This window comes from Taylorella equigenitalis ATCC 35865 (assembly GCF_000276685.1).
Classification (GTDB): domain Bacteria; phylum Pseudomonadota; class Gammaproteobacteria; order Burkholderiales; family Burkholderiaceae_B; genus Taylorella; species Taylorella equigenitalis.
Genome location: NC_018108.1, coordinates 1,268,772 through 1,499,457 on the forward strand (window position 1 = coordinate 1,268,772; position 230,686 = coordinate 1,499,457).

Here is a 230,686-nt window from a genome sequence, read left to right on the forward strand (position 1 = left end):
AATTTCGCGAAAAAATTTACCCTCATACAGATTCAATCCAAAAAACCATTTGGTTTGCAGGAAGCAATTCAGCAAATGGGAAATTGCAATTAGGCGGGCTATTAAGTCCTAACCCTGTAGGGCTTCATGATATCCTTGGCAATGCTAGTGAATACGTCCTCGATTCATTTAGAATGAACAAACTTGATAGATACCACGGACAAAGTGGCGGTATTACAATTCGAGGTGGAAGCTATCTGACACCAGAGGCTCAAATTTCAAGTGCATTTAGAGTTGAAGCTCCTTATTACAACAACTCTGGAGAAGCATTTTCTTCTAAAGAAGTTGGATTTAGGGTTGCTGTAGTCACACCGATAGTAACTTCAAATAATCGTATGCAAGAACTTACTAATGAGTGGCAGCAACTTGGAAAAGAGGCTCAAAACGGAGATGGAAAAATTGTTCAAAACTTAAATAACATCACTCAATCCGTTAACGACGAAAAGCAAAAAGCTGAACTTAAAAAATTAGAAGATGCTTTAAGAGCATCTAATCAATCTAAAGATGAACAAAGGGATTCAGCCATCCAGTCAAATATCCAATTGGGTGCTTTTTTGTGTGCTAATTCATCTGATTTAGAATCTGCATATTTGGAGAAAAAAGCTAGAGTTGAAACTTTATGCCAACCTGGAGACACCACATATGAAAAAGAATGTCCTGTTCTCAAGGAAATTGCAGAAGAAAGTTTATTAGCTAGAGATTTTGTAGTTCGATATTATGCAGATAATTTAGTAGCAACCGCTACTAACTACCCTTATAAATTAATAGAAAATCAAATTCAGCCAGTCATTAAGAAAATGGAACGTCAAAAAAAATCCAATCTTAATGATTACGTGAATATTTATTGGAAACATTTAACCGCTTTCTATAAGGACGGAAAGGTTAATCGTGCAGAATGGCTAAAAAACTGCACGAATATCAAATCCCAATAGGAAATTTGATATTATTTAATTAGTAAGTTAAGGGGTTGTTATGAATACATTCAAGAATTTAAGTTTATCTGTAGTGCTTTCTGCTTCACTATTAGCATGTGCAACTTCGAACGATCCAAATCAAGCTAATTTCTGGAGCAAGCAGGGTCAGATGGCTTGTGCAGTGGGTGGTATTATTGGCGGAGCTATAGGATTACTTCTTAGCGATGATGACCCTACGTTAGGACTTGCACTAGGAGCTTCAGTTGGTTGTGGTGCTGGAGCGGGAAGTAACTATTTACTTGATCGTGAGAGAATAAAATACAAAAATAAAGAAGAATTACTAGCTGCTGAAACTTTACGTCTTAAAAAATTAAATTCCATTTCTAGAAAAATCAATAGAGAAACTGAAACGACCATAGCTAAAGATCAAGCTAAAATTAGAAGGCTTCGAGAGGATATAAGAAGCAAGAGAATTTCTGAATCGCAAGCTAGAAAAGAACTACAAAAGATTGATGAAAATATTAATGAGATGCGTGGATTAGTTTCTTCAATGGAAAACGAAAAAAGAGCATCTCAAAATACTATTAACCAAGCAAGAGCTGCGAAACTTAATACTAGTAAAGCTCAAGCCGAGGTAGCACAATTGGATGCAAAAATTAGAAAGCAAAAAGAATTACTCAGTATAGCGATGAGAAACCGCTCTGCTATCAAAGTTAGAGGTTAATAGTATGAAAGTATATTATTTAATTCCGTTTATTTTTACAACCTTGACTGCATGTCAGGCTACTCCCGAATCTTGTGACCCTAGTCGAGAACTTGGATATTTCGATAAGTTAGGTTGCTCATTTAACGGCGGTTATGACAAACGCATTGAGCAGAAAGAAGTTAAATTGCAAAACGAACAGATTAAGAATAAACAACTCAATTACGAAAAAAAACGCTTAAATAAAAAACGTGATGCGACTAGAGCTGAAAGAAAATCCAAAGAGCGTGAATCAATTCGTGCAAATAAATCAAATCGTAAAGTTCAAGAGGATTTAAATAATAAAAACCACATCCAATCGGGATTTAACGAAAGAAACAACGGTACTCCAGTTTCCAATAGTGCACCATCTGAGGACAATTCACTAAAAGCTAAGAGACTTGAATTAGAAAAATTACAAAAATCTAATCTTAATTAGATTTATCTGGATTAGAAATGCAGAGGCTTACAAGAACTCCTTTTAGCGAACAAAATCAGGGATCGATAGATTTATTTCTTAGGTTTCAATCGCTTTACCCTTTGTTTAGAAGGTCATTGCCACCTAGTACGTTCACCATCTTGGCTGAACCTGTGGTTAAAGGTGACATGGTTGAGTGGTACACATCCCTTGAAGGTCAGGCTTATGAGATTCCAGAAAAAGATATAAATCCTGAAATTTGGGCAAAGATTCAAAATAAGCTTACTTCTATATACGATTATTTAAATCACCTTAAGAATCAGGGCGAAATCTCACCTGAAGATTTCAGCTCAGTAAATAATCTCTTAGTTACAGCTCAATCAAGTAGCAAAAAAATCTTTGTTATTAATAATGAGCCTGTACTTGTGGGATGGATCGAGGAAAAACCAGTAGTTGCTACTCCTCCCATTGTACCTGCACCCACTAAACGTGGAGGTTGGGGTTGGTTGATATGGTTATTACTTCTACTATTGCTTGCTGGTTTAGGATGGTGGTTATGGGATAGATATTTAAAAGGCACTGATTGGTACTCAGATTGGTTTAAGGGTTCCAGCAAATCAGAAAAGGTAATTAAAGAAGACCCCAAAAAAAAGAAAACTGAACTAATTAAAGGTGTAGAAAAACAGGCTCCACCCACTATAAATATCAACATTCCCGATATAAATGTACCGAAGCCACCTGTACCTACACCACCTCCTCCCCCTCCAGAGCCAGAGATACAGCCCCTAGAACCAAAATTAGTGCTTGAAGAGCCTCAGGCTCTTAAACCTCCTGAAAGACCACCAGAGCCTGAGCCAGAACCTAAACCTGAGCCTAAACCTGAACCAGAAGCGAAACCTGAGCCTAAGCCTGAGACAGAACCTGAGCCCACGCCTGAGCCTGTTAAAAAGGTTGAAAAAAAAGAGCCGGTTAAAGAAGTTGTTAAAGTAGAACCACCAAAGGCTAATCAAAAACCTAAAGGTCAAGTTTGTAGCAAGGAACTTACACCACAGGAAAGACCTCAGATGGTCTTAGTGTTTGATAACTCGATTTCTATGTTGCATTCTATGGATGCGGCTACGGCAAATTTTGAACAACAGATGCTAAATGCAATGTTATCTGGTGTGATACCTTCGGGTGGCATTCCAATGCCATCAAATGGACCAACTAGAATACAGACTGCAAAAAAAGCAGCTAATTCGATTATTAATTCTATAGACCCGTACATAGATATTGGGTTCATTTCACTTGACAGATGCCCAACTGCTACAAACCATGGGTTTTTCAAACCTAGCAAAAGAGGAGCCTTAAAAAGTACAATTAATCGTATGGATACCAATAATAGTAGTGGTACAGTATTAGCTAACGGTATACAGCAAGCAGCTAACATGGTTGATGGTAAAAATCGTGATGCATTTATACTAGTATTAAGTGACGGTGCTAGTACTTGCGGACCAAATATATGTACCGTAGCAGCAAATGCTAAACGCAATAAACCAAAATTAAAAATTAATGTAGTTGATATTGGTAGTACTGGTGAAGCTAATTGCTTAGCCAGAGTTACAGGCGGTCAAGTTTATAAAGCTAATACTGCCGCTCAACTTGCAAAAATGGTTAATGCTGCTGCCGCCCCAATGAAAGTTAAAGAAGTTTGTAAATAAAATTGTTATAGGAAAATATATGTCTAATCTAATTGAACAAACATTGAACGACCTAAAAAAGTCTAGCCCAGCTCAACCTGAGTTTTATCAAGCAGTTGAAGAGGTTGTGGAATCCCTAGAACCATTATTTAAAAAAGAAAAAAAATATCAAGAAAATAATATCTTACAAAGAATCGTAGAACCTGAAAGACAAATATTCTTCCGTGTAAGCTGGATTGACGACAAAGGCCAAGTTCAAGTTAACAAGGGGTTCCGAGTGCAATTTAATTCAGCTATTGGTCCTTACAAGGGCGGTCTGCGTTTTCACCCAAGCGTTAATGCAGGCATTATTAAATTCCTAGGCTTTGAGCAAATCTTTAAAAATGCCTTAACTGGTCTTCCTATTGGTGGAGCTAAAGGTGGGTCAAACTTCGATCCAAAAGGCAAATCAGACAATGAAATTATGCGTTTTTGCCAGTCTTTTATGACGGAATTATATCGTCACATCGGCGACACTATTGACATTCCTGCTGGTGATATTGGTGTTGGTGCTCGCGAAATTGGCTATCTCTACGGTCAGTATAAACGCCTTACTGGTAAGTATGAAGGGGTATTGACAGGTAAGGCTTTAAATTGGGGTGGCTCATTAGCACGTCCCGAGGCCACAGGCTTTGGTTGTGTATATTTCGCACAAAATATGCTCAAAGCCAAAGGTGATTCATTAGAGGGTAAAACAGCTTTAGTTTCAGGTGCCGGCAATGTGGCAATGTTTACCGTTAAAAAACTTATTGAGTTGGGTGCAAAACCCGTTACTTGCAGCGATTCTCGTGGTTTTATTTATCACGAAGCAGGTATTAATTTTGACACTTTAGCCGAGATAAAATCTAATGCAAACAACTCTCTTGAAGAGTATGCAAAACGTCATTCTGATGCTAAATATACACCTAAGTCATCTTACCCAGAGGGTAACAATCCTCTTTGGGATATTAAATGTGACCTTGCATTCCCATGCGCAACTCAAAATGAAATTAACTTAGAAGATGCGAAAAACCTAATCAAAAACGGATGTAAGCTTGTGTCTGAAGGAGCTAACATGCCATCCACAGCTGAAGCAGCTAAATCATTCTTAGATGCTGGCTTGCTATATGGACCAGCAAAAGCTGCAAATGCTGGAGGTGTAGCTGTAAGTCAACTTGAGATGGCACAAAATGCAAGTATGAGTGTCTGGACTTTTGACGAAGTTGATAACCGCCTTAAAGGTATTATGTCTCATATATATAATCTATCCGCTCAAACCGCTGAGGAGTTCGGTCAACCAGATAACCTAATCCTAGGTTCTAATATTGCAGGATTCCGCAAAGTGGCTGATTCTATGATTGCACAAGGTGCTCTATAAAATCTCTTTAAAGTATTAAATTCATTAAAAGACTCACGCCTGTGGGTCTTTTTTTATGCTTTATTCTAGGAACTTTTAATATGCAATGATTTTAAAAAAGAATAGATTAATCATAAAAATCATAATTTTTACAATTAGTTACCTCGTAAAAACAACGAAAATCACATAGTATTAACAATATTATGAAATCATTTTCTAAAGAAAATTTGGGAATTAATATGTATTTTCATAAATGTTTGCTAATACCTTTCTGCGTTCTTCTAGGTATAACTGTTACAGTTCAAGCACAAACTCAAAAAATTGAGGATATTAATGTAGAAGAGAACATTGCCACCTTTCATTCATCTCCATTCGTTCAGGGCAAAAAACCGTCTGATTTAATAGTCAAAAAAGATATACTTAAATTGCGTTCTGCCACTTTGGGCAATGCTCTTTCTAATCAGCCAGGCATACACTCAAATGCTTACGGGGGCGGAGCAAGTCGACCAGTAATACGTGCTCAGGAAGGTGTGCGTATTAAGATTCTCAACAACAATATGGATGTTATCGATGCATCTGTTATATCTCCAGATCATGTAGTAGCTGCGGATACGCTACTATCATCACAAGTAGAAATTCTAAGAGGCACTCCTACCCTTCTTTATGCATCTGCATCACCAGCTGGGGTTATTAATGTTATCGATAATAGTGTACCCACCGAGGTTCCAACAAAAGGATATGAAGGTGAAGCAATCGTTCGCTACAACACCAACAATCACGAGAAAGTTGGAACAATAGGAACGACATTCGCACTTGGTAAAAATATTGCTCTAAGATTTGAGGGACTTAAACGTCATGCAGAAAACTACAAAGTACCATCTATGAAAATCAACGGTGCGGATACAACCACGATGCCCGATACATATAACAAATCGCAAGTCGCATCGCTAGGACTGTCCTACATCTCAGAAAAAGCCATGCTAGGCGTTGCCTACCGTGATCGTCGAGATAAATATGGTATCCCAGGTCACAACCATGAATTCGATACCTGTGCAGAACATTTCATGACGTGGGAAAAATATTGGTTAGGTCCATATCCTCACCTAATGGAAGACGAAGATGTTATCGGATTCCCGCATTTCGATAGATGTAGACGGGTGCATTTTCACGATGGCGTTTTGCATGAGCCTGGTAAGCCCGTGAATTTTGAAAATTATTCCTCTGGTCCCTGGATTGATATGCACACAAAAAAATGGGATGTGCGAGGTGAATTGAAAAACCCATTTGCTGGGATTGAGAAAATAAATCTTTCATACACCTATTCCAATTATTTCCACGATGAGAAAGACCCAGGTGTCCAAAACGAACTTACTAAAAATTTCGATGAGCTAATAAATTATGGCCATCCGACTGCGAACTTCAGTCATAAAGGTCACAATGCACGTCTCGAATTCCATCATAAACCAGTAGACGGTTTGAAAGGAGTTTTTGGCATGCAATATCAAACACTTGATAGCATTGCCCAAGTGCCCTATTTACCTACCGATCAGTTGAATGCATGGCTTTCAGGCGTTAACTTAAGCAAAGCGGATCCACGGCACCTATTGCCACCTCATAAACTAAAACAAATAAGTTTTTTTGGTCTCGAGCAGCTACGCGTTGGCAATGTTCTTCTTTCCGCTGGCTTTCGTTATGAGAGACAACATATCGATATCGATTACAACGAAGAAATTCTAAAAAGACATAAAGAAGCATTTAAACACACAAAACCAGTCGCATTTGAGCATAAGGATCCAGATTATTCGGCTTACGAAGAGCATGCCTTATCAATGTCATTGGGAATGATATGGGATATAAACGATTATTTATCACTGGCAGGTACGATTTCTCATAACGAACGGCTCCCATCACCCATGGAACTTTACTTTCATGGAAAACATTTAGCTACACACACTTTCGAACATGGTAATAAAAATTTAAAACCTGAGGAATCTAATAATTTTGAGTTAGGATTTAGTTTTTATTCAGATCACTGGGAGGCGAATCTGAGTGCTTATATGAATAATTTTGAAAACTATATTTTTAACGAGGATATTGCCAGTGATGAGACGTTGTATATGCGACGTTTTGCACAATCTAAGGCAAGAATTTTTGGGCTAGAAGGTAGCATTTCCTATCGCTTTAATGATAATCATAAACTAACGGTTATGGGTGATGTAGTGAATGGTAAATTAAGCGGTTTTTCGGATTTTATTGGCGCAAAAATATTTGGACCTGAATATGAATGCTACGATGAAGAGTGGGATGAATGGACAACCTGCTGGGATTTGCTTGGAATAAATAAGGTTGAGCGACCAGATAGAAAACCACCACGTTTACCGCCTGCTAGGCTAGGATTGCGATGGGAGAGTAAATTTAACAATGGTTGGGCATTTTCTGTCGATTATATGCATGTATTTGACCAAAACAAAATTAGCATTTCCACTTTAGCTGATAGATCACACAGGGACGATATAAGCACGCCTGAAGATGAGGGTTTAGTTAAGTACGAGGTTCGGGAACTGCCTACTAAAGGATATGACTTGCTTGGTGTTGGAGTGCAGTACGAGAAAAAATTCGGAGATAAAACTTTAACAGTGGATTTGAGAGGGGATAATTTATTAAATCAAAACGTAAGAATACATAATTCTGCATTGCCATATGTATCCCAAATGGGCAGAAATTTCTCTCTTAATTTAGGTTTGCGGTTTTAAGACTTGCGTGTACACGAGCGGACTTACGAGTGGACATAATCTATTGCTGAAACAAAAAAGCCTCGATAATTCGAGGCTTTTTAATTTAGATTCTACTCAGTAAATTTATTCAGAATCTGAATCGTCACTTTCTGAATTATCCCCTACATCCTTAGGTTCATCCGCTTCTGTCACAGGTTCTTTAGCATTTGGATCTACAAGACCTGGAATACCGCCAATAGCTTTAGCTGAAAGACGAATGCGACCACGATCGTCAGATTCAATAACTTTTACGTTAACTTTTTGACCTATAGATAGAACATCATTTATATCCTTAATGCGGAAGTTGGCAATTTCAGAGATATGTAGTAATCCGTCTTTACCTGGCAATATTTGGAGTACACCACCAAAATCAAGCAATTTGATTACTGTGCCTTCATACACTTTACCGATTTCAACTTCTGCTGTTAGTTCTTCGATACGTCTTTGAGCTTCCTGTGCAGCTTCTAAATCAGAACTTGCAATTGTGATATGTCCGTCATCAGTTATTTCAATCTGACAACCAGTCTCTTCTGTTAATGTACGAATAGTAGCTCCACCTTTTCCAATCACATCACGAACTTTTTCAGGATTGATATTCAAACTAATCATGCGAGGTGCAAAGCTTGAAAGTTCATTGCGGGATCCAGAAATTGCTTCCTTCATCTTTCCTAAGATATGAAGACGCCCTTCTTTAGCTTGAGCCAATGCTACTTGCATGATTTCTTTATTTATGCCTTGAATTTTAATATCCATTTGAAGTGCTGTAATACCTTTTTCAGTACCAGCTACTTTAAAATCCATATCGCCTAAATGATCCTCATCACCTAGAATATCTGTCAAGACTGCAAATTTATTTCCCTCTTTTATAAGACCCATAGCAACACCTGCCACATGGTCTTCCACTGGCACTCCAGCATCCATCATAGCCAAGGATCCACCACAAACAGAAGCCATCGATGAAGAGCCATTTGATTCAGTAATCTCAGAAACGAGACGAATTGTGTATTGAAAATCATCTTGGTTTGGCAATGTAGCAATCAAAGCACGTTTTGCTAAACGACCGTGCCCAATTTCTCTACGCTTAGGACTGCCGAAACGCCCTACTTCACCAGTTGCAAAAGGAGGCATATTGTAGTGAAGCATAAAATGCTCACGAACCTCTCCCATAACAGAATCTACAATTTGTTCGTCCTGCTTAGTTCCCAGTGTCGCAATTACAAGAGCTTGAGTTTCACCACGTGTAAATAATGCACTTCCATGTGTACGTGGCAATACACCTAATCGAATTGAAATTGGTCTCACACTACGTGTATCACGTCCATCAATTCGTGGCTCACCGTTTAGAATTTGACCTCGTACAATAGAAGACTCCAAATCGAAAATAATATTATCTATCTCTACTTCATCAGGAGCATCAGTACCAGACTCTTCTGCTTTTTTAGCAAGAGATTCTTTTACCTGAGTCGATACTTCTTTTAACTTGGTTGAGCGGAGTTGCTTTTCACGAATTCCAAATGCTTCGGTTAAGCCTGCTAATGCATATTCGCGTACTTGTGAAATAAGATCTTCATTTTTAGGGGCTGGAGTCCAATCCCATTCAGGTTTGCCTGCTTGTTTAACCAAATCATGAATAGCATTAATAGCTAACTGCAATTGCTCATGACCAAAGACAACACCACCAAGCATAATTTCTTCAGAAAGCTGTTTTGCTTCTGACTCAACCATAAGAACTGCTTGTTCAGTACCAGCTACAACCAAATCCATATCAGAGTCTTTGATTTGAGATTCTGATGGATTTAAAACATACTGACCATTAATATAACCAACTCGAGCAGCTCCAATCGGGCCATCAAATGGAACACCAGAAATAGATAAAGCAGCAGAACTACCAATCATAGATGCGATATCAGGATCGATTTCAGGATCAACTGATAGTACATGAATAATCACTTGTACTTCGTTATAGAATCCTTCTGGAAATAATGGACGCAAAGGCCTATCAATCAATCGAGATGTAAGTGTTTCTTTTTCTGTAGGTTTACCCTCACGTTTGAAATAGCCACCAGGTATGCGACCAGCTGCATATGACTTTTCTACGTAATCAACTGTAAGGGGAAAGAAATCCTGACCTGCTTTTGCTTCTTTAGCTGCTACTACAGTGGCTAAAACTACTGTACCACCCATAGTTACTACTACTGCACCTGAGGCTTGGCGTGCGATTTCGCCAGTTTCGATAGTGACATCATGGTCACCGTACTTAAAAGAAGTACTGAATTTATTAAACATAAATTTTCCTATAAAAAGCTCTCATCACGTTAATGCACCAAGACACTGTACATTTTGAAAGCGAACTAAACATATTATTAGTCGACTATTATATAGCACAAAAAAAGACCGCCCTAAAAAGAGCGGTCCTTTATCAATAAAGAATTACTTACGGATACCAAGTTCTTTAATTAAATCTGTGTAAGTACTAGGCTTACGATTTTTAAGATAATCTAGTAATTTACGACGACGGCTTACCATACGAAGAAGACCACGACGAGAATGATGATCTTTAACGTGTTCTTTAAAGTGAACATTTAACTCATTAATACGAGCAGTTAGTAAAGCAATCTGTACTTCAGGAGAACCTGTATCCCCTTCGGCACGAGCAAATTTTGAAATAATTTCCTTAGTGTTTATATCTTGAACTGACATATAATTTCCTTATAATTACTAGCGCCTAAGCAAGAAAATTCCTAAGCGTGTTTTTTGTTTAGTCAAATATTATACAATTTTCTATCTAAATTCCTAATTTTTTAGGAGCTAAGTATGAACTACAAATTAATTTCAGGCTTTTTAGCTACAGTTGTCTTGTCAGCATGTGCTTCATTTCAAGATATTCCTCCTAATAGTAATATAACTGAGGTTAATAAAGTGTTAGGAAGCCCTCAGAATTCATGCCCTACTTCTGACGGCAAACAGTACTACCTATGGGGCAGAGCTTCTAAATCTAACGTTGTAGGTGCTTTGGTTGACTCTAATGGAACGGTAGGTCCATTCACTGAAGTTCATACAGAAAAATCTTTTGCACGTCTAGATTCAGGTAATTGGACTCAACAAGATGTTTTATGTTCATTTGGTCATCCATACGAAATTGAAAGATTAGGTTTTGGAGAAAAAAGAGCACTTATATGGACTTATCGCTACGAGAAGGATAATGCATGGCCTGCACTTATGCATGTTTACTTTGGCGGTGATGAAACTAAGGTTACGCATAGACACTCTGGTCCAGATCCATTTTACGAACAGGATTATTGGGGTTGGCCTTATCCCTGGGGATTTGGTTTTGGAGTTGGTTTCGGTTTCGGATTTTAAAAAAGGGGTCATATGACCCCTTTTTAATCTGCTCTTTTATTATTTAAGTTCACCAGATTTTCTTTTATCTAAGAAGTCCTTAGTCTCCTTAACCACTACTCCTGACAAAATTAACAATCCAATTAAGTTAGGAATAGCCATCAAACCATTAAAAGTATCTGCCAAATTCCAGACCAAATCTAGGCTTAAAACTGTACCCATCATAACAGTAGCTACATAAACGATACGATATATATTGAGTGCACCCTCACCAAATAAATAAGTTGCACACTTCTCACCGTAATAGCACCAGCCCAAAATAGTAGAATACGCAAAAAATACTAATCCAAAAGTGACTAGAGCACCCCCAAATCCAGGCAACATCGCTTCAAATGTAGTCGTGGTAAGTGCGGCTCCTGTTTCACCACCCATATATAGATTACCCATTACAAGAACAATACCAGTAATACTACACACAACAATAGTATCTAAAAAAGTACCTGTCATAGAAATCATAGCTTGACGTCCAGGATGGTCTGTCTTAGCAGCCGCAGCGGCAATAGGTGCAGAACCCATACCAGCTTCATTTGAAAATACACCACGAGCAACACCATATCGAATTACTGAATACACGACACCTCCAGCGACAGCTTTGCCTGTAAACGCATCAGAGATAATCGATTTAATAGAGGGAACCAGCAAATCGAAGTTAGAAAATATAATAAACAACCCCCCAATTACATAAACCACAGCCATAATTGGAACGATAACAGAGGCTGCTCTAGAGATTGATTTAATACCACCTAATACTACAATTGCAGTAAGGACAGTTAATATAACTCCAGTAATCCAAGGCTCTATATGTAAGCTAGCCTCTATAGAAGCTGCCACAGAATTTGATTGCACTGAACTACCAATCCCAAATGATGCAATAATCGCAAACAATGCAAATAGCATAGCAAGCCACTTCATCTTGCACCCTCTTTCGAGATAGTACATAGGACCACCGCTCATCTCGCCCTTTTCGTTAACGATACGATATTTAACAGCAAGAATAGCCTCTGCATATTTCGTAGCCAATCCGAAAATCGCCGTCACCCACATCCAGAAAATAGCACCTGGTCCACCTAATACAACTGCAGTAGCTACACCCGCAATATTACCCGTACCAATTGTGGCTGACAGTGCAGTCATCAAGGCTCCGAAATGCGAAACATCGCCCTCGTGACCTGCACTTTCGTCACGGCTTGTAAATGCTTGCTTTAATGCAAAAGGTAAAAATCGAAATTGAAGAAATGCAAGGCGAATCGTAAAAAGAACACCTGTACCCACTAGAAGAATGAGCATAACAGGGCCCCATACAAACCCGCCTACTGCACTAATAAGTTCATTGAACTGTTCCATATGGACTCCATTTATTTTTGTTATATTAATTAATATCAAAATTATTTCAGTATGTAACTTATAAAAAACCCTAATATAAAGTGGCAATACCCTGACATTAAACAAAAAAGGCCAACTCCACTCAAGAAGTTAGCCCAAAGTCTAAAGCTAATAAATTAATTTTTAGATTGATCCACCAATTTATTTTTAGCAATCCAAGGCATCATTGCACGAAGTTGCTCTCCAACTTTTTCAATTTGATGCTCTGAATTTATTCTGCGACGTGAAGACAATGTAGGGGCTCCTGCAGAATTTTCTAAAATAAAGCTCTTAGCATAGTCGCCTGACTGAATATCTTTTAGACACTGACGCATAGCGACTTTACTTTGTTCAGTGATTACTTTTGGTCCAGTAACATATTCACCGTACTCTGCATTATTAGAAATTGAGTAATTCATATTTGCAATACCACCTTCATATATCAAATCAACGATTAATTTAAGTTCATGCAAACACTCAAAATAAGCCATCTCTGGTGCATAACCAGCCTCAACCAAAGTTTCAAATCCAGCTTTAATTAACTCTACTGCACCACCACAAAGTACTGCTTGCTCTCCAAACAAGTCAGTCTCAGTTTCCTCTTTGAAAGTAGTTTCAATAATTCCAGCACGACCACTACCAATAGCCGATGCGTAAGATAGTGCCAAGTCACGTGCTTTGCCAGATTTATCCTGATAAACGGCGATTAATGAAGGAACACCTCCGCCCTGTGTATAAGTGCCACGAACAGTGTGACCTGGAGCTTTAGGTGCAATCATAATTACATCAACGTCTTTGCGAGGTACAACTTGTCCGTAATGAATGTTAAATCCGTGAGCAAAGGCTAAAGTAGCACCTTCACGTAAATTATCGTGGATTTGTTTTTTATATACCTCGGCAATTGATTCGTCTGGCAATAAAACCATAACTAAATCAGCCGACTTTACAGCTTCTGCAACCTCTGCAACTTTAAGACCAGCATTTTCAGCTTTTTTCCAAGAAGCCCCATCTTTACGAACACCGACTACTACGTTAACTCCAGACTCGTGAAGATTCAGAGCATGGGCATGACCTTGCGAACCATATCCAATTATTGCAACTTGCTTACCCTTAATAAGGCTTAAGTCACTATCTTTATCGTAAAAAACTTTCATATCATCTCCTATTTATAATTTCAAAATTCTTTCTGCTCGGCCAATTCCAGTTATACCCGTCCTAACAGTCTCCAATATAGCAGAACGATCCAAAGAGTTTAAAAATGCCTGATTTTTTTCCTGCGTACCAGATAACTCAACTGTGTAAGATTTATCTGTTACGTCTACTATATGCCCTCGAAAAATCTGCGACAAACGCATAACTTCTTCACGCTCTTTGCCGACAGCTCGCACTTTTACTAACATAAGTTCTCTTTCAACATATTCAGCATCAGTTAAATCTACAACTTTAATAACATCAACAATCCTGTGAAGATGCTTAGTAATCTGTTCAATAACGTCTGCAGATCCAGTCGTAGTAATGGTTAAACGAGAAACAGAATTGTCTTCGGTAGGTGCTACAGTTAATGTCTCGATGTTATATCCACGTGCAGAAAACAAACCCACCACACGGGATAGAGCTCCAGGAGCATTTTCAAGCAAAATAGAAAGTATGTGCTTCATTACTTCGCTCCCGAAACTGACACTGTGCCACTTTTAGATGAATTAATAACTTCACGTGCATGTGCAGGGCTTAAAAGCATCTCAGATAGCCCTTTTCCAGCTTGCACCATAGGCCAAACATTTTCGTCTCGGTCGGTTATAAAATTCATAAATACAAGTCTATCCTTGTACTTGCCAAAAGCCTCACGTAAAGCAGGTTCTACATCAGCGGTACGTTCAATGGTCATACCAATATGTCCATAAGCTTCAGCTAACTTAATAAAATCTGGCAATGACTCCATGTATGATTGCGAATATCGCTTAGAGTATTCGAGTTCCTGCCACTGACGAACCATTCCAAGATATCGATTGTTTAGGCAAATAATCTTAGGATTCAATCCATACTGCTTACAAGTTGCTAGTTCCTGAATATTCATCTGAATAGAACCCTCACCAGTAATACATGCAACAGTCGCATCTGGATGTGCTTTCAACACTCCCATTGCATATGGCAATCCGACGCCCATAGTACCAAGGCCCCCAGAATTAACCCAATGTCGTGGTTGATTAAAACGATAATACTGAGCTGTCCACATTTGATGCTGACCAACATCTGAAGTCACATACGCATCTCCGCCCGTCATTTTGCATAAAGTTTCGATAACATATTGTGGTTTAATAATTTCAGATTCACGGTCAAAAGTTAAGGATTGACGTGCACGCCACTCATCAATTTGCTTCCACCATTGCTCATTATATGAACGATATTTCTCGCTAAATTTACCCTCTTCAGAAAGCAAACCATTAAGCTCTAGCAGGACTTCACGCACATCTCCAACAATAGGTACATCAGCTTTAATTCGCTTAGAAATAGAAGAAGGATCAACATCTATATGAATTACTTTTCGTGGCAATGAATTGTAGTTTTTTACATTGCCAATAATACGGTCATCCAAACGTGACCCAACCGCAATAAGTACATCACAATTATGAAGACCTAGATTCGCTTCTACTGTGCCATGCATACCAGGCATGCCAACATAGTTTTTATTATCCGCACGAACGGCACCCAACCCCATTAATGTCAATGCACATGGAGCATTAGTAAGCGATACAAGTTCCGTAAGCTCATCGGTAGAATTCGAAGTAATCGCCCCACCACCAGCTAAAATATAGGGTCTCTGAGCACTTGCAATAATCTGAGCTGCTTTTTTAATCTGCCCAGAATGCCCCTTAACTACAGGATTGTAAGATCTTATCTTAACTTCACCCTGAGCAGGCATAAACTTACAAGGCGTCATCGAAATATCTTTCGGTATATCGATTAAAACGGGACCAGGTCTTCCTGTGCGTGCAATGTGAAACGCCTTACGCACAATATCCGCAAGATCACGCACATCACTTACAAGAAAGTTATGTTTCACACAGGGACGAGTAATGCCTATGGCATCGCACTCCTGAAATGCATCCTCTCCGATAAGCTTAGATCCCACCTGCCCACTAATGACTACAAGCGGAATAGAATCCATATGTGCTGTGGCAATGCCTGTAACCGCATTAGTCAATCCAGGTCCACTAGTTACGACACACACACCAACACGATTTGATACACGTGCATATGCATCTGCTGCATGCACTGCCGCCTGCTCGTGCCTAACTAAAATGTGTTCAAAATGATTTTGTTTGTGGATGGCATCATAAATATAAAGTACCGCTCCACCAGGATAGCCAAATACGTGCTTTACCCCCTGCTCTGCGAGGCACTCAACAAGTATTTCTGCTCCGATAAGTTCCATAAGATAATCCTTTCATTACTTGCTTTGTGGGCTAACAAATCCAACGAAAAGTGTCCGAAATATAATTAGCGCTTAAGGACTCACAAAGTCCATCTACCTAAATACATATCGAAATAATCGAAGTATCAACCTACTTATGCAATGCGAATAACGCTGCTATAGTACGAAATAGATAAGCACCCTAACAGCTTCTGACCGTTAGGTTACTGTCATAACTAACTAGTCTAATGGAACTAAAAAAAATTAGCAAGGTTAAAGAGTTCTTCTAAAATAAAAATTTACTTCATCCGACACTTCAGCATCAAATCTATATCCCTCTAGGTCAAAGCCCTGCATGCCTTCTGGCTTAGTAACTTTATTATCGATGATAAATCGAGTCATAAGACCACGAGCCTTCTTAGCATTAAAACTAATTATTTTATAAATATCACCTCTAAGCTCTTGGAATATACATTTCACAATTTTTATTCCAGCATCTTTAATTTCAGTTGAATCTAAAGCCTTAAAGTACTCATCCGAAGCCAAGTTAACTAGGACCTTAGAGCCAGACGATTGCTCAACTAAATTGATAACTTGAGGTGTCACAACTTTCGACCAATACCTATACAAATCAGCTCCAGCTGGATTTTTAATCTTAGTACCCATCTCTAATCGGTGAGGCTGAATTAAATCCAAAGGACGCAAAACTCCGTATAAACCGCTTAAAATAGCAACCCTTGATTGAGCCCATTTTATTTTTGTAAGTGGCAATGCCCTAGCTTGCAACCCCTCATAAACATCTCCATCATAAGCTAATATAGCTTGTCTTGAATTATCTAATGTATGCTTTTTGGTCCAACCCTGATTGCGTTCAAAATTTAAATCAGCAAGCTTCTCACTAATACCCATTAGCTTCATTAAATCTTTCTTTGAATATTTACTCAAAATATCCATAAGCTCTTTTGAATGCTTGATATTTAGGGGTTCTGTAAACTCGTCCGTAGGTATAGGAGAATCAAAATCGAGGCTTTTTGCTGGCGATAAGATGACTAACATAATTTCTCACAACCCATATAAGGTCGAAGAACTTCTGGAACTATGATGCTTCCATCATGTTGCTGATAATTTTCCATAACAGCCACAAGAGCACGACCTACAGCAACTCCAGATCCGTTCAACGTGTGAACGTATTCATTTTTACCAGATGAGTTTTTAAATCTAGCCTGCAATCGACGTGCTTGAAAAGCCTCACAATTAGACACGGAAGAAATCTCACGGAAAGTATTTTGAGATGGAACCCAAACTTCTAAATCATAAGTTTTAGCAGCACTAAAACCCATATCCCCTGTGCAAAGCTGAACAACACGATATGGCAATGCCAACGCCTGCAAAATCTTTTCTGCATGACCAAGCATCTCTTCTAATGCTTCATATGATTTTTCTGGGTGTGCAATCTGTACCATCTCAACTTTATCAAACTGATGCTGACGAATAATTCCTCTTGTATCACGGCCTCCACTTCCTGCTTCTGAACGAAAACAAGGTGAGTGTGCAGTTAAACGGATAGGTAGCTCAGTCTCTACCACAATAGAATTTTTTACAGTGCCTGTAAGTGTAATTTCGCTGGTAGAAATTAAATACAAATCTTCCTTCTGTTCTGATGTCGTAGCACCAGATGCACCCAAGCTAGAATCTTCAGAATCAGTTTTAGCCTCAGGATCCAAGCCTTCGCCACCTTTAATAACCCAAAACATATCCTCCTTAAATTTAGGAAGTTGTCCTGTACCAAATAAAGTAGAACTGTTAACGATATAAGGCGTATAACACTCTGTGTAGCCATGCTCAGATGTATGCGTATTTAGCATGAATTGTGCCAATGCCCTGTGCATCCTAGCAACTGCGCCTTTCATAAATGAAAAGCGAGAACCAGTTAGCTTAATCGCACAATCAAAATCCAATCCCAAAGGTTCACCTAAAGTCACATGATCTTTAACTTCAAACCCCAAAGGCTTAACATCTACTGATGCATCAACATACCCACTACCAGGAATCCAACGTTTTATTTCAACATTACCACCTTCATCGTCCCCGTCAGGAACAGATGCATGAGGTAAATTTGGAATGCCGTGTAGCATAGTTTCTAACGAAGCCTTGATACCATTTAATTTCCCCTCTAACTGTTTAAGTTGCTCAGGTATTTGTGCGGCCTGCCTCATTAAATCGGATGCATCCTCGCCTTTAGATTTTGCTTGACCTATTTGTTTTGCAATGCCATTTCGCGAGGCTTGTAGTTGCTCAGTTTCTACCTGAACGGATTTTCGCTCATCTTCAAGTTGTTGAAATTGAGCTTCATCAAAATCCACACCCCTGCGTGCAAGTTGAGCCTTAACAAAATTCAAATCTTTGCGAAGTAATGCAATATCTAACATAGTCGTAAGTTTTTTGGGAAAATAATTATTTTAGTATTTTTTTGTGGCAATGTTTCCGTGCTCAGCCACCCACTCTTCGTCAAGCTTTCTAAGAGTATCTAGCTTTTGAGATATTTGTATCTCCAACCCACGCAACACAGGACGATACCATTTTTGCTTCGCCATATCATCAGGGAAATACCTCTCTCCCGCAGCATAACCATTAGGCTCATCATGGGCATAACGGTATCCACTACTGTAATTTAAGTCTTTCATAAGTTTCGTGGGAGCATTTCTCAAATGTAAAGGTACAGCACGCGACCCATCTTTAGATACGAATGCCTTTGCTTCATTAAAAGCTTTGTAACCTGCGTTTGACTTAGCCGCTACCGAAAGATAAATCACTGCTTGAGCCAAAGCAAGTTCACCTTCAGGACTTCCGAGCCGCTCAAAGGTTGATGCAGCATCGTTAGCTATCTGCATGGCACGCGGATCAGCCAAACCAATATCCTCCCAGGCCATACGCACAATACGTCGAGATAAATAACTAACATCAACTCCTCCGTCCAACATACGGCAAAACCAATAAAGAGCCGCATCTGGATCGGACCCTCGGACGGATTTGTGTAAAGCACTTATTTGATCATAAAAAACCTCTCCACCCTTATCAAAACGACGTGCATTCTGAGTTAAATATTTTTCTATATGTTCCTTAGTGGCAATGCCCACCTCCTCAACTACTGCAGATTCAAGCACGATTTCAAGATTGTTAAGAAATCTACGAGCATCTCCATCTGACCAATGAACAATCAAATCTAGTGCTTGCGAATCAATTTTAGTGTTGGGGTAAAACTTAGAGGCTCTCTCATATAACTGCTTAAGGTCAATTTCATTTAAAGGCTCTAATACATAAACACGAGCACGTGATAGTAAAGCAGAATTTACTTCAAATGATGGGTTTTCTGTTGTGGCACCTATAAATGTAAACAAGCCACTTTCTACATAAGGCAAAAATGCATCTTGTTGGGCTTTGTTAAAACGATGAACTTCATCAACAAATAGTATTGTTTTCTGTCCTAAATCCTGTGCTCTTTTTGCAGAAGCAACTGCATCGCGTATGTCCTTTACGCCTCCAAGAACAGCAGAAATTGCAATAAAATTTGCATCAAAACCGCTAGCCATAAGGCGAGCAAGAGTAGTTTTGCCGACACCAGGTGGACCCCAAAATATCATCGAATGAGGTCGACCAGATTTAAATGCTGTATAAAGTGGCTTACCCTTATCTAAAAGATGTTTTTGACCTACGACCTCTTCTAATGTCTTTGGGCGAAGTTTTTCTGCGAGTGGAGAATTCAAACTGGTTTTAGAATCAGATCTTGCGTCGAACCTAATATCGGGACCATCGAAGAGATCTGATTGAGTGTTCATAGTTTTACTCGATCGACATTTTGAGGAATGTCTTTAAGTTTAAATGCAGATGCCCCTAGAGGATTACCCTCTTTAATTGATGTAAATTTAATAGAAGTCGTTTTATCAAAAGAATCCATAATTAAAAGTTCAGTAGGCATTCCATCAATAAAATGTATATCTATATACTTCATACCAGAGTCTGACTGTTTTGGTCTAGTCCTAATCCATCCCTCTTTTTCTGGTAGATTCTCTAGTTTAAAACTAGTTTCAATTTTAGAATTTCCAAATAGAATTGAAGCAGGCGATGTGCCTATGGCTTTTTTTACGTCCCGCTCAGTAACCTGCAATAAATCTGGATCATATTGAAGAAGAACACTACCGTCCGATACTATCTGTTGCTCAAGTGGCTCCTTAACGATCCATGCAAATTTTCCAGGACGCTCAAAAACAAACTCCCCTTTCTGAAGATCGGATGTATTGAGAGTTTGCCCCTCAGCTGCACCCCATCCCAAAACGACTTGTGATTGCTCAAAAGTTCCAGATGCAGATTGCACATTATTAATAAAATTTTTTAATTGTGAACGGGCTGATACAGAAATTGATGTAAATACCAACTTTTCGCCTTTATCTTGAGCGTGTGAAGTAGATCCTATAAAACTACTGATGGCAATGAATCCACATAATAAATATTTGGAAAGTTTATGCATATCACTCCTCCCCATTTGGTCCAGGAACAAGAACAGTTCGATTATTATTAGATTGCATTGGAGAAACAATACCACTTGATTCCATCTGTTCTAACAATCTAGCTGCACGGTTATAACCTATGCGAAGTTGTCTTTGAACAAATGAGATTGATGCTTTTCTAGAACTAATAACAATCTCTACGGCCCTATCATAGAGTTCATCTTTTTCACCGTCAATACCATCAGCACCCATACCGTAGAAACCGTCAGAACTTGAAACACCTTCAATAATTCCATCGACGTAAACTGGTTCACCTTGCTGTTTTAAGAACTCAACAACATTAGCTACTTCATCATCAGCCACATACGCTCCATGCACCCTTAGTGGCAGACCTGAACCAGGAGGTAAATAAAGCATATCCCCTTGACCCAACAAAGACTCAGCACCCATTTGATCAAGAATAGTTCTAGAGTCCACTTTAGTTGATACTTGGAAAGAAATTCTAGTTGGAACGTTTGCTTTTATAAGACCAGTGATTACATCAACACTAGGTCTTTGGGTAGCCAATATTAAGTGAATACCAGCGGCACGTGCTTTTTGAGCAAGTCTAGCGATAAGCTCCTCAATTTTTTTACCAGATTGCATCATTAAATCGGCTAACTCATCAATGATTACAACAATCATAGGTAACACTTCTAAAGGCTCAGGATCTTCAGGAGTAAGAGTAAACGGATTAGTTAAAGGTTCACCTTTTGCAGCTGCCTCCCTAACTTTATTATTAAATCCCGCTAGATTACGTGTTCCTAGTTTACTCATTAATTTATAACGACGCTCCATCTCTGCCACACACCAATTTAGGGCATTAGCTGCATGTGCCATATTTGTAATTACAGGAGCAAGCAAATGCTGTATACCCTCATAAACACTCATCTCAAGCATCTTAGGGTCAATTAAAATCAGCTTAACTTCATCTGGTTTAGCTTTAAACAAAATGGAGAGAATCATCGCATTAATGCCTACAGACTTACCAGAGCCAGTTGTACCAGCAACAAGTAAATGAGGCATCTTAGCCAAATCTGCCACAATAGGGTTACCTGCAATATCCTTTCCCAAAACTATAGTAAGTAATGATGGGCTGTTATGGTACGCTTCAGAACCGATAATCTCACTTATATTTACGTATTGTCTTCTTGGATTAGGAAGTTCAATACCCATCAAGTTTTTACCCAATATAGTTTCTACAACCCTAATGCGAACTAGGCTAAGCGATCTAGCTAAATCTTTTGATAAATTAACTATCTGAGTTCCCCTAACCCCAGTTGCAGGCTCAATTTCATACCTAGTAATTACAGGTCCAGGCTGAGCTGAAATGACTTTAACTTCTACACCAAAATCACTAAGTTTTTTCTCTATTAAACGAGATGTAAATTCTATAGTCTCATCAGTAACTGTTTCAACTTGTGCTGATGGAGGGTTTAATAAATTAATAGATGGTAAATCTACAGATGAAGCTCCATCTAGTAGCAAACCTTGCTGTGTGACAGGTTTTTTTACTACAACCCTTTGAGGTTTTAAGGTTGGCTCGCTAGTTGGCAATACCACTGAATCCCCAACATTTTTACCTATACTAGGCTCATGACGAATATCTTCGTCCTCTACTTTTGTAGATTTAAATAAAGGTTCGTGATCCTTTATTTCAATTGCTAGCTCACTAGGTTCTACAGCGGTTCTTCGACTAGCAATTGCTGCCTCTCCTGCTTTACGATCAGCATTAGCCTCACTTACCTCTGTGAAATATCCAAATAATCCTAATATGATATCTCCCACCCATTCAAATACATCAAACCAAGAGAATTTCAAGGCAAGTGCTATCCCAATAAAAAAAACAAATAACATCAGAATATTTGTCGGAATAACACCTATCATGCTTTGAAGTAATGTAGCTAGACTAATACCAATAACTCCTCCTGCCCCACCAGGCAAGTTATAGGAAACATCTTGAAATTGGGATGCTTCAATTATCATGGCAGAGACCATAACCATAGCGAATCCAATCCATATTTCCCACTCAACGCGGGGTAATACAAAATCAGGATTTAAAACTAATTTTTGGTATGTCCTTCGGGTTAAACTTAGTCCACGAATTAAAAGAATGAGAACTACAAACCAAGTTGAATAACCCATAAGGTATAAAACACCCTGAGAAATATAAGCCCCAAAATATCCGAGATAATTGTGTACGTAATCATTTGAACTAACCGTACTTAACCAACCTGGATCTGCTGGGGACCATGAAAAAAGCATAAGCCCAAGCCCGAAACTTATAACAATAAAAATTAAACCCTTAATTTCGTTTAGTAGCGAACCAAAGCGACTTTGAGGCTTTGGAGCCTGAGAGGATTTCTTAGAGAGTGCCATAATCTAATTTATAATAGTTAGAAAATTATTATAACTAATACAAGATTAATGGAGCACTTAAGAATGTCCGTTTCCGAACATGAAAAAGTGATTATTTTAGGATCAGGTCCTGCGGGATATACAGCCGCTCTTTACGCATCAAGAGCCAATCTCAAGCCCTTATTAATTACTGGCCTTCAGCAAGGAGGACAGTTAACTACCACTACGGAAGTTGATAATTGGCCAGGAGAAGTTGATGGAATTCAAGGCCCTGATTTAATGACCAACATGCTCAATCATATTAAAAGATTTGATACGAGAACATTATTTGATACTGTTGTCTCATGCGATTTATCTACTCTTCCATTTAAATTAAAAACTGATGGCGGAAAAGATTTAACTTGCGATGCACTTATCATTGCCACAGGGGCATCAGCTCGTTATCTTGGTTTAGAGAGCGAGCAAAAATTTATGGGTCGTGGTGTGTCTGCTTGTGCTACTTGTGATGGATTTTTCTATCGCAATAAAGACGTAGTTGTTGTGGGAGGGGGTAATTCTGCGGTCGAAGAAGCTCTGTATCTTTCTAATATTTGCAAAACTGTTCATCTCATTCATAGACGCGATAAATTTAAAGCGGAGCCTATATTGATAGATAAATTAATGGCAAAGACCACTCAAGACGGAAATATAAAGTTACATCTAAATCAAAATTTAAAACAAGTAGTTGGTGATGATATGGGTGTAACTGGTGTAATTGTTGAAAGTACAGATGGTGTTTCTGAAACTAAAATTGATGTGAGTGGCGTTTTTATTGCCATAGGGCATACTCCAAATACTAAAATTTTTGAAGGACAATTAGAACTTAAAAACGGCTATATCGTGACACGCAAAGGGCATGAAATTTACTCGACCATGACTTCTGTGGAAGGTGTTTTTGCGGCGGGAGATGTTCAGGACGATATTTATAAACAAGCAATAACTAGTGCTGGGACGGGATGCATGGCTGCTCTTGATGCTCAAGCCTGGTTGGAACAAAATGCCCTCTAATAGAAAACAAAAGCTTGGGCTTAAGGATTTGAAGAATTTTAAAGCTTTTAAATCTAACCCAGGCGATAGCTATTATGAGGACCTAAAAGATGGTCAGAAAAAACAACCTCAAGAATCAAAGTCTAATTCTTTAAAAGACGGTCGATTGCAAACAAGGGAAGACAAAAAATCATCCACCGAAGGTAAAAGTGAGATTTCACAGCAAGTCTCACCTCAAAAAGTTCAATTTCAATTAAATATCTCCCCCGAGGACAAGTTACTATTTATAAAATCCATCAGAGGTGTTGTAAAACTTAACGATTCAAATCGCTACGAACACAAACCTTATGAAAAACAACTTACAGAAATCTTCAAAAATAAAAGACTTCAAGCTGAAGGAAGAGTTGAGCGAACAAAAAAATCTTTAAAAGACACTAAGCCTAAAAAAGCACGCAAGAATATTGCCAAAATAGTGGACAATTATGGGCATGATTTCTACCTTGCACCAAGCATCGGACACGATGTTATAAAAAAATTAAAGCAAGGGCATTGGGCAATTGAATCTACACTTGATTTACATGGATTTACGGAAGATGAGGCGTACGAACGATTCGAGCGATTTATGAGTTCTTGTGTGATTCATAAGGTGCGTTGTTGCATGGTAATTCACGGAAAAGGTTTAGGGTCAAAAGATGGTGTCCCTATATTAAAATCGGCTGTTATGTCTTGGTGTCGGGATAGACCAAGTGTTGCGGCTTTTGTGCCGGCTCCAGATAATATTGGCGGGGACGGTGCACTATTAATTCTTAATAAAATATCATGATAAATTTTCACTTCAATGCAGTAACAGGACTTTTGGTTGCCCTAGTTTTACTGGGGTATTTTGGGCATAATGTTGCGATTGCTGTATCCGCATTAGTCTTGTTAGTTATACAGCAGTCGGGATTAGCGGTTACATTGCCATGGATAAATAAAAATGGGATAAATCTGGGAGTAATTATTCTGACCATAGGCGTTTTAAGTCCTCTAGTTTCTGGCAAAGTTGTTCTTCCTAATCTAAATGAACTTTTAGATTGGAAAATTATCTCAGCCATTGCGGTAGGCATATTGGTTGCCTGGTTTGGAGGACGTGGTGTTACTCTAATGAGATTTCAGCCGACATTGATTACAGGTTTGATTATAGGAACATTAATTGGAGTAGCATTCTTCAGAGGCGTTCCTGTTGGACCTCTCATCGCTGCAGGTATACTGTCCCTGTTTGTATCAAGTTCGGACTAAATATGTCCTTATTTAATCCATCTCTAACTCAGGTACGTGAATTTTTTGTAGGGACTTTTGGTCGCTATGAAAGAAGTGAAGCCCTTGACCCTATGGGCAAACTAGCTATTAAGTGGATTCTTAAGCATCCTGAGTATTTTGCTCTATTGCGCGACCCTGATGCAACCCGTGCGGAATTCACGGTTGCGAGTGGGCAGACTAATCCTTTTCTTCATCTATCTATGCATTTATCGATTGAGGAGCAGTTATCCATCGATAGTCCTCGCGGAATTCGTGCAATATTCGATAAGCTTGCCACAAAAAAAGGCGAACATGAGGCCCACCACGTTATGATGGAGAGTTTGGGGCAGATTATTTGGGAGTCGCAACGTGCGGGCCGACCTCCTGATCAAGAGAGATATTTGGAACTTCTGACTTTGCGTTCTGAATAGCTATTGAGTGCCCAATATCGATGCACCTATATAACAAATCAAAATTAGCCAGCAAAGCATAATAGTCGCAATAATATAAGGCTTAAATCCAGCTTTTTTGAACATATCCTTCTGTATAGATAATCCTAGAGCGAACATCGCAACGGTGAGTAGAAAATCGTCTACCAGAGCGATTGTTGGAGTTATCATATGCCTAATACTTAGTGGCAATAACGACGCAACTATCACTACTACCAAAAACCAAATTGCAAATACTGGAATAGACTTGCGAATAGATGAAGCCCCTTCAGGAGAGCCAAAATACGAAGAGTTCAATCCAAGCATCAGTAAGAATGGAACAAGCATAAGCACACGCAACATTTTAATAATAACGGTAATTGAGCTTGCTTCCCCGCCTACAGAGAATCCAGCTGCAACTGCATGTGCAACCTCATGCAAACTGCCACCCATAAAAAAGCCCATCTGAGCCTTTGTAAAACCTAATATGCCTGATTCGTAGACCAAAGGGTAAACAAACATGCATGTGGTGCCGAATACGACTACAGTGGCCACAGCAATTCCGACTTTTTGACTACTACCTTTGACAATACTCTCTGTGGCAAGCACGGCCGCAGCCCCACAGATAGCACTTCCTGAGCTTATGAGCGAAGCAGATTGCCTATCCAGACCCATTGCCCGCGAAGCGAAAAAGCCAACAAAAAAAGTACTAAATACAATAATAAATGCATAGGCAATGCCCTCGTATCCCACAAGCATTATTTGATCAAGCGTTATCCTAAAACCATACAATATGATTCCTAGACGAAGAGCCTCTCTCGTACACTTTGCGTAAACGCCACTTAAAACAACGAGCTTGAGAATACGGGGGACAATATTGCCAACTAAAGCACCAAGCAAAACGGAAATTATAAGAGGACTTAAATGCAACGAGTTAAGCGGCGGCACTCGGGATAGTATCATCGCAACAATAGCCATACCTACCACTATTAATGTTGCTCTGATTTTTAAATCCCTAGTCACTTTATTACTCCTGCTTATAACTATAAAGAATAAGTATATAACTAAAAACTATATAAGTGGCAATGTTAAAATAATTCATTTATTTTCTGTCCGCTCAAAATGAGAAAAATTTATAAATATTTAGGCTTTTTAAGTGTTCAACTCCTGTGTGCTGCTTCTGCTATTTCTCAAGAGAGCGGTTCAAACTTGCAGTCCGATTTTCTTGCAAAATTGTATGTTACTGTGCTTGAGAGCGGTGGCAAAGCTAAATCAACGGATGTAGTGTATGGGGTGGCTTCAAGTCGATTAAAAGATTCTTTGTTGAAACTTGAGAAATCAACCCGCAACGGTAATTCATGCGGCGTTAAAGAAAATATTATGTGGAATGCGGATAAGCCTGATTTCAATCAATCCATAACCTTTAGCGAAATCACAAAAAATATTTTGCTCGCTAAAATCGGAGAGTCTGAGGTTGTGATTTGGGATGTGAATTGCTTAAGTTCTGGAGCTTGCGAAATAAACGATGTGTATTTAGATGGTGACTCATTGAATAAGAGTGTAAGCAAGAACTGCAAATAATTTTTTTCACATATGATTAAGTCCACCTGAAACGGTGGACTTTTTTTGTATCTTGGGCTTACCACAAGGGTCCGAAGACCCTTACTACTACCAGCTATACTTAAGACCAATCTGACCTTTGATTCCTGAGCGATCTTTGCTACCTACATTAGTCTGTACTCTTATATCGCCATATAGGTTTAAAGACTTACTAACTGATGCTTGTCCTCCTAAGCCAAGCTCTAAGAATGTGCGGTTGAATTTCTCCTCCACATTATCCTTACCGATTTTGACTTTCGGATTTGATGTTAAATCAGTTATTAAGTTAGCTGTCATATACACTGAGCTACCTACTGCAGATGCTTTAGGTGCTAAGTCATATCCCATCCTCACACCAACTCTGCCTCTTAGGGCATTTGCATCCACTCCCTTGACTTCACGAGCTTTGTCTTTAAAGTCATCTAGGCTTAGATGTTGGTAGGCAAGCTGTGCTTGTGGCTCGATAAATCCACCTGCGGTACCAAGTGCAAACTTATGTCCAATCTCTGCCGATAGCAACGCACTCCAGCCGCTTTGATCAGCCTTAATACCATTGCGTGCATTGTATTTATTTTTAAGCTTACTTACTTGTCCCACTAAATCAAAATACGAACCATTAGGGTTATAGCTTGTATGATAAACACCTAGGCTTAAGGCATCTGTTGTGATACCGCCTACTAACTTATCATCTACCACTATGCCGTTTACTTTTCTCTCTTCATCAAACGTATCCACATCCGTGTTTGTGTAACCAAACATCACCCCTGTCTCGCTTCTTGCATTTAAGCCTCTATACTTAGTTGCAAGGTCAAAACCAAACTGCCAAGAGGAAGATTTAGACTTAGAGGAGAACTGCTTAGAGCCCGTTAAATCAAGATCAATACCTCTGATTCGACCCCAAACCTTACCTCCTGAGTTTGTAGATTGAGACTGAGCTCCAATCCTCTCATTTAAGGTCCCAAGGTCTGCAAACCCTGTACTCAAATTAATGGTAGGCCCTTGCAAATATCCAGGAACTGATTGTGAGAACGTACCTTTAAGTTTCCACTTATAGTTATTACCCACTTTAACAAGCTGTATCTGTTCTGCTCCCTCAGTCTCTGCTGAACCAGTAAACACATTACCCTCATGCTCTTGATCAACGGTTACTACGTCTTCAGAGTACTTATCATCCCCATAAGGACTAACATCACCGCGTACTACGCCGTTATTACCTACTTCTACTTTAGTTAAGCCAAAGGCTTTACCTTTAACATGAAGAGCATCAGTTACCGATTCATTTGGATTATTCCAAATAGTGTTCACTTTAAGCTTAGAGCCCTCTTCACCAACATAGTCTCCTTCAACTGTTAGAGTTGAACCTACATTCGCTTTGTCGTCTTTTTCACCACCAAGGAATATTGTTCCACCTGCTTTATTAGTGAAATTACCTCCCACCACATAATCAGATTTAGAGCCAGGTCCTTGTGCTTGATCAGCTAAAAGACCTTTGTCTTCAGCTCCTACGATAAATGAGCCATTGTTTTCGATATCACCTGCTATAGAGCCGACACCTGCAAAAGTAGAGCCTGTACCAATCGCAAGTTTCTTAATCTTAAGGTCAATTGGTATATCATTTGTGCCTGCAATAAGTGTACTGCCATCGGCTCCAACCAAGTCTCCACCAAAGTTTGGCAATGTCTCTGGTATTAACTCTAAGCGACCATCAAAATTAAGAGTACCATTACCTTTAACTTTTGCATCGATTGTGCCATTAGCTGTTAAATTGATAGTACCTGAGTTATTGGTATCAACTGTAGTAGAGCCAAGGTTTTTCTTCTCTTTAGCAGTAACGTCTGCACCATCTTCAATATCAAGCTCTGAAGCGGCTGTTAGGCCAGAGTTATCGCCTGTGAGTTCTACAGTTTTATCGGCTTTTACTGATACCAGACCATCTCCAGAAAGATCGTTATCGATTTTACCGTCCGTATTGATTATGAAATTACCGTTTTGAGCAACTGCCACTGGACCATGGCCTGCACCATCTTCATGACCTATCTCATAGATGCCATGATCACTGACAGTGATTTTGCTATTTAATTCATCTTGAGCACCTTCAGATTTGAGATGAGATTTTTTATCCTCTGAAGTACCTACGATTTCAAGCTCACTACTCTGAGCTCCTTTAAGAGTGCCTTCTTTGGCTATGCTTAGGCCATCTGCACAATCGCCATGAACCACAAGTTTGCCTGTTTTAAGGTCTACAGTAGAGTCTTTCTCAGCGTTTAAGCACCCAATATGAACAGGTTTAGATGAATCTAGTCCATCTTTGATTTCAAACACTGCATCAGGATCAACATTTAAATTAGCCGTGTGTTTGTCAGCTGAACCTAGGGCATTTTCTGAGCCTGCGATAAGCTTGCCACCTAAAACATTAGTATCACCTGTAAACTCATTAGCCGAGTTGGCAATCTCTACTTTGTGAGTGTTAGGGTCATCATTGCCAGTGCCGATATCTAAACCACCTTCTCCTGTAAGCTTAGCTGTAAGTGTATTTGCACCTTCAGCTGTACTTAAAGGGTCAGCTACCAAAGAGAGTTGCTGATCTTTTAGAATATCAAGAGATTTAAGAATATAGGAAGCATAAAGACCTTTCTTAGTATCCCCATCTTGCTCTTTTTGCAGATGCGATGCAAGGTCGTATTCACCTTTAGCTACAGCTTCATTGTTTTGAACAATATCAAGTTTAGCTGGATTAGAGATGTTATTGCCGTCTTTATCGGTAAATACAACTTCTACATTTGATTCTTCGCCTTCGACTGTACCTGTTGCTTCAATTAGAAGTACTTTATTCTCTGCATCATCCTGAGTAAGAAGAGCTTTCTCATTTTTTGCTAGAGGATCAGATACAAACTCATCAGCGATTACTGATACCTTAGATTTATCACCTGCAGCTCTAAGAACAGGATCAACAACCGCTTGAACATTTAAGTTCTCAACTTTAAGCGAAGCTGGAACATTCTCTTTATATGCAATGATTGCGTTATTTAATTTAACTTCGCCACCATTTAGCGTTAATGAGCCAATCTCAACAGGTGCTGCTGGATTACCGAATTTAGGTACATCTGCTACCGCCCCTTTGTTAAGAACTAAAGTAGTTCCAGAGTGAGCAGCCTTAACGTTTTGAGGATTAAGTTCAACTTTCGCATTATTTATCTCATAAGAGCCATTAAACTCATCATACTTACCGTTAAATGCAACTGACTGATTGTTTGCATCAACTGCATAAGTACCGTCACCTTTAACCTTATCGGTTAAAGAGACCTCAGCTGATGCTTCTGAGTTATCTCTTAGAAGCTTAGTACCTTCAGCTAAATTCCAGTTTCCTGTGAACTCATCTACTTTAGAGTCTTTAGTTAAAGAGATGTAAGAGGCATTTGTTAATGCAACTTCACCTGCTCCAGAGATTGTAGGTGTAGAGAGTTTTTCAGGTTTACCTGATTCACCATTAATGCCTTTAAGTTCAACTGTACCTTCAGCTACAGCCTCACCTGTACCAAATTGTGATAGTTTTGTGGCAATTAATTTAGTTCCTTCAAGCACATTCCAAATTCCATCAAACTCTGTACTATCTTTAGTGAGTTCAACTTGTGCACCTTCAGAAGTCTCAACACTACCAGAGCCTTTAATAGCAACTTTAAGCTTGCCAGCATCACCAGTCATGGTGCTTAATTCAAGCTTACCATTGTCGTTTGTATTTACAACACCGGTACCAAGTGCATTTTGATTTTTAGCTTTTGCAATCGAATTATCTTTGATATCGACAGTGCCAGTGAGACCAGAATTATCAGCCGCTAATTCAACATCTCCACCATCCACAACAAGAGATCCATCTCCGCTTACTACATTATCAAAAACACCGCTTAATACTTTAAGCGTCGCATTTCCTGAGCCTGAGACGGTCACTTTACCATTGCCAATTGATTCAAGATTTTCAAGTACAAGCGATGTCTTATCTTGAGCTTCAACAGTGCCTGAGAATGCACTATTTGCTTTCTTGATAACTAGGCTAGAAGGGTGTTCTGCAGTATTAAGAACAATTTTCGATTTAGCAGAGCCGCTCAAAGCCCCTTCGCCTGCTATGCTACTAGAGGCTTCAGAAGCATTCGAGTGGTGTAGATTCAAAGTGCCATCGTTAAGCGTAACTTTAGAGCCATCCTTCGCTTCAAGTGCATCTGAGTGAGCTGCCTTATTCGAATCGGTCGCAACTTCAGTGCCATTCTCTAAAATGATTTTGCTTGTGTGCGATTCTGCAGTACCAGTCGCATTATCTGATGCAAAAGTAAGTTTACCAGACTCTACATGCGTTGCACCTTTATAAGCATTAACTTCGTTTTTGAGCGAAATTTCATCCTGAGCATTAACTTTGATACCGCCTTCGCCCGTCACTTTTGCAGAAAGCACTGCCGCATCACCCTCGCCTGCTTTGCGAAGATCTAGCATCTTGCCCGCTAAAATATTTAGCTCTTTAAGTGCATAAATGGCATTAATACCCTTGTTATCGCCGCTAGCTGCAACCTGAGCTCCAATTCCATACTTAGCGTCTGCAACTTTATCGCCTCCTTGTTTGATGGCAATGCTCTTGTCGCTTTGCTCCGCCGCTTGGTTATCGATTTTAAGTTCTAAATTGCCTTCTGTTACTGTTCCTGTTGCCTTAACGATATTGGTGATAATTTCACCATCATCTTGAGCAAGAAGTCCAAGTTGAGATATATCAGAAAGCACCCCATTTTGGTCAAAGTCATTTAGAAACTCACCTGAAGCAAGTTTTACTAAACCGCTATCAGCATTTAAATCTTTTACTTTAAGTGCAGCAGTTTCAGAACCTGGTTTTAATGCAATCAAGGATTTATCGATAATTAAGGAACCACCAGTGAAACTTAGATTACCGATTTCTTCAGTTACGTCTGGTTTTTGAACGACAACAGAAGCTTCTGCTCCAGAAGAAAGTTCTAAAGTACCTGCTTTAACAGCCTGAATATTTGCTTCATTAAGTTCAAGTTTAGCGTTAGTTAATTTAGTTGTTCCTAAATGTTGAGTGTAATCTGAACCTGTGAAGTTAAGTTTTTGATTATTTGTATTTACCTCAAGAACACCTGTAGTATCAGAACTTACGCTATAAGCTAGGTTAACATCTGAGTTTGCACCTGATTGGTTATGATACCAACGTGATGTATCGTTGATAGTAACTTTGCTTTCAGATGCACCCGCACCCAAAGTCTTAACTTCTATTTCAGAGTTTTGATTTAAGACAATGCTTTCGAAATTACTAATCCTTTGTGTATCGGTTGAGAACCACGCTTTAGAACTATTGAATGATAATGTATCTGTACCATCACCACCATCTAGAATACCTAAAGCCGCTTTATTTGCATCAGTTAATCCAGTTACATTAACTTTATCATCGCCCTCTTGAGTTTCTATAGACTTAGCTGATTTAACATTATCTATATTAACTGTGTCCGCACCCTCACCTGTTTGGATACTACCGTCATTGGTGCTGCCATCTTGCAAATCGTAAGTATCAGATCCTGAGCCAGATTTAATAGCTGCTGTTGAGGTTCCACTATTAATATAAGAGTTTTCTCCTTCACCGAGATTAACATCTCCTTTTAGTGTGCCTGAGTTAATTAAAGAGTCATCGCCAGATCCAGTTAATAAAGAAGTTGAATTAAGTGTTCCAAAGTTTGTGATGGAATTAGTTCCTTCTCCTAGGTTGATATTGGCTTCTAAATTGCCTGATGCATCAACTAAAAGTTCATCCTCGCCAGATTCAGTTATAAGATTGTCTATGGATGCAGTAGAATCCAAAACTTTAATATCATTATTACCGCCACCTAAATTTACAAGTGATGAATCAACACTTGATGATCCCTGAATGTTTAATGTATCGATGCCCGAACCAGTATTAATTTCACCTGTAAATGTTGTATTTTCATCTTTTATTGTGATTGAGTTTAATCCATCACCTAGAGATAGATTTCCAGACATACTGGAGCCATTAGCCATTCTGAATGTATCATCGCCACCACCTGCAGTTATATGACCAGTTTGTTTAGCTGATGAATTATTGTTAGGAGTATCAGACTGTATGAAAATTGTATTATCTCCCTCGCCAGCATCAATACCACCTTTTACATCAGCATTTGCTCCAAAAATACGGAATTCATCATCTTTAGCCTTAGTAACAACCTTATTTTCTAATACTCCGCTATTTTCAAGATTAACTTGAGCTTCACCAAATTTAATTTCACCCGTAATTGTTGGTCCAGCTTCAGTTGAAGAAGAATCAGCTTTAAGGTTTTTAAAACTTATCGTGGAATCTGCTGTTGCAGAATAGTCGATAGCTACCCCACCGTCTGGAGACGTGATATTTCCATTGTTTGTGAATTCGTTATCTTGCTGATGTTTCTTAACCCACTCTTTAAGATCAATAATAGCGTTAGCGGAATTTGATGTCAGATTTCCACTATTAGTAAGTCTTGGTCCCGCATTATCAATATCCCAAGCAGCTCCAGCATCAGTAGATTCAAGATTAATATTTGCTGCACTGCTAAATGAACCTGAAGTATTGATATACAGTGCTCTACCAGTAGCCCCGTCCTTAACATTAATATCGATTCCGCCAACAGTTAAATCTTCATCTGTTTCTTCCCAGCGGTCATCGCCACTTAGACTTGCATCTGCTTTCCTGTTCGCAAAAACAATACCCGTTCCTGATCCAGTAATATTAATAGTACCGCTAGATTCATTTGCTAATGCAGTCCCAGAGCGAATCGCAATACCATCTGTTACTTCAAAAGTAGTCCCTTTTGTGGCAATGCCCTCTATTTCAGCCTTATTCTCTACAATAGCACCAGTACCGTCTTCTAAAAGAGATAATGTATTAGCTCCTAATGTAAGACCTGTAGCACCAGTATCCACAAGGACAACACTCGCAGCACCACCAGCTTTGATTGTCGCATCAGTTGAACCCTCACCTGACATATCCAGTGATGCACCTTCGCCTAGACGAATTGCTGCATCAGTGGCTTTACCGTTAGTGAGCTGTATATTGCCTGCTTTATGTTCGAATTTAGATTGAACGCCCGAGTCAGATGCACCTGATACGTCAACTGCTGCCACTGCTTGAGTAGATCCATCTTTATGAGCACCTGCGACAACTATATTCCCGTGATTAACTAATTTACCGCCTTTGGTTAATTCAACAGCAATCTCATCCTTACCTTGAAGATTTACATCTCCATGGTTAATTAATTCACCTTCATTAGTTACCGCATAAGCACGTGATTCCTCGGCGGTTGCTTCAGAAGTAATGTTAGAGTAAGAATCAAGTTTAGTTCCTTGTTTTACTCCTTCATTTTCACCTATGATGGATATACTTCTTCCATCTACAACAGCAGCTTTAGCAAGCTTTCCACTTAAAATAAGTTCTGTTTCTTCGCTTAGTGTTCCAGTTGCACCACCTACAACTCGCAATGCAACGGATTTATCACCAGATGCTGTAATGGAAGCACCACCAGTAGTAACTGTTGAGTTTTTATCAGTTATCCACAATGCGGTTGATTCTACTCCACTAGCAATTAAAGTGGTTTTTCTATTTGGATCAGTAGATGTTCCATCATAACTAGCACCACCAGCAATTCTAAAAAGTTGAGACTGTTCAGAATGAACATTTTGCTCACTAGTACTGTTATTAATAATTTGCGATCCTGCACCATGGATAAAGTAAGCTATATGCTCTCTTCCTGATTTAATATCTATTTTAGAATTTGCCCCTAAGATTACTTTACCTTTATTTCTGGCATGAATGGCAATACCTTTGTTACCCTCTAAATTGACAGTGCCATCAACTTCAATTGTGCTTTTTTCTGACCATACACCGTAGTTTCTAAACCCTGGCAGTAAGCTACCAGAGACATTTATGATAGAATCCTCGGTGTTAACTATTCTACCACCAGATGAGGTTCCAGATATTTTGACCCCAATATTATTTGAGCCGTTAACGTTTACTATACCACTATTAGTTACAAGTGTTTCTGCACTACCTTCCCCTGAACCTCCATTTGAAATATCAATACCAACGTTACTACGACCATTTTCCTTAGATCCATTAAGGGTAATTGAGCCCGAATTAGTAACTTTAATAGCAGATCCGTTGATGAAAATTCCTGTAGCACCATCAACATTATCATGAATTAATAATTCACCTGTATTAGAAAATTTAGCCCCATTGACATCACCACTATCACCTAGAACAACACCTCGGAATATACCCTGTTTGTTATGTACTTTTACACCTTCAGGTGACAGCCCAATATGAATTTTTCCTTTGTTTTCGCCAATTGAAGCACCTGTAACTCTAATTCCTTCAAAAGGATTACCTGAACTATATATTTGACTCTCATTTAAAAAATCTCTATAGGAGATAAAAATTTCACCATTTTGTGTTGTTCCAGCAGAGTCGTTTATAACTTTTCCACCGTTATATGCCCACATAGCAAACGATCCTGAACCAAATAAGGATAATTTACCTCTATTTATTGCTAAAGAATTTTCGCCTCTAGCAAGCATTAATCGGGTTCTATCCAACGAGGCCGCATATCTTTCATCTTTATAATATTTGGGACTGATTATATGGCCTGTAGATTCATTTATTATGTGACCACCTTCGTCAGCTTGCATACCTATTGCATCAGCCTGACCCCGCATAAATTCAAATGTACCTCTGTTTATAGCCTTACTACCTATACCTTGTGATCTAATAGCAGCTTCTGATGTTACTCCTTTTATAGGAGATAAAGACTTACTTGCAAACAGAGCACCTTCTGCAATTTCAACTGTACCTCCATTTTGGGCCTGAATGATAGACCTAGTACCCATTGGAATACTAGTTTCTCCCAAATTCTGAAATAATTCATCCTTTAATCTATAACTTATTTTTTCAATTTTATAAGCCTTCTTAAAATACTCTAAATACTCACTTTCGGATTTAATCTCGCCATTCATAACCTCTTGTATGAGCTGATCGTTATATGCTTTAAAAGAATCTAAATCTACTATATTGAACTCTACACCAGTTTTAGTAGTTTGAATTCCACCAGGCTTATAGAAATTTCGAGCTTGATTTCTTATCAGCAAAAAACTGTCACTTTCAAGTTGATTTCCAAGAGCATCACCTAAAATTACAAAATGAGAAGATCCATTCTCACCCCAGATCACCTTAGAACCAACACCATCAGCAACAACTAATTGCGAGTTTTTAGAGTAAAGTCTTATAACATTATTAGGATCGATTAATAAACCGCCATCCCTAATGTCAGATCCATCAAAATTCCCTTTAGTAGGGTTGAAGGTAATTTGTCCGCCCTCTTTGGCGGTAACAATCCTAAAATTGTTATAAAAATTAACTTGACCTCCAGGGACGTTGGATCCCATAGACCAAACATAACCGTGAGCTTTTCTAACTTTGAAAAAACTAGAATCGTATACTTGAATTGTGGTTTTACTTTTAGTCACACTATCTTCATATACAACTGATTTTTTTGGATCAAAAACATAATTATCAGCTTTTGGCCCGTAATCATTTATATCAGGATTCCAAACGTAATCTTTAATTTTTTCCCAATCCTGAGGTAATACAGCATTTTTGAATCTATCATTTTTCTCATGGGGATAGTAATTTATTATGGCGTATTTGTTTTTATAATTATCAACAGCATTTTCAAGAGACCCAGTTACATTAACAGTTTCCCCTGCCCCCGCAACAATCGGTCCTTCGCCCGCATTATCACCCCAAGGTCCATTAGGATCTGTAGGAGCACCAGAGACTGTAGGATCAAATCTCAAAGTTGTCAAATCCACAGTAGTTGTCTGTGCAAGCACACCCATTGCCATCCCACTGAGGGCTAAAGAAGCGATTAATTTTTTTGTGCTAACATTCTTACAGTAACCGCGAGCAAATTCATTAACCGCAACCCATGAACCAAGTGTTTTGTTATATACAACCTTGAAAATTTTGTTCATACAACCCTCAATTAGAAATTATTATTAAAAAATCAAACCCTGTAATTTTAAGAAATCAAAATTACAAATTTTTAAACATTGTAAGATTTTTTAATGGGTTGTATGCAAAACTTATCTATATGTAACAAAAAAGAAACCCACCTGCACGGTGGGTCATAATGAAAATTCTAATTTATAGACTACTAAAAAAATCTTTTACTTTGTCCGTCCAATGCTTGTTTTGAGGGACATTTTTTCCACTGTCTTTTTCAAGGGATTCATCAAATTGCCTAAGAATATTTTTTTGTTCTTCGCTTAGATTTACTGGAGTTTCTATATGAACATGACAGTAAAGATCACCTGGCACAGAAGAACGTACACCCTGTATACCTTTGCCCTTCAATCGGAACACTTTACCAGATTGCGTACCCTCAGCTACGGTGATATTTGCCTTTCCTTGAAGTGTTGGAACTTCAAAAACCCCACCCAAAGCAGCAGTTACAAATGGAAGAGGTACTTCGCAATGTAAATCATCTCCATCTCTTTCGAAAATAGGATGTTTCTTAATGGAAATCTCGACGTATAAATCCCCAGACGGACCACCGTTTATACCTGGTTCTCCATGCCCGTTAAGTCTAATACGCATACCGTGGTCGATACCTCTAGGCACATCCACAGATAAAGTTTTTTGTTTGCGTATATGACCAGACCCGTTACATTTAACGCAAGGCTCCTTGATAACCGTACCTGAGCCACCGCAAGTATGGCAAGTTTGTTGAAATCTTAACGGTCCCTGACGAACTACCGTTGCACCAGTTCCGTTACAAGCAGGACATGTAGTGGGTTTTGCACCATTTTTTCCGCCAGTCCCGTGGCAGGCACCACAAGATTCATATCCATTAAAACGAATCTCAGTTGTATATCCTGTAGCAGCTTGCTCGAGAGTAATCTCAAGACGATATCGTAAATCATTTCCGCGGAAAGACTGAGGCTGAGCACGGCCACCACCTCGTGTTGCACCCCCAAAAATGTCCCCGAAAATATCTCCAAAGATATCTCCGAAATCCGCACCAGCACCAAATCCACCTGCACCGCCCATGCCGTTAGGATCAACTCCTGCATGTCCGAACGAATCGTAGGCTTGGCGTTTTTTAGGGTCAGTAAGGGTCTCGTAGGCCTCTTTTACCTCTTTAAATTTTTCTTCAGCTTGTTTGTCATTGGGATTACGATCGGGGTGATATTTCATAGCTAAGCGACGATAAGCTTTTTTTATCTCATCGTCGCTTGCACCCTTCGCAACTCCTAGAACTTCATAAAAGTCACGTTTTGCCATTGGTTATTACTTGCTTTCTGAATCCTCAGATTTAACTTCAGTAAATTCAGCATCAACAACATCATCATTAGAAGATGCTCCAGCATCGCCTGTACCTGCACCACTAGAAGCACCAGCTTGCTCAGCAGTTTGTTGAGCTTGCATATCAGCGTACATCTTCTCTCCTAATTTTTGAGATGATGTAAGAAGAGCTTGAGTTTTAGATTCAATTTCTTCTTTATTATCTCCTTTTATAGATTCTTCGAGATCTTTAATCGCAGTTTCAATAGCCTCTTTTTCTGAAGATTCTAATTTATCGCCATATTCAGTTAAAGACTTACGAGTAGCATGTACAAGACCATCTGCTTCGTTACGAACTTTAACTAATTCAGCAACTTTTTTATCTGCCTCTTCATTGTCCTGAGCATCTTTTACCATACGTTCAATCTCTTCATCAGTAAGACCAGAGTTAGCTGTAATGGTAATTTTATTTTCCTTACCAGTACCTTTATCCTTAGCTGATACATTTAAGATACCGTTTGCGTCAATATCAAGCGTAACTTCAATTTGTGGTATACCACGTGGAGCTGGAGGAATGCCTTCAAGATTAAATTCACCCAATGCTTTGTTGTATTGAGCAATTTCACGCTCACCCTGGTAAACCTTAATAGTTACCGCTGGTTGATTATCGTCCGCAGTTGAGAAAACTTGAGTATGACGAGTAGGAATAGTAGTGTTTTTCTGAATCAATTTAGTCATAACACCACCAAGTGTCTCAATACCAAGTGACAGCGGTGTAACGTCTAGAAGTAGTACGTCTTTGCGATCACCAGATAAAACAGAACCTTGAATACCAGCACCAACAGCAACAGCTTCGTCGGGGTTAACGTCTTTACGTGGAGCTTTACCGAAAAATTCTTGAACTTTCTCTTGAACTTTTGGCATACGAGTCATACCACCTACTAAGATGACATCATCGATATCGCTTACTTTAATACCAGCATCTTTTACTGCAATACGGCAAGGTTCTATAGTGCGTTCAATTAAATCCTCAACTAAAGCTTCTAGTTTCGCACGTGAAAGTTTTACGTTAAGATGCTTAGGACCCGAAGCATCCGCAGTGATGTACGGCAAATTAATTTCAGTTTGAGCTGTAGAAGAAAGTTCAATTTTCGCTTTTTCTGCAGCTTCTTTTAAACGTTGAAGTGCAAGAACATCTTTAGATAAATCAACACCTTGTTCTTTTTTGAATTCACCAACGATGTAGTCGATTATGCGTTGGTCGAAATCCTCACCTCCTAAGAAAGTATCACCGTTTGTAGATAAAACTTCAAATTGGTTAGCACCATCAACATCTGCAATTTCGATAATTGAAATATCAAATGTACCACCACCCAAGTCAAACACAGCAATTTTACGATCACGTGATTCTTGTTTATCTAGACCAAACGCAAGAGCAGCTGCTGTAGGTTCGTTAATAATGCGAAGAACATTTAACCCAGCAATTTTGCCAGCATCTTTAGTAGCTTGACGCTGACTATCGTTAAAGTATGCAGGAACTGTGATTACGGCATCCTTAACTTCCTCACCTAAATAATCTTCAGCTGTCTTTTTAATTTTGCGAAGAATATCAGCAGACACTTGCTGAGGAGCAAGTTTTTTACCGTTAGCTTCTACCCAAGCATCACCATTATCTGCCTCGATTATCTTATAGGGCATAAGATTTAAGTCTTTTTGCACTTCATCATCTTTAAAACGACGACCAATCAAACGCTTAACCGCAAAGATTGTATTTTGTGGGTTAGTTACCGCCTGGCGCTTAGCTGGAGCACCAACTAAAATTTCACCATCAGATGCATATGCAACGATAGAAGGAGTAGTGCGAGCACCCTCAGAGTTTTCGATGACTTTAATTTGGCCACCGTCCATAACAGAAACGCAGCTGTTAGTAGTACCTAAGTCAATTCCAATGATTTTTGCCATTTTGAAATCCTTTAAAAAATTCTTTATATGTTGAATATGGGGATGTATATAAAATTTTCAATATTAAGAATTGAAAATTTAATCTTCCTGCACCTGACTACCCTGCTGAAACTATTACTAATGCTGGTCTAACAACACGATCAGCCAACTTATACCCTTTTTGTAGAACCTGTACTATTCCATCCTTAGTAATATCGGCGTTAGGAACAGAAGAAATAGCCTGATGAACATTTGGGTCAAATTTATCGCCTTCATTTGGCTGAATTTCTGTAAGATTATTACGCTCTAAAGCTTGGGTTAATTGTTTGTATGTAAGATCCATGCCCTCTTTCAGGCTTTCTAGACTCTGATTTTCTGAATTAAGTGCGGCTTCAAGAGAATCCCTTACTGGCAATAAAGCCGACGCAAACCCCTCAAGTGCGTACCTGCGAGCCTTAGAAATTTCTTCATTTGAGCGACGACGAATATTTTCCACTTCGGCCATAGCACGTAAACTTTGATCCTGCATCTGCAGAACCTGCTCCTGTAATTCCGAAATTAATTTATCAGAGTCTTCTTCCTCTGCATATGATGCCACGCCATCTTCGACTGCACCTTCAACATCAATCCCAACTTCCTCCCGTGGCAATGCTTCAGTATCATCCAATTTAGTCTTTTCCGCTTCAATATCGGCATTATTCATAAATACTCCGAAAAAAATCCCTAGTTACTGCAAGTATCTAGGGATTAATTTTTATATTTCAAGTAAGACTAAAGAGTATTTTGTATTTTCCTATAAGCAGCAGCAAAACTAATATTTGTAAGCATTACAGATTCAGAAAAATTTCTAGCATCTTCAGGAACAGTATCGAGCTTATTTAAATCAGTAGCTTGTCGTACAACAGTAGCAGAAGGCAAATAAAACCGTTCTGGAATATCGTGACTATCAACTACACAATTATGTCTCAGAACTGACTCATCGCCAACGACTGAGTTATAGACCACTGTATTAAACCCAACAAATACCCGATTACCTATAACACAGGGTCCATGAATAATTGATCTATGTGCTATTGATGAGTGCTCTCCTATTACTACAGGTGCTCCGTCTTTAGAATGAATAACAACCCCATCTTGAATATTAGAATTCGCCCCGATAATAATAGGTTCTATGTTTCCGTTTGAGTCCATTTCATCAGCCCTAATCACAGCATAAGGTCCAATAAAAACATTAGGTCCTACAATCACCTTACCGCACACAATTGCGGTCGGATCTACAAAAGCACTTTCAGAAACTTCGGGAAAATCTCCTCTTGGATTTAGTCTGAGCAAGGGTTTCTCCAATCAAAAATATGATGATAAACAATTTCGTTTAAGGTCTCACACCATTCCTCACTAGAATTCAAACAAGGAATGTAGCCAAATTTTTCACCGCCACTATTCATAAAAACATCTCGCAATTCTCGATCAATTTCATCAATAGTTTCAATACAGTCAACAGCAAATCCAGGAGCTATAACATGCAGATTTTTAACACCTTGGGAAGGGTATGAACGAATAACAGATTCCGATGATGGCTCAATCCATTTTTCACGTCCGAATTTAGACTGAAAAGCTATATCAACCTGAGGTCCATCTTGTGGCAATGCAGCTTTAATCAATTCAACCGTATGTAAGCATTCACTATAGTAGGGATCCCCTGCATCTATCATAGACTGAGGTAATCCATGAAAACTACAAAGCAACCTATCAGGTTGACCATTTTCTGCCCAATACGCTTTGATAGAGTTTGCTATACATTCAATGTACTCAGGAAATCTGTAATAACTTTTAATAAATCGTAGCTCAGGGAAATCCTTCATTTCCTTTACGGTGCGAGCTACTGCATCAAATACGGCACCAGTTGTGGATGCTGAGAATTGCGGATATAAAGGCACAACAATAACACGCTCCCCACACAATCTTTGTCTTAAATATTCAAGAGCATCTTTTATCGAAGGTTCACCATATGTCATAGCATGTGCTACATACATAAAACTAGGCATATACTCATCCAAATTTTCTCTTAAATTTTCAGTGTGGTACAGAAGCGGAGATTTGTTATATTTTGCCCATATTTCCTTATACTTAGGAACCATTTTCTTAGGCCTAAAGGGCAATACAAACCCATTCAATATAAATTTCCAAAGAACGGGGTTAAGTTCAACAATACGTCTATCAGAAAGAAATTCTCTTAAGTATGTCCTAATTGAAGAGGCGGTAGGTTCTTGTGGTGTGCCTAAATTTACTAGCAAAACTCCGACAAAACTTTTAAGTTTATACTCACCTTCAGGTTTAATATATTTGAATTTGTCGTCCATAAATTAAGTACTAAGCGTATTTGAAAGCAACTTGGCCGTGATATCAACTATTGGAATTACCCTGTCGTAAGCCATACGACTAGGTCCTATCACACCTAATGCTCCGATAATTTTACCATTTGACTGATATGATGATGCCACTATAGATAAGTCCTGAAAAGGCACATAAGGGGACTCTCCGCCAATATAAATTTGTACCCCCTGGGAATGTGAAGCCAAATCAAGAATATGTGCTAGTTCAGATTTCTGCTCAAATAAAGTGAACGTTTTTTTAAGTTTTGTTAAATCACTAGCTAAATCTTCAGAATCTAATAATTTACCCTGACCTGAAATTTTTACTTCACTTTCAGAACGAGAACCCACAGAATCAATCGACGACTGCATAAGTTGTGAGATATCAATTTTAAGTTCGCTTAGTTGATTTGAGATTTCAACTCTTACTTCAGAAAGTGGCAATCCAGCATAATTACTATTTAAATAGCTTGCAGCCTGATGTAGAGATTTATCAGAAATATTTGTATCTACGTTAAGAATTTTATTGAACACTTCGCCTTGAGGTGAAACTAAAATCATAAGAACAGAAGAACCTGAAAGCCTGATAAATTCTATATGTTTAAAATGCATCTCTCGATTTGGAACAACTACTACTCCAGCAAAATGCGTAAGCTTAGATAAAATACCTGCTGCCGACTCCATCAGCTCTGGCAATGATGAAGAGCTAGCCGCACTAAACGCTTCCTCAATTACTTCATGACTATCATAAAAGTTTTGCTTTGATGTGAGTAAATTGTTCACGAAATATGAATAACCCTTCGGAGTTGGAATTCGACCAGCAGACGTGTGTGGACTATGAATAAGTCCTAACCTCTCCAAATCAGACATCACATTACGAATAGTGGCAGATGAAAGACTAAAATAAGAAGCCAATAACTTAGAGCCTACTGGCTGCCCTTTTTGAATATATTCCTGAATCAATTTTGTAAGTAACTCTGCAGACCGATCATCCATTTAATACCTTACTACACCCTAGGACAAAAATATCCTAATATCAATTTTGCTAGTTGCTTAATATATAATTCATTTAATCATATTTTGCTTATATAAGGTTGATTTATGCATTTTTCAACCATTGCTTTGGTTGGGCGTTATCAAGATTCTGGCATGGATGTGCCTTTGCGTGAATTGGCTAATCAGCTAATTGATGCTGGAATTGAAGTTATTATTGAAAAAGATACAGCCAAATATACAGGCTTAAAAGAGTTTCATATCGGTTCTATAGATCAAATCGGCGCCTTGGCTGATATGACTATAGTTCTTGGCGGAGATGGCACTATGCTTGGAGCCGCCCGTTCATTAGCTCCATTTCACGTGCCTCTTTTAGGTATTAACCACGGAAGGCTGGGCTTTATTACTGATGTACCTGTACATAAATCAAAAGCCGCAGTTCAGTCTGTAATCGAAGGTAAATTCACGGTAGAAAAAAGATCGCTTCTTGAGGGTACTATTATCAGGGGATCTGAGGAGATACATGCTGGCATTGCATTAAATGATGTAGTTTTAAATCGTGCTGGTATAGCTGGTATGATTGAAGTTTCAGTGGATTATGATGGTGTGCATATGTATAGGCAGCGTGCGGACGGTATTATCATATCGACTCCAACTGGGTCTACAGCCTACTCTCTATCTGCTAATGGACCTATTATGCATCCAAAGACCGATGCTTTTTTGGTCGTACCCATTGCCCCCCAAACACTTTCACATAGACCTATAGTATTGCCAACTTCAGGAGCTATTACCCTAACGGTTTGCGATGCAAGTCATTCAGGTTTCGGCGCAAATGTACACTTCGATATGCAAAGCTGGAACAATCTTCAAGTTAACGACAAAATCATGGTGCGCAAATCAAAACATCCAGCTCAATTTATTCATCCTGTGGGTTATAGCTACTTCTCCACATTACGTAAAAAACTGCATTGGAATATTATGCCTGATGGCAATGAGGACTGCGGATGCTGATATCGCTTCATATACGCGATTTTGTAATTGTTGACCGAGCAGACATTAACTTCAAAAACGGTTTTACAGTTTTTACTGGAGAGACTGGTGCGGGCAAATCCATACTTATTGATGCTCTTCTTTTGACTCTCGGTCAAAGGGCAAGTGCATCGGTTGTTAGATCTGGTTGCACAAAGGCTGATATTTCTTCCGTATTCTCAGTTGATGATGAGCTTCGCAGTTGGCTTACAGAGCGGGACTTTGAGGCCGATGAGTTAATTCTTAGACGTGTAATCGACTCCAATTCAAACAGCAAAGCGTATATTAACGGTGTACCCTCAACTCTTGCCCAGATGAAAGAATTGGCTGAGCTACTTATTGATATTCATGGGCAGCACGCACATCAATTGCTTTTACGTGCCCAATCTCAAAGAAATCTTTTGGACACTCAAGGTGGACACATCTCCTTGGTACATGAGCTAAGTTCAGCTTGGTCTAAGTGGCAATATTCCCTAGCTCAACTTGAAGAGGCAAAATCTCGTTCACAAAATATTGAACGTGAAATCGCTCAAGTACAGTGGGAGCTTGGAGAAATACAGGAACTTGCACCTATTGAAGGTGAATGGGAGCGAATTAACGAAGAGCACACACGCCTTTCTAATGCAGAAGAACTAATTGAGGGTGTGGCTAGGATTATAAATAAATTAGATAAAGAATCCGATGGTGATTATAAATCTGGCGTTTATGGAGTTATTGATTCGTTATCTCAATGTGTAAGTATATTAAGTGAATTGGTATCAAACGATAAGTCATTGAACCCAATTTTAGAGTCCTTAGAATCAGCTCGTATCAATTCAGATGAAGCTAATGGGGAGCTAAGAAGATACCTAGAGAATGTTGAAAACGACCCCTCAGCACTCGAATCAGTAGAATCTCGCCTAAGAAAGTACTACGACTTAGCTAAAAAGTTCAGATATCAACCTGAGGAAACTTTCAAACACAAATCAAAGCTTGAATCAAAACTAAATGAACTGCAAGTATCTGTAGATATCGAGGCTATAGAATTAAAAGTGAGTGAGTATGAGAGCAAGTACAGAAACATTGCCACAGAATTAACCAAAGCTAGAAAGGCTACGGCTACAGCTTTAAGCAAAGACATAACTGAAGCAATGCAAACTTTAGCAATGGAAGGCGGTAAATTTGAAGTTGTTTTAGAAACCTTGAGTCAGCCGACCTCTTATGGAATGGAGTCGGTACAATTTATGGTTGCTGGGCATTCTGGAACAGCAGTTAGACCGCTCTCAAAAGTCGCTTCGGGAGGAGAATTGGCTCGTTTATCCCTAGCTATATCAGTTATTGCTAGTCGTGCTAAACAAGTTCCTACATTGATATTCGACGAGGTGGATTCTGGAATAGGCGGTGGCGTAGCTGAAATAGTAGGCAAGTTATTGCGACAATTGTCAGCTGAACATCAAGTCCTTTGTGTGACCCACCTGCCCCAAGTTGCAGCTTGTGCACACAATCATTTTGAAGTTAATAAGGAAAATGTAGATGGTGGCACGATTTCAACCATAAAAGAACTTGATGCCAATCAACGAGTCGAAGAAGTTGCACGCATGCTAGGCGGTGTCAAAATAACTAGTACTACAAAGGCTCACGCAAAAGAGCTTATAGACTCAAGTTCAAATTCCTGAATCTATAACATCCTGCATATCGAATAGACCTGTGTCCTTATCTTTAAGGAACATAGCTGCTCTGCATGCACCCTCAGCATAATGCTCACGATTAGAGGACTTATGAGTAATCTCTATCACTTCCCCATCTCCGCAGAACATAACCTTATGCTCTCCCACAATAGATCCGCCACGCACAACAGAAAACCCAATATGACCATCTTTTCGAGCACCAACATGCCCATGACGAGTCCAATCAGCCACATCCTCAAGCTCAACATCAAGAACTTTAGCGATAGCCTCTCCCATCATAATGGCTGTACCAGAAGGAGAATCAACTTTATGCTTATGATGAGCCTCGAATACTTCGATATCATAGCCCTTTAGAAGCTTAGCAGCTTCCTGCAAAAGTTTCACCGTTACATTAACCCCAAAGCTCATATTCGAAGCCATAACAAGGGATATATTTTTTGATACTTCCTCTATAACTTTCTTTTGATCAGCAGTAAAACCCGTAGTTCCGATAACTAATGAAGTTCCAAAACGATGACAATAATCAAGATACTTCATAGTTCCTTCAGGACGTGTAAAATCAATAACGCAATCGGCTTTCTCAATTATCGAGCTAATTTCGTGCTCAGTAGATGACAAATCAATTAAAGCAACCTCAGAAAAATCAGGAATTTTAGAAGCAACATGTTGAAGCATCTGTCCCATGCGACCCGATGCCCCTGTGATAGCTATCTTCATATACTACTTTGTACCAGATTCTGTAGCTTGAGAGGTCTCAGTAGTAATGCCACCAGTTTGCTGAATTTTAAACGTAGCTGGCTGTGAATGTGGCAATGGATCCGCCTTCCAATCCGTAAGTCTATCATTACTATCGAACCAAAGCGACAATTCGCGAATTGTAGTAGACCCAAATCCTGGTTTAAACGAATATCGATAATCCCAACGATTAGTCCTGAATATATCCTTAGAAACTGGGTTACCTAATGCAAATACCACCTGCTCTTTGGTCATCCCTTTTTGTAAAAGATCTAGTTGTTCTTGAGTGACCCAATTACCCTGTTGGATAGGGGCTTTGTATGGAAATCCCCATCTACCACCACTACATGCAACTAATAGTGATGCGAATAATAACGAAAAAGCGATCTTGTTTATTTTTGATATTTGCATAGTTATAAAAGTAGATTTACGCTAAACGTTAATTATAAAGTGTTTTGACAAAATTGGTTATAATGAAAGTCGATAATAATTCAAGGGGATTTGCATGAGCGACTATCAAGAATTGCAAAACAAAGGCCTTAAAGCCACCTACCCTAGACTTAAGATTTTAGACCTTTTTAGAAATTCTGAAACTCGCCATTTAACCGCAGAGGACGTTTTTCGTTTACTCTCAGCAGAACATGTTGATATTGGCCTAGCGACAATCTATCGTGTACTTACGCAGTTTGAACAGGCTGGCCTATTGATGCGCAATCAGTTTGATAGCACGAAATCAGTTTTCGAGCTTAACGATAATGAACATCACGATCATATGGTTTGTGTATCTTGCGGAAAAGTTGAGGAATTTATTGATGAGTCTATGGAAGTCGCACAGAGAAAAGTGGCAGACCATTATGGTTTTGAGCTTTTAGACCACACCATGACCATATATGGTGTATGCCCAGATTGCCGTACTAAATAATTCTGGGCTCAGGCTCTAACATAATTCCAAATTTATTAAATACATCATTTTTAATTGCATCAGATAACTCCAATATATCTGATGCAGTTGCTCCCCCATTATTTACTATTACTAAGGCGTGATGCTCGTGAACAGTGGCTGGTGTCCCCAACGAACGCCCTTTCCAACCCGCCTCATCAATAAGCCATCCAGCCGCCACTTTGTAAATTCCCTCTGATAGCGGATAAGCCTTTATATTTGGATATCTATCAAGCAACTCTTGAAACTTTTGCGTACTTACATATGGGTTCAAAAAGAAACTTCCCGCATTGCCCTGCTTTGTATAATCGGGTAGCTTCGAGGTCCTAATATCAATCACTGCATCCATAATCGACTTCGGATCCGATGTTGAACTTATGCCTGGGTACTTGAGCAGATCAGCATAATTTATATCAGGCTTCCAACTTTTTGGGATGGCAATGTCCACGCTCACAATCATCGGCTTATATTCATTAGCCTTGAAATAACTATTCCTGTACTCAAATTTGCACTCATCGTGCGAGAAAATTTTCTCAACACCCGTATCTAAATCGACAGTTCTAACCGATTCAACAAATTGAGAAACATCCTTCCCGTACGCCCCGATATTTTGTACAGGAGCTGCACCAACTGTCCCAGGAATTAAAGCAAGATTTTCTAATCCTGGCATATCGTTGGCAATGGTAAAAACAACGAATTTATGCCAATTTTCCCCAGCTCCGACTTGAATCCTAAAGTGAGTATTTGAGTCTTCTAAAAGATGTAGCCCAGATATTCGATTCACAATAGCAAGCTTATCTATATTCTCTCTTAAAATTACATTGCTTCCACCTCCTAGGACGAAGTAATCGAGACTTAGAGATTTGATGACTTCTAACAAACTCGGAACATCTTCTATAGTCTCGAGAACAGCTCCATATGAGGCTTTTGATGAGAGGCGGAATGTATTTAAATAAGTGAGATCGAAATTCTTTTGTGGTAAAAACGTCATAAATTTTAAATATTCTTAATTATGCTTGACGTGCCAATAAGCCCTTATTATAATTTATTTCTTTTATGGGCGGTAGATATATTTGCCTATAAAACCCTCCAGATGCGGGAATAGCTCAGTTGGTAGAGCGCAACCTTGCCAAGGTTGAGGTCGCGAGTTCGAGACTCGTTTCCCGCTCCATTTCCCCTTTTCTCATATATTCTAAACACTCCCAATCTTTCATAAGTTATTGACTTTAAAGAAAAACGATTGTTTTTACATTTAAGAAAAATACTGGATTCATTTTTAGTGACAATAGTTTTAACAAAGTCTATGTTAAAAAATCCTCAATAGATCTTTATTAGATTTTATGGAGCCTGATTATATCCGACTATCAAATATCATTGATTTGATTTAATTAAATTTAATGTGATGGCTGGTAAACTTGAAAATTCAATTGAACAAATTAAATGTCAACGGCAATCCAAATTTAACCCCTTTTTAACTAAATCGGCAATTGAAAATTGCCTCCTCTTGCACTTAACTATTAAATAAAGAACACGTAAATATTGCCAACTAAAAGAAGTTTTGTTTGTTGAATTTAGTGTTTATAATCCAACTTTTTTATTTGAATGATTAATAGATGCTATATAGAATTAATAAACGTAAATACTTTATTTTATTTGGGAGTTCATTAATATGACTATCGAGCACAGTGAACATCAAATATTCAAATCTAATATCGAACATGAATTCGGACAAGGAAATAAATCTAAAGCCGAAGTAAGAACCTTTTGGGTTATGGTAATTACTTTCGTAACCATGTTCGGAGAAATCATTGCAGGCGTGTGGACTGGTTCTATGGCACTTCTAGCTGATGGTATTCATATGGGCGGACATGCTTTAGCTCTAGGTCTTGCGTTTGCGGGATATTATTTATCAAGACGATACGCACACGACAGACGTTTTAGTTTCGGTAGCGGAAAAATTAATGACCTTGTAGCCTATTCTACTTCCCTATTATTGCTGATTACAGCAGCTTTGATAACCTATGAATCCTTGTATCGATTATTCAATCGCACTGAAATCTTAGCTCAAGAGGCTTTAATAGTGGCGGTTTTAGGGTTAATCATAAACTTAGTTTCATTCGTGATTTTAAAAGGAAGTAATGACTTTGAATCTATAGAGCATGGGCACGGTCATAGTCATAGTCACAGTCACGGGCACAGTCATGGTCACGGGCATGGACATGAACATAATCATGACCATACACATGATCTTGCTACTCAAAAATCTAGAGAGGATGCGGAAGCATTGCCAGAGAGAAAAGACAATAACTTACAAGCCGCAGTTTTACACGTTCTAACAGATGCAGCCACATCAGTAGCTGCGATTATAGGCATCGTAGCTGCATGGAGCTGGGGTTGGACTTGGCTTGATCCACTAATCGCATTAATTGCGAGCATATTAATCGGTAAATGGACAATTGACTTGATGAAACAAGCTAGCAAGGTCTTATTAGATGCGACTGCCCCTGGTTCAGTTGAATCAACCATAAGAAAAACACTTGAAAGCGTAGACGATACTGAAGTTATAGACTTGCATGTATGGTCAATTGGACAGGGTTGTTGGACTATGATTGCATCTGTTATACACCATGGCTCAATGACGCCTCAAGACTATAAAACATTGCTTAAGGGCATGAAAAACTTACATCATCCAGTTATTGAAGTTCAACAATGCAAGCATGAGATATCTTGATGTAGGTAGCTAAAAACTTGAGGTAATCCTGTTTAGGACGAACCTAATAAATAATTAGATAAATCTAATTTGTAAATTTAGTTTTATCCTCTGCTCCCCCAACTCTTCATACACATAACCGAAATTATGTCTGCTAGTTGAGGGAGTTTCGAATTTTGTATTATTTAAAAGGTAATCCTCGAAATCGTTTCTGTTTTTTTATGGTAGATTAATAATTCACCATCTAGTTTAATTATTAAAAAACCTCCATTAGCTTTTCTTTTACATCCCAAGGGACGGTAGGTTTCATACCGAGGGCTAAAGATCTTAAAAAATTTTTAAATTTATATTCGTAGGTTCTTAAATTTAATAGATTAAGAGGATTTAGTTCCGATAATTTTTCTAAAATATCATTCAGTTTGACTGAGTAATTGATACCCTCGGGAAAATCAAATCGTCTAATGCCCAAATTACTTCAAAAGGCTACTATATATATTCTTTTTCTATTTTGAGGAACACCGAAATTCTTACTATTAAGAACTTGATGAAAAACTTGATATCCTAAATTTTTTAGTGCAGAAACAATAACTTTAAAGGTCTTACCCTTATCATGATTAACTAGATTTTTAACATTTTCTGCAAAAACAACTTGTGGTTTATGATAATTAATAATCCTAGCAACTTCAAAAAATAAGGTTCCCCTGGCATCATCAAATCCCATTTGTCTGCCAGCTGCAGAAAAAGCATGGCATGGAAATCCAGCTAGTAAAAAGTCGTGAGGAGGTATATCGGATTCCACTTCCTTAGTTACATCACCATGAATTAATTTATTACTAGAAAAATTTGATGTGTATGTTTTTACTGCATTTGAATCAATTTCACTTACATAAACTGTTTTGAGTTTATTGCCAAATGCCTGTTCAAATCCTAATCTAATGCATCCAATACCAGCAAACAAATCAATAGATGAATACAGTAAATTTCCTAAAGTCCCAATGGGTATATTTTAATAATAAAATGATAGTTATTATGAGCATGGATAGAATAGTCCACTCTAACTTTTAAGGAGATGTTATGTCCTGTGAATGCCAAAGCTCTATACTACCTGATGGAGCAAAATTCGGCTTATTTATTGAATCTGACCTTAAATCTGGGGATTACGAAGGCATTGCCAAAGCATGTATGGAAGCCTATTCCAAGCTTGTTCAAATCAAATCTCAGCATCCAAATGAGATGGTTGGAATGTCTATTGGATTTGGATCTAAGCTTTGGAACGTGTTCGCAAAAACAGTGGACAGTGTACGTGAGGGTGCTGAAATTCGTGATTTTACACCGTATGGTGGGGGCTTAGCACCTGCTACGCAGCACGATTTATTTATTCATATCCAATCTATGCGTCAAGATTTAAATATTACTCTTGCAACACAAGTTTGGGATTTGTTTGATTCTTATCTTGAAGCTAAAGATGAGACACACGGTTATCGTTTATTGGAGAATCGTGGTCACGAGGGCTTTGTAGATGGGACAGAAAATCCTAAAGAAGCAGAAGCTGTTAAAGCTGCAGTTATAGCGGATGGCTGTTGTGATGCTGGTGGTAGTTATGTGATGGTGCAAAAATATATTCATGATATGAACAAGTGGAATGCCCTTTCAGAATCTACTCAAGAGGAAGCTGTTGGTCGCAGAAAAGAATCAGACGAAGAGATTGAAGATAAACTTATTGAATCGCATGTTGGTCGCACTGATATAAGTGAAGATGGGGAATCTTTGAAAGTACTCCGTAGAAGCCTACCTTGGGGCAAAGTATCTGGCGATCATGGGCTTTTATATTGCTCTTACTGTGCTCGCCTGCACAATATCGATAAGCAGTTAAAAAGTATGTTCGGAGATTTAGATGGCAAAATTGATTTGCTAGTGCAACACTTTTCTAAAGCAGTTTCTGGTTCGTTTTATTTTGTACCGAATCAAGATAGATTGAGAAACTTAAAAGTGGAGGCGCGGAGCGGAGTCGAACCGCTCTAGACGGATTTGCAATCCGCTGCATAACCGCTTTGCTACCGCGCCACAATTAAAGCTAATAATTATAACTTAAATTGTATTAGGAGCAACAAAAAACGAGTCGCATTGACTCGTTTTTTTGTTAAAGAGTGGGCAATGCTTTTGCTTAGCCCATAGAACAAACTAACCGAAACGACCAGTAATATAGTCTTGGGTAGCTTGCTCTTTAGGCGTGTGGAAAATTTGCTCAGTTTCACCGAATTCAATCAACTCACCAAGATACATATATGCGGTGTAATCAGAGCAACGTGCGGCTTGTTGCATGTTATGAGTAACTATCGCTACTGTATAGTCTTTCTTAAGTTCAGTGATAAGCTCTTCAATCTTAACTGTAGATATTGGGTCTAAAGCTGAACATGGTTCGTCTAGAAGAATTACCTCAGGTTTAACTGCTACACCACGTGCGATACAAAGACGTTGTTGCTGACCACCAGAAAGTCCAGAACCGCTTTGATCAAGTTTATCTTTAACTTCACCCCAAAGTGCAGCTTTCTCTAAAGCCCATCTAACGCGCTCATCCAAATCACTTTTAGAAAGCTTCTCAAATAAACGAACGCCGAAAGCAACGTTATCGTAAATGCTCATTGGGAATGGTGTAGGTTTTTGGAAAACCATACCAACTTTTGCACGAATAATTGAAATATCCGTTTTTGTAGTTAGTAGATTTTCTCCGTCCATATTGATTTCACCAGTGGCTCTTTGACCAGGGTAAAGTTCGAACATACGATTAAATGTACGTAATAGTGTAGATTTACCACAACCTGATGGTCCAATAAACGCAGTTACACAATTACGTGGGATACGCATATTTACGTTTTTAATTGCGTGGAATGACCCGTAGTAGAAATCTAGATTTTTAACTTCAATCTTAGTATCTGTTGGAGAGATTAGTTCATAAATAGTAGTCATTTAGTATTTTCCTAAATCAATAAATCTGCGTATTATTTTTTAAATAAGCTACGGGCAATAATATTTAACCCCAACACAAATAGTGTAATGATAGTAGCACCTGCCCATGCCAGTGCATTCCAATCCACAAAAGGACTATCTGCATACTGATAAATGGTAACTGGAAGGTTTGCCATCGCACTATTCATGTCTAAAGAACTGAATTGGTTGTTTAAGGCTGTGAACAGTAATGGTGCTGTTTCACCTAAAATACGTGCAATAGCTAAAAGAACGCCTGTAATAATACCTGCAATAGCCGCCCTATAACAAATCTTAGTAATCATTTTCCACTTAGGACAACCAAGTGCTACAGCAGCTTCACGTAAATTGTTAGGGATTAGCATAAGCATATTATCTGTAGTCCTAACTACAACTGGAATAAGAATAATTGCTAAAGCGGCAGAACCAGCCCATCCAGAATAATGACCTTGTTGAGCTACAACTAATGCATATATAAATAGACCAATTACAATTGAAGGTGCAGATAACAACACATCATTTAGGAATCGTGTAGTAGGAGCTAACCAACCCCTTTGACCATATTCTGCAAGATATGTACCTGCTAAAACACCAATTGGTGTTCCAACAACAGTAGCCACAAAAGTCATCAACAATGAACCCAAAATAGCATTGCGTAAGCCACCACCGCCACCAGGACCACTTGTAGGCTCAGTGAATAATTCTAAGTTTATAGCACCAGCCCCCTCAACTATAAGCACCCAAATAATCCAAAAAAGCCAAAATAAACCAAAAGCCAATGTTAGGAAAGATAGCGTTAACATTATTATATTTGTTATACGACGCTTCTTAAACAAAGGATTACTAACACTTATAGCACTGTTAGAAGATGCAGTATTATTTAAAGTAGGTTTTACTGTTTTCATTGCCAAGCATCCAAATTAAGATTTTTTACCTTCTTTACGTTCCATTCTTGAGACCATCCAACGAGATAGTGCAAGTACAATAGTTGTAATCAAAAATAGAATTAAACCAAGCTCGATGAGGGCTGATTTTTGAATACCAGCTGCTTCATTAAATCCATTTGCAATTGCTGAAGCAATTGATGTGGCAGAATCATATAGACTAGTAGGTAAATTGAATGAGTTACCTATAACTAGGGTAACAGCCATAGTCTCACCAAGGGCACGACCTAAACCCAACATAATACCGCCCACAACACCATTTTTAGTGTAAGGAAGCACTACCTTCCACATAACTTCCCAAGTTGTAGAACCTAGTCCATAGGCTGATTCTTTATGCATAGGAGGAACTACTTCGAATACATCGCGCATAATTGAGGCAATATATGGAATGACCATAATTGCAAGTATCAGACTTGCAGTAAATAACCCGATACCCATCGGGGCACCCTGAAATAAAAAACCGATTAGTGGTAGGTTTCCGAATGTTTTAATAATGAATGGTTGCACATTATTTGCATACCATGGAGCGAAAATAAACAAGCCCCACATACCATAAATAATAGATGGAATTGCCGCTAGCATCTCAACAGCAGTACCCAAGGGTCTACGTAACCAAATAGGTGACAATTCAGTTAAGAACATTGCAATACCAAATGAAACCGGGATAGCAATTAGTAATGCAATAAAAGACGTTATTAATGTACCTATAATTGGAGCTACGGCACCATAGATATCATTTTGTGGGTCCCAATCATTAGTCCATAAAAATGAAAATCCCCACTTATAGATAGAATCACGGCTCTCCCAAAGTAGAGACAACAATATAGCCGCTAGAAGTATAAATACGAAAAATGCCATCAAACGAGTTGCATTGGCAAATAATCCATCTAAAAGAACTCCACGACTTTGCGTATTTTTTGCGTCTTTAGTTTGCATAATTAATGATGAATTAAACTTAAAATAAAAACATGGCAGTCACCTAGACCGCCATGTTCGCTAATCTTAGATCATTAGATTAATTTCTAATTACCAGATTGATTGACCATCAGCAGTTTTAAGCTGAGCTTTCCATTCTTCACGGATAGCGTTAGTCACTGCATCTGGAAGTGGAACGTAATCTAAGTCAGAAGCAGTTTTTGCACCTTTAGACCAAGCATAGTCGAAGAATTGAAGAGCTGTTTTAACTTGCTCAGGTTTTTCAACTTGTTTGTGAACTAGAATGAAAGTAGCAGAAGTCATAGGCCAGCTATCAGCACCTGGTTCGTTAGTAAGAACTACACCCATACCAGGAGTACCTTTCCAGTCAGCACTAGAAGCAGCTGCAGCGAAAGTAGATTGTTCAGGTTGAACAACTTTACCTTCAGCATTTTGCATACCAGTCCAAGCTAAACCATTTTGTTTAGCATATGCATATTCAACATAACCGATAGAGAAAGGGATTTTAGAAACTAGACCAGCAACACCACCGTTACCTTTACCACCTTGACCTACAGGCCATTTAACAGATTTACCTTCACCTACTGAGTTTTTCCAGTCAGCAGAAACTTTAGAAAGGTAGTTAGTGAAACCGAAAGAAGTACCAGAAGAATCAGAACGGTGAACAACGATGATATCAGCGTCTGGAAGGCTAACGTTGCTGTTTAATGCAGCGATTTTAGCGTCATTCCATTTTTTGATTTTGCCTAAGAAGATGTCAGCAAGAACTTCACCGTTAAGGATAAGTTGACCAGGTTTAACGCCAGTGATGTTTACTACAGCAACTGTACCACCAACAACAGATGGGAATTGGAATAAACCGTTTTCTTCAAGTTTATCAGCACTCATAGGGTCATCAGAACCTGCGAAATCTACAGTTTTACCGATGATAGCTTTTTGACCGCCACCAGAACCGATAGATTGATAATTGATTTTGTTACCTGTTTCTTTTTCGAAATCAGTAGCCCATTTAGAATAAACTGGGTATGGGAAAGATGCACCAGCACCAGTAACTTCAACTGCTTGTACAGCGAAAGAAGCAGTGCTAAGAGCAACTGCTACAGTAATACCTTTTAATGCGTGTTTTAACATAGTAGTAAGTCCTTAAACTAGGATAAATCCATATAATTGAAAGAAAGTATCAGGGTCCTCCCTGACTTGAGCTTAATGTTAAGTTTGAAATATGACGTGAATATGACATTTGTGATAAAACGTTAATTCATTTAGAAACCGAATAAGTTAAAATGTTGCAAAAATTATGGAATACGAACTATGAATTCAGGTCAGCTTTTAGCTGCAGTAGACTTAGGATCAAACAGCTTTAGGCTATCAGTTGGTCGCGTGGTGGAGTTGAGTAATGGACTTCGTCAAATTTACTCTATCGATAGACTTAAAGAAACTGTTCGGCTAGCTGCAGGTTTGGATAGTGACCTGATATTGGATGATACTGCTATTTGGAGGGCTGAGTCTGTATTAAAAATGTTCGGTGAGAGAATTAAAGACTTCCCACCTCAGAACGTTAGGGCAGTTGCCACTAATACTTTTCGAGTAGCAAAAAATGCCCACAAGTTACTGAAAGTATCAGAAGCAGCTCTTGGATTTCCTATTGAAGTTATTTCAGGCCAGGAAGAAGCAAGGCTTATATTCTCAGGTGTTGCCCACGAACTACCTCCGTCAAAAGATAATCGACTTGTAGTGGATATTGGCGGTGGATCTACAGAGTTTATTATTGGCTCTGGATTAGAACCAGTTATTATGACTTCACTTCATATGGGGTGCGTAAGTTATACAAAAAAATTTTTTCCAAATCGTGAACTTACAGAAAGGGCTTTTGCACAGGCTGAATTAGCGGCCTCTAAGGAACTTGAAGTAATTAGAAAATCGTATAGTAACATTGGGTGGAAGCAGGCGTTTGGCTCTTCTGGTACAGCTAAAGCGTTAGTCGCAGTATTGGAAGACACTGGATTTTCATCCAAGGGAATTACGCTTGATGGTATGGCTAAACTTAAAAAGACCATGATTAAATACGGTCAGAACTATTCTCATCATGTGCTTGGACTCAAAACTGATAGGATAGAGGTATTGCCAGCAGGTCTATCAATTATGATAGCTATATTTAAGACTCTTGCCATAAAACAAATGCACCAAGGAGAAGGTGCTCTAAGAGTCGGAGTCTTGTACGATATGCTAGGTAGAAGAGATGCGACGGACAAACGGGACGAAACCGTAGACCTCTTCATGCAGAGATATCACATCGATAAGCGACAAGCGATCCGTGTAGAAAAACTTGCACTTGATCTTTTCGACGACCTAAATACCTCAGACGATGAATCAAGAAAATATTTAACCTGGGCGGCTAAACTTCATGAAATTGGCTTAAGCATATCGCAATCTTCATACCATAAGCATACGGCCTATGTATTGGAAAATGCCGATTTGCCAGGATTTTCAAAGGATGAGCAAAAGAATCTTGCACTGATTTCCCTTATGCATAATGGCTCTCTAAATAAGATAGATCTCGATTCACTTGAGGTTAATAAGGTGAGAGCGATATTATGCCTTAGATTAGCAGTACTTTTTTCAAGAAGCCGTCAGGACAATGGTCTTCACGAAATCACACTAACACATAAAAAAGAAAAATCCTTCGTAATTGTTATTCCGAAGGATTGGATATCTCTACATCCACTAACAAAATATAGTTTAAATCTAGAAGCTGAACAGTGGCTTAACGTTGGATATCAACTCAAAATCAAAAATTCGTAATTCTAGTTAAAGCCACTTCTAGTTAAAACCACTGCAAATCTACATGCAATTAGAAATATCATGTCAAACTAAAAACTCTACCCACGACCTCTGATCTTAGCAAGTGACCTCATTTGCAAATTGATCAAACTGTTTATAGTATCTCTTATCCATTGCATGCTTATCAATAATAATTGGAAAATCGCATGAATTAAAACTTTCATCGTAGGTTGGTTTTCCACAAATAAAAGCACCAACTTTGATATACCCTTTTATCAAAGAGTGAAATTTTGTTTGGTTTTCAGTATCCTCTGGCAACGATTCCAGCTTCTCGATTGGGTATGGATTAAGAGGAACAACCTGTGCTCTGTCTGGATGCTGAGCCATCTCATCTTTAGTAAAACGCCAAACCTCTGCTGCTTGAAAGCCCCCGTCAGCCAAACTAACACTTGCACATCCAAGCATATACCTAGCATCATAAAAATCCATGTATTTTGCCAGCCCAGCCCACAAAAGCATAATCACTGAACCCGACCTGTAGTCACTATGAGTGCACGAACGACCACATTCAGCTAACAAATGTCTAATGTCATTTAAGCTTTCAATATTAAACTCGCCCTCAGAGTAGTATTTGCCAGCCTTAACAGCATTTTTAGGACTTAATACGCGATATGTGCCAACGACTATTTTTTTATCGTTGTCTATAACCATCAAATGATCGCAAAAATCATCAAAGTAATCTACGTCTATACCCTCGCGATCGAATTTCACACCTAACTCAGATGAATAAATTTCGTATCGCAATCTTTGAAGCGATTCCACCTCTTCAGGACTGGTGGCAATGCTTAAGGTAAAACTCGGTTCCCTGGTTGTTGCTTGCGTTGTAAGTAGTTCACGCATATTATTATTTCCTTAATTTGAAATGCTCAAATCTATAGCAGCTAATTCATCTACTGCTGATTGAGCTACTTTTTCATCTTCCGCCTCAACCATAAGTCTTAGTTTAGGCTCTGTACCTGATGGTCTAATTAAAACCCTACCTCTAGATCCTAACTGTGCCTTAATTTCATCAACTTTAGCTACAAGCGGACGGCAGTTCTCCCAATTAAAACCTTTTTCACAAGGTACACTAATCATAGCTTGCGGATACATATTTAAATCCGAAAGCCAATCTTTTAAAGATGAATTATTTCTAACAGTTCCTCTTAAAACTTGCAATGCAGAAATTATGCCATCACCTGTAGTGTGCTGATCTAGACATAATATATGTCCTGAACTCTCACCACCAAGCTTCCAACCCTTATCCAAAAGATCCTGCATTACATAACGATCACCAACTTTAGATCTTTTAAGCGGAATACCTAGTTCATTCAGTCGCTTTTCTAGACCGTAGTTAGTCATTAAAGTACCCACTACTCCATCTAAAGCATATAACTGATTACGCCCCAAACGCTCATAGCGAGAAAGTCTATCTTTAACGATAGCGTACAAAAGCTGATCACCATTATAGATTGTGCCGTCATTATCACACATAACAATGCGATCGGCATCTCCATCTAATGCAATACCATAATCAGCATTGTTTTTAAGCACTTCTTGAGCTATAGATTCTGGATACAAAGTGCCCATACCATCATTGATATTAAATCCATTAGGATCATCGCCTATAGAAATAACTTCAGCCCCAAGTTCTTGAAATACTGGAGTGGCAATACGATAAGCCGCCCCATGAGCAGCATCAACCACAATTTTTAGACCTCGTAAATTCAAGTCTCCAGCAAATGTACTCTTGCAAAACTCAATATATCTACCAGAAGCATCACTAATACGACGAGCTTTTCCGATATCATCAGAGCCAACACAACCCAATGGCTCATCTATTAAGTTTTCAATCTGAAGCTCAACTTCATCAGGTAATTTAGTACCTTCGCCTGAAAAGAATTTTATACCATTATCGTAATATGGATTATGTGATGCACTGATAACAATGCCAGCATCTAATCTAAATGCTTTAGTTAAGTAGGCAACAGCTGGAGTTGGTATAGGACCTGCTAATAATACGTCGATACCAGCTGCAGATAATCCTGCTTCTAAAGCCGATTCAAGCATATATCCTGAAACTCGAGTATCCTTTCCTATGAGTACAGTTGGTCTATTAGAATTTTTGTGTTCTCTAGTTAAAACCTTACCTGCCGCATATCCCAGCCTCAGTGCAAATTCTGCATTTATGGTGTCCCCGCCTACTTCGCCTCTGACCCCATCTGTTCCAAAATACTTCCTACTCATGATCTTCTATTTTTAATTATCATGTCTCTAATCTTAAAAGCTTGCCTAGTTTCTAGTACATCATGAACGCGAATTATATGAGCACCAAGATCTAAACCAACCATTGCACCGTACACACTAGCTATTACACGCTCTTGAGGCGGAACATTAATAACACTACCAAGCATACCCTTCCGAGAAATCCCTAAAAGTATGGCATAACCTAAATCTTTTAAAGAATCTAAATTTGCGAGAAGCTCATAATTTTGAATTAGAGTTTTACCAAAACCACATCCAGGATCGATGCAGATTCTATTACTGGCAATGCCCCCTTTTTCAGCCTCTTTCGCCCTTTGTAGCAAAAAATTTTTCATAAATTCAACTACATCGCCACCGTAATCTGGAGGGCTTAACTGCATAGTTTTAGGATCACCATGCATATGCATAATGCAAACGCCTGCCTTTGAATACTTAGCTATTACTTCGATGGCACCATCTTTTTGAAGACCATAGACGTCATTAATCATATCCGCACCAGCATCCAAAGCCAGTTTCATAACTTCAGGCTTAAAAGTATCAACCGATAAGGGAACATTTGTATTTTTTAAACCCTCAATAACTGGCAAAATTCTAGCTAATTCATCCTCAGCACTAACAGGGTTAGATCCTGGACGGGTTGATTCTCCGCCAATATCCAATATATCAGCTCCATCCTCTATAAGTTTTAGAGCATGGGCTATAGCAGTGTCAGTAGTAGCGTGTAGACCACCATCAGAAAACGAATCAGGGGTAACATTAACTATACCCATGATTCGTGGGGTTGATTCAATGTCGATTTCGAATCGACCACATAAAAACGGAGAAACCATATCAAATAGGTTTAGCAGATTCCGTTGGAACTACTCCACCCGCAGATGGAGGAGGAGAAGCATCACCTGTAACATCAAATGGTGCAGCTGGATCTTTAGGAGGAGATGGGTTTTTGCCGTCCATAATCTCCTTGATTTGATCAGAATCAATTGATTCCCATTCAAGTAAAGCTTTAGCCATTACTTCAATTTTTTCACGATTAGATTCGATGATATCTCTGGCAACTTTATATTGCTCATCGATAATCCTTCTGATTTCCTTATCGACTTGTTGCATAGTAGCTTCTGAGACATGAGTAGTTTTTGTAACACTACGACCTAGGAATACTTCATTTTCATTTTCAGCGTAAACCATAGGACCAAGAGAATCTGTCATACCATAACGAGTAACTATATCTCTAGCTATGCTAGTTGCCCTCTCAAAGTCATTGGAAGCACCAGTAGTCATCTGATTCATAAATACTTCTTCTGCAATACGACCACCAAATAAAACAGCAATCATATTAAGTAGACGCTCTTTGTCCATGCTATAGCGATCTTCCTCTGGAAGTTGCATAGTAACACCTAAAGCTCTACCACGTGGAATAATCGTGACTTTATGAACAGGATCAGTCTTAGGAAGTACATAAGCAACTACTGCATGACCTGATTCATGGTAAGCAGTATTTTTACGCTCTTCCTCAGGCATAACCATAGACTTACGTTCTGCACCCATAATGATTTTGTCTTTAGCTTTTTCAAAATCAATCATATCTACAGTACGACCGTTTCTGCGAGCCGCAAATAATGCCGCTTCATTTACTAAATTAGCTAGGTCCGCACCAGAGAAACCTGGAGTACCACGTGCTAGAATTGACGGATCCACATTTGGTGCAAGTGGAACTTTACGCATATGAACTTTTAAAATTTGCGTACGCCCTCTCACATCGGGAAGGTTTACAACTACTTGTCTATCAAATCGACCAGGACGCAACAATGCTGGGTCAAGAACATCAGGACGGTTTGTAGCCGCAATAACAATTACTGACTGCCCCGATTCAAACCCGTCCATTTCAACAAGCATTTGATTAAGCGTTTGTTCACGCTCATCATTACCCCCACCGAGACCAGCACCGCGCTGACGTCCAACAGCATCGATTTCATCTATAAAAATAATGCACGGAGAATGTTTTTTAGCATTTTCGAACATGTCTCGAACACGAGAAGCACCCACACCCACAAACATTTCAACAAAGTCTGAACCAGAAATAGTAAAAAATGGCACTTTAGCTTCGCCTGCAATAGCTTTAGCTAAAAGAGTTTTACCTGTGCCTGGAGGACCAACCATAAGAACACCACGTGGGATTCGACCTCCGAGTCTTTGGTATTTAGATGGATCTTTTAAAAATTCGACAATTTCTTGAACATCTTCTTTTGCTTCATCCACCCCAGCTACATCTGCAAACGTAATATTATTATTTTTTTCATCCAGCATACGTGCACGAGACTTTCCAAAGCTGAAGGCTCCTCCTTTACCGCCACCTTGCATCTGACGCATAAAGAATATCCATACCCCAATTAAAAGTATCATAGGGAACCAGGAAATCAAAGCACTAAGCAGGAAAGAAGGTTTTTCTGGTGGGCGAGCAGTTACACGTACCCCATTTTCCATAAGGTCGCTCACCATCCAAATATCACTAGGACTAGTAAGCTCATACTGACTACCATCAGACTGAGTTACGGAAAGAGTATTTCCCTGTATAACTACAGATTGAACTTTACCATTTTTGGCATCTTCCATGAACTGGCTATAAGACACAGCTGATGAATAGGGACCACGATCATCGTACTGACGAAATACTGTAAATAGTACGATTATAAATATCGCCCATAAGGCAAATTTTGAAAAAGAATTATTCAATGTATATCCTCTATAGATTGCAACTCTAATAGATAGAATTAACTATTCTACACCATACTTTAGACATGAGGGTTAGCTTTTATTTATTCAAGATTAGCACAAATAGGAAAGTTATTAGTTAGTTCTTTAATTTTTTTCCTACGATAAAAGTTTCTGATGATTTATCTCTAGAAGCCTTAGGCTTTATCTCAACGACCCTAACAAAATTTTTCTTAAACAATTCAATAAGTTGCGAAAACCCACTTCCATGAAACGCCTTGACTATAAGTGCACCCTGGGGTTTTAAATGATTTGTAGCAAATTCAACAGCCAATTCCACAACATGCTGAATGCGAGCAGAATCTGCTGAACTTATACCAGATAAATTAGGTGCCATATCAGAAATCACTAAATCAACTTGCTGGAACCCCACCTTTTCTTCTAAGGCCTTAAGAATAGTTTCATCCCTAAAATCCCCCTGTATAAACTCTACACCCTCAATATGTTCCATGGGCAACAAATCTAGGGCAATGATTCTCCCGTCTATAACCCCATTTTTCAAAAGTCTTTCACGTGCTACTTGAGACCAACTCCCAGGCGAAGAGCCTAAGTCTACTATAATATCACCTCTATGCATAAGCTTCTCGGTATCCAATATTTCAATTAACTTAAAGGCTGCTCGAGCTCTATAACCCTTTTGTTGTGCTAATTTAACATACGGGTCGTTGATATGCTGATGTATCCAATTTTTTGAAAATTTGTTTTTAGCCATGAATATTGAAAATTCTAATCAAAAGCTTTCCTCCAAAGAAAGAAGCCTATTACGTTCAAATGCACACAATCTTAAACCTGTGGTCATGATTGGAGATAATGGTCTGACTGAAACAGTTATTAAAGAGATTGATCAAAACCTTAATTCACATGGATTAATCAAAATCAAAATTTCAGGTGACGATAAAGAGTATAGATTAAATATTGCCACAGAAATAAATCAAAAACTAGGTAGTGAATTAGTTTCACACTTAGGTAAAATAATAACGCTTTATAGACCAAACGAAGAATACAAATCGCTTCTTAAAAAAAGTAAACCTCGTCAAGCTAGCGAAAGACTTCCTAATGAAGAGTACACCCCTAAGAAACTAGCCGCAGTTGGAAAAAAATCACTTACAACTGTTTCTAAGGGAGGTAAAGCCAAATCCAAACCAGCATCTACAGCAGGAAAACCAGCACCTAAATCTGCTAAATCTAAAAGTGCTAAACCAAATACCTCTTCGTTGAAACCTAGTATCCCTAGAAAGAGAGGAAGCTCCCTAACCCTAAGAGCTGGCAGAAGGTCACGAGTTTAAATATAAACGAGTCTAGATATACTCAACTGATAAAATTTCGTACTCTTTTTCACCTGAAGGTACACTAATTTTAATAGTGTCGCCTTCATGCTTACCTATCAATCCACGTGCTACAGGGCTTGAAATTGAAATAGTATTTAGCTTGATATCAGCTTCGGCATCGCCCACAATTTGGTATTTAACTAGTTCACCACTATCTAAATCCTCAAGTTCAACGGTAGCACCGAAAACTATCTTATCCCCCGCTTCAAGAGTTGAAGGTTCAATAATTTGAGAGTTTGAAAGTACACCCTCAAGCTCTTTAATTCTTGCTTCAATAAACCCTTGTCTTTCACGTGCAGCATCATATTCTGCATTTTCGCTAAGATCACCTTGAGCTCTAGCTTCAGCGATAGCTTGAATCACAGCTGGGCGTTCAACTGTTTTTAATTTTTGTAATTCTTCAGTAAGTCTAATAGACCCTGCTTTAGTCAATGGAAGTGTAGACATAAACCCTCTTAGAAAAATTAAAAAGACGCCCTACAAATTAAGTAGAGCGTCTGTCTATAACTGCTTATTATATATAAGAAATTTCAAATTACAAGTTATGTATTAGGATTTTGAATGTTATTCCTATTTAAATTAAGAAGTGCATACAAGATAATAGCAGTAAATGTTGCCGTTCCAATTCCCTCTAACTTAAAGTCTCCAAATTCAAGTGTAAAATTTCCCGCCCCCATAATCAGAGTAACAGCAGCAACAATAAGATTTTTATTGTCAGAAAAATCTACGCGATTTATAACCCAAATTCTAGCCCCTGATATGGCAATAAGTCCAAATACAACCATAGACACACCACCTAGTACAGGACCTGGAATACTATTAATCAATGCACCAAATTTAGGTGAAAAGCCTAACAAAACTGCAAACCCAGCTGCTACCAAAAACAACAAGGTTGAATAAATTTTTGTAACAGCCATAACACCAATATTTTCAGCATAAGTAGTTACACCTGTACCACCAAGAGAGCCTGAAACCATAGTAGCAACACCGTCTCCCATAAATGCCCTACCGAGATATTTATCAAGATCCTGCCCAGTCATGGCACTAACTGCTCTGATATGACCCAGATTCTCTACAACTAATATCACGGCAACTGGCAATATGACGGTAATAGCTGAAAACTTGAACTCAGGTGCTGTAAGTTTGGGCAATCCAAGCCAAGGAGCATTATTTAATGCCGTAAAATCAATTGGTGTCCCAAACCCTAAAACGTTTGCCAGTAGGAAGTACACTAAATAAGAGCATACAAGACCAAGCAGTATTAAAAGCCTTTGAGCTGTACCCCTTGTGAATACGGCTACAATACCCACACTTACTACAGTAAGCATAGCCATCATAGAATCAAATGTACTACCAGAAGCCATTGCACTTTTAGCTGCTATAGGAGCTAAATTCAAACCAATTACCGCAACAATCGCTCCTGTTACTACCGGTGGCATTAGTTTATCTATCCAACGAGTTGCACTGCCATTTTTAGAGGCGTACATAACTAAAAGTCCAAATAATGCATAAATCAAGCCACACATAATGATGCCACCGAGAGCAACACCAATATTTGTATTTGGTCCAGAGCCCGCTACATAGCCCGTAACAGAGACAACTCCACCGATAAATGCAAAGCTTGATCCTAAATAACTTGGAACTCTACCCCCCACAAACAAGAAGAAAATAAGAGTTCCAAGTCCTGACATAAGTACAGCTAAATTTACGTCAAAACCCATAAGCAATGGAGCAAGCACGGTAGCACCAAACATTGCAACAACGTGCTGTGCCCCCATAAGTAATGACTGTACAGGGGGTAGATATTCATGAGGAGCCACTACTTGGCCTGGCTTAATTGAATTTACTTTTCTAAATTGTGGAAAATAAGACATTATGAATAAAAAATAGGAGGTAAACCCTCCTATTTTCAGATATTACTGCTTGGACTGCAAGTAATTTTGTAAGCCCATCTCATCTATTAGTCTTAGTTGTTGCTCTAACCAGTGAGCATGATCTTCTTCCGTATCCTGAAGCTGATCCACAAGAATATCACGTGATACGTAATCTCTTTCAGATTCGCAAAGTGCTATACCCTTTTTAAGGTCTTCACGAACTTTATACTCAAGAGTAAGATCGTTTTTCAACATACTAACTACGTCAGAACCCACATTGATTTTTTCTACTTGCATATTAGGAGTACCTTCAAGTAGAAGAACACGTCTAATCAATGCATCGGCATGTTGAGTTTCCTCTTCCATCTCGTGATTTAACCGCTCGTAAAGTTTTGTATAACCCCATTCGTCGTACATACGTGAATGTATGAAGTACTGATCACGGGCTCCAAGCTCACCAGAAATAAGTTGATTAAAGTAATCGATAACTAATTGGCTTCCTTTCATTAAAAGCTCCTAAAAAAAGATAATTCATTTTAGGGCTATTTAAAATAGATTCAATAATTAGACCCTATTTTGATTCATCTAGTAAATCTGAATTACTCTCAATTGCATTTTAGTTTGCGGATTTAGTTGATTCATGTATCGATTTGAGGGGATAAACTTGAATCCCTTTTCCTAAGCGTAAGTACTTAAGCCCCTCTACAGCAGCAGAAGCCTCTGCAATTGTGGTATAAGCAGTAACTCTGGCTCCAAGTGCATTAGTCCTTATTGAACGAGAATCGTTGATAGCATTTCTTTTCTCTTCTACAGTATTGATTACTAAATTCAACTCACCATTTTTAAGCATATCCACTATATGAGGTCGACCTTCAGTAACCTTATTAACTACTTGTACAGGTATGCCCGCCTCATATATTGCACTTGCAGTTCCACGAGTGGCACAAATTTTGAAACCAAGTTCAAGCAATCCTTTGGCAATAGGTATAAGTTTTGGTTTATCAGAATCTTTAACGCTAAGAAATACTAATCCTGCCTGAGGTAAATCTATACCCGCAGCAATTTGAGACTTAACAAAAGCTTCACCAAAAGTTTCTCCCACACCCATAACCTCACCAGTAGATTTCATTTCAGGACCTAGAATCGTATCTACCCCTGGAAATTTAGCAAAAGGGAAAACAGCTTCTTTTACACAATAAAAATTAGGGATCTTCTCTTCGGTGACTCCAAGCTCTTCAAGTGATTTGCCCGCCATAACCCGAGCTGCAATCTTAGCTACAGGAAGTCCTGTGGCTTTTGAGACAAATGGAACTGTACGAGAGGCCCTAGGATTAACTTCGAGCACGTAAACTTCATTTGACTGAATCGCAAATTGAACATTCATCAAACCTCGAACATTTAAGGCTTTAGCCATTAGCCGTGTTTGTCGTTTTATCTCATCCACTATTTCTTTTGATAAAGAATGAGGAGGAATGCTACATGCAGAATCACCCGAATGCACTCCAGCTTGCTCAATATGCTCCATAACACCTGCGATAAAAACTTCATTGCCATCGCAAATACAATCTACGTCCACTTCGATTGCATCGTTAAGGTATCTATCTAAAAGTACAGGTGAATCATTAGAAACTTTAACGGCAGCTGTCATATAACGCTCAAGGTCCATTTGATCGTGCACAATTTCCATAGCACGACCTCCTAACACATAGGATGGACGTACCACTAACGGATACCCAATTTCTTTTGCCAATGTAAGGGCCTCTTCTTCAGTGCGAGCAGTTCTGTTTGGAGGCTGTTTAAGATTTAATTTTTGAAGTAGCTTTTGAAAACGCTCCCGATCCTCAGCTATATCTATAGATTCAGGGCTAGTACCCAAAATTGGAACCCCATTAAGTTCCAAATCCCTTGCAAGTTTTAGGGGTGTCTGACCACCATACTGAACAATTACACCTACTGGCTTTTCAATATCAACAATCTCAAGCACATCCTCTAATGTAAGTGGCTCAAAGTACAATCGATCCGCCGTATCATAATCGGTGGACACTGTCTCTGGATTGCAATTAACCATAATCGTCTCATAGCCGTCTTGCTTTAATGAAAGAGCCGCATGCACGCAACAGTAGTCAAATTCAATACCTTGACCGATACGATTAGGACCGCCCCCTAAAACCATGATTTTCTGTTTTTGGGTTGGCAATGCCTCCGATTCCTCCTCATATGTAGAATACATATAAGCAGTTTTAGTATCAAATTCAGCTGCACATGTATCCACTCTTTTGTAGACAGGGCGTACACCTTGTTGAATTCTGATTTTACGAATTTCAGTTTCGGAAGTATCGAGCAAATAAGCAAGGCGCCTATCAGAGAACCCTTCACGCTTTAGCAATCTCATAACTTCAGCATCTATCTCACCCAAAGTCTTTTGCTCTAAAGCTAATTCGATATCTACAATTTCTTTAATTTGCTCCAAGAACCATAAGTCAATTTTAGTAAGCCTATGAACATCATCAATACTAAAACCGCGATCAAATGCATCGGCAACAAACCAAATTCTCTCAGGTCCAGGTTCAGCAAGTTCAACCTGCAATTTTTCTAAATCAACAGTTTTCAGATTTAGCCCATCAACACCCACCTCAAGACCACGAAGTGCTTTTTGAAAAGACTCTTTGAAAGTGCGACCTATAGCCATGACTTCGCCAACTGACTTCATCTGCGTAGTTAAACGAGAGTCAGCCTGTGGAAATTTTTCAAATGCAAATCTTGGAATTTTAGTAACCACATAGTCTAATGTGGGTTCAAATGATGCAGGTGTAGCACCTCCAGTGATTTCATTTAATAACTCATCTAGGGTATAACCGACAGCCAGTCTTGATGCCACTTTTGCAATAGGAAAACCAGTCGCCTTTGATGCTAGAGCAGATGAACGAGACACGCGTGGATTCATCTCGATAACTATCATGCGCCCATTTGCTGGATTAACTGCAAACTGAACATTTGACCCCCCAGTATCCACACCTATTTCACGCAATACTGCAATAGAGGCATTGCGCATAATTTGATATTCTTTATCAGTCAAAGTCTGTGCGGGGGCTACGGTTATAGAATCTCCAGTGTGCACTCCCATAGGATCAAGATTTTCAATAGAACAAATTATTATGCAGTTATCCGCTTTATCGCGCACAACTTCCATTTCAAATTCCTTCCATCCCAAAAGTGATTCTTCAATGAGAAGTTCATTTGTAGGCGAAGCTTCTAGACCACGCATACATATCGCTTCAAATTCCTCTGGGTTGTAGGCAATGCCACCGCCCGTACCACCTAAGGTAAAACTCGGTCTAATAACTACAGGAAATCCTGCAGTACCAATCTCTTCGGCAATACGTCTTTGTACATCCCATGCTTCATCCATGCTATGAGCAATACCTGATTTAGCAGACTCTAGACCAATAGAAGACATGGCTTCTTTGAACTTCATCCTGTCCTCTGCTTTTTCTATGGCATGAGCATTTGCTCCGATAAGTTCAACGCCATGCTTCTCGAGAACTCCTTGTTTAGCTAATTCTAGAGCACAGTTAAGGGCAGTTTGCCCTCCCATAGTCGGAAGAATGGCATCGGGTTTCTCAATCTCAATTACCTTTTCCAATGACTTCCATGTAATAGGCTCAATATATATAACGTCCGCTGTTTCTGGATCAGTCATAATGGTTGCAGGATTACTGTTGACTAGAATTGTACGGTAACCCTCAGCCTTTAGAGCTTTGCATGCTTGTGCTCCTGAATAGTCAAACTCACATGCTTGCCCAATTACAATAGGTCCTGCACCAATGATTAGTATGTTTTTAAGGTCTGTACGTTTAGGCATAGCTTTTATTTTGCCTCCATGAGGCGTATGAATTTATCAAAAAGTGGCATAGCATCGTGTGGTCCTGGGCTGGCTTCAGGGTGACCTTGAAAGCAAAATGCAGGTCTATCGGTTAGTTCAAACCCTTGCAAACTTCCATCAAACAACGACACATGTGTAACCCTTGCATTGGATGGCAATGTCTCAGCATCCACCGCAAAACCGTGATTTTGAGAAGTTATATAAACACTACCAGTCTCTACATCTTTAACTGGGTGATTTGCACCGTGGTGTCCAGCTTTCATCTTAATAGTTTTAGCTCCTAAAGCTAAACCCATAATTTGATGCCCAAGACAAATTCCAAATAAAGGAATTTTTTTATCTAATATAACTTTTGCAGTATCGATGGCATAACCAACTGCACTAGGGTCTCCAGGTCCATTTGCCAAGAAAACTCCATCTGGATTTAAACCTAAAACTTCTTGAGCGGTTGTAGTTGAAGGTACTAAGGTAATTTTGCACCCCCTCTCATGTAGTAACCGTAGAATGTTAAATTTGATACCGAAGTCATAGGCCACAACATGAAACCTAGTCTCACAATCAGAACTGTAGCCCCTTTTAAGACTCCATGCACCTTCAGTCCAATTAATCTTTTCTTTTACTGAAGCATCACTAGCCAAATCCTGACCAACCATACCAGGATAATTTTTAGCTAACTCAATGGCTTTTTGTTCATCATCACCTACTAAAATGCATGCGCCCTGGGCACCCTTATCTCTCAAAATTCTCGTAAGTTTGCGCGTATCTATTTCTGATATAGATACAATTCCATTTTCTTTTAGATATTCGGGAAGTGATTTTTGAGATCTGAATGAAGAAACAACTTTGGGGCAATTTCTAACTACAAGTCCAGATGCCCTAATAATATTCGATTCTATATCTTCAGAATTAATCCCAGTGTTTCCGATGTGAGGATAAGTAAGAGTGATAATCTGTTGAGAATAACTTGGATCAGTTAGGATTTCTTGATATCCAGTCATACTTGTATTAAATACAATTTCGCCTACAGTATGACCATCTACCCCAATTGAAATACCCTTAAAAACTGTACCGTCAGCAAGTGCAAGAATAGCACTAGGGTATTCTTTTGTACCCTTAGATAAAAGTGCGTGCAACATTGAGCGTTTCCGTAAATGAAATACTTATAATTATAACGATAGAGGCTATTTCTTTCTATCATTTAAAGCCCATGCGATAGTAGCCGCATCTACGTATTCAAGTTCACTACCACTAGGGACGCCTCGAGCAATCCGACTTGTTTGAATATCCAAATCTGAAAAAAGTGTTTTTATGAAATGAGCAGTTGTTTCACCTTCTGTTGTAAAGTTTGTGGCAATAATTACTTCTTTAATGCCTGATTCCTTTACTCTTTCAATTAAGTGCTCAAAATTAAGACCTTGAGCTCCTTTTGGGGACATAGGTGTAATTCTACCCATCAACACATAATAAAGCCCCCTATACCCATGACTTTCTTCAATTCTAATTAAATCTGCTGGCGTCTCAACGATGCATAAAGTTGTTAAATCTCGCTTATTAGATGAGCAGATATCACATATATCAGAACTTGAAAAGTTATTACATTTTGAACAATGCTTAAGTGTAATCAATGCAGATTTAATGTTATGTGCCAAATACTCGGCACCTTCCCTATCATTTTGAAGCATATGATAGGCAAGTCTTCTAGCAGTTCTTACACCAATACCTGGTAAACCAGAAATTGATTCAATAAGTGCTTGGAGTGGCTCTGGTTCCTGCGTCATCAATTTAGAAAGGTAATTTCATACCGCCAGGAAGCGACAAACCACCAGTTACTGCAGACATTTTTTCTTGAGAAGTTTCTTCAGCTTTACGATGGGCATCATTAAGAGCAGCAGCAATCAAATCCTCTAAAAATTCTTTATCTTCTTCTAGAACAGAATCATCAATAGAAACTCTTTTAACTTCATGATTGCAAGTCATCGAAACGGTAACCAAATTACCTCCAGCAACTCCTTCAACTAAAGTGTTACTAAGCTCATCTTGAGTTTGTTTCATCTTATCTTGCATCTGCTGAGCTTGCTTCATAAGTCCAGCAATTTTACCTTTCATCATAATTAATCCTCTGAATTTTTATGCGTTATTTTAACTGAATCGGGTATCAGTACAGCTTGGCAATGTTCTTTCAGTTTATTAATAAAATCATTTTTCTCAATCTTATCCATGACCACAGCCATTTTTGCATTGTGTTCCTCATCACGCTTTTGCTTAAGGGTGAAAGACACTTCTCCTAATTCAAACTCAACCGCAACAGCACGTCCAAAATAATCTGATAAAAACTTACTAAATTTCTTTTTAGTATTTTCCTGATTAGACTGTAATAACTCAGATTTTAGAAATATGGTATCGTCTTCAGTTTTTACATACTGTGAGTTAATTGCAATTTGTTGCACCAACCCCGTTTCTTTAAAAGTTTGTACAACCTCAATCCATGATTGAGCATTTAAATTAGAGAAAACTACTCTTTGATCAGGACTTTTTTTTTACCCTCTGACTGTTGCAGAGGAACTAGCGTATCTGGAGAAGCTAGTGAAATCATGCGCAAGCAAGCCATCATAAATCCAGAATACTCATCTGGAGAGTATCCCAATTCCTTTCTGCTATGTATTGCTATGCTATAGAAAAGCTGCAACAAGTCAGGATCTGCAACTTTAGATAGCTCTTGAATATCTTCAAATAGCAAATCATCTTCGCTTATAGTTTTAGGAATTCTCTGTTCAATTGCAATTTTAGAAATTAAAGAAGCCAAATCCTCAAGAGCTTGTGAAAATGAAAAACCTCTATTTGCTAGTTCATCTGTTACTTCTTTTAATCCAGTAGCATCAGCAGATAAGAGATTTTTTAAAAGTCGAGCTAAGAAAGTATGGTCTATAGAACCTAGCATCCCCCTTACTGAATCTAAGGTAATATTATTAGAAGAAAAAGCAATAGCTTGATCTGTTATAGACAAAGCATCTCTCATAGAACCAGAAGCTGCTTGGGCTAACAATTTTAAAGCTGATTTTTCGTATGAAACCGACTCTTTTTCTAAGATGTATTCTAAGTGAGAAACAATCTGTTCTGGAGACATGTTCTTCAAATTAAATTGAAGACATCTTGATACTACGGTAATAGGTATTTTTTGGGGATCTGTAGTAGCAAGTATAAATTTAACGTGCGGAGGGGGCTCTTCTAAAGTTTTAAGCATAGCATTAAATGCTGTGCCAGAAAGCATATGAACCTCATCTATAGTATAGACCTTAAATCTACCTACTGATGGAGCATAAATGGCTTGCTCAATCAATGCGGCCATGTCCTCTACCCCACGGTTTGAAGCAGCATCAAACTCCATATAATCTACAAATCTACCCTCATCAATTTGCGTACATGCACGACAAACACCGCAGGGTTTAGATGTGATTCCTGTTTCACAATTAAGTGATTTAGCAAGTATACGAGCTAAAGTAGTTTTACCTACTCCACGAGTACCAGTGAACAACCACGCATGATGAAGACGTTCCGTATCCAAAGCGTGTGTCAAGGCTTTAACAACATGATCCTGACCAACAAGACTTGAAAAAACCCTAGGTCGCCACTTGCGAGCAAGTACTAGATAGCTCATTGAAATTCCTAAAAAGAAGAGTGAGCCTGACTTCGGCACTGGATCTGCACAGCTGTGGCTGCTTCGTTCCCGACCTGACCAGATTCACTGCCGACCCATGCGAAGGGGCCCACCGAACAGAATTTTAACACAACGGTAACAATCAAAGATCAATGAATTCGCAGGTTTCTAATACGAGGAGTTTCTTAATAACAGGCTTATCATTAAATGATTGTAAATACTTAGCGTACATGTTTAATTGCGGTGTATATACTCTAATCATACGCCCAATAAAATCCTCATATTCTTCGTCTTCATGTTTTATATTAGTTTTGAAATCAACAAGCAACCAATGATCCCCGTTATCCACTACAACGTCGAACCTACGCTCAGTTGCCATTTCATCAAAAAGAGACCACTCTTGCATAGCATTCGCATTAGTTAACAACCACTTCACAGTATGATTATCATATGCTTTTAACAGCAACTTAATTACTCGAGTAGTTGCTCCTGTCAAGGCTACATTTGGAAGACCCAATGTATGCAAATGTTTTTGAACCAAACCACGTGCATTTTTTATTCTTTCAAAATCCCAACCTACTAATTTATCTCGACCCATTCTTTCAAGCCACATGTGAACTACATGACCTACACATGAAATATACTGATCGTCAAATTGCCATGTTTTACTTTCTCTTATTGCAAGGTTGGCAATAGAAGAACTATCAGCAGTTGGAACCTTAAACTCATCTATAGTTAATCGCTTAATAATAGATTTATCGATTAAAGTAGTAACTTTTTCATCTTGAATTTCTTCGGAAGGAACATAGTTTTTAGTAATTGAAAACTCATCTGTTTCTTGCAACCCTAGTTGACCTGCAATTGATCCTGCAGAAACTGTTTCATTTTTATTAGTGATATTTACAAACAAATGCAATTTTCTTTTGGCTCTAGTGCATGCAACATAAATCAGTCGCATGGTTTCGAATTCATCTCTTTCTTTATTTCTCTGGTTTATAAGATCAAACAAATCGTCTTTAACTCCAGTACCCTTATGACCTACAGAACTAACTAGAAAACTATTACCATAATTTTCAAATTCAATTAAATTTGCTTGATTATTAGGAGGTTTTCTATTTAGTCCAAAAAGAATTACTTCATCAAACTCCAATCCTTTTGCTGAATGCATAGTCATAATTTCAACTGCTGGACCAGAAACCACATCCTGAGCATAAAGTTTTTGAAGATTTCTTTCAAAACCCTCAATATCAATAGCTCCATAGGGTGACGATTTCTCAAGAAGCTCTATCACTCGTTTTATATTTGCCTGCTGAATCTCAGAACTATAAATTTTATTTGCACCTAAATCCTCCCAAACCATAGAAACAAATTGAGGAAAAGCCACTCTAGGATAATTCAGCGGATTTCTTAAAAGAATGTCACTAACATAAAACAACCTCATAAACTCATTTTCGTCGATTGATTTTTTAAAATTAGAGTCTTTTAAAACTTCACGTAATGCTGAAGCAGGAGATACATTTTTGCGTGATTCAAAAATTCTAGTTAAAGTTTTAAGAGTTAAACCACACATTGGTGATCGCAATATAGACATCCATGCGAGTCTGTCTCCTTTATGACTAAGAAGCCTAATAAGTTGAACTAAGTCCATTATTTCTTCAGTATCTCCTAGAGATACCATTTCTACAGCTTTAACACTGATACCAGCCGATACCAATTGCTCAACTAGATTTTCTAAATGACTTCTAGACTTAACTAAAATTCCAACTGGCTTTGATGAGTTTGGATGACTTTCTAATGCTTTTTTGGCAATGTTTACCGCATTTTCATAGCACCCTTTTGTATCTTTTAAGAAGCTGTGAATTTGGACGCAATCTTCACTTGAAGCATCTTTGAATGATTCTGAAGGGGTATAACTTATTGCACCCAAAACTGGATTATCTTTTAATGGAAATTTTTTAGAAAATTTGTTGTTTACCCAATCAATAATATTTTTGTTAGATCGAAAATTTACACTAAGGCTTAAAAACTCAAGCGGAATATCACCCACTACACCAATTTGATCTGATAAAGGTAATCCGATATTTCTTTTTGCTTTCTCAGCATAATCAATAAATATCCCAACTTCTGCCTGCCGAAACCTATAAATAGATTGCATCGGGTCGCCAACTAAGAATATAGTTCTACCATCCCCAACGGACCATCCTGATGTGATTTTTTCAAGAAGCTGCTTTTGATTGAAATTTGTATCTTGAAATTCATCAATCAAAATATGATGCAAATCATTATCAATTTTTAAAAGCAAATCTGACGGGTCATCTGCTTCACCTAATGCTGTTAATGCTCTAATAGAAGACTCATTAAAATCAATAATTGAATAGTTTGAGAAAACTTCATTTAATTTTTCTAAAGCAAGCCCCAATGTCGCATAGAAGATTTCTAAGTTTTGAGCTAGGCTATTAAATTGATCAGGTAATAAACATATTTTTTTAAGAGCATCTTCTAATTTGTGATCTTCTTCATGTCTTTTTAAAAAATCTTTAAAGCCCTCAATTCCAACATCTTCAGGAGTAATACGCGGTAGGTTTTGTATTTTCTTTCTAACAGTTCCAGGACTCTTTGTAAGCACCTCAGCCCTAACTATTTTCCAAAAAGGGACATATTCAATTTCAAAACCTGGACAAAAACTTGGATTATCTATATCTAAAAATCCCTTGTGCCATGCAAGATCATCAAAATATTTACTTTTAATAATTGGCCATAAGTCATTTTTAACTTCCACACTATCTAAAGTCTCTTTTAGTTCATTCAAATACTCCTTAGATATGCTCTCGTATGATTGATTAAACAACTCTTGGGATGGAACATTGCGTTTAATTAAATCCTGCCAATTCAAACGCTTATGTAGCATTTGAATCATTAACCGTCTGAATCCATCAAAATCCATATCTAGATGATCTAACACCTGTCGTAAAAAAGGGTGATCATCATATTCTTCAATCATCAAATCAACAGCTTCATGAAATAATGACTCAGCATTTTCTGTAAATTCAACACCTGCACCTACACCTGATATCAATGGAGTGTTAGAAATTAAATTCTTAGTAAAAGAATCTATGGTCCTAATCCTAAACCTATCTAAATTTTCAAGAATTTTCCAATTCTTTTCTTTGTCTCTTTGAATAACTTTATTAGCTAATTCCCATGAGAGCTTTTCAAATTCAGACTCAGGTTCTGGATTGGAATGATTCAAAAGCTTTTCATAAACTCTATCGAGCATTTCTGAGGCTGCTTTTTTAGTAAAAGTAATAGCAAGAATTTGCTCTGGCTTCTCTACCACACATAAAAGAGAAAGAATTCTGGTGGAAAGTATCTCTGTCTTTCCTGACCCAGCTGGAGCTTGAACTATATAAGATTTGCTTGAATCTAAAGCCAAATCACGTTGTTTCTGATCGGCAGCAATTTTTTTATTCATATTTAGCCTCTTCATCGTTAGATTCAAAAATTCTTAAAAAAGGTTTAATCTCACAATATTTCATATCTTCTTTGTCAATGTATACGTTTGGAGATATACCGTCCTTAATCTCATCTAACAAATCATTTATTTTGGACTTCCAAGTCTTAAGCAAATCCCACCAATCCGCCTCTGTAAATTTAAAAACATCATGATTTAATTCGTCATTAAAATATGATTGGACATCATCAACAAAACCCACATAGGTTTTAAGAACTGACCCTTGTGCCAATTTCCCTTGATGTAAAAATACATTGCTTACACCTATCAAATTTTCCGATATCTCTTCCTCAATTGAGCATGCGTAAAATGGCAATTGACATTTTTTGAGCCTATCTCTATCAATCCAATACTTCTTCATACTGGTTGAAGTGAGTGGCTTTCCAGTTTTGTAATCGATAATAAAATACTTATCACCTACTCGATCTACCCTATCAACTTTAAAATTGATATCCATATATTCTTTCGTATATATTTCATTCTTTTCAACATGAACAACTTCAAAAGGCGATCGTGAACTTATCTCTTGTTGAATAAAATACACCATAACCGCTTTAGCTGCGGATTTAATGGCATTTTGCATATTTACAGATTCAATGTGTGCCAATACTTCATTAGCTGATTGATCGATAATCAGATCAAGTTCTAAACTCAAATCCTCTATTTTCGTGACGGACGATGAACTTCTATACTTTTTATAAAATAACTCTAAAATTTTGTGATAAAAATCTCCCTTAATTGATGCGTTGTAATCATCTTTTGGATAAGGTCGTAATTCATCAACATTCAGACGATATTTTGCATAATTCCAAAGAGGATTGATTGACTGCAACTCAATCATATGAGCCCCTCCTCTTTTAATTTCATCCTCAAAGGTAAGACCATCTCTATCATCTAAAGTCTGCATAATAGCTTTATCTCTTTTTGGGATGGCAATAGGTTTTAAAACCTCCATTTTTTCCATATAAGGTATCAAAAAGGAGCTAGGATAAATCTTTCTATTTTCCTCTAAATCTGAATAACTAAGAATTACATCATTTGAAGTGTGCAAAATCCCGTTAAAAATCTGCTCCGAAAGTTCCCAAGTGCTATTCCAGGTTGTTAAATCAACTCCTGCATTAATCTGAGAAAGCAATGGAATTAGAGGATTGTATGAAGGTGATGGTGGCAATGTATTACTTTGCAAGCCACAAACCCATACATGGTCCCATCTACCACCTTCGACTTCGTAAAGTCCCATGATATCAAGCTTAGAATCAGCTTCCCTTTGTACTTGGAACATAGTGTTAGACAGCAATTTTTTAAATAGATCTACAGCTTCGTATACATCTATTTTTGGAAGCATCTGATGCATAGAACTTAGGGTTTTAAGAACATTGTCTAAGGCTGTGCAAAGCTGATAATTGGTGCTATTTTGAGGTGCATCTGCTGGAAATTCAAACTCTGTAAGAGTGATCCTAAACGCATCAGCCCAATGACTTATATCCTTTTGCCCAGCATTAATCCAGTCATCATTTTCATTAAAAAGAGTCTCGGTTTTTTTGTGAATATGTTTATACATCAATTCACTTAATTGTTTATGAGATATAAATTTACCTTTACGTTTTCTAAGCAAATAATCTAAATGTGCCAGTGTCTCACGTTCAGACTCGGAAAAACCAAATTCGGCGTTTAAGAAAGCATTGCCAACTAATTGAAGTGGAATTTTTTGTTTATGAAAGTTAAGAATCAACTCAAACCAACATATTACTGAGCGAATTAAACTCCATTCATCTAAGTTGCGACCCAATGAGATATGCCAGTGTTTTTGATTTGCAAGTTCACGTTCAATTAATAGCAAATTATTTTGAAGATTAGGAACTACAATAGCCAATCTTTTGTTTGGATTAGAAGCCATTAAATGAGAAGCCCAGTCAATCGCATACTTAAGCTCAGTCTCTATACTATCAGCACTGAATAATGAAATATTTTGAGCACGTGGTCTTTTGGTATATAACACATGAATTTCTGACCCTTTGTCTCGACATAAAGTTAAGAATTTTTTCATGTAGGGTGTGATTTTATAAAAGCCGTGAAGGATTATATGTTTCGGCGATTTGAGTATCCCACCTCTAATAGAATCCAAAACTAAATCTTCTAAATTTACGGAATCACATAAATTTTTATTATTTATAACTTTTAGATATCGTTCATGCCACTTAGTGAAAATCTCATACTCAGGAGTTTTTTCTACTGGTCTAACTTTTATAGAATAATCATGAATTAATTTATGTGCTTTCATTGCCAACCTTGTGGCTTTTGATTCTGAAAGCATAGGCAATACGAATTTCTCTTCCTCCGATTGTTTTTGAATTTGAGAGGTCAAATTATTCGAATCTATAAGATCGTTAATCAGTTTCTGAGCAATTGACAGGTCGGAATTATTTGCCCTATTTTTAAAATTGGAACGATTTGTAGCTACACCTTTGGAAGGCTTATCTAAAACTTTACTCCAATAAAAACTCTCTGCAATATCATTTAACACAACCGGCATATTTGGGAATTCAAACTGCAAATCAAGAAGGTAATTCTTAATCCACCTTTTAAAGGTAAAAGTACTTGGCAGTTCAAATATTTTTTTATTATGATCATCTTTTTTATGTTGATCGATCAATTGCCTACGTACGTCAAACGTAAGCCTATTACTAGCAGCCAAGATTAAGGTTTCTTTAGGATTAAGTTTATTGAGTTCTTCTAAGGTACATGATTGAATTTCTGATAGTGGCATAGGTCACCAATTTGCAAGATGTTTCATTAATTATAGTCTGCTAAAATTTATAAAATTTTTATTAATTTAATATGAATAACGAGCAGCTTAAACATCTGAGAGCTTGTGCAAAACAATTAGAGAAATCAAAAAATTGGGAAAATCTTATTAAATTTATCTCAAACGTAAATCCGAAAGATCTAATTAGTATTTGTGATGAATTGCTTGCACTTAGAGCAGGAAACCTTAAGACACCTAGCATTTCAGCTTCAAAAGCTGCACTAGAAGAAGTTTTACAAAGCGAGGTAGATATTCCATCATGTGACAAAATCAAAGATGGATATGCAATTAGGTACTCTGGCTCTACTTTTAATCCAGACCTTCCTGGCCCAAAGGATGGATTTATTTGGTCTGCACAAGAAGAATTTATGTTTAATTTACGTAATTCTGGTGAGGAAGAGGTAAATAAATTTCTTAAGGATCTTCAGGCTAAAGCGGCAATACCAACTTGGGACTTATCTGTTGAACTAGGAAATCGAGAAAGTCATAAGGGCACTATCATATTCAGATACACACGATTAACAGAAAATACTCAACTGAGTATCTTTTAGGATTAACTTATGCACCCATTAGTAGAAAAGACATTTATCTTAGGTGTGATTACATTTTTAGTATACGGTTGTGCCTTGGCTAATGGCTATTCTGTTGCCTATGTACTCCTTATATTAGCTAGTCTAGCCACTTTTTATAAATCAAAAAAACTTAATAGCTATTACAAAATGTCTGCATGGGATTGGGCACTGTTTATCAGTATGACCGCCATGGTTTTGATTTCATTCGCTGTCAGTTTATATTATGGTGAATCTGGTAGATATTTTGATCGCCCAAGCAAAATTTTGATTGGTTTACTGTTCGTATACTGTCTTAGATTTGTAGAAATTAAAAGATGGCTTTTTATATTGTGCATTCAATGTGGTGCTATCGTTTTTGGTGTATTTGCCATACAAGATGTCTTTTTCTTCAATTTAGAAAGAGCTCAAGGGGGTATGCTTGAAATCCATTTCGGAAATTTTGCCTTAGTTTGGGGCTTAGGATCGCTACTGTCCCTATTTCACCTGCACGGTTTAAAAAATAAGAAAATTTTTATCGGGTTAGGGATTTTAGGTTTTGTTATGGGAATTTTCGCATCTATACTTTCTGGCTCTCGAGGAGGATGGATATATGTTCCCATGGGTTTTGTACTTGTTTCTCTTTTTACTTTTAAATCTCTAAAGCATTCACTATTACTTATATTTTCTTCCTTTGTTTTTGTAGTTGTTGCTGCATTCTCAGCCTATCACTACTCACCTGCAATCAAGGAAAGGGTGGATATGACCTATGAAACCTTATTTAAAGATTTATCAGAAATTAAAGTTTTGGATACTTCCATTACTGCTAGATTTGAAATGTGGTATTTAGCTTCTGAGATGATAAAAGTACATCCCATTATCGGATGGGGCGATGTTCAATATTTAAAATTTATGAAATGGGGCTTCTTAGATGGCCATATTTCTCAGAAGGTTTACAAACATAGACACCCACATAATGAATACTTAAATGAATTCGTTAAGAGAGGTATTTTTGGTTTTCTTGCACTTATTTCCTTGTATTTAATCAGCTTTGCATACTTTTTTAAAAACGCCCGTTCAAACTATTCTTCTGAAGTAAAACTACCGGCTGGTATAGGTGCGATATTTGTAAGTGGTTATATGGTATTTGGTTTAACTCAAGCTGTGTTCAGCCACAATGAGGGAACTATGTATTGGATTTTAGGGGTTGGAATTTTCTGGGCACTTACCAGGTATGCAGAAAACTCCCACAAATCATCCGAACTTATACCCACTCACAGTGACGCCACCCATAGCTGATTGCTCAAAATAGTTTAATTGAGCTTCATCTGAGCCAGCTGCTCCTACAGCGACCATCATAGGTATTAAATGGTCCTCAAAGGGATGACAGGTCCTTGCACTAGGAGCCATCTCCCAGTTGATTAAAGCTTGTTTTCTATATTCATATGGTTTATCAATAAGAGAATCCTGAAGCCATGCATCAAACTCCTCTGATGGCTGAGAACCCTCTGGATTAAACATACGCATATTATGAAATGTAAGTCCACTTGCTAATATAAGTACACCCTCACCTCTAAGAGGTTTTAGTGCTTCTCCTAAATGAATGTGATAGTAAGGATCAAATGAAGCCTCTATAGACACTTGAACAACTGGAATCTCCGCTTCAGGGAAAGCCACTGCCAATGGAACAAATGCCCCATGATCAAAACCTCTATTTGAATCAAAGGAAGTTTCAAAACCATATGACTTTAAATGTGAACTTAATGTTTTTGCAAATTGTGGATGACCAGGTGCTCCATAATGTACGGAATAGGTATATGGAGGGAATCCATAATAATCGTACAACATACCTGGACGGGGATTATTCATAATACCCAACCCGCCCTCTGTAATCCAGTGAGCTGATATCATTAAAATAACTTTGGGTTGGAATTCAAGCAATGAAGGAATTTTTTGCAATGAACTTCTAAGTTTAGAATACGACTGCTCCCATTGCTGGATCCATGGCCAAGGACCACCACCATGTGAGATAAAAAATACTGGTTGCATGATTATTATGTGGATTATGTTAAAGCGTATATTATAAATGGTTAACTAATTTCAATTCACTTTTGATAATCAATAGAAATGTTCATTAGACAGATATTTAATAATTTGACTTTAAACGAATATTGACTTCATATCTTAAACATATATACAATGTGTGAGCAGTTAAAAATTGGTGACGTACTGCCTTAACGTACGGTCAAATTCATTGGTGACGTACTGCCTTAACGTACGACTGATTAGTTTCTAGTTCACTCTCATCCACATCTTATCTTTGAGCAACTAAAAAAAATACGAGGTTGTAACCCTTTATGGGTCAAAATAATTTGCTTAATATCTTCTCTATTTTTTTATAATTTCATAAGGTCTCATATTACCTGTAAGTCATTGATATTTAACATGGTTATAATACTCACTTCAATCTAAAAACTCAATAATCAACCATATGCAAGATGAATGCTAATTTCTAAAAATTCAAGACGTACGATAAAGATAATAAGATTTATGGTCAAAGCCAAAATATAAATTCTAGTTGGAGGGTAAATATGAAGTATATAGGATTGGATAATGCCGTATTCATAGCTTATAAATTACGTGATGAATTCATTTATAACATGGCTAAAGCTGAGGGCAATAGTCTTACATTTGCTGAAACCTCTACTGTAATCGAAGGCTATGGTATTAGTGGAAAAAGTATGTTTGAATTACGGCAAGTTGAAAACATACGTAATGGGTGGGATTATGTAATCAATCTTGTAAAGTATAAAGAATTAATTATTGATAAAAATCTATTCGTAAAAATTAATTCCTTAGTAGCTAGGGACGAAAATCCTAGTCATGGGGAATTCAGAGAAAAAAGTGTTGCCATATCTGGTACTAACTACCTTCCTCCACAGCCATTTATCTTGAATTCTCTTTTTAGGGAAATGATTGATAACTATAAAACCAACTCAACGCTCGATCTAAAAAAATCGGCTATGGATTTGTTCCTTGACAGCGCTAGAAATCAATACTTTGAAGATGGCAATAAAAGAACTGGACAGTTGGTTATGAATGCTATGCTTATGAAAAATGGTTATGCCCCATTCACTTACCCCCCTGAAGTAGATAAAGAATTTAAAAATAAATTAATAAATTTCTATATTAGAAATAACAAAGAAGAAATGTACGATTTCATTAGATCTCAAATTAATTCCCCACGTTTACTACATATGCAAAATGTTAAGGAGTCCTCTCTTAAAATTTCATACAATGATGGTTTAACAATGTAGTTATATTTTCTGATGAAAAAAAACATATAAAGATTACTACTTTATGTAGCTGTTTATTAGAAGATTTTTTTACCCTATATTGACTAAAACAAATTCTAATATTTATAATATTTTCGAGCCTATAGCCTCAAGAGCAAGACCAGAAGCCGGTCCATCGGTGCGGTACCGTTATGCCATAGCCCGAAGGGATTAAAAAAGATAAGGATTTAGAGGGTATAGTTTTTCCAACTTCCACTTTAAAAAATTTCGGTCCGAAAAATGTTTTCAAAAATCGAAAGGTTTCTAAAGTTTAAGGTGTATGGCTATTGATGTGTATAGGTAATAGCTGAATCGTTTAATTTTACCGTTTAAAATCGGTTTTCTTTATTTCTAAGTTTAAAAATTTTAGAGATTGGATTTTTGAGATGGTGTGTGTGAGAGGGAATTAGAGAAAAGGTTTCTGTAGCCGAATCTGGAAGATTATCTTGAAAGTACAATTTTTTTAAAAACCTTAATAAATCAATTTTAGAGACTGATATATATTTACATTGTTATATCTTGGGATTTTGGGGAAGCGATAGATTTTGATTTTTCTAAAAAATTTAATCTTTCAGTCATAATTTTTTCTAAATTTTCTGTGAAGTTTTTAAAATCGTAAGAGTTACTAATAGATAAATTATGTTTTTTGAATTCATCTTCTAATAAAATATCTAACTCTTCTTCCCCGCTATAATAAAGTTTCGGAATAATTACCTTTAGTAAGGATTCAGAGAAACTTTCTGGGTATTTTTGAAATAGAAAATTCAAGTCATATAAATCTCTAACTTTATCTCTACCAGTAAACGCGGAAGTCTTCATGTGGATTAGTTCGTCTATATCGTAGACATTGACATTGCCATGTTTATGATATAAAGAAGGAAAATCTCTTAACCTTTGAGTATTTCTTGAACTAACTTCAATTTTAAGGGGGTATGCACCTTTCATAGATACCGCTCCGTAATCTATCATTAATCTAAATGCTGTCTCTGGACTTTTTTTTATCGTTACATTCCAGTTTTTATATTCTCTGTGATTTTTTAACATATTTATAAAGTTCATATTTGATGTTTTACTATCTAAGTCAACATCTTCAGAGTACCTATCTAAACCGTAGTAAAGGTATAAAGCAGTTCCGCCTTTTAAAATATATTTATCACCTAAAAGAGGTAAGATTTCTTTTATAAGATTTATTCGGTCACTTTGATATTCAAGCATAGTTTTTATCCCTAAAGTAAAGTTTCGTTAATTCATATTTCATGAATGTTTCACGTTTTTTGTTTGATTAATAATTTCAAATACGAATAAAGCTCATTGGTATCTTCATCATCTAAAAAATCGTATACACAATTTTTTAAACCATAACTATCATCAAAATAAACTAAATCAGCAATTGCTCTAGCAAAAGAGGCAACATAATATTGCTTTTTGAGAAATGGTATGTATCTAAGTTTTATTCCCTTAGTACCTAAGGGCATACTTTTGTCAAGGGTGTATAACTTAAAGGGCTTATTCATTTGAAAATAATTTAGTGGATGCCAATCAGCTGTTAAACCTTTCTCATTTTTGATGTTTAAGGCTTCCCATCCAGATATATATTGAAAAGTTTCTTTATCTTTGGAATTTAAACCGTTTTGCTCTACTTTCATTTTTAAGCATGCTTTTAAATTATAACAAATTTAATATTTTTGTTTTGTAATTCATATCAATTTTTATTTTCAATAAACTTCTTAATAAATTTATTAATAGTAGCAGTAGATGTTTCTACACCTTTTAAGTTTTTAAGAAATTTTTGTATTCCAACAATAGTTATTTTATTGTTTCTTAAATATTCAATATCATTAAGATAAGGGTGTAACATATTGCGTTTGATATTGTTTTTGTTTTCCTCAACAAATTTAATAGCTTCTTCTGATGGTTTCATTTTCGATTCCTCACAAAATAATTAAGTATATATTAAACAACAATATATTAAAAACCAAACAGATAAAAAACACAATGTAACAAGTTTATTAGTATATATCTTCATAAGAAAAGTAGACCAAAGAGGACGATATTCGCCACCGTTTTCTGCATATCTTTCGTCATACCTATCACCTAGTCTTTCTTTATCTTGTTGTATTTGTTCTGGTGTTCTTTTGGTTACTACTTGTTTATCTTTTTCAGTATCATTTCTTTTACTTATTATAGCTTCTACTTGTTTAGGATAGGTAGCTGTAAGTTACGGTATTCTGCTAATGATAACTTTTCATGATTTATCTTTTTATCAAGTTCATATTCTCTAACTTTAATTCTGATATATCTTTGTATAGTTATAGGGTTTACAACAATGCTTTTTTTTGTGTTAAGTACTGATGGATTTGGGCGACTTGTCTATTAATTAGAAATAAAAAAACCTCTTAATAGAGGGTTAAGATTGATTTAAAAGTTTATTATCCAACTAGCTTTACGCCTTTAATCGTTAAAAATTCGGAATTATGTTCTATGAGAGGTGATAAATTGATATGGCTATCAATCTTACTTAGAGCCCCAAAAAATCTTATTGACTTCATATCTTAAACATATATACAATGTGTAAGCAGTTAAAAATTGGTGACGTACTGCCTTAACGTACGGTCAAATTCATTGGTGACGTACTGCCTTAACGTACGGTTAAAAAATATTTAACTGTAAGGGCAATCTCTTTGATTGCCCTTTTTCTATTATGAAAATTTATAACATTAACGACAAATATCTAAAATAAGTTAGCTTCGGTAGATACTAAAGTTTCTCAAATTAAAAACAAAAGGCCTTATATTGGAGTAGTTTTTGAGATTCATATTTTTCAATATTTTGCCCCTCTATCTTCAAAGGATTTTAGAAATAAAAAATCAAATGATACGTTTCATTTAATTTCCGAATCTGAAAAAGGTAAAGAACTAATTTTAGTATCAGTCAGTCTAGTCATTTTTAAAAGTTTACTTACAGTTTAGGGTGTAAGTAAGATTTTTTATTAACATTTGTACTTACATTAAAAAAGTTCTTATATCTTACTATAAATTTTTGCAGATATCTAAAACAGCTTGTAACTTATTGATTTATTAGAGAAATTTGGAAGAAAATTGGCTTTATAAATGCTTATATATTTTTATAATTTTTTAACCAGAAGCCACTCCGACAGGAATCGAACCTGTATCTAATCCTTAGGAGGGATTTATTCTATCCGTTGAACTACGGAGTGTAAACGTTAAATTATAGCAAACAGTCTCCATAAATTACGCCCTCGGATGATGTTTTTTATGCAACGATTTAAGTCTTTCCCTAGCTACGTGCGTATAAATTTGGGTTGTTGATATATCGACATGTCCCAAAAGCATCTGAACAACCCTTAAATCCGCTCCATGATTTAATAAATGAGTTGCGAATGCATGCCTCAAAACATGCGGAGAAAGCGGAATCTTAATACTAGTGTATTTGGCATATTTTTTAATAATTTGCCAAAAAGCCTGTCTAGTCATACAGTCTCCAAATCTATTTAAAAAGACAAAGCTATTTTTCTTATCCTTCTCAAGTAGTGGCCTTCCCTCACTTAAATATTTTTTTAGATAAAACTCCGACTCCTCCCCCATTGGTACAAGTCTATCTTTAGCCCCCTTACCCATGGTGACTCGAACTACACCTGCATCCAGACTAATTTCATTGGTTTTTATGGCAATAAGTTCGCTGACCCTCATACCCGTTGCATACAATATCTCTAACATAGCTTTATCTCTTAAGCCCGAAGCTGTCTTTAAGTCTGGGGCATTTAATAGTTCTTCTACTTGCGATTCGCTTATAGATTTAGGAAGTCTTTGAGGAGTTTTGCGAGTTGAAATACCCAAGCAGGGATCCTTTAATATTAGATTTTGTTTTATGCACCAAGCATAGAATTTTCTAACTGTTGCTAATTTTCTATTAATAGTTGTAGCTTTGGATGAAGACGATATTTCCATAAACCAAAGATTTAATTGATCCGAATCTATCTTTAATATTGAAATTGAATCTTTTAGAAAATTATTTAATGAATTCAAATCTAGTCTGTAGGAATTTAGAGTATTTTTAGATAGACCTTCTTCCAACCATAAGCTATCTATAAATCTATCAATCCACTCTTTATTTTCTTCTGACATAATTAACTTCAAACATTAAAATTAATGATTACAAATGAATTCTTTGTTTGTCTTTTTTATGACTTCAACTGAACAACTAGAATTAATTCTACCTGATGAGAGTGCATCTTTGAATTTTGCACATAAGCTAGCTATAACCCTAAAAAAACAAATATTTGGTTTGAACGTTGTGTTGCTAGAGAATATTCCTAACATAAAAATCTATTTAAGCGGTGATCTCGGTGCTGGCAAAACCACAATAACCAGAGAATTTTTAAAAGCTTTTGGAGTAAACACTAGGATAAAAAGCCCTACTTATACCTTGCTTGAAACTTATAAAGTTTCTAGATTATACTTATATCACTTTGATTTTTATAGATTTAGTAATCCGTTGGATTGGGTTGATGCGGGATTTAAGGAAACCCTAAATTCTCCTGGCATATCATTGGTTGAATGGCCTGAAATGGCACAAGACACGCTTCCAGTACCTGATTTACACATATTTCTTTCATATGACGGTGAAGGACGTATTGCCAAAATAAAAGCTTTTACAAACGAAGGAATCGAATGCATAAAAAGGATGAAAGCAGAATAAATATTAATAAGAGGCGCCGCATAGTAACGGCTGGTGCTGCTGCTTTGTTCCTACCTGTTATATCAAAAGTTTCACGTGCTGCTAATGCCCCAATTGTTGATGCTTCAAGTAATTCTGAACCTTTGAGATTTACTCCTTTAGGTTCTAATAATCCAATTCCTATACCTAAAGCACCTCCTTCAAATAGACCAGTTTCTACTACCCCAACTGCACCGCCTAAGGAAGTAGACACACAGGAAACACCTGCAGGTCAATCTCAAATTTTAGCTGTTAGAACTTGGCCTGCTGATGAATATACGAGGGTTACTCTGGAACTTAACTCTCCGATTAAACATGAACATTTTACTCTTGACAACCCACACAGATTAGTTGTTGATCTTGAAGGTTTGCAGATGAATTCTGCCCTAAATTCATTGATATCTAAAATAAAACCCAATGACCCCTATATATCTCAAGTTAGGGTTGCTCAAAATAGATCAAATGTTGTTAGGATTGTTATTGACTTAAAAGAGCCTATAGTTCCTCAAGTATTTACTCTTAAGCCAGTGGGTACTTATAAATATAGATTAGTACTCGATTTATATCCTAAAGTAGCAAAGGACCCTCTACTAACTTTAGTTCCTGAATCTAATTCTGCAGATCCACTTTCAAATATTATTGATCAACTTCAAAATACCAAACCAACAGTAGAAGTTCCTAAAGTTGCTGGTCAAGTTGCTCAAAAAAATCCTAGAATTGAAAATCTTCCTAAAAAAGGGTCAACTTTAGATCATCAACCTCTAGTAACAATAAAAAAGAATTCTCAAAAAAGACCAATTCTTATTGCAATTGACCCAGGCCATGGCGGTGAGGATCCAGGTGCTATAGGAGCACGAGGAACACGGGAAAAAGATGTTGTTCTTTCTATCGGAAGAAGATTAAGAGACTTATTAAATTCTAGATCTGACACTCGTGCTTACATGACACGAGATGCTGATTTTTTTGTTCCCTTGCACGTTCGTGTTCAGAAAGCTAGAAGGGTTAAGGCTGATGTATTTGTTTCTATACATGCAGATGCATTTACTAATCGTAATGCACGTGGTACATCAGTTTTTGCACTATCAAGAAAAGGAGCTTCAAGTGCGGCTGCTAGATGGCTTGCAAAAAAGGAGAACTCCGCTGATTTAATTGGTGGTTTGGATATTAAATCTCATGATAAAACTACAGCTAGTGTATTGCTTGATCTTTCAACAACAGCTCAAATCAACGATTCCCTAAAAATCGGACATAGAGTTTTAAATTCTTTATCTAAAGTAAATGGTTTAAAAAGTAGACGTGTTGAACAAGCTGGATTTGCAGTGCTTAAGGCTCCTGATATCCCATCAATCCTAATTGAAGTAGCTTTTATTTCTAATCTTCAAGAAGAAACCTTCTTGATGAATAATAGAAACCACCCTACCGTTGCTCAAGCAATTATGCGTGGACTTGATGACTACTTCGAAACCAATCCACCCCTTGCATACAAATCATAAATTATGTCTTCTCGCAGACAAATTCATCTTCTACCTGACAAATTAATAAGTCAAATTGCAGCTGGAGAAGTAATTGAAAGACCCTCTTCTGTGGTTAAGGAATTAGTAGAAAATGCTGTTGATGCACAATCCACAGAAATTGAAATTCGACTAGATGGTGGAGGTATTAGAAGGATATATATAAGGGATAATGGAACAGGTATTCCAAGGGAAGAATTACCTCTTGCTCTGACACGGCATGCAACAAGCAAAATTCGTGGTTTATCTGAACTCGAAACAGTTAAATCAATGGGCTTTAGGGGTGAAGCACTAGCCTCAATTGCCTCAATAGCACGTCTATCGATTGTATCTAGAACTGGAGACTCTAAGAATGCTTGGAAAATAGATGGCTCTTCTTTAGAGATTGCAGTAGCGAATGGCTCTCAGGGTACTACAGTTGAAGTGAATCAAATATTTGATGAAGTTCCCGCCCGAAGAAAATTTTTGAAAACAGAGGCAACAGAATTTGCACATTCTATAGATATTATTAAAAAAATTGCTTTAGCAAATCCAGATATAACGTTTAGAGTTTTTCATAATGATAAAGCCTATGCAAATTGGATTGCCTCCCCTTTTATTCATAGAATTAGAGAAGTTGTGGGAGCCGATTTCCTAAGTAAAGTTTTTAAAATTGATGAAAGCATCAATATTTGTAGATTTAGAGGATTAATAATAAAACCTTCTGAGGCTTCTAGTAAAAGTGATAAACAGTATATATTTGTTAATTCTAGATTTGTGCGTGATCGATCGCTAGCTCATGCTGTAAAAAACGCATACAGTGATGTTCTACATGGTGACAGACAACCATCATACATATTATTTGTAGATATAGACCCATCTTTGGTGGATGTAAATGTACACCCCGCAAAGAATGAAATAAGATTTAGAGATCAATCCACAATTTATTCTTTCGTTCAAAAATCTATAAAAGCAACACTAGCAAAGTCATCTGGTGTACAAGAGTCGATATATACCCCACAAGAAAATCATAATGCTAATTTCCCAAAAAAAATCACTCCACAATATACACCAACTCAAAAAAGCTTTGATTTACAAACTCTAGAATCATACACACCATTATTTATAAGTGAACCCCAACAAATAAAAAACGTAACTCCAAATAGTTTGGAGGATGAATTACCTATGGGCTTTGCGATTGGACAACTTCACGGTATATATATTCTTGCTCAAAACAAAAATGGGCTAATAATTGTCGATATGCACGCTGCACATGAGCGAGTGGTTTATGAAAAATTAAAAAATTTAGCTTCTCAAAAAAATATTGAAGTTCAGGAATTATTAATACCTATTGCTGTAAATATACCGGAGAAACAATTAAGTCTAATAGATGAATATTCAGAATTTTTGGAAAGTGTTGGTCTTTACATGAGGCAAACAGGTCCAAGTTCTGTAGCCGTAACTGCAGTTCCAAGTTTACTTAGTAAAGGCAATATCTCATTAATGGTTCAAGAAGTTTTTGAAGATCTTGAAAAGTATGGTGAATCCACAATTTTAGAAGAAAAAAGAAATCATATATTAGGCACAATGGCTTGCCATAATGCTTTCAGAGCTAATGATAATATCTCATTAACTGAAATGAACGCTCTTTTAAGGCAAATGGAGATTACAGACAGAGCAGACCTTTGTAATCATGGTCGTCCAACTTGGTATTCTTGGACTATCCAAGATTTGGATAAACTTTTTATGCGTGGTAAATAATGAAAATCCCATGCATTGTAGGACCTACCGCTACTGGAAAGTCCGATTCTGCACTTTATATTGCTGAAAAATATCCTATAGAAATTATTGTTATGGATTCAGCCACTATTTATAAGGGCATGGATATAGGTACAGCAAAGCCCAAAATAGAAGAACTAATTTGCCCTCACCACTTGTTGGATATCAGAGATCCGTCTGAAAGTTACAATGCCTCAGACTTTAGGAATGACACCTTAGGATTAATAAATCAAATAAGTGCTAGAAATCGAATTCCAGTAATTGTAGGTGGAACTATGATGTATTTCAAAGTTCTACGTGAAGGTTTACATGACTTGCCTACCTCCATACCTGAAATTCGAGCTCAAATTGAAAATAAAGCTCAAGAGTTAGGGTGGCCTGAGATCCACAAACAATTAGAAAACATTGATCCAGTCACAGCTTCTAGATTATCACCTAACGACAGTCAAAGGATTTCTAGGGCTTATGAGATATATTTAATTACTGGCAATACATTGTCTAATCTTATTTCAAAGAATAAGACAAAGACTGAAGAACATGAATATTTCACAATAAGTTTAGAAACACAAAATAGAGAAATATTGCATAAGAGGATTAAAGATAGATTTCTAAAAATGATGGATATGGGGTTTCTAAATGAAGTTAGAGCCCTTTATGATAGAGGTGATTTGAATGAGTCATTGCCATCAATAAGATGCGTGGGGTATAGCCAACTATGGTCTTATTTAGACGGAAAAATATGCTTGGAAGAAGCAATAGAGAAAGGCATAGCAGCTACTAGACAGTTAGCCAAACGGCAATTTACATGGCTAAGAAGTATTAAAGATAGAGAAATTATTGATTGCCTAAGCCTCCAAAAAAATCAGTTAGTATTGGAGGCTTTTGAAAGATTTTTAGGCGTAAATAACTTGAGACCCTGAAGAGCTTACAATTCTTCCAATTTGATGAACTAATTCTCCAGCATCAGAAAGAAAAGATGATATGGAAGTTGCATCTTTAGGATCGACAACCAATACAAAACCTATACCGCAATTAAAAACTCTAAACATCTCACTTTCTTCAACATTTCCCTGAGTTTGAAGCCATTTAAAAATCTCAGGTTTAGTCCATGAGTTTTTGTCAATCTGAGCGACTAAACCAGCTTTAAGGATTCTAGGAATATTTTCAGTTAGACCACCACCAGTGATGTGAGCCATACCTTTAATAGAAGGACCGAATTTTTTTATGGCTTCAAGAACTGGCTTAACGTAAATTCTAGTAGGTGCCATGATGTAATCAGCAAACGTTTTAGAAGAGTTCTCACCAAATTGATCCTCAGGTTTAATTCCCGAGATTTCAATAATTTTACGTATTAATGAGTACCCATTTGAGTGAGGTCCACTAGAACCAAGACCAATAATTAAGTCTCCCTCATTAATAGTTTCGCCTGTGATAATTTTATTTTTTTCTACTATGCCCACAGCAAAACCAGCTAAGTCATACTCTCCATCTGGATACATACCAGGCATCTCAGCGGTTTCACCTCCAATAAGTGCACAACCAGAAATCTTACATCCAGTCCCAACTCCACCTACAACTGAGGCAGCTACATCAACACTTAATTTTCCACACGCAAAATAATCAAGAAAATATAACGGCTCAGCACCCTGCACAAGAATATCATTTACGCTCATGGCCACTAAGTCAATGCCTACGGTATCGTGTCTATTCCACTCAAAGGCTAATCTAAGTTTTGTTCCTACACCATCAGTCCCTGAAACCAAGACAGGTTCTTTAAATCCACTAGGAATTTGGAAAAGACCGCCGAATCCACCGATTCCTGAAAGAACGCCCTCTCTATTAGTTTTAGCTGCTATAGGCTTAATTCGTTGAACTAATGACTCACCTGCGTCAATGTCGACGCCAGCATCGCGATAAGTAAGTGGTGTTCTAGTATGTGGCATAGGGAAAATCCAATAGAGTAAAATATGAATGCTCATATTTTATATTAAAAAGTCAACGCCTAAAATTCTATGTCTAATCAAATGCTTATAAATCAGGTTTTAATGAAACCTTCACTAACATTTGATAACTTCTATACAAACTCTAATGAAGAATTAGTCGAAATAATTAAAAATAAACTTCCGACATTGATTTTAATTTGGGGTGAGGAGGCAAGCGGTAAGTCTCATTTATTAAGTGCTATGAAAGAAAAATTTGGGGGTGAGTTTTTTAGCTCTAATACATTTCCAAGCACTTCTGCAGATATTAATACGGACTTAAAAAAATACTTTATTGATGATATAAATCTATTTAGCAATGCTCAACTGGATGTACTTTTTTACCTATTTACCAAACTTCAGATTGCAGGTTTGGGAGATAGAGACGTAAACATTGCCATCACAAGTAATTGCCCCCCTACACAACTAAAAATTAGAGAAGATTTAAGAAACCGTTTAGGATGGGGGCTTGTATACGAGATAAAAAGGCTACCCGATTCATTTGCACGTAAAGCTTTGATAGAGAGGGCAAAGGAAATGGGGTGGAATCTGCCAGAGGAAGTTTTAAGCTGGCTTTATTCTTACTATTCAAGAGACGCAAAATTTCTATTTAATCTTATTGATAATTTAGATCAAATATCTTTGACAGAAAAAAGAACTATAACGATACCTTTTGTTAAACGTGTAATAGAGGATATGGCATCTTCTAATATATAATTTTATTTTTGATTTTTCTACTTTCTATGAATTCTATATCAGCTAAGGTTGCTAGCTTTTTTGGGTTTCCCCAGTCGAAACTAAAAAAGTTACCCAAATCCGTCCACGGGATTGAGCACAGATTGGTTTCTAGAAATGCCATAAAAGTTTGCGAAGTTCTCAGAGACCATGGGTACCAGTCCTTTATTGTCGGAGGTGCTGTACGCGATCTCATGTTAGGTAAAGCACCTAAGGATTTCGATGTAGCCACAAATGCAACGCCCTTAGAAATTAAACCACTATTTCGAAGGGCGTTAATTATTGGGCGAAGATTTAAACTAGTTCATGTTGTGTTTGGACCCGAAATTATTGAAACTTCAACCTTTCGGACCTCAGGCTCTCAACCCGAAGATAACGATGGACGTATCTTATTCGATAATAATTATGGCACTATAGAAACTGATGTAGATCGTCGCGATTTCACTATAAATGCGTTGTATTATGATCCTATTAGTGAGACTGTTTATGATTTCCATAATGGGATAAAGGACATTAAAAATTTACAAATTCGCATGATTGGAGACCCAGAAAAAAGATATCGTGAGGATCCTGTGCGTATGTTGAGGGCTATTAGGTTTGCAGGAAAATTGGGAGCTAAGTTTGCTCCCAGCACGTATGAGCCAATTAAAAGACTTTCTCACTTAATTAGCAATGTTCCTGATTCTAGAATTTTTGATGAGACATATAAGCTTCTTACGTGTGGTGATTCTATATACTGCATTCAGCAATTAAGGCAACTGCAGTTGGATAAGGGGACATTGCCACTACTAGAAAAGATTCTGACACTTGAAAGTAGTGAAAAATTTTTAAGAATTGCTTTCGAACGTACAGATCAAAGAGTTAGATTAAATAAAAGTATCAATCCAAGCTACCTTTATGCCACTATTTTATGGCCACTTGTTAAATCTCATTTCGACAATCTTATAAAAGAAAATCAGCAAAACGTTTTTTTTGCACTTCAAGAATCGATTTCCGAAGTCCTAGAAGAGCAGCTAAGTGTGTTGCAAATTCAAAAAAGGCATTTAGGTCCCATACGAGAAATCTGGATTATGCAGTACCGTTTGGATAATATGAAACCTAAGTCTTTTAAAGGTATTATGTCGAGCCCATACTTTAGGGCAGCGTGTGAGTTCATGCAGTTAAGAGCGGCAGCTAATCAGACTGATAGCGTAAAAGCTCAGTGGTGGATGGATTTGGCCGACGCTTCCGAAGAAGAACAAAAAATTATGATAGACACTCACATAAAAAGCATGAAAAACGATGTGAGTTCAACTAGAAAACCAAAACGACGCAAAAAGAAATCAAACACTATAAGTAGAAATGAGGTTCTCCAAAGTGCCTAAAGCATTTATTGGTTTAGGCTCTAATTTGGGAGATGAAATTAAGTTTTTACAAAAAGCCGTTCAAAGACTTATTTCTCATGACTCCATAACTCTATTAAAGACTTCAAGCGTATATAAAACAAGTCCAGTAGATAGCGAAGGTGACGATTACTTAAATGCAGTTATTTCTATTGATACTGAATTAAGCCCTAACGAATTGCTCAAATTAATGCAAACAATCGAATTTGATTTAGGAAGAGAGAGACCATATAAAAACGCTCCTCGAACGATAGATTTAGATTTGCTTTTATATGAAGAGTTTGTGCTTGAAACTCAATTTTTAACTCTACCTCATCCTCGTATGGCCATGAGAGCTTTTGTGCTTGTACCGTTGCGAGAGATTTCACCCTCAGAAAAAATTAACGGGGTTGCAATTGATTTTTATATCTCACAACTTCCCCCAAACCAAAAAATACATAAAACTAATTACAGTTTAAAGCCATAAATTTTATCTCCAAAAAACATATTCGCCTTATACCAACCTTCTTTAGAACCACAGTCAAAATGCCTGATTTTGATAGGAATGGCATGTACTTTTTCTGACTGTATAAGTTTTTCTATGGCATCTGTGAGCTGAATCTCTCCATTTTTTCCAACGACCGTTTGCTCAATACAAGAAAAAATTTTTGAATCCAATACATATCTTCCTAATACAGCTTGATTTGATGGAGCTCGTTCAGCAATTGGTTTCTCTACAATTCCATCTAAAACTGTAGCCTCTTCATCATCATTTTGAGTCCCAGAAATAACTCCATAATTATGAATGGATTCTGGGTTTACCTCATGTGTACCAATAACTGAGCATTCGAATTGCTCATAATGATTAATTAGTGTCTGCAAAGCCGATTCCTCGTGCGGTTGCGAATAGAACAAATCGTCTACTAAAACTACTGCGAACGAATCCTCCCCTATTACAGGTTTCGCTTTAAGTACAGCATGCCCAAGACCTATGGGAGAATGCTGTCTTATAAAAATGCAATTAACATTCGGAGGCACAATATCACGAACTTGACCTAATTCCTCGAGCTTTCCATCTGATTCAAGTTTATTTTCTAGAGGCAAATTTCTATCAAAATAATCTTCTATACTTTGTCTGTTACTGCCTACGATAAATATTAAATCCCTAATACCCGCATCCACAGCCTCTTTCACCGCATAATGAAGTAGTGGTTTATCGATAATTGGTAGCATTTCCTTTGGCAATGATTTCGTTATCGGCAAAAATCTAGTTCCAAATCCAAAAACTGGAAATACAGCTTTAGTTACTTTCTTACTCGATGTGCTCATGGTTATAAAGTTTATAATTAAGTAAAAATTACATAGCAAAACATGCCAAATTCACAAAATATTAGCACATCAAGATTTTCAAATCTGTGGGAAGAATTCCTAAGAATTTTTTTGCATTCAAAGTCATATACAAACACAGAAAATTTATTATTTTTTGAGGGCATACAGTTTGATTTCAATTATCAAATTTTCTCTCTAGACTTGTTGAAAAAATTTAACGATTTACTATTAGAAAGAGAATTTGATAGGAAACTAGAATGGCTTTTCGAACAACCCAAATCTACATTAATTGGTCTTGAATCTCCAAATTACCTAAAGTATAGAAATCCAGAAAATTCTAGACAAAATATTGCAATACTTACTCAAAAACTAAAAGAATTTAATCATATAGACACAATAATTCATATTGGTGTTGGTGGAAATTATTTAGGAGTAAAGCTGGTATACGAGACCTTCAAAACATCAACTTCAAAAAAAATAATTTTTGTTAGTTCCGCTCAAGATATTAATCAGGAAACCCTATTTAACCTAAATCCCAACACAACACTAGTAATAGTCGCTTCGAAATCATTTCATACCAAAGAAATAAATTCTGCATACCAAAGAATAAAAAAATGGATAGAAGCTTACGATTTAAAGCCTGTGCTTAATAACGTTTTAGCCATTACGAACAATATCCAAAGGGCAAAAGAATATGGAATTGAAAATCACATCCCACTAGAGTCATCCGTATTAGGTAGATTTTCATTATGGTCGCCTATTAGTATTACTTTAAATTTAGCTTTGGGCGAGGAGATATTGGTAGATTTATTTAAGGGTGCATCTTCTATGGATAGGCATTTTAGGGAAGTAGATTTGTTTCATAACATCCCTATCCGTATGGCAATGCATTCCATAGCTAACCAAAATGCTGCTGGATGCACTAGCAATACCATTGCCACTTATGATAGAAAAATATTAAATTTACCTAGTTATATTCAACAACTAAAAATGGAATCTTTGGGTAAGTCTGTTGATTTGAATGGGAAACATTGCCAATTACAAACTGAAGGAACATCAATATGTTTAAGCTGTCCCGAAGCTCATCACTCTTATTTTCAATGGCTTCATCAAGGGATGCACAAAACTTGCGTAGATTTTTTTATAGATGAAAGCGATTCCGATGCACTTGAGACCTTTCAGGTTCAGAAAGATTTTTTGTTCAACGGGACTGATACTAAATATTCTGACCCACATAAAAAATTAAATGGTGGAGTTTGTTCGACCACGATTTCATATAAGAAATTGTCTCCTGCCGTCCTCGGAGCTTTGATTTCTGCGTATGAGCACGAGACCTATATCAAATCAGTTTTTTGGAATATCAATCCATTTGACCAGTGGGGTGTAGACTTAATTAAAAAGGGTGATATTTAAATCACCCCTCTTATTATTTTTCCGATGTTGCAGAGAAATTTCTAGGTCTTAATATATCAGGCTTAAGAAATGGTTTAGATCCTGTATTAGAATGATTACCTAGCAATTTACCATCGACTTCAGTGCCATACTGCGTGTGCTTATGAAAAGTTTTTAGGAATTTCTCGCGAGTTTCTTTTACATCACCAGTGTATCGCGGGTCCTGTGGGCGTTCCTGTGAGTTGACGTATTGAGCTATATCCCAAGCATCTTGTTCACTTACAGAACCACCATGTCCAAACGGCATGTTATACCTGATAAAAGCTGCTAGAGTGAAATTACGAACTATACCAGCACCCCAGTTATACGAATTATCTCCCCACAAGGCAGGAAATACTACATGTTTACCTTGAACTACGCCCTGTCCATCTTCACCATGACATAATGCACAATTTTGTAGATACTTTTCCTTACCCTTTGCTAAATCAGATTTTTGAGTGGGCTCATTTAATTTAGGAAATCCCCTTCCATAAATCTTGACCCCAGGGTACATAGGAACGCCTTTTGCAAGCCACTGGTGATATGCGGTTATTGCGACCATATCATCACTTCCGTAATCAGGTGATTTTCCGTTCATAGAATATGAAAAGCATCCAGCAATACGCTCTTCAAAATTATTTACATGACCATTTTTACCTCTAAAGTCTGGCAATGTAACTATAGCTGGCCAAACTGGTCCCGCAAATGGTCTTCTTCCATCTGCCATATGACAGCTCGAACAGTTCATATTGTTAAATACATTTTTGCCTCGAAGCTGCTGAGTGTTTGTGAATAGGTCGTGACCTCTTTTAATGGCTTCTTTTAATTTAGGATGAAGGTCGCTAACTTCCAAATCTTCCATAGTTGGAGGAATATGAACAAACTCATCGTCTTTAGGTTCAGGAAAACCAGGAAGCATTTTTCTGAGATACTCTCTCTCCTCCTGTGTGAGTTCAGATCCCATCTTAGAAATCTTTTGAGCTACAACCTGTGACGTAGAAGTCAGAAAACATGCACTTAATAAAATGGTTAGTAATTTTCTAGTCATTTCATTTACTCCCCTGTTGTGCTGGTTGCGAAGCTAACCAAGCAGCCACTGCCCTTGTGTCATCTTCAGTTAGTGATTGAGCAACGGTTTTCATTAAATGTAATGTGTCGTTATTTCTAGTACCAGCCTTCCATGATTTAATCTGAGCAATAATGTATTCAGCTGTTTGTCCATTTATATTCGGAAAATTTGATCCAGTGCCATAAGCATCTAAGCCATGGCATCCCATACAGGGTGGTATGTTCCTATCCCAGTCACCTTCATATACTATCTTTTTCCCTTTTTTTAAGAGTGCTTCGTCAGCTTGTTTTGGTTCTTGTATAACTGGAAGTGATGTGATGTAGTTAAAAACGTCTTCTGCTTTTTGATTATCCAATAGCCCCGCCATGGGTTCCATAATAATACTTTGTCGAGATCGATTTTTAAACGATTCGATTTGATGTTTTAGGTAATTCTTATTTAAACCCGTAAGCCGAGGTCTTACCTCATCCTCAGACACAACAATACCTTGAAAACTTTCTCCATGACATGCCATACATACTTGTGCAGTTTCTTTACCCTTTTGAATCGAAGATTTCAAATCGGGGGCAGAATCTTGAGCAAATGATGTAGTTGGCAATGCTAGAAGAAAAAAACTAATAAAAAAAGTTTTTTTCATACACACCTCTCAAAAAACAAAACATAATTGATTTAAGTTTAAGAAATGTGGCAATGATTGAGATTTAGGGAAATTACGTATGAATGTCAACAGCAAGCGATTTATCTACAGTCCTAACCGCTTGCGGAGAATCACGAAAAGATAAAGACCATTATCTGAAATACTGTGATAAAGCACGAGCCAAAAAAGAAAAATGTAAAACAAAAATGTTTCAAGTAGCTATGAGTCAAATTACAGATGCGATGAAAAAACAACTAAAGATGTAGAGTGTGAAGTCACACAAAACGCTCTTATTAAAGCCCAGTAAAATGCACCTGTAAACAATGAAGCAATTCATTTATTGAAAGACTTATCTACGAATTTTGTGAATAAGTTCTATACTCTATTTTTTGCATCATGGTGGGCTTGCTGTCTTTCTCTTTTGCCAATAGCGATAGCTAGTTTCTTTTTGAATTGGGTTTTGACGTGGGTTGTACGTAAAAAACCGCCCTTATAAACTGTTAATGTTTAATGATTATGCTGTATTAATTTGGTTTTTTACCTAATCGACTACACTTTTTGCTTAATTTTTATATTAATGCTTGAACATTATGTTGATAAATGACATCAAAACAATAAGCAATAGGCAATGCTTGACTTTTAGACGGTGGTTGCTCAGAAGGAACTGAATACATAGGTGTATTGGCAATTGCCTTTTCTACAGCATTTTTCAGTGGCAAAATAACGGTCTCAAGATTGAACTCCATATTTCCCTCTGCAAGTGAATTTGCCCAAATATACCCTGCATTCTCTGGATTAATGTATTGAGAATAATCATCATGGCTGGGTTCACGATAGGTTAATCCATTAAATAAAGCATATGACCAGTGGCATTTTTCCAACCTATCTTAAATGCAATAATTCCTCGCTTATTTTTGATTTCACTATCAAAAAGTTTTGTAGTGTCTATAACACCTGACTTTCCAAGCATATTAGTAATATATGATTCCAATTCCCTGACTCTATATATAGAGTGTAATACGTCATTTACTTTTACAGTATGAGCACCAACTGAAGCAACAACGTTCAAGTTAATTGGCCATCCTCCCCGATTGAACGATATTTAACACCTTTAATACATTTTTGATGAGCTGAGAATTATCATCTAATAATGGATTTTATAGATTAGTTATTCAAATTTCTAATGAAAGTGATTAAGAGTGAAAATGTATGGAGATATTTGAAATGGTCGGGACAGTAGGATTCGAACCTACGACCCTCTGGTCCCAAACCAGATGCGCTACCAGGCTGCGCTATGCCCCGACGTCAAACACTAAGTGGCGGAAGCTGTGAGATTCGAACTCACGGAGGGCTACAAACCCTCGCCGGTTTTCAAGACCGGTGCATTCAACCGCTCTGCCAAGCTTCCGAAATAGACAAAAGTATAAGTTAACCAACCAAGAAACTCAATACGCTTATCTCTGGTGCACTCGGCCGGAATCGAACCGGCACGGACGTAATGTCCGAGAGATTTTAAGTCTCTTGTGTCTACCTATTTCACCACGAGTGCCTATGAAATAGTGAAGTTAATAAGTATAGCATAGACAATAAAATTAAATAACGAAATTTTTCTATTTGGACATTTATAAGAACTAAGTGTTACGTTCTTACCACTAAATTAATTCTAGTCTACAATATATAGGTCATCGCAAAGGTACATTTATGGTCCATTTTCACCCTGCTCCTAAACTTCAAAAATTTTGCACTCAGTGTGGATCTCCATTAGAAAGAATAATTCCACCAGGTGATAATCGTGAGCGTGATACCTGCCTTAAATGTGGAGCTGTGCATTATAAAAATCCATTGATTGTTTCTGGCACATTAACTTTACATGAAGGAAAAATACTTTTATGTCGCAGAGGAATTGAACCTCGGTACGGAAAGTGGACATTGCCAGCAGGGTTTATGGAGCTACATGAAAGTACAATGGATGGAGCAATTAGAGAAACTATGGAGGAAGCTTCAGCATCCATTAAAGTTAAGGGGCTACTTTCGATAGTTGACGTCCCGTACGTAAGTCAAGTGCATATGATGTACCTTGCGGATATGGAAAATGTATCCTTTAATCCATGTGAAGAAACCTTAGAGATTGGTTTTTTTAGTGAAGATGAAATTCCATGGAGTGAAATAGCTTTTGACACAGTATTAAAAACTTTGGAGTATTTCTTTTTACCTGAAACGCAAAAGTCCATATCTGAAGGCATTGTTCCAACTATAACTTTATCAATTCCATCGAATAATATTATTTCTTAATTATGAGTTTTAATCCATATCACTACGTTAGAAGATTCTTATTTAACATGAATGCAGAAGATGCGTCGGTTTGGACTCTAACTCAACTTAAAAAATATTCTAATAACCCTCTTTTAAGAAGATTTTTACAAAAATCCTATCCTCCATTAGAAGCTGAATTTATGGGCTTAAAAGTCAAAAACCCTGTTGGACTAGCTGCTGGTTTAGATAAAAATGGGGATTATATAGATGTCTTAGGTGGATTAGGATTTGGTTTTCTTGAGATAGGCACGGTAACTCCTAGAGCTCAAGCTGGAAACCCTAGACCTAGACTATATCGTTTACCAGAACATAGTGCACTGATAAACCGTATGGGGTTTAATAATAATGGTTTAGAGGCGTTCATTAATAACATTAAAAACTGTAGATTTCAAAAGAATGGTGGGGTGCTTGGACTTAATATTGGCAAAAATGCCGATACCCCCATCGAAGAAGCATCATCAGATTACTTAATTTGTTTAGAGGGTGTTTATCCATATGCTGATTACGTAAGCATAAACATTTCATCACCTAATACTAAAAACCTTCGAGACCTACAAAATTCTAGCTCCTTGGCTGAACTACTTAAAACCTTGCACGAGCGACGTCTAGAGCTTCAAAAAAGATTTCATAGATATGTTCCTATCGCCTTAAAAATCGCACCTGACCTTGAATATGAACAAATCGACGAAATTGCTGAATTAGTTATGAGTAATAATATTGAAGGTGTCATTGCCACAAATACAACGATCTCTAGATCTTCAATTTCGAGCCATGAATTTGCATCTCAAGCGGGTGGTCTTTCTGGTCCTATGCTTCATCAAATGTCAATTCGTGTAATTAAAAGATTGCGAAATTTACTAACTAGCGATAAGGCAATTATTGGGGTTGGCGGGATTCAATCAGGTGATGCAGCCAAGGAAACCATTGATGCTGGGGCGAATGCCATTCAAATTTATACAGGATTAATTTATCACGGACCTCAGCTAGTAGAAGAGTGTCTTAATGCACTTAGAAAATGATATTTACATCCCCTTTAAAACCGCAACTTCTTAAAATCTCTAATGCTTTAAAGTCCCACAGCACTGTAGTAGTTTGTTATTGTGCTTTATGGTGTAGGACTTGTGTTGAATTTTATGAGGCATTTAAAAATTTGAGCCACGAGCGAAAGGAACTTTTCTTATGGGTCGATATTGAAGACGACCCTGAGCTTTTGGATGATATAGATGTTGAAGATTTTCCAACTGTATTAATTCAACATAATGGTGAAAATTATTTTTTTGGAACAATATTACCCCATATACAACATTTAAATCGGCTGATAGATGCACAGGTAAAACCTAAGGAATTGGGTCCATCAGATTTAAATATTTTAATAAAAAATCTACTTCCTTCTTAGTAAAACTGGAATATTCTTATTTGAGATTTTAGTTTGACGCTCCTTCACTATTTCTATATCTGATTCCTCATCTTCATAGGGTTGATAGAAGAATTTATTTTTAGAATATTCTGCCTTAATAGATGCCAAACTTGTCTTCATATTGTGGCTCACACCATTTTTAAAAACATCAGGTATGCTTAAACTTAATTTTTGAAATTTCAATCCAGTCAAGGTCTCAATTTCACTCAAACTCTTACCCTCTTCTGAAGAACATAATGATATGGCAATGCCCTTTTTCCCAGCCCTTCCAGTACGCCCTATTCTGTGAACATAATCTTCTGACGTTGGAGGCAATTCATAATTAATTACAGCATCCACATCACTTATGTCTAAACCACGTGCAGCTACATCGGTAGCTACTAAGATATTACATTTTGAGCTTTTAAATAAATCCAAAGCTTTTGTCCTTTCTAATTGCGATTTATCTCCGTGCAAAGACTGAACAGCTAGATCATAATTATTTAAAAGACGCTCTAGATTCTTACAGGTTACTTTACGATTAGAAAAAATAATCACATTATTAAAAGCACGAGAAGTTAAGATATAAACAAGTGCAGCGTTTTTATCTGATTCACTTACACTATATACTTCTTGTTTAATTGTTGAGGCAGTTGAATTATTAGAAGCTACAGTAATCTCTACTGGATTATTTAAAAATTTCTGAGCTAATGAGCGAATATTCTCGCTAAAGGTAGCGGAGTATAAAAGGCTTTGTCTTGATTTTGGTAGGTTAGATAAAATTCTAAGCAGGTCGGGCATAAAACCCATATCAAGCATTCTATCGGCTTCATCCAAAACAAGAAATTCGACTTGCGTTAAATTAACAGTTCGCTGCTCAATATGGTCCAATAGCCGTCCAGGCGTTGCTATGACGATATCAGCACCTCTCATGAGTTCCTGCTTTTGTGAATTGATATCTACGCCTCCATATATAAGAGAACATTTCAGAGGTAATCCATCTGAGTACAAGTTCACATTTTTTGAAATTTGTTCCGCTAATTCTCTTGTGGGCGTTAAGACTAACATCCTAACTGGATGCTTTGCAGGTGACGTACTATAGTTTGCTTTAGGTATTAATCTATTTAATATTGGCAATGTAAAAGCCGCTGTTTTCCCTGTACCTGTTTGAGCAGCCCCCATAATATCACGCCCTTCAAGAATCGGCTCAAATGACAGAGCCTGAATGGGGGTCGCATATTCGTAACCTGTTTTAGAAATATTCTCCAATATTTTGGAATGAAAGCCAAAGTCTTTAAAATTTTTCTTATCCATTATTGGATCCTTTTGATGATCTGTGTAGCCATATTGCTAAAGCTGCTACGAATCCAAAGGACTCAATTACAGTTGCTGGCAACCACATGATAAGACCACCTAGAGCTTGGTCTTCTGTAGGGCTCACTGGCAATGCCCTTCCACACAAATCAAATAACGGAAATAAATCCCTATCAGCAGAACTTACCCAAACACCAGCAATAATCTGAGGAATCATAGAAATAACAGGGGAAATAACTCTGGTTAAATGTTTCATGGCCGCAGGCTTATGAGGTCTTCTATCTAAAATCATATGCCAATATAAAAAACCACTCACCACCACTGACCAATTCATAATTCGATACCAACTTTGGTCCAACATTGAATAAAATTGAATTGACGGAACTAACCATATCAAAACTAAAAAAACAAACATAAATGGAACAAAATATTTATTTGTTCCTAACCAATATAAAATGGATCCAAATTTAGAATCCCAAAATTTATAAATTTGCTTTCTAAAGTTAATAGGAAGTCCTGCCTTGAAAACTGGCAATGGGTAAGATGCCATAATAAAAATTGGAGCTAAATGGTGCAAAACCACATGCTGAGCTCTATGCACAAAAAACACCCTTTCTGCATAATAGTCTAAATGGGTATGAATAGCTAAATAGAGCATAATAAATCCAGACCAAAACAAAATTTTTCTTATAAGATTTACTTTTATTTTGTTTTGACCTTTTATGAAAAGGAAGGCTCCTATAAAGAAAAGCACTAGCAAAGTAGGAGAAAACTCCCATGGCGTTAGCCATTGCAATATACTTAAATTCATATTCAATCCATAAAAATCCAATTATTTTAAATGAAAATCGGTCAATGGGAATTAGGAAATAATATTTTCGTTGCACCTATGGCTGGTGTTACAGACAGACCATTTAGAAAACTTTGCAGAAAACTTGGTGCGGGTTATGCTGTGTCCGAAATGGCAGCTAGCAATCCACAATTATGGGACAGTATAAAAACTGCCAGAAGGCTTGACCATAAAGGTGAAGTAGAACCGATAGCTGTTCAATTATTAGGCGCTGATCCCGATATGATGGCTCAAGCTGCTCTATTTAACATCTCAAAAGGGGCTAGGATCATTGATATAAATTTGGGTTGCCCTGCAAAAAAAGTATGTAATGTCGCATGTGGATCTGCATTGATGCGGGATTTAGGTAAGGTTGAATCGATACTGAAATCTGTTATTAAGATTTGCAATCCATACGATGTTCCAGTCACACTAAAAACTAGAACAGGTTGGGATCGAGAACATAAAAATGCACTTGAAATTGCTATGCTTGCAGAATCTTTGGGTGTTAGTGCAATAACAATACACGGAAGAACCAGGGCTGACTTATATACTGGAGAAGCTGAATATGAAACCATTAAAACTGTAAAAGAAAACATTGCCATCCCTGTTATTGCAAATGGAGATATAGACTCTCCCCAGAAAGCTAAATATGTATTAGACTATACGGGAGCTGACGGACTAATGATTGGTAGGGCTGCTCAGGGGAATCCATGGATATTTAAAGAAATTAATCATTATTTGAAAAATAATAAAATTTTTCCCCAACCCACATTTAGCGAAATGCAAACGGTTATACTTGAACATCTTGAAGAACACTACGAATTTTATGGTGAGGTTTCTGGAGTCAAAACCGCTAGAAAGCACCTCTCTTGGTATTTGGCACCTTTCCCACAAGCACAAGATTTTGTTAAGTCACTTCTCCTTATAGAAACTACTAAATCTCAGTATAGAGCTGTAGATCAATGGTTCAACCAACAAATTAATAAATAAAATGACTGAAAGTTGTAACTCGATTCAGAAATCCTTACATCAAAATTTGGATAGATATTTCGCCTCCCTTGATGGGAACGATCCGTGTAATGTTTGGCATATGGTTATGTCCTCAGTGGAAAAATCACTTCTTGAAAAAATCATGGAGAAAACTGAAGGAAATCAATCTAAAGCCTCTCAAATACTTGGTATTAACAGAAGTACTTTAAGAAAAAAATTAATTACTTATAACTTATTAGATAATCAAAACTATGACTATTAAAACCGCTCTTTTATCTGTCTCAGATAAATCTGGGATAGTTGAATTTGCTAAATCTCTAAATTCTAGAGGTATAAAGTTATTATCAACTGGTGGCACAGCTAAATTGTTGACTGATTCGGGACTACCTGTAATTGAAGTTTCCGAGCACACTGGTTCCCCTGAAATTCTTGAGGGTAGAGTTAAAACTCTGCACCCAAAAATTCATGGCGGATTACTCGGACGAAGGGATAAAGAAGAACACATTGCCACCATGAAAGAACAAGGGATCGAGGCTATAGATTTATTAGTAGTAAATCTATATCCATTTAAAGATGCAATTTCTGATCCTAATTGCACTTTCGAAAATGCAATAGAAAATATTGATATTGGTGGTCCTGCCATGTTGCGTGCAGCAGCTAAAAATCACGGCAATCACGAAGGTGGTGTTACTGTAATCATCGATCCAAATGATTATGATGAGGTCTTGGATCAAATTGATAAGACTGGTGATACGACATATGCCTTGAGATTAAAATTAGCTTCTAAGGTTTATGCTCATACATCAGCTTATGACGGCATGATAGCCCAATATTTAACTAGTTTAGAGGAAACAGAACCTGTTGCTGATTCTGTTCCTAAAAAATTAGAGTGGCCTTCTACATTAAGTATTCAAGCGGAAATTGGGCAGATTCTTAGATATGGAGAAAATCCACATCAAAAAGCTGCTTTTTATAAGGATAAGGGGACGACTTTAAGCGGTCTTTTATCAGCATTTAAACAACTTCAAGGAAAAGAGCTTTCATACAACAATATTGCAGACTCAGATGCAGCATGGGAGTGCGTTAGACAATTTGAAGTTCCAGCATGCGTGATAGTTAAACACGCTAACCCATGTGGAGTTGCTATTGGGACTGATGCCTTAGATGCATACAAAAAAGCATTTAAAACCGATCCTACATCAGCATTTGGTGGGATAATTGCTTTCAATAGACCAGTGGATTTACCTGTTGCTGAAGAGGTAAGTAAGCAATTTATGGAAGTCTTGCTAGCTCCAGATTACCATCCAGAAGCTTTAGAATTCTTAAAAGCTAAGAAAAACGTGAGGGTACTAAAATTGCCACTTGGACATGCACAAAATCCATATAACGTTCTCAGAGTTGGTGGTGGATGGCTAGTTCAAACACCTGATACCTCAAAAGAAAATGAATCGCAATTTAAAGTAGTAACCAAAAATCACCCATCTGAAAAACAAATGGAGGATTTATTATTTGCATGGAAGGTTGCTAAGTTTGTTAAATCCAACACCATTGTGTTTTGCACTAATGGCATGACTATGGGTGTTGGTGCTGGTCAGATGAGTCGTTTAGATTCAGCTAGAATTGCATCAATTAAAGCTCAAGCTAATGGGCTTGATTTAAAAGGTACAGCCGCTGCATCTGATGCGTTCTTTCCGTTTAGAGATGCACTTGACGTTATTGTCTCACAAGGTGCTGACTGCATTATTCAGCCAGGCGGTAGCATTAGAGATGATGAAGTGATTGCCGCAGCTGATGAGCATGGGATAGCTATGGTATTTACAGGAACACGTCACTTTAGACACTAAAGAGGACGAGATTGCGGATTGTTGGCATAGATCCAGGGCTTAGATTTACTGGTTATGGCGTTATTGAAGCTTCCCAAAATGGACAGCTTCAATATGTCGCTAGCGGTACCATTGCCATCCCTACTGATTTACCATTATATAAACGATTAGTACACATTATGGAAGGTGTTCAAGAAGTTATAGAACACTTTAATCCAAAGACTTCTTGCATTGAAGAAGTTGTAGTTAATAAAAACGGTAAAACTACGCTTTTATTAGGTCAAGCTCGTGGGGCAGCTCTTGTGACCCTTGCAAATCTTGGTCTAGAGGTTTTCGAATACCCTGCCCTTCAAATAAAAAAATCTGTAAGTAGTAATGGGCGGGCCCCAAAAGAACAAGTTCGCCAGATGGTAAAGTATATTTTGAATCTGAATAACATGCCTTCTTCTGATGCTGCGGATGCACTTGCATGTGCAATAACCCATGCTCATATGATCCCAACACTCGATTTACTTAAGATGCGAGATTTAGACACAAGTCATACTGCTAGAATGAAAAGTGGTCGCATTAAATTCAAATAGAGGTTTTGATGATTAGTCGCTTAAAAGGAAAATTAATTTATAAATTTCCACCTACGGTATGTATTGATATCGGAGGTATCGCATACGATGTTGATGTATCTCTAACTTCATTTTATGAGCTACCAGAAGTTGGTCAGGAGGTTACTCTATTTACACATTTGGCAGTTAGAGAGGATGCACACACTTTGTATGGCTTCATTTCCGAGGATGAGCGTGCGACATTTAGAACGCTGATTAAGGTAAATGGTATAGGATTTAAAAGTGCTTTAGGCATTCTTTCTGGTATGTCTCCAGATGCACTTTATAATGCAATCGAAGAGCAGGATTCCTCTCAACTAGAACGTGTCCCAGGTATTGGAAAAAAAACTGCCGCTAGAATTATCTTGGAACTAAAAGGTAAACTTCCCGAAATAAGCACACTAAATAACACAACATCAAATTTAAAAAATCATAACGATGTCCTGATTGCCCTTCTAAATTTAGGATATTCAGAAAAACAAGCAAAGTTAGCTATCAGCACCCTACCAAAAGATATAGATGCTTCAGAGGGTGTTCGCATTGCACTTAGATCAATGGATAAATAAAAAATTTGAAGTACTTATTTAATTTTTTACGCATAGTTTGCGTATTTTTATTGACATCTGCATTGATTGCAGGTTGCGGACAAATATTAAGTAGATTTATTTTTATATCTCCTTCTGTTTGGACAGAAAGTTGGATAAGGTTTTCCATTATATGGTTGGTCTTTTGTGCATTGCCACTTGCTTTCGAGGACGGCAAAATGCTGAGGCTAAATTTTCTTAAATCATTAGTCTCTCAAAATGCAAGTAAAAGCATAAGCATAATTTCTATGACCATAAGTTTGTGCTTTCTTGTAGCATTGACAATCCTTGGTGTCATGATGTTTTTTAGAAGCCAAGAACAAATGCTTGCAGGTCTTGATATTTCAATATCATGGGCCTATCTTGCCATTCCAGTTGGATCATCCTTGTCTGCTTTAGCTTTGATAGATAACCTACTGAAATCACGTTTCAAGGAAATGTAATGCATTTAATGTTTGTCTCTATGCTTATATTTTTTGTGCTTACAGTACCTATAGATGTAGGCATCGGGTTTTCTGCTGTATTTGGATTAAAAATTGCAGATTTAAGTCCACTAGTTTTAGTCCAAAAATATTATGCATCTCTCGATAGTTTTCCACTAGCTACAATTCCATTTTTTATATTAACTGGTCAAATTATGCTTAGATCGGGCATTTCAGAAAGACTTATAGACTTTACTAAATGTCTTTTTGGCAATGTTCGAGGGGGCCTTGCGTGTACATGCATAATAACCAGTATGATTTTTGCCGCTATCGCTGGTTCAGGTGTAGCTACAACATTTGCGGTTGGTTCTATATTAATTCCTGCACTGGTGAAACGTGGATATTCAAGCGAATTTGCTACTTCACTTCAGGCTTGTGCTTCCGAACTGGGAGTTATTATTCCTCCCTCTGTTCCAATGATTTTGTATGCAGTATCTACACAGACAAATATTGTGGACTTATTTAGTGCTGGTTTTATTCCTGGAATTTTTATTGCTTTAATGCTATGCATATACTCCATTTGGTATGCCTCAAAAAAGAAAATAGATATTGCCGAATCAGAGTTTAAAGGTCAGCTCTTTGTCTATTTTAAAAAGGCATTTCTTGCACTTTTGCTTCCAATTATCGTTTTAGGAGGCATTTATGGGGGCATATTTACTCCCACAGAAGCATCGATAATTTCTGTTATATATTCACTTTTAATTGCCACTATTTATGGTGCAATTGATAAAAAACTTATATCCGAGTCATTTGTTCACACTGCTATTTCAACTTCTGTAATTTTGTTTTTAATAGCGAATGCTTCTGTATTAAGTTTTTTGATTAACTTCTCTGGAATCCCACAATCCTTAGGAATCTGGATCACAGAAACCTTTCAAGACAAAATTCAGTTTTTGTTAGCCCTAAATATTCTACTATTTGTAATCGGAATGTTTGTTGAAACATCAGCCTCTATAGTTGTATTAGGACCTCTACTTCTTCCTGTAGCTTTAAAATTTGGTATTGACCCCATTCACTTTGGACTGATAGTAGTTGTAAACCTTGCCCTAGGTATGATTACGCCTCCATTTGGTGTTAATTTGTTTGCTGCTTGCACTGTCTCTAACCTTCCAATTGAGAGAGTTATAAAATCACTTATACCTTTTGTTTTGCTATCATTTATTGCAGTACTAATTATTACTTATCTACCACTATAAATTGAGTTGTTATGCCCATAATTCCTGACAATATTCAGTCTCCAAATAATAGAGGCATTATCCAAAACGATATTGCTGATTCAAGAGAGGATTCATTTGAAAAGGCTCTTAGACCCAAAACTTTGGATGATTACAAAGGGCAGGATAAAGTTTGCCAGCAACTAGAGATATTTATTAAAGCTGCAAAAAATAGAGGCGAAGCCCTTGACCACGTTTTGCTATTTGGTCCTCCTGGACTAGGTAAGACTACTCTTGCACATATTATTGCGAACGAAATGGGTACTAAAATGCGTCAAACTTCAGGACCCGTTTTGGAAAAACCAGGTGATTTAGCAGCGATATTAACAAACCTCAATAAAAACGATGTGCTTTTTATCGACGAGATTCATAGGCTATCTCCAGTCGTAGAAGAAATTCTCTACCCAGCTTTAGAAGACTTTCAAATTGATATTATGATTGGCGATGGTCCAGCAGCACGAAGCATAAAAATTGATCTTCAACCATTTACTTTAGTGGGAGCCACAACTAGAGCTGGCATGCTGACAAATCCTCTACGAAATCGTTTCGGGATTATTTCTCGCTTAGAATTTTATTCAACAGAACATCTTGCTCATATTGTGACCCGCAGTGCAAGATTGCTTGGTGCAAATATAGAGGAAAAAGGTGCATTTGAAATTGCTCGACGATCACGTGGTACGCCTCGCATTGCCAACAGATTATTAAGACGTGTAAGAGATTTCGCTGATGTTAAAAACAATGGTTTGATTTCAGATGAAATTGCAGCCGAAGCTCTTGGTATGCTTGAAGTTGATCCTATCGGTCTTGATAATATGGATAGAAGGCTACTAGAAGCGATTCTCTTAAAATTTCAAGGTGGACCTGTGGGCGTAGATAATTTGGCTGCAGCTATAGGCGAAGAAAGTCACACGATTGAAGAGATAATTGAGCCTTATTTAATCCAGCACGGGTTTATTCAAAGAACTCCAAGAGGTCGTATGGCGACTATTCACGCTTGGAACCATTTTAATTTAAATCCTCCCGCAGAAAAGCAGATAGAGCAACTTTCTATATTGAACTCCGATTTAGGATTAGGTTTAAAATAGTTGGTATTAGTTTTAGTTAAATAAATAATTAACATGCATATTGGCATTGCTGGGGCAGGCTTAGTTGGACGACTACTCTCTTATCTTTTAACAAGTGAGGGGCATGATATCACTATTTTTGATGTTGCTGATAGTGAGTCAGATCCTAGGGCAGCAGGCTTTACTGCAGCTGGGATGTTGAGTCATATTGCCGAAATTGAAAGCGGTGATCGGGTAATTCTTGATTTGGGGTTGAGATCTTTAGAACTTTGGAAGGCTATTGTTCCTTCATTGAGTTCACCTGTGGAACTTCATTACTCTGGAGGTTTGATTCTTGCACATCAAGGCGACTATGGTGTAGCCAATCGACTCGTTTCCTTACTTCAAAAAAAGGCTCCTGCAGACCAGTCACCATTGCCACTAACTCTAGATGAATTGCATAAATTAGAGCCTGATGTTCATGGTGTTGCTCACGCATGGATGCTAAGAAATGAAGGTCATATACACACTAGGCAAGCTATGCAGGCTTTATATGCTTCATGTACAAATATTTATTGGCGGTGGCAAACGCCCGTAAAATCTTTGAGTACTCATAAGATTACAACCGAAAAAGGTGACACCTACGAGTTTGATTGGGTTTTTGATGCTAGGGGTGTTGGGGCTAGAGAGTTTAAACATCCAAACTCTCATTCCATCTCATGTAACAATGTAAGAGGCGTAAGAGGCGAAGTTATTTGGTTGCAGATTCCAGGATTAAGACTTTCACGACCTATACGATTGATACATCCTAGATATAGAGTTTATATTGTCCACAGACAACCTGATATTTTATTCGTAGGTGCAAGTGAAATAGAGTCCGAGGATAGAAGTCCAATTTCAGTCAGGACAATGGTCGAACTTTTGACAGCTGCCCACAGTGTATTGCCAGATATATCTGAAGCGAGAATAATTCACACAGAAACAAATCTTAGACCTGCAACTTTAGATAATTTACCTCGAATAGAGACTGAAGATGGTATTACACGAGTGAACGGACTTTTTAGACATGGATGGCTTATAGCTCCAGCAGTTGTAGAGGATGCATTAAAACCTCTACTTGGGAGAGATTACAGCATAATGGACACAATATCAAAAAAGAATGAAAATTAAAATTTTTTTAAATAATGATGTGCATCACATTGAGGAAGGTACATCACTTGAATCATTTTTAGCTTCTGAAATTTATTCTAAAAACGAGGGCGAAATAGCTCTTGCAAGTGCAGTAAATTCGACTTTTGTCCCTAAATCCCAAAGATCTGTATACATATTAAAAGAACTTGATCAGATAACAACCTTTACCCCTATAACTGGAGGGTGATATGGATAATTTCATACTTGGAGGAAAAGCTCTTAAAAGTAGATTTTTTTTAGGAACTGCTTTATATCCCTCTCCTAAAATATTATTGGATTCCCTCGCTGCTTCCGAAGCAGATGTAATAACGGTCTCCTTAAAAAGACAAATGGGAGATGGAACTTCTTTAAAAAATGAACAATCACTTTATTTTGAAGTGTTAAAACAAAGTAAAGCTACATTGCTCCCAAATACGGCTGGATGCAAAACTGCACATGATGCAATTAATGTGGCAATGATGGCACGAGAGGTCTTCGAAACAAATTGGATAAAACTTGAAGTTATTGGTGATGATTACACACTACAACCCGATATGTTTGAGCTTGTCAAAGCTGCTGAAAATCTTGTGCACGAGGGGTTTGAGGTGTTCCCTTATTGCACTGATGATTTAGTCACATGTCAAAGATTGCTTGATGTTGGTTGCAAAGTATTAATGCCATGGGGAGCCCCTATTGGCTCAGGGCAAGGGTTGATTAACACTTTTGCTCTACGAATATTAAGGGCTCGATTACCTGAAGCATTTCTAGTAATTGATGCTGGCATTGGTTCCCCAAAAGATGCTACTCACGCTATGGAATTGGGTTTTGATGCGGTTCTTTTAAATTCCGCAGTATCTCAATCACATGACCCCGTTAAAATGGCTAGAGCTTTTAAATTAGCTATCGAAGCTGGTAGGTTAGGTTATGAGGCAGGTGTCATGTCCCAGCAAGACATGGCAGTACCAAGTACTCAAGTAAGTGGACGCCCTTTTAGTTTGTAGGGATTAGAGAGTAAAGCTTGTGAGCCTTTCATAAGGCTTATTTTGTATTTATCCTGTTCGATTTCAGACATATCAAGCACAGCAACTTGCTCTTTTAAGCCCTTAATGTGATTTAATAACTCACTATTTACAGAAGCTCCACCGCCTGCCCTAGCCTTACCGCCTCGTCCAGTTGGAGAGGCTAACCCTGAACCATATATTCTTTTGATTGCTTTTTCCAGTCTTCGTCGTTGGGACACCCTAAAAATATTTAGAACAAATTTCGAATAATTCCTTTTGTTCTTTATCCATTTCTAATAATACTTTTTGCTCTAGTTTTTGGTCAGGTAGCATTATTGTGATTTGATACATATTCTGAGCGAGTTCAGAAGCACGAGTTGTGGAAATCTTTGATTTTTCTTTGTCTAAGGCATATTCTAAGGTTTTTAAAATTGAATATGCAGCAAATACTATGCTTATATGAGCTCTAATCCTGCTCTCGTTCCTATGATATGTTGGGCGAATTTTTAAATCAGTCTTTGACATTCTGAACGCACGCTTAATTTGCCAAAGTTGACCATAATGCTCCAGTAACTCACTGTCGGTAAGTTTAGTGTTGCTTCTATAGCCTTTCATCTGTTTTGTTAAAGCTCTTTACATCACCATCAGCCCATCTTTGGCTCAGTATCTTATTTTGAATCGATTTGATCTCGTTTTTAATCCTTGCACCAATTATGTACTCATAATCGTTTGCCATCAGATATTCAATATTCTTATTTGATAGTAAGCCACTACTATTGGTTTACCAATGCCAAATTTCTTACTCATGGCTTCTATAAACGGTATCAGTGTATTGCCCTCATAAGTTTTTCCTTCGTAAATGTCATACCCAATTGCAAACCCATTACAAGAGACCATTAATCCAAGATAAATTTGTGGATGTGTGTGTTTTCCTACTTTTGAAAACCCTGTCCTGCGAAGGTCATCTTCATCTTCTGACTCAAAGTGTAAAGTGGTCATGTCGTAAAACACAACGGATATCTTGCCTCCAACCATTCGTTGTGTGTGATTAAACGCAATTTGCTCAACCTCATCTTTGTACTTGCTCTCTAGCTTATCTAAAAAACGGTAAATTACATTCACATCTATATCAATATTCTGATATCTATGAAGGTAATCTGTGGTCTTCAGTTTGCTTAAAGGAAATGAGAGTCTTGATATGACCATATGTCTGAACATCTTTTCCTTAATACGATTAAATCCAATGTAGTCGTATATCTTGCCAAATATTAACTCTGGTCCAATGGTTTGAATATTGCTATTTGAGAGGCTTGATATTGTGTTAATTAGAGCCTCATCTTCAGCTGACTTAAACAATGAGTATTGCTACTTAATGTCATCCATCATCAGCTGAGCTTTAAGTTTTAACTCTTCAATTTTGTGCAACTCGGTGGCACAACCGACTGATTTTAGTACCTGATACTTACCAGAATGCTTGCTAACTATTTGAATACTAACGCTTCCTGATTTATTCTTCTTAGCTCTAACAAACATTAATAAAAACTTGAGACACCCAAACGGAGCCCTGATTTTAACCTAACTTATTGATTTTTATGAGTTTAGGTTGGGTGTCCCAAAAAAACCGACGAAGACAGGAAAAAGTTAAGAGTAATGTTGCCTTCTTCACGTGAACCTGCTTCATAATCTTTGCCATCTGAGCATATAGTAGATACATCTTCCTGTTCAGTTGAAGCACCTGACTTTTGAATAGATTTAGTAGGGCAGAAGTTAGCAGAAAACACTACTTTCTGAACGGTGCCATTTTTAAGAGTCTTACCTTCCCAATCTGCATGGAGGCTGGGAGCAATTAGAAATGGTACAGAAATATGCTCATTTATCTAAGAGTCATCTGGCTCAATATGCTAAGGCATCTGAGATATCTACGTCACGAATTTGTCACGGTACTATTTTTAAAGTAGTTTAAAGGAGAAAGATGATGAAGCTAACTTATTGAATTCAAAGAGGAATTAGTGGTGGGTTGGCCGGGATTCGAACCCGGGACCAACGGATTAAAAGTCCGCTGCTCTACCGACTGAGCTACCAACCCTATGCTGAATCAGCAAAAGAAAATAATTATATGCTTATTAGTCTATGATGTCAATAGTCTCTTGTGGCTCAAAGTGTACGTCAGGAGGAAAGAAAAAATTATAAAGCCCAATTTTTTTGAGTAGTTTTAATAACCTAGGATGTCTAACAAGCCAAATATGCACAACAAAACCAGTAAAAGTTCTATAGTTTGGTGTAATCCTATAAATCGTATCGCAACTTATATCTGTTGTATTAACACCTTCTGCATTCTCAGTGTAAAAATATTTGAACCCTTTTTTCTTTGCCACTTCCAAATACGATGGTTCAAAGTAACCATTAGGCCAAGCTAAATGTTCACAATTTATACCCAAATTATTTTTTAAAACTGAATTACTAAGCTCAAGTTCTTTTTCGAGCATAGATAAACGACCATCAGTGTTTAACTGCTGATCCCATCTAGTAGCGGAATGACCATTGCTTTCAATAGAAATCAAACCCGAGTCACGTAAAAAGGTCAACTCATTCCAATTCATCATCACATTTTCTGGATGACCAGAATTAATAATTGCCTTACATTTTGCATTTGGGGGGCAATACGGCAGTATCTCATCAGAGCGGTAATGTGTACGAATATTGCCATCACGAATAAGACCTGTGTATACAAAAAAATTCGCTTTAGTTTTAAATTTTTCTAAAATAGGATAAGCGTAAACATAGTTATCCAAAAATCCATGATCAAATGTAATCATGATGGATTTTCTAGGGAGAGTTGCACCTTTAATAAAATTCGCAAACTCCTTAGAGGATATAGTGTTAAAGCCCCTCTTCTTAAGGTAACACATTTGTTTTGCAAATATTCTCGGAGGGCAATTTTCCTCCCCTCCATTCGGAGTAACATGCGTATACCTCAATACAGGTATAACTTTAGCTTTTCTCATGTAAAATCTTAGCGAGCAGGTGATATTCGAACTTCAGCCCCGCGTCTTTTTATAACGAGCCCTTGAGATGGATGAATCTTGAGCCCTTCAAAACCCTTGATATAGCTTGATCCCTGCATCTGCATGATTCTAATTTTATTTCTAATAACTTGAGGATTATGTACCGGCATCCCGAAGAGCCAAACTTCGTCTAGCACCTTTGCAGAATTAAAATCCGAAAGACGTCTCAAATCTGGACCTAAGCAAAGCATGTGCCCATCCCTACCAAAAAGCGGAATGGAATCATTGGTACAGTGATACTGCAGTATCTGTCCTCCCTCGTATTTAATACCCGTATTAACATCCCACCAATTTTCCCCTTCAGGTAAATAAATCTCCACCTCGTCCGAGTCATCAAATATAGGTGCTACTAACAACGCAGCCCCAAACATAAACTGATTTTGATACTCATGAGATTCGTAATCTTCAGGAAATGCCAATTGCATGATACGTTGAACAGGTAAACCTGTACGAGCAGAATCTTCGATAATTCCCAGATAATATGGAAGCAATTTATAGTACCAATTCATCAAAGTTTTAAGCTTATCCTGAACCTCACTTGATAAATTCGTAGGGAGATATTGATCCTCTCCTATAAAGGCAAAACCGCCACTAAATAATGAGTATGAAGCGGTCCTTAACACTAAATTTTCGTTTTGATTTTGTGTTTTTATTCTAAATCTATGGCGTTCAGCAACAATACCACTTACTTGGGTGGCAATATGTCTTTTATGGAGAGCCAACAAATCTTCGAAACTTTCAATCTCCATATCAACAGTAAGCCCTAATGATCTAGAACTATTAGTTATGAATTTAGTTCTGTCTATATATACTTCACTAGGAGATTTATTTTTAGCTTGAGCTTGAGCAAGAGAGTGCTCTAATAAAGCATAATAGGATGAAGGCAATTCTGGCAATGAATAATCCTCACAGTTATAACTCAAAGAAACTTCAATACCAGCTATAATTTGTTGAACTCTATCCTGCCAAAATTTATAAGCATCCTTATTAAATAGATTAAGCAATACGTATTCATTAGAATCGACTTCAAAGGTCAAAGCCTCTCCATCTTCACCTTTCATAAGCCAAGATTTAGATCTCAAATTGCTAAAAAGCTCTGAACCTTTTAAAAATGCTGGAAATGCAGGCAGTGACAAGTGTTTACGATTTCTATCTAATACTGATTTAAGCTGATTAGTTCTACCAACTCTATCCTCATCCAAATCAAAATTAGGTTTATCACTCTCAAAAACAAAAATTGATGGACATGAAAGCTTAATCGTATCTAAGCTATATCCATTATCCGAAAACTTACGACTGTAATTTAAAAACTCATTAAGAGTTGATGATTTAGTCTGAACCAACCAATTACCTGAGCTAAGTAAAGGAATCCCATAAGCCCTACCTACCACAGCATTGTACTGATTAAACAACTCTTCAGTAGCACCTAAAAATACAAATAAATCCAAGCAGTCATTAGAAAACGTTAATTTATACCCTTCATTAAAAGTATAGCTTACAGGATAAACAGTAGAAGCGTAAGTAGCCCAACCTGACGGACTCCATGCAAATGGCAAAGAACCCTCTACAATTTCGTTATGTTCAATGTTTGGTCTAATACAATTAAGGCCATATATTTCATCCTCACTGGTGTCAAAGGATAAAGTCCACCTACTATCGTTAAGACTTAATGAGTCTACAGAAGTTGAAAGCTTAAGAGCATCATCCATGTAGAACTTAAGTTCAAAGGGACTCGAATAAATCTCAATAAGTTTATTCTGATATGACAATCTCCAGTTTTTACCAGGCTTAATTGTTTTAAAATCGATTTCAGCAGTTGTAAATAAATCCGACAAGAGCAATTCAGGTCCAACTGATTTAATTTCAGTACCCTTTGACTTGATGGGATTTATAAGCAACCTAAAAGCCCCGAAAGCAGACATCTCAATTCGGAAATTGTAGGTTTTAGATACAGTAAACTCACAGAATTCTACTGGGCCGCTTATTGATGTTGAGCTTAATTCTATATGCTTGATTGTAGTCACAGGCTTGAATTCTTAAAATGGTAGTCCTATATTTTAAACCAAACGTCCAGTTTAAGTGCTATCTGGAGCCATTATCCTCAATAAATCTCTAGAGAGAGGAGAAGGTTCCAATCCAATTTCAGCTCCAATTATTTCTGCCCCTAGGCTTGCCCATGTCATTCCATGAGAACCGTATGCACAGGCTAAAAAAACATTAGTGTCTTTAAGCCGTCCTATTAAAGGAGTTCTTCCGTTGACTACTGCCCTAACACATGCATGCCCCTTTAAGCCCTGTAACCTTACAAGATCCTCAGCATCAAAATCAAATTCTATAGGTATTTTAGAAAGTATGCTCTGATGCCCTTCTAAACTAACTTCTGGATTTAAATCATTATGCTTATAAGTCGACCCCATAACACAATATCCTCCCATTTCAGGAAGGAAATATCCCAAACCACCTATAACACATTTTGGTCCACCACTAACAAGTTCTGCTGGAACCCTTAATGTTTGCCCACTTAGAGCATGAAGGGTAGCAAATTTTGAAACCCTTTGAACACATTGACCAGACTTAAGTTTAACAGTATCTAAACCACTGGTAGCTAAGATTTCAGGGGTTTTTATAGCGGAGGCAATAACAACGTAATCATACCCTTCAAAGAAATCATTATCTTCAGTTTTTAGTCTAATTTTTGGGCATGATGCATCAATAGATAAAATTCGATTTGTGAATTTATTTATACCCTCTAAATCCGTTAAAAGTTTTATTATTTTTAATGGCGATATCTGCATCCCAAAAGGTAAAAAAACCGCATCCCTATTTATATTGAATCCAGAGATAGATGTCGCTTCTTCTGCAGTAACCCTCCTAATCCATTCATCAGGAAAATTTAGCATCTCAACAGCTTGGGCCAATGATTTAGCATAACCTTTGTCCCTATCAACTTCAAGCGTTCCGCAAGGATTCAAAGCCTGTCCGAAGTAGCATTGCCACCTTGTGCGAGCTCTAAGTACACCAGCACGTGATATTCTTGATTTGGGGCTATCATCTGCTGTAATCACTGGTGTAATCGCACCTGCAGATGTTTCGAAAACCTCACCTGTAGGCATATCATTAAATTTAGGATCAAATAAATCAACCTTGTGTCCTTTTTTAGATAGTAGGTTGGCAATGCTTGCTCCCGCAATACCAGCCCCGATAACCGCAATATTACTAGGTTGGGCTTGTATACATTTATGTTTTATATGTGGATTAGATAGCTGGTAGAGATTCAGTTCGCTGTTCCTATGAACTATTTTAAACTGCTTAAAAGATGCAATTTCTTCTAAAGTTGACACTTGAGATGGTGTGTACACATAGATATTTGAAACTGCTAACCTCATCATGTTTTTACATGGTTCGTCTACTATAAACACATCTATCTCGGCTTGTAAACTATCCCATCCATACTCATCATAAACAATATGAACTACCAATTTGAAATTAAGAATATCTATGCGATTTATTCCTGACATAGGTAGTGGCCAAGCATTTTTAAGGACGTGGGAACTGTTAGAAGGCTTGAAAAAAATATTTTTTGTTGGCGAAAGAAGGATAATATGAAGCGATTTTTCAAAACTAACGTTAAAATTTAAAACTTTTTTAAATTCTTGAATTAAGGCTCCTGATACCTCCTCCCAAGATGTAGATTTAATAGCGACGACAGTTGGACCCTGTTTTTGTTGATATATTTTTAAAATTTTTTTTAAAAATTCGGGTAGATTTACAAACATGCTATTCGTCCAAGAGGTGCTATAATCCAAGCTATATTGAGAGCGTAGCCTATATTTTACTATGGACTTTTCAAATCAAAATCCACAAGATGCTCAAGCTTTAGACCCATCCAAATCTAAGCGTTTGGACACGGAAGAGGCTCAGCTTGCTCTCGAGCATGTAAAACTTCTTTTACGTAAGCATTATTTAGTTGAAAATCTAGTTCACAATCAGGAAAGCGACCCTGATGATCGTAAAGAGCTAGTAGAAAACCTTGTAAAAAAACAGCATGACGTAGAGTTACAGAATTTTCTTAATCCACTTCATCCTGTTGATATTGCCTACATACTAGATTCTCTTCCTCACTCTGATAGACTGCATGTTTGGAATCTTGTCCACGCCATGCATGATGGTGAGGTGTTACTTGAAGTAAGTGATAGGGTCAGAGAAGACCTTATTGCCAGCATGAACGATGAGGATTTGCTGGCTGCTACAGAAAATCTTGACACCGACGAATTAGCCGATCTAGCTCCAGATTTACCTCCATCTGTTGTTGCTGAGGTTCAAAAGGGATTGACGGACAAGGAGCGAAATCAACTTATTGCAGCTCTTGGATACAAGGAAGGTACTGTCGGTGCAATTATGGACTTCGAGATGTTACGTGTCAGAGAGGACGTGACTTTGGAAGTTGTATTGCGTTATTTGCGTCAATTAAAATCATTGCCAGACCATACTGATAAGCTTTTTGTTATTGATAACGATGAGCATTTGCTAGGTGTCTTATCAATCTCAGATCTTCTTTTAAATCAGCCGACTGAGATTGTTAAAAATGTTATGCGTACAAACGTATTTTCTCTTAACCCAGAAGAGGACGATACGGTGGCCACCTCTGCGTTTGAGCGTTATGATTTGGTCTCAGCTCCCGTGTTAGATAACGAAAATAGACTTATTGCTCGTGTAACTATTAATGACGTTCTTGATGTAATCCAAGAGGATACGCAAGAGATGCAACTTGCTTCTGCAGGTCTATCGGAAGAGGATACATTCTCATCAATTGGTCAAGCGGTAGTAAACAGGACACCTTGGCTACTTATTAATTTATGTACAGCTTCTGTAGCTACTTTTATCGCTTCCTTGTTTGAGGACACTGTTAGCGAAATTGTTATATTGGCTTTTCTGATGTCCATTGTGGCTGGTATAGGTGGCAATTCAGGAAATCAGACACTAACTCTTGTGATTCGTGCTTTATCAATGGGTAGAATCCAATCAAAACATATGTTTAGATTAATACGGCGTGAGGCTTTGGTTACGCTTCTTGTGGGTTTACTTGGAAGCATCATAGCTTCTGGTTTTGCGTGGGCCATATCTGGATCTTATGAAATTGCACTTGTTATGGTCATAGCGATGGTTTTGAATATGCTTATTGGTGCCTGCCTTGGAGTAATTATCCCTATGGTACGAGACAGGTTTAATAAAGATCCTGCCATGGGTTCATCAGTTCTTTTAACATTTTTCACAGATGCTTTGGGATTTTTTATATTCCTTGGATTAGCGAGCATCTTTTTGCTTTGAAAGCCTATCCGCTATATAGCAAGGATCAAATAAAGCTATCAACTTTAAATAACCCTAGATTTCTCTAGGGTTATTTCATTATTATGATAGTTTCCCGTGGCAATGCTTGTATTTTTTTCCGCTTCCACATGGACACGGATCATTTCTTCCGACATTAGCGAATTTCTTATGATTTTCAACTTCACTTGCGGCATTATCCTCTGCTAAAGCTTCGTCTTGATCAGCATGGTGATAGTTCATATGTTCAGCTTGTGATTTAGCTGCTTCTATCTGCTGTGCCTCAGCCTCATCTACCTCTTGAGGAGACTGAATCTGAACTGTTAAGAGGATTTTAGACACCTCATTGCGAACACGCTCAAGCATATATTTAAATAATTGGAAGGCTTCTCGCTTATATTCCTGCTTAGGATCTTTTTGAGCATACCCTCTAAGATGAATACCCTGACGTAAGTGATCAAGAGCAGCTAAATGCTCCCTCCAACATGTATCCAACCTACTAAGAATTATTGCTCGCTCAAATTGGTTCCAAGATTCATCACCAACTAAAGCAACTTTTTCTTCATAGATTCTGTTAGCTTCATTAAGCACCATCTGCAAAATATCATCATCATCGATATTATCGTTATTAGCTACAGCTGATTTAATATCAAGATTAATTCCCCATTCAGAACTTAGACTTGTCTGAAGTGAATCTATATCCCATTGCTCTTCAACAGTGTCTGCTGGAACATAAATTTGAACAAAATCCCTAAGAGCATTAGCCCTAAGTTCATCAACCATATCTCTAATAGATTCTTCTTCTAGAACTTCATTTCTTTGACCGTAAAGCACTCTTCTCTGATCATTGGCAACATTATCAAATTCCAACAAATGCTTACGAATATCAAAATTTCGCCCCTCAACCTTTCTTTGAGCTGATTCAATTGATCGTGAAACCATCTTAGCTTCAATAGGTTCACCAGGTGTGCCAAGTTTCTCCATAATTGTGCGCACGCGACCACCCGCAAATATACGTAGTAGATTATCGTCTAAAGACAGATAAAATCTAGAGGACCCTTTATCGCCCTGACGTCCCGCACGTCCACGAAGTTGATTATCAATACGACGTGATTCATGTCTTTCTGTTCCAATAATCCTCAAACCACCAGCACTTTTGACTTTCTCATTTTCAAGTTTCCATGCTTCTTTTTCTTTAATGATTTGTTCTTGTTTCTGAGCTTCAGTAAGTGATTCATTGACTTGAATAGCGTTTATTTTTTTGGCAATATTTCCGCCTAAAACAATATCCGTACCACGCCCTGCCATATTTGTGGCAATAGTTATCTTTCCTGGTTTACCAGCCTCAGCGATAATATCAGCTTCTCTCGCATGCTGTTTAGCATTCAGTACATCGTGAGGTAGACCTACTTTATTTAAAAGCGCAGATAGAAATTCAGAGCTTTCGATACTTGTTGTACCAACTAGGACTGGTTGCTTTCTATCATAACAATCTTTTATATCCCTAATAATTGCATCATATTTTTCTTGTGCTGATAGGAATATTTGATCGTTCTGATCCTCCCTAATCATAGGGAGATTTGTAGGAATAATAACGGTTTCGAGACCATAAATTTCTTGGAACTCATAGGCTTCAGTATCTGCTGTACCAGTCATACCAGCCAGTTTGCTATACATTCTGAAATAGTTTTGGAATGTAATTGAGGCCATAGTCTGATTTTCATTTTGGATAGGTACGCCTTCTTTTGCTTCAACCGCTTGATGTAAACCATCAGACCATCTACGACCAGTCATAAAACGGCCAGTAAACTCATCCACAATTACAACTTCTCCATCTTTTACAACATAATGCTGATCCTTATGGAAAAGGTTATGTGCTCTTAAAGCCGCCATAAGGTGATGCATTAATGTTATATATCTTGGGTCATATAAAGATTCCCCTTCTGGCAAGATTCCTAACTGAGATAGAATTTCTTCAGCATGCTCATGACCTGCTTCTGAAAGGTGGATTTGTTGAGATTTTTCGTCAACCCAAAAATCACCTTCTGGTTCAGGTTCTTGTGGTTTAGGCTCCTCTTTCATACGAATTAATTTTTTAGGAACCTCATTCATCTGAACGTATAAAGCGGTATTATCCTCAGCTTGTCCAGAAATAATTAGTGGGGTACGAGCCTCATCGATAAGAATGGAGTCAACCTCATCGACTATCGCATAATTAAGCTTTCTTTGCCTTTTATCGGAAAGATGATACTCCATGTTATCGCGTAGGTAGTCAAATCCGTACTCATTATTAGTACCGTAGGTAATATCTGCCCTGTAAGCCTCATATTTTTCAGTTGGATCCTGATCAGGAACCACAACACCAACTGATAAACCTAAAAAGTTGAAAAGCACCTTATTAGTTTCTGCATCCCTTCTAGCAAGGTAATCATTTACCGTTACAACGTGGACACCCTCACCCGTTAAAGCATTTAAGTACACTGGCAATGTGGACATTAAGGTTTTACCTTCACCAGTACGCATCTCTGCAATTTTGCCGTTATGCAAAACAATACCGCCAATTAACTGAACGTCAAAGTGTCGCATCCCTAATGTCCTGACAGAGGCCTCTCTCACAACCGCAAATGCCTCTGGCAATAAAGAATCTAAACTTGTGCCACTTTCTAATCTATCTTTAAATTCAGTGGTTTTATTTTTAAGTTCATCATCCGAAAGAGCCTGCATAGCAGGTTCAAGACTGTTAATTTTTGTGACTATTTTTTTATATTGTTTAAGAAGGCGATCATTTCTAGAGCCAACTAACTTTTTAAGAATTGAAATCATTGTGGGAATTTTTTAAATACACTAAAACGTATATATGGTCAAAAATGCGTTTATAAAGTGAAATTTTAACCGAATTTATTTAAAGTCAAAAAAGGGATGGACTAATATGTCCTAGAGTTTATAGATGAATTTTTCATTTTACCCTGTGCAGATACTCGTTTGATGCCTGCAGTGTTATATGCATTTTGGGTTACAAAATTGTTTATCTTGTATTCGTGTCCTATAAATTCTAACGGATCTAAAGGCACATCATTTATCCTGACTTCAAAATGAAGGTGCGAGCCAGTTGAACCGCCTGAATTACCAATCTGAGCAATAACATCCCTTGGACTTACAATTTGACCTACTTCTACTTGAACCTTTGAGAGGTGAGCATAACGGGTTGTAATGTGATTACCGTGATCAATATCTAATGTCAAACCGTAGCCAGCCCTCTCTCCAACAAAACTTACTAAACCTGCTCCAGGGGCTATTATAGGCGTCCCTATAGGACCAGCCAAATCAATTCCTGAATGAAGTTTTAATTCTCCAGTAATAGGATGCATACGCATGCCAAACCCTGAAGATACGTGAGTTTCTGATAGCGATACTGGAATAATGGTTGGGATTCTTTGTAAGTTTGCTGAATCTACTTGAGTGAAAAATTCCATAACCTTAAGTTTATCTTCTTGAAGGCTAATTCTTTTAAGAAGTTTATCAATCTGACGACCTATCTGTTCAGCTGATTCACGAGGTTCCTTTATAGAATTTCTTTTATCGAAAGAGTTATCGTTTTTTTGACCAGATGCATCTAAATTAATATTTTGAAGCCCCTCTTCCTGAGCAATCCTATGACTTAGAAATTCAATTTTTGCAAGTTTTACTTTTATATCGGATAGTTGACTTGTAAGCTCATCTAATGCGTAGGCAATGACTTCCAATTCATTAGTTCTTTTTTTCTTTTCGACTATGGTTTGCGTTTCAACTATTTCATGAGAACCGAATTTTCTTTCTAATAAAACACCTGATAACACAGCAACCATAAGCGATACAAACACTAGGCTAAGTTGTATAATCTGCTTAACCTGATGTTTTTTTCGTCTTGGAGATTTAAATCTCTTCTTTACCTCAGACATTGCTATGATCCCATCTAGAAAAAAAAGAAGTCAAAGAGTATATGGCTTTAGGAACGCAGGAGACAAAACTTTAAGACAGGAAAATCTTGTACTTGCCCATGCAATGAGAAATATCAATGTTGAATCTGATATTTATCAATTAGTTACTGAAGATTTTATTGAAAAGTGTCGTGTTGTTCAACTTATAGACGAAGAATTAGTAATTCTTGCACCTAACAATGCCATACACTCAAAACTAAAACAAGTTACGCCGTCTATTGTGAGAGGGTTGCGAGCAAAGGGTTACCGTATAAATAGAGTGGTTGGAAAAGTATCCAAAAGTGGTTAAATCGTAGCAAAATTAGATTTAATTGTATGAAGCTTTTCCGAATCTATATCACTTTTTTCATCAAATGATATAACCTCATAATTTTCAGAATCATCCAATACTGCACGTACCAATTTATTATTTAATCCATGTCCAGATTTGTGAGCCGTATATTTAGCAAGCAATGGATGACCGAAAAGATATAAATCTCCAATCGCATCAAGAATTTTATGCTTAACAAATTCATCTTCATATCGAAGACCTTCAGAATTTAAAATTCTGTATTCGTCCATGACAATTGCATTATCCAAACTACCACCACGTGCCAAACCCACACCTCTAAGCATCTCAACTTCATTTGCAAAGCCAAATGTCCTAGCTCTAGCAATTTGATCAATATATGAATCTCTTGAAAAATCAATTTCTCTAAAATTGGTAGTTGAATTGATTGCAGGGTGCTCGAAATCGATGGAGAACGCCAATGAGAAACCTTCATATGGTTCAAGTCTAGCCCACTTACGTGAATCACCCTCACCATCAAAAACTTCTACTGTCTTAAGTAAACGAATGAATTTTTTTGGGGCTTCTTGTTCGACTATACCTGCATCTTTTAATAGATAAACAAAGGTTACAGCACTACCATCCATAATTGGTATTTCTTCTGCATCTACATCTACATGAATATTATCGATACCCAAGCCAGCTAATGCACTCATAAGATGCTCAACTGTCGAAATTCTGTAATCTCCATTTTTAAGAACAGAAGCCATGCGAGTATCACCAACTAAGTTGGCCTTAGCTGGAAAATCTATAACTTCAGGAATATCTACTCTATGGAAAATAATTCCAGTATCTGGTAGAGCAGGTCTTAAGGTAATATTTACCCGTCTACCCGAATGAACACCAACCCCTGTAGCCGTAACAACTTTCTGAATAGATCTTTGTTTAATCATTTAAATACCTAATTTTTCTAAATGATAACTTAAAAAACTCAAATAAAAAATGCTACACCTAACAAGTGTAGCACTTTGAATTTCACAAGATTACCCAATGTAGATTAATTATTTTGGCGTCTTAAGTACGCAGGTACATCTCTATTATCTGATGAAATACTCATGGGATTAGCAATCCTAGAACCTCTTCTAATAGAAATAGAAGCCACAGAATTTGCATTATCTGGTCTAAACAAAGTTATACCATCAGTACCAGTAGCCACAACAGGAATCTCTTCCTCTTTAGTGTCAGTAACAACTTGTAGATTTGGTTTTGATCCTAAACCAGTAGCTATAACAGTTACCCTTAATCTATCATCCATGCTAGGGTCGTTATTAATACCGTTAATAATAGTTGCATCTTCTGATACCATCTCACTAACTAAAGTATTAATTTTAGAAACTTCCGCACGAGTTAAATTAGCCGCAGTGATATTAACGATTACACCGAAAGCACCGCGAATATCTATGTCTTCTAATAGATTACTAGAAATTGCTTGATTAATGGCTTCTTCAGCACGATTATCGCCCTTAGCTTCTGCAGTACCAAGCATAGCTTTACCGTACTCACTCATAATAGTAAGAACGTCCTGGAAGTCTACGTTAATGTAGCCACCACTATTAATAATCTCAGCTATACCTGCACATGCGTTATATAAAACTTTATCTGCTTCTTTAAGGCAATCCTCAAAAGGAAGTGAACCATCTAAAGTTTCTTCAAGTTTTTCGTTAAGTACGACGATAATGGAACGTGCATGCTCTGAAAGTTCCTTAACGCCCTCAACCGCAACTTGCATACGCTTTTTACCTTCAAATTTAAAAGGCTTAGTAACGATGGCAATAGTTAAGATACCCAACTCATTAGCAATCTCTGCAACATAAGGTGCACCCCCAGTTCCAGTTCCACCACCCATACCCGCAGTGATAAATAGTATTTTCGCTCCTTTGATTGCTTTCTCAATCTCTTCTTTTGATTTAACGGTGGCTTCTTTTCCAGCATCTGGACGAGCACCAGCACCTAGACCAGATGTTCCAAGTGCAATTTTTGTGGGAGCAAGAGATTGCTCTAATGCTTGACGATCGGTATTAGCAACTATAAAGTCAACTCCAGCAATACCAGACTTAATCATGTGATTAACGGCATTACAACCAGCACCACCAATACCTAAAACTTTAATTAATTGATTCCCAGGTTGGCTACTTTCGGATAAACCAAACCCTAAGGAATTTTCGTAAACGCTAAATCCCAAATCTGACATAATCAGCCCCTAATTATGAAACCTATAACCCCAGTCATATTTTAGGAAATCGTCTCAAAGAGAAATCCAGTGCGTGACTCCTCGATGTTATCTTTGAACCGACTCCGTAAGTAATTAAAAAATTACTCAAACCCTTAAAAACATTATATAAAATTAAGGGGTTGTACGCCAAAAGAAATCGCGAATTTTTGATAAAAGATTATTACCTCTTGAACCATTTACAACGTCACGATTATTTCGTGATTGAAGTAGTAATCCCATAACAGTTGAATACTCTGGCCTGCTCACGATATCAGAGAGACTACCATGATAAAGAGGTTTACCTGTTCTGACAGGTTTACCAAAAATATCCTCTGCAACTAAATTGATTCCTGGAAGATTAGCGGAACCACCTGTAATAACTATCGAATTAGGACTAAGTCCATCACTATCAAGATCTTGAAGAATTTCTACAAATATATCTTCAAGCCTAGAATAAATAATATCTCCTATAATTCCATGTTCAATTATGCGGGGCATACGGTCTTCTTCACCAAACGGCGAGAGTTCAACCTGATCTGAAGGTCCAACTAAATCACGTCTAGCTACCCCTTTCTCAATTTTTAAATCTTCAGCTTCTGGAACTGGAATATATAGCACTTGTGAAAGGTCATTAGTAATTCTATGACCGCCCTCTTCATAAACTTTAGAATACTTAATATATCCATCTTTGTAAAAGGCTATATCGGTAGTCCCTGAACCCATATCGATATAAAGCACTCCTTGACGTTTTTCATCACTTGTAAGGCACATCAAACTTCCAGCCAAAGCATTTAGTGTCAAATCTTTTGGCTCTATACCACAACGACGCACACATTTAAGAATATTTTGACATGCTGTTTCTTCTGACAAAATAATATGAACTTTTACGTCCAATCTAACACCTGCCATACCGATTGGCTCTTCAATCCCTTGTTGACGATCGATTATGTACTGCTGTCTGAGAACATGAAGAATTCTAGAGTCATTAGGATACTGAATAGAACGTGCCGTTTCTATCACCCTTTCAACATCATATGCAGAAACTTCCTTATCGCGTATCGCAACCATTCCTGTGGAATTTATACTCTGAATGTGAGCTCCACTAATTCCAACGATTGCTTCTCGAATCCTGCAATCAGCCATTAACTCAGCTTCTTCCAAAGCTTTCTGAATAGCCTTCACCGTAGTGTCTATATTAACGACGATACCATTTCTTATGCCACCACCTGTAGGAGCCTGACCAGTACCAATAACATCGAATTTACCCTGTTCATCCAAAGCTTCTGCTACTACAACTACAACTTTAGTAGTACCGATATCTATTGCTACTAATAATTCTTTCTTAGATTCACGACTCATTTTTTATCTGTCTCTTCAGGAATAATTTCGGGTGTAAAGGTTACTGCAAAACCCTTAGTATATCTAAAATCAATTTTGCTAATTTTTCTATCGTTTATTCTATCCAATAACAGGGGCCAAGTGCTAACAAATCTATTAACATTTTGAGCAAAATTAATGGCCTGTTGTTGTCCGCCATATGGATCTACTAATTCGGCCCCACCATCTCTACCTAATACAAGTTCAATTCCATTATCTAAAATTACATTCCATGCGTACCTGTCACTTAAATGCATCTCTTTAATCGACATGTTCAATGGTGATATAAGTGTGGCCAATTCACCAGCACGTTGTACGACGAGTTTTTCAGAACCCTCAGGACCATAGTACTGTGGATAGGCAATGTCCTCTGGAAGTTCATCTCTATTTCCGTTAAACAATTCACCCCAAGTATTAAGAAGCATATCTTCATTCCATTTTGCATACGCTTCATGTTCTTCGATAGTAAGCACCAAACGATTTGGCCAAACCCTGTTAATTTCAACGCTTCTAACCCATGGCAATGCTTCCACTTTTTCCTTAAGGGTATTTAAATCGGCAGTAAAAAAATTCCCATCAATTCCCGAGTTTATAGTAGCCTGGATTGAGGCTGGTGAAATGTGATTTAGAGCATTGCCCTTACTTGGTAGTAAGCTTACTTGAGATATATTGAAGTACGGTCTATTAATTAAATAATAACCACCACCAACTAACAGTGCAAACACACTTATGGTCATTATTAAATTTGCTATAAAATTTAGTAGCCGTGTAAACCCAAGCATTTCAGACCTTATTTAACTTCTTTACTTTAAGGCTAGCAGTTTTAAGAATTTCCTCACAAATATCTTCATAGCTCAAACCTATGGCCTTGGCCGCCATTGGAACTAGCGAATGTGATGTCATGCCAGGAGATGTATTTATCTCTAAAACCCATGGACAATTATTTTTATCTAACATAACATCTACCCTGGACCAGCCCTGACATTCGAGCGAATCATAAGCTTTAATACAAATATTTTCAATATTTCTAGCTAAATTTTCATCTAATTTTGCAGGACAAATATATTGCGTATCATCTCGCGTATATTTTTGCTCATAGTCGTAGTTTCCATCTGGAGTTACGATTTCTATTATTGGCAATGCTCTTGTATCAGGCGACTTTCCTAAAATAGCTACAGTTAGCTCTCTACCCTCAATGCATTTTTCAACCAACATTTCCTCATCAAATTTAATTGATTCGTTAAAAGCCTCTGTTAATTCATCTTGCGAATGCACTTTCTTAAGCCCAATGGTTGAACCCTCCTGTGGAGGCTTAACTATTATGGGGTAACCAATTTCTTGTGTGGCTTTTTGTAAACCTTCATAATCACGCACTACTCTAAATTCAGGAGTTGGTATACCTTCGTGAATAAATATTTTCTTAGAAACGATTTTGTTCATCCCTACAGATGAACTCATCACACCAGGCCCTGTATATGGAATTTTCAAAAGCTCTAAAAAGCCTTGTATGCAACCATCTTCACCATATTTTCCGTGAAGTGCTATAAAAGCCAAATCAAAATTTTTTAGTTCCAATAAATCTCTATTTGCAATATCAAATAGTTCAATGTTATAGCCTCGTGACTTAAGGGCATTGCCAACGCCATGACCTGACATTAGAGACACTTCTCTCTCCGCTGAATTTCCTCCGTACAAAACGGCAATCTTAAGAGATTTGTCCATAAGCCTCTCCTAATTTATGAGGAACTTTACTAATTGACCCTGCACCAGAACAAATAACAACGTCCCCGTCTTTAGCGATTTTGAGAATAGCTTTTGGCATATCATTAATGTCCTCAACGAATATTGGCTCTACATGACCTGCCACACGTAATGCCCGTGCAAGTGCTCTACCGTCTGCAGCCACGATTGGGGACTCGCCAGCTGGATACACTTCTGACAGAATAACTGCATCAGCCTTTCCAAGTACATTTACAAAGTCTTCAAAGCAGTCTCTAGTTCTTGTGTATCGATGAGGCTGAAAAGCAAATACAAGACGCCTTGTAGGCCATGCACCCCTGGCCGCCTGAATTGTTGCATCCATTTCTACAGGGTGATGTCCATAGTCATCAATGACTGTAAATTTACCACCACCATTATTTTGAATTACATCAAAATCGCCTACTTGAGTAAACCTTCTGGAAACCCCATTAAACTCAGATAAAGCCTTTTCGATATCAGAATCGGCAACACCAACCTCAGTACCGACGGCAATAGCTGCCAAAGCATTTAAGACATTATGTTGACCAGGTATGTTGAGTGAAATATGCAATTGAGGCAGTTCTTTACCTTGGTATTTTCTTATTACATCGAACTCCATTCGAGTACCATTATTTTCGATGTTTATAGCTCGAAAATGGGCTTGTTCGTTTAACCCATACGTTGTTGATGAGCAGGAAATAAATGGCATGATATTGCGAACATTTTCATCATCAGTACAGATAATTGCCGAGCCATAAAATGGCAATCTCTGTGCAAATTCTACAAATGCACCTCTGAGCTTTGCTACATCATGCCCATATGTGTCCATATGATCTGAATCAATGTTGGTGATTATTGCTATGGTTGGGAATAAATGAAGAAATGAGGCATCTGACTCATCTGCCTCAACAACAATATAATCGCCCGTTCCTAATTTCGCATTTGCACCAGCAGAATTTAATCTGCCCCCAATTACAAAAGTTGGGTCCAATCCCCCAGTCGCTAGAACACTTGCTACCAATGATGTGGTCGTTGTTTTACCATGCGTTCCAGCCACTGCTATACCGCTTTTAAGTCGCATCAGCTCAGCAAGCATAATAGCTCTCGGTACAACAGGAATATGCAATGAACGTGCTTTTAGAACCTCAGGATTGCCTTGAGATACAGCAGTTGAAACAACAATAGCGTCAGCTCCATCTAGATAATCTGCACTGTGCCCTTCATATATCGTTGCACCTAGTTTTTCAAGTCGATCTGTAGTTGAGCTTAAACTTAAATCAGATCCAGTAATTTTGTAGCCCAAATTCAGCAACACTTCGGCAATACCACTCATGCCTGAGCCACCAATCCCTACAAAATGAAGATGTTTAATTTTGTGTTTCATCGTTATTAACCAATTGTTCGCATATATCTGCACACCTAGTGGCTGCGAAATTTTCTTTGCCTATTGTCTCTGCCCTAATAGCAATTTCTTTTAATTTATCTCTGTCCATAGATAACAAAAAATCTTTTAACTTTTCAGCAGTTAAATCTTTTTGCACTAAAAGAAATCCAGCATCCTGATCAGATAAAAATTTTGCATTTGCAGTTTGATGATCATCAATAGCATGTGGCAATGGAACAAAAGCCGCAGCTACACCAACTACACAAACTTCCGCTACTGTCATCGCCCCTGATCTACAAATTAATATATCTGATTCTCCAAGTTTAGCCCCCATATCATCAATAAAGGATAGACATTTAGCATCTACGTTTAATGCTTTATATTTTTGAATTAAATCGTCTAAATTATTTTGACCTGCTTGGTGTACAACTTGGGGACGTGTTTCTTTAGGAATAAGAGATATAGCCTTTGGTAATAAATCATTTAAGGGACCTGCTCCTTGGCTACCACCAACAACTAATAGTTTTAGCGGACCAACCCTTGAGCTATATCTTTCATTTGTTGATATGTTTTGATTTAACGATTTCCTCACAGGATTACCAACATATTCCCCATTTTTAAATACATTAGGAAATCCAGTTAATATTCGCTTTGCAAATTTGGCAATATGTTTATTTGCGGTTCCTGCTACTGCATTGGCTTCATGTATAACCACGGGAATACCTAAAAACTTGGCTACAAGTGCTCCGGGAAAGGATACATATCCACCCATGCCCATAACTACAGACACCTTACTTTGCTTAATTGCTTTTTTTGCCTCTCTGCAGGCCTTTAAAAGATTGAAGGGCATTTGAAGCAAACCACCAATACCCTTGCCTCTTAAGGAGGTGAATTCCATATGATGAAATTCATAACCAGCTGGGGGAACCATTTTTCCTTCCATTTTGTTTATATTGCCAAGCCAGTGAATTTCCCAACCACGAGTGGCTAGTTCGGATGCTATTGCCAACCCAGGAGTTATGTGTCCTCCTGTGCCTCCAGCCATAATCATAATAGCTTTACGCATAACTCGCTCCAATACCTAGGGGTTTTTGTCCTCTCATAAGGCAACGATTTTCGTAGTCCACCCGCAAAAGCAATCCGAAGGCCATAAGACTTATAACGATGGAAGAGCCACCATAACTGATAAAAGGCAATGTTAGACCTTTAGTTGGAAACACCCCAAAACAAACTCCTAAATTTACTATAGCCTGCACACCAAACCAGACCACGACCCCCTGAGCGACTAATCCATTAAAAAGACGATCCATAGCTATAGCTTGACGTCCTACATTTAATCCCTTTCTAACGAGCAAAACAAAAAGCAGTATTACGAAAAATATACCGACAAAACCAAGCTCTTCTCCAACTACAGCCATAATAAAGTCTGTGTGAGCTTCGGGTAGGTAGTGTAATTTTTCTATGCTTAAACCAAGGCCTTCACCGAAAAAACCTCCACGCCCAACTGCAATTAAAGAATGAGTTAATTGGTATCCTGTATTTTGAGCATGTTCTTGACTGAATGGATCAAGGTATGCAAAAAATCTCTGCATACGCCAAGGAGCAGTTAGTATTGCAGCTATAACCAAAAGAACGGCTGATAAAAACAATAATGAAAACAAGGCAAAACCTAAACCGCCTAAAAGCAGAATGGACATTACAATAGCCACTACTACCATGGTCGCCCCAAGATCAGGCTCATTTATTAAAAGAAAACAAATAATCCCTAAATAGATAATAATTGGAAGAAATCCTTTAAGCCCATGAATACTTTTTTGTTTTCTTACCGTGTAGGCAGATGTAAAAACTATCATGGTCAATTTAGCAAATTCGGATGGCTGAAAATTAAATGGTCCAATGGGAATCCATCTATAGGCATAATTTACTTCTCGACCTATGCCAGGAACTAGCACTAAAGCTAAGAGTAGAAAACAAATGCAATAACCCCAAAAAGCCTTAGAATCCCAAAATTTCATTGGCATTAAAAACGTAAATGCCATTGCGAACAGCCCAATTAATATAAAAATTAACTGTCGAGAGAAAAAATAATACCTTCCAGCATTTACATATTTAGGACCATCACCAAGTGCAATTGAGGATGAGAATACCATGATAAGACCCATAATTAGAAGTGTTCCTACAATGCACAACAATGAGAGATCAATCTCCCTCATTGAAGTTCTAGGATTTCTTTGACTGATAGAGTCTACATAGGAATTCATGCTATCTCACCTTTGGATAGGGCTAATTCATTTATAGCCTCGACAAACTTAACGCCTCGTTCATGATAATTTTTGAACATGTCGATGCTTGCACAAGCTGGAGATAGTAATACCAAGTCACCAGATTGAGCTAGTTTAAAAGACTCTACAACAGCCTCATCTATGGTGTTTACTACAACAACTGGAATAGTTTCTTCAAATTTAAAATCCTTAATATGTAAATAGTGCGAAAGAATATTTTTATCTTTCCCTATAAGAACTATACCTTTGAGACCATTAGATTTAGTTCGATTTCTTAGTGATTCATATAAAGGTGTAAAATCTTGTCCTTTTCCTTCACCGCCAAGTATAACTACTAGATTTCTGTACATACCATCAATCGCAGCTACTGTAGCTCCTACATTTGTACCCTTACTATCATCAATAAAATTTACACCCTGAATATCTCTTACATAAGTGCATCTGTGATTGTGAGCCTCATAATCTCTAAGAGCAGTCAATAAAGGCTCAAATGGTAAGTCAATTGCTCGACATAGTTGCATCGCAGCCATTGCATTAAGGACATTATGATTACCTCTAATTTTCATAGCTTCTACTGGCATAAGGTTTTTATCTGTTGTGCAGAACCACTTCATACCATTAACTTCTTTTATACCAATGTCCTCTTTATTAATAGGTAAAGAATCCCTGTAAACCAAAGCATTTGATAGACCAAATTCTTTAAATTGATTTTCATCTACGACAGCGATTTTTGAATGGGAAAATATTTTCTTTTTGCTGGCAATGTAAGCCTCCATGCTTCCATGCCAATCTATATGATCTTGAGTGATATTTAAAATAGTTGAGGCATCTAAACAAATATAGTCTGTATAAAAAAGCTGAGCGCTAGATAGTTCAAGAGAAATAACATCTGGCCATGAATTTTTTTCTTCGAATTCGCATACTACCGTTAAAGCCGATGGGCTAATATTACCTGCCTCAACAGACTTCAGACCTGCATACTCACACATCAAACGCACCATCGAGGTTACAGTGGTTTTGCCGTTAGTACCAGTAATGCCGATAATTTTAATTTGCTTAGAATTTGATTTTACAGCTTCATAAAAAAGATCGATTTCGCTAATAATTTTGATTTCGTTTTCTTGCGAAAAATTAACAATAGCTTTAAGCAAATCAGATTCAGGCGACAAACCAGGACTTACAACTACAAAATCAAAACTAGAATCTATGTGATCTAAGAAATTATCTTTATTTAAATTAAATTTGATATTATTTTTACTTACACCAAGTTTCAAAAAATCTTCGATATTTTGATGACCAGACCTGGTATCTGAACAAAAGACTTCATGACCATGCTTATTAAGCCATTTGGCACATGCATAGCCAGTTTCACCCAAACCAAGGATTAAAAACTTTTGTTTCTCTTTAAGCATTTCCAACTACCTAAGTTTTAATGTAGATAATCCAATTAAAACCAAAACAATTGTGATTATCCAAAATCTAACTACAACTTGAGTTTCCTTCCAACCCACTTCTTCAAAGTGATGGTGCAGAGGTGCCATTTTTAATATTCTTCTGCCTTCACCATATTTTTTCTTTGTATATCTAAACCAAGAAACCTGCAACATGACTGAGATGGTCTCTGCAACAAAGACACCGCCCATTACAAAAAACACAATTTCCTGACGGGCTATAACTGCAATACACCCCAACATACCTCCAAGAGCCAGAGCCCCTACATCACCCATGAAAACTTGAGCTGGGTATGTGTTAAACCAAAGAAATGCAAGACCCGCACCACCAAGAGCTGCGCATAGGACTAACATTTCTGAGGCACCAGGAATGTAAGGGAAAAGAAAATAACCTGAATAATCTACGCGCCCAACAACATATGCAAAAATACCTAATGCTCCACCAACCATCACTGTAGGCATAATGGCTAACCCATCCAATCCATCAGTTAGATTTACTGCATTACTCGAGCCAACTATCACTATCCATGTCAACGCAGCAAATCCAAAAACACCGAGCGGATAACTAACATTTTTAAAAAATGGAACTATTAAATCAGCTCTAGTAGGAAGTCCCATCGTAAAACCACTCATAACCCATTCTTTAAATAAAGGCCATAAGTCCGTATTTGCTGGGACTGCAACAGCAAAACTTAAATATATAGCTGCAACGATACCAACAATGGTTTGCCACATGAACTTTTCTTTTGATTTCATACCCTCAGGGTCACGATAAACAATTTTTTTGTAATCGTCGGCCCAACCAATGGCACCAAAACCTAACGTAACTAACAAAACGACCCACACAAAACGATTAGTCAAATCGGCCCATAAGAATGTACTAATAGCAATCGATATAAGGATCAAAACTCCACCCATAGTTGGAGTACCGTTTTTTGCTAAATGTTCTTTTGGTCCGTAAGCTCTAACAGCTTGACCTACTTTTAACTCAGTAAGTTTACGAATAACATATGGTCCAGCACTTAAACCAAGCAAAATTGATGTTAAGCAGGCAAAAACGGCCCTAAAAGTTATGTAATCAAATATTTTTAAAAACGTATATTTGTCAGCAAAAGAAATGAAAAAAGCGTACAACATTTAAACTTTAATCCTTAGTAAGAGCCTCAAGAACTTTTTCCATTTTCATAAATCTAGAGCCCTTGATGATGATTGATTTTGAATGTAGTGAAATTAAAAATTTAGCAAGTTCATCATGACTATTAAAGTGTGTGTTATCGCCAAATTTTTCTTGTGCGAATTTAGTTAGCTCGCCCAATGTTAAAAGATTATCTATACCATTTTCCCTTGCGTAGGCCCCTATTTCTTCATGCATTTGCACACCATCAACACCAACTTCCCCCATATCACCCAATACCAATGTACGTGGAGTAGCTAAGGTTTTAAGGATATCAATAGCTGCTATAACTGAGTCAGGATTTGCATTATATGTATCGTCTAGAATTACGGTGCCGTCTTTCAATATATGTTTCTGCAATCGACCCTTGACTGCTTTAAATTCAGCCAAGCCTGATTCAATATATTTTTTATCTATACCTGCACTTAAAGTAGTGGCTATAGCTGCAAGTGCATTTTGGATATTATGATCACCTAAAATTGATAAGTGAATATTTAATTTTTCACTCTCTACATCGACAGTGAAACTAGATCCCTCAGAGTCATATGAGATATTAGTGGCATTAACTGACCCAGCTTCTCCAAATGTAATAGATTTACAGTGTCTAGACTGCTCATCCCATATATAGGAATACGGTGAACTTCTCGGGTAAATAGCTACACCATCAGCATCTAAAGACTGGAAAACACTGCCATTTTCCCTGGCTACCGCTTCAACACTTTTCATAAACTCTTGATGCTCACGCTGTGCATTTGTAACTACTGCAATTGTAGGTTTTGCTAACCCTGAGAGATACTCTATTTCACCTGGATGATTCATTCCAAGTTCAAATACTGCAATTCTATGATTATCTGTAAGACTTAGAAGACTTTTTGGAACGCCAATATGATTATTAAGATTACCTCTAGTAGCGAAATAGGCTCCATCTCCAGCATAAGACTTTAATATAGAGGCTATCATTTCCTTGCACGTGGTTTTTCCATTCGATCCACACACTGCAATAACAGGTATATCGAATTGAGATCGCCATGCTTTAGCAATAGTACCCATTGCCAAAGTGGTATCGTCTACTATAAATTGTCTAACTTTAGCTTTTGGATTGGGTTTGCTTACTATTGCCCCTATGCAATCAATAGTTTCTAGAAAATCATGCCCATCAAAATTCTCTCCCTTTATTGCCAAGAAAATCTCGTCAGATTTTAGAGTTCTACTATCCGTATTGATTTTATAACCCGCCCTAAGCATCAAGCCAATCCCAGCCCAATGAGAATCATCAAAGTGATGCTTAACACCATTTATTTCTTGATAATCCTCATGCCCTTTGCCAGCAATAAGTATGGTGTCATTTTTCGAAGCATTTAGTATTGCATGAAGAATTGTGTATGCTCTATCAATATGTGAGAATGAGTATTTTTTTGCCCCTTTCAGTATGTCATTTAAGATATCACTAGCATTTTCAGTTCTTGGATTATCGCTAGTTATATAAATATCATCTGCACACTCAGAAGCTACTTTGGCCATTACAGGTCTTTTAGTTTTGTCTCTATCTCCTCCACAGCCAAATACACATGCCATCTTTCCGCCTCTAATATTTTTTACGACTTCAAGAGCTTTTATCGCATTTGCCAATGCATCTGGAGTATGTGAATAATCAACATATACATGAGGTAAATTTATAAGTCTAGAACTTGAAAACGGTTGAATATCTATAAGTTCAAGGCGACCAGGAACAGGTCTTATTGTGGCTATAATTTCTACTATTTTTTCTACACTTACATTTAAGTGACTTAGAACACCTGCTACTAAAAGGAGATTATAAATATTGTGACGACCAGCAAGTCTAGTTATAACTTGCGACTTACCCTCAGGCAACTGTATATTGAAAGATAGTCCATAATCGTGAAATTCAAGTTCTGATGCAGTTATGACAGCTTTTGAGTTGGATAATATACTGTAACCAAGATTACGACTAGCTTTACTTTTTTCGTACATACGAACCCCAGCCATATCATCAAGGTTAAAAATTGCACACTCTAAACCATCTCGCAAAAACAAGGAAGTCTTGGCTTCTTCGTATTCTTGCATCGATTTATGATAGTCTAGATGATCTAAAGTAAGATTTGTAAATCCCGCTATCTTAATTTGAACTGAATCTAAACGTCCTTGCTCTATACCTATAGATGAGGCCTCAATCGTCACAATTTCAATTCCACGTGCAACAAGAGTAGCTAAAATCCTATGTACACTTAAAACATCTGGAGTTGTTAGGCTACCCCCAAGGTTTTCTCCTGAAGGCAATATCGTACCCAAAGTTCCAATAGTCGCACACGGTATATTTATGGAATTCAGTGCCTTTGAAATCCAATGAGCACATGATGTTTTACCATTAGTTCCTGTTAGAGCAATAACCGCTATCTTGCTTGATGGACTACCATACCAGGCATCTGCAAGCTCCCCTAACTTTTGACGAAGGTTTTTAACTACTAATACTGGCGTTTGTAAAACAACAATATCTAAATTATCTTCAATAAGGATTGCAGAGGCACCGTTTTCTATGGCATCTGTTAAAAACTCTTTCCCGTCTCCTTTATGCCCTTTACAAGCGACAAAGACATCCCCTTTTTGGATGTCTCTGCTATCAAGTCTCAAGTGAGCATCTAAATCTACATGCTGCTTAAGCCAATTCAAAATTTCATACATTTATTATCCTTGATTCGGAGACTTGGTTTTTTTGGCTTCAAGATTATTCAAAATAGCATCTGGCGGTATACCTAAATATCTAAGCGTATTTTCGGTAATTTCTGCATTTACTGGACCTGCAGTTACTGTACCGTAATAACCTTCTTTTTTCGGCTTATCAATGGTCACAGCAACTACGATTTTAGGATTAGATATCGGGGCAATGCTTACGTACGACCCCCTATGAAGGTCAGTCGAATATCTACCTTTTACAATCTGTCTTGCAGTACCAGATTTTCCACCAATTCGGTACCCATTAACTTGGGATTGAATTTTCGTACCTTGAGAACCTGAAGCCTCCTCAAGCATATGCCTTACATCACGTGCAACTTGGGGAGAATATACTTGTACCGAGTGTTTATTGTTTGAATTCTTGATTAGGCTTAATGGCACCATGTCTCCATCTCTTGCAAATGCAGTATATGCTTGTGCAATTTGCACTAAGGAAACAGATAGACCGTATCCATATGACATAGTTGCTTTTTCGATGGGCTTCCAAGTTTTCCAAGGTCTCACACGACCAGACGACACCCCAGGAAATGATATAGACGGTGACTGTCCAAACCCAAGTGCTGTAAATACAGTCCACATCTGCTCTGCGTTGAGTTTATCAGAGAGCATTGCCATCCCAATATTACTAGATCTGCGTAAAAGACCTGTCAAATCGAGATTACCATTTCTTTTTGAAACGTCTGTAATGGTCGCTCCATGATACTTCCATGTGCCATTTCCTGTAGGAAAGATGGTTTTTTTGGTAGCCACTTTCGCATCAAGTGCCAATCCAACCACAAATGGTTTAATAATAGAACCTGGCTCGAAAATGTCAGTTACAACTCTATTTCTAAGTGCAGACCCTTTACGTGCTTTTTTGTCATTAGGGTCATAGGTTGGGATACTTATCATTGCCAATATCTCACCAGTGTCAATATCTGCAACTATAGCTGCACCCGATTCTGCGTTATGTTTTTTTATTGCTTTTTGAAGTGCAGTAGCGGCAATATATTGGACTCGAGTATCGATAGTTAAATCGATATTTTCACCATGTTTTGCAGGTAAGCTATCAGTAGAATTTACGTCCTCAATAACCTCACCTAGTCTATTTCTAATTACTACGCGAGAACCGTCCTGCCCTTCAAGTTTTTTATTAAATTGACGCTCAAGACCCTCTATGCCATTATCCTCGATATTAGTAAATCCGACAACATGAGCCATTAATGAGCCTTGCGGATAATAACGCTTACTTTCTGAGTCAATATTCACGCCCTTAATTTTTAGGGTACGAACAGCTTCGGAAACTTGTAAATCAACCTGCCTTCTTAAAAACAAAAAATGACGGTTTTTATGTTTATTTAGTTTGGCAATAAGCTCTTTTTCGTTCAGATTTAATGCTTTAGTAAGTTCAGATATTTTTTCTGCAGGAGCAACTAGCAATTGTTCAGGAACAACCCAAATGCTACTTGCAGGAACACTGGTTGCTAAAAATTCTCCATTACGGTCTGTAATTCTTCCTCGTTCTGCTTTCAAAGGAAAGCGAGCTTCATAACGACTATCACCTTCTTGACGTAAAAAATCATTATTCCAAGTTTGCTGATATAAAGCCCTTCCACCAACAATTGCAAAACCGCCTACCATAAAAATAAATAGTATATTTGTCCTATTGAAAAGAGTTTTCTTTCCGCGACAAACATCATATGAACGAACTACATTATGGCTCGCTCTCCTATTATGACCATTTTTCTTAGAAAACAATTTCAATTTAACCTCTATTGTTTAGGTTCATCAGCAGACTTATTAGAATCAGGTAAATTTATATAAATAATTTCACCTAATTCAGGATTCTTAAGGTCTAACTTTTCTTTTATCTGTTTATCTACATTAATCGTAGAAGACAAGTTAGCCCTTTCTAGTTGTAGATAACTCCAAACCTCATTTAATTTTTGCTGTGCATTTTGCACACGCACAATATCGTTATATACAAGCCTTTGCTCATATCGAACAATTACGAGCTGCATGGCACTGTATATAAAAAAACTCACCAGCAAAAGAATAAAAATTACTACTCTCATCTTTGGCCTTCTATTCTTTCAGCCACTCTCAAAATAGCTGACCGAGATCTAGGATTCTTAAGAATCTCATCTTCAGTAGCAGTGAGCTTTCCTAAACTCTTAAGATTACCCTTAGGCATATCGACCTCCCTTATGGGTAATCTAGCAAACTCAGAGGCAGGATTCGATTCCTTAGCGATAAACTGCTTCACAATCCTGTCCTCAAGCGAGTGAAAGCTTATAACTGATAAGCGTCCACCTACCTTTAATAGCTCTATAGCTGACGTGAGGCTGCGTGATAACTCTTCAAGTTCCTCATTGATGTAAATCCGTATAGCTTGAAAGGTCCTTGTTGCCGGGTGCTGCCCTTTTTCACGAGTCCTGACGTTGGCTGCGATGAGCTCGGCCAATTCGTGCGTGGTGCGTATTGGGTTGTGTTCGCGGCGACTTGCAATCGCCTTTGCAATCTGGAAAGCAAACCGTTCTTCGCCATATTCCTTAATCACCTTTGCTATAAGTTCAACATCAGCACTCGCAAGCCATTCAGCAGCAGTTAATCCCTTGGAATTATCCATACGCATATCCAAAGGACCATCCCTCATAAATGAAAACCCACGAGTTCCATCATCAATTTGGGGGGATGAAATCCCTAAATCCATTGTTATGCCATCAACCTTAGTAATCCCCAAATCACTTAAGACATCAGACATAGTTGAAAATGCTCCATGTACTACCAACACACGACCATCTTCTTTTTTTAAACTTTCAGCCGCCTCAATTGCCATTGGATCCTTATCGAAAACAACTAGTTTTGAATTCTTATCCAATAAACTTAAAAGATAACGACTGTGACCGCCTCGTCCAAAAGTACCATCGACATACAATCCACTCTTTGTAAATTTTCCTGTGAGGCATTCACGAAATTGGTTCCTTTTTACATGAAACTCTGGATGCACAAGGGCGTTTATAGTTTCATATAAAAGTACACTTACGTGTTTGAATTCCATCACAAGACAAAGTTACCTAGAGCACTCAAGTCAATAGCCTCAATGTCCGCTTCTTGCTGCTTAGCAAATTTCTCTGCATCCCACAGCTCAAAATGGCCGCCCATGCCAACCAGGACGACTTCTTTAACTATGTCCGCAACGTCACGCAGCTCCGGAGCAATTAAAACTCGCCCTGACCCATCAATCGCTACATCCTGTGCATTACCCAATAAAAGCCTCTGCAAATTACGATGCGATGAAGGTAGGTTCATAATGACTTTTCTTTTGGATTCCCATTCTGACCTGGGGTAAATCAGCAAACCACCATCAAGGTTTCGAGTAATGGTAAGTTCTCCTCGGAAATCCGTGCTTAATACATCACGATAACGGGCTGGAATGGTCATCCTTCCCTTGTTATCTAGCGATAAAGCACTGTTACCTTGAAAAATCACTTTTGTCCCACTTTTTGACACAATTTCCTACTTATTCCCACTTTAATATATTTTGAGAGTATTTTCAACATTAGAAACAGGGAATTTCATTAAAAATTAATGACTTATAATTGCTTTAAATAAATTAAATTAAGACAGCCAGGTAAATCAATGGGTTACAAGATTTAATTAATCTAGTTTGTAGAAAGTTAGAGAGTGAGAAAGATTTTTTTAGAACTTAAATGTAGTAAAAATGAAGCAAGCCTATAAGCCGGATTCTGTAGACAAAGTCGACAATCATTCATCTAGATTAATTATTACTAATTAATTCAAGCCTCCTACCCGCATACTCGGACGGGTAGCCCTTAATGCATGCTTCTTGGAGTTGCTCCAAATAGAGGTTACCGCGTTTCACTCTAGAATGCTGTCCAAAAGACGCAATACGGAAGTGGCCGTACCAGTGCAGCATAACTGCCCACACCCTAGCCTCGTCTCTGTGGCCCTATTCCTCACCTCACGGTGGACGGCCGTTAGCCGCTATTTTACCCTGTGGAGTCCGGACTTTCCTCGGGAAAACTCCCACGATTGTCCAGCTTGCTTCAAGGGCAATTTTATCAGTACCTAAAGGTTTTATAAACTATTTGACCAAAATGATAAAATTTAATAAACCCATGAAACTAAAGGAGGAAACATGGCTAAGAAAAAAAATAATGAAAAAATGGAATTTCCTGAAAAATTCCCTTCTGAAAAACACCCTTATCTTAAAGAATGCCCTGTTACTAAATTAACTACCCAATTTGGCATACCAGTTCCTAACAATCAAGATAGTAAAAGTGCAGGAGCTAGGGGACCTTTGCTTTCTGAAGATATTTGGTTGCATGAGAAATTAGCCAATTTTGTCCGTGAAGTTATTCCAGAGCGCCGTATGCATGCTAAAGGTTCTGGAGCTCATGGTGTTTTTACAGTAACTAACGATATCACTAAATATACCTGTGCGAAATTATTCAGCGAAGTAGGCAAAAAAACTGATATATTTGTTCGTTTTTCTACTGTAGCTGGTGAGCGGGGAGCTGCAGATGCTGAGCGTGATATACGTGGATTTTCTATGAAATTCTATACTGAGGAAGGAAACTGGGACTTAGTAGGAAATAACACTCCTGTCTTCTTTTTTAGAGACCCTCGTAAATTTCCAGATTTAAATAAAGCTGTAAAACGCGACCCACACACAAATTTAAGAAGTCCTGCTTACAATTGGGATTTTTGGACATTATTGCCAGAAGCATTCCACCAAGTAACTATATTGATGTCAGACCGTGGCATTCCTAAGTCATATAGACACATGCATGGATTTGGATCTCATACTTATAGCTTTATAAACGACAAAAAAGAAAGATTCTGGGTTAAGTTCCATATGAGAACCCAACAAGGTATCGAAAACTTAACTGATGATGAAGCTGAAAAACTCATTGGTAAAGACCGTGAGAGCCACCAAAGAGATTTATACAATGCTATAGATAAAGGTGATTATCCTAAATGGACTATGTATGTACAGATTATGCCTGAAAAAGAGGCTGAAGAAGTTCCATATCATCCATTTGACTTAACTAAGGTTTGGCCAAAAGGTGACTATCCACTTATCGAAGTTGGTGAATTTGAACTTAATCGTAATCCAGAAAATTACTATTTAGATGTAGAGCAAGCTGCATTTGCTCCTAGTAATCTAGTTCCTGGTATCGGTGCATCTCCTGACCGTATGTTGCAAGCTAGACTTTTTAATTACTCTGATGCACAAAGATATAGATTGGGTGTAAATTACCATCAAATTCCAGTTAATAAACCAAGATGCCCGATTATGAGCAATCACAGAGACGGAGCTATTCGTGTAGATGATAATTTTGGGTCATTGCCACATTATGAACCTAATAGCTTTAATCAATGGCAGGAACAAATAGAATACCAAGAACCCCCATTGAAAATTAATGGCGATGCAGCTCACTGGAATTACCGTGAGGATGATGATGACTACTTTAGTCAACCACGTGCACTTTTTGAACTTATGAACGATGAGCAAAAACAAGCTTTATTTGATAATACTGCGGGCAACTTAGGTGATGCTCCTGACTTTATCAAAGAAAGGCATATAGCAAATTGTGAGCGTTGCCATCCAGATTACGCAAAAGGTGTTAGAGAGGCAATTAAAAAAGCTTCTATGCATGAGAAAAAACGTAACGTTTAATATACATATATATTTATGCTAACTTTTCAGCAATTAATTCTTACGCTTCAATCATATTGGAGCGACCATGGGTGCACACTTCTACAACCGATTGATCTTGAAGTTGGTGCAGGAACTTCGCATACGGCTACATTGCTTAGGGCCATTGGTCCTGAGCCGTGGAATGCTGCCTATGTGCAACCTTCGCGCCGACCTAAAGATGGGCGTTATGGAGAGAATCCAAATCGTCTTCAGCACTATTATCAGTATCAAGTTGTTTTAAAACCTGCTCCGCCTGAAATCCTTGAACTTTACATAGGATCTCTTAAGGCTATTGGTATAGAACCCTTAGAACACGATATTAGATTTGTTGAGGATGACTGGGAAAATCCAACTCTTGGAGCTTGGGGGTTAGGCTGGGAAGTTTGGCTAAATGGTATGGAGGTTACTCAGTTTACGTATTTCCAACAAGTGGGTGGTCTCGACTGTCAAGCCACCACTGGTGAAATCACATATGGCTTAGAACGTATCGCTATGTATTTGCAGGACGTTCAAAGTGTTTACGATTTAGTATGGACCTATAATCGAAACGGGGAACCCGTTTATTATCGTGACATTTTTCATCAAAATGAAGTTGAGCAATCTACTTACAATTTTGAATACGCAGATGTTCCAACCCTCTTCAAGCATTTCAAAGATTATGAGTCTCAGGCTCAAGCTTTAGTTAATTTGGAGAACCCATTGGCATTGCCAGCCTATGAGCAGGTACTAAAAGCCGCCCACACATTTAATTTATTGGATGCACGAGGTGCTATCAGTATTACCGAGCGGGCTGCCTATATAGGTAGAATTAGAAACTTATCTAAACTTGTTGCTCAATGCTATTACGATTCGCGTGAAAAGCTAGGTTTTCCTATGCTTAAAAAGGAAGAGATGAATGTCTAACCAATCATTACTTATAGAATTATTTACAGAAGAACTTCCTCCAAAAGCTTTACGAAATCTAAGTGAAGTTTTTGCTAGCGAAATCGTTAAGGGACTAGTTAAGATAAATCTTTTAGAAGGTGATTCTGAATCACACGAAAAATACACAGTTTTTGCAACCCCTAGAAGATTGGCCGTTCTTGTGAGGGACGTTTTAGATGTAGGTCCAGAGCAACCTTTCACAGAAAAACTTATGCCCAAAAAAGTTGGTCTTGATTCTGAGGGAAATGCAACTGCAGCCTTGACAAAAAAATTAGAATCTAAGGGTATGGGAAATTTTGCTGTAAGCGATTTGCAAGTTAAATCGGATGGAAAGCAGGACTATCTCTATTTATCCGGCATTAATGCTGGTCGCTCATTAAAAGCTGATTTGCAGGCTATATTCCAACATGCGGTCGATAGTCTTCCAATCCCTAAAGTTATGCGTTATCAATTAGCTGATGGCAAAACATCAGTTAAATTCGTAAGACCTGTTCATGGATTAGTTGCCATGCATGGGTCTGAGGTTATCGATATATCAGCGTTTGGTATAAATTCTTCAAATGTAACTCATGGACATAGGTTTATGGGCAAATATAGCTTTGAAGTTTCTTCTGCTGACTCATACGAAAATCAATTACTAGATGAAGGCATGGTAGTTGCTAGCTATTCAGAAAGAATGAATTACATAAGTTCAAAATTAGAAAGTATTTCTTCTGAATTAGGTTTAAATCTAGGCTCTGGAGATGAAGTTAATAATTTGATTGAGGAAGTTACTTCATTAGTTGAATATCCAGAAATTTATGTTGGAGAATTTGAGGAAAAATTCCTGCAAGTCCCATCAGAGTGTTTAATCTTGACTATGAGATTAAATCAAAAATATTTCCCACTTTTTAATCCAGATGGTTCTTTGAGTAATAAGTTTCTTATTGTCTCAAACATGAAAGTTTCTAATCCTTCAAATATCATCGAAGGTAATCAACGTGTCGTAAGGCCGAGACTTGCTGATGCTGAATTTTTTTACGAGACAGATAAAAAACTTTCATTTGAGCAGATGCTTGAACCACTTAAAACTGTGGTATACCACAATAAGATTGGATCTCAATTTGAAAGAGTTGAAAGAATAGAAAAAATCGCAAAATTTATAGCATCAAAACTAGGAGCTGATGAAAGTCTAGCATCACGTGCCGCTCTACTTTCTAAAGCAGATTTAAGTTCTAATATGGTCGGCGAGTTCCCAGAATTGCAAGGCATTATGGGGTCATATTATTCCAAACTTCAAGGCGAGCCTGAAGAAATTTACGATGCTATTAAAGATCAATATAAACTTAAATTTGATAGAGAATATTCAAACAAATCAGTGACATCTTTAGCTTTGTACTTAGCTGATAGGATTGAGACTCTTATTGGGATTTGGGGCATAGGTTCAGCTCCTACAGGTGAAAGAGATCCTTACGGTCTCAGAAGAGCAGCTTTGGGTTTAATTTCTGCGATAGAGTCTTTGTCAGGCTCAGAAAATGAAAATTCCCTAAACCTATCAGAAATTTTGCACTTTGCTCAAACATTATTTTCAGACATACCAAAATCTACCGCTATTGAAGTTGAATTATTTATATATGACAGGCTTAAAAACCAGTTATACAACACATACAGTAAACAGCTTGTTGACTCTGTATTGACTAATAAAACTCACATAAATGATGTGGTGCCTCGTATAAAAGCATTGTCAGATTTTTCTAAGACTTCAGAAGCATCTAGTCTAGCTACTGCAAATAAAAGGATTAGTAATATTCTTAAGAAAATCGATTACCAGCTTCCAGCTATCGATAAAACTTTATTTAAAGCAGAGGCAGAAAAAAATCTGTACGAATCTTATGTGCAGATTAAGGATGAGCTCAAATCTAAATTCACATCGAAAAACTACAACGAAGTATTCTTAAAGCTTTCTACACTTAGGGATTCAGTCGATAAGTTTTTTGAAGATGTTATGGTTATGGACGAGGACATTGCCATAAGAAATAATAGATTAGCACTTCTTAAAGAATTGCATGAGCACATGAATTTAGTTGCTGATATATCGTTGCTAGCGAATTGATATGAAATTAATTGTTCTGGACCGAGATGGGGTTATAAATGTCGATTCGGAAGACTATATTAAGACTGCCGATGATTTTCAACTTATCGACGGTTCAGCACAGGCTATTTCTAAATTAAATCTTGCTGGGTATAGAGTTGTAGTTGCTTCAAATCAATCTGGTCTTGGTCGTGGCTATTTCGATATTCATGCACTTCATCAAATGCACAGAAAACTTCAAGTCATCCTAAAAGATTTGGGGGGCTACATAGATGCATTTTTCTTTTGCCCACATACACCAGAAGATGATTGTCTTTGTCGTAAGCCCAAACCTGGTTTATTTGAAGACATAATTAATCGGTACAAGTTAGACATAACTGAGCATCCATATTTTGCCGTTGGTGACTCCTTACGTGATCTGCAAGCATCAGCTACTGCTGGATTTGAGCCCATTCTAGTAAAAACTGGCAATGGGAGTAAAACTCTAGCATCAGAGTCTTTTTTAGAATTCCAAGATGATATAGGTTATGAAGTTCCTGTGTTCGAGAATTTGCTTAGCTTTGTAGAAAAGTATTTGCTTGCAGATATGTAATTATGAAAAAGGCTATTTTCAACACACTTTTAGCTATAAACACCATAATTTTTGGAAGCCTTAGTCTGGTACTTTTTCCATTTGACCTATACACAAAATGGTCCGTAATTAAGCTTTGGCCAAAAATTACAATATGGCTAGCTAAAGTCATCTACGGCATTAAATATAAGGTAAAGGGGCTGGAAAATATCCCTAACAAAGGTGCAATCTATATGTCCAAGCACCAATCTGAATGGGAAACATTTTTTTTACCGACCATTTTCAACCGCCCTACATGCTATGTTTTAAAAAAGGAGCTTCTGAATATACCTTTCCTGGGGTGGGGTCTTAGATGTGCTGGTCATATACCTATCGATAGAAAAAATCCACGTTCTGCTATGAAGCTTATCCTCTCTGAAGGTATGGATAGGATAAAAAATAATGCAAATATAATAATATTTCCAGAAGGTACTAGAACACCTGTCGGTTCAAGCAAACATTATAAGAAAGGCGGATCGTTTTTAGCTAGCTTTTCAAAACTAGGTGCCATTCCTATTGCAATTAACTCTGGACACATTTGGTCGAGAGATTCAAAAAATATTAAGTCTGGTACTATTACAGTTTCAATAGGGCCATTAATTCCGAGTGACGGTCTCAGCTCTGAAGAGCATTTAGAAAAAGTTCAGCAATGGATTGAAAACGAGATGCGAACATTGAATCCGGAACACTATGTCTGAAAATCAACTATGCTTAATCCCACAAAACGAAATTGAGTTAGAACTTGATGAGGAATTAATACTTGTCCACATCGTACGTAAACCAAGAAAAAGATTAGTTCTTAAAATCACACCAGAAGGAGTAATACTTAGTACTCCTCCACATATAAGTAACGAGAAAATTAGTTTATTCTTAAATCAAAATAAGGATTGGCTACTAAAAAAATACAAAGCTCTTAAACCAATATTTAAACCTAAAAACGATTGGGTATATGGTGGTCGTATTCATTTTATGGGTGCAGATTACAAAATTACTCCCATTATTTCGCTTGAAAAGCCAGAAATAATGAATACTGAATTTCTAATTCCTGCCATAAATGAACACGACAAAATTAAGGAATTATGCGTATCTTGGCTTTACATAAAGGCTTTGGACATTTTGAATCAAAGAACTAATTATTTCGTAAAAATAACTCAAAATTCATTTATGCAGATGAAACTTAGCAAATCGATTTCTGTTTGGGGACGATGCACGAGCAAAAAAGAAATTCAACTAAACTGGAGACTTATACATCTACCTCTAAGACTTATTGATTACGTTATAGTTCATGAACTAGCCCATCTTAAACACTTAAACCATAGCAGTAAATTCTGGGCGGAAGTAGAAAGAACATTGCCAAACTATTTGGAATTGGATCGAGAAATTAAGACTTATTCAATCTCTTCTCTAATATGAAATCGGATAACTTAATGTAGTCGTCAACCCCTAAATCTTCTGCTCTTAGGGCCTCGTTTATATTTAAAAATTCCCAATCGATATCGTAAGACTTTAGAACCCCTCTAAGCATTTTTCTTCTTTGAGAGAAGGCTTGTTGAACAACCTTTGAAAACACATCATAGGACTTTGGCTTAGGTCTATCACTTGCAAGAGGGAGCATCTTGACTACAGCAGAATCTACCTTAGGTGGTGGTGTAAATGCTTCAGGAGGAACATCAAGTATGGAATGCATTTTATATCGCTCTTGAAGCATAACTGATAACCTGCCATACTCCGAACTACCAGGTTTAGCAACCATTCTGTCCACCACTTCCTTTTGAAGCATGAAATGTTGGTCAACTACAGAATCAGCATATTTAAGTAGATGAAAAAGAATAGGACTAGATATATTATATGGAAGGTTACCAACTATCCTTAAGGGTGTAGGAAATATGGAAAAATCTACATCCAGTACATCTGATTCGATAACAGTTAGTTTTGATTCATCATGTGTTTTTCTAAGCTTAGCAGCCAAATCTCTATCAATCTCAATCACATATAGATGATTTAATTTAGATAGTAGAACATTAGTTAATGCAGATAAGCCAGGACCTATCTCAACAACACAATCAGAGGCATTTAACGATAATTTACGAACAATCTCATCGGGCACACTTTGGTCAGTCAAAAAATGCTGACCAAATCTTTTCCTAGCTTGATGTGCCATAGATTACTGGGCTGTTTTAAATCCAGTAAGCCTATTTTCGATATAGGATTGAGTACGTAGTTGATTTATCCAATCTTCCAATATGTTTTCTGACTGCTGCTGATAAAGCATTTCATATGCTACATCTTTTCTAATGTCAGATTTACGGTCAAGGCTTCTTCTTTCAAGAACTTCCATTATGTGCCAACCAAATTTAGTACGGATAGGTTCACTAACTTGGTTAAGTGGCAATGAAAACGCCGCCTGATCAAAAGCAGGGTCCGCACTTCCACGCACTATCCAGCTAAGATCTCCTCCTAATGGAGCAGACGTGTCATCTGAATATTTTTCAGCTAAATCACTAAATTCTGCACCAGATTTAAGTTGATTAGCAATATCAACTATTTTTTCATATGCCTTTTGCTCATCAACAACTGGATTAATAGCAACAAGAATATGGCGAACATGGGATTCTTCTACTTCAACAGGACCTTCTTTTATAGCAGCTTTTTCCTTTTCGCTAAGCTGTGGTTGCGGTGGGTCTGGAAGCCTAACATTTACTGTTTTAACTCTTTGATCTACTAAACCTCTTCTTTCTACTACTCGTAGAATATGAAAGCCATTTGCTGCTTGGAATACACCAGAAGTGCGACCATCTCTCACATTTTTAGTAGCATTCATAAACAGGGCTGGCCAATCCTCATTCATACGAATACCAAGATTTCCGCCATTTGCCGCTTCAGGACCATCAGAATACTGACGTGCCACATCTGCGAATTTTTGACCTTTTCTTATTTTACTTAAAGCCTCATTTGCTTTAGCCTTAGCTGCAGCAACCGTCTCAGGCGAAGATCCCTCAGGAACACGGATATAGATATGTTGTAGAGAAATGGCCTTAGGTACAAAGTATTGCTCTACCACTTGGCGTTTTTCAAATCTAGGCTCAACTTTAACAGGCTCTTTGTACCCCTTTGGTAGTCCAGTAGGATTTTGAGCTAAATACGCTTCTATATCATGAGGTGTAATATTTATACGATCACGAATAATTGCGGCTTTTAAATCTTCAATCAAAATCTGCTGGCGTATATTTTTTAAATACTCATCCCAATTTATATTGTATTGAGAAGAAGCAGCTTTCATTTGTTCAGGAGTTAAACCATTTTGAGCAGCAATATTCTGTATAGCTTGAGCTACCCTTTGGTCTGACACAGTAAGTCCTCTCTCCTTTGCGAAAGTATCCATTAATTTTTCATCTATAAGAGATTGAAGTACTGCTTCATCTGAAAAATGTTGGCCAGAAATGCGCAAAGTATTTAGTCTTGAAGCAAAGTCACCCATAGTTATAACTTCATCATTAACCACTGCAAGGATTTGCTCAGTTGCATTTTTAGACAGCGTATGTTTAACCTGATTTTTAACTTGTTTTGTATCGCTTTGTGCAATTGCAAATACACTTGATAAAGCTAGAGATAAAGTGATTATTTTTTTTGTAAATGACATTATTCGTACCTTTCAAACGGAGAAATCTCAGGAATTGGATTAGAAATATTTTGATATCCTGGGATACTAGACTTTAAAAGCCCCAACGGATCAGGCCCAGCTGAACCTAACCCATTTAATTCTAACTGAAAATAGATTGCCGTATTCGATTTTGAAGCGGAAAGTGCATATCGTTGTAACACAAATCTGGTAGAGAAGCAGCAATTATCCTTATATTCTAGCCCCAAAATAGATTGGGTTGATTTGCTTTCTCTAATGGAATAGTCCCATCTACCCACGGCAAATATTTTTTTTGTGATTGGCCATTGGGTGGCAATGCTCACACTCTCCCTTCCTTTAAGCTGATACACATCTATAAAACTTTTGCCATGCTCATCATAATAATAAGGTTCTTTTTGATATCTATAGGTAAATGCCAACGCTGCCAAGCGTTTAGGTTTCCATCTTAGAGAAAAGAATGTCTGCGATGACAAAAATTTCTTTTGCGAATCTATTTGCCAGCCAGCCTGAACATTTAACGTATCTGTCAAAGCTACAGAAATATCAGCCAATATTTCTGATTTTTTTAACTTATGAAGTCTTTGTTTTTTTGAAATACTAACCTTTTGCTTTGTGAAATAAAATTTCTGAGCAAGTTGCACTGCCATGCGCTCTTTTCCAGAACCTTCATCAAACCACCTAGAGGTTAAACCCATAGTTAAACTATTAGCATTATTTATTCTATCCCAACCGCCAGTAAAAATATTTTCTGAAAACGCATTAGCAAAGTTAAGATAACTCAATGAAGTGTCATATTTAGGTATGTCAGATTGGTCTTTGTATGGTATATAGAGATAGTAAAGCCTAGGCTCTAAAGTTTGGTATTTAGGCTTTCCAAATAAATGAGATTTTCTTTCAAATATCATGCCCGCATCAATTGAGTATATTGGCAATACTCTAGTCTGACTTTCAATCTGCCTACCCGACTGAGCTGAAAATTTTTTTCTTGAATTCTCGAGATTCTTCTTCCAATTAGTTTTATAGTGGGAAATATGTAATCCAATTGCCGGTTTAATATACCATCCCGCTCGTTCTATAGGATATGAAATCTTAGTGTAAGATGAAAGTCTAGACCCATCAGGAGCTAGGGGCTGGTGGGGCCAAACTTTATTTCGTTGAAATTTAAAATTCGTATAAGAAAGCTCTGTGCTGATATCAAAACCGCCTACATCGTACCATTGACCTTTAATATTTAGTTCAGGTAGTCTTTCATACTTATAGTAGTAAATATGCTTAGCTGTATCATCCGATGTTAAATCGTGCAAAGATTGATATTTTGTAAAAGCTAAAAATCCTTTAATTGAGCTATTATTTGTGAAATTTAAACTGATACTTTTAGGAAGAAATATTTTAGTTTCTTGATAGTTTTGCAGATTACTAAAATCGCGTACATAGTCAGAATCAGAAACCGCATTAAAATTTGCTTCTAGTGAGAAATCAAACCCTAAAAAACTTCCTAAAGTATGTTTGTGATTAAATCCTAATAACCACCTATTAGCTTTTCTGAGAGAATCTCGAGGTAAAAAATATAACTCTACACTTCCATTAAAAGATGGGTAAAGATATCTGAATTCGGACCCTAATTGAAACCCACGTTTATAGTAAAACTGATTATAGAGAGTTAAATCTAAATTTGGTGCTATGTTCCAGTAATATGGTACTGTTAACCCAAACCCACTCCTAGAAGTGGATGAGATAGTAGGTGTTAAAAACCCTGAGGTTCTTTCCTTTTTAAGGGGAAATGTCAAATATGGGGACCAAAAAACAGGCACATCACCTAAATACAAAGAGGTGTCAGTAGCTTCAATTTTGTTCTCGTCGTCGAAAACATCAATTTCTTTTGCTTTAAGATGCCAAAATTTGTCTTCGCAGTTACAAGAAGAGTATGTCGTTTGGCTTAAATGAAGATGATTTTCATCGATAAGTTCAGCTTTTTTAGTAGTTCCAGAACCACCATTACTAAGACGAAAATTCGCCTCATCCATAACACCAGTTTTTGCATTCACATTATATTTAAGTGACGGAGTGGCAATAAAATTCCCTCCACTTAATAATCTAACTCCACCTACAGCCTGTAATTCACCACTTTTTATGTTATAAACTATGGAATCCGCTTTAACAACTGAATCTGTTCTTCGAACCTGGGCTCCGCCATTCAACTTCACTACATCTTTATTTTTACTATAGACTACAGAATCACTAATGGTAAAAGTTGTGACATTATTTTTATCGATTTTATTGATATTAAGAAGGTCACTCGTGTCTAAAGAAGGCATATTACTTTGAGCCGCAAACATAGTAGTCGTGCTGGCTACAAATATTAATAAACCTTTACTTAAATAATCAAAAAAAATCTTAGACACAGGCAGAAGCTAGACTAGCAATTAATACTAAAATATTAAAAGAACAAATTATAAAGTAGATTGTATGGCAATAACTCCTGACTCACGATTTGAAAAACTTAGAAACTGGCTTTTTTCGTTTAAGGATAATTATGGATTTGATTTAGACTCTCTTAGAGCGGCCTCTAGCGATGCCAGCTTTAGAAGGTATTTTAGAGTCGATGCCAAAGATGGAACTTTCATAATTATGGATGCACCTCCTGAAAAACAAGACTGTAAGCCATTTATAAATATTTCAGAAAGGCTTAAAGAAGCATCCGTAAATGTCCCAAAAATACTAGAGAAAGATGAAACTGAAGGTTTTTTACTCTTAAATGACTTAGGAGAAAAAAATTATTATTCCGCTATTCATGATGGTCTTTCTGATCAGGAAATTCAAAGCATTTATTTAAAAGCTATAAATGAACTTATAAAAATGCAAAAGGCGAATAAGGAGGCATTGCCAAAATACAGTAAGGAAAAAATGCTTGAAGAACTAAAACTTTTTCCTGAATGGTACGTATCAAAGCTATCTAAATATGAATTATCAGCACCTCAAAGCATTCAGTTAGAAGAGATTTTCAATTTAATATGCGAAAGAACTTCTAAAGAGGCACAAGTTTTTGTTCATAGAGATTTTCATTCGCCAAATATTATGTACTCACCTAATGATATTGCACCTGGAATAATTGATTTTCAAGATGCCGTTGAGGGGCCTATTAGTTATGATTTGGTATCTCTAATTATGGATGCTAGAACAACTTGGGATGAAACTAGACAGCTGGATTGGGCTATTCGATATTGGGAGCAAGCAAAATCCGCAGGACTTCAAGTTCCAGATGATTTTTCTGTATTCCATGAGAATTATGAATGGATGGGCTTACAAAGAAATCTAAGAATATTAGGTGTATTCGCTAGACTATCGATTAGAGATGGGAAACATCATTATCTTGACCATATACCTAGAGTAAAAAAATATGTTCATCAGGTTGCGGATAGATACTCAAAACTAAAACCTATATCCAAGCTTTTGAATGATATTGATCAAGTAAAAACTAGATTTGGATATACATTCTAATTTTATGAAGGCAATGATTTTATGTGCAGGTCGTGGCAGTCGAATGCGACCCTTAACTGATATTACACCCAAACCTTTGCTTAAATTAGGGTCTAAACGTCTGGTAGAGTGGCATCTCGAACGTCTAAGTAATGCGGGGTTCAAGGATATTGTAATTAATTACGCATGGCTTGGAGAACAATTTCCAAAAACATTAGGTGACGGCTCAAGGTGGAATTTGAACATAAATTACTCACCTGAACCTGAAGGAGGTCTTGAAACTGCAGGTGGTATAGCCTACGCATTGGATATATTGGGTGATGATCCGATATTAGTAATAAACGGAGACATATGGTGTAATTGGAAACCAAGTGAAGCCTATAGTTATAGAGAAAAATTAGAAGAAGATGAAAAGGATGCATTCTTAGTTTTAGTGGATAATCCACAGCATAATCCTAAAGGGGATTTCACCATAGACAATAATGGTAAAATTCTAGCCGTTGAAACGAGAGAGTTTGATATGCTTACATTTGCAGGCATCGGGGTTTATAGACCCTCAATTTTCTCAGACATAGCCAAAGGTGATTTTGTTAAATTAGCCCCATTGCTTAGGACCTTGATGACTGAAGATAAAGTTATAGGTCATTATTTCAAAGGTTTGTGGTTTGATATAGGCACACCTGAAAGGCTAAATCAAATAAATAATTTAATCGGTAATTTGAATGAAGAAGACCTCTAATAAACAAGTTCTATTTAGCCCATCCTATGGAGTTCGAAAATCTCGAAGATCGAAATCATTCCTACCATTTTTGGTAGGACTTATTGTAGGCGTAGGAGGTTATTGGTTTGTTCAAGCTAATTATTTGCCACATGAATCTTCGGAGATAGATAATAAAGATTTAACTAAGCAAATTGAAGTTCTCAAGTATGAAAAAGAAGCTTTAGTTCGCCAAGTTCACGAAGCTCAAGCAAATGCCCTAGTTTTGAAATCACAAATTGAAGAAGCAGAAAAGAAAAAACTACAGGATGAAGAGTCTAAAAAAGATTTAAATCCAATCACGCCTGTAGCGGAAGAAGGAAATAACGACTCTATCGATGCATTACTTAAAACCCTTCCCGAAGACACAACAGACTCACCTATTGGGGTGAGACTGGCTGAATTTAAAGGTTATAAAGGACATCTAAACTACAAACTAATTCTCTCAGAAAAGGATAAGTCTATTACTGATAGAACTATTAAAGTTGATATCCTAGCCAAGGGTAAGTATATGAACGGTAATAGTGGTTTTGAAAACATCAAATCGTTCGATGCAGTTTCAGGACCTTATACAAATATTCAAAAATCAGTAGACCTAACAAAACGCACACTTACCCCACTTAAAGTCGAACTTAAGATTTTTGATAAATCTAACAATAAACTTATAACTAAAAGAGAGTTTGAAGTAGAACAAATTACTCCTGAAACGCCGAGTGGTGAAGCTAATCAAAACTAAAATTTAATTACATAATATTTCTTTTTCATTTTCTTGTTTCATATTTTTATATAGTAGTTATGGGAAGAAGATTTGATGAGGGTAAATTATGAATAAACCACTAACTAAAGTAATGATAGTGGATGATGATCCAGATTTAAGACAGCTTTTAGCTCAGTATTTAAACCGACATGGATACGATACCCTTTTAGTTTCAGACGGAAATGATTTAGCAGACCGTATAATTAGGTTCTCACCTGATTTAATTGTTCTAGATCGCATGTTACCTAGCGGTGATGGTGTTGATTTCTGTAGAAATTTAAGGGACCAGCACGAGGACATACCAATTATTTTGTTAACTGCTAGGGATGAAACCGCCGATCGAGTATTAGGCTTAGAATCTGGGGCTGATGACTATATTGGTAAACCTTTTGATCCTCGTGAGTTGTTGGCTCGTATAGAAACTGTTCTACGTCGCAAAAAGGGTGCTTCAACTCTCATTAAAGAGACACCTATTCACTTTGGACCATTTACTTTTGATCCTATTAAAAGACAGCTTCTAAAAGATAATGAAGTTGTTAAACTTACTGGCGGAGAAATTAATCTTCTTGAAGCTTTTGTTCAAAATCCAAGCAAGCCACTTTCTAGAGAAAAATTACTTGCTTTATCGAGAAATGATGACGAAGGCGAAAGAAATGATAGGGCCATTGACATTGCCATCCTAAGGCTACGTCGTGCACTAGAAGATGACCCTAAAGATCCTAGATGGATACAAACTGTTTGGGGTGTGGGTTATAGATTTTCTCCTAAAGCCTAACTAAAAACATGAATTTCGGGCTGTTTTTTCAGCCCTTTTTTATTTTATGAAGCTTAAACTTTTTTCCTTAAGTATACGTGCACAAATTATTTTTATGACATTTGCAACCATTATTTTGGTGCAGACTGCTATTTTTTATGCTGTAAGTTATCTTAAGGGTGGATTTATTGAGCAGATTGTCTCTTCTCAGGTTTCGAATTCCATAAACGTTATAAGGTCTTCTGTTTTACTTTTACCACCAAATAGAAGGGCTGAATTTGTGCGTCAAGCATCTAATGGTAAGTGGTCCTTATGGTCCAGAGAACTGCCACAGGACACACAAATCGTTTGTAATAGCAAATTGGAATGTAAGATATTCCCCTACCATCCAGATCAGTTTATACCTAGCCATATGAATCGCCCAAGTTTCATGCAACAAATTTTTCCAAGCATAGGGGATTTTAGTTTTTTATTTGAGGACGATAAAACATTCAGAAATAGAATCCTAAGTGAATCTAAAAAAATGGCGGAACCAAACTCTATAACAACCCTAGATAAAATTCCAAGAAACTTTAGACAGGATTTAGTAAAGCTTATACGAAATATAAATGAATCTTTGGACGACGGGACCCGAGTAGGCTTATCACAAAGTGACAACGTTCCAATTCTATATATATCACTACAACCACAGTTTAACCCTTACAACAACACATTAATTAAAGAATGGCTTGTCATTCCTATTGAAGATATAGAGCCACCTAATATCAGTTGGATTTATATGCTTTGGATTGGGCTTACAAGTTTGCTATTGCTTGGGTCTGGTTGGTATGCATGGAGAATTACTGCCCCTCTTACCCGCCTTACTCATGCCGCTGACAGACTGGGCAAGGGTGAGTATACAACTGTTGTACCAGCTGGACCACTTGAAACTAAATTACTTGGTTTACATTTTAATAAGATGGTAAAGGCGTTGGACCAAGCAAAAACCGTTCAACATACGATGTTAGCTGGATTACCACATGATTTAAAAGGACCACTTGCTCGTATGCGTTTAAGGCTTGAGATGTCTGAAGACGACCCAATCAAAAAGGGCATGCTTAACGATGTTCAAGAGATGCAGAGTATTATCGAGCAATTTATTACATATGTACGTGGAGCGGATCCTAGTCGCTACAGTTTTATTGATTTAAACCTAAATCAATGGGTTGATGAGCGAGTAAATGCTTGGCATGAGACTACACCAGATATAATTTTGGGTTCATTGCCAGAGGAAAGATTATTTGTTAAGGGTGATACCTTAGCATTGGCCAGACTTATAGATAATCTAATTTCAAATGCTTTAAAACATGGAGCTCCTCCAGTAGAAATCTCTCTTAAAAAAGAAGGTAAGAAAGCAGTTATATCAGTTTCAGACCATGGCAAAGGAATACCCGAAGACAGAAGAGCTGAGGCAGTACAAGCATTTGCTAGACTTGACTCAGCCAGAACAAAAACTGGAAGTGTTGGTTTGGGGTTGGCTCTTGTTGAAGCAATTGTTAATGCACATAAAGGTGAACTTAAACTTGCAGATGCTCCAGAAGGAGGTTTGCTAGTAAATATATATATACCGCTTATATAATATTAGGTTGTATTTTACTTATTGACCTAATATGTCTATCCAAGAAGAGGCTTTAGCCCCAAACTTTCTGAAAAACCTCATTGAATCTAATCTTAAAGATAATCTATATAAAGATAAACGCTGGGCAGGTAAACCAGGACCTGCTTCTATTCAGAATGAGGCTCCTTTGGATCAGGCAAAAATTAGAACTAGATTTCCACCAGAGCCTAATGGTTATCTTCACCTAGGACATGCTAAAAGCATAATAATAAATTTTGGCTTAGCTGAAGAATACGGAGGTGTGTGTCATTTAAGGTTTGATGACACCAATCCTGAAAAAGAAGATACTGAATACGTCGAAGCCATAAAAGACTCTGTTAAATGGCTAGGATACGATTGGGAAAAAGACGGGGAAAGTAATCTTTATTATGCTAGCGATTATTTTGATTACTTTTATGATTTTGCCACTGCGTTAATTAAAAATGGAGATGCGTATATTGATGAACAAACACCTGAAGAAATGCGCATAAACCGTGGAACCTTAACTGAAGCAGGTAAGGATTCACCATGGAGAAATCGCCCTATTGAGGAATCTCTCGATTTATTCACACGAATGAAAGACGGGGAGTTTCCAGATGGAAGCTACGCACTAAGAGCAAAAGTTGATATGGCATCCCCAAACATAAACATGAGAGATCCTGTTATATATAGAATCAAACATGCACATCATCACAGAACTGGAGACAAATGGTGCATATATCCTATGTACACTTTTGCCCATCCGATAGAGGATGCTCTTGAAGGTATAACTCACAGTTTTTGTACATTGGAATTTGAGGATCAACGTCCGTTTTATGAATGGCTATTGGATAAATTGGAATCCTTGGGCCTTTTAAGACACCCTCTTCCAAAACAAACCGAGTTTTCTCGGCTTAATGTACAGCACATCGTAACAAGCAAACGTAAATTACTCAACTTAGTTGAAAAAGGTATAGTTGATGGCTGGGATGATCCAAGAATGCCTACCATCGCTGGTTTGCGCCGTCGTGGTTACACCCCAAATAGTATTCACCTATTTATTAAAAGATTGGGTGTGTCTAAATCTGACTCGTTTATAGACTATAAATTGCTTGAACAGGCTTTGCGTGATGACCTCGATCCCATTGCTCCTCGTGCAGTAGCAGTTCTTGACCCTATTAAATTAGTGATAAATAACGTACCCGAGGACTTTGAGGAGCATTGCCACGCACCTATAAATCCTCATGCTCCCGAAGCTGGAAATCGCGAATTTATGCTTACAAAGGAGTTGTGGATCGAACGTGAAGATTTTATGGAGGAACCACCTAAGAAGTACTTTAGGTTGTTTGTCGGTAATAAAGTTCGTCTTAAATATGGCTATATTGTTGAATGCACTGGATTTTTAAAAGATTCTGGTGGCAATGTATCCGAGGTCTACGTTGATTTAATTCCAGATACCAAAAGTGGTACTTCTGGCTCATCTTCTATTAAAGTTAAGGGAAATATTACTTGGGTTAGCACCAAATATGCCCTACCAGCTCAAATCAATTTATACGACAGGCTATTTACAGAAGCTTCACCTGATAGTGGCGGAAAAGATTATATGGATTACATAAATCCAAATTCTTTGAAAGTTGTCAATGGTTGGTTGGAGCCAGGTATAGACACTAATCCTGGAAATATATGGCAGTTCGAACGACTGGGTTATTTTATTGCGGATCCTAGTAGTACTTCTGAAAAAGGTATAATTAATCGCAGCGTTACTCTTAAAGACTCATGGGTTGGCTAAGTTGGTGATTTATGGCGGTAAACACTCGAATTCTAGAATTTAAAAATGTAAATTTACTCACACTACGTTTAATACTAAGAAGCACTGATTTTCTTAGTATTGAACAAAATTTAAACGATTTTCTTTCTACTCCTAATGGTCAGCTTTTACACGGAGAAAATATCGTTATAGATGCATATGCCTTATTTCAGCCTATAACGTGGTCAAAATTAGTTGAGTTGCTAGCTAGATATAAGATTAGTGTAATTGGTATCTTTACTAATAAAGGATTGAAACCTAGTATTGAGGATGCAGGATTTAAGTTTATTGAATTGCCAAACTCCTCTAAGGAGACCTCTTCAGCCAGCATCCAATCTAATGAAGCACCCAAACCTGAAGTATCTTCAGTAAAAACCGAACAAAAACCTGTAGTTCCACAACCCATTGCCTCATCAAAACTTTCACAAAATCTTATTATTGAGCGTCAATTAAGATCAGGTGAGCGGGTGTATGCCGAAGGCGGTGATTTAGTTGTAATTGGAGATGTTAGTGCCGGTGCTGAAATTATCGCAGACGGTAATATTCATGTTTACGGTCATTTAAATGGTCGTGCAGTTGCAGGAGCTAAGGGTGATACAGAAGCTAAAATTTTTACTACACATCTGAATCCTAGCTTAGTTGCAATTGCTGGATTTTATAGATTGTTTGATGGGGATTTTAAAACCGATGCCCTAGGTAAGGCGGCTGTTGTAAGCTTACTGGGAGAAACATTGCAGTTCAACCCCCTTCGCATGTAAATTAGGTTAAGATAAAGTAATTATAAATAAATTAGAGGATACTTTAATGACACGTGTAATAGTAGTAACTTCTGGAAAAGGTGGTGTTGGTAAAACCACTACCAGTGCGAGCTTCTCCACTGGTTTAGCTATGCGCGGCCATAAAACTGCCGTTATCGACTTTGACGTCGGCTTGCGTAATCTTGATTTGATTATGGGCTGTGAGCGTCGTGTTGTATATGATTTTATTAATGTAATCCAAGGTGATGCTACTCTTACTCAAGCCCTAATTAAAGATAAAAAATTTGATAATCTTTATGTTCTTGCTGCCTCACAAACCCGCGATAAAGATGCACTTACTAAAGAGGGTGTCGAAAAAGTTATCAACGAACTTAAAGAACAAGGGTTTGAATATATTGTTTGTGATTCTCCGGCTGGGATTGAAACTGGTGCAAACTTAGCGATGTATTTTGCTGACGATGCTTTGATTGTTAGTAACCCAGAAATTTCCTCATTACGTGACTCAGACCGTATGATTGGTATTTTGCAATCTAAGTCTGCACGTGCAGAAAATGGATTAGAGCCTATTAATAATTTCCTAGTCGTAACTCGTTACAATCCAGAACGCGTAGTTGCAGGTGAGATGTTCTCTTTGGATGATATAAAAGACTTTCTTAATATCCCTATTAAAGGCGTAATTCCAGAATCTAAAGATATACTAGATGCTTCAAACACTGGTGTACCAGTTATTCTAAATGAAAATAGTGATAGTGGACGGGCATATGCTGATTTGGTTGACCGCTATTTAGGAAAGGACCTTCCATTCCGCTTTACTGATTATCAAAAACCTGGCTTCTTTAAGAAACTTTTCGGAGGTTAGGTTATGGCTTTATTTGATTATTTTTTCGGTCAAAAGAAACGCAGTACTGACATAGGAAGAGAACGTTTAAAACTAATCTTAGTAAGAGATCGCGAAGCTACTGGAGGAACTGAAGCTAAAGCTGATTTCCTACCTCAACTACAAAAGGAATTGATTGAAGTTATTTCTAAATACATCAAAGTTAATCCAGAGGATATTAAGGTTTCACTTGATAGGCAGGATTCTCTGGAAGTATTAGAAGTTAAGATTGAAATGGATCCAGATTCGCTAAATAAATAATTAAAGTGAATTGCTAACATTAGGGGTGGATTAAATAGTCCACCCCTAAGCTTTTTCCTAGATTGAAATCTATAATATGGAAATGCAATACATAAAAATCACTCAAATTTAAGAGAGTTATACATCCCCAAGATTCGCCTGCACCTACACTTAGGTATAATCTGAAGAGACTTCTAACTTGTGAATTATAAATAGTTTGGTCATCTAACTTTTCGTCGATCCTAAGTAAAGCAAACCACATATTTTTGAGAGATGGAGTTTGTGTGTTATTAAATATCTGTTAGGAGCCCCTGTTAAATTTAAATCGCAAACAAGCATAGTTCCCAAACAATATAAAATCAAATTTGATTCTAACATTCAAAAATTTAACAGGCTTTACAAAATTCTCAACTACTTCAATGCCTTATATCTAATACGTTTTGGTTGCACACCTGCCTCACCTAAACGACGTTTCTTGTCTGCTTCGTATTCTTGATAATTTCCATCAAAAAATACCACTTGCGAATCGCCTTCAAAAGCAAGTATATGGGTGGCAATGCGATCGAGAAACCATCTATCATGACTAATCACCAAAATACATCCTGCAAACTCAAGCAAAGCATCCTCAAGTGCACGAAGTGTTTCAACATCCAAATCATTTGATGGTTCGTCGAGCAAGAGGACATTGCCACCTTTTAGAAGGGTTTTAGCCATATGCAGACGCCCCCGCTCACCGCCTGACAAAGTTCCAACTTGCTTGTTTTGGTCGGAACCTTTGAAATTAAATCTGCCCAAATAAGCACGTGAAGGCATTTCAAATTTACCCACTGTTAACAAATCAGCACCATCTGAAACGAACTCAAAAACCGTTTTAGAATCGGCAAGCCCATCACGAGACTGGTCCACGAAGCTCATGTTAACGGTCTGACCAATTTTTATTTCTCCAGAATCAGGCTTTTCAACACCTGCAATCATGCGGAAAAGCGTAGATTTACCAGCTCCGTTAGGACCAATTATCCCAACAATAGCACCAGGAGGCACTTTAAAACTTAGATTATCAATCAGTAGACGATCACCATAGGATTTTGTGACATTATTGAACTCAATGACCTCATTACCCAAACGCTCAGCAACTGGTATAAATATTTCCTGCGTCTCATTTCGTTTTTGATAATCATAGGAAGATAGTTCTTCAAATCGAGCAAGACGGGCTTTAGATTTAGCTTGTCGACCTTTAGGATTTTGTCGCACCCATTCAAGCTCTTTTTGGATTGTGCGTTGACGTGCTGACTCTTGTGCCTCCTCTTGTTTAAGACGGTTCTCCTTCTGCTCAAGCCATGAACTGTAGTTCCCCTTCCAAGGTATCCCATATCCGCGGTCGAGCTCCAGAATCCATTCGGCAGCATTGTCCAAGAAATAGCGATCATGCGTAACAGCAACAACTGTGCCTGGGAACTTCTGCAAATACTGTTCCAACCAGTCAACACTTTCGGCATCTAAGTGGTTCGTAGGTTCGTCAAGCAATAGCATATCTGGCTTCGATAAAAGAAGTGCACACAAAGCCACGCGTCGCTTTTCACCTCCTGACAGATTCCCAATCACCGCATCCCAGGGTGGCAATCTCAAGGCATCCGCCGCAATCTCCATCTGGTGTTCAATATCATCAGCACCTGAGCTTGCGGCCGCAGATATTATGGCCTCCAGCTCAGCCTGCTCTGCCGCCAGTTTATCGAAATCTGCATCAGGGTCTGCATACTCTTGATACACTTCATCCAAACGCTTCCTCGCAGCAAAGACTGCACCTAGTCCCTGTTCAACTGCTTCTCGTACGGTATGTTCTGGGTTCAGTTGTGGCTCCTGGGGAAGATAACCAATATTTAAATCGGCCATAGGCACAGCTTCGCCTTCAATCTCCTTATCTTCACCCGCCATAATCTTAAGCAATGTGGACTTACCTGATCCATTTAGCCCAAGAACACCAATCTTAGCTCCTGGAAAGAAAGACAAAGAAATATCACGCAAAATTTGCTTCTTAGGTGGAACAATTTTCCCTACCCTATTCATTGTGAAAACGTACTGTGCCATGCTCAACCATTCAAAAAAAATAAATCTATTTTAAGCCATATCCTATAATAGAAATTCATCAAAATACTGCGAGGAACCTATGAAAAAATTCTCTTCTACAGAAGTAATCTTATTAGAAAAGGCTTGCGACTCATTAAGTGGAGAGCTAGGGAAAGTTGTTCTTGCAGAAATCGATGAGACTGAGGAGGGTTATGAATGGGTCGCTTTCGCCATTCCTCTTGAAACCACCGACAATCCTGATGAGTATGATGCTGTCATGCAAATAGGAGGTCCAAATGCCCGCCTAATTGGTAGCTCATCTTTAAACAAAGAATTCACAGAATCACCCTACGCTGCGACATTTATTGCAGGCATTCAAATTGGAGAACCTCCTCTTAGATTTACACGAATAGATGCTTCAGGTGATGAGGTTGATTGGTCAAATGATTTAGAAGGTTTATTGCCTTATGATTTTGTGGTGGCAATGACCCCTTTAGCAGAGGATGATGATATCGAGGAATGGGTAGAGATTTCTAAGATTCAGGATGCAATTGATAATCCTACGAACCTGATTTCACATTTAAATTTGGATAAAAAAAATGACTCCAAATAATGGAGTCACTTTCACGAAAATCCTAATTTTTAATAATTAAGCTTTCTTAACTTTTTCAAGCATCTTAAAAGTGCCTTTTGAAGAACCTACAAAAAGTCTTTTAAGTGCTTTACCTAGGCAACGACGCTCTAGAGTATTACGGCGATTACGCTTAATCTCAGCCATAAATACACCCTCATAAAAATTCAATTAAAACAATCATTTAACCACAAAAATACATATAAATCAATAGCTTTATACTTTATATGACGCATTTCAGATTGTAAATTGAAACGTGCTAAAAATAAGCCCTATAGCTTTATGCTCTCTCAGTCGCATGCTCAGTTACTCAACCACGCCCAGCATCCAATAAGGCCTTCCGATTGACCATCTCCAAAGCCAACTCATAAGCTGTTCTTAAAGACCTCTCGTCCGCGATTCCTTTGCCAGCAATATCGTAGCCCGTACCATGATCAACACTGGTCCTAATAAACTTACACCCTGCTGTTATATTTACACCCTTATCTAATCCTAAATATTTAACTGGTATAAGAGCTTGGTCGTGATACATAGCAACAACAAAATCAAACTCCCCTTTACGTGCTCTCATAAATACTGTATCAGGTGGGAGTGGGCCATAAACTTGAGTCGACGATTCGCGAAATGTAGCTATTACTGGCTCAATTATTTCTATCTCCTCATTTCCGAACTTTCCATGTTCTCCAGCGTGAGGATTTAAGCCAGCGACAGCAATTCTAGGGTTGTCAAATCCCAAAAGAGAAGCACATTGATGTGCATTTTCTAAGGCAATACAAACAGACTCCATAGTTATATGCTTAGGCACTTCAGATAAGGGAATGTGGTCAGAAACAAGAACTGTGCGAAGCTCATCATTCAAAAGTACCATACTCACATGCGATGTTTTTTCTGTATATTTATCTAACACTTCTGTGTGCCCCGCATAATCATGTCCGCCAAGTTTCCAAGCATGCTTATTAATTGGGGCGGTCACTATTGCCGATATTTTTCCTTCATCCGCATAATCTACAGCTTTTTGAAATGCTTGAAAACTTACATCTCCACCATACGCAGAAGCAACTCCAAACTCAAAAACTCCATCCGCATTTGAATTGCACTGATAAACAGGAATTTCATTTTGGCAATGCTCCTGAACATCTCCTATCTCATGTATTAATTTGAATTTAACATCTACATATCCAAGGCGTGAGGCGTACGTTTCAAGACATTTCATATCCCCAAAAACAATGGCTTTATGCGAAAGTGGTTGCCTAAAAAGTTTTATAATTATTTCTGGTCCAATACCTGCAGGATCGCCCATCGTAATACCAATTGGTGGGATATTTTCTCTACTCATTTCTCTACTCTATGACTTCAAAAATTCAAATCTTCGGTGCTAAGCAAAATCATTTAAAAAATCTCGATGTACAAATTAACACTGGGGAAATTACCGTAATCACTGGTGTATCTGGCTCGGGAAAAAGTTCATTAGCTTTCGATACATTATACGCAGAAGGTCAGAGAAAATATGTAGAAACATTTTCACCATATGCCCGTCAGTTTTTGGATCGCATGGATAAACCGCAGGTGGAGAGGATTGAGGGGATATTGCCAGCCATAGCGATAAATCAAACTAATCCAGTTCGAAATTCACGTAGCTCAGTAGGCACTATGACTGAGTTAAATGACTTAATTAAATTGTTATATCACCATGCTGGAATATTGCACTGTCGTTGTTGTGGACGAGTTGTAGAGCGGTTTAACGCAGAATCGATTTTAAAAAATCTTTCAAAAAATATACGATCTAATGAGTCAAAATTAGTTGTCACCTTTGCTGTAAAAATACCAAAAAATTTCACACAGGATGAAATTGAGCAATATCTTTCTCATCAAGGTTATGGTCGAATTCAAAGAGAGCAATCTCTTGAAGATGACTCTGGGGAAAAGACACTTTTTGTTATACAGGATAGATTTAAGTTAGCGAGAGTTGCAAAATCACGTGTTTATGAGGCTATTGAAACTGCTTCTCGTTTTGGACATGGAAAAATTTATATATTTGAATTATTTTCAAGTGAAGATGGGACTGACTATGAATTAGTACATCCATTTAGCGATCAACTCAGATGCGACCACTGCAATATATCGTATTCTGAAGTTACACCCTCACATTTCTCTTTCAATTCTCCAGCTGGTGCATGTGAGACATGTCGTGGGTTTGGACGTACTATGGGCATTGATTACAACCTAGTAATACCTGACAAAACTAAATCCCTAGCACAAGGTGCTATTAAGCCATTTCAAACCGCCACTGGAAATGAATGCCAAAAGGAGCTAATAAAATATGCCTCAAAAGCAAAAGTACGCACCGACATCCCATTCAAAGACTTAAGCCCAACTGAGCAATCTTGGGTTATCAATGGAGATCCTGATTTTGCCTTTACACAAAAAGACTGGAGAACCAAATGGTATGGCGTTGCCGCTTTCTTTAAGCACTTAGAGTCTAAATCTTATAAAGTACACGTACGCGTACTTCTATCAAAATATCGTACATATAATACCTGCCATTTTTGTAATGGATCGAGATTAAAACCTGATTCAACGTTATGGAGAATTGGCGAACAAAAAGGCACTTCAATAAAAAATTACGATCGATTCATGCCTGTAGAAGCCAAGTGGTCTAAAAAGCAATTGGACGATATGCCTGGCCTTTGCATTCATGATTTAATGCGTCTTTCCATAGCGGATTTAGAAAAATTTTTCGATACAGAAAAATTCGAGGCTCCTGAGCTCAAATTAGTAATTGACGAAATCAAAGTTAGAGTTCGTTATCTTAATCGAGTTGGTCTTTCCTATTTATCTCTTGACCGACAAAGTCGCACTCTTTCAGGAGGTGAAGTTCAACGAATCAATCTTACAACAGCTTTGGGTACTTCCCTTACAAATACATTGTTCGTCCTGGATGAACCATCTATTGGCCTCCACCCTCATGACACAAATCAAATTATAGATGTTATGCAAGGTCTTAAAAAAAGTGGCAATACCCTTGTTGTAGTCGAACACGACCCACAAATAATGTATTGTGCTGATAGAGTTTTGGATATGGGACCAGGGCCAGGAGAACGTGGTGGAGAAATTGTTTTCGATGGCACTCCAAATGAATTAAAAAATTCTAATTCTCTAACAGGCAAATACCTTGCAAATGTTCTTCGTGTAGAAGCTCCAAAACCAATGAAGGTTTCTAAAAACACACCACGATTAGTTCTTAGTGGAGCACGTGCAAATAATCTTAAAAATCTCGATGTGGAATTTCCATTAAATCGTTTAGTTTGCATTACTGGAGTTTCAGGGTCTGGCAAATCATCCTTGGTCCAAAATGTGCTCTTCCCTGCATTGCTTGAACATTTCCAAAAACCAAATTCATCAGCTGGAAATTTTGATTCTCTACTTGGTGCAGAGATGCTTTCAGACGTGATTATGGTAGATCAGTCACCTATAGCGAAAACAACTCGATCTAACCCTGCAAGTCATGTTGGGGCCTATGATGCAATTAGGAAAATATTTGCTGAGACGGATATGGCTAAGGAACGTGGGTACACTTCTGGAACCTTTAGTTTTAATAGTGGTAATGGGCGTTGTCCAACATGCCAAGGCACGGGCTATGAATATGTAGAAATGCAGTTTCTGTCAGACGTTTATCTTAAATGCCCTGATTGCAATGGTAGGCGTTTTAAACAGGAAATTCTAGAAAATTATGTTGAACATTTAGGTCGTAAAGCAAATATTGCCGACGTGTTGGAAATGACAGTAAACGAGGCACTAGTTTTTTTCAAGGGCATGCGAGAAGTATGTTCACGGTTGCAACCTTTGGTGGATGTTGGATTGGATTATTTAGCTCTGGGACAACCTGTACCTACACTTTCTGGAGGTGAGTCACAACGTTTGAAATTAGCAGGGCATCTAGTTAAAGCCTCAAATTCCAAAGCTAAAACAAAGGGGATCATGTTTTTATTTGATGAGCCCACAACTGGTTTGCACTTTCACGATATATCAAAATTAATGGGTTCATTTAGAAAACTACTCGAAGCAGGTCATTCCATAATCATTATTGAACACAACTTGGATGTAATCCGTGCTTCCGACTGGATAATTGATTTAGGACCTGCTGGTGGAATTGAAGGTGGTCATATCGTAGAATCTGGTTCGCCTGAGGATATAAAAAAGAACAAAAAATCTTTAACTGGTATTGCCCTCATTGACTATGAAGAAGCGACATCTGCAAAATACACAAATGCTTTGTTTGATAAATCCAAAGAACTTAAATACAAATTTGAAACAGCACCTAAAGAAATATCAATTCAAAACGCTTACGAGCATAATTTAAAAAATGTATCCGTAAAAATCCCACATAATAAATTTACAGTTATCACAGGAGTTTCTGGATCAGGAAAATCAACTCTTGCATTTGATATTTTATTTAACGAGGGTCAAAGAAGATATTTAGAATCCCTAAATGCTTACGCCCGTTCATATGTTAAACCTGCAGGAAAACCTGATGTAGATGCTATATACGGAATACCACCCACTGTAGCAATAGAACAGAGAACAAGTCGTGGTGGAAGAAAATCAACTGTAGGTACCATGACCGAAATTCACCATTTTTTACGACTTTTATATCAAAAACTTGGAACCCAATACTGCCCTTCATGTGACGTGCCTGTCGAAGCCTTTAGCACAGAACAAATTGAAGAAATGGTTTGGTCAAAATATAAAAATAAGAACATAACTTTTCTAGCTACATTAGTCTCCAAAAGAAAGGGCTACTACACAGATTTAGCTAAATGGGCAAAAAAATCAAGATTCGAAACTTTAAGAGTCGATGGTAAAGAAATTCCAGTACACCCATGGCCTAGACTAGATAGATATATTGATCACACAATTGAACTTCCAGTATTTAGTGGAAAATTAAGTACAAAATCAATATTTTCGACTGCTTTGGAAACGGCCCTCCAGCATGGCAAAGGTGCTTTTAGTATTTTAGATAAGGACGGTGGGCAAAATTTCTATTCAACCAAAAGAGCTTGCCCTCTTTGCAATACCGCATTCCCCGAACCAGACCCTCGTATGTTTTCATATAACTCATCCCAAGGGTGGTGCCCTGATTGTATGGGCACAGGATTAATTAACGATATTGCATTTAATGAAATTGAGAACAACGAATCCCTCGAATCCGATGCTATACAAAATGTAGATTATGATTATTTAGGAGTTTGCCGAAATTGCAATGGGGCTAGGCTCAATAGCATTGCCAGAGCATTTAAATGGAAAGAAAAATCGATTACGCAATTAAGCAAATTATCGATTGACAAAGCTTATGATTTTTTTACTGCAATAGACTTAGATAAACGTGAGCAAACCATTGGACGTGACATATTAAGAGAAATAAATTCAAGATTGGAATTTATGAAATCCGTAGGTTTGGATTATCTGTCGCTCAACAGATCCGCACCTACTCTTTCTGGTGGTGAGGCTCAAAGGATACGACTTGCTGCTCAATTAGGGTCAAATTTGCAAGGTGTTTGTTATGTTTTAGATGAACCCACTATTGGTCTACATCCAAGAGACAACCGAGTGCTATTGAAATCACTAAAAAAACTTGAGTCTAATGGCAATACTCTAGTCGTCGTGGAACATGATGATGACACGATAAAATCCGCTGAACATATTATCGATGTGGGACCTGGGGCAGGTGTGCGTGGAGGGAAAATCATTGCCCAAGGCACATATGATGAAATATTAAAAAATAAAAATTCAGTAACTGGACATTATTTAGCAAACCCACTAAAACATGATTTTTCTAGTCGCCTAGACTCTAAGTCACAAGCAGATATGCTTTCAATTGAAGGTGCGAACTTACACAATATTCATGATATAGACCTACAGATTCCTGTTGGCTGTTTGACCGTTGTAACAGGAGTTTCTGGCTCTGGAAAATCGACACTTGCACGAGAAATTCTTTTAACGAATGTTAAAGAAGCTATTGCCAACATAAAAAATCCTAGAAACATTGAATGGAAAAATATTCATAAACTTGATGGATGGGAGAAACTAACAAGAGTTTTAGAAGTTGACCAAACGCCAATCGGTAAGACCCCTCGCTCTTGTCCTGCTACTTACGTTGGATTTTGGGATGAAATTCGAAAACTTTTTGCTCAATCTACGGAAGCTAAAATGCGGGGATGGACGGCTTCACGTTTTTCCTTTAATACAGGCAAAGGGCGTTGCTTGATTTGTGAAGGTCAAGGTATGCGAACTGTTGAAATGAATTTTCTTCCCGACGTTAAGGTTCAATGTGAGGCTTGTAGTGGAATGAGATTTAATTCTGATACGCTTGCAGTTAAAGTGCGTGATAAAAGCATTGGCGATGTGCTTAAGATGGACATTGATGAGGCGATTCCTTTTTTTGAAAATCATCCAAAGATTTTGCGTCCGTTAATGCTTCTACAGGATGTGGGGCTTGGATACTTAACATTGGGGCAACCGTCACCTACTCTTTCAGGAGGGGAAGCTCAGCGAATCAAACTAGTTACTGAATTAGTTAAGGCACGCATGGATGAAGGCGTTACTAAAACTGGGAGAGCATCTGTACGTGCACATACATTGTACGTGCTAGATGAGCCGACGGTTGGTTTATCCATGGCTGATGTTGAGAAATTAATTATTGTATTGCACCGACTTGTAGATAGCGGAAATACTGTGGTTGTGATTGAGCATAACTTAGATGTGATGGCAGAGGCTGATTGGATTGTCGATATGGGTCCCGAGGGAGGAGATCGTGGGGGTCGTGTAGTTTATAGTGGGACACCTTCCAAAATGCTAAAAACCAAAGGTCATACAGCCAAAGTTTTAAATGAACTTAAATCACAATCCCGTGCTTCTTAATTATAATTTCTAAGGCAATCTGGGCAAGTGCAAACCCCATAGTTCCCGTTATAGAAACTAATGATCCGTAACCAGCACATGAAAGACCCTGAGGGGAATTGCGATTTGCCCATAGGCTAGGCATCATCGCTTTTTGTCTAAACCAAACCGTTTGAAATCCCATGTTCTGATTACGATAGAATTCAGAGCTTGATGGAAAACCGTGTTCTTTTCTAAGAATATCTCTGACTCTTTTTAAGAGATTATCGTTCTGAACATGGGCTATATCACTGGTTTGTAGGGAGAACACATCTGTTTTACCGCCAGCACCGCCAGCCATTAGAAGCGGAATTTGTACCCTTTCACAGGCGAGGGCAATTGCAACCTTTACGCGAGCCTCGTCTATGCAATCGATAAAAATATCAGGCTTTTGGGTGGCAATGATTTCTTCTACATTTTGAGTGGTAAAAAAATCGTCAATTAAATTAAATTTACAATCAGGCTGAACTTCAAGCAATCGGTCTTTCAAAGCCTCTATCTTTGCCAACCCCAAAGTACTATCTAAAGCATGAACTTGTCTGTTTATATTTGATTCAGCTATATGATCCATGTCGACCATAGTGATTTTGCCTACTCCAGAACGCACTAAAGATTCAACACACCATGATCCAACACCTCCCACTCCAGCTACAAGAACATGGGAATTCTTAAAGGCTTTAATGCCTTCATTGCCATAAATTCTTTCTACGCTTGTTAACCTTCTTGGAGTCTGAAAATCCTGCATATTATTCCTAACTTAAGTGATTCTAAATTTTAACAACGAGAGTAGGTGCATGCATTAAAATTAGATGTTAGCTTAAGAGGATAATAATATGTCTATTGCAGATTTAAGGGAAAATTACGATAAATTTAGTTTGGATGAAAGCGAAATCTCAGATAATCCCTTTGAGCAGTTTACAAAATGGTTTGAGGATGCGAAAAGTGAAGGTGGATTGGAACCCAATGCAATGACGGTTTCAACAGTTAGTGCTCAGGGAGAACCAAGTGCAAGAGTTTGTTTGCTGAAAGGATTTAGTGAAGAAGGTTTTGTATTTTTTACTAATTATTTATCGCGTAAAGGACACGAACTGTCACGTAATCCATATTGTTGCCTACTTTTCTTTTGGATGCATCAGCAGCGCCAAGTTAGGATAAATGGTATGGTAGAGCAAATTAGTGAAACGGAGTCTACTCAATACTTTGAATCAAGACCACATGGATCCAAAATTGGTGCATGGGCTTCGGAACAAAGTCAAGTCGTTACAAAAGAAACTCTACAAGAGCGGTTTGCTCAGTATGAAGACAAGTATCCAGATGTAGTACCTAAACCTCCGCATTGGGGTGGCTATCTTGTAGTACCGCATCAAATAGAATTTTGGCAGGGACGTCCTTCAAGACTTCACGATAGGATAACATTTGTTAGACAGGAAAATGGCACTTGGAAAATGTACCGATTAGCCCCTTAAAACCTCCTTTCTCACAAAATTTTCCCCAAAAAAAGGACCCGCAATCAAGCGGGTCATAAGGGGGATTAATTCTTATTAATTAGGCTTTAGGAGCTTCTACCTTTTTTTCTTCCATTTTAGGCTTTTCAACAGGCATAGTTGCTTTTCTATCATCACCCTGTGGAGCTACCATAGGTTTAGCATCCTCTTTTTTATCTTCAGCTTTCGCCATTTCTGCCCATGGATTTGGACGAGGGGTAGCATCACTTGAAGGAGGAATGATTGGAAGTTTAAGGTCAGGCTGGTCACCAGTTAAAGTTTTTAAGAAAGCAACTATATTAGCGTTTTCTTCATCAGTGAATTTTTTACCTAACTGTAAACGACCCATAGTTTCTACAGCTTGTTTTAGAGTGTTAGCTGCACCATCGTGGAAGTACGGATAAGTTAATTCAACATTACGTAGAGTAGGAACTTTAAACATCATACGGTCAATATCTTGACCAGTAACACCTGCACGACCAGCAGATGCATTATCTGTTACGTATACGTCAACTACACCCATTTTTTGGAATGTAGAACCGCCTACCGCAGCCCCGTTATGGCAAGCCACGCATCCTGCATCCCTGAAAGTCAAGTATCCTTGAAGTTCTTGATCAGTGATAGCATCTTCTTTACCAGATAACCACTGGTCAAAGCGAGAATTAGGAGTAACTAATGTATCTTCAAAAGTAGCGATAGCTTTAGTAACTTGGTCGATATCTATTTTTTCTTTTCCGTAAACTTTTTTGAACTCTTCAACATATTGAGGAATAGAGTTTAAAAGACCAACAGCTAAATCGTGAGTGAATGCCATCTCCCCAGGGTTTGCAATCGGACCTCCAGCTTGCTCTTTTAAGTCTTTTGCACGACCATCCCAGAACTGAACAAAATTTAAAGTAGAGTTAAGAACTGTAGGAGCATTAATAGGTCCTTGCTGCCACTTATCGCCGATGGATGTCTGAAGGTTATCAGTACCGCCCATAGAAAGGTTATGACAAGAGTTACAGGAAATAAACCCTGAACGTGATAGACGTGGATCGAAATATAATTTTGCACCTAAATCTACTTCTGCTTGATTTTCAACTTTAGCTGCTTTAATTGGTTCAATCAATTCATTATCTGGTTTGTATCTTTCGGCAGCAATTGCACTTGAAGCAAAAGCTGCGACCATACAGGTAACTAAAAGCTTAGACGCAAATTTCATATATCCTCCACTAAAATATTAGATGTTTACATCTGATATTACACTTATTTCAGATTGTATATGTTGATATAAATCAGATAAATGCGTTTATTTATAAGTGGCCAAGGCACGATTCATTCGGTCTCTGACAGCATCCCATTCTGCATCCAAAGGAAGCGATTCAAGAAGAATTAAATCCATATTTTGTGATTCAATTTTTCTAAGTGTTTCATATATTTTTGAGGCGTATTCTGTTGAAAGAGATGGTAGTTTGTAACAAATTACATCAATCTCATTGAGTATGTCGTAATGATTATTTGAGTGATATATGATTGCTACTTTTTTATGTTTTAAATGATTAATAAAATCTAAATTAGAGATATCATCTAAGGGATAAATTGGAATTTTTGGTGCGTAATGGGACTTTAAACTACCAGATACAACAGGAGCCGAAATGTCCTTATCTTTAGGTTCTACGCCCAAAACTTTATAAATATCTTTTTTTGTAATATGCCCTGGTCTTAGAATAACTGGTCCTATTTTTGGTCTTGATAGATCAAGAATCGTAGATTCTATGCCTACTTCAGAAGATCCCCCGTCTATAAAATAAATATTATCTGAGGGAAATTCATCTTTCACATGCTCGTTTTTTGTAGGTGAAACATGTCCAAATAGATTAGCCGACGGTGCAACTATTCCTGCATTGTTTTTGAGTTTTGAAAATTCAAGCAAAACAGCCTGAGCAATTGGATGGTTAGGCGATCTAATAGCAACTGTACTCTGCCCACCAGTAATATAATCTGGTACATTTTGACTTTTTGGAAGTACTAATGTGAGCGGACCTGGCCAAAACGCCTTAATTAATTTTTTCGCATCATCTGGAATCTCAGAACACCAGAAATTTAAATCTGCATCTTTGTGTACATGAACAATTAAGGGATGATTAGTCGGTCTGCCTTTAACCGAATATATTCTCTCTACTGCATCCTTATTCAAGGCATCAGCCCCAAGACCATAAACTGTTTCTGTTGGCAGTGCCACAAGCCCCCCATCTAATAAGTAAAGAGCAGCTTGCTTTATAGTAGTATCAGAAAATTGCATTAAAGTTTAAGTATTTCGGCTACTTTTTTAGCAGTTTCACGAACCTTATGAGAGTCTTTCAACATAATAGTTACGTGCCCCATTTTTCTACCTCGTCTTGCTTCTTTTTTACCGTAAAGATGCAAATTAACTCCTGGCAATGTCAAAATCTCCGCCCAAGATGGCTCAATTGGATAGCTCTCATCAGCTGACTCCAAAAACCATGCATCACCCAATAAATTAAGCATAATTACAGGCTGAATCAATTGCGTATCTCCTAGAGGAAGATCAGCCAATATCCTAGCTTGCTGTTCAAACTGACTGCAAGTACAAGCCTCGATTGAAAAATGCCCACTATTATGAGGTCTAGGGGCAATTTCGTTTACGTATATACTTCCATCTTCAAGCCAAAATAACTCTACGCACAAAACTCCAACATAATTTAATTTTTTGGCTATTTCTGTGGCAATGCCTCCCACCTCTTCTTTAATGCTATCTGAAAACGAATGCAGACCAACCTCAGACATGTGCAATATGCCGTTTTTATGAGTATTTACTGAAATGGGGAATGTTTTTATATCCCCATATTTATTTCTAGCCAATACAATAGAAAGTTCCATCTTGAGATTTAGCTTTTTCTCAAGAACACAGGGTTTATGACCTAATTGCTCATAAGCCTTTTTAAGCTCATCCATATTAGTAACTTGAATCTGACCTTTACCGTCATAACCCAAAGAGGCAATTTTTAAAATACCAGGAAACAAGTTAGAAAAGTCTATGGTTTCTAAATCCTCTGGGCTTTTTAAAGCCACATAAGGAGCTAAGCCCAAGTCCAGGGATTTAACAAAGGATTTTTCCCTGATTCTATCTTGAACAATTTCTACAGCACTAGCACTTGGCGAAACCAAATCAACAGTCTCGATGTTTGAGAGAAATTTTAGTGTTTCAGAGGGGACATTTTCAAATTCTGTGCTTATGTTGGAAGTTAAAGTAGCAAAATTTTCTAGGGATTCTTTGTCATCATATGGTGCAAAAATCTCATATTCAGCTATAGAGCCTGCTGGACTTTCTAATTCGGGACTGAACACAACAACTTCATATCCAAGCCTATGAGCTGCTTGGGTAAACATCCTACCAAGCTGACCACCACCCAAAATACCAAGACGTTTTACGTTCATAATGGAAGCTCCATAGATCGTGCTTTGGATGTTTGATTATCCCTATACTTAATTAATTTATCTCTTAAGGAAGAATCAGTCATAGCCAAGTTGGCAATTGCATGTAAAGCAGCATTGATAGCACCAGACTCACCTATAGCAAATGTACCAACAGGTATCCCCTTTGGCATCTGCACTATTGAAAGCAAGGAATCCTCGCCTTTTAAATATTTTGAAGGTACTGGCACTCCAAAAACAGGTACTTCACTTAGAGCAGCCAACATTCCAGGTAAATGAGCAGCTCCGCCAGCCCCAGCAATTATTGCCCTAAAACCATTGTCATATGCTGTTGATCCAAATTCAGCCATATCATATGGCATACGATGGGCTGAAATTACCTTCGCCTCATAAGGGACTTCAAATTCACGCAATATATTGACCGCATTTTGCATGATATCCCAATCACTATTGCTACCCATAATAACAGCGACTTTATAACTAGCACTCATAAACAACCCCTATAAATAAGGATTTTTACCAGTAAATCTATCAAGCACTTCCTTATATTTAGCTGCAGTCTTTTGAATAACATCTTCAGGTAAACGAGGTGCAGGTGCTTTTTTATCCCAATCTTGTGATTCAAGCCAATCACGAACAAATTGTTTGTCAAATGATGGAGGGTTTGTACCTTCTTTGTACTGGTCTGCAGGCCAAAAACGAGAAGAATCAGGTGTTAAAACTTCATCCATTAGATGTAAAGTGCCCTGGTCATCCAAACCAAATTCAAATTTTGTATCTGCAATAATTAAACCCTTAAGTTTTGCAATTTGACTTGCAGCTTTGTATAGATCAATAGAAGCCTCTCTAATATCTTCTGCTAAATTTTCCCCTATCAGTTTAGCCATATAATCAAACCCAATATTTTCATCGTGTTTACCAGGTTCCGCTTTTTCTGCAGGAGTAAAAATAGGTTCGTTTAGTTCTGAAGCTAACTCTAAACCCTTAGGTAGGTGTATGCCACAGATTGCACCATTTTCTTGGTAATCCTTCCATCCAGAACCAATAATATAACCTCTAACTACGGCCTCAACTAATATTGGTTTTAGCTTTTTAACAACCATGCCACGACCCGCAACTTGATCAATTTCATCCTTAGCTACAACCTCTTCTGGAAGTATGCCAGTAGCATGATTAGGCATGATTCCACCCAACTTTTCAAGCCAAAACTCTGTCAAAGATGTTAGTACCATACCCTTATTTGGAATAGGATCATCAAGAACAACGTCAAAGGCAGAAATTCTATCAGTGGCAATAATAAGCAACTTATCATCATCCACTTGATACATATCTCTAACTTTGCCTCGGCTTACGAGCGGAAGGGACTTTATTGAAGATTCATACATTGCCATATTAATTCACCTTTTGTACAAGTTCACCACTTGCGTATTTTTGAGCCATTTCAGAAAGCTCAACGGGTTTGATTTTAGAGGCATTGCCAGCTGTACCGAAAGCCTCGTATCTTGATATACATAATTGTTTTGCAGCTTCACGGGCTGGTTTGTTAAATTCACGAGGATCAAATTTGGATGGATTCTCATAAAGGAATTTTCTAACAGCAGCCGTCATAGCCAATCGTATGTCTGTGTCGATATTTACTTTACGGACACCATACTTAATGGCTTCCTGTATCTCTTCTACAGGCACACCATAAGTTTCTTTCATATCACCGCCATACATTCGAATTTGCTCAAGATACTCTTGAGGCACGCTTGAAGAGCCATGCATCACGATATGAGTATTTGGAAGTCTTGCGTTAATTTCCTTGATTCTTTGGATTGATAGTATGTCACCCGTAGGTTTGCGTGTGAACTTATAAGCACCATGGCTTGTACCAATCGCAATTGCTAAGGCATCAACTTGCGTAGCTTTAACAAATTCAGCAGCTTGCTCAGGGTCAGTAAGAAGCTGATCGCGAGTAAGTGTACCCTCTGCACCATGCCCGTCTTCTTTATCGCCTTTCATTGTTTCTAAGGAGCCCAGCACACCTAATTCTCCCTCTACAGAAACACCTATAGCATGTGCCATCTGAACAACTTCGCGAGTCGTCTCAACGTTATATTCATAAGTGGCAATGGTTTTGCCGTCAGGCATAAGAGATCCATCCATCATCACGCTTGTAAAACCAAGATTTATAGCACCTCTGCAAACTTCAGGGGATTGTCCATGGTCCTGATGCATAACAATTGGAATTTCAGGATATGCTTCTACTGCAGCCTGAATCAAATGCTTTAAAAAAGGCTCGCCAGCATATTTACGTGCACCTGCAGAAGCCTGCATAATTACGGGGCTGTTAGTTTCTTTTGCTGCTTCCATAATAGCTTGAACTTGCTCAAGATTATTTACGTTGAATGCAGGTATTCCGTATCCATTTTCTGCGGCATGATCAAGAAGCTGTCTCAATGAAACCAATGCCATATAGTTCTCCTTTATTTATGTAAGTCTGCGATTTGCAAGACAAGGTACGAGCTGTCTAACTTTATTAAGTCTATCTGAATTTATCTCGCTTACGATGACACCTTCTTCATCACCGCATCCATTAATTATAAAACCCAGCGGATCAATAATCATGCTAAGTCCTACGCCTTTTGGTCTAGTTTGTCCGCTTGCTAAAACGTAAGATGTATTTTCTATCGCCCTAGCTCTCAAAAGGATTTCCCAATGAGTCTCCTTAAATGCTCCAGTCACCCAATTAGCACTTACAGAAAGAACGTTAGCTCCTAATTCAATAAGTGCACGGGCTAATTCTGGAAAGCGCAAGTCATAACAATTGATTAGTCCAATTTTAAATTCTTTGATATTAAAAATACCAAAATGAGAGCTGTCCTCTTGCAATGTTGCAGGTCTGACCTTGTCCGACTCCTTAAATGAAAAGGCATCATACACATGGATTTTTGAATAATCGACTATTTGTAATCCATTTGGGTCGATTACTAGAAGATGATTTTCTATGCGAGAGTCATCTTCTATAGAACTATTAGAAAGTACACCAACAATTGTGTACATATTAAATTCTTTAGAAAATGCTTTTATCTCTTCAATAAATCTAGGCGTTTCTTCTTTAGCTAGTTTCTTAAGTACCTCTAATTCAGATGCAAAAGAACACATTGAAGCTTCAGGCAAAACAATTAACTCAGCATTTTGCTGAGCTGCACTCTCATATAAGCATTTTATTTTTTTAATATTTAAATCAATATCATTGGTAGCTGGAAATTGCCCAACAGCAACTTTTAATACACTCATTGTTTTGTATATCTTTCTTTTAGAATTTCAACAGCTGGAAGACCTTTACCTTCCAGGAATTCAAGAAAGGCCCCTCCACCAGTGGATATATAGTCAATTCCATTAGCCACGTCAAATTGGGCAATGGCTGCCAAAGTATCACCACCACCTGCAATTGAAAATGCACTAGATTGTGCAATAGCACTAGCAACTCTTTCCGTACCTTTAGAAAATGCAGGAAATTCAAATACACCTATAGGTCCATTCCAAACAATAGTACCCGCCCTACTAATGATATCGCACAACTTATCAACGCTCTGAACGCCTAAATCCATGATCATATCGTCTTCTGAGACATCAGAAATATTTTTAGGAATAGCTGGACTTTCAATTGAAAATTCATTTCCAACAACTACATCTACAGGAATAGGCACAGAAGCAGAATGCTTTTCTAAGTTCTCAATAATCGACTTAGCTTGTGAAACTTGGTCAGGTTCAGATAGCGATTTTCCAATATTATGACCTGTAGCAAGCATAAATGTGTTGGCAATACCGCCTCCAACTATCAGTTGATCTACCATATGTGAAAGGGATTCCAACACACTTAATTTTGTAGAAACCTTAGATCCTCCAACAACGGCTAGAAGTGGTCGTTTGGGATTTTCAAGGGCTTTTCCGAGTGCTTCGAGTTCAGCTTCCATCAATGGTCCTGCACAAGCCATATCCACAAATTTAGCAATACCATGAGTGGAGGCTTGAGCTCTGTGAGCAGTACCAAAAGCATCATTTACAAAGATATCGCAAAGGTGTGCCATTTTTTTTGCAAGTATATCGTCATTAGATTTTTCACCCACATTAAAGCGACAATTTTCTAAAAGCACAACTTGACCTGGCTTTACATCAACCCCGTCAACCCAATCTTTTACGAGTTTGACTTCCTGACCTAAAAGTAATGACATATGGTTGGCAATAGGCTTTAGCGAGTCATCTTCAGAATATTCACCCTCATTAGGTCTTCCAAGATGAGATGTAACCATAACAGCAGCACCCGCATCTAAAGCCATTTTTATACCAGGAAGGGATGATTTAATCCTGGTGTCTTCGGTTATCTGTTTGTTAGGACCGAGTGGTACATTGAGATCTGAGCGGAAAAAGACCTTTTTATCTTTCAAAAGCCCTTGTTCAACAAGCTCTCTAAGAGTTAGTAATGATAGTGACATAATATTTATTTTGCCTGCATCATAGCAACAGTAGTATCAAGCATTCGATTAGAAAAACCCCACTCATTATCGTACCAAGATGAGACTTTAACCAAACTACCACTTGAAACTTTTGTTAAAGTTGAATCGTAAATGCTGGAAAAAGTGGAATGGTTAAAGTCGGAAGATACTAATAATTCATCATTAAACCCTAATATACCTTTGAGTTTTCCATTTGATGCTTCTTTTAAAACATTATTAATTTCATCGACAGATGTGTCCTTACTAGCTGAAAAAACTAAATCTACAAGGGACACATTAATTGTAGGAACACGTATAGCATAACCATCTAATTTACCTTGAAGTTCAGGAATAACCAATCCTAAAGCTGAAGCTGCTCCAGTTTTTGTTGGAATCATATTCATAGAAGCACTTCTGGCACGACGCATATCTTTATGTTTTACATCTGTTAGAACTTGGTCGTTGGTATATGCGTGAATTGTAGTCATTAAGCCAGATTCGATACCGATAGCGTCTTGTAGAGGTTTTACTAAGGGTGCTAAACAATTTGTTGTGCATGAAGCATTTGATACTACTGTGTGTTCTTTTTTAAGGGTATCGTGGTTTACTCCGTAAACTATGGTGGCATCTACGTCATTACCACCAGGGGCAGAGATTAGGACTTTTTTTGCTCCCTGATCTAAATGAACTGAGGCTTTAGCTTTAGAGGTAAATACTCCCGTACACTCCATCACTACATCAATACCCAAATCATTCCATGGGAGTTCTTTCACATCACGCGTACTAAATAATTTAATTCTATCTCCATTGATGACAAGATAGTCACCATCTAAGCTGACATCTGCATCGAATCTTCCGTGAGCAGTATCCCACTTAGTTAAGTGACGATTTACATCAGCATCGCCCATAGCGTTTATTGCAACGATTTCTAAATCATGTTTTTTTGCATACTCATAATGAGCTCTAAGGGCCATACGGCCAATGCGACCGTAACCATTTATGGCAACACGAATTGTCATTTTTACTCCTTAATTGAAGTTTTAACTAGTTTTATTAATTTTTCTGATGTGAGACCGAAGTAATTAAAAAGATCGTTAGCAGGGGCTGACTCGCCAAATGAATCTATGCCTAAAACAGCACCGTCAAGCCCTACGTATTTATACCAAGGACCAGTAGTACCCGCTTCAATAACGATTTTAGGAAGTTTTCTAGGTAGTACTTCTTCTTTGTATTCTTCTGACTGCCTATCAAAAACTGTTGTGGAAGGCATGGAAACAACAGTCACAGGAATGCCCTCCTCTTTTAACTGTACTTGTGCATCCATAGCAATTTGTACTTCAGAACCTGTAGCAATAATAATGGCTTTAGGATTAACAATAGCCCTAAGAACATATCCGCCTTTGGATATATTGGATAGACTTTCTTCATCTCTTGCAATAAAAGGTAGATTTTGTCTAGAAAGCAAAAGAGCACTTGGACCATTTCTTGTAACGGCAGAACCCCATGCATAGGCGGTTTCCGTAGTATCGCATGGTCTCCAAACATCAAGATTTGGAATTAATCTAAGGCTCCAAGCATGCTCTATGGATTGGTGTGTAGGTCCATCTTCCCCCACACCTATGGAATCATGAGTAAACACATGAACAACTTTTTGATTCATAAGAGCCGACATGCGGATACCATTTCTGGAATAATCCGAAAACGTTAAAAAAGTGCCACCGAACGGAAGGTATCCACCGTGCAATGAAACTCCATTCATAATGGCCGCCATACCAAATTCTCTAACACCATAATTTATGTGGCGACCAAATGTAATATTACCTGTACCAGATCTCACAGGTTTAGCTTCCGGCCAGCTTGTTAAATTTGATGAGGTTAAATCAGCCGACCCCCCTAACAACTCTGGAAGAATCTCAGCTAATTTTGTAATAACATTTTGAGATGATTTTCTGGTGGCAATAGATTTCTGCTCACCTAAAACTTGTTCTATATAAGTCTTAAATTTAGCTTCGAAGTCGGAAGGCAATTGTCCAGTCATGCGTCGTTCGTACTCATTTGCTAAATCAGGGTACTGAACCTTATAACTAGCCCATACGGAATCCCATACAGCCTGTTGACCAGCTCCTTTAGTAATGTGACTCCATGAATCTAATACATCTTTAGGTACTTCAAAGTCCCCATAATTAATACCAAGAGTTTTCCTAGTTTCTAGGATTTCATCTGAACCAAGAGGAGAACCATGAGCTTTTTCTGACCCTTGAACTTTTGGAGATCCTTTACCAATTACAGTTTTGCATATGATTAGAGTAGGTCCCGTATCTAGTTGACGAGAAAATTCTTGGGCTTTTTTTATAGCTAAATCAACAGCACTAACGTCATGCCCATCAATACCATCTATAACCTGCCAGCCATAAGATTCAAAGCGAAGTTTTGTATTTTCATTAAACCATGGATGTATCTGACCATCAATTGATATGCCGTTACTATCATAAAGAACTATAAGCTTATTTAACTTAAGTGTCCCTGCCAATGAGAAAACCTCATGCGACACACCCTCCATAAGACAACCATCACCAGCAAATGCATATGTAAAATGATCAACTATCTTATGCTCATCTCTATTAAATTCCTGAGCTAGTAAGGCTTCAGATAAGGCGAATCCCACAGCATTTCCGATACCCTGACCTAAAGGACCAGTTGTAGTTTCTACTCCTGGGGTAATCCCAAACTCTGGATGACCAGGAGTTTTTGAGTGAAGCTGCCTAAAATCCTTTAAATCTTCAATGCTCAGACCGTAACCAGTAAGAAAAAGCAATGAGTACAAAAGCATAGAAGCATGACCATTAGATAAAACAAATCTATCCCTGTCATACCATTTTGGGTTAAGTGGATTGTGTTTTAAATTTTTATGCCAAAGGGCAACAGCCATCTCTGCCATACCCATGGGAGCACCTGGATGACCAGAATTAGCTTTTTGGACTGCGTCCATAGTTAATGAACGTATTGCGTTTGCGAGGTATGAATCAGGAACTTGAGGCTTATTCATGAAGTTAATAGTCAATTAGGTCCAAAATAATGCGTATAATTTTAACATTAGGAAAAATCATAACTAATCTTAATGCTAACACCCCGTTTTTTTTATACCCTACCCTTAGAGATTGGCTCTACTATTAAGCTTCCAAAGGATATAACAAACCACGCAGGTCGTTCCCTTAGACTTAAAGAAGGTACAAAAATATCTCTTTTCAGTGGAGATAATACTGAATATCACGGCACGATTTCTTTTAATAGTTCAGATGCTTTTTTTAACGTAGAAGATATCAAAGAAATTTCAAGAGAGCTTCCTTTAAGGATTGGTCTTGCCCAGGGACTTGCAACAGGCGACAAAATGGACTTCATAATAGAAAAAGCCGTAGAAATTGGTGTTAGTGATTTCTACCCTATCATTGCCAAAAGATCAGTACTTAAATTAAATAATGAAAAGCTTGAAAAAAAACTTGCACACTGGAGTCGAATAATTATTTCGGCCTCTGAACAATGTGGCAGAAATAAAATAATGCAATTGCATCAACCACAGGATATAAATGAATTTATACAAAACACAAGTGATTCGCTTTATCTGATTGCCCATCCAGATGCACAATCAAACTTTTTAGGCACGGCTGAAACAGAGGATTTTGATAATTCTATTGTTTTAATAGGACCAGAAGGCGGATGGGACTCTACAGAGTTGGAAAAATTAAGAAAAGAAAATTCAAGATTAATAAGTTTGGGACAGAGGGTACTAAGAACTGAAACAGCAGGGATTGTAACTGTAAGCTACCTAACTGCAATTATTCAGAATCGTCCGTAATATTCCCCGCATATCTCTCAGGCTCTACCCCAGGTTCAGGTGCAGAAAGTTCACCCGCATGGTCAATAAAATATATAAAAGTTTTTTCGTACTTTTTAGCGATGTTACAGGTGTCTTTTAATATTTTGAGAATTTGCTTCGTATCTGCCGATAACTCAGGATCGCCAGTGTGTAATTGGGTAAACCATAACACGTAACCCTCTTTTTGCTCTTCCAAAGTCTCTGACAAACAATCGGCAAACGCATCCAAATCCTTTCCGAAGAAAACTGGATAATCAACTGATTTAGAAACCGCTCTCAATATAGCTGATAGATTTCTAGCACGTGAACAGTCACACTCAAAAAACGCTAAACCTGAATCAACAGCCGCATCGATGATTTCATCTTTAGAATCTAAATAACTAGAAGGTAACTCAGCCGATTTAGACAAAACCTTAGAGAAATCAACTTTTTTATTCATTTAAAGCCTCTGAAAAAGCACTGGAAATTGCAATTTCAAAATTAAATAGCAACTCATGCTATAAGTCAATAGATTGTTAGCAAACTGTCACGTATTTTCGTTGTATTCGTCCTCATATCCAAAAATACCCTCAGGATCCATTAACATTTTAAGATCCAATAAGCTTACTGGATTAATATGAAACTCCCAATCATCTTCGAAAATCGTTTTATTTTTAGGAATTATTTTTTTAGGTGGCAATGCTTTTAAATGAAACCTATTCGCCCATAGATAACAACCTTTTTGCCCTAAAAAAACTCTACCCAAATTTATATCTGTAATTTTTTTATACAGGCTATCAAATCTTAGTTCGTTCGGCCAAAAGCCAGAATCTAACAATTCCACAATTTCACTTGTTTGAGAAATTTTAAAAAGTTCAGGTATACATTTATTAAGAAGTGTATTATTTAATACCGAAGTAGATTCCAAACCGAAAGCCCCTAAGGTTCCCTGTAATTGATTACTAAAAATAGCCTCAACATCAAGCAATCCCGATGTAATGCTGTAATATGGTCGCTCATCGTGGAATATAGGATTATTAAACCACTGCGATAAATTAAGATTTGGAGGAACATATTCAAATTGATGGTACCCGATTCTAAATAAATCACCACACAAACTATTAAATGATGCCATACACTCGCCTTCTGATATTGATATTGGAATTGCTTCCTCAATAACATCAAATATCAAAGAAGACCGCCCTGAGACTGCTTCTTGATCTACTAATTTCTTATATAAGAAAGCCACTTTATGGTCAGAACAAATCCCTAATAGAGTAGGGATTAATTTATTATCCCTTAACTCGATGTAGGCTATATTCAGATTCGAATCAATAATTTTCAAATCACACAAAGTTAATCTCTGGACCCTATGTAAAAACAACTCCCAATCAGTTTTAGGAATTAATCCTTTATGTCCAAACTTAAAAAAATCCCTTCTATGCATGTTTTAATTTAATATAGAGTAATTCCGTGGCAATATTTATATAAGATGCAATACAAAGACTTACGTGACTTTCTAAAACAATTAGAAAAGCGAAATGATTTAAAGAATATTAACACTTCTATTTCTACCAATTTGGAGATAACTGAAATTAGTGACAGGGTGCTACGTAATTCTGGACCTGCTCTTTTATTTAATAGTGTTCTACATAACTCACAAAAATCAAAAATGCCCGTGCTTACAAATTTATTTGGGACACCTGACCGTGTAGCATGGGGTATGGGAGCCGAAGATCTAGGAGCTTTAAGAGATGTGGGTTTATTACTATCGGAGCTTAAGGAACCACAGGCACCTTCAGGACTTAAAGATGCTTTCAGCAAAGTCTCCATGCTCAAATCAGCCTTATGGGATATGCAAGCCAAAAAGGTGTCCAAGCCTGCATGTCAGGAGATAATCTTAGAAGGAAACCAGGTTAATTTAGAAGATTTACCTATACAAAAATGCTGGCCTGGGGATATTGCTCCATTAATCACTTGGGGACTGGTTATTACAAAAGGACCTCGTGCTAAAAGACAGAATATAGGAATATACAGACAGCAATTATTAGGTCCAAATAAATTAATCATGCGATGGCTGGATCATAGAGGTGGTGCTCTAGATTTCAGAGATTTTAGAATTGCTAAACCAGGTCAACCCTTTCCGATTAGCGTTGCAATTGGAGCTGATCCAGCAACTATACTAGCCGCAGTAACTCCTATTCCAGACAGTCTTTCGGAATATCAATTCGCCGGCCTCCTAAGAGGCTCCAGAACAGAACTCGCCAAATCCGTTGGCAATGACCTTCAAGTCCCCGCATCCGCAGAAATTGTACTTGAAGGTCATATATTGCCAACCACTCACCCCAAAGCAGATTCCCAATTCATACGGGATGGCTTCGAATACGAAATGGCACTAGAAGGTCCCTATGGCGACCACACAGGGTATTACAATGAGCAAGAATGGTTTCCAGTATTCACTATTGACAGAATTACTATGAGAGAAAATCCTATCTACCATAGTACCCATACAGGCAAACCTCCTGATGAACCTGCTGTCCTCGGTCTTGCCCTAAACGAGGTATTTATCCCATTGCTTCAAAAAACATTCCCCGAGATTGTAGATTTTTATTTGCCGCCTGAGGGATGTAGTTATAGGGTAGCCGTAGTTTCTATTAGAAAGCAATATGCTGGACACGCTAAAAGAGTGATGTTTGGCATATGGAGCGTTTTACGTCAATTTATGTATACCAAATTTATTATTGTCGTGGATGAAGGTGTTGACATACGAGATTGGAAAGAAGTTATTTGGGCAGTGAGTACACGCATGGACCCTGTTAGAGATATAGTTCAAGTTAAAAATACACCCATTGATTATTTAGATTTCGCTTCTCCAGTATCTGGTCTGGGAGGTAAACTCGGTATGGATGCAACTAATAAGTGGTCTGGAGAAACAGATAGAGAATGGGGTATCCCAATTACTATGGATAAATCTATTAAAGAAAAAATAGATAACCTATGGTCAGAAATGTTTGGTTAAATATTTCTATCCAAATAAAAACGCTCCATCTAGAAGCGTTTTGTACGGTATTATGTAGCGTTTTACTATCTAAATCTTTTGGTGATAAACCAAGTGGCTAAACCCAAGGCTACGTTTCTTAATAGACGATTTTTAGTTTTAGTCATACCCAACAAACCCTTAGCGATTACTAAGCTAAGTCGTGGATTTCTACCTAACCAACTAAAAGTTCTAGGTGCATCTGGAAGTGCTCCAGTGACTAAACTACGACCCTTAGACATAACATAATTAGTTAATACTTCAGGATCTAAATCATCTCTAAGTTTATAAAACCCATTAACCAATTGACGACGATCGATACTAGCTTGAACCTGTAGGGCATCAAGTTTAGATTTGTTATCCATTTATCTTACCTCCGTCAGAGTTAAGAATATCCATAGAAGTAGGAAATTCAGGATGGTCTTTGAAGTACTCAGCATCCTCTTTAAGAGTTTTAATTGTATACTCAAACGCAGGAGCTTTTAACTGTGCACTAGCTCTAGCAACCGCAAGATATGCAATCACTAAATATATAAGTGGTAATAGACAAACAACCCAATATCTGTACTCTGTCTCCCAAGTTAAAAAGATTATGGAGAAAGATAAAAGAGCAAGCCCTAATAAAGCGAATATAACTGCTGCAACTCCCCAAATAATAGCTTGAGTGTATTGTGCTCTAGCTTGAGAAAGTTCTACACCGAAAATCTTACCCCTCGTTTCTGAGTAGGTTACGAAGCTATTAATAAGCTGGGCAACGGTTTGTCTTAAATTCATATAAATAAAATTTTTTAAGTAAGAAAAGCAAGTGGGAGATCCCACTTGCGAGGAACGTAAAAATTATTTACGACCGATGATGATACCTAGAAGTAGAGCAGCTACACCTACAGTACCAACTGCACGCCAAGGATTTTCTTGTACGTAGTCTTCAGTTTTCTTAACTGCTTCACGAGTAGTATCAACTACTTTTTGTTTACCTTCTTCGAAAGCAGATTGAGCATTACATAAAAGATCTTTTACTTTAGAACGGATTTCTTCAGCTTTTTTACCAGTTTCTTTAGTAGCGTCTTTTAGTAAACTTTCAGCATCGGCTACAGTTTTACGTAACGCTTCTAACATTTCTTCTTCAGTTTTGCTCACATCGTTTTTAGATAACATGAATATTCTCCTAATAGTAAGTGGTGCTAAAACACCTTTAAAATCAAATAATAACTCTAAAATTGAAAATAATTATGACAAAATTCTTATTAATGTTACGGACTATGACCGTTTATAGTCATGAAACTCTAGACATTAATCCTCTTTTTGACGAGTGCCGAAAATCCTATCTCCCGCATCGCCTAGACCTGGGATGATATAACCGTCGCTATTTAATTTTTCATCTATGGAAGCTGTAAATATATCTATATCTGGGTGCTTACTTAAAACTTTCTCAATCCCCTCAGGAGCACTTACTAAGGTTAAAACTCGTATCTCCTTACAACCCATCGCTTTGAGCATATCGATGGCAGCAATTAGGGTTCCACCAGTAGCCAACATGGGATCGATAATTAAAGCAAATCTTTGATCTAAATCTCCTACTAATTTTTTTAGGTAGGTGGCTGCTTCTAACGTTTCTTCATTTCTGGCAATGCCAATTGCTGAAACTTTTGCACTTGGAATTAAACTTAAAACACCATTAAGCATACCAATGCCTGCTCTAAGGATGGGAACTACAGTGACTTTTTTACCAGCTAGCTTTTGAGTTTTAACTGGTCCACACCAACCTGAAACCTCGCAATCCTCAAGTAAACAATCTCTAGTCGCTTCGTATGTTAGGAGAATTGCGATTTCTTCAGCTAATTCACGAAAGCTTTTAGTGTCTAGATCTACATTACGCATCAACCCAATTTTGTGCTGAACTAAAGGGTGTTTGATTTCATGAATTGGCATTGAAAAGTCCTCTAGAAAATTTGAGGTATTTTATCACGACCTAGCCAGTCTTCTAATTTATAATTTAGGATTAAATAAGGTAAAAAATGACCACAAAAGAATTAACTAAGGAAGATTTTTTCTACGAACTTCCAGCTGATAGAATTGCCCAAAGACCTACCGAAAAAAGAACTGAAAGTAAACTTTTACATGTTGGGGCCGATGGATCGTGGGATGATTTAACATTTCCACAAATAAAAAATTTACTTAAAAAGGATGATTTATTAATTTTTAATGATACTCGAGTCATTAAAGCTAGATTATTCGGACAAAAGTCAACTGGCGGAAAAATAGAATGTCTTATTGAAAGAGTTATCGCTCCAAAATGTGCTATTGTTCACTTAAGATTTAGTAAAAGACCACAGTCGGGTTCTCAATTATTTTTTAATGAAGGGATAACCGCTACTGTTATAGATCAATCAGTAGATGAATTTACATTAGAATTTTCTGAACCAGTTATGGATGTACTTGATCATATAGGACAACTCCCTCTCCCGCCTTATATTAAGCATAATCCAGATGATTTTGATTATGAGCGATATCAAACCGTATACGCAAAAAGCGAAGGGGCGATAGCTGCACCAACTGCGGGTTTACACTTTGATAATAATCTTATTAACGAATTAACTGACATGGGTATTCAGAAATCAATGGTTACCCTGCATGTTGGTTCAGGTACATTTAAGCCAGTTGTGACCAGCAATCTTAAAGATCACATTATGCATTCTGAATGGTTTGAAGTCACGGAGGAGACTTGTGAATCTATATCAAGATGTCGTCGCAATGGTGGACGTGTCATTGCAGTTGGTACTACTAGTGTTAGGGCGATTGAATCTGCTGCCACTCTTGCAGGATTATCTGAAAAAGGTGTGCCATTGCCATACACTGGCGATACTAAATTATTTATAACTCCAGGATATAAGCCTTTAGTTATAGATGGGATGATTACCAACTTTCACCTTCCGGAATCAACATTATTAATGCTAGTAGCTAGTTGGATGGGATTTGAAACCATGCACAAAATCTATAAACATGCGGTAGAAGCTAATTACCGATTTTTTAGCTATGGTGATGCGATGTACATAGAGCCTAAATCATGATTGATAGTAAATTTAAATTCGAAGTTTTACAGACTCAAGGAAAAGCAAGACGAGCTTCATTGACTCTAAATCATGGAACCGTTCAAACTCCAATGTTTATGCCTGTAGGGACCTATGGGTGCGTAAAGGCTATGTTGCCAGCTGATTTAAAGGAAGTTGGTTCTCAAGTAATTTTAGGAAATACATTTCATCTTTGGCTTAGACCAGGTATAGAAGTTATTGAGAAACATGGTGGTCTTCATGGTTTTATGAATTGGGACCAGCCGATATTAACAGACTCAGGAGGTTTTCAGGTATTTAGCCTATCAGACCTTAGAAGCAAAATCAAAGAAGAAGGTGTCAAATTTTCATCTCCAATTGATGGTGCAAAACTTTTTCTAACTCCTGAAGAATCTATGAGAATTCAAAAATCATTAAACTCCGATATAGTTATGGTTTTTGATGAATGTACACCTTACATAATTAAAGATAGACCTGCCACTCATGAAGAGGCTGCAAAATCTATGCGAATGTCGTTAAGGTGGGCTCGTAGATCTAAAGATGCCTTTGAAAAACTTAATAATCCAAATGCATTATTTGGAATTGTTCAAGGTGGGATGTTTGATGATCTTAGGATTGAGTCTTTAAAAGGTCTAACAGATATAGGATTTCACGGATATGCAATTGGTGGCTTATCAGTTGGAGAACCAAAAGAAGAGATGAACAGAATAATTGAGTTTTTAGCTCATCAACTACCTGCTGATGCACCTAGATACCTTATGGGAGTTGGAACTCCCGAAGATTTAGTTTACGGAGTGGCTCAGGGTATTGACATGTTTGATTGCGTAATGCCTACTAGAAATGCTCGCAATGGGACTTTGTTTACTCGTTATGGTGATTTAAAAATTCGTAATGCCCGATACAAAGATGACATGAGGCCAGTAGACGATTCATTGCCACCAAACACTAGTAGCAAATTTACACGCTCTTATCTGCATCATCTACAAAAAACCAATGAGATAAGTGGTGCTCGTCTCAATACAATACACAATTTAATGTTCTATTTACACATTATGAAAGAGATGAGAGAAGCACTAGAAAAAGGTTCATTTTTGGAGTGGGTTGCTAAATTCCACGAAGACAGAGCCCGAGGCATTGAATAATTACAAAAAGGCTACAATATAAGGCTAACAATATAAAAATAACGGAGTTTTTAATGTTCACAGATTTGTTAATTGCTACTTTAAACCAAGCAGCAACAGCACCAGCAGCCACTAATCAATCGTTAGCAGGTACGATAACTGGTCTACTTCCAATGATACTTATGTTTGGTGTTTTATGGTTTTTATTAGTAAGACCTCAGATGAAACGCCAAAAAGAACATCGCAAAATGGTTGAAACGTTAGCTGTGGGTAACGAAGTAATTACAACTGGAGGAATTTTAGGAAAGATCACTCACCTAACTGATAATTACATCACTTTAGATATAAGCAAAAGTGACCAAGTTGTAGAAATTCTACTTCAAAGAGTGGCTATAGCCGCAGTACTTCCTAAAGGCACAATAAAAGATCTATAAGAATGAATCGATACCCTCTCTGGAAATATTTAATTGTCTTAGTTGCTTTAATTTTTGGCTTGACTTATACATTGCCAAATATATTTGGGCAAACGGTTGCTGTACAGATTTCAAGCTTAAACGTAACCAAAAAAGTTGATGCGAATCTTCTTAGTTTTGCTGAGCAAACATTAAAACAAGCCAACATACCATTTGAAAATTCTCAAATTCAAGCTAATGGTCCTAATAACACTATTAGGATTAGGTTTAATAGTCCAAATGAGCAAATTCAAGCTAGGGGCATTCTTGAGAGGGCTCTTAATCCCAATCCAGAAGAACCAAATTATGTTGTTGCTCTAAATTTACTTTCTGCGACTCCAAGTTGGTTGCAATCTTTAGGTGCTAATCCTATGGCTTTAGGTTTGGACCTCCGTGGGGGTGTACACTTCCTTCTTCAAGTTGATATGAAGGGTGCACTAAAATCAAGATACAACTCTTTAAATACCGAACTAAGGACTTTGTTTAGGGATAGTAAAATCACCGCTGAATCCATTCAATTAGAGGGTTCTACGATTACTGCTCTTTTCTCTAACGAAAAAGATGCAAACAAGGCAAAAGATGTTATTCGTCAAAGGCTTCCTGAGTTAACTACGCAATATGCAGAACAAAATGGCAAGCATGTTTTAACCAGTACCATTGCTCCAAACGAAGTTTCACGCGTTCAAGACACGGCTTTAAAACAAAATATAGTCACACTTCATAATAGGATTAATGAATTAGGTGTGGCAGAACCCATCATTCAACAACAAGGTAATGATAGGATAGTAGTTCAATTACCAGGCGTACAGGATATTGCAAAGGCAAAAGACATTTTAGGTAGGACAGCTACACTTGAATTACGATTAGTAGATGATAGTCCTACTGCATTAGCTTCTTTGGCTTCTGGTGTGGTTCCCTTTGGACTTGAAAAATTCAAGGGTACTGATGGACGTGACATTTTATTAAGAAGACAAGTCATTCTAACTGGTGAGAATCTTGAAGATGCTCAAGCTGGTCTTGATCCAAATGACAACTCACCTGCAGTTAATTTATCTCTTGATAGCAAGGGTTCGCGTATATTTAGAGATGTGACTCGCGATAATATTAATAAAAGAATGGCTATTGTTCTTTTTGAAAAAGGTAAAGGACAAGTAGTTACATCACCAACTATTAGATCCGAAATCCCCAACGGTCAAGTTATGATTTCAGGTCATATGACTTCTACTGAAGCTGCCGATATTGCATTGCTATTACGTGCAGGTTCTTTAGCTGCTCCAATGAGTATCATTGAAGAGCGTACTATCGGCCCTAGCCTAGGCGAAGATAATATTAAAAAAGGATTCAGATCAACATGGGTAGGATTTGTATTAATCGCCCTGTTTATGATTTTGTATTACCGTTTGATAGGCGTATTTTCCACTCTAGGACTAGCATTTAACGTATTACTACTGTTAGCAGTTTTATCACTAATTCAAGCAACCTTAACATTGCCAGGTATCGCGGCTATTGCTTTAACTCTGGGTATGGCTATTGACGCTAATGTACTTATTAATGAGCGCATACGCGAAGAATTACGCGAAGGTGTTAACCCACAACAGGCTATAAATATAGGTTTTGAAAAAGCATGGGCAACTATTTTTGACTCTAACATAACCTCATTAATTGTTGGTATTGCACTTTTAGCATTTAGTGGACCTGGACCTATACGTGGATTTGCTGTAGTTCACGTTTTAGGAATTTTGACTTCGATGTTCTCTGCAGTTGTTGGGGTTAGAGCTTTAGTTAATCTGTGGTATGGACGTAAGAAAAAACTTAAAAACATTTCCATCGGTACTGTATGGAAACCTAAAACTTCAAAAGAACTAAAAGCTTAGGGGACTATCATGGAATTTTTTAAAATTAATAAAACAATCCCCTTTATGAAACATGCGCTGATCTTAAATATGATCAGCCTAATTCTGTTTTTATTGGCGGTGTTTTTTATTGCCACTAAAGGATTTAATCTTTCAATTGAATTTACTGGTGGTACTTTAGTTGAAGCTAAATACGACAAGCCTGCGAATCTTGAATCCATCCGTAAATCAATAAGTGGGTTGTATTCAGACTACCAGGTACAAAATTTTGGATCTGCTGAGGATGTTTTAATACGTCTACCTATAGTAGAGGGCAAAAATACTGCTCAACAAAGTGAAGAAATTTTAAGTGCACTCAAAGCACAAGACCCTTCAGTTCAATTAACTCGTGTGGAATTTGTAGGACCTCAAATTGGTAACGAACTATATACCAACGGACTTCTTGCCTTCTTTTTTGTAATCGTGGGCATCTGCTTATATTTAGCGTTCCGATTTGAGTGGAAGTTCTCTATATCAGGAGTAGTGGCCAACGTCCATGACGTTATTATTATCCTTGGGTTTTTTGCATTTTTTCAGTGGGAATTTTCACTAACAGTATTGGCAGCTATACTTGCAGTACTGGGATACTCCGTTAACGAATCAGTAGTGGTTATGGATAGGATTAGAGAGAATTTCCGCAAACAGCGAAATTCCTCTGTAAAAGAGATAATTAATAGCTCCATTACTCAAACCATTTCTAGGACTATTATTACCCATGGTTCTACGCAAATAATGGTGCTTGCTATGTATTTCCTAGGTGGACCATCTCTCCATTATTTTGCATTGGCTTTAACAATTGGTATTTGGTTTGGTATTTATTCATCGATTTTCGTTGCAGCCGCTGTGGCAATGTGGCTTGGCATCAAACGAGAAGATATGGTTAAGCCAGTTAAAAAGCAAACAGAAGAGCAATTAACTCCATAATTTATGCAAGAAGTTAGTCTTAAAAGAAAGCCTGATAATCAGTCGGCTTCTCAATTCATTGATGAGAAGCCGATACATTTTCCTGCTGGTGCTAAAAAGTTATATATCAAAACTTTTGGCTGCCAGATGAATGAGTATGACTCTGAGAAAATGGCTGATGTGCTTCATGCAGAAAAAGGATTAGAACTCACAGATAATCCCGAAGATGCTGATGTTATATTGCTTAACACTTGCTCAATTAGGGAAAAATCACAAGAAAAGGTTTTCTCAGATTTAGGTCGGATAAATCTTCTTAAAAAGAAAAAGCCTGAACTACTTATAGGTGTAGGCGGATGCGTTGCTAGCCAAGAAGGAGCAACCATACTTCAAAGAGCCCCGTACGTAGATATTATTTTTGGTCCGCAAACTTTACATCGTTTGCCAGAATTAATTGAACAAAAGGAATCTTCTGGACGAGCTCAAGTTGACGTATCGTTTCCAGAAATTGAAAAATTTGATCATCTTCCTCCAGCTAGAATTAATGGGCCAACTGCATTTGTCTCCATAATGGAGGGTTGTAGCAAATATTGTTCATATTGTGTGGTCCCATACACTCGTGGAGAAGAAATATCTAGACCTCTAGAGGATGTATTGATTGAAGTTGCAGATTTAGCTGACCAAGGTGTAAAAGAAATTAATCTTTTAGGGCAAAACGTAAATGCATATAGAGGCACTGTTGGCGAGGATGGAGAAATTGCAGACTTTGCCATGTTGCTTGAGTTAATACATGATATACCTGGTGTGGAGAGGATTCGTTATATAACTTCACATCCTAAGGAAATGACAAAAAGGCTAATTGAAGCTCACGCAAAACTACCTAAACTAGTTCCCTTTTTGCATTTGCCTGTACAAGCTGGAAGCGATAGAGTTTTAGCAGCCATGAAGCGTGGCTATACATCATTGGAATATAAATCAGTTGTTAGAAGTCTTTATAAAGCCCGACCAGGTCTTACTCTTTCTTCTGATTTCATTGTTGGTTTTCCAGGAGAGACGGAAGATGATTTTGAGGCGACGCTTAAACTTATTAAAGATTTAAACATAGACACTTCATTTTCATTTATATACTCTAGAAGACCTGGAACTCCAGCTGCTGATCTTCCTGATGATACTCCATATGAAGTAAAACTTGATAGGCTTCAAAGGCTTCAAGCCCTAGTTAACAAACAAGCTAAAGAATTTAGCGAAAAAATGTTAGGCACAGAACAAATTATTCTAGTTGAAGGATTTTCTAAAAGAGATTCTAATGAACTGATGGGCAGAACCGAAAATAATCGTATTGTTAACTTTAAGGGTAGCGAAAATTTAATAGGTCAAATGGTACCTGTCAGAATTACTGAGGTTTATACTAATTCACTCAGAGGGGAGTTGGTTTAAATCATGGCTAAAAGCATTAATATTACTCTAGAGGGCGACAATACCCATTTAGCAAATTTTATGGGTCCCCTAGATGAAAATTTAATGCAAATTGGATCGGCATTTAATGTTAAGGTTTCCCGCACGGGTAATAAAGTCACAGTTACGGGTGAATTTGCCGATGAATGCAAAAAGGTTATCGAAAAATTCTTTAGATTTGCACGACATAAACCTCTAGATTTAGAAGAGGTTCAACTCGGATTGGTAGAAGAAATTAATTCCAATCCAAATATTCCTGTTAGTGATAGCAATTTCTCTAATTACTATGATGAAGAAATTGAAGATACTTCTACCGAACTTTCTATCACAGATGAAAATGAACTTTATTTCTTAAGAACTAGAAAAAAAGATCTTAAGCCTAGAACCCCCAGACAAAAAGAGTATATCCACAAAATTCTTCATAACGATATAAGTTTTGGTGTCGGTCCTGCTGGTACGGGCAAGACTTGGCTAGCCGTTGCCTGTGCAGTGGATGCATTAGAAAGAGATCAGGTTGAGAGAATCATTTTAACTAGACCTGCTGTTGAGGCTGGAGAAAGACTTGGATTTTTACCTGGCGATCTCACTAGCAAAGTTGACCCCTACCTTAGACCGCTTTATGATGCCCTTTACGATTTAATGGGCTTTGATAAAGTACAAAAACTTTTTGAAAAACAAATTATAGAAATTGCTCCACTAGCATATATGCGAGGTAGAACACTAAATAGAGCATTTGTGATTTTGGATGAAGCACAGAATACATTGCCAGAGCAGATGAAGATGTTCCTCACACGTATAGGATTTGGTAGTAAAGCCGTTATTACTGGAGATCCCAGTCAAGTTGACCTTCAGAGAGGTCAAAGAAGCGGACTTACTCATGCTTTGGGTGTTCTTAAAAAAGTTGAAGGCATTACATTTACACATTTCTCTAGTAGAGATGTTGTTCGTCACCATTTAGTTGCACGTATTGTGGAAGCTTATGCCTACCACGAGAAGTACAAATCTGATAAATAAAATGCTTAAACTCACTGTTCAATATGTAGAACCTTTTGAAGAACTTCCAAGACAAACCCTTAGAACATGGGCTTTAGCAGCTGTTAAAAGAGCTCATGAATTTGTTGAATTTGATTCTGCAGAATTAAATCTTCGTTTTGTAGGACCTGAGGAAGCTCGCAATTTAAATTCCGTTTATAGAAAAAAAGAATATGTCCCTAACATACTAACCTTCGATTATGGTGTAGATGCACTTGATGTTTTGAGGGCTGACATTATCATATGCAAAGATATTCTTTTAAAAGAGGCGTTAGATCAAGGTAAAAGTATTAAACAACACGCCTGCCATTTAGTAGTACATGGTGTACTTCATGCTTGTGGATTTGATCATATGGATGAAGAGTCAGCAATAGAAATGGAAAGCTTAGAGGCTGAAATCGTACAATCCTTTGGATTTCCACATCCTTATATTTAGATTCAATTTTTTGCGTTTTTTCCCAAATATCATTCATTTTGGGTTATTCTAAGATTTCCTTTAACTCGACGTCAAAGAGATGTCAACTGAACCATATCCGTCGCGTTTGCGAAATCAAAATCAAATCCACCGCTCTTTCGGTAGGCGCATAATTCAAAAATTCAAAGGTCTATTTAGTCTTCAGCATGAACCAGAAGATAGAGAAGATATTCACGAAATCCTTAATCTAGCAAATAAGCGGGCAATTATCGATGATCACACGCTTAAGATGATGATAGGATCTATTTCATTTTCAGAAATGATGGCTAACGATATTATGGTATCTAGGTCAAAAATGGATGTCATAGATATAAATCGTCCTCTCCCTGATATTGTGAGATATATAAATGAAACTTCTCATTCTAGATTTCCTGTATTCGATGGAGATAGAGATAATATTATCGGCATACTTTTAGCTAAGGATCTACTTAGATACTTTAATACTAAAAATCAAGTTATACGTGGACTTATAAGACCTGCTCTATTTGTCCCAGAGACGATTTTGCTAGGTAAACTCCTTCAAGAATTTAAGTCTACACGCAATCATATTGCCATAGTAGTTGATGAATATGGAAGTATTACAGGTTTGGTCACTATGGAGGACGTATTAGAGCAAATTGTCGGTGATATTGAGGATGAATTCGATGAGGAAGTTGAACAAACAATTTTCGCTGAGACCGATCACAGTTGGCGCGTAAAGGGTACAAGTGAAATTAAGCACTTAAATGAGATCTTAGGTTGTGATCTTCCAGATGACAATTACGAAACTCTTGGAGGATTACTTGCATCCGAGCTAGATGAAATCCCTAAACGTAATGATATTTATCAGTATAAAGACCTGAAATTCAAAGTTCTTAAGGCGGATGAAAAACAAGCCTTATGGATTCACGTACGTCGAGTTCCTATATTGCACGAATCTGATTCCGATGTATTAGAAAACTCATGAAATTTTTAATTTTATTTTTTCTTGGAGCACTTCATGCTCAAAGTTTTTCAGCTGGCATAATTCCTGAATTTGCATTAGCCCCATTGCAACTCATAACTTTCACTATAGCTACGATTCTAATTTTTTATGGCACTTCGAAGACTTACCTTAAGGCATTTACTTTTGGGTTAGCTCATTTTGCCTTTGGGCTTTATTGGATTTATAACAGCGTTCATGGATTTGGATATATTCATCCAATTATCTCATGGTCTATTGTTTTAGCATTTGCGGCATTTTTGGCATTATTTCCTGTTTTAGCTATTTTTATTTTCCGTAAAGTTCAAGGGTTAAATTTTGTCGGTTTCAAAGCACCCATTATTTTCTCAGCCTCATGGACAGCTGCTGAACTTTTAAGAGGTTATCTTCTAACTGGATTTCCTTGGCTTAACTTGGCCTATGCCCACGCACAAAGCCCTATAGGTGCATGGGCTCCTGTTTTAGGGTCATATGGTATGACTTTTATGGCCACTTTGCTTTCGGGGTTTGTTTCACTTTGGGTCCTAAGAAAAAATATACGTAAAGAAGTACGATTTGCTCAATTTGGAATTATTGCAATTTTGGTTTCGTGCATAGGTTTAAAATCTATAGATTGGTCTAAACCCTATGGGGGGCTAACTTCAATTCGCCTTGTTCAGAGCAATATTGTTCAAGATCTTAAATACAACCCTTTAAAATTAAATACAATTTTAGATCGCAATATAGAGTTGGCAATGCTTCCTGCAGGAGACAGCAATCAACCTCCTGAGTTGGTACTATTTTCAGAGACTATATTGCCATCAACACAAAGATCAATCCCTTTAAGTTTCTGGACCAGAATTTTAACTTTAGCCCATCAAAATGAAGCACAATTTATTCTAGGAATTAACCACGAGACCGACAGCCAAACCACTGAAAACCAATTAGATTACCCCTACGATTTACACAATACACTTTTACTAATAAATAAAGATACAGATGTCAATTCACTTTATGATACAAGTGTGCATAACAATCTAATTAAATACGATAAAAAACATTTAGTGCCGTTTGGAGAGATGGTTCCTAGTTATGTTCGTTGGTTTGTGAATTTGATCGGCCTGCCATTTATTGATTTCAAATCAGGCTCTGATAGGCAAAATAATTTTTCAATAAATGGACAATATGTAGCCCCGAATATTTGCTATGAAGACATATTTGGAAGTGAATTGCTTCCTTCCTTGTTCAGTCATGAAGGCAACCCAGGAGCTACGATTTTATATAACGCATCAAACCTTATGTGGTTTGGCAATAGTTCAGCACTCGGACAACATTTAGAAATGTCTAAAGTTAGAGCTCGTGAAACATCAAGACCTATAGTTAGGGCCACAAATACAGGAGCAACAGCACATATCAGTCACGAAGGTAAAGTTTTAGCCTCGCTACCTTACGAGACCACAGGTGTCCTGGATGTTCTTGTGCAAGGCAGAACTGGCTTAACTCTTTATGCACGCATTAGTGACTGGGGAATATTAGTCCTAGTATTAGGAATATTGCTTATTGGTTTGCTTTACCGAAAAACGACAAACGAAAAATAATTAAGTCAAATTCTTTACAAGCCTAATTGAAAAGTGGTATTATAACTATCTTTAGTTCTTGGTCCCCTTCGTCTAGAGGCCTAGGACACCACCCTTTCACGGTGGGTACAGGGGTTCGAATCCCCTAGGGGACGCCACTACCTGGAGCGGTAGTTCAGTTGGTTAGAATACCGGCCTGTCACGCCGGGGGTCGCGGGTTCGAGCCCCGTCCGCTCCGCCATATATCAAGCCCACGTCCTAGACGTGGGCTTTTGCTTTAAAAACTAAACATCATTCCTAGGCTTCCTCCGAACCCTCCTTTTGAATCACCAGAAATAGACGCTTTTCCAACCCAAGCCTCATCTCCTGACATAGCTGATACACCGACCGCATATCCAAACCCACCTCTGTAAGTTGCAACGCCAAGACCCAGTCCAACTTGGTCAGGAGTCCAAGCTTGTGGAAGAGAGGCTATTGCCATTGCAGAAGCAGTCCCTGCCCTAGATTGTTTCTTTAAATTATCCAATTCTTCACCAAGGATTTTGTTGGATTCTTTTAACCTTTTATCCAAAGTTGAATAAATACGATCTGATTCAGCTTTTAATTGACCCAAATTAACTGCATCAGTATTATCAACTGCATCAGCAAGGTCTTTCACTCTATTGCCACCCATACTAACTTCTGAACTAGAAGAAACTTTAAATTCTTTAGAAACAGTTAGCCCGCCATTTGCAGTTACTTTCTGCTCAAATGTTGGGGATTTTAGGCTCTCAATCAATTCTCCTAACTTATCAGATGTGGCATCGATTGAAGCTTTGTTTGAACTAATGCCCTCTTTATTTTTGGCAATATCAGAACGATTGATTGCGATTGCTTTTTTGTTGGCATCTATGCCTTTTTTATTGTTTTCGCTAAGAATTTTGTTTGCGGATATAGCCTGTGTATTTTTTTCTACTTTTAAGTCAGTAGCCTTCAAAGCCTTAGTATTTGTAGCAACTTTTACGCCAAGACCTTTTACATCAGAAACGGCTTTATCAACTTTAGCCCCAATTTTTTCAACTGCAGTTGTGTTTTTTGCTAGCTCACCTTTTATACCTGAGATTTTTTCTTTATTTTTATCTATTTCAAAGTTAACACCTTTTATGGCATCTTTATTTTTCTCAACCTTGGTATCAATCTTAGAAACTGCTGTTTTAGATTCTTTTAGATTCTTTCCGATTTCTTTGATTGAGGTAGAAATGCCATCTACCTTATTTTTGATTGAATCTATCTCTCCAGCTGATTTATTAGCAATTTTTATTTGCTTCTTAAACTCATCAATGGAATTTGAATTAGTTTCAATATTAGAAATTAATTTGGCAATTTTATCTTCATGTGTATCAACCTTTTCAGTCAATGCTTGTATATTTGAAGAATTATCATTCGATGTGCCATCTGCAGCTAAAGTAGTTGTATTTAATTTCTCAAACACAATTACACTATCAGTTAGTGCATTCTGATGTCCACCTTCAGCAACTTCATAAACAATTGCTCTATGGCATGATGTGAAATTTGGTTTTTTTCTTTTTGTGCTCACATCCTCAGGAGTGCAGTTATAGAAAATTGGGGTAGCTTCATTAGATTTATCTTTCCATCGCCCAAGAGGATTTGCGAGATTTGTGCCCATAATATGAGCTTGGGTAATTTGAGGTGTTATTGCTAAAAGTGTTAATACAAATGTGGTTTTAAATTTAAAAGATTTCATATCGACTCCTTATAAAAAAATCAGTTTTGATTCTAAGAATCGACACAAATTTTGAGTAGGTGGTGTGCATGCTTTTATCCATTAGGAAAACTACGTACACACGGTTTTATTCTTTTTAATACATTTACAAACTTGAACACTTTAACTAACTCTGTAAAATATAAATTCAAAATAAATTTTCTTTAAAACAACAAAATTAAATGAGCATTAATTCACAAAAATCAGAGTCTGCAGTTTTAGAAGTAAATAATTTAAGTGTTGATTTTGTGAGTAGTGAACATACGGTTCACGCTGTTAAAAATTTATCTTTTTCTATTAGTAAGGGTCAAACTTTAGCAATTGTTGGTGAATCTGGCTCTGGAAAATCCGTAACATCACTTTCTATTATGCGATTAGTAGAAAATGGTGGGGGAATTATTACTTCTGGACAGATGTTGTTCACTGCAAATAAAAAACCTCGCGTTGATCTTGTAAAGCTTTCTTCTAGAGATTTACGAAAAATTCGCGGTGCAGATATGGCTATGATTTTTCAGGAGCCTATGACATCATTAAATCCAGTTTTTACTGTAGGTGAGCAAATTGCAGAATCTATAAGACTACATCAAGGGCTTTCAAATTCAGACGCTATGGCAGAAGCCCTACGCATGCTGGATCAAGTAAGAATTCCTGAAGCTAAAAGTGTAATCAAAAGATATCCGCACCAACTTTCAGGTGGCATGCGACAAAGAGTAATGATAGCAATGGGACTCGCCTGCAAGCCTTCATTACTCATTGCTGACGAACCAACAACTGCCCTTGATGTAACTATTCAGGCTCAAATTCTGCAACTAATCCGTGAACTACAAAAAGAGATGCAGATGGCGGTTATCTTTATCACTCATGATATGGGTGTTGTAGCTGAAGTTGCTGACCGTGTATTGGTTATGTACAAAGGTGAAAAAGTGGAAGAAAACATTGCCACAGAAATATTTAATAACCCTCAACATGCTTATACGAAAGCTCTTCTTTCTGCTGTTCCAAAACTTGGTTCTATGTCTGGAAAAGCACTTCCTGAAAGGTTCGATTTACTAGTAATGGATGAAAATCAACCTACGGAATCGAATTTAAATCCTGAGCCACTTCAACCTCTATACAATAAACCTCCTATTTTGGAAGTTAAAAATCTTAAGACATATTTTGATATACATAGTGGATTTTTAGGATTGAATAAAAAGCGTGTTCATGCGGTGGAGAAAGTTAATTTTTCACTCTATGAACAGGAAACTCTTGCAATTGTAGGCGAGTCTGGGTGCGGAAAATCCACGACAGGTCGCTCTCTTCTAAGATTAATTCAATCTCAAGGCGGTCAAATTCTTTTTAAAGGACAAGACGTCAATTCTCTTTCAAAAAATGAGATGCAAAAGATTCGTCGCGATATTCAATTCATTTTCCAAGATCCATATGCTTCATTGGATCCACGGCAAACGGTGGGATTTTCAATTATGGAGCCATTGCTCATACACAAAGTTGCTAGCGGAAAGCAAGCAAATGAAAGAGTTCAGTGGTTATTAGAAAAAGTTGGGCTTTCAGGTGATATGGCCCAAAGATATCCTCATGAATTTTCAGGTGGACAAAGGCAAAGAATTTGTATCGCAAGAGCACTGGCATTGAATCCTAAAATTGTTATCGCTGATGAATCAGTATCTGCGTTGGATGTTTCTATTCAAGCACAAATCGTTAATTTGCTTATGGATTTACAGCAGGAATTTGGAATTTCTTATTTGTTTATATCCCACGATATGGCTGTTGTAGAGCGGATTTCGCACAGAATTGCAGTTATGTATTTGGGTCAAATTGTTGAGATAGGCTCAAGGCAAGCGATATTTGAAAACCCTCAACATCCTTATACAAAAAAACTGATAGAAGCTGTTCCTATTGCTAACCCAGAGCGTAGGCATCTTGACCGTAAATTATTGACAGGTGAAATTCCGAGCCCGATCCGTAAGATTGGTGATGAGCCTATAGTCGAGCCATTAATTCAAATCGCTGAAAATCATTATGTAGCTAAACATTCTATTGGAGTATATAGCCCAAACTCCGCAAATCCAACTTAAATTAAATACAGGAGAGTATATGAAATCCTTAACTAAAACCACTTTGGCAATGAGCTTTCTTTTAGGCAGTCTTTCTTTTTCGACTTCAGCTATGGCTACGAAAGATGTAGTAGTCGCAATCCCTTACAGCCTTAGTGCACTTGACCCATACAACACCAATTCCACACTAGCACAAGCTGTAGGTAAAGGTTGGTATGAAGGTCTATTTGAATTTGATAAAGATTTAAATATTAAACCTCTTTTAGCTACTGAATATAAGGCAAGTGAAGATGGTCTTGAGTACACATTCAAACTTCGTGAGGGTGTGAAATTCCATGATGGTACAGACTTTAATGCAGAAGCGGTAAAAATCAATTTTGAACGTGTTCTAAATAAAGCGAATGCCCTAGCTCGTTACAATCAATTCAACAAAATAAAATCAGTTGAAGTTGTTAATCCATACGAAGTAAAAATTATTCTTTCAGAACCATTTTCTGCACTTATAAATAATCTTGCACACCCATCTGCAATGATTATTTCTCCTAAAGCCCTTGAGCAGTACGGAAAAGATATTAACTTCCATCCTACTGGCACAGGTCCATTTCAATTTGTTGAGTGGAAGCCAGGAGAGACAGTAAAAATGAAACGCAACGAAAATTACTGGAACAAGGATAGTCTCGCAAAAGTAGATTCTATTACCTTCCGTGTAATTACCGACAACAATACTCGAGCTGCTGTTATGAAAACAGGTGAAGCTCACTTTACAAATCCTGTACCTTACGAGCAAGTAAAAATTCTAGAAAAAAGTGGCAAAGTTGATATTGTTGTTACTCCATCAATTGTGGAACGTTACGTTTCTATAAATGTACTAAAAAAACCATTTGATAATATCAAGGTTCGCCAAGCACTTAACTATGCAATTAACAAAGAAGCCCTAATTAAAGTTACTTTGAACGGTTATGCAGATGTTGCAACTGGTGTTGTCCCACCACTAGTTGAATTCTCTAAGCAATTCAAATCGTATGAATACGATCCGAAAAAAGCAAAAGAGCTTTTAAAAGAAGCTGGATACCCTAATGGATTCGAAACAACTTTATGGGCTGGATACAATGATGGTACATCTGTAAAAGTCATACAGTTTCTTCAACAACAACTTCGCCAAGTTGGTATAAAGGCTTCTGTAGAAGCATTGGAATCTGGTCAAAGAGTTGCTAAAGTTCAGAAGGTACAAAAACCTGAAGATGCCGGCGTAAGACTTTATTATGTCGGCTGGTCTGCTTCTACAGGTGAAGCAAACTGGGCATTAGCTCCACTGCTTAAAGGCGATGCATGGCCACCAGTATTGTCAAACACTTCGTACTATAAAAACGATAAAGTTGATGCAAACCTAGAGGCGGCTCTTCGCACTAATGACAAAGCTGAAAAAGAGAAACTTTACGCTGAAGCTCAGGAAATCATTTGGAACGAAGCTCCTTGGGTTTTCTTGAATGTAAGTAAACTGGTATCTGCTAAGAGCAAAAATCTTGAAGGTATTGATGTTATGCCAGATGGTTCCTTCTATTTCAAACAAGTAGATCTTAAATAATCAACCTTATAAGTAGCACTTAAGGGGCGATAGCAAAAGCATTGCCCCGATGTTTTTAATATGCTTTCATACTTTATAAAAAGAATAATTGGGATGGTTCCCACACTATTTCTTATCTGCGTATGTGTATTTTTATTTGTACACATACTTCCAGGAGATCCTGCTGTATTAGCTGCTGGTCCCGATGCTGATGCTCAAACAATACAATTAATACGTGAGGATATGGGACTCAATTTGCCTCTTTGGGAGCAATTTGTGAATTACATGTCCAACGTGTTGCATGGAGATCTAGGGCACTCTCTTAGATCTAAGCGACCAGTTTTCGATGAAATTGCTATTAGATTTACTCCGACAATGCTACTTACTCTTACAAGTATGTTTTGGTCAGTTATTGTGGGACTGGTGATTGGAGTTGTATCTGCCATATGGAGAAATTCATGGCCTGACAGATTATTTATGACATTAGCAGTTTCGGGGATTTCCTTTCCTGCATTTGCATTCGGTATGTTATTGATTCAAATTTTTGCTGTTTGGCTTGGATGGTTGCCATCAGTTGGTGCAGATAGTTGGAAGCACTATATATTGCCATCCCTTACCTTAGGATTGTCGGTTGCAGCGGTCTTAGCCCGATTTACAAGGGCTTCGTTTGTTGAAGTAATTAATGAAGATTTTGTACGCACAGCAAGAGCTAAGGGGTTAAGTGAAAAAGTTGTCATGATAAAACATAGTTTGAGAAATGCTTTAATCCCAGTTGTTACGATGATGGGCCTTCAATTTGGATTTTTACTTGGAGGTTCAATTGTTGTTGAAACAGTATTCGGCTGGCCTGGTATGGGTAGCTTGCTCATCGACTCTGTGAACTCCCGCGACTACCCGATGATTCAAGGGCTTGTACTTTTATTTTCCTTTGAATTTATCGTAATCAATTTAGTAGTTGACATACTTTACGGGGTCATTAACCCTACTATTCGCTACAAGTAGGTGCATGATGGATATTAAACAAAAACAAGAAACTATCAGAACTCCTATGAGTGAGTTCAAACGCAAATTTAAAAAACAAACACCTGCCATAATAGCTGGGTTATTTATTCTGTTCATTGTTGTCATTGCCATACTAGCTCCATGGATTGTTCCATATGATCCAGAAAATTTCTTTGATTACGATAAGCTAAATCAGCCTCCATCGTGGGAGCATTGGATGGGAGTCGATTCGCTTGGTCGCGATATCATGAGTCGAATAATTATGGGGGCTCGCATATCTTTAGCTGCTGGTTTCATTTCCGTTGCCTTAGGTATGATATTTGGAACGGTTTTAGGGCTTTTAGCTGGTTACTATGAAGGCTGGATTGATCGCTTGGTTATGCGTTTATCCGATGTTTTATTTGCATTTCCTGGGATTTTGCTTGCTATTGGGGTTATTGCTGTTCTCGGACCAAGCATGTTAAATGTAATCATTGCAGTTGCTGTATTTAGCGTACCAACTTTTGCTCGTTTGGTTCGTGGCAATACTCTTTCACTCAAAAATATGACTTATGTTGAAGCAGCCAGAAGTATTGGTGCATCTGACTTTACCATTTTGTTTAAGCATATATTGCCAGGCACTATATCTCCTATCGTGATTTATGCCACTATGCGGATCGGTACTTCAATTATTACTGCAGCCTCACTTTCATTTATCGGTATGGGGGCACAACCGCCAACCCCTGAATGGGGAGCGATGTTAAATGAAGCTAGATCGGATATGGTTTTAGCACCACACGTGGCTTTATTTCCATCATTAGCTATATTTTTTACAGTTCTTGCTTTTAATATTTTGGGTGACGGTTTACGTGATGCACTTGATCCAAAACTTAAAACATAATTATGATTAGGATAGATGATTTAATAAATTGCTATAGTGCTCCTGTTATAGGCAATTTAAATTGCGGTCCAAAAAATTTAATCTCTGATGTATCAGGTGTTACAGTTGGTCATTGCACAATTAGCTCCGATGATTCTAAAACCATTAGAACCGGTGTAACTGTAATTAAGCCATCGGATGCAAGGGATTTATTTGCAAATAAGGTTCCTGCAGCCGTAAGTGTCATAAATGGATTTGGCAAAAGCTATGGCCTTGTTCAGCTTGAGGAATTGGGAGTTTTAGAGACCCCTATTGCACTTACAAATACTTTCAGTGTTCCTGAAATTGCCACGGCTCAGATTAAATCTGCTATTGAAGTTAACGCCGAAATTGGTCGTTCATTGCCAACAGTAAATCCTTTAGTACTAGAATGTAATGATGGCTATTTAAATGATATACAGTCTTTTGCTGTCAAAGAAGAACATTATTTAAAAGCCTTAAGTGATTGTTCATCCACATTTGAGCAGGGTGCTGTCGGTGCTGGTCATGGGATGAAGTGTTTTGGCTTTAAAGGAGGAGTAGGTTCGGCTTCTCGAATTTCCGTATGCTCTAATTCATACATTGTTGGCTCTTTAGTTTTATCTAATTTTGGAGCCTTAACCAACTTAAGAATTGGCGGTTTAGAGTTGGGGGAACTTTTAGAAAGTAAGAATTTAAATATACAACTTGAAAAATTTGAGCAAGTTAAAGCAGAGGACGAGGATAAGGGATCGATAATTATGGTGCTTGCTACAGATGCCCCACTTGATTCTAGGCAGTTAAAAAGACTTAGCCTAAGAGCAGCTGCAGGTTTAGCTAGAACTGGTTCGAACTTTGGACATGGTAGTGGAGATATTAGCGTTGCTTTTTCTACTGCATACTCTGTTGAACAATCAAATAATCAAGTTTTGAACAAAAGCATTGCCACTTTAAATGAGGGGCAAATTAATTATTTATTTGATGCGGCGGCTGAAGCTACGGAGCAAGCCATAATTAATTCTTTATGGCATTCAAAAACGACATATGGCCGAGATGGTCATGTGTGTAGGAATTTATTTGACGTGATTAAAGAACGCTTTTTTGATATGGAATCAAAATGAAAATCTTAATAAGTGCTGATATTGAGGGTGTCGCTGGTGTAGTTGACCCTGAACAATGTAGAACTGGAACAAGTGAGTGGGAACGTGCCCGTGTTTGGTTTACAGAGGAGGTCAATGCGGCCGCACGTGGTGCTTTTGATGCTGGTGCCACTGAAGTTGTAGTTGCAGATTCTCATGCCAGTTTTAGAAATATATTGCCAGACTTAATTGATGAGCGTATATACCTAATTATGGGCAAACCACGTCTTTATAGCATGGTAGCTGGGGTTGAGATGGGAGCTGATGCCCTAATGCTTGTTGGCCATCACTCACAAGCTCGAGGACATGGGATTCTCGCCCATACTATAAATGGATTTTCATTTTCTCAAATTCGCATTAATGGTGTTGCTTACGGAGAACCTGGATTATATGGACTGTTAGCTGGAGAAGTTGATGTACCTTTAATTTTCGGAAGTGGCGATCAGATATTGGAAGAGGAAAACAAAAACTTTTTTCCTGAAGCAATATGGGTGCACACAAAAGAGGCTATGGGCACATTTGTTGCCAAAACTAAAAGTACGCAACGAGCTCGTTATGATATTTTTAAAGGTGCTAGAAATGCGGTTGAGAAATTCCGCTCATCAGGCGATTTATTTAAGCCTTTCAAAGTTGCGGGACCATATAAATGCGAAGTGGCCTGTCATAAGCCAGAGATGGTAGATATATTTTCTATATTGCCAGGTACTAAGCGAGTTGATCAGCTAACAATAAGTTTTGAAACTAGTTCAATATTAGATTTGATTCGTACGGTAAACACATTCTCTTTGATGTCTAGCGTTTTGAGGTAATTACATGAAAGGTCCAGTTATAGCTATTCATGGAGGTGCGGGTGCAATTTCAAAACATGAAATTTCATCTGAACTTGAAAAACAATATCGCGATTCTTTGAGAGATATCATTGAAGCTGGGGCTGATGCACTTTCTAAAGGGGCATCTGCTTTGGATTCTGTGGCATTGGCAGTTAGTATGTTTGAAGATAATCCACTTTTTAATGCTGGTAGAGGTTCCGTTTTTACTCATGAAGGCAAACATGAATTAGATGCATCTATCATGTGTGGACGGACTCTTAATTGTGGAGCAGTTGCAGGACTTACAAATATCAAAAATCCCATCTACGCAGCTAGATGCGTGATGGAAAAAAGCAAGCATGTGTTGATGATATCAGAAGGTGCTGAGGACTTTCTTAAATCACAAGGTTTCGAGACAGTCCCTAATTGCTACTTTAGTACAGATATAAGACTTAAACAACTTCAAAAGCTTATTGAAGCTGGAGGAGATGACGTATTACTAGACCACGATTCTGGACAGAAAAATCCTCCAATTGATGAATCCAAAAAAATGGGGACTGTTGGTGCAGTTGCATTAGATTCTTATGGGAACTTGGCCGCTGCTACATCTACAGGAGGCATGACAAACAAAATGCCTGGTCGAGTAGGAGACTCTCCAATTATTGGGGCTGGCTGTTATGCAAACAATCAAACATGTGCAGTATCTACAACTGGTCACGGAGAACACTTTATTAGATCTGTAGTTGCATACGATATATCAGCACTAATGCAATATAAAGGGCTATCACTGGTAGAGGCTTGCAATGAGGTAGTGCATAAAAAACTTCCATCTATAGATGGCTCTGGCGGTTTAATCGCTGTTGACCGCAATGGCAATGCCTCATTGCCCTTTAACTCATCAGGCATGTACCGTGCACTTGGATACGCTAACGGTACAAGAGAAGTTGGAATATACGCTAGCGATTCTATTTAATATCTAATTATTTAGATTTTTTATAGCGAGATTTGCTAGCTCGTCTGCCCTCTCATTTTCTGCGATTCCGCAATGTCCTCTAACCCAATTCCACTTCGGATTGAGTTTATCCACTAATTTTATAAGTTCCTGCCACAAATCCTTGTTTTTAACAGGAGTCTTTGAGGCAGTCTTCCATCCTTGCTTTTGCCAGTTTTCAAGCCAATTTTGTACAAATGGATTCATAACATATTGAGAATCGACATGAATAATTAATTCATCTACATCTTCAAAATTGTCCTCAATATACTTCAGACTCATAATCACAGCTGTAAGTTCCATGCGGTTATTTGTGGTTTCTTCCTCTGCACCTTTGAGCTCAACTTCTACGTCATCTAAAATTATAAGGGCACCCCAACCACCAACGCCAGGATTCCCTTTGCAAGCCCCATCTGTCCATATTTCTATTTTTTTAGACATTATTTTTTTCCTTATTTAATACAGCTAAACCACTTTTAATTGATTTTTTCTTTGGCAATGCAGAACCCACCATGGCAGGCGATACTAATGCGTGCTTTAGAGCCAAAAAATAACTTGGTGCTGTTATATTGTGAATATTATTTTTAAGAATGCCCTTACTCTCTAAATCAAGTTCATAAGCCCACTTTTTAATCCTACTTTGTGGAATTTTTATATCATTTGAAACTGGGCAGCCTCTAGATTTTTTGTTAAATTTAGTCAGGAAACTAGTCTTAAACCCAATGACTACCATAATCCCATGGACAGATAATAAAGATGTTGCTATTTGAAAAATCATTTTGGGATTGCTGACTAATTCAAGCGTATGAGGCAAAACTACCAAGTCAGATTCTTGAAAATTTTCTATGTAATCTATATCAACAAAAAATTTATTTTGTGTTCTGGCTTGAGAAATATAATTATGATCTGAAAGTCCAATTTGAATTGATTGATAGCCAAAAGTATTTTTCAACAAATCTTCAAGTTGAGATTGCTCCCATATCTTTAGGGTTGCTCCATCAGTACTTAACCAACTACTAAGATCCTTAATTTCGAAAGTCATTTTAAATCAAGATTTTAAAGTAAATTATTTCGTAACATTAGTGGTTTACAATCATGAATTTACGAAAATTAAACCCATGACCAAAATAACCTATGTACGTGCATTCCAGGACAACTATATCTGGTTGATTGTACACGAGGGGCATGTTTGTGTAGTTGACCCAGGTGAGGCCAAACCAGTTATAGATTTTGTTCAATCTCAAAATTTAGTTTTGGATGCCGTACTGATTACACATCATCATAACGATCATGTTGGTGGAGTTAAAGGCATAGTGGACTTTTTTAGCCATGTTCAGGCTAATCCTGTTGATGTATACGGACCCAAAAATCCTAAACTCACATTCGTAAACAAACCAGTTACTCACGGGGACAAAATTAAATTATTTGATTTTCTAGAAGTGAGTGTTTTTGGGACTCCTGGTCATACTTTGGATCATTTAGTATATTATTCGCAAGTAAAAGTACTTACGGATAATTATGACCAGTCCCCTTTTGTTTTTACTGGTGATACCTTATTCTTATTAGGAAGCGGTAAACTATTTGAAGGCGATTCTAAAATTATGTTCCAAAGCCTTGAAATATTTAAACAAATGAGTAAGAATACACTTGTATTTTGTGCTCATGAGTATACATTAAATAATTCGGCATGGGCTTTAGAGGTTGATCCACAAAATTTTGGATTAAAAGAGCTCATTGCCAAATATGAATCTAAAAGGTCTAAGGGACTTCCTACTGTGCCTGATACTTTGGATTCTCAATTGTCATACAACCCGTTTTTAAGATTGAGTGACCCTGTGATTATTAAGGCTACTCAATTATATTCAGGCTCATCATGTGATGAACCTCAAAAAGTTTTAAATGTGCTTAGGCAGTGGAAGAATAATTTTAGGTAGAATATGAAATTTTTTAAACTTTTAGCTATTTGTGCTACGGTAGCCCTCAGTGCTTGTGCTACTAATGAACCAAATGTATCAAATTCAAAGTCAAATACTTATATAGTTGATTACGATGTAAGAGTATCTCATCTGTCAGTTTGGGATCGCATCACCGATGGATTTGGTATGCCTAATTTAGACGGTGATCCTTTAGTGCAAAAATGGGTTGAGTATTACACAAATAGACCTGAGTACATCGAAAGGATGGCTGAGAGATCTTCAAAATATCTCTACCATATCGTTGAAGAAGTTGAAGCTCACAATTTTCCTACTGAATTAGCATTACTTCCATTTGTTGAAAGTGCATTTGTATCCACAGCAAAATCATCTGCAAAAGCTGCTGGTTTGTGGCAGTTTATTCCAAGCACTGGTCGGAACTACAATTTATCCCAGGACTTCTGGACTGACCATCGCTTAAATCCAATTCACTCTACTAGAGCCGCAATGGACTATCTTGGATATTTGTATGATTTTCAAGCAAATGATTGGCATTTAGCTTTGGCCTCATACAATTGGGGCGAAGGAGCAGTGGCTAGGGCTCGTATCAAAAATGAAAATGCTGGCCTACCAGGTGATTATCAATCTTTAAATATGCCAGATGAAACTAGAAACTACGTACCTAAGCTTCTAGCAATCAAAGAGATAATTTCAAATCCACAAAAATATGACATTAGACTTCCTTTTATTCCTAACACTCCATATTTCCAAAAAGTTGACGTAGCGGAAGACATGGATGTACAAGTTGTAGCTAAGTTAGCTGGCATGTCATTAGATGAATTCAAGGAGCTAAACCCTGCCGCTAAACAACCTGTATTTTTAGCCTCTAGAGGGGACTTTATCCTACTTCCAGTCGATAAAATTCAAACTTATGAAGAAAATCTAGCTTCTTACAAAGGTGATTTAGCAACTTGGGGAGGCTATGATCCTCGCGAAGGTGAAACCTTACAATCTATTGCTCAAAAACTTAAGATATCGTTAGCCAAACTAAAAAAACTTAATGGATTAGGATTTAAGCAAAAAAATATTGCCCGCACTTTATTAATCCCAACAAATATTAATGTTGAGAACTTTAAGGAAGATATAAATCTTAAGGGGCAGTTAGTATCTAACAAACCTATATTAGTTAAAAATGAAGCTAAATTTGCCTCTCCAGTTAAAGCTAAATTCAAAGGCAAAACTAAATTTGTAAGCACAACTAAAGTTTCCAAATTTAAAGCTCAAAGGGCTGTATTTAAAACAAAATCTAAGCTAAAAAAAATACGTCAAGTAAGTTACACCGTTAAAAATGGTGAGACTATGACCTCTATTGCAAAGAGACACGGTACTACTGTTGCAAATCTCAAAAAATTAAATGGCGGAAAATCATCACTTAAATCTGGACAGAAAATCAGAGTTCAGTGACGTTGTTTAATAACATTTCAAGTAATAAATTAACACATGTAGTTTTTGGTCTTAACATTTGAATAACATAAAAAGTGCTAAGATAAACGAATGCGATAAACTTTTGTAACCGCATTATTATTAATAAGGACTTTTTATGAATTTTGACATAAACCAACTACTTAAAGGTTCTGTGCGCGATGCTGTGCTAGATCAAATAACAAAATCTGTTGGTCTTCCTGAATTGAAGGCTAACAGCGTGCTTGATCGCATTGTGTCTGTTGTAATGAGTGGCATCTCAAGAAAAACCAACTCAAAAGAAGATGCCGAGCATCTTCTAGATGCGATTAAAGGTGTTGATAGCAATACTCAACAAATTTATTCTACTGGCGCTACAGCTTCTGATTTAGGCTTTGATTCATTAAAACAAAAAGGGTTAAGTCTTTTAAATTCTCTTTTTGGTAGTGAGTTTGACGGTTTAGTAGACCAAGTTTCTAGAGAAGAAGGTGTCACACAAGTTCAAGCAAAAGATTCTATGGCTACCGCTGCACCAGCGATATTCTCTAGCCTTAAAAACTATTTAGGTAGTGATTTCAGTTTAGCAAATTTGAGTGCATTGACTGGTATGGTAGGGCTAACTGCTACAGGTACAGATTTGCTAAACAAAGCTACGACCCCTGTAACTAAACCAGCTACTCATAAAGTTCCATCTCAGGAAACAGTTGATGCTGCTAGAATGGCTGGAGTGCATGAGCCACAATACACTAAATCTACTGAGGTTCATGATAGAGAAATGGAGGAACCGAAAAAAAGTGGGATTTGGAAGTGGCTAATTATTCTTGCTTTGATTTTAATTGCCCTATTATTATTTAGAAGTTGTAATAAAAAGGATAATCCTGCAATTACTAATAATGAAGAAAGTGTAGTTAATAACGAAACTACAAATAATGATGCAACACCACCTGCTCCTGTTGAAAATCCTGATTCAAAAGAAACCAAGATTATTGAAGGCTTTGGTAATTTTGAATGGGATTACCAAGACGAAAAACTAGTTATTGACGGTGATATTGATTCAGCAGAAACTAAAGCTACTTTAGTTGATGCTTTCAAAGGTATTGCTGGAACTTTAGCTGTTGAAGATAAACTTGATATTGATGCTGATAAAGGCAAATTAGAATTCACCAACTTTGCTGCTCTTGCAGGTGCTTTAAAAGATTTTGTTGGTGTTGATGGAAAATTTGATGGAAAAGAACTTAAATTATCAGGAACTTTAAACTCAGAAGAAGCAAAAGCTAATTTAGTTAAAAAACTTTCTGAAGTACTAGGTGCTGATTATAAAATCCAAGCTGATGACGTTAAAGTAGAAGCTACTAAAACAGAAGAACCTAAAGAAGAAAACAAAGACAGTCAAAAAGATGAAGTTAAAGTATCTAAAGATTTAGGCGACCTTAGATGGAATGCAAAAACCGACAAGGTGGTAGTTGGTGGTGATGTTCCAAGCGAAGAAGTGAAAGCTAAAGTTTTAGAAGCATTTAAAGTTATAGCTGGTAATAGACCTCTTGAGGACAAACTTAATGTAGATAAAGATGAAGGCGAATTTAGCTTCAATGACTTTACTGCATTCGCTGGTGTTCTTAAAGACTACCCTACTATCGAAGGTGATTTCGATGAGGGTGTTCTTAAACTTGATGGCACTTTAAATAGCGAAGACGCTAAGAAAAAATTAGCTACTGATTTAGTTGCTGTACTAGGAAGTGCATTTAAAGTTGATGTTGAAAGCATTGATGTTGATGCACCTGAAGAAGTTGAAGGTTACGGTGATTTATCATGGAAATTTGATGGTGATAAATTAGTAATTGACGGTGATGTAAGTGCTGAAGACAAAACTAAATTGCTTGCCGCCTTTGACTCAATTAAAGACACTTCTACTATCCAAGATGACATGGATGTTAAAGATAATCAAGCTAATATGAAACTTGATAGCCTAGATGCATTTATTAAAGTTGTTGGTGATTTCCCTAACGTTAAGGGTTCATTTGACGGCTTCACACTTGATTTAACTGGTCACGTTATTTCTGACGAAAGAAAAACTGAACTAGTTACTAAACTTCAAGAAGCCTTAGGCTCTCAATTTAAGATTGATGCTGATGATGTTGATGTTGAGACTCCTGACGTAGGCGAAACAGAGAATAAACCCGTTAATGATACTAATTTCCCTACTCCAGCTGAACAGCCAGCTGATCAAACAGCTCCAGCTGAACAAGCTACTACTTCAAGTGAAACTGCTCAAACAGACGAACTTGCAAATGTGCTTGATATTAGCGAAATGTCAAAAGAGAATTTGGACTTACATATAGTATTTGATTCCGCTTCATCTGATATTCAACCTAAATATAATGACCGCTTAGATGCGTTTGCTAAATATTTAATTGAATCAAATCGTACTGGCGAAATCTCTGGATATACTGATAATCAGGGTGATGACGAAAGCAATAAAAAATTATCCGCTGAAAGGGCTAACTCAGTAAGAAATTATTTAGTTTCAAAAGGAGTTCCAGAAACTAACATAGTTGCAGTGGGTTATGGTGAAGCAAACCCTATAGCTGACAACAACACACCTGAAGGTCGATTAGCTAACCGTCGCATTGAATTTAATGTTAAGGATGTAACATCTAAGAAAGATGCTATTGGGGAAATGATCAACCAAACTGAAGATAAGGCAAAAAGTACTTATGACTCAACTAAAGAAAAAGTAACTGAGGCTGCTGAAGTTACCAAAGAAAAGGTTCAAGAAGGATACGAGACTGCTAAAGACAAAGTTAATAAAGCTGCCGACGCAACTAAAGAAGCTTATAAAGATGCAAAAGAAACCGTTTCAGAAGCTGCTGGCAAAGCTGGTGAAAAAATCAAGGATACAGCTAAATCAGTTGGTAATGCTGTGGATAAAGCTGCTCACAAAACTGAAGATGCGATTCAAAACATCAAGGAAAAAATGGGTGGTGAACCTTCATCAACTTCACCTGCTCCAGCACAATAGTCCCTAATAAAAAATTTAACCCGAGGAAGAGCCTCGGGTTTTTTTATGGCGGATCAGGGGGGATTCGAACCCCCGATACGTTTGACCGTATGCACGCTTTCCAAGCGTGTGCCTTAAGCCACTCGGCCACCGATCCTAAATTAAGCTGATAATTTTACAATATTAATTCCTTGAGTCAACAATCCTACGTACATATCTAGCAATAGTATCAATTTCGATATTAACCTTATCCCCTCCTTTCAAATACTGCAAAGTTGTGTTTTGAAAAGTATAAGGAATAACGTTTAGGCTAATTATGCACCCTTCCGAAATCATGTCATCCGAATGAGGATCCTCAGGTGAAAACGCATCAGTAACATTATTAATGGTCATACTAACACCATCGATAGCTACTGACCCTTTGTACGCCATAAAGATCGCTAACTCCTTAGGAATAAGAACTTCAATCACATGAGATTCCCCTTCCTTGCTGATTGACATAACACGCCCAACTCCATCCACATGTCCAGAAACTAAATGTCCATCAAGAGTATCCCCCAATCTCATAGCCCCTTCAAGATTAGCGTAACCCACCTCATCTAGACCACAAGTTTTTGACAAACTTTCAGCCGATACATCAACCTCAAAACCCGCATCATCTAGGTTCACTATAGTCATGCAAGCCCCATTGACAGCAATAGAGTCCCCTATCTTAAACTTAGACATATCTAAATTTCCTTTGGCAATGCGTAGTCGCACACCCACTTCAAGATTAGAAACAGATTCAATATTTCCCACTGTTTGAATTATGCCTGTAAACATAACACCATCTCCTTTAAAGAATTTAACAATGTTCCCCAAGATTCCGTGTTACGAATTCGAAGGCGAACATTATTTTTAATCGATTTAATATCAAAAATTTCCAGTTTGTTATCTACTGGAATAGATTCTACTTCTTTAATATTAAAGGGAGAATTACAATTACCCAAAACTAAAGGTGCTTGATACCACAACAACTCATCGATTAATCCAGCTTCATAAAAAGAAGTATTCAATCCACTACCTGCCTCCAAATGGATTTCATTCACCTGAAGAGAATTTAGAAACTCTAAAAGCTCGGACAGATTTAATTTTCCATCATCTAAACAACCCAATCCGACAAGTTCAATATTTTCAGACAAGTCAACTAGGCCCAAATCCTGTACCTTTGCCATTTCTCCAAAAACATACACCTTGGGATTAGAAAAAATACTCAATTTAGGCTTAGTAATAATGTTAAGCTCCCTATCAACAATACCTATCAACGGAGCTCTTGGTGTATTGAAGTGTCTAACATTTAATTTTGGATTATCCGCTAAAACAGTACCCGCACCCGTAAGAACAATGCTACTTCTAGCTCTCCAGTAATGACCGTCGTTACGCGATTCTTCGCAAGTTATCCACTTAGATTGACCATTAGTTAGTGAAATTCGACCATCAAGCGAACTAGCAATTTTAGTCCTTACCCATGGAGTACCCCTAATCATCCTAGAAAAAAACCCTAAATTTAACTCAAGGACCTCTTCAAGCATAAAACCTACTTCAACCTTAATTCCATTAGAGCGCAGAATACGAATACCATTGCCACCAACAATAGGATTGGGATCTGGACTTGCAATCACAACATGCTTTATTCCATTAGAAATTAAAGCATCTGTACACGGAGGTGTGCGACCAAAATGACTACAAGGCTCTAAAGTAACGTAAAGAATTGCATCCGCTATCAAATCCTCATGCCCACGCATCCTTGCATCCTTTAGAGCCATAATCTCGGCGTGATGAGAACCTGCTATTTGCGTTGCCCCTTCTCCAATTATCTCGTCGTTATGGACTATAACGCATCCCACGCACGGGTTTGGATCTGGCAAAAAACGAGTTTTTAGAGATGCTTCATAGGCCAAACGCATAAAGTGATTATGCTTATTTTTCATCGCCTAAAAGTTCTTTTATAGTAATTACGAATTGATCTATATCCTCGAAACTTTGATATACCGAGGCAAATCGCACGTATGCAACTGGGTCTAGTGATTTTAATTCTTTCATTACGACCTGACCAATATCGTATGATTGGACCTCTTTATCGGGGAAGTTTAAAAAATGCTCTTGAACTCGTGATACGGCATTATCCAAATCATCCCTTGATACTGGTCTTTTACGAAGAGCAACACTCATGCTTGAGCGAACCTTGTTGATATCGAACTCCATGCGAACACCATTTTTCTTTACGACTGTTGGCAATGAGAGTTCGATTTTTTCGTAGGTTGTATATCGCTTATCGCATTTTAAACAACGCCGTCTGCGCTTAATTGATAGACCATCATCTGATGATCTCGAGTCTAATACTTGACTTTCACAATGAGAGCAGAACGGACATTTCATCGATTATTTGTACACAGGAAATTTAGAGGTTAAGGCTAAAACTTTTTCCCGTACAGAAAGAATATTAGCTTCATCCTCAGGATTATCTAAAACGTCTGCGATTAAGTTAGCAGTCAGCTCCATCTCAGCTTCCTTAAAGCCTCTTGTAGTCATAGCTGGTGTTCCTAGTCGAATACCACTAGTTACAAATGGAGTTTCTGGGTCATTAGGTATAGAGTTTTTATTGCATGTTATGTACGCATCGCCTAAAACTTTTTCGGCAAGTTTTCCTGTAATACCCTTTGTTCTTAAATCTATAAGCATCACATGGCTTTCTGTACGTCCTGAAACTACACGCAACCCTCGCTTTTGCAATGTTTTAGCTAAAACAACTGCATTTTTAACAATTTGTGCTGCATACTCCTTAAATTCAGGCTCTAAAGCTTCTTTAAATGCAACCGCTTTACCAGCTATGACATGCATCAATGGACCGCCTTGAATTCCTGGGAATATAGCGGAATTAATCATCTTCGCATGTTGTTCTTTCATCATAATCACACCACCACGAGGACCACGAAGGGATTTATGTGTAGTAGAAGTAACAAAATCAGCAAATGGTACAGGATTTGGATATTGATCTCCAACTACCAAACCTGAATAGTGGGCAATGTCAACCATAAAATATGCCCCCACATCTTTAGCTATTTTTGAAATTCTCTCGAAGTCAATTCGGAGTGAATATGCTGATGCACCCGCAACTATAAGTTTAGGATTGTGTTCTTTAGCTAGTTTTTCTAAAGCTTCGTAGTCGATAGCTTCATCCTGATTCAAACCATACGGGATAAAGTTATAAAGCTTACCTGAGAGATTAACAGGTGAACCGTGAGTCAAATGTCCACCTTCATTAAGATTTAATCCAAGAACGGTATCACCAGGTTTTAGTACGGCAAAGTATACGGCTTGATTTGCTTGTGATCCTGAATTTGGCTGTACATTAGCAGCTTCGGCACCGAATAATTTTTTCAAACGATCGATAGCTAACTGTTCAACCTCATCAACGAACTCACATCCGCCGTAATATCTTTTACCAGGATATCCCTCAGCATATTTGTTTGTTAATTGTGAACCTTGAGCCTGCATAACGGCAGGACTTGTATAGTTTTCCGAGGCAATAAGTTCAATGTGCTCCTCTTGGCGTTGCTCCTCTTTCTTAATTGCTTCAAAAAGCTCTGGATCAACTTTATCTAGTGTTAGATTTTTATCAAACATGATTTTCCTAATTAACCTATAGTAATTCTTGCAAATTTACGTTTACCAATCTGAACTACATACGTGCCAGATTTTAAAATTAAACCTTTATCTTCAACTTTTGAACCGTCAACTTTCACCCCGCCTTGGACGATATTCCTAGAAGCCTCTGAGCCAGAAACAGCTAAACCAGACTCTCTTAGGACAGACACTATCCCCATCTCTGGACCTGGCAATGTCACCTCAGGTATATCTTCAGGTATCTGACCATCCCTAAAACGCAATTCAAAATCAGCCAACGCCTTTTCTGCAGCTTGTGAGTTATGGAAACGAGTAATAATTTCTTGAGCTAAAGCTACCTTAATATTTCTAGGATTAATTCCGTCTTCAACATCCTGCTTTAACTTTTTAATTTCATCTAAGGACTTAGATGAAATCAACTCATAGTAATTCCACATCAAAGAATCTGATATAGACATAATTTTACCGAACATGCTATCAGGTGTTTCTGTAATACCAATATAATTATTTTTGGATTTGGACATCTTTTCTACACCGTCCAAACCTACTAATAATGGCATAGTCAATACCGTTTGCTGAGGCTGACCATATTCTTTTTGAAGTTCGCGACCAACAAGCAGATTGAATTTCTGGTCCGTACCTCCAAGTTCCATATCGGATTTAAGTGCCACAGAGTCATACCCTTGCATAAGTGGATACAAAATTTCATGCATAGAAATCGGAATGCCACCCTTAAAACGCTTTGTAAAATCATCGCGCTCCATAATTCGGGCTACAGTATATTTAGAGGCAAGCTCAATTAAACCACGAGCACCAAGGGCATCACACCACTTTGAGTTGTAAGAAATAACCGTCTTAGAAGGATCTAAAACTTTAGACGCTTGGTCATAGTAAGTCTGTGCATTTACCTCAATTTGTTCTTTAGTAAGTGGAGGTCTAGTAGCATTTCGACCACTAGGATCACCAATAGTTGCTGTAAAGTCCCCAATCAAAAATATAACTTCGTGCCCCATATCTTGCAATTGGCGCATCTTAGTAAGTACTACAGTATGCCCAAGATGAAGATCTGGTGCGGTAGGATCTAGACCAAGCTTAATTCTTAAGGGAGTTCCTGAATCGTGACTTTTTTGGAGTTTCTCTAGGAACTCTGACTCAACTAAAATTTCATCTGTGCCACGTCTGACAATATCCATTTGTCGGGCAACTTCTGTACTTATTTTTACTTCTGATGTCATGAGGAGTACTTAGACCGTGAGATTACAATGAACAATAATTATAATTCTATAACTTAATTCCTAAGGTCTCTATGGCAATGCGTGAGTATTTTATCGGTTTAATGTCAGGTACAAGCACTGATGGAGTAGATGCAGTATTATGCACAATTTGTGAAACAGAAAAAATAAAAATTTTAGGTCATGAATACTTAGAATTCAATGACGACTTACGTAGTAGAATCTTAAACCTAAATGAACCTGCATTTGATGAAATTACTGAATCTCAACTTGTCTCTGTTGAACTTGCAAAAATAAGTGCCCAATGCATTGCCAATCTACTCTTTAAACTTAACCTAAAACCCACTCATATCAAAGCCATTGGGGCTCATGGTCAAACTATTAGACACGATCCAAAAGCAGGATATTCCTTGCAACTAAATAATCCATCATTACTTTCTGAATTAGCTCAAATAGACGTTGTCGCTGATTTTCGAAACGCCGATATATCAGTAGGGGGTCAAGGTGCCCCTCTAGTGCCTGCATTTCATAGCTATCTTTTCGAATCACACATGCCAACAGCCATTTTAAATTTAGGAGGTTTTGCAAATATATCTATACTTAATGGCAATGACATTTTTGGCTATGATATCGGTCCTTGTAATGCCTTAATGGACTTATGGATAAATACTCATAAGGGAGAAAATTATGATGATAGTGGGAAATGGGGTGCGAGTGGGCATTGCCACGAAGTGTTGTTGGAAAAACTTTTAAGTTATAAGTATTTTTCTATGCCAGCCCCGAAGTCTACGGGTCGGGATGAATTTAATCTGGCTTGGCTTATGAAGTATTTGGAAGAAGTTGGGGAAATTGAAGCTGTCAATGTAATGTCTACTTTACGAGAAATGGTAGTATCTACAATTCATAAAAGTGTTTCGGAGCTGTCATCCGAAATTAAAATTATCTATGTATGTGGAGGTGGTGTATACAATCAAGCCCTTATGAGCGGATTAAATAGAAAATCTGAACGTAGATTTATATCAGTGCAGGAAATTGGCGTGGACCCCATGACCGTGGAAGCTATGGCTTTTGCTTGGCTTGCATACATGAATTTAAACAAAAAGCCCCTAAATCTAACTAAAATCACAGGAGCTAAACGACCTAAAATCTTAGGTGCTTACTACCCACACTAAACACTAAAGGAAGAACCGCATCCACAAGTAGTTGTTGCATTCGGGTTTCTAATGACAAACTGAGAACCTTCAATGTCATCTTTATAATCAATTTCTGCACCAACTAAGTACTGAAAGCTCATAGGGTCAACAAGCAATGAAACACCATTATTGGTAACTGTCGTATCGTCCTCAGCCATAGTCTCATCAAATATAAAACCATACTGAAAACCAGAACACCCTCCACCTTGAATAAAAACCCTTAGCTTTAAGTCAGGATTGCCCTCATCCTCAATAAGTTCTTTTACTTTAGCTGCCGCAGCATCAGTGAAAACAAGCATTGAAGGAGCTTGTAAATCAACAGTTTCAACAGTAGACATATATATCCCCTCTATTTAAAGCAGAACGGATCTGCTTGCACGTACTTGACTACCCTCAAGCACTTTAACGTATATTTCATGTGGCTCAAAACCAGCTGGCAACACCAACTCTCCCGTACTTTGCTGCCACCTAACAAAATCAACAGATAATATTGAATGAATTCTAGGATTATTTAGAATTTTAGCTGCAACCTTAGGATTTGCGGGAACAGCCAATTTATTATCTTCAGTTATACGGGCCGGAATTAAATCAACGGTAGTATTTTTACCATTTAGCATACCCACAGCTTGAAATTTTAATAACCCCTTAAAAGCAGTTTCATCTACAGATTTTCTAGAAAGTAAAATACGGTAACTAATTAAGTCTCCCGAACGCTTCACATCTAAACTACGGATAGTAACAAGCCCCAAAGGTCCTGGTGGCAATAACTGCTCATAAAATTCAATATCCTTTGTGAGATCACTAATCTCATTCATCAATCTATTATTTTCGGCTTGAAACTTTTGAGCTATGGAATCACTAACAAATAATTTACCTCTTAGACTTTTGATAGTTTCTTCTAGTTCTGCATAATCTGACTTCATATTCAAGCGAGCTTGATGAAGAATTTTTTCGAATTCTTCACGCAAAACCATCTTCTCTTTTTTGAGATTGAGATTATCGTAGTAGTGCACAGCAGCACCACCAGCAATAACGCCGAAAATAAACATTAGACTACGGATTAGCATAAGGAATATTATAAAGGTATATGTCAATAAAAAAACCCACATTTCGAGATGAAATATGGGCTGAAATATGGGTTGAAATGCTTAGCAACAAAAGTAAATTAACGCTTACTAAATTGCTTACGACGACGTGCTTTACGTAGACCAACTTTCTTACGTTCAACTTCACGTGCATCACGAGTAACAAAACCAGCTTTAGAAAGAGAAGGTTTTAAAGTTTCATCATAGTCGATAAGAGCACGAGTTATACCATGACGTACAGCTCCTGCTTGACCAGATTCACCACCACCATGAACATTAACTTGAATATCAAAGCTATCAATCATATCAACAAGTTCAAGTGGCTGACGAACAACCATTTGACCAGTTTTACGCTGAAAATATGCATCAAGGGCTTTACCGTTAATAACAATATTTCCTGAGCCTTTTTTCATAAATACACGTGCCACCGATGTTTTACGACGGCCAGTGCCATAATTCCAATCACCTATCATACTCTAGCTCCTAGAAATCCAATTGTTTAGGTTGCTGAGCAGCATGAGGGTGCTCGCTTCCAGCATAGATCTTAAGTTTTTTGATCATAGCGTAGCCTAATGGGCCTTTTGGTAACATACCTTTTACTGCTTTTTCTATAGCACGGCCTGGGTGACGCTCTTGTAATTTACGGAAGTTAGTCTCGTAAATACCGCCTGGGAAACCAGTATGACGGAAATATTTTTTATCTTCGAATTTGCTACCAGTAACAACAATATCCTGTGCATTAATGATTACGATGTAATCACCTGTATCTACGTGAGGTGTGAATTCTGGTTTATGCTTTCCGCGCAAACGGCGTGCAACTTCGCTGGCTACACGACCAAGGACTTTACCTTTTGCGTCTATAACAAACCATTCACGACTCACTTCATGTGGTTTAGCCACGAAAGTTTTCATGATGGATCCTTTAAATTAATAAAAACCCTTTTATACAAACTAATTAAATTAGCT

At 37.6% G+C, this 230,686-nt stretch carries 203 protein-coding genes, 10 tRNA genes, 2 other RNA genes and 3 pseudogenes (1 of these 218 running past the window's edge); 92 read left to right on the plus strand and 126 right to left on the minus strand.

The genetic code is table 11. The features are described 5' to 3' along the window. The 6 genes from KUI_RS05850 to KUI_RS05875 form a co-directional block, all read left to right on the plus strand. Positions 1-971: the 3' portion of a formylglycine-generating enzyme family protein gene (locus KUI_RS05850; protein ID WP_013521373.1), read on the plus strand. Its footprint begins 574 nt before the window's first position; the window shows 971 of its 1,545 coding nt (coding positions 575-1,545); the start codon falls outside the window, past its left edge; the stop codon is at positions 969-971. A 40-nt stretch (positions 972-1,011) separates the two neighbouring features. Further along, positions 1,012-1,677, plus strand: a complete 666-nt coding sequence (locus tag KUI_RS05855) for a hypothetical protein (RefSeq protein ID WP_013521374.1) — start codon at positions 1,012-1,014, stop codon at positions 1,675-1,677. Positions 1,678-1,681: 4 nt separating this feature from the next. Beyond that, on the plus strand, positions 1,682-2,134 hold the full coding sequence (locus KUI_RS05860) for a hypothetical protein (protein WP_013521375.1): 453 nt from the start codon (positions 1,682-1,684) through the stop codon (positions 2,132-2,134). A 17-nt stretch (positions 2,135-2,151) separates the two neighbouring features. Further along, complete coding sequence (locus tag KUI_RS08570; RefSeq protein ID WP_013521376.1) at positions 2,152-3,813, plus strand: VWA domain-containing protein; 1,662 nt, start codon at positions 2,152-2,154, stop codon at positions 3,811-3,813. Positions 3,814-3,832: 19 nt separating this feature from the next. Further along, the gene (gene gdhA, locus KUI_RS05870) at positions 3,833-5,188 is read left to right on the plus strand and encodes an NADP-specific glutamate dehydrogenase (protein WP_013521377.1); all 1,356 of its coding nucleotides are present in this window, start codon (positions 3,833-3,835) and stop codon (positions 5,186-5,188) included. Positions 5,189-5,406: 218 nt separating this feature from the next. Continuing rightward, a complete protein-coding gene (locus KUI_RS05875) occupies positions 5,407-7,920 on the plus strand; it encodes a TonB-dependent receptor (protein WP_013521378.1) in 2,514 nt (837 codons plus the stop codon). Positions 7,921-8,025: 105 nt separating this feature from the next. Here the strand turns inward: KUI_RS05875 and pnp are convergent, their stop codons facing one another. Together pnp and rpsO are read right to left on the minus strand one after the other, a co-directional pair. Further along, the gene (pnp, locus tag KUI_RS05880; RefSeq protein WP_013521379.1) at positions 8,026-10,227 is read right to left on the minus strand and encodes a polyribonucleotide nucleotidyltransferase; all 2,202 of its coding nucleotides are present in this window, start codon (positions 10,225-10,227) and stop codon (positions 8,026-8,028) included. 144 nt (positions 10,228-10,371) lie between these two features. Then, positions 10,372-10,641, minus strand: a complete 270-nt coding sequence (gene rpsO, locus KUI_RS05885) for a 30S ribosomal protein S15 (protein WP_013521380.1) — start codon at positions 10,639-10,641, stop codon at positions 10,372-10,374. A 114-nt stretch (positions 10,642-10,755) separates the two neighbouring features. Here rpsO and KUI_RS05890 point away from each other — a divergent pair, with 114 nt between their 5' ends. Next, positions 10,756-11,301 carry a hypothetical protein gene (locus KUI_RS05890; protein WP_013521381.1) on the plus strand — a complete coding sequence of 182 codons (546 nt, stop codon included), beginning with the start codon at positions 10,756-10,758 and terminating at the stop codon, positions 11,299-11,301. A 39-nt stretch (positions 11,302-11,340) separates the two neighbouring features. Here the strand turns inward: KUI_RS05890 and KUI_RS05895 are convergent, their stop codons facing one another. The 9 genes from KUI_RS05895 to KUI_RS05935 form a co-directional block, all read right to left on the minus strand. Further along, positions 11,341-12,684 carry an alanine/glycine:cation symporter family protein gene (locus tag KUI_RS05895; RefSeq protein ID WP_013521382.1) on the minus strand — a complete coding sequence of 448 codons (1,344 nt, stop codon included), beginning with the start codon at positions 12,682-12,684 and terminating at the stop codon, positions 11,341-11,343. Positions 12,685-12,839: 155 nt separating this feature from the next. Continuing rightward, positions 12,840-13,856: a ketol-acid reductoisomerase gene (gene ilvC, locus KUI_RS05900; protein WP_013521383.1), complete on the minus strand. Its 1,017-nt coding sequence runs from the start codon at positions 13,854-13,856 to the stop codon at positions 12,840-12,842. Positions 13,857-13,868: 12 nt separating this feature from the next. Then, positions 13,869-14,360: an acetolactate synthase small subunit gene (gene ilvN / locus KUI_RS05905; protein WP_013521384.1), complete on the minus strand. Its 492-nt coding sequence runs from the start codon at positions 14,358-14,360 to the stop codon at positions 13,869-13,871. Beyond that, positions 14,360-16,135 carry a biosynthetic-type acetolactate synthase large subunit gene (gene ilvB / locus KUI_RS05910; protein WP_013521385.1) on the minus strand — a complete coding sequence of 592 codons (1,776 nt, stop codon included), beginning with the start codon at positions 16,133-16,135 and terminating at the stop codon, positions 14,360-14,362. Before ilvB ends, ilvN begins: the two co-directional genes overlap by 1 nt. Before the next feature lie 252 nt (positions 16,136-16,387). Further along, positions 16,388-17,170, minus strand: coding sequence for a peroxide stress protein YaaA (yaaA, locus tag KUI_RS05915; RefSeq protein ID WP_013521386.1), 783 nt, complete (start codon positions 17,168-17,170; stop codon positions 16,388-16,390). After that, positions 17,164-18,543: a serine--tRNA ligase gene (gene serS, locus KUI_RS05920; protein ID WP_014840514.1), complete on the minus strand. Its 1,380-nt coding sequence runs from the start codon at positions 18,541-18,543 to the stop codon at positions 17,164-17,166. The genes yaaA and serS overlap by 7 nt, the downstream gene beginning before the upstream one ends. 30 nt (positions 18,544-18,573) lie before the next feature. Beyond that, positions 18,574-19,950: a replication-associated recombination protein A gene (locus KUI_RS05925; RefSeq protein ID WP_014840515.1), complete on the minus strand. Its 1,377-nt coding sequence runs from the start codon at positions 19,948-19,950 to the stop codon at positions 18,574-18,576. Next, positions 19,947-20,639 (minus strand): outer membrane lipoprotein chaperone LolA, encoded by a 693-nt coding sequence (gene lolA, locus KUI_RS05930; RefSeq protein ID WP_014840516.1) that lies wholly within the window; start codon positions 20,637-20,639, stop codon positions 19,947-19,949. The genes KUI_RS05925 and lolA overlap by 4 nt, the downstream gene beginning before the upstream one ends. Position 20,640: 1 nt before the next feature. Beyond that, positions 20,641-23,037 carry a DNA translocase FtsK gene (locus tag KUI_RS05935; protein ID WP_014840517.1) on the minus strand — a complete coding sequence of 799 codons (2,397 nt, stop codon included), beginning with the start codon at positions 23,035-23,037 and terminating at the stop codon, positions 20,641-20,643. A 63-nt stretch (positions 23,038-23,100) separates the two neighbouring features. Here KUI_RS05935 and trxB point away from each other — a divergent pair, with 63 nt between their 5' ends. From trxB to KUI_RS05955, 4 genes are read left to right on the plus strand one after another with little or no spacing between them, the layout of a single operon-like run. Then, entirely contained in the window at positions 23,101-24,063 is a 963-nt protein-coding gene (trxB, locus tag KUI_RS05940; RefSeq protein ID WP_014840518.1) for a thioredoxin-disulfide reductase, read from the plus strand. Next, positions 24,053-24,865: a Smr/MutS family protein gene (locus tag KUI_RS05945; protein WP_013521392.1), complete on the plus strand. Its 813-nt coding sequence runs from the start codon at positions 24,053-24,055 to the stop codon at positions 24,863-24,865. Before trxB ends, KUI_RS05945 begins: the two co-directional genes overlap by 11 nt. Further along, the gene (locus KUI_RS05950) at positions 24,862-25,320 is read left to right on the plus strand and encodes a DUF441 domain-containing protein (RefSeq protein WP_014840519.1); all 459 of its coding nucleotides are present in this window, start codon (positions 24,862-24,864) and stop codon (positions 25,318-25,320) included. The genes KUI_RS05945 and KUI_RS05950 overlap by 4 nt, the downstream gene beginning before the upstream one ends. A gap of 2 nt (positions 25,321-25,322) precedes the next feature. After that, entirely contained in the window at positions 25,323-25,751 is a 429-nt protein-coding gene (locus tag KUI_RS05955) for a DUF1841 family protein (protein ID WP_013521394.1), read from the plus strand. On the opposite strand, the gene KUI_RS05960 is transcribed toward KUI_RS05955, so the two are convergent. Next, the gene (locus tag KUI_RS05960) at positions 25,752-26,771 is read right to left on the minus strand and encodes a YeiH family protein (protein ID WP_013521395.1); all 1,020 of its coding nucleotides are present in this window, start codon (positions 26,769-26,771) and stop codon (positions 25,752-25,754) included. It lies immediately after the preceding gene. 99 nt (positions 26,772-26,870) lie between these two features. Here KUI_RS05960 and KUI_RS05965 point away from each other — a divergent pair, with 99 nt between their 5' ends. Then, positions 26,871-27,329 carry a hypothetical protein gene (locus KUI_RS05965; RefSeq protein ID WP_013521396.1) on the plus strand — a complete coding sequence of 153 codons (459 nt, stop codon included), beginning with the start codon at positions 26,871-26,873 and terminating at the stop codon, positions 27,327-27,329. An 87-nt stretch (positions 27,330-27,416) separates the two neighbouring features. On the opposite strand, the gene KUI_RS05970 is transcribed toward KUI_RS05965, so the two are convergent. From KUI_RS05970 to hrcA, 7 genes are all read right to left on the minus strand, one after another. After that, positions 27,417-37,412 carry an autotransporter outer membrane beta-barrel domain-containing protein gene (locus KUI_RS05970; protein ID WP_014840520.1) on the minus strand — a complete coding sequence of 3,332 codons (9,996 nt, stop codon included), beginning with the start codon at positions 37,410-37,412 and terminating at the stop codon, positions 27,417-27,419. Between the two features lie 172 nt (positions 37,413-37,584). Next, positions 37,585-38,724 carry a molecular chaperone DnaJ gene (dnaJ, locus tag KUI_RS05975; protein WP_013521398.1) on the minus strand — a complete coding sequence of 380 codons (1,140 nt, stop codon included), beginning with the start codon at positions 38,722-38,724 and terminating at the stop codon, positions 37,585-37,587. Between the two features lie 6 nt (positions 38,725-38,730). Further along, positions 38,731-40,686, minus strand: coding sequence for a molecular chaperone DnaK (gene dnaK / locus KUI_RS05980; RefSeq protein ID WP_013521399.1), 1,956 nt, complete (start codon positions 40,684-40,686; stop codon positions 38,731-38,733). 97 nt (positions 40,687-40,783) lie between these two features. Continuing rightward, complete coding sequence (gene grpE, locus KUI_RS05985; RefSeq protein WP_014840521.1) at positions 40,784-41,368, minus strand: nucleotide exchange factor GrpE; 585 nt, start codon at positions 41,366-41,368, stop codon at positions 40,784-40,786. Between the two features lie 68 nt (positions 41,369-41,436). Next, positions 41,437-41,997 carry an LbetaH domain-containing protein gene (locus KUI_RS05990; protein ID WP_013521401.1) on the minus strand — a complete coding sequence of 187 codons (561 nt, stop codon included), beginning with the start codon at positions 41,995-41,997 and terminating at the stop codon, positions 41,437-41,439. After that, the gene (hemH, locus tag KUI_RS05995; protein ID WP_014840523.1) at positions 41,985-43,025 is read right to left on the minus strand and encodes a ferrochelatase; all 1,041 of its coding nucleotides are present in this window, start codon (positions 43,023-43,025) and stop codon (positions 41,985-41,987) included. The genes KUI_RS05990 and hemH overlap by 13 nt, the downstream gene beginning before the upstream one ends. Positions 43,026-43,028: 3 nt before the next feature. Continuing rightward, positions 43,029-44,033 (minus strand): heat-inducible transcriptional repressor HrcA, encoded by a 1,005-nt coding sequence (hrcA, locus tag KUI_RS06000; protein ID WP_014840524.1) that lies wholly within the window; start codon positions 44,031-44,033, stop codon positions 43,029-43,031. Positions 44,034-44,138: 105 nt separating this feature from the next. Here hrcA and KUI_RS06005 point away from each other — a divergent pair, with 105 nt between their 5' ends. Then, positions 44,139-45,041 carry an NAD kinase gene (locus KUI_RS06005; protein ID WP_013521404.1) on the plus strand — a complete coding sequence of 301 codons (903 nt, stop codon included), beginning with the start codon at positions 44,139-44,141 and terminating at the stop codon, positions 45,039-45,041. Beyond that, on the plus strand, positions 45,035-46,714 hold the full coding sequence (gene recN / locus KUI_RS06010; protein ID WP_014840525.1) for a DNA repair protein RecN: 1,680 nt from the start codon (positions 45,035-45,037) through the stop codon (positions 46,712-46,714). Before KUI_RS06005 ends, recN begins: the two co-directional genes overlap by 7 nt. Here the strand turns inward: recN and dapB are convergent. Both dapB and KUI_RS06020 read right to left on the minus strand, forming a co-directional pair. Further along, positions 46,703-47,443, minus strand: coding sequence for a 4-hydroxy-tetrahydrodipicolinate reductase (dapB, locus tag KUI_RS06015; RefSeq protein WP_014840526.1), 741 nt, complete (start codon positions 47,441-47,443; stop codon positions 46,703-46,705). The two genes, recN and dapB, sit on opposite strands and share 12 nt — an antisense overlap. A gap of 3 nt (positions 47,444-47,446) precedes the next feature. Continuing rightward, complete coding sequence (locus KUI_RS06020; protein WP_013521407.1) at positions 47,447-47,872, minus strand: outer membrane protein assembly factor BamE; 426 nt, start codon at positions 47,870-47,872, stop codon at positions 47,447-47,449. Between the two features lie 94 nt (positions 47,873-47,966). On the opposite strand from KUI_RS06020, the gene fur reads away from it, so the two are divergent. Next, positions 47,967-48,383: a ferric iron uptake transcriptional regulator gene (fur, locus tag KUI_RS06025; protein WP_013521408.1), complete on the plus strand. Its 417-nt coding sequence runs from the start codon at positions 47,967-47,969 to the stop codon at positions 48,381-48,383. On the opposite strand, the gene murB is transcribed toward fur, so the two are convergent. Then, positions 48,376-49,392, minus strand: a complete 1,017-nt coding sequence (gene murB / locus KUI_RS06030; RefSeq protein WP_014840527.1) for a UDP-N-acetylmuramate dehydrogenase — start codon at positions 49,390-49,392, stop codon at positions 48,376-48,378. The two genes, fur and murB, sit on opposite strands and share 8 nt — an antisense overlap. A 104-nt stretch (positions 49,393-49,496) precedes the next feature. Between murB and KUI_RS06035 the strand changes: the two genes are divergently transcribed. Both KUI_RS06035 and dmeF read left to right on the plus strand, forming a co-directional pair. Further along, positions 49,497-49,572 (plus strand) — tRNA-Gly (locus KUI_RS06035). Positions 49,573-50,070: 498 nt separating this feature from the next. Continuing rightward, positions 50,071-51,132 (plus strand): CDF family Co(II)/Ni(II) efflux transporter DmeF, encoded by a 1,062-nt coding sequence (gene dmeF, locus KUI_RS06040; RefSeq protein WP_013521410.1) that lies wholly within the window; start codon positions 50,071-50,073, stop codon positions 51,130-51,132. Positions 51,133-51,186: 54 nt separating this feature from the next. On the opposite strand, the pseudogene KUI_RS08575 reads toward dmeF, so the two are convergent. The 3 genes and pseudogenes from KUI_RS08575 to dcm all read right to left on the minus strand — a co-directional run. After that, positions 51,187-51,267 (minus strand): annotated as a pseudogene (locus KUI_RS08575) (HpaII family restriction endonuclease); the annotation flags it as partial. Between the two features lie 100 nt (positions 51,268-51,367). Beyond that, complete coding sequence (locus KUI_RS08580) at positions 51,368-51,580, minus strand: HpaII family restriction endonuclease (protein WP_264080328.1); 213 nt, start codon at positions 51,578-51,580, stop codon at positions 51,368-51,370. Between the two features lie 6 nt (positions 51,581-51,586). Further along, complete coding sequence (gene dcm / locus KUI_RS06045) at positions 51,587-52,069, minus strand: DNA (cytosine-5-)-methyltransferase (RefSeq protein WP_013521412.1); 483 nt, start codon at positions 52,067-52,069, stop codon at positions 51,587-51,589. A gap of 116 nt (positions 52,070-52,185) precedes the next feature. Between dcm and KUI_RS08165 the strand changes: the two genes are divergently transcribed. Then, positions 52,186-53,133, plus strand: coding sequence for a Dyp-type peroxidase (locus KUI_RS08165; protein ID WP_014840528.1), 948 nt, complete (start codon positions 52,186-52,188; stop codon positions 53,131-53,133). Here KUI_RS08165 and KUI_RS06055 read toward each other — a convergent pair. The 5 genes from KUI_RS06055 to pstS form a co-directional block, all read right to left on the minus strand. Then, positions 53,102-53,175 (minus strand) — tRNA-Cys (locus KUI_RS06055). The two genes, KUI_RS08165 and KUI_RS06055, sit on opposite strands and share 32 nt — an antisense overlap. A gap of 117 nt (positions 53,176-53,292) precedes the next feature. Beyond that, positions 53,293-54,078, minus strand: coding sequence for a phosphate ABC transporter ATP-binding protein PstB (pstB, locus tag KUI_RS06060; protein WP_013521413.1), 786 nt, complete (start codon positions 54,076-54,078; stop codon positions 53,293-53,295). A gap of 32 nt (positions 54,079-54,110) precedes the next feature. Further along, the gene (gene pstA / locus KUI_RS06065; RefSeq protein ID WP_013521414.1) at positions 54,111-55,001 is read right to left on the minus strand and encodes a phosphate ABC transporter permease PstA; all 891 of its coding nucleotides are present in this window, start codon (positions 54,999-55,001) and stop codon (positions 54,111-54,113) included. A 15-nt stretch (positions 55,002-55,016) separates the two neighbouring features. Next, positions 55,017-55,976 carry a phosphate ABC transporter permease subunit PstC gene (pstC, locus tag KUI_RS06070; protein ID WP_013521415.1) on the minus strand — a complete coding sequence of 320 codons (960 nt, stop codon included), beginning with the start codon at positions 55,974-55,976 and terminating at the stop codon, positions 55,017-55,019. 90 nt (positions 55,977-56,066) lie between these two features. Beyond that, the gene (gene pstS, locus KUI_RS06075) at positions 56,067-57,107 is read right to left on the minus strand and encodes a phosphate ABC transporter substrate-binding protein PstS (protein ID WP_014840529.1); all 1,041 of its coding nucleotides are present in this window, start codon (positions 57,105-57,107) and stop codon (positions 56,067-56,069) included. Positions 57,108-57,287: 180 nt separating this feature from the next. On the opposite strand from pstS, the gene KUI_RS06080 reads away from it, so the two are divergent. Next, on the plus strand, positions 57,288-58,778 hold the full coding sequence (locus KUI_RS06080; protein WP_014840530.1) for a Ppx/GppA phosphatase family protein: 1,491 nt from the start codon (positions 57,288-57,290) through the stop codon (positions 58,776-58,778). Positions 58,779-58,874: 96 nt separating this feature from the next. Here KUI_RS06080 and KUI_RS06085 read toward each other — a convergent pair whose 3' ends face one another. The 5 genes from KUI_RS06085 to KUI_RS06105 form a co-directional block, all read right to left on the minus strand. After that, positions 58,875-59,657, minus strand: coding sequence for a GNAT family N-acetyltransferase (locus tag KUI_RS06085; protein WP_013521418.1), 783 nt, complete (start codon positions 59,655-59,657; stop codon positions 58,875-58,877). A gap of 12 nt (positions 59,658-59,669) precedes the next feature. Continuing rightward, positions 59,670-61,046: a phosphoglucosamine mutase gene (gene glmM / locus KUI_RS06090; protein ID WP_174263875.1), complete on the minus strand. Its 1,377-nt coding sequence runs from the start codon at positions 61,044-61,046 to the stop codon at positions 59,670-59,672. Next, the gene (gene folP / locus KUI_RS06095) at positions 61,040-61,891 is read right to left on the minus strand and encodes a dihydropteroate synthase (protein ID WP_014840532.1); all 852 of its coding nucleotides are present in this window, start codon (positions 61,889-61,891) and stop codon (positions 61,040-61,042) included. Before folP ends, glmM begins: the two co-directional genes overlap by 7 nt. A gap of 1 nt (position 61,892) precedes the next feature. After that, on the minus strand, positions 61,893-63,791 hold the full coding sequence (ftsH, locus tag KUI_RS06100) for an ATP-dependent zinc metalloprotease FtsH (protein ID WP_071387813.1): 1,899 nt from the start codon (positions 63,789-63,791) through the stop codon (positions 61,893-61,895). 118 nt (positions 63,792-63,909) lie between these two features. Continuing rightward, complete coding sequence (locus KUI_RS06105) at positions 63,910-64,542, minus strand: RlmE family RNA methyltransferase (RefSeq protein WP_014840533.1); 633 nt, start codon at positions 64,540-64,542, stop codon at positions 63,910-63,912. On the opposite strand from KUI_RS06105, the gene yhbY reads away from it, so the two are divergent. Beyond that, on the plus strand, positions 64,541-65,116 hold the full coding sequence (gene yhbY, locus KUI_RS06110; RefSeq protein WP_013521423.1) for a ribosome assembly RNA-binding protein YhbY: 576 nt from the start codon (positions 64,541-64,543) through the stop codon (positions 65,114-65,116). The two genes, KUI_RS06105 and yhbY, sit on opposite strands and share 2 nt — an antisense overlap. 12 nt (positions 65,117-65,128) lie before the next feature. Here yhbY and greA read toward each other — a convergent pair whose 3' ends face one another. From greA to KUI_RS06165, 12 genes and pseudogenes are all read right to left on the minus strand, one after another. Next, entirely contained in the window at positions 65,129-65,605 is a 477-nt protein-coding gene (gene greA / locus KUI_RS06115; RefSeq protein ID WP_013521424.1) for a transcription elongation factor GreA, read from the minus strand. 95 nt (positions 65,606-65,700) lie between these two features. Next, complete coding sequence (locus KUI_RS06120) at positions 65,701-67,032, minus strand: solute carrier family 23 protein (protein ID WP_014840534.1); 1,332 nt, start codon at positions 67,030-67,032, stop codon at positions 65,701-65,703. Between the two features lie 42 nt (positions 67,033-67,074). Beyond that, on the minus strand, positions 67,075-67,539 hold the full coding sequence (bfr, locus tag KUI_RS06125; RefSeq protein ID WP_013521426.1) for a bacterioferritin: 465 nt from the start codon (positions 67,537-67,539) through the stop codon (positions 67,075-67,077). 109 nt (positions 67,540-67,648) lie between these two features. Beyond that, positions 67,649-70,894 (minus strand): carbamoyl-phosphate synthase large subunit, encoded by a 3,246-nt coding sequence (gene carB / locus KUI_RS06130; protein ID WP_013521427.1) that lies wholly within the window; start codon positions 70,892-70,894, stop codon positions 67,649-67,651. Between the two features lie 5 nt (positions 70,895-70,899). Then, entirely contained in the window at positions 70,900-72,051 is a 1,152-nt protein-coding gene (gene carA, locus KUI_RS06135; RefSeq protein WP_013521428.1) for a glutamine-hydrolyzing carbamoyl-phosphate synthase small subunit, read from the minus strand. A 45-nt stretch (positions 72,052-72,096) separates the two neighbouring features. Continuing rightward, the gene (gene recR / locus KUI_RS06140; protein WP_013521429.1) at positions 72,097-72,693 is read right to left on the minus strand and encodes a recombination mediator RecR; all 597 of its coding nucleotides are present in this window, start codon (positions 72,691-72,693) and stop codon (positions 72,097-72,099) included. Positions 72,694-72,697: 4 nt separating this feature from the next. Next, positions 72,698-73,024, minus strand: a complete 327-nt coding sequence (locus KUI_RS06145; protein ID WP_013521430.1) for a YbaB/EbfC family nucleoid-associated protein — start codon at positions 73,022-73,024, stop codon at positions 72,698-72,700. Positions 73,025-73,026: 2 nt separating this feature from the next. Further along, entirely contained in the window at positions 73,027-73,398 is a 372-nt protein-coding gene (locus KUI_RS08330) for a DNA polymerase III subunit gamma/tau C-terminal domain-containing protein (RefSeq protein WP_081447331.1), read from the minus strand. Between the two features lie 59 nt (positions 73,399-73,457). Beyond that, positions 73,458-74,570, minus strand: a pseudogene (gene dnaX, locus KUI_RS06155) (DNA polymerase III subunit gamma/tau); the annotation flags it as partial. Positions 74,571-74,586: 16 nt separating this feature from the next. Then, positions 74,587-74,684: signal recognition particle sRNA small type (gene ffs, locus KUI_RS08170), an RNA gene on the minus strand. A gap of 28 nt (positions 74,685-74,712) precedes the next feature. Continuing rightward, a complete protein-coding gene (locus tag KUI_RS06160) occupies positions 74,713-78,042 on the minus strand; it encodes a UvrD-helicase domain-containing protein (RefSeq protein WP_013521433.1) in 3,330 nt (1,109 codons plus the stop codon). Beyond that, positions 78,035-80,848, minus strand: coding sequence for a PD-(D/E)XK nuclease family protein (locus KUI_RS06165; RefSeq protein WP_014840536.1), 2,814 nt, complete (start codon positions 80,846-80,848; stop codon positions 78,035-78,037). Before KUI_RS06165 ends, KUI_RS06160 begins: the two co-directional genes overlap by 8 nt. A 71-nt stretch (positions 80,849-80,919) precedes the next feature. On the opposite strand from KUI_RS06165, the gene KUI_RS06170 reads away from it, so the two are divergent. Together KUI_RS06170 and KUI_RS06175 are read left to right on the plus strand one after the other, a co-directional pair. Then, positions 80,920-81,438 (plus strand): hypothetical protein, encoded by a 519-nt coding sequence (locus KUI_RS06170; protein WP_014840537.1) that lies wholly within the window; start codon positions 80,920-80,922, stop codon positions 81,436-81,438. Positions 81,439-81,447: 9 nt separating this feature from the next. Continuing rightward, on the plus strand, positions 81,448-82,734 hold the full coding sequence (locus tag KUI_RS06175) for an O-antigen ligase family protein (RefSeq protein WP_013521436.1): 1,287 nt from the start codon (positions 81,448-81,450) through the stop codon (positions 82,732-82,734). On the opposite strand, the gene KUI_RS06180 is transcribed toward KUI_RS06175, so the two are convergent. Further along, on the minus strand, positions 82,690-83,484 hold the full coding sequence (locus KUI_RS06180; protein WP_014840538.1) for a dioxygenase family protein: 795 nt from the start codon (positions 83,482-83,484) through the stop codon (positions 82,690-82,692). The genes KUI_RS06175 and KUI_RS06180 overlap by 45 nt on opposite strands. 542 nt (positions 83,485-84,026) lie before the next feature. Here KUI_RS06180 and KUI_RS06185 point away from each other — a divergent pair. Next, complete coding sequence (locus KUI_RS06185) at positions 84,027-84,752, plus strand: Fic family protein (RefSeq protein ID WP_014840539.1); 726 nt, start codon at positions 84,027-84,029, stop codon at positions 84,750-84,752. Positions 84,753-85,274: 522 nt separating this feature from the next. Here KUI_RS06185 and KUI_RS06190 read toward each other — a convergent pair. The 3 genes from KUI_RS06190 to KUI_RS06200 are packed head-to-tail and all read right to left on the minus strand — an operon-like array spanning position 85,275 to position 86,691. After that, positions 85,275-85,985 carry a nucleotidyl transferase AbiEii/AbiGii toxin family protein gene (locus tag KUI_RS06190; protein ID WP_014840540.1) on the minus strand — a complete coding sequence of 237 codons (711 nt, stop codon included), beginning with the start codon at positions 85,983-85,985 and terminating at the stop codon, positions 85,275-85,277. Positions 85,986-86,035: 50 nt separating this feature from the next. Next, a complete protein-coding gene (locus KUI_RS06195) occupies positions 86,036-86,416 on the minus strand; it encodes a hypothetical protein (protein ID WP_014840541.1) in 381 nt (126 codons plus the stop codon). Between the two features lie 56 nt (positions 86,417-86,472). Continuing rightward, entirely contained in the window at positions 86,473-86,691 is a 219-nt protein-coding gene (locus KUI_RS06200) for a hypothetical protein (RefSeq protein ID WP_014840542.1), read from the minus strand. 871 nt (positions 86,692-87,562) lie between these two features. Here KUI_RS06200 and KUI_RS08175 point away from each other — a divergent pair. Further along, positions 87,563-87,739 (plus strand): type III toxin-antitoxin system ToxN/AbiQ family toxin, encoded by a 177-nt coding sequence (locus tag KUI_RS08175; protein ID WP_232008489.1) that lies wholly within the window; start codon positions 87,563-87,565, stop codon positions 87,737-87,739. A 176-nt stretch (positions 87,740-87,915) separates the two neighbouring features. On the opposite strand, the gene KUI_RS06205 is transcribed toward KUI_RS08175, so the two are convergent. Further along, positions 87,916-87,987 (minus strand) — tRNA-Arg (locus KUI_RS06205). Positions 87,988-88,021: 34 nt separating this feature from the next. Further along, entirely contained in the window at positions 88,022-88,915 is an 894-nt protein-coding gene (gene xerD, locus KUI_RS06210) for a site-specific tyrosine recombinase XerD (protein ID WP_014840543.1), read from the minus strand. Between the two features lie 34 nt (positions 88,916-88,949). On the opposite strand from xerD, the gene tsaE reads away from it, so the two are divergent. From tsaE to miaA, 4 genes are read left to right on the plus strand one after another with little or no spacing between them, the layout of a single operon-like run. Next, entirely contained in the window at positions 88,950-89,489 is a 540-nt protein-coding gene (gene tsaE, locus KUI_RS06215; protein WP_225972086.1) for a tRNA (adenosine(37)-N6)-threonylcarbamoyltransferase complex ATPase subunit type 1 TsaE, read from the plus strand. Continuing rightward, positions 89,462-91,000, plus strand: a complete 1,539-nt coding sequence (locus tag KUI_RS06220; RefSeq protein WP_014840545.1) for an N-acetylmuramoyl-L-alanine amidase — start codon at positions 89,462-89,464, stop codon at positions 90,998-91,000. The genes tsaE and KUI_RS06220 overlap by 28 nt, the downstream gene beginning before the upstream one ends. A 3-nt stretch (positions 91,001-91,003) precedes the next feature. Continuing rightward, positions 91,004-92,758: a DNA mismatch repair endonuclease MutL gene (gene mutL / locus KUI_RS06225; RefSeq protein ID WP_014840546.1), complete on the plus strand. Its 1,755-nt coding sequence runs from the start codon at positions 91,004-91,006 to the stop codon at positions 92,756-92,758. Next, the gene (gene miaA / locus KUI_RS06230) at positions 92,758-93,696 is read left to right on the plus strand and encodes a tRNA (adenosine(37)-N6)-dimethylallyltransferase MiaA (RefSeq protein ID WP_013521442.1); all 939 of its coding nucleotides are present in this window, start codon (positions 92,758-92,760) and stop codon (positions 93,694-93,696) included. Before mutL ends, miaA begins: the two co-directional genes overlap by 1 nt. On the opposite strand, the gene purM is transcribed toward miaA, so the two are convergent. Beyond that, positions 93,670-94,719 carry a phosphoribosylformylglycinamidine cyclo-ligase gene (purM, locus tag KUI_RS06235; protein ID WP_013521443.1) on the minus strand — a complete coding sequence of 350 codons (1,050 nt, stop codon included), beginning with the start codon at positions 94,717-94,719 and terminating at the stop codon, positions 93,670-93,672. The genes miaA and purM overlap by 27 nt on opposite strands. A 102-nt stretch (positions 94,720-94,821) precedes the next feature. On the opposite strand from purM, the gene KUI_RS06240 reads away from it, so the two are divergent. Genes KUI_RS06240 through folK form a run of 3 tightly spaced genes read left to right on the plus strand, consistent with a single transcriptional unit; the run spans position 94,822 to position 97,338 of the window. Continuing rightward, positions 94,822-95,472, plus strand: coding sequence for an HdaA/DnaA family protein (locus KUI_RS06240; RefSeq protein ID WP_225971978.1), 651 nt, complete (start codon positions 94,822-94,824; stop codon positions 95,470-95,472). A gap of 26 nt (positions 95,473-95,498) precedes the next feature. Then, positions 95,499-96,854, plus strand: coding sequence for a polynucleotide adenylyltransferase PcnB (gene pcnB / locus KUI_RS06245; protein ID WP_014840548.1), 1,356 nt, complete (start codon positions 95,499-95,501; stop codon positions 96,852-96,854). Beyond that, the gene (folK, locus tag KUI_RS06250) at positions 96,847-97,338 is read left to right on the plus strand and encodes a 2-amino-4-hydroxy-6-hydroxymethyldihydropteridine diphosphokinase (protein ID WP_014840549.1); all 492 of its coding nucleotides are present in this window, start codon (positions 96,847-96,849) and stop codon (positions 97,336-97,338) included. Before pcnB ends, folK begins: the two co-directional genes overlap by 8 nt. Here folK and galU read toward each other — a convergent pair. Continuing rightward, a complete protein-coding gene (gene galU, locus KUI_RS06255) occupies positions 97,320-98,180 on the minus strand; it encodes a UTP--glucose-1-phosphate uridylyltransferase GalU (protein ID WP_013521448.1) in 861 nt (286 codons plus the stop codon). The two genes, folK and galU, sit on opposite strands and share 19 nt — an antisense overlap. A 111-nt stretch (positions 98,181-98,291) precedes the next feature. Between galU and KUI_RS06260 the strand changes: the two genes are divergently transcribed. Continuing rightward, positions 98,292-99,593, plus strand: coding sequence for a glucose-6-phosphate isomerase (locus KUI_RS06260; RefSeq protein ID WP_225972087.1), 1,302 nt, complete (start codon positions 98,292-98,294; stop codon positions 99,591-99,593). 13 nt (positions 99,594-99,606) lie between these two features. On the opposite strand, the gene KUI_RS06265 is transcribed toward KUI_RS06260, so the two are convergent. Next, positions 99,607-100,659 (minus strand): c-type cytochrome, encoded by a 1,053-nt coding sequence (locus KUI_RS06265; RefSeq protein WP_014840551.1) that lies wholly within the window; start codon positions 100,657-100,659, stop codon positions 99,607-99,609. A 1-nt stretch (position 100,660) separates the two neighbouring features. Continuing rightward, complete coding sequence (locus KUI_RS06270) at positions 100,661-101,317, minus strand: c-type cytochrome (protein ID WP_013521451.1); 657 nt, start codon at positions 101,315-101,317, stop codon at positions 100,661-100,663. 83 nt (positions 101,318-101,400) lie between these two features. Between KUI_RS06270 and KUI_RS06275 the strand changes: the two genes are divergently transcribed. After that, the gene (locus KUI_RS06275; RefSeq protein ID WP_013521452.1) at positions 101,401-101,583 is read left to right on the plus strand and encodes a hypothetical protein; all 183 of its coding nucleotides are present in this window, start codon (positions 101,401-101,403) and stop codon (positions 101,581-101,583) included. Positions 101,584-101,886: 303 nt separating this feature from the next. Here KUI_RS06275 and KUI_RS08505 read toward each other — a convergent pair whose 3' ends face one another. From KUI_RS08505 to KUI_RS06295, 5 genes are all read right to left on the minus strand, one after another. Further along, positions 101,887-102,198: a hypothetical protein gene (locus KUI_RS08505; RefSeq protein ID WP_225972088.1), complete on the minus strand. Its 312-nt coding sequence runs from the start codon at positions 102,196-102,198 to the stop codon at positions 101,887-101,889. After that, entirely contained in the window at positions 102,156-102,386 is a 231-nt protein-coding gene (locus tag KUI_RS08510) for a T6SS effector amidase Tae4 family protein (protein ID WP_225972089.1), read from the minus strand. Before KUI_RS08510 ends, KUI_RS08505 begins: the two co-directional genes overlap by 43 nt. A 156-nt stretch (positions 102,387-102,542) precedes the next feature. After that, a tRNA-Pro gene (locus KUI_RS06285) sits at positions 102,543-102,619 on the minus strand. Between the two features lie 15 nt (positions 102,620-102,634). Further along, a tRNA-Ser gene (locus tag KUI_RS06290) sits at positions 102,635-102,725 on the minus strand. A gap of 53 nt (positions 102,726-102,778) precedes the next feature. Further along, positions 102,779-102,866: transfer RNA gene (locus tag KUI_RS06295), tRNA-Leu, on the minus strand. Positions 102,867-103,018: 152 nt separating this feature from the next. Here KUI_RS06295 and KUI_RS06300 point away from each other — a divergent pair. The 3 genes from KUI_RS06300 to KUI_RS06310 are packed head-to-tail and all read left to right on the plus strand — an operon-like array spanning position 103,019 to position 105,026. Beyond that, positions 103,019-103,609 (plus strand): NUDIX hydrolase, encoded by a 591-nt coding sequence (locus KUI_RS06300; protein ID WP_013521454.1) that lies wholly within the window; start codon positions 103,019-103,021, stop codon positions 103,607-103,609. A gap of 2 nt (positions 103,610-103,611) precedes the next feature. Then, positions 103,612-104,649 carry a quinone-dependent dihydroorotate dehydrogenase gene (locus tag KUI_RS06305; RefSeq protein ID WP_081482432.1) on the plus strand — a complete coding sequence of 346 codons (1,038 nt, stop codon included), beginning with the start codon at positions 103,612-103,614 and terminating at the stop codon, positions 104,647-104,649. After that, positions 104,646-105,026, plus strand: a complete 381-nt coding sequence (locus KUI_RS06310; protein WP_013521456.1) for a thioredoxin family protein — start codon at positions 104,646-104,648, stop codon at positions 105,024-105,026. The genes KUI_RS06305 and KUI_RS06310 overlap by 4 nt, the downstream gene beginning before the upstream one ends. On the opposite strand, the gene KUI_RS06315 is transcribed toward KUI_RS06310, so the two are convergent. Both KUI_RS06315 and KUI_RS06320 read right to left on the minus strand, forming a co-directional pair. Further along, positions 105,012-106,340, minus strand: a complete 1,329-nt coding sequence (locus tag KUI_RS06315) for a DEAD/DEAH box helicase (protein WP_013521457.1) — start codon at positions 106,338-106,340, stop codon at positions 105,012-105,014. The genes KUI_RS06310 and KUI_RS06315 overlap by 15 nt on opposite strands. Further along, positions 106,333-107,151, minus strand: a complete 819-nt coding sequence (locus KUI_RS06320; protein WP_013521458.1) for a cytochrome c oxidase assembly protein — start codon at positions 107,149-107,151, stop codon at positions 106,333-106,335. The genes KUI_RS06315 and KUI_RS06320 overlap by 8 nt, the downstream gene beginning before the upstream one ends. A 30-nt stretch (positions 107,152-107,181) precedes the next feature. Here KUI_RS06320 and dusB point away from each other — a divergent pair, with 30 nt between their 5' ends. Genes dusB through KUI_RS06375 form a run of 11 tightly spaced genes read left to right on the plus strand, consistent with a single transcriptional unit; the run spans position 107,182 to position 116,078 of the window. Further along, on the plus strand, positions 107,182-108,162 hold the full coding sequence (dusB, locus tag KUI_RS06325) for a tRNA dihydrouridine synthase DusB (RefSeq protein WP_013521459.1): 981 nt from the start codon (positions 107,182-107,184) through the stop codon (positions 108,160-108,162). Position 108,163: 1 nt separating this feature from the next. Further along, entirely contained in the window at positions 108,164-108,424 is a 261-nt protein-coding gene (locus KUI_RS06330) for a helix-turn-helix domain-containing protein (protein WP_014840553.1), read from the plus strand. Beyond that, entirely contained in the window at positions 108,414-110,006 is a 1,593-nt protein-coding gene (gene purH, locus KUI_RS06335; RefSeq protein ID WP_013521461.1) for a bifunctional phosphoribosylaminoimidazolecarboxamide formyltransferase/IMP cyclohydrolase, read from the plus strand. Before KUI_RS06330 ends, purH begins: the two co-directional genes overlap by 11 nt. A gap of 11 nt (positions 110,007-110,017) precedes the next feature. Next, the gene (gene ruvC, locus KUI_RS06340) at positions 110,018-110,566 is read left to right on the plus strand and encodes a crossover junction endodeoxyribonuclease RuvC (RefSeq protein WP_013521462.1); all 549 of its coding nucleotides are present in this window, start codon (positions 110,018-110,020) and stop codon (positions 110,564-110,566) included. 8 nt (positions 110,567-110,574) lie between these two features. Then, positions 110,575-111,150 carry a Holliday junction branch migration protein RuvA gene (ruvA, locus tag KUI_RS06345; protein WP_013521463.1) on the plus strand — a complete coding sequence of 192 codons (576 nt, stop codon included), beginning with the start codon at positions 110,575-110,577 and terminating at the stop codon, positions 111,148-111,150. A gap of 5 nt (positions 111,151-111,155) precedes the next feature. Further along, a complete protein-coding gene (locus KUI_RS06350) occupies positions 111,156-111,611 on the plus strand; it encodes a TRAP transporter small permease (RefSeq protein WP_014840554.1) in 456 nt (151 codons plus the stop codon). Continuing rightward, entirely contained in the window at positions 111,611-112,846 is a 1,236-nt protein-coding gene (locus KUI_RS06355; RefSeq protein ID WP_014840555.1) for a TRAP transporter large permease, read from the plus strand. The genes KUI_RS06350 and KUI_RS06355 overlap by 1 nt, the downstream gene beginning before the upstream one ends. 11 nt (positions 112,847-112,857) lie before the next feature. Continuing rightward, a complete protein-coding gene (gene ruvB, locus KUI_RS06360; RefSeq protein ID WP_013521467.1) occupies positions 112,858-113,949 on the plus strand; it encodes a Holliday junction branch migration DNA helicase RuvB in 1,092 nt (363 codons plus the stop codon). A gap of 33 nt (positions 113,950-113,982) precedes the next feature. Next, positions 113,983-115,077, plus strand: a complete 1,095-nt coding sequence (locus KUI_RS06365; protein ID WP_013521468.1) for an FAD-dependent oxidoreductase — start codon at positions 113,983-113,985, stop codon at positions 115,075-115,077. Then, positions 115,067-115,285, plus strand: coding sequence for a sulfur carrier protein ThiS (gene thiS / locus KUI_RS06370; RefSeq protein ID WP_013521469.1), 219 nt, complete (start codon positions 115,067-115,069; stop codon positions 115,283-115,285). Before KUI_RS06365 ends, thiS begins: the two co-directional genes overlap by 11 nt. Position 115,286: 1 nt before the next feature. Further along, positions 115,287-116,078, plus strand: coding sequence for a thiazole synthase (locus tag KUI_RS06375; protein WP_013521470.1), 792 nt, complete (start codon positions 115,287-115,289; stop codon positions 116,076-116,078). Here KUI_RS06375 and KUI_RS06380 read toward each other — a convergent pair. The 7 genes and pseudogenes from KUI_RS06380 to KUI_RS06415 form a co-directional block, all read right to left on the minus strand. Beyond that, a complete protein-coding gene (locus KUI_RS06380) occupies positions 116,048-116,317 on the minus strand; it encodes a hypothetical protein (protein WP_044954002.1) in 270 nt (89 codons plus the stop codon). The genes KUI_RS06375 and KUI_RS06380 overlap by 31 nt on opposite strands. A gap of 1 nt (position 116,318) precedes the next feature. Then, positions 116,319-117,611, minus strand: a pseudogene (locus KUI_RS08680) (IS1634 family transposase). Between the two features lie 65 nt (positions 117,612-117,676). Then, positions 117,677-117,859: a hypothetical protein gene (locus tag KUI_RS06395; RefSeq protein ID WP_013521476.1), complete on the minus strand. Its 183-nt coding sequence runs from the start codon at positions 117,857-117,859 to the stop codon at positions 117,677-117,679. A 229-nt stretch (positions 117,860-118,088) separates the two neighbouring features. Next, a tRNA-Lys gene (locus KUI_RS06400) sits at positions 118,089-118,164 on the minus strand. Between the two features lie 37 nt (positions 118,165-118,201). Further along, the gene (locus KUI_RS06405) at positions 118,202-119,083 is read right to left on the minus strand and encodes a polysaccharide deacetylase family protein (protein ID WP_014840556.1); all 882 of its coding nucleotides are present in this window, start codon (positions 119,081-119,083) and stop codon (positions 118,202-118,204) included. Positions 119,084-119,091: 8 nt separating this feature from the next. Then, positions 119,092-121,167: a TIM-barrel domain-containing protein gene (locus KUI_RS06410; RefSeq protein WP_014840557.1), complete on the minus strand. Its 2,076-nt coding sequence runs from the start codon at positions 121,165-121,167 to the stop codon at positions 119,092-119,094. Positions 121,168-121,218: 51 nt separating this feature from the next. Further along, positions 121,219-122,919, minus strand: coding sequence for an FAD-dependent oxidoreductase (locus KUI_RS06415; protein ID WP_014840558.1), 1,701 nt, complete (start codon positions 122,917-122,919; stop codon positions 121,219-121,221). Positions 122,920-122,980: 61 nt separating this feature from the next. On the opposite strand from KUI_RS06415, the gene mgtE reads away from it, so the two are divergent. After that, positions 122,981-124,471, plus strand: coding sequence for a magnesium transporter (gene mgtE / locus KUI_RS06420; RefSeq protein ID WP_013521480.1), 1,491 nt, complete (start codon positions 122,981-122,983; stop codon positions 124,469-124,471). 81 nt (positions 124,472-124,552) lie between these two features. Here the strand turns inward: mgtE and secA are convergent, their stop codons facing one another. Beyond that, positions 124,553-127,291: a preprotein translocase subunit SecA gene (gene secA / locus KUI_RS06425; protein ID WP_014840559.1), complete on the minus strand. Its 2,739-nt coding sequence runs from the start codon at positions 127,289-127,291 to the stop codon at positions 124,553-124,555. Positions 127,292-127,392: 101 nt separating this feature from the next. Beyond that, on the minus strand, positions 127,393-128,406 hold the full coding sequence (locus tag KUI_RS06430; protein ID WP_014840560.1) for a M23 family metallopeptidase: 1,014 nt from the start codon (positions 128,404-128,406) through the stop codon (positions 127,393-127,395). A 4-nt stretch (positions 128,407-128,410) separates the two neighbouring features. Here KUI_RS06430 and KUI_RS06435 point away from each other — a divergent pair, with 4 nt between their 5' ends. Next, the gene (locus KUI_RS06435) at positions 128,411-128,734 is read left to right on the plus strand and encodes a DciA family protein (protein ID WP_013521483.1); all 324 of its coding nucleotides are present in this window, start codon (positions 128,411-128,413) and stop codon (positions 128,732-128,734) included. Here the strand turns inward: KUI_RS06435 and lpxC are convergent. The 16 genes from lpxC to rnpB all read right to left on the minus strand — a co-directional run bounded on the left by lpxC (position 128,731) and on the right by rnpB (position 147,195). Next, complete coding sequence (gene lpxC / locus KUI_RS06440; RefSeq protein ID WP_013521484.1) at positions 128,731-129,666, minus strand: UDP-3-O-acyl-N-acetylglucosamine deacetylase; 936 nt, start codon at positions 129,664-129,666, stop codon at positions 128,731-128,733. The genes KUI_RS06435 and lpxC overlap by 4 nt on opposite strands. A gap of 104 nt (positions 129,667-129,770) precedes the next feature. Continuing rightward, a complete protein-coding gene (ftsZ, locus tag KUI_RS06445) occupies positions 129,771-130,964 on the minus strand; it encodes a cell division protein FtsZ (protein WP_013521485.1) in 1,194 nt (397 codons plus the stop codon). 153 nt (positions 130,965-131,117) lie between these two features. Next, positions 131,118-132,344 carry a cell division protein FtsA gene (gene ftsA, locus KUI_RS06450; RefSeq protein WP_013521486.1) on the minus strand — a complete coding sequence of 409 codons (1,227 nt, stop codon included), beginning with the start codon at positions 132,342-132,344 and terminating at the stop codon, positions 131,118-131,120. Next, positions 132,341-133,099 (minus strand): cell division protein FtsQ/DivIB, encoded by a 759-nt coding sequence (locus tag KUI_RS06455; RefSeq protein WP_013521487.1) that lies wholly within the window; start codon positions 133,097-133,099, stop codon positions 132,341-132,343. The genes ftsA and KUI_RS06455 overlap by 4 nt, the downstream gene beginning before the upstream one ends. A 46-nt stretch (positions 133,100-133,145) precedes the next feature. Further along, on the minus strand, positions 133,146-134,084 hold the full coding sequence (locus KUI_RS06460; protein WP_014840562.1) for a D-alanine--D-alanine ligase: 939 nt from the start codon (positions 134,082-134,084) through the stop codon (positions 133,146-133,148). After that, complete coding sequence (gene murC / locus KUI_RS06465; RefSeq protein WP_013521489.1) at positions 134,068-135,486, minus strand: UDP-N-acetylmuramate--L-alanine ligase; 1,419 nt, start codon at positions 135,484-135,486, stop codon at positions 134,068-134,070. Before murC ends, KUI_RS06460 begins: the two co-directional genes overlap by 17 nt. Then, the gene (gene murG / locus KUI_RS06470; protein WP_014840563.1) at positions 135,470-136,552 is read right to left on the minus strand and encodes an undecaprenyldiphospho-muramoylpentapeptide beta-N-acetylglucosaminyltransferase; all 1,083 of its coding nucleotides are present in this window, start codon (positions 136,550-136,552) and stop codon (positions 135,470-135,472) included. Before murG ends, murC begins: the two co-directional genes overlap by 17 nt. Next, positions 136,545-137,747, minus strand: coding sequence for a putative lipid II flippase FtsW (gene ftsW / locus KUI_RS06475; protein WP_014840564.1), 1,203 nt, complete (start codon positions 137,745-137,747; stop codon positions 136,545-136,547). Before ftsW ends, murG begins: the two co-directional genes overlap by 8 nt. Then, complete coding sequence (gene murD, locus KUI_RS06480) at positions 137,744-139,180, minus strand: UDP-N-acetylmuramoyl-L-alanine--D-glutamate ligase (RefSeq protein ID WP_014840565.1); 1,437 nt, start codon at positions 139,178-139,180, stop codon at positions 137,744-137,746. Before murD ends, ftsW begins: the two co-directional genes overlap by 4 nt. A gap of 6 nt (positions 139,181-139,186) precedes the next feature. Next, complete coding sequence (gene mraY / locus KUI_RS06485; RefSeq protein WP_013521493.1) at positions 139,187-140,356, minus strand: phospho-N-acetylmuramoyl-pentapeptide-transferase; 1,170 nt, start codon at positions 140,354-140,356, stop codon at positions 139,187-139,189. A 7-nt stretch (positions 140,357-140,363) separates the two neighbouring features. Continuing rightward, positions 140,364-143,093 (minus strand): bifunctional UDP-N-acetylmuramoyl-L-alanyl-D-glutamate--2,6-diaminopimelate ligase MurE/UDP-N-acetylmuramoyl-tripeptide--D-alanyl-D-alanine ligase MurF, encoded by a 2,730-nt coding sequence (gene murF / locus KUI_RS06490; protein ID WP_014840566.1) that lies wholly within the window; start codon positions 143,091-143,093, stop codon positions 140,364-140,366. Positions 143,094-143,096: 3 nt separating this feature from the next. Next, positions 143,097-144,887, minus strand: a complete 1,791-nt coding sequence (locus KUI_RS06495; protein ID WP_014840567.1) for a peptidoglycan D,D-transpeptidase FtsI family protein — start codon at positions 144,885-144,887, stop codon at positions 143,097-143,099. A gap of 8 nt (positions 144,888-144,895) precedes the next feature. Next, complete coding sequence (ftsL, locus tag KUI_RS06500) at positions 144,896-145,198, minus strand: cell division protein FtsL (protein WP_013521496.1); 303 nt, start codon at positions 145,196-145,198, stop codon at positions 144,896-144,898. Continuing rightward, complete coding sequence (rsmH, locus tag KUI_RS06505) at positions 145,195-146,184, minus strand: 16S rRNA (cytosine(1402)-N(4))-methyltransferase RsmH (protein ID WP_014840568.1); 990 nt, start codon at positions 146,182-146,184, stop codon at positions 145,195-145,197. The genes ftsL and rsmH overlap by 4 nt, the downstream gene beginning before the upstream one ends. After that, positions 146,184-146,612 carry a division/cell wall cluster transcriptional repressor MraZ gene (gene mraZ, locus KUI_RS06510; RefSeq protein ID WP_044954053.1) on the minus strand — a complete coding sequence of 143 codons (429 nt, stop codon included), beginning with the start codon at positions 146,610-146,612 and terminating at the stop codon, positions 146,184-146,186. The genes rsmH and mraZ overlap by 1 nt, the downstream gene beginning before the upstream one ends. 233 nt (positions 146,613-146,845) lie before the next feature. Beyond that, an RNA gene (rnpB, locus tag KUI_RS08080) (RNase P RNA component class A) lies at positions 146,846-147,195 on the minus strand. Positions 147,196-147,285: 90 nt separating this feature from the next. Between rnpB and KUI_RS06515 the strand changes: the two genes are divergently transcribed. Genes KUI_RS06515 through KUI_RS06540 form a run of 6 tightly spaced genes read left to right on the plus strand, consistent with a single transcriptional unit; the run spans position 147,286 to position 153,869 of the window. Beyond that, positions 147,286-148,830: a catalase gene (locus KUI_RS06515; RefSeq protein WP_013521500.1), complete on the plus strand. Its 1,545-nt coding sequence runs from the start codon at positions 147,286-147,288 to the stop codon at positions 148,828-148,830. 15 nt (positions 148,831-148,845) lie between these two features. Continuing rightward, complete coding sequence (gene glyQ, locus KUI_RS06520; protein ID WP_013521501.1) at positions 148,846-149,754, plus strand: glycine--tRNA ligase subunit alpha; 909 nt, start codon at positions 148,846-148,848, stop codon at positions 149,752-149,754. Continuing rightward, positions 149,747-151,867, plus strand: a complete 2,121-nt coding sequence (glyS, locus tag KUI_RS06525; protein WP_014840570.1) for a glycine--tRNA ligase subunit beta — start codon at positions 149,747-149,749, stop codon at positions 151,865-151,867. The genes glyQ and glyS overlap by 8 nt, the downstream gene beginning before the upstream one ends. A gap of 1 nt (position 151,868) precedes the next feature. Further along, positions 151,869-152,438 carry a D-glycero-beta-D-manno-heptose 1,7-bisphosphate 7-phosphatase gene (gmhB, locus tag KUI_RS06530; RefSeq protein ID WP_013521503.1) on the plus strand — a complete coding sequence of 190 codons (570 nt, stop codon included), beginning with the start codon at positions 151,869-151,871 and terminating at the stop codon, positions 152,436-152,438. A gap of 2 nt (positions 152,439-152,440) precedes the next feature. Continuing rightward, positions 152,441-153,154, plus strand: coding sequence for a lysophospholipid acyltransferase family protein (locus tag KUI_RS06535; protein WP_013521504.1), 714 nt, complete (start codon positions 152,441-152,443; stop codon positions 153,152-153,154). After that, positions 153,147-153,869 carry a M48 family metallopeptidase gene (locus KUI_RS06540; RefSeq protein ID WP_013521505.1) on the plus strand — a complete coding sequence of 241 codons (723 nt, stop codon included), beginning with the start codon at positions 153,147-153,149 and terminating at the stop codon, positions 153,867-153,869. The genes KUI_RS06535 and KUI_RS06540 overlap by 8 nt, the downstream gene beginning before the upstream one ends. Here the strand turns inward: KUI_RS06540 and rsmA are convergent. The 3 genes from rsmA to KUI_RS06555 are packed head-to-tail and all read right to left on the minus strand — an operon-like array spanning position 153,838 to position 158,498. Continuing rightward, a complete protein-coding gene (gene rsmA, locus KUI_RS06545) occupies positions 153,838-154,617 on the minus strand; it encodes a 16S rRNA (adenine(1518)-N(6)/adenine(1519)-N(6))-dimethyltransferase RsmA (protein ID WP_014840571.1) in 780 nt (259 codons plus the stop codon). The two genes, KUI_RS06540 and rsmA, sit on opposite strands and share 32 nt — an antisense overlap. Before the next feature lie 3 nt (positions 154,618-154,620). Next, complete coding sequence (locus KUI_RS06550; RefSeq protein ID WP_013521507.1) at positions 154,621-156,096, minus strand: peptidylprolyl isomerase; 1,476 nt, start codon at positions 156,094-156,096, stop codon at positions 154,621-154,623. Beyond that, complete coding sequence (locus tag KUI_RS06555) at positions 156,096-158,498, minus strand: LPS-assembly protein LptD (RefSeq protein ID WP_014840572.1); 2,403 nt, start codon at positions 158,496-158,498, stop codon at positions 156,096-156,098. Before KUI_RS06555 ends, KUI_RS06550 begins: the two co-directional genes overlap by 1 nt. Positions 158,499-158,562: 64 nt before the next feature. On the opposite strand from KUI_RS06555, the gene KUI_RS06560 reads away from it, so the two are divergent. The 9 genes from KUI_RS06560 (at position 158,563) to minE (ending at position 167,159) form a co-directional block, all read left to right on the plus strand. Further along, positions 158,563-159,594, plus strand: a complete 1,032-nt coding sequence (locus KUI_RS06560) for an aminoglycoside phosphotransferase family protein (RefSeq protein WP_014840573.1) — start codon at positions 158,563-158,565, stop codon at positions 159,592-159,594. Positions 159,595-159,598: 4 nt separating this feature from the next. Beyond that, complete coding sequence (gene murU / locus KUI_RS06565; RefSeq protein ID WP_013521510.1) at positions 159,599-160,312, plus strand: N-acetylmuramate alpha-1-phosphate uridylyltransferase MurU; 714 nt, start codon at positions 159,599-159,601, stop codon at positions 160,310-160,312. Continuing rightward, on the plus strand, positions 160,296-161,066 hold the full coding sequence (locus tag KUI_RS06570) for a hypothetical protein (RefSeq protein WP_014840574.1): 771 nt from the start codon (positions 160,296-160,298) through the stop codon (positions 161,064-161,066). Before murU ends, KUI_RS06570 begins: the two co-directional genes overlap by 17 nt. 88 nt (positions 161,067-161,154) lie before the next feature. Further along, a complete protein-coding gene (locus KUI_RS06575) occupies positions 161,155-161,862 on the plus strand; it encodes a response regulator (protein WP_013521512.1) in 708 nt (235 codons plus the stop codon). Between the two features lie 46 nt (positions 161,863-161,908). Beyond that, the gene (locus tag KUI_RS06580; RefSeq protein ID WP_014840575.1) at positions 161,909-163,459 is read left to right on the plus strand and encodes an ATP-binding protein; all 1,551 of its coding nucleotides are present in this window, start codon (positions 161,909-161,911) and stop codon (positions 163,457-163,459) included. A gap of 31 nt (positions 163,460-163,490) precedes the next feature. Beyond that, positions 163,491-165,245, plus strand: a complete 1,755-nt coding sequence (locus tag KUI_RS06585) for a glutamine--tRNA ligase/YqeY domain fusion protein (RefSeq protein WP_013521514.1) — start codon at positions 163,491-163,493, stop codon at positions 165,243-165,245. A gap of 11 nt (positions 165,246-165,256) precedes the next feature. Further along, positions 165,257-166,021, plus strand: coding sequence for a septum site-determining protein MinC (gene minC, locus KUI_RS06590; RefSeq protein WP_013521515.1), 765 nt, complete (start codon positions 165,257-165,259; stop codon positions 166,019-166,021). Between the two features lie 46 nt (positions 166,022-166,067). Beyond that, on the plus strand, positions 166,068-166,880 hold the full coding sequence (gene minD / locus KUI_RS06595) for a septum site-determining protein MinD (RefSeq protein ID WP_013521516.1): 813 nt from the start codon (positions 166,068-166,070) through the stop codon (positions 166,878-166,880). A gap of 3 nt (positions 166,881-166,883) precedes the next feature. After that, entirely contained in the window at positions 166,884-167,159 is a 276-nt protein-coding gene (gene minE / locus KUI_RS06600) for a cell division topological specificity factor MinE (RefSeq protein WP_013521517.1), read from the plus strand. A gap of 19 nt (positions 167,160-167,178) precedes the next feature. On the opposite strand, the gene KUI_RS08180 is transcribed toward minE, so the two are convergent. Both KUI_RS08180 and ettA read right to left on the minus strand, forming a co-directional pair. Beyond that, the gene (locus KUI_RS08180) at positions 167,179-167,400 is read right to left on the minus strand and encodes a tlde1 domain-containing protein (protein WP_081482433.1); all 222 of its coding nucleotides are present in this window, start codon (positions 167,398-167,400) and stop codon (positions 167,179-167,181) included. A gap of 149 nt (positions 167,401-167,549) precedes the next feature. Continuing rightward, positions 167,550-169,223: an energy-dependent translational throttle protein EttA gene (ettA, locus tag KUI_RS06605; protein ID WP_014840576.1), complete on the minus strand. Its 1,674-nt coding sequence runs from the start codon at positions 169,221-169,223 to the stop codon at positions 167,550-167,552. 79 nt (positions 169,224-169,302) lie between these two features. Between ettA and KUI_RS06610 the strand changes: the two genes are divergently transcribed. Beyond that, complete coding sequence (locus KUI_RS06610) at positions 169,303-169,815, plus strand: hypothetical protein (protein WP_013521520.1); 513 nt, start codon at positions 169,303-169,305, stop codon at positions 169,813-169,815. Between the two features lie 36 nt (positions 169,816-169,851). Here the strand turns inward: KUI_RS06610 and KUI_RS08585 are convergent, their stop codons facing one another. Then, complete coding sequence (locus KUI_RS08585; RefSeq protein ID WP_013521521.1) at positions 169,852-169,980, minus strand: hypothetical protein; 129 nt, start codon at positions 169,978-169,980, stop codon at positions 169,852-169,854. A 163-nt stretch (positions 169,981-170,143) separates the two neighbouring features. Next, positions 170,144-171,169 (minus strand): 4-hydroxythreonine-4-phosphate dehydrogenase PdxA, encoded by a 1,026-nt coding sequence (gene pdxA / locus KUI_RS06615; protein WP_014840578.1) that lies wholly within the window; start codon positions 171,167-171,169, stop codon positions 170,144-170,146. A gap of 11 nt (positions 171,170-171,180) precedes the next feature. Between pdxA and uvrA the strand changes: the two genes are divergently transcribed. Next, a complete protein-coding gene (uvrA, locus tag KUI_RS06620) occupies positions 171,181-176,751 on the plus strand; it encodes an excinuclease ABC subunit UvrA (RefSeq protein WP_013521523.1) in 5,571 nt (1,856 codons plus the stop codon). Here uvrA and KUI_RS06625 read toward each other — a convergent pair. Beyond that, positions 176,726-177,514 (minus strand): tRNA threonylcarbamoyladenosine dehydratase, encoded by a 789-nt coding sequence (locus KUI_RS06625; RefSeq protein ID WP_013521524.1) that lies wholly within the window; start codon positions 177,512-177,514, stop codon positions 176,726-176,728. The two genes, uvrA and KUI_RS06625, sit on opposite strands and share 26 nt — an antisense overlap. A gap of 88 nt (positions 177,515-177,602) precedes the next feature. Here KUI_RS06625 and pdxH point away from each other — a divergent pair, with 88 nt between their 5' ends. Next, entirely contained in the window at positions 177,603-178,235 is a 633-nt protein-coding gene (pdxH, locus tag KUI_RS06630; protein WP_013521525.1) for a pyridoxamine 5'-phosphate oxidase, read from the plus strand. A 79-nt stretch (positions 178,236-178,314) separates the two neighbouring features. Here pdxH and KUI_RS06635 read toward each other — a convergent pair whose 3' ends face one another. The 10 genes from KUI_RS06635 to tkt all read right to left on the minus strand — a co-directional run bounded on the left by KUI_RS06635 (position 178,315) and on the right by tkt (position 189,218). Further along, positions 178,315-179,457, minus strand: a complete 1,143-nt coding sequence (locus KUI_RS06635; RefSeq protein WP_013521526.1) for a cytochrome-c peroxidase — start codon at positions 179,455-179,457, stop codon at positions 178,315-178,317. An 87-nt stretch (positions 179,458-179,544) separates the two neighbouring features. After that, the gene (locus KUI_RS06640; protein ID WP_014840579.1) at positions 179,545-180,537 is read right to left on the minus strand and encodes an L-threonylcarbamoyladenylate synthase; all 993 of its coding nucleotides are present in this window, start codon (positions 180,535-180,537) and stop codon (positions 179,545-179,547) included. Continuing rightward, positions 180,537-181,694, minus strand: a complete 1,158-nt coding sequence (locus tag KUI_RS06645; RefSeq protein ID WP_013521528.1) for a 5-(carboxyamino)imidazole ribonucleotide synthase — start codon at positions 181,692-181,694, stop codon at positions 180,537-180,539. Before KUI_RS06645 ends, KUI_RS06640 begins: the two co-directional genes overlap by 1 nt. Then, positions 181,691-182,182, minus strand: coding sequence for a 5-(carboxyamino)imidazole ribonucleotide mutase (gene purE, locus KUI_RS06650; protein WP_013521529.1), 492 nt, complete (start codon positions 182,180-182,182; stop codon positions 181,691-181,693). The genes KUI_RS06645 and purE overlap by 4 nt, the downstream gene beginning before the upstream one ends. Before the next feature lie 9 nt (positions 182,183-182,191). Next, the gene (locus tag KUI_RS06655) at positions 182,192-183,082 is read right to left on the minus strand and encodes a phosphoribosylaminoimidazolesuccinocarboxamide synthase (protein ID WP_013521530.1); all 891 of its coding nucleotides are present in this window, start codon (positions 183,080-183,082) and stop codon (positions 182,192-182,194) included. A 1-nt stretch (position 183,083) separates the two neighbouring features. Next, positions 183,084-184,148 (minus strand): class II fructose-bisphosphate aldolase, encoded by a 1,065-nt coding sequence (gene fba / locus KUI_RS06660; RefSeq protein WP_013521531.1) that lies wholly within the window; start codon positions 184,146-184,148, stop codon positions 183,084-183,086. A gap of 15 nt (positions 184,149-184,163) precedes the next feature. After that, positions 184,164-184,973, minus strand: a complete 810-nt coding sequence (locus KUI_RS06665; protein ID WP_013521532.1) for a carbon-nitrogen hydrolase family protein — start codon at positions 184,971-184,973, stop codon at positions 184,164-184,166. Next, positions 184,970-186,172 (minus strand): phosphoglycerate kinase, encoded by a 1,203-nt coding sequence (locus tag KUI_RS06670; RefSeq protein WP_013521533.1) that lies wholly within the window; start codon positions 186,170-186,172, stop codon positions 184,970-184,972. Before KUI_RS06670 ends, KUI_RS06665 begins: the two co-directional genes overlap by 4 nt. A 5-nt stretch (positions 186,173-186,177) precedes the next feature. Next, entirely contained in the window at positions 186,178-187,191 is a 1,014-nt protein-coding gene (gene gap, locus KUI_RS06675; protein WP_013521534.1) for a type I glyceraldehyde-3-phosphate dehydrogenase, read from the minus strand. A gap of 2 nt (positions 187,192-187,193) precedes the next feature. Beyond that, entirely contained in the window at positions 187,194-189,218 is a 2,025-nt protein-coding gene (gene tkt, locus KUI_RS06680) for a transketolase (protein ID WP_014840580.1), read from the minus strand. 72 nt (positions 189,219-189,290) lie between these two features. Between tkt and KUI_RS06685 the strand changes: the two genes are divergently transcribed. Beyond that, positions 189,291-190,025, plus strand: coding sequence for a 16S rRNA (uracil(1498)-N(3))-methyltransferase (locus KUI_RS06685; RefSeq protein WP_014840581.1), 735 nt, complete (start codon positions 189,291-189,293; stop codon positions 190,023-190,025). Here KUI_RS06685 and KUI_RS06690 read toward each other — a convergent pair. Further along, positions 190,006-190,485, minus strand: coding sequence for a barstar family protein (locus KUI_RS06690; protein ID WP_013521537.1), 480 nt, complete (start codon positions 190,483-190,485; stop codon positions 190,006-190,008). The genes KUI_RS06685 and KUI_RS06690 overlap by 20 nt on opposite strands. Before the next feature lie 87 nt (positions 190,486-190,572). After that, positions 190,573-191,472, minus strand: coding sequence for a hypothetical protein (locus KUI_RS06695; protein ID WP_014840582.1), 900 nt, complete (start codon positions 191,470-191,472; stop codon positions 190,573-190,575). Between the two features lie 45 nt (positions 191,473-191,517). On the opposite strand from KUI_RS06695, the gene KUI_RS06700 reads away from it, so the two are divergent. Then, a complete protein-coding gene (locus tag KUI_RS06700) occupies positions 191,518-193,044 on the plus strand; it encodes a UbiD family decarboxylase (protein WP_014840583.1) in 1,527 nt (508 codons plus the stop codon). Positions 193,045-193,109: 65 nt separating this feature from the next. Here the strand turns inward: KUI_RS06700 and KUI_RS06705 are convergent, their stop codons facing one another. The 4 genes from KUI_RS06705 to upp form a co-directional block, all read right to left on the minus strand. Continuing rightward, positions 193,110-193,427 carry a hypothetical protein gene (locus KUI_RS06705; RefSeq protein ID WP_013521540.1) on the minus strand — a complete coding sequence of 106 codons (318 nt, stop codon included), beginning with the start codon at positions 193,425-193,427 and terminating at the stop codon, positions 193,110-193,112. Continuing rightward, positions 193,420-193,836: a phage holin family protein gene (locus KUI_RS06710; protein WP_014840584.1), complete on the minus strand. Its 417-nt coding sequence runs from the start codon at positions 193,834-193,836 to the stop codon at positions 193,420-193,422. The genes KUI_RS06705 and KUI_RS06710 overlap by 8 nt, the downstream gene beginning before the upstream one ends. A gap of 63 nt (positions 193,837-193,899) precedes the next feature. Continuing rightward, positions 193,900-194,217, minus strand: coding sequence for a DUF883 family protein (locus KUI_RS06715; protein WP_013521542.1), 318 nt, complete (start codon positions 194,215-194,217; stop codon positions 193,900-193,902). A gap of 135 nt (positions 194,218-194,352) precedes the next feature. Then, positions 194,353-194,991 carry a uracil phosphoribosyltransferase gene (upp, locus tag KUI_RS06720; RefSeq protein ID WP_013521544.1) on the minus strand — a complete coding sequence of 213 codons (639 nt, stop codon included), beginning with the start codon at positions 194,989-194,991 and terminating at the stop codon, positions 194,353-194,355. 86 nt (positions 194,992-195,077) lie between these two features. Between upp and queA the strand changes: the two genes are divergently transcribed. The 12 genes from queA to KUI_RS06780 all read left to right on the plus strand — a co-directional run bounded on the left by queA (position 195,078) and on the right by KUI_RS06780 (position 206,215). Beyond that, positions 195,078-196,130: a tRNA preQ1(34) S-adenosylmethionine ribosyltransferase-isomerase QueA gene (gene queA / locus KUI_RS06725; protein WP_013521545.1), complete on the plus strand. Its 1,053-nt coding sequence runs from the start codon at positions 195,078-195,080 to the stop codon at positions 196,128-196,130. After that, positions 196,127-197,272 (plus strand): tRNA guanosine(34) transglycosylase Tgt, encoded by a 1,146-nt coding sequence (gene tgt / locus KUI_RS06730; RefSeq protein ID WP_013521546.1) that lies wholly within the window; start codon positions 196,127-196,129, stop codon positions 197,270-197,272. Before queA ends, tgt begins: the two co-directional genes overlap by 4 nt. Positions 197,273-197,325: 53 nt before the next feature. Beyond that, complete coding sequence (yajC, locus tag KUI_RS06735; protein WP_013521547.1) at positions 197,326-197,685, plus strand: preprotein translocase subunit YajC; 360 nt, start codon at positions 197,326-197,328, stop codon at positions 197,683-197,685. A gap of 2 nt (positions 197,686-197,687) precedes the next feature. Next, positions 197,688-199,577 carry a protein translocase subunit SecD gene (secD, locus tag KUI_RS06740; RefSeq protein ID WP_013521548.1) on the plus strand — a complete coding sequence of 630 codons (1,890 nt, stop codon included), beginning with the start codon at positions 197,688-197,690 and terminating at the stop codon, positions 199,575-199,577. A gap of 9 nt (positions 199,578-199,586) precedes the next feature. Beyond that, complete coding sequence (gene secF / locus KUI_RS06745) at positions 199,587-200,519, plus strand: protein translocase subunit SecF (RefSeq protein ID WP_014840585.1); 933 nt, start codon at positions 199,587-199,589, stop codon at positions 200,517-200,519. A gap of 3 nt (positions 200,520-200,522) precedes the next feature. Next, positions 200,523-201,932 (plus strand): tRNA (N6-isopentenyl adenosine(37)-C2)-methylthiotransferase MiaB, encoded by a 1,410-nt coding sequence (gene miaB, locus KUI_RS06750; RefSeq protein ID WP_014840586.1) that lies wholly within the window; start codon positions 200,523-200,525, stop codon positions 201,930-201,932. A 3-nt stretch (positions 201,933-201,935) separates the two neighbouring features. Further along, positions 201,936-202,964, plus strand: a complete 1,029-nt coding sequence (locus tag KUI_RS06755) for a PhoH family protein (protein ID WP_013521551.1) — start codon at positions 201,936-201,938, stop codon at positions 202,962-202,964. A gap of 1 nt (position 202,965) precedes the next feature. Beyond that, complete coding sequence (ybeY, locus tag KUI_RS06760) at positions 202,966-203,418, plus strand: rRNA maturation RNase YbeY (RefSeq protein ID WP_014840587.1); 453 nt, start codon at positions 202,966-202,968, stop codon at positions 203,416-203,418. A gap of 79 nt (positions 203,419-203,497) precedes the next feature. Next, positions 203,498-204,403, plus strand: a complete 906-nt coding sequence (locus KUI_RS06765) for an HlyC/CorC family transporter (RefSeq protein WP_013521553.1) — start codon at positions 203,498-203,500, stop codon at positions 204,401-204,403. After that, the gene (lnt, locus tag KUI_RS06770; RefSeq protein WP_013521554.1) at positions 204,400-205,995 is read left to right on the plus strand and encodes an apolipoprotein N-acyltransferase; all 1,596 of its coding nucleotides are present in this window, start codon (positions 204,400-204,402) and stop codon (positions 205,993-205,995) included. Before KUI_RS06765 ends, lnt begins: the two co-directional genes overlap by 4 nt. 61 nt (positions 205,996-206,056) lie before the next feature. Then, positions 206,057-206,132: transfer RNA gene (locus tag KUI_RS06775), tRNA-Glu, on the plus strand. A 6-nt stretch (positions 206,133-206,138) separates the two neighbouring features. Continuing rightward, positions 206,139-206,215 (plus strand) — tRNA-Asp (locus tag KUI_RS06780). A gap of 36 nt (positions 206,216-206,251) precedes the next feature. On the opposite strand, the gene KUI_RS06785 is transcribed toward KUI_RS06780, so the two are convergent. After that, positions 206,252-207,718 (minus strand): YadA-like family protein, encoded by a 1,467-nt coding sequence (locus tag KUI_RS06785; RefSeq protein ID WP_014840588.1) that lies wholly within the window; start codon positions 207,716-207,718, stop codon positions 206,252-206,254. Between the two features lie 200 nt (positions 207,719-207,918). Here KUI_RS06785 and KUI_RS06790 point away from each other — a divergent pair, with 200 nt between their 5' ends. The 7 genes from KUI_RS06790 to KUI_RS06820 are packed head-to-tail and all read left to right on the plus strand — an operon-like array spanning position 207,919 to position 216,154. Continuing rightward, positions 207,919-209,811, plus strand: coding sequence for a dipeptide ABC transporter ATP-binding protein (locus KUI_RS06790; RefSeq protein ID WP_014840589.1), 1,893 nt, complete (start codon positions 207,919-207,921; stop codon positions 209,809-209,811). Positions 209,812-209,830: 19 nt separating this feature from the next. Further along, a complete protein-coding gene (gene gsiB / locus KUI_RS06795; RefSeq protein ID WP_014840590.1) occupies positions 209,831-211,375 on the plus strand; it encodes a glutathione ABC transporter substrate-binding protein GsiB in 1,545 nt (514 codons plus the stop codon). Between the two features lie 60 nt (positions 211,376-211,435). Then, positions 211,436-212,356, plus strand: a complete 921-nt coding sequence (gene gsiC / locus KUI_RS06800; RefSeq protein ID WP_014840591.1) for a glutathione ABC transporter permease GsiC — start codon at positions 211,436-211,438, stop codon at positions 212,354-212,356. 4 nt (positions 212,357-212,360) lie between these two features. Continuing rightward, the gene (gene gsiD, locus KUI_RS06805; protein WP_014840592.1) at positions 212,361-213,236 is read left to right on the plus strand and encodes a glutathione ABC transporter permease GsiD; all 876 of its coding nucleotides are present in this window, start codon (positions 212,361-212,363) and stop codon (positions 213,234-213,236) included. Between the two features lie 2 nt (positions 213,237-213,238). After that, positions 213,239-214,354, plus strand: coding sequence for a DmpA family aminopeptidase (locus tag KUI_RS06810; RefSeq protein WP_013521560.1), 1,116 nt, complete (start codon positions 213,239-213,241; stop codon positions 214,352-214,354). Continuing rightward, positions 214,351-215,181: a M55 family metallopeptidase gene (locus KUI_RS06815; RefSeq protein WP_013521561.1), complete on the plus strand. Its 831-nt coding sequence runs from the start codon at positions 214,351-214,353 to the stop codon at positions 215,179-215,181. The genes KUI_RS06810 and KUI_RS06815 overlap by 4 nt, the downstream gene beginning before the upstream one ends. A gap of 4 nt (positions 215,182-215,185) precedes the next feature. Then, positions 215,186-216,154 carry an isoaspartyl peptidase/L-asparaginase family protein gene (locus KUI_RS06820; RefSeq protein ID WP_014840593.1) on the plus strand — a complete coding sequence of 323 codons (969 nt, stop codon included), beginning with the start codon at positions 215,186-215,188 and terminating at the stop codon, positions 216,152-216,154. A gap of 3 nt (positions 216,155-216,157) precedes the next feature. On the opposite strand, the gene rnhA is transcribed toward KUI_RS06820, so the two are convergent. Further along, positions 216,158-216,613: a ribonuclease HI gene (gene rnhA / locus KUI_RS06825; RefSeq protein ID WP_014840594.1), complete on the minus strand. Its 456-nt coding sequence runs from the start codon at positions 216,611-216,613 to the stop codon at positions 216,158-216,160. Continuing rightward, positions 216,606-217,214, minus strand: a complete 609-nt coding sequence (locus tag KUI_RS06830; RefSeq protein WP_013521564.1) for a hypothetical protein — start codon at positions 217,212-217,214, stop codon at positions 216,606-216,608. Before KUI_RS06830 ends, rnhA begins: the two co-directional genes overlap by 8 nt. 76 nt (positions 217,215-217,290) lie before the next feature. On the opposite strand from KUI_RS06830, the gene gloB reads away from it, so the two are divergent. From gloB to KUI_RS06845, 3 genes are all read left to right on the plus strand, one after another. Next, positions 217,291-218,106: a hydroxyacylglutathione hydrolase gene (gloB, locus tag KUI_RS06835; protein ID WP_014840595.1), complete on the plus strand. Its 816-nt coding sequence runs from the start codon at positions 217,291-217,293 to the stop codon at positions 218,104-218,106. Between the two features lie 3 nt (positions 218,107-218,109). Beyond that, complete coding sequence (locus KUI_RS06840) at positions 218,110-219,549, plus strand: transglycosylase SLT domain-containing protein (RefSeq protein ID WP_014840596.1); 1,440 nt, start codon at positions 218,110-218,112, stop codon at positions 219,547-219,549. Between the two features lie 136 nt (positions 219,550-219,685). Further along, entirely contained in the window at positions 219,686-222,565 is a 2,880-nt protein-coding gene (locus KUI_RS06845) for an OmpA family protein (protein ID WP_014840597.1), read from the plus strand. A gap of 46 nt (positions 222,566-222,611) precedes the next feature. Here KUI_RS06845 and KUI_RS06850 read toward each other — a convergent pair. From KUI_RS06850 to tyrS, 6 genes are all read right to left on the minus strand, one after another. Continuing rightward, positions 222,612-222,701, minus strand: a tRNA-Ser gene (locus KUI_RS06850). Between the two features lie 26 nt (positions 222,702-222,727). Further along, complete coding sequence (locus tag KUI_RS06855) at positions 222,728-223,366, minus strand: riboflavin synthase (RefSeq protein ID WP_013521568.1); 639 nt, start codon at positions 223,364-223,366, stop codon at positions 222,728-222,730. Continuing rightward, positions 223,351-224,514 carry a bifunctional diaminohydroxyphosphoribosylaminopyrimidine deaminase/5-amino-6-(5-phosphoribosylamino)uracil reductase RibD gene (ribD, locus tag KUI_RS06860; protein WP_014840598.1) on the minus strand — a complete coding sequence of 388 codons (1,164 nt, stop codon included), beginning with the start codon at positions 224,512-224,514 and terminating at the stop codon, positions 223,351-223,353. The genes KUI_RS06855 and ribD overlap by 16 nt, the downstream gene beginning before the upstream one ends. Continuing rightward, the gene (gene nrdR / locus KUI_RS06865; RefSeq protein ID WP_014840599.1) at positions 224,504-224,962 is read right to left on the minus strand and encodes a transcriptional regulator NrdR; all 459 of its coding nucleotides are present in this window, start codon (positions 224,960-224,962) and stop codon (positions 224,504-224,506) included. Before nrdR ends, ribD begins: the two co-directional genes overlap by 11 nt. Before the next feature lie 3 nt (positions 224,963-224,965). After that, positions 224,966-226,210: a serine hydroxymethyltransferase gene (glyA, locus tag KUI_RS06870; protein ID WP_013521571.1), complete on the minus strand. Its 1,245-nt coding sequence runs from the start codon at positions 226,208-226,210 to the stop codon at positions 224,966-224,968. Positions 226,211-226,221: 11 nt separating this feature from the next. Then, a complete protein-coding gene (gene tyrS, locus KUI_RS06875) occupies positions 226,222-227,445 on the minus strand; it encodes a tyrosine--tRNA ligase (RefSeq protein ID WP_013521572.1) in 1,224 nt (407 codons plus the stop codon). Between the two features lie 71 nt (positions 227,446-227,516). On the opposite strand from tyrS, the gene KUI_RS06880 reads away from it, so the two are divergent. Next, positions 227,517-228,614, plus strand: a complete 1,098-nt coding sequence (locus KUI_RS06880) for an anhydro-N-acetylmuramic acid kinase (protein WP_013521573.1) — start codon at positions 227,517-227,519, stop codon at positions 228,612-228,614. Here KUI_RS06880 and erpA read toward each other — a convergent pair. From erpA to rplM, 4 genes are all read right to left on the minus strand, one after another. Beyond that, positions 228,611-228,973, minus strand: coding sequence for an iron-sulfur cluster insertion protein ErpA (erpA, locus tag KUI_RS06885; protein ID WP_013521574.1), 363 nt, complete (start codon positions 228,971-228,973; stop codon positions 228,611-228,613). The two genes, KUI_RS06880 and erpA, sit on opposite strands and share 4 nt — an antisense overlap. 15 nt (positions 228,974-228,988) lie before the next feature. Continuing rightward, positions 228,989-229,702, minus strand: a complete 714-nt coding sequence (locus KUI_RS06890) for a DUF6776 family protein (protein ID WP_225971983.1) — start codon at positions 229,700-229,702, stop codon at positions 228,989-228,991. A 98-nt stretch (positions 229,703-229,800) separates the two neighbouring features. Further along, positions 229,801-230,193 (minus strand): 30S ribosomal protein S9, encoded by a 393-nt coding sequence (gene rpsI / locus KUI_RS06895; RefSeq protein ID WP_014840600.1) that lies wholly within the window; start codon positions 230,191-230,193, stop codon positions 229,801-229,803. 10 nt (positions 230,194-230,203) lie between these two features. Beyond that, entirely contained in the window at positions 230,204-230,632 is a 429-nt protein-coding gene (gene rplM / locus KUI_RS06900; protein WP_013521577.1) for a 50S ribosomal protein L13, read from the minus strand. Positions 230,633-230,686 lie beyond the last annotated feature (54 nt).

Excerpts from the sequence above, each read along its gene's own strand:
- KUI_RS05855 (WP_013521374.1), top strand. The coding sequence starts at position 1,012 with ATGAATACATTCAAGAATTTAAGTTTATCTGTAGTGCTTTCTGCTTCA.
- KUI_RS05860 (WP_013521375.1), top strand. The coding sequence starts at position 1,682 with ATGAAAGTATATTATTTAATTCCGTTTATTTTTACAACCTTGACTGCA.
- KUI_RS08570 (WP_013521376.1), top strand. The coding sequence starts at position 2,152 with ATGCAGAGGCTTACAAGAACTCCTTTTAGCGAACAAAATCAGGGATCG.
- gdhA (WP_013521377.1), top strand. The coding sequence starts at position 3,833 with ATGTCTAATCTAATTGAACAAACATTGAACGACCTAAAAAAGTCTAGC.
- KUI_RS05875 (WP_013521378.1), top strand. The coding sequence starts at position 5,407 with ATGTATTTTCATAAATGTTTGCTAATACCTTTCTGCGTTCTTCTAGGT.
- pnp (WP_013521379.1), bottom strand. The coding sequence starts at position 10,227 with ATGTTTAATAAATTCAGTACTTCTTTTAAGTACGGTGACCATGATGTC.
- rpsO (WP_013521380.1), bottom strand. The coding sequence starts at position 10,641 with ATGTCAGTTCAAGATATAAACACTAAGGAAATTATTTCAAAATTTGCT.
- KUI_RS05890 (WP_013521381.1), top strand. The coding sequence starts at position 10,756 with ATGAACTACAAATTAATTTCAGGCTTTTTAGCTACAGTTGTCTTGTCA.
- KUI_RS05895 (WP_013521382.1), bottom strand. The coding sequence starts at position 12,684 with ATGGAACAGTTCAATGAACTTATTAGTGCAGTAGGCGGGTTTGTATGG.
- ilvC (WP_013521383.1), bottom strand. The coding sequence starts at position 13,856 with ATGAAAGTTTTTTACGATAAAGATAGTGACTTAAGCCTTATTAAGGGT.
- ilvN (WP_013521384.1), bottom strand. The coding sequence starts at position 14,360 with ATGAAGCACATACTTTCTATTTTGCTTGAAAATGCTCCTGGAGCTCTA.
- ilvB (WP_013521385.1), bottom strand. The coding sequence starts at position 16,135 with ATGGAACTTATCGGAGCAGAAATACTTGTTGAGTGCCTCGCAGAGCAG.
- yaaA (WP_013521386.1), bottom strand. The coding sequence starts at position 17,170 with ATGTTAGTCATCTTATCGCCAGCAAAAAGCCTCGATTTTGATTCTCCT.
- serS (WP_014840514.1), bottom strand. The coding sequence starts at position 18,543 with ATGTTAGATATTGCATTACTTCGCAAAGATTTGAATTTTGTTAAGGCT.
- KUI_RS05925 (WP_014840515.1), bottom strand. The coding sequence starts at position 19,950 with ATGAACACTCAATCAGATCTCTTCGATGGTCCCGATATTAGGTTCGAC.
- lolA (WP_014840516.1), bottom strand. The coding sequence starts at position 20,639 with ATGCATAAACTTTCCAAATATTTATTATGTGGATTCATTGCCATCAGT.
- KUI_RS05935 (WP_014840517.1), bottom strand. The coding sequence starts at position 23,037 with ATGGCACTCTCTAAGAAATCCTCTCAGGCTCCAAAGCCTCAAAGTCGC.
- trxB (WP_014840518.1), top strand. The coding sequence starts at position 23,101 with ATGTCCGTTTCCGAACATGAAAAAGTGATTATTTTAGGATCAGGTCCT.
- KUI_RS05945 (WP_013521392.1), top strand. The coding sequence starts at position 24,053 with ATGCCCTCTAATAGAAAACAAAAGCTTGGGCTTAAGGATTTGAAGAAT.
- KUI_RS05950 (WP_014840519.1), top strand. The coding sequence starts at position 24,862 with ATGATAAATTTTCACTTCAATGCAGTAACAGGACTTTTGGTTGCCCTA.
- KUI_RS05955 (WP_013521394.1), top strand. The coding sequence starts at position 25,323 with ATGTCCTTATTTAATCCATCTCTAACTCAGGTACGTGAATTTTTTGTA.
- KUI_RS05965 (WP_013521396.1), top strand. The coding sequence starts at position 26,871 with ATGAGAAAAATTTATAAATATTTAGGCTTTTTAAGTGTTCAACTCCTG.
- KUI_RS05970 (WP_014840520.1), bottom strand. The coding sequence starts at position 37,412 with ATGAACAAAATTTTCAAGGTTGTATATAACAAAACACTTGGTTCATGG.
- dnaJ (WP_013521398.1), bottom strand. The coding sequence starts at position 38,724 with ATGGCAAAACGTGACTTTTATGAAGTTCTAGGAGTTGCGAAGGGTGCA.
- dnaK (WP_013521399.1), bottom strand. The coding sequence starts at position 40,686 with ATGGCAAAAATCATTGGAATTGACTTAGGTACTACTAACAGCTGCGTT.
- grpE (WP_014840521.1), bottom strand. The coding sequence starts at position 41,368 with ATGAATAATGCCGATATTGAAGCGGAAAAGACTAAATTGGATGATACT.
- hemH (WP_014840523.1), bottom strand. The coding sequence starts at position 43,025 with ATGGACGACAAATTCAAATATATTAAACCTGAAGGTGAGTATAAACTT.
- hrcA (WP_014840524.1), bottom strand. The coding sequence starts at position 44,033 with ATGGATGATCGGTCTGCAGAGTTACTTACAAAATTGATTCAGGAATAT.
- KUI_RS06005 (WP_013521404.1), top strand. The coding sequence starts at position 44,139 with ATGCATTTTTCAACCATTGCTTTGGTTGGGCGTTATCAAGATTCTGGC.
- recN (WP_014840525.1), top strand. The coding sequence starts at position 45,035 with ATGCTGATATCGCTTCATATACGCGATTTTGTAATTGTTGACCGAGCA.
- dapB (WP_014840526.1), bottom strand. The coding sequence starts at position 47,443 with ATGAAGATAGCTATCACAGGGGCATCGGGTCGCATGGGACAGATGCTT.
- KUI_RS06020 (WP_013521407.1), bottom strand. The coding sequence starts at position 47,872 with ATGCAAATATCAAAAATAAACAAGATCGCTTTTTCGTTATTATTCGCA.
- fur (WP_013521408.1), top strand. The coding sequence starts at position 47,967 with ATGAGCGACTATCAAGAATTGCAAAACAAAGGCCTTAAAGCCACCTAC.
- murB (WP_014840527.1), bottom strand. The coding sequence starts at position 49,392 with ATGACGTTTTTACCACAAAAGAATTTCGATCTCACTTATTTAAATACA.
- dmeF (WP_013521410.1), top strand. The coding sequence starts at position 50,071 with ATGACTATCGAGCACAGTGAACATCAAATATTCAAATCTAATATCGAA.
- KUI_RS08165 (WP_014840528.1), top strand. The coding sequence starts at position 52,186 with ATGTCCTGTGAATGCCAAAGCTCTATACTACCTGATGGAGCAAAATTC.
- pstB (WP_013521413.1), bottom strand. The coding sequence starts at position 54,078 with ATGACTACTATTTATGAACTAATCTCTCCAACAGATACTAAGATTGAA.
- pstA (WP_013521414.1), bottom strand. The coding sequence starts at position 55,001 with ATGAAAACAGTAAAACCTACTTTAAATAATACTGCATCTTCTAACAGT.
- pstC (WP_013521415.1), bottom strand. The coding sequence starts at position 55,976 with ATGCAAACTAAAGACGCAAAAAATACGCAAAGTCGTGGAGTTCTTTTA.
- pstS (WP_014840529.1), bottom strand. The coding sequence starts at position 57,107 with ATGTTAAAACACGCATTAAAAGGTATTACTGTAGCAGTTGCTCTTAGC.
- KUI_RS06080 (WP_014840530.1), top strand. The coding sequence starts at position 57,288 with ATGAATTCAGGTCAGCTTTTAGCTGCAGTAGACTTAGGATCAAACAGC.
- KUI_RS06085 (WP_013521418.1), bottom strand. The coding sequence starts at position 59,657 with ATGCGTGAACTACTTACAACGCAAGCAACAACCAGGGAACCGAGTTTT.
- folP (WP_014840532.1), bottom strand. The coding sequence starts at position 61,891 with ATGGTTTCTCCGTTTTTATGTGGTCGATTCGAAATCGACATTGAATCA.
- yhbY (WP_013521423.1), top strand. The coding sequence starts at position 64,541 with ATGAATATTGAAAATTCTAATCAAAAGCTTTCCTCCAAAGAAAGAAGC.
- KUI_RS06105 (WP_014840533.1), bottom strand. The coding sequence starts at position 64,542 with ATGGCTAAAAACAAATTTTCAAAAAATTGGATACATCAGCATATCAAC.
- greA (WP_013521424.1), bottom strand. The coding sequence starts at position 65,605 with ATGTCTACACTTCCATTGACTAAAGCAGGGTCTATTAGACTTACTGAA.
- KUI_RS06120 (WP_014840534.1), bottom strand. The coding sequence starts at position 67,032 with ATGTCTTATTTTCCACAATTTAGAAAAGTAAATTCAATTAAGCCAGGC.
- bfr (WP_013521426.1), bottom strand. The coding sequence starts at position 67,539 with ATGAAAGGAAGCCAATTAGTTATCGATTACTTTAATCAACTTATTTCT.
- carB (WP_013521427.1), bottom strand. The coding sequence starts at position 70,894 with ATGCCTAAACGTACAGACCTTAAAAACATACTAATCATTGGTGCAGGA.
- carA (WP_013521428.1), bottom strand. The coding sequence starts at position 72,051 with ATGTTGCACGCACTTTTATCTAAGGGTACAAAAGAATACCCTAGTGCT.
- recR (WP_013521429.1), bottom strand. The coding sequence starts at position 72,693 with ATGACGCAGGAACCAGAGCCACTCCAAGCACTTATTGAATCAATTTCT.
- KUI_RS06145 (WP_013521430.1), bottom strand. The coding sequence starts at position 73,024 with ATGATGAAAGGTAAAATTGCTGGACTTATGAAGCAAGCTCAGCAGATG.
- KUI_RS06160 (WP_013521433.1), bottom strand. The coding sequence starts at position 78,042 with ATGAATAAAAAAATTGCTGCCGATCAGAAACAACGTGATTTGGCTTTA.
- KUI_RS06165 (WP_014840536.1), bottom strand. The coding sequence starts at position 80,848 with ATGCCACTATCAGAAATTCAATCATGTACCTTAGAAGAACTCAATAAA.
- KUI_RS06170 (WP_014840537.1), top strand. The coding sequence starts at position 80,920 with ATGAATAACGAGCAGCTTAAACATCTGAGAGCTTGTGCAAAACAATTA.
- KUI_RS06175 (WP_013521436.1), top strand. The coding sequence starts at position 81,448 with ATGCACCCATTAGTAGAAAAGACATTTATCTTAGGTGTGATTACATTT.
- KUI_RS06180 (WP_014840538.1), bottom strand. The coding sequence starts at position 83,484 with ATGCAACCAGTATTTTTTATCTCACATGGTGGTGGTCCTTGGCCATGG.
- KUI_RS06185 (WP_014840539.1), top strand. The coding sequence starts at position 84,027 with ATGAAGTATATAGGATTGGATAATGCCGTATTCATAGCTTATAAATTA.
- KUI_RS06190 (WP_014840540.1), bottom strand. The coding sequence starts at position 85,985 with ATGCTTGAATATCAAAGTGACCGAATAAATCTTATAAAAGAAATCTTA.
- KUI_RS06195 (WP_014840541.1), bottom strand. The coding sequence starts at position 86,416 with ATGAAAGTAGAGCAAAACGGTTTAAATTCCAAAGATAAAGAAACTTTT.
- KUI_RS06200 (WP_014840542.1), bottom strand. The coding sequence starts at position 86,691 with ATGAAACCATCAGAAGAAGCTATTAAATTTGTTGAGGAAAACAAAAAC.
- xerD (WP_014840543.1), bottom strand. The coding sequence starts at position 88,915 with ATGTCAGAAGAAAATAAAGAGTGGATTGATAGATTTATAGATAGCTTA.
- tsaE (WP_225972086.1), top strand. The coding sequence starts at position 88,950 with ATGAATTCTTTGTTTGTCTTTTTTATGACTTCAACTGAACAACTAGAA.
- KUI_RS06220 (WP_014840545.1), top strand. The coding sequence starts at position 89,462 with ATGCATAAAAAGGATGAAAGCAGAATAAATATTAATAAGAGGCGCCGC.
- mutL (WP_014840546.1), top strand. The coding sequence starts at position 91,004 with ATGTCTTCTCGCAGACAAATTCATCTTCTACCTGACAAATTAATAAGT.
- miaA (WP_013521442.1), top strand. The coding sequence starts at position 92,758 with ATGAAAATCCCATGCATTGTAGGACCTACCGCTACTGGAAAGTCCGAT.
- purM (WP_013521443.1), bottom strand. The coding sequence starts at position 94,719 with ATGCCACATACTAGAACACCACTTACTTATCGCGATGCTGGCGTCGAC.
- KUI_RS06240 (WP_225971978.1), top strand. The coding sequence starts at position 94,822 with ATGAAACCTTCACTAACATTTGATAACTTCTATACAAACTCTAATGAA.
- pcnB (WP_014840548.1), top strand. The coding sequence starts at position 95,499 with ATGAATTCTATATCAGCTAAGGTTGCTAGCTTTTTTGGGTTTCCCCAG.
- galU (WP_013521448.1), bottom strand. The coding sequence starts at position 98,180 with ATGAGCACATCGAGTAAGAAAGTAACTAAAGCTGTATTTCCAGTTTTT.
- KUI_RS06265 (WP_014840551.1), bottom strand. The coding sequence starts at position 100,659 with ATGACTAGAAAATTACTAACCATTTTATTAAGTGCATGTTTTCTGACT.
- KUI_RS06270 (WP_013521451.1), bottom strand. The coding sequence starts at position 101,317 with ATGAAAAAAACTTTTTTTATTAGTTTTTTTCTTCTAGCATTGCCAACT.
- KUI_RS06275 (WP_013521452.1), top strand. The coding sequence starts at position 101,401 with ATGTCAACAGCAAGCGATTTATCTACAGTCCTAACCGCTTGCGGAGAA.
- KUI_RS06300 (WP_013521454.1), top strand. The coding sequence starts at position 103,019 with ATGGTCCATTTTCACCCTGCTCCTAAACTTCAAAAATTTTGCACTCAG.
- KUI_RS06305 (WP_081482432.1), top strand. The coding sequence starts at position 103,612 with ATGAGTTTTAATCCATATCACTACGTTAGAAGATTCTTATTTAACATG.
- KUI_RS06310 (WP_013521456.1), top strand. The coding sequence starts at position 104,646 with ATGATATTTACATCCCCTTTAAAACCGCAACTTCTTAAAATCTCTAAT.
- KUI_RS06315 (WP_013521457.1), bottom strand. The coding sequence starts at position 106,340 with ATGGATAAGAAAAATTTTAAAGACTTTGGCTTTCATTCCAAAATATTG.
- KUI_RS06320 (WP_013521458.1), bottom strand. The coding sequence starts at position 107,151 with ATGAATTTAAGTATATTGCAATGGCTAACGCCATGGGAGTTTTCTCCT.
- dusB (WP_013521459.1), top strand. The coding sequence starts at position 107,182 with ATGAAAATCGGTCAATGGGAATTAGGAAATAATATTTTCGTTGCACCT.
- KUI_RS06330 (WP_014840553.1), top strand. The coding sequence starts at position 108,164 with ATGACTGAAAGTTGTAACTCGATTCAGAAATCCTTACATCAAAATTTG.
- purH (WP_013521461.1), top strand. The coding sequence starts at position 108,414 with ATGACTATTAAAACCGCTCTTTTATCTGTCTCAGATAAATCTGGGATA.
- ruvA (WP_013521463.1), top strand. The coding sequence starts at position 110,575 with ATGATTAGTCGCTTAAAAGGAAAATTAATTTATAAATTTCCACCTACG.
- KUI_RS06355 (WP_014840555.1), top strand. The coding sequence starts at position 111,611 with ATGCATTTAATGTTTGTCTCTATGCTTATATTTTTTGTGCTTACAGTA.
- ruvB (WP_013521467.1), top strand. The coding sequence starts at position 112,858 with ATGCCCATAATTCCTGACAATATTCAGTCTCCAAATAATAGAGGCATT.
- KUI_RS06365 (WP_013521468.1), top strand. The coding sequence starts at position 113,983 with ATGCATATTGGCATTGCTGGGGCAGGCTTAGTTGGACGACTACTCTCT.
- thiS (WP_013521469.1), top strand. The coding sequence starts at position 115,067 with ATGAAAATTAAAATTTTTTTAAATAATGATGTGCATCACATTGAGGAA.
- KUI_RS06375 (WP_013521470.1), top strand. The coding sequence starts at position 115,287 with ATGGATAATTTCATACTTGGAGGAAAAGCTCTTAAAAGTAGATTTTTT.
- KUI_RS06405 (WP_014840556.1), bottom strand. The coding sequence starts at position 119,083 with ATGAGAAAAGCTAAAGTTATACCTGTATTGAGGTATACGCATGTTACT.
- KUI_RS06415 (WP_014840558.1), bottom strand. The coding sequence starts at position 122,919 with ATGTTTGTAAATCTACCCGAATTTTTAAAAAAAATTTTAAAAATATAT.
- mgtE (WP_013521480.1), top strand. The coding sequence starts at position 122,981 with ATGGACTTTTCAAATCAAAATCCACAAGATGCTCAAGCTTTAGACCCA.
- secA (WP_014840559.1), bottom strand. The coding sequence starts at position 127,291 with ATGATTTCAATTCTTAAAAAGTTAGTTGGCTCTAGAAATGATCGCCTT.
- KUI_RS06430 (WP_014840560.1), bottom strand. The coding sequence starts at position 128,406 with ATGTCTGAGGTAAAGAAGAGATTTAAATCTCCAAGACGAAAAAAACAT.
- KUI_RS06435 (WP_013521483.1), top strand. The coding sequence starts at position 128,411 with ATGATCCCATCTAGAAAAAAAAGAAGTCAAAGAGTATATGGCTTTAGG.
- lpxC (WP_013521484.1), bottom strand. The coding sequence starts at position 129,666 with ATGATTAAACAAAGATCTATTCAGAAAGTTGTTACGGCTACAGGGGTT.
- ftsZ (WP_013521485.1), bottom strand. The coding sequence starts at position 130,964 with ATGTCAGATTTGGGATTTAGCGTTTACGAAAATTCCTTAGGGTTTGGT.
- ftsA (WP_013521486.1), bottom strand. The coding sequence starts at position 132,344 with ATGAGTCGTGAATCTAAGAAAGAATTATTAGTAGCAATAGATATCGGT.
- KUI_RS06455 (WP_013521487.1), bottom strand. The coding sequence starts at position 133,099 with ATGACCATAAGTGTGTTTGCACTGTTAGTTGGTGGTGGTTATTATTTA.
- KUI_RS06460 (WP_014840562.1), bottom strand. The coding sequence starts at position 134,084 with ATGGACAAATCTCTTAAGATTGCCGTTTTGTACGGAGGAAATTCAGCG.
- murC (WP_013521489.1), bottom strand. The coding sequence starts at position 135,486 with ATGAAACACAAAATTAAACATCTTCATTTTGTAGGGATTGGTGGCTCA.
- murG (WP_014840563.1), bottom strand. The coding sequence starts at position 136,552 with ATGCGTAAAGCTATTATGATTATGGCTGGAGGCACAGGAGGACACATA.
- ftsW (WP_014840564.1), bottom strand. The coding sequence starts at position 137,747 with ATGAATTCCTATGTAGACTCTATCAGTCAAAGAAATCCTAGAACTTCA.
- murD (WP_014840565.1), bottom strand. The coding sequence starts at position 139,180 with ATGCTTAAAGAGAAACAAAAGTTTTTAATCCTTGGTTTGGGTGAAACT.
- mraY (WP_013521493.1), bottom strand. The coding sequence starts at position 140,356 with ATGTTGTACGCTTTTTTCATTTCTTTTGCTGACAAATATACGTTTTTA.
- murF (WP_014840566.1), bottom strand. The coding sequence starts at position 143,093 with ATGTATGAAATTTTGAATTGGCTTAAGCAGCATGTAGATTTAGATGCT.
- ftsL (WP_013521496.1), bottom strand. The coding sequence starts at position 145,198 with ATGAGAGTAGTAATTTTTATTCTTTTGCTGGTGAGTTTTTTTATATAC.
- rsmH (WP_014840568.1), bottom strand. The coding sequence starts at position 146,184 with ATGGAATTCAAACACGTAAGTGTACTTTTATATGAAACTATAAACGCC.
- KUI_RS06515 (WP_013521500.1), top strand. The coding sequence starts at position 147,286 with ATGGCTAAGAAAAAAAATAATGAAAAAATGGAATTTCCTGAAAAATTC.
- glyQ (WP_013521501.1), top strand. The coding sequence starts at position 148,846 with ATGCTAACTTTTCAGCAATTAATTCTTACGCTTCAATCATATTGGAGC.
- glyS (WP_014840570.1), top strand. The coding sequence starts at position 149,747 with ATGTCTAACCAATCATTACTTATAGAATTATTTACAGAAGAACTTCCT.
- gmhB (WP_013521503.1), top strand. The coding sequence starts at position 151,869 with ATGAAATTAATTGTTCTGGACCGAGATGGGGTTATAAATGTCGATTCG.
- KUI_RS06535 (WP_013521504.1), top strand. The coding sequence starts at position 152,441 with ATGAAAAAGGCTATTTTCAACACACTTTTAGCTATAAACACCATAATT.
- KUI_RS06540 (WP_013521505.1), top strand. The coding sequence starts at position 153,147 with ATGTCTGAAAATCAACTATGCTTAATCCCACAAAACGAAATTGAGTTA.
- rsmA (WP_014840571.1), bottom strand. The coding sequence starts at position 154,617 with ATGGCACATCAAGCTAGGAAAAGATTTGGTCAGCATTTTTTGACTGAC.
- KUI_RS06550 (WP_013521507.1), bottom strand. The coding sequence starts at position 156,096 with ATGTCATTTACAAAAAAAATAATCACTTTATCTCTAGCTTTATCAAGT.
- KUI_RS06560 (WP_014840573.1), top strand. The coding sequence starts at position 158,563 with ATGGCAATAACTCCTGACTCACGATTTGAAAAACTTAGAAACTGGCTT.
- murU (WP_013521510.1), top strand. The coding sequence starts at position 159,599 with ATGAAGGCAATGATTTTATGTGCAGGTCGTGGCAGTCGAATGCGACCC.
- KUI_RS06570 (WP_014840574.1), top strand. The coding sequence starts at position 160,296 with ATGAAGAAGACCTCTAATAAACAAGTTCTATTTAGCCCATCCTATGGA.
- KUI_RS06575 (WP_013521512.1), top strand. The coding sequence starts at position 161,155 with ATGAATAAACCACTAACTAAAGTAATGATAGTGGATGATGATCCAGAT.
- KUI_RS06580 (WP_014840575.1), top strand. The coding sequence starts at position 161,909 with ATGAAGCTTAAACTTTTTTCCTTAAGTATACGTGCACAAATTATTTTT.
- KUI_RS06585 (WP_013521514.1), top strand. The coding sequence starts at position 163,491 with ATGTCTATCCAAGAAGAGGCTTTAGCCCCAAACTTTCTGAAAAACCTC.
- minC (WP_013521515.1), top strand. The coding sequence starts at position 165,257 with ATGGCGGTAAACACTCGAATTCTAGAATTTAAAAATGTAAATTTACTC.
- minD (WP_013521516.1), top strand. The coding sequence starts at position 166,068 with ATGACACGTGTAATAGTAGTAACTTCTGGAAAAGGTGGTGTTGGTAAA.
- minE (WP_013521517.1), top strand. The coding sequence starts at position 166,884 with ATGGCTTTATTTGATTATTTTTTCGGTCAAAAGAAACGCAGTACTGAC.
- KUI_RS08180 (WP_081482433.1), bottom strand. The coding sequence starts at position 167,400 with ATGTGGTTTGCTTTACTTAGGATCGACGAAAAGTTAGATGACCAAACT.
- ettA (WP_014840576.1), bottom strand. The coding sequence starts at position 169,223 with ATGGCACAGTACGTTTTCACAATGAATAGGGTAGGGAAAATTGTTCCA.
- KUI_RS06610 (WP_013521520.1), top strand. The coding sequence starts at position 169,303 with ATGAAAAAATTCTCTTCTACAGAAGTAATCTTATTAGAAAAGGCTTGC.
- KUI_RS08585 (WP_013521521.1), bottom strand. The coding sequence starts at position 169,980 with ATGGCTGAGATTAAGCGTAATCGCCGTAATACTCTAGAGCGTCGTTGC.
- pdxA (WP_014840578.1), bottom strand. The coding sequence starts at position 171,169 with ATGAGTAGAGAAAATATCCCACCAATTGGTATTACGATGGGCGATCCT.
- uvrA (WP_013521523.1), top strand. The coding sequence starts at position 171,181 with ATGACTTCAAAAATTCAAATCTTCGGTGCTAAGCAAAATCATTTAAAA.
- KUI_RS06625 (WP_013521524.1), bottom strand. The coding sequence starts at position 177,514 with ATGCAGGATTTTCAGACTCCAAGAAGGTTAACAAGCGTAGAAAGAATT.
- pdxH (WP_013521525.1), top strand. The coding sequence starts at position 177,603 with ATGTCTATTGCAGATTTAAGGGAAAATTACGATAAATTTAGTTTGGAT.
- KUI_RS06635 (WP_013521526.1), bottom strand. The coding sequence starts at position 179,457 with ATGAAATTTGCGTCTAAGCTTTTAGTTACCTGTATGGTCGCAGCTTTT.
- KUI_RS06640 (WP_014840579.1), bottom strand. The coding sequence starts at position 180,537 with ATGCAATTTTCTGATACTACTATAAAGCAAGCTGCTCTTTACTTATTA.
- KUI_RS06645 (WP_013521528.1), bottom strand. The coding sequence starts at position 181,694 with ATGAACGTAAAACGTCTTGGTATTTTGGGTGGTGGTCAGCTTGGTAGG.
- purE (WP_013521529.1), bottom strand. The coding sequence starts at position 182,182 with ATGAGTGCTAGTTATAAAGTCGCTGTTATTATGGGTAGCAATAGTGAT.
- KUI_RS06655 (WP_013521530.1), bottom strand. The coding sequence starts at position 183,082 with ATGGCAATGTATGAATCTTCAATAAAGTCCCTTCCGCTCGTAAGCCGA.
- fba (WP_013521531.1), bottom strand. The coding sequence starts at position 184,148 with ATGGCATTGGTTTCATTGAGACAGCTTCTTGATCATGCCGCAGAAAAT.
- KUI_RS06665 (WP_013521532.1), bottom strand. The coding sequence starts at position 184,973 with ATGAGTGTATTAAAAGTTGCTGTTGGGCAATTTCCAGCTACCAATGAT.
- KUI_RS06670 (WP_013521533.1), bottom strand. The coding sequence starts at position 186,172 with ATGTCACTATCATTACTAACTCTTAGAGAGCTTGTTGAACAAGGGCTT.
- gap (WP_013521534.1), bottom strand. The coding sequence starts at position 187,191 with ATGACAATTCGTGTTGCCATAAATGGTTACGGTCGCATTGGCCGTATG.
- tkt (WP_014840580.1), bottom strand. The coding sequence starts at position 189,218 with ATGAATAAGCCTCAAGTTCCTGATTCATACCTCGCAAACGCAATACGT.
- KUI_RS06685 (WP_014840581.1), top strand. The coding sequence starts at position 189,291 with ATGCTAACACCCCGTTTTTTTTATACCCTACCCTTAGAGATTGGCTCT.
- KUI_RS06690 (WP_013521537.1), bottom strand. The coding sequence starts at position 190,485 with ATGAATAAAAAAGTTGATTTCTCTAAGGTTTTGTCTAAATCGGCTGAG.
- KUI_RS06695 (WP_014840582.1), bottom strand. The coding sequence starts at position 191,472 with ATGCATAGAAGGGATTTTTTTAAGTTTGGACATAAAGGATTAATTCCT.
- KUI_RS06700 (WP_014840583.1), top strand. The coding sequence starts at position 191,518 with ATGCAATACAAAGACTTACGTGACTTTCTAAAACAATTAGAAAAGCGA.
- KUI_RS06705 (WP_013521540.1), bottom strand. The coding sequence starts at position 193,427 with ATGGATAACAAATCTAAACTTGATGCCCTACAGGTTCAAGCTAGTATC.
- KUI_RS06710 (WP_014840584.1), bottom strand. The coding sequence starts at position 193,836 with ATGAATTTAAGACAAACCGTTGCCCAGCTTATTAATAGCTTCGTAACC.
- KUI_RS06715 (WP_013521542.1), bottom strand. The coding sequence starts at position 194,217 with ATGTTATCTAAAAACGATGTGAGCAAAACTGAAGAAGAAATGTTAGAA.
- upp (WP_013521544.1), bottom strand. The coding sequence starts at position 194,991 with ATGCCAATTCATGAAATCAAACACCCTTTAGTTCAGCACAAAATTGGG.
- queA (WP_013521545.1), top strand. The coding sequence starts at position 195,078 with ATGACCACAAAAGAATTAACTAAGGAAGATTTTTTCTACGAACTTCCA.
- tgt (WP_013521546.1), top strand. The coding sequence starts at position 196,127 with ATGATTGATAGTAAATTTAAATTCGAAGTTTTACAGACTCAAGGAAAA.
- yajC (WP_013521547.1), top strand. The coding sequence starts at position 197,326 with ATGTTCACAGATTTGTTAATTGCTACTTTAAACCAAGCAGCAACAGCA.
- secD (WP_013521548.1), top strand. The coding sequence starts at position 197,688 with ATGAATCGATACCCTCTCTGGAAATATTTAATTGTCTTAGTTGCTTTA.
- secF (WP_014840585.1), top strand. The coding sequence starts at position 199,587 with ATGGAATTTTTTAAAATTAATAAAACAATCCCCTTTATGAAACATGCG.
- miaB (WP_014840586.1), top strand. The coding sequence starts at position 200,523 with ATGCAAGAAGTTAGTCTTAAAAGAAAGCCTGATAATCAGTCGGCTTCT.
- KUI_RS06755 (WP_013521551.1), top strand. The coding sequence starts at position 201,936 with ATGGCTAAAAGCATTAATATTACTCTAGAGGGCGACAATACCCATTTA.
- ybeY (WP_014840587.1), top strand. The coding sequence starts at position 202,966 with ATGCTTAAACTCACTGTTCAATATGTAGAACCTTTTGAAGAACTTCCA.
- KUI_RS06765 (WP_013521553.1), top strand. The coding sequence starts at position 203,498 with ATGTCAACTGAACCATATCCGTCGCGTTTGCGAAATCAAAATCAAATC.
- lnt (WP_013521554.1), top strand. The coding sequence starts at position 204,400 with ATGAAATTTTTAATTTTATTTTTTCTTGGAGCACTTCATGCTCAAAGT.
- KUI_RS06785 (WP_014840588.1), bottom strand. The coding sequence starts at position 207,718 with ATGAAATCTTTTAAATTTAAAACCACATTTGTATTAACACTTTTAGCA.
- KUI_RS06790 (WP_014840589.1), top strand. The coding sequence starts at position 207,919 with ATGAGCATTAATTCACAAAAATCAGAGTCTGCAGTTTTAGAAGTAAAT.
- gsiB (WP_014840590.1), top strand. The coding sequence starts at position 209,831 with ATGAAATCCTTAACTAAAACCACTTTGGCAATGAGCTTTCTTTTAGGC.
- gsiC (WP_014840591.1), top strand. The coding sequence starts at position 211,436 with ATGCTTTCATACTTTATAAAAAGAATAATTGGGATGGTTCCCACACTA.
- gsiD (WP_014840592.1), top strand. The coding sequence starts at position 212,361 with ATGATGGATATTAAACAAAAACAAGAAACTATCAGAACTCCTATGAGT.
- KUI_RS06810 (WP_013521560.1), top strand. The coding sequence starts at position 213,239 with ATGATTAGGATAGATGATTTAATAAATTGCTATAGTGCTCCTGTTATA.
- KUI_RS06815 (WP_013521561.1), top strand. The coding sequence starts at position 214,351 with ATGAAAATCTTAATAAGTGCTGATATTGAGGGTGTCGCTGGTGTAGTT.
- KUI_RS06820 (WP_014840593.1), top strand. The coding sequence starts at position 215,186 with ATGAAAGGTCCAGTTATAGCTATTCATGGAGGTGCGGGTGCAATTTCA.
- rnhA (WP_014840594.1), bottom strand. The coding sequence starts at position 216,613 with ATGTCTAAAAAAATAGAAATATGGACAGATGGGGCTTGCAAAGGGAAT.
- KUI_RS06830 (WP_013521564.1), bottom strand. The coding sequence starts at position 217,214 with ATGACTTTCGAAATTAAGGATCTTAGTAGTTGGTTAAGTACTGATGGA.
- gloB (WP_014840595.1), top strand. The coding sequence starts at position 217,291 with ATGACCAAAATAACCTATGTACGTGCATTCCAGGACAACTATATCTGG.
- KUI_RS06840 (WP_014840596.1), top strand. The coding sequence starts at position 218,110 with ATGAAATTTTTTAAACTTTTAGCTATTTGTGCTACGGTAGCCCTCAGT.
- KUI_RS06845 (WP_014840597.1), top strand. The coding sequence starts at position 219,686 with ATGAATTTTGACATAAACCAACTACTTAAAGGTTCTGTGCGCGATGCT.
- KUI_RS06855 (WP_013521568.1), bottom strand. The coding sequence starts at position 223,366 with ATGTTTACAGGCATAATTCAAACAGTGGGAAATATTGAATCTGTTTCT.
- ribD (WP_014840598.1), bottom strand. The coding sequence starts at position 224,514 with ATGAAAAATAAGCATAATCACTTTATGCGTTTGGCCTATGAAGCATCT.
- nrdR (WP_014840599.1), bottom strand. The coding sequence starts at position 224,962 with ATGAAATGTCCGTTCTGCTCTCATTGTGAAAGTCAAGTATTAGACTCG.
- glyA (WP_013521571.1), bottom strand. The coding sequence starts at position 226,210 with ATGTTTGATAAAAATCTAACACTAGATAAAGTTGATCCAGAGCTTTTT.
- tyrS (WP_013521572.1), bottom strand. The coding sequence starts at position 227,445 with ATGACATCAGAAGTAAAAATAAGTACAGAAGTTGCCCGACAAATGGAT.
- KUI_RS06880 (WP_013521573.1), top strand. The coding sequence starts at position 227,517 with ATGGCAATGCGTGAGTATTTTATCGGTTTAATGTCAGGTACAAGCACT.
- erpA (WP_013521574.1), bottom strand. The coding sequence starts at position 228,973 with ATGTCTACTGTTGAAACTGTTGATTTACAAGCTCCTTCAATGCTTGTT.
- KUI_RS06890 (WP_225971983.1), bottom strand. The coding sequence starts at position 229,702 with ATGCTAATCCGTAGTCTAATGTTTATTTTCGGCGTTATTGCTGGTGGT.
- rpsI (WP_014840600.1), bottom strand. The coding sequence starts at position 230,193 with ATGATAGGTGATTGGAATTATGGCACTGGCCGTCGTAAAACATCGGTG.
- rplM (WP_013521577.1), bottom strand. The coding sequence starts at position 230,632 with ATGAAAACTTTCGTGGCTAAACCACATGAAGTGAGTCGTGAATGGTTT.